The sequence below is a fragment of the Streptomyces sp. NBC_00207 genome, from assembly GCF_045160965.1.
Taxonomy (GTDB): Bacteria; Actinomycetota; Actinomycetes; order Streptomycetales; family Streptomycetaceae; genus Streptomyces.
Window position 1 is genome coordinate 2425721 of record NZ_CP130715.1, and the last position, 225526, is coordinate 2651246.

The window sequence follows — 225526 nt, forward strand, 5'->3', positions numbered from 1 at the left end:
GGGCGGGGCTGGTTTGTGCGAGCCTGAGCGGCATGTCGAGCCCACGGATACGCCTACTGGACCTGACCGACGACGCCACTGCGCAGGCCGTGCACCGGATCGGGCGGGCCGCGTACGCGGTGGAGGCGGAGCTGATCGGCTTCGACGGCATCCCGGCGCTGGGCGAGAGTCTCGCGCAGATGCGGGCGCAGGAGCTGAACTGGTTCGGCGCCGTCTCCGACGCCGGGGAGCTCGCCGGTTTCCTCGCCTGGGAGGAGGAGGCCGACGGCGGCATCTCCATCGACCGTCTCTGCGTGGCCCCGGCCTGGTTCCGCCGGGGCATCGCCTCCCTCCTGCTCCGCCACGCCCTGGCCGACCTCTTCCCGGGCCGCCCCGTCACGGTCACCACGGGCGCCGCCAACACCCCCGCGGTCTCCCTCTACACGCACCTCGGCTTCACCCGAGGCCCCGACTTCTCCCCCGCCCCGGGCTTGACGATGGCCGCCTTCCGTTCCAGCCCCGCCGGTGATTGAGGCGCTGGGGGTCCCCCCCGGACGGAGTCTGGGGGAGGGTCCGGGGGCAGAGCCCCCGGCAGCGGCGCCGCACCCTAGTCGTCCGTCGGCAGGACATCCGCGGGGTCGAAGGGCTCGTCCAGCGCCTTCATCAGCCGGTCCCGCTCGACCTCGTCCAGCGGCACCGGCGTCACATCCGTCGCATCCGTCAGGCGACGGAAGCCGCCCCGCCGCTGCAGCCGCCCGCCCACGCGGATCGGCAGGCCCACCAGGTGCGCGTGCCCCGCCACCCGATACGCCTCCTCGTCCAGCGCGGCGCGTACGTACGGGACCTCCGCCCCGGCGAGGACCCGCAGCCGGACCGTGCCCCCGCCCCCCGGGGCCGAGCGCCGCATCCGGACCACCGCCCCCGCGATGCGGACCTGCACGGCCGGTTCGTCCCGGGTGTACCGCGCCGCCGCCTCCCTCAGCACCGGCAGGTCGCCCGGCGAGAACTCCACCGGCTCGGGCCGGGCCGCACAGCCCGCCGGGACCCCTGCCGCCGGCGCCCAGGCGAGCGCGATCCGGGCCCCCTCGGTGCCCCGGACCAGTGCGATCAGTGCCTCGGCGAGCTCCCGGCTGACCCCGGCCCGCACAGCGGCGTCGAAGGCCTCCATGCCGCCGGTGGCCCGCTGGTAGTCCACGGCTTCGCGGGCCGCGTGCAGGGCGTGGTGGAGCCGCGTCACGGTGCCCCGGCCGCCGTCCACCGGTACGTACGCGGTCAGGCGCCGGCCGCCCGGGTGCGGTCCCACCAGGACCCCGTCCAGGGCCCGTTCGGCCTTGGCCCGGTGCCGGGCCCCGTAGTACCCGGCACGGGCCCGTTCGGCCAGGGCCCCGGCGAGGAGGAGCTGCCGGGCGGCCGAGCGCAGCTGTTCCTGCACCGTCCACGCGGCCTCGCCCTGGAGCCCGTACGCCCCCTGCGGTATCTCCCGGTCCCAGTGGATCTCGTCGCTGGGCACGCTCAGCCCGTAGAGCACCTCCCGCGCGGAGGGCAGGCCGCTGCGCGAGAGGGCGGTGATCGCCTCTTCGAGCAGGTCGGCGCAGTCGGGGAAGGTGCGGCTCTCGGGGACGAGCAGGCTGGTGGCGGCGCGGGCCGTCGGGTGCGTGGCGGGCGGGGTCCAGCGCCCGTACCGGCCGGCGGCCCCGCCCCGGCGCAGCCAGCCGTGGCGGTGCAGCAGCGCGCCGAGCACGGCCGGATCGACGTGCGCGGGGTCGGGGGCGGCGGGGTGTGCTGAGTCCGTGAATCCGCCGTGGTCCGGGGACGGCAGCGGTTCCAGGTTCGGCGAGTGCCAGTGCATCAGGGTGTCCCTCCCGACCCGACCCGGGTCATGATCTCGCACAGCGCCCGGTCGTCGAAGATCCGCGTCGTCGGGATCCGTACGGTGGTCCGGCGGCGGCCGGTCACCGGGTGTCCGGCGAGATTGGTCCAGTAGCAGCAGTGCCGCAGGTCGAGGCGGTCGTGCCCGGCGGCGAGCCACTGGTCGCGCTCCCGCGGGACGAGCATCACGACGAGGATCTTGTGGACGGCGACCGGGGTGCGGGCCAGTTTCACCAGGTGCTCGTTGTCGAGGGTGAAGGCGAAGGTGGGCCCGGCCGGCCGCGGCGGTATCTGGTAGGTCGCCTTCAACTGCACCTTGATGGTGACCTCGTCGTCGACAACGTGCTCGGGGGCGCCGTGGCTGACGTGCCAGTCGATGCCGTTGTCCGGAAAGGGCTGGGAGAGCGAGCAGCCGGCCGCGGCGGCGACGGCGTGCAGGTATCCCACCTGAAGGGTCTCCATGCAGGCGGTGGTGGCGAGTGTGCCGCGCAGCGGTCCGGTCCGCGCGTCGTCCGGTGTTCCGGTCCGCGGATCGATCTGCCCCGCCAGCACCCCGCCCGGTTCGGGCTGCGCGAGCGCCATGGCCGGCTCCCCATGCCTTCCGGGCTCTGCCGTCGGTGGTGGGTGGGGTGACGACCGGTCATGTGTACGGCCCCCCATGGATGTTGTCTCCGCACCCGGGTCCCCGCAAACGGCGTACGGGGCAAACAGCCCGGGTATCACCGATGCGGGCGAAGGTGGCGTGATCCAGGTGCGCCCCATCTGCCGACCGGGGACGAGGAGTTCGCCATGACACGCTGGTACGAGGGCCCGCTGGCCGCATTCGACACGGAGACCACCGGGGTGGACGTCGAGCAGGACCGGATCGTGTCCGCCGCGCTCATCGTGCAGGAGTGTGCGGGGGGCCGGGTCCGCACCACGCGCTGGCTGGTCAATCCCGGCGTTCCGGTGCCCCCGGGGGCGACGGAAGTGCACGGGCTGACCGACGAGCACCTGCAGCGTCACGGGCGCTGGCCGGCGCCCGTGGTGGAAGAGATAGCCCGTGCGCTCGGGGAGCAGCAGGTGGCCGGCCGGCCGGTGGTGGTGATGAACGCGCCGTTCGATCTGACGCTGCTGGACCGGGAGTTGCGCCGGCACCGGGCCTCGTCGCTGGCCCGGTACCTGGACAACCGGCCGCTGACGGTGCTGGATCCGCGGGTGCTGGACAAGCACCTGGACCGGTACCGCAAGGGGCGGCGGACGCTGACGGACCTGTGTGCGCACTACGGGATCGAGCTGGAGGGCGCGCACGACGCGGCGGCGGACGCGATGGCCTCGCTGGAGCTCGTACGGGCGGTGGGGCGCCGGTTCGCGGCCCGGCTGGAGCGGCTGTCGCCGGCGGAGCTGCACACGCTGCAGGCGGTCTGGCACGCGGCGCAGGCGCGGGGCCTGCAGGCGTGGTTCGCGCGGCAGGGGACGCCGGAGCCGGTCGATCCGCACTGGCCGCTGCGGCCGGACCTGTCGACGGCGGCCTAGGGCGCACGGCCCCGTACATACGGAAGGCCGGTCCGTCTTGCGACGGACCGGCCTGTCCCGGTGGGCGATACTGGGATCGAACCAGTGACCCCTTCGGTGTGAACGAAGTGCTCTCCCGCTGAGCTAATCGCCCGGGAACGCACTGAACAATACAGAAGCCCCGGGGCTGGTTCAAACCGCTTCCCTCCCGCTGCGTACTCAGAGCGGATCTGAGTACGTACGCCCATGTCCTGACGGCGTGACCGGCGCCACACTCCTGGTATGAACAACCCTCTGCCGCCGGCCGAAGAGCTGGCGCTCATCGACCGTGAGCTGGTGCAACTCGATGCCCGGCGGCTCCATTTGCTGACCCGCCGGGACTGGCTGCTGCGCATCCTCCAGCAGCCCGGACCCGCCCCCGCCCCTGCCGGCTGGGGGGCCGCCGTGCCCGCCGGGCCGCCGAAGGAGACCTCGGCCCCGAGCGCGCAGAACGTGCTGCTCACCCTGGGCGCCGTGCTCCTGGCCGTGGCCGCGCTGGCGTTCACGCTGGTCAGCTGGGGGTCCATGGGGATCGCCGGGCGCTCGGCGGTCCTGGCCGCGGTGACGGCGGCGGCGCTGGCCGCGCCCGTGCCGCTGCTGCGCCGGGGGCTGCGGTCGACGGCGGAGTCGGTCGCCGCGGTGGGGCTGCTGCTGACGGTGCTGGACGCGTACGCGCTGTACGCGGTCGGCATGCCGGACGCCGACGGCACCGGGTACGCGGCGGGTGCGGCCGCGGTGCTGGCGGCGGTGTGGGCCGGTTACGGCTCGGCCCTGCGGAAGCTGCGGCTCCCGCTGCCGGCGGCGGTGCTGGCGGCGCAGTTCCCGCTGCCGCTGGCAGCGCTGGCCGCGCAGGCGGGCCCCCTGGAGCTCGGCTGGGCGCTGCTGGCGACGGCGGTGCTGGACGCGGCGCTCGCCCTGCGGGTCCGGGCGGCGGCGGCCCCGGCGGCCGTGCTGACGGCGGCGGCGCTGCTGATCGGGGTGGCCGAGTCGTGGTCGGCGGGCTCGGTGGCGCAGGCGCTGGCTCCGGCGGCGCTGCTGCTGGCGGGCGCGGCCCTGGGCACGGCGGCGGCCTGGCGGGAGCCGCGCGCCTGGGGCGCCGCGCTGGTGGCCGGTCTGGCCGCGGTGGTGGCGCTGGGCGGGCTGGTCCGGCCGGCCCTGACGGATTCCGTCCGGGACGGCGCGTGGGTGGCGCTGGTGCACCTGCTGGTGGCGCTGCCGCTGCTGGCGGCGGTACGCGTCTCCGCGCTCCCGGCGGCGGTCCGGCGCGGCCTGGCGCGGGCGGGGGTTGCGGTCACCGCCCTGGTGGCGCTGTCGGCCGGTGCCGCGGTGGTTCCGGCGCTGCTGGCCCGGCTGCGGGTGCTGGAGGAGGTGTGGGCGGCGACCACTCCGGCCCCGGCTCCGTACGCGCCGGGTGCGGCGGGCGTGGTGATCCTGCTGACGGCGGCGGGGGCGGCCTGGTGGCTGTCCCGGGTGCTGGCGCGGCCGGAGCCCGCGGTGGTGGCGGTGGTCCTGGCCTGGGCCGGGCTGTTCACGGCTCCGGTGCTGCTCGGGTTCCCGGCGGCGGCGGTGTTCGCCGCCCAGCTGGCGGTCACGGGCGCGGCCGGGGTGTTCGCCCTGCGCTCCCCCGCACGCGGCGCCGCGATCGCGGCGGCCGTGTGCGCGCTGACCGGCGCCGCGAACGTGTCCGTGGGCGCGCTGGACGGCCGGGTGGCGAGCTTCGCGGTGTGGGGGCTGCTGGGCGCGGCCTGCGCGGCGGGAGCGGCCTACGGGCCCGCTCCGCGCCGGGTCCGCGCCGCGGCGGCGGTGTGCGCCGTCGGGTACGCCACGGCGCTGCTGGTGGCGGCGGCCGCGGTGACGGACCTGGCGGTGGTCTGGTGGGCGCTGCCGGTGCTCGCGGTCCCGGCGCTGGCGGTGGCTTCGGGGCCGCGGCTGGGCGCCGTACGGGTGCCCGTGGAGATCGCGGCGGCCGGGGCGGGGGCCCTTGCGGTGGCCCTGTCGGCAGGTCGGGCCGGGACGCTGGCACTGGTCCTGGCGCTGGCCGGGGTGGTCTGTGCGGGGGCCGCGGTGCGCCCGGAGCGGCGCGCGGTGGGCTGGGCGGCGGGGGCGCTGTTCGCGGCGGCCAGCTGGGTGCGGCTGGCCGACGCCGGGGTCACGATGCCGGAGGCCTACACGCTGCCGGTGACGGCTGCGGCCCTCGTGGTGGGCTTCCTGCGGCGCCACAGGGACCCGCAGGCCTCGTCCTGGACGGCGTACGGCCCGGGGCTGGCGGCGACCCTGCTGCCGAGCCTGCTGGTGGCCCTGGACGACCGGAGCTGGGTGCGCCCGCTGCTGCTGGGGCTGGCCGCGCTGGCCCTGACCCTGATCGGCGCCCAGCGCCGGCTGCAGGCCCCGCTGCTGCTGGGCGGCGCGGTGCTGGCGGTGGTGGCGGTGCACGAGCTGGCACCGTACGTGGTGCAGGTCGCGGGGGCGCTGCCGCGCTGGGTGCCGCCGGCCCTGGCGGGCCTGCTGCTGCTGGCGGTGGGGGCGACGTACGAGAAGCGGCTGCGCGACGCCCGTCGGCTGCGGGACGCGATCGGGCGGCTGCGCTAACGCCAGAGGCCCGGAGACTGTGAAAGTCTCCGGGCCTCTGGTCCGGGTGGGCGATACTGGGTTCGAACCAGTGACCCCTTCGGTGTGAACGAAGTGCTCTCCCACTGAGCTAATCGCCCGGACGCACCGCAAACATTACCGCATGTCAGCGGTGCTCCATGACCATCACTGGTCCTTGAGGTTCCAGGGCAGGACGAGCCCGTACTTCCACAGGTAGAAGCCGATCAGAGCGCCCGCGATGACGAGGCCCACGCTGGTCAGGATGATGTTGCGGCGGCGGACCTTCGGGTCGAGCGCCTTCTGCGCCGCTTCGGTGACCTTGCGCTTGGTCCAGCGCAGCACGAGGTGGGCCCAGGCGAACTCGGTCGCCCAGATCGCCAGGCCCGCGAAGATCGCGACCCAGCCGGGGCCGGGCAGGACGAGCATGGCCACACCGGCGGCGATCACGGCGAGGCCGACGACGAAGACGCCGACCTGCCAGCTGAGGTGCAGGCCCTTGCTGGCCTTGATGAAGGCGGGCGCCTTCGACACGTGCGGCGCCTGGTCCGGCGCTTGCGCCCCCTCGGCGGCTTCGGTGCCCTCGGCGGCTTCCGTGGCGCGCGCGGCGGATTCCTCGGCGGCGGACTCGTTGGTTCCGCGGTCACTCCCCGTATTCATGGGGTCGAATCTACCGGAGCCGGAAGCACACGTGAATGGTCGTTTGGATCCGCCGTCCGAGGGACCCAGAGGTCCGCAAAACGGTCAGAGGGGTTTACAACGGCACCGTAGGTGGCATGTCGATTTCGCCGACGTGCGAATCCCCGAGCGCACACTGAGCGAAAGGCCCTGGCGCTTATGAACACCACGGTCAGCTGCGAGCTGCACCTGCGCCTCGTTGTGTCGAGCGAGTCCTCACTGCCTGTTCCCGCGGGCCTGCGGTATGACACGGCCGACCCCTACGCCGTGCACGCCACCTTCCACACCGGCGCCGAGGAGACGGTCGAATGGGTATTCGCCCGCGACCTCCTCGCAGAGGGTCTCCACCGGCCCACCGGTACCGGCGACGTCCGCGTCTGGCCGTCCCGCAGCCACGGTCAGGGCGTCGTCTGCATCGCCCTGAGCTCACCGGAGGGAGAAGCACTGCTCGAAGCACCCGCCCGAGCACTCGAGTCGTTCCTCAAGCGGACGGACGCCGCGGTTCCACCCGGGACCGAGCACCGGCACTTCGACCTCGACAAGGAGCTCTCCCACATCCTGGCCGAAAGCTGAGCCAGGCCTACAGCCGCTCGACACCGTCCGACTCGGGGCGACGGTGTGGGTCGGACAACCACATACGGCAGTGCCGGCGCTGTTCCCGCGGAATCCACCCGCGAGGACGGCGCCGGTGTGCGTTGGGGGACCCGCTAGAGTCGGGCGGCAGCGGCGGCGCCTCCCGTCGCCGCAGGCCCGGCCCCTAGGGAGACCCCGTGCAGATCCCCCACGACACCCGTCGCGCGCTCGACGTCGTCGTCGCGCTGGTGAACACCGCGGCCGAGGCGGACCAGCCCGACGGGCTCTCGGACGTCGGCTCGCTGCGCGGCTTCGTCCAGGAGTACGCGATCAGCGACGTCGGCGAGCTCGGCGCCCGCGACCTGGCCGGCGTCCGGACCGTGCGCGCCAAATTCGCCCAGGTCTTCGCGGCACCGAACCCCCGGGCGGCCGCTGCACTGATCAACGAGCTCGTGGACACCGCGGGCACCACCCCGCAGCTGACCGACCACGACGGCTACGACTGGCACGTCCACTACTTCGCGCCGGGCGCGTCGGTGGACGACCACCTGGCGGCCGACGGCGGCATGGCCCTGGCCTTCATCGTGGTCTCCGGCGAGCACGAACGACTGCGCCGCTGCGAGGCCCCGGACTGCCGGCGCGCCTTCGTGGACCTGTCCCGCAACCGCTCCCGGCGCTACTGCGACAGCCGCACCTGCGGGAACCGGCTGCACGTGGCGGCATACCGGGCCCGGCGCAAGGAGGCCGACGCGGGCCACTCAGAGCATGAAGAGGTCGTGCACGGCGGCGAGCAGCAGAAGGATGCCGATCACCGCTAGGAAGATCATCAGGGGCGGCTGGGAGAGCGCGAAGAGGCAGCCTCGCGGCTCCTCCACGACGGGGGCGGGTACCGGCACGGGCACCGAGGGCTCACTCTGCGATGTCTCGAGCATGTCGGGGCGATGATGACGCAGCGGGCCGCCGTCCGCCCCTCAACACGCCTACAACCGCGCGGCAGTTCGCCCGATCTCGTGGACCGGGAGCCCTGCGGCCCCTTTCAGGGGTGTCCTGCGGATGGGCCCCGGGGTCAGATGCCGTGCTTCTTGAGGATGGCCTCGATGTCGGAGAAGTCGTCGGCGGGAGCGGCGGCCTGCTTGCGGCCCGGCGCGGGCTCGCGCTGCGCACCGGCCCCGGCGGCGCCGAGGGACGGCGCGGAGGCGGCCGGGGCCACGGCCTCCGGGGCCCGGCTCCCCTTGACCTTCTTCTTGGCGGGCTCCCCGGACGCGCCGAGGCGGCGGCGCTCGACGGCCCGGGTGGCGGCCAGGATCAGCCAGGCCAGCGCCAGCAGCCCGAAGCCGGCCCAGACGGACGGATTGAAAACCATCCCGGACACCCACTCCACGACACCGGTCAGGACCAGGCCGATGGGCACCAGCGCGTACGCGGTGATCCGCGCGGCGGCCAGGAAGCGCTTGCGGTAGGCGGTCAGCGCGGCGATGCCCAGGCCCGCAGCGGACACCGCAGAGCAAATGGTCTCGGCAAGCATGCGGTCCTCCGGACTGTCGGCGGCATGGCGATCTGTCCCTGTCCATCCTGCACCGCCCGTCGCCGCGGGGGCCAGGTCCGCAGCCGCCCCCGGACGGATCTCCGGGACATCTCCGGGTCGCGCCTCCTCCCCGGGTCCCGGTCGGTGGGCCCGGCGGGGGCTGGGAGACTGTCCGTATGACCGATTCCGTGATCCTCGACGTCTGGTGCGAGCTCCAGTGCTCGGACTGCCACCGCGCCCTGGAGGACGTACGCGCCCTGCGGGCCCGCTACGGCGACCGGCTGGACATCCGGCTGCGCCACTTCCCCCTGGAGAAGCACAAGCACTCCTTCGCCGCGGCCCAGGCCGCCGAGGAGGCCGCCGAGCAGGGACAGGGCTGGCCCTACGCGGAGGCCGTCCTGGCGCGCACCGCCGAGCTCGCAGAGCGCGGCGAGCCGGTGCTGCTGGACGTGGCGCGCGAACTGGGTCTGGACGTCGAGGAGTTCGACACCGCCCTGATCGACGGGCGGCACATCCTGATCGTCGACGCGGACCAGGCCGAGGGCAAGGCCATCGGCGTGACCGGCACCCCGACGTACGTGATCGACGGCGAGCGCCTCGACGGCGGCAAGAGCCAGGACGGCCTGCGCGCCCGCATCGAGGAGATCGCCGACCGACTGCTCGGCGCCTGAGTCCCTAGATCAGTTCCTTGACGGCGTTCACCGTGGTGTCCCGGTACCCGAGCGACTCGTAGAGCCGCCGGGCCGGGGTGTTGCCCTCGACCACGTACAGCCCCAGGTGGCGGGCGCCGGCGGCCAGTGCGCTGTGTTCGGCCAGCAGCATGAGGGTCCGGCCGTGCCCCTGGCCGCGGTGCTCGGGCTCGACCCGGACGTCGTACACGTACGGGACGGAGCCGAGGCCGGGCAGTTCGCGCTCCCCCACCCACACGCTGCCCAGGATCGCGCCCTGCGGGGTCTCCACCACGTGGAAGGCCGTACCGGGGGTCTCCCGCCCGGCCGGCAGCATCCGGGCGTGCTCGGCCCGGGACGCGGCCACGCCCTGCTCCGCGGTCATGCCCGGCGCGACGAGGCGGGGGGCGTACTCCACGATCTCCACCTCCAGCCAGGCCTCGAACTCGGCCCGGGTCATGGGGCGGCCGGAGCTGCCCGCCGGGAGCGCGGGCGGTTCGGCCGGCAGCTCCTTGACCATGACCCGGCCGGCCTCCCGGTAGCCGAGGGCCGTGGCCATCCGCAGCGCCGGCCCGGCCTCGGCGGGCACCGACACGGCGACGCCGGTGCAGCGCCAGGAGCGCAGCACCTCCTCGGCGGCCAGCGCGGCGACCGTGCCGCGCCCGCGCCGGCGGTCCTGCTCGTCGATCCACAGGTCCCGGATCACGCCGATCCGGGGCTGGGCGGCGGAGCGGGTGGCCAGTTCGAGGGCGCCGACGCGCCGGCTGTTGACCCGCACCTCGTAGGTCCGCGAGCGGGTTCCGTCACTGTTCTGCTGGAGCGGCTGCGCGGGCCGCAGGGTGGTGGTCATCACTTCGAGTTCTACCTGCCCGGCGGCCCCGCGTCACCAGGGTTCACGGATCGATGTCCGAAGCGGCCTTCACCTCGAAGATCCGCATCACCTCGGCCGTGACGGGCCCGGGGCCCGTGCCCAGCTCGCGGTCGTCTATCCGGACGACCGCCTGGGCGTCGCGCAGGGAGGAGGTCAGGAAGATCTCCTCGGCCTGTTCCAGCACCTCGAAGGGCAGGTCGGTCTCCTTGGCGCCGGCCCAGTCGACGACGAGGGCCCGGGTGATGCCCGCCAGGCAGCCGGAGCTCAGGGGCGGGGTGTGCAGTTCCCCGTCGAGGACGACGAAGACGTTGGAGCCGGTGCCCTCGCAGAGCCGGCCGACGGTGTTGGCGAGGAGCGCCTCGGAGGCCCCGGCCCGGTGCGCGGCGGCGAGCGCGACGACGTTCTCGGCGTACGAGGTGCTCTTCAGGCCGGCGATGGCGGAGCGCTCGTTGCGCACCCAGGGGACGGTGACGACGGCGGTGGTGTCCGGGCGGGGGGCGGACGCCGCGACGGCGGCGATCAGGGTGGTGCCGGCGTCCCCGCGGTCGGAGCCGAGCGGGGCGACTCCGCCGGTGTAGGTGACGCGCAGCCTCCCGTACTCCATGGGGTTGGCCTCCAGTACGGCGGAGCAGGCCCGGCGCACCTCGTCGAGGTCGGGGTCGGGCAGGCCGAGTCCCCGGGCGGAGCGGGTCAGCCGCTCCAGGTGGCGGGTGAGCGCGAAGGCCCGGCCGCGCTCCGCCTTCAGCGTCTCGAAGACGCCGTCTCCCACGGTCAGCCCGTGGTCGAGGACGGACACGTGCGCGCTGCCGACGTCCTTCAGTACTCCGTCGAGCCAGATCTTCATGGTGCGGTCCTTCCGATCGTCCCGTTGGTTCCCCGGCCGGCGGTGGTTTCGAGGCCCGACGCCACCCGCAGCAGGCGGGCGGCCTTCAGCTCGGTCTCCGCCCACTCCCGGTCGGGGTCCGAGCCCCAGGTGATGCCGGCGCCGGTGCCGAAGAGGAGGCTGGGGCCGCCGGGGGTCTCGCGGTCGATCCAGAAGGTTCGGATGCCGACGGCGAGCTCGGCGGTGCCCCGGTCGGCGTCGACCCAGCCGATGCCTCCGCAGTAGGGACCGCGCGGGGCGGTCTCCAGGGCCTCGATGATCCGCAGGGCGGAGGACTTGGGGGCACCGGTGACGGAACCGGGCGGGAAGGCGGCGGCGAGCAGCTCGGGCCAGCCGGCTCCGTCGGCCAGCTCTCCGCTGACGGTGGAGACGAGGTGGACCAGGCCCGGGTGCTCCTCGACGGCGCACAGCTCGGGGACGGTGACGGAGCCCGTGGCGCAGACCCGGCCGAGGTCGTTGCGTACGAGGTCCACGATCATCACGTTCTCGGCGTGGTCCTTGGGGAGCAGGTCGGCGACGGTGCGGCCGGTGCCCTTGATGGGGCCGGACTCGATGTGGCGGCCGGTCCGGCGCAGGAAGAGCTCCGGGGAGGCGGTGGCGATCTCCACACCGCGGGCGGCCAGCCGAATCGTTCCTGCAAAGGGTGCGGGGTTGCCGCGGGCGAGGAGCGCCGTGAGCGCGTCGACGTCGGCGCGGTCCGGGTGGGGCAGCGGCGCGGACATCACCCGGCAGAGGTTGGCCTGGTAGACCTCGCCCGCGGCGATGTGTTCGCGGATGCGGCGCACGCCGGCGACGTACGCGGCCCGGTCGAGCGAGGAGGTCCACTGGTCGGCGTCGGGCCCGCGCCAGGCGCCGGGGACCGGCGCGGGGACCGGGTCGGGGCGCACGTCGCCGAAGCGCGCGCAGACCAGCCGCCCTTCGAAGTCGGCGGACACCGCCCAGAAGCCGGCGGAGTCGAGGGCGGCGGGATCGCTGGTGACGTCCCGGAGGTCTGTCGCGAGGAGGCCGCCGAAGCGGGCCATGGGGGGCAGGTCGTGCACGGCTGCGAGTCTATGACCGGTGACGACGCGGCGCCGGTGGGGTGACGAAGAGGTGACCTGAGGTGATCGGGTGGCAGCACGCTGCGGAAACGCGTTTTTGAGCTGGCCCGGGAATCCGCTAGAGTTCAACTCGTCGCCAGGGAGCGAAGGGGGAAAACCCCGGAGTGAACACGGTGACCTGCGGACGTAGCTCAGTTGGTAGAGCACCACCTTGCCAAGGTGGATGTCGCGAGTTCGAGTCTCGTCGTCCGCTCGAAGTGGGGGATCTTCCCGAGAACCCCTGCAGCTCCATGGTGGAGTGGCCGAGAGGCGAGGCAACGGCCTGCAAAGCCGTCTACACGGGTTCAAATCCCGTCTCCACCTCCAAGGACGATTAGCTCAGCGGGAGAGCGCTTCCCTGACACGGAAGAGGTCACTGGTTCAATCCCAGTATCGTCCACTGATCCGCAAGGATCCCCGCGCGATTAGCTCAGCGGGAGAGCGCTTCCCTGACACGGAAGAGGTCACTGGTTCAATCCCAGTATCGCGCACGCAGCACCTGGCATCACATGTCTGACCTGCGGCTTCCGAGCCGTGGTTCCCGCGCGATTAGCTCAGCGGGAGAGCGCTTCCCTGACACGGAAGAGGTCACTGGTTCAATCCCAGTATCGCGCACCGATCGAAAGCCCCGGCCGTCTCTTCGGCCGGGGCTTTCGCGTTCCCCCTGCGCGGGGCATGAAAAAGGGTGCTGCCCGTCCGACTCCCCAGTCGTACGGGCAGCACCCTTCACCTGCCGTCCGTCCGCCGCTCCCCCGTCCCCACGGGGTTCGACAGCCGATGTCCCGGCCCGGACCGCTCTTCCGGGCCCGGGGCGCCGCTCAGCGCCCCGGCATCAGACCCACGGACGACGCCTGTGCCACCAGCTGGTCGAAGCCTCCGAAGAGGAAGAGCAGCAGGGCGGCCAGGGGGAGCACCATGGCCGCGGCCACCAGTGGGTGGCGGGTACCGGACTCGTGGCCGTTGAACGCGAATGCCTTGCGTCCCTGCCGTGCGATGTCCGCCATGGCCCTCTCCCTGTCGTTTGGCAGCGGCGGGCTCGTGACCTCGGGGGACGAGTGCGCCACCCGCCGCTTGTCTTCAACACTAGGCGGGTGGACGGCCCCTGGCCTCATGCCTTCGTACCCATTGCCGGGCCTCCAGGAGGATGACGGGACCTCCTCCGTGTACTCCCCTGGGTGGAGGCCGCTCCCCCGGTGTCGGGGTCTTCCCGGAGGGGATGACCGGAGGGTAGTGACTTCTCTCACTTCCGTCACTCCCTGTTGATGCGTGTCCGCCCGCCACCCCTCGGCAAGATCCACTCGCGCGTGGGCGGCGTACGGGTGCACCGGGCCGGTCACGGACCCGCCCCGAGGCCTCAATCCCCTTGGCCCAAGGGCTGCTTGGGCGTGCGGGGCACGCGCGGTGCGCTGCCGTCCGGCATCCCTGAGGCTCCCTCAAGTGTGCTGTGCCGCACTGACAATCGAATCCCACGGCGAGGGCGCGGCCTCTGAGCACGCATGCCGGATGGTCCGTAAGCTGTGGCACGTCAACAGGACGACCGGTCAGCGGGGTGGACATGGCGATGATGCGGCTCCGGCGCGAGGACCCGCGTGTCGTCGGCTCGTTCAGACTGCACCGGCGGCTCGGTGCCGGCGGCATGGGCGTGGTCTACCTGGGATCGGACCGGCGCGGGCAGCGCGTCGCGCTCAAGGTCATCCGGCCGGACCTGGCCGAGGACCAGGAGTTCCGCTCGCGGTTCGCCCGCGAGGTGTCCGCCGCGCGGCGGATCCGGGGCGGATGCACCGCACGGCTGGTGGCGGCGGACCTGGAGGCCGAGCGGCCGTGGTTCGCCACCCAGTACGTGCCCGGGCCCTCGCTGCACGACAAGGTGGCCGAGGAGGGCCCCCTGACGGCCGCACAGATCGCCGCCGTCGGCGCCGCGCTCTCCGAGGGCCTGGTCGCCGTACACGAGGCGGGAGTCGTCCACCGGGACCTCAAGCCCTCGAACATCCTGCTCTCCCCCAAGGGCCCGCGGATCATCGACTTCGGGATCGCCTGGGCCACCGGGGCCAGCACGCTCACCCATGTGGGTACCGCCGTCGGCTCCCCCGGCTTCCTCGCGCCCGAGCAGGTGCGCGGCGCGGCCGTCACCCCCGCCACCGACGTCTTCGCCCTCGGCGCCACCCTCGCCTACGCGGCGACCGCCGACTCGCCCTTCGGGCACGGCAGTTCCGAGGTCATGCTCTACCGGGTCGTGCACGAGGAGCCGCACCTGCAGGGGGTCCCGGACGCGCTGGCGCCCCTCGTACGGGCCTGCCTGGCCAAGGATCCCGAGGAGCGGCCCAGCACGCTCCAGCTGTCGATGCGGCTCAAGGAGATCGCGGCGCGCGAGGCGCAGGGGCTGTCGGAGTCCCGCCCGCCGGCGCAGCGCGCCCGGACCGAGCGGCCGACGGGACGGCTCCCCGAGGACTACGTGGAGCAGCGCACGGAGCGTCGTACCGGCGGCTCCACCACGCCCCGGGCCCCGGGCGGATCCCCGGGCGGGCCGCACTCGCGGCCCTCGTCCTCCCGCAATCCGCTGGGCCCCGGCGGTCCGTCCTCCCGGCCGACCTCCGGCCGTACGGGCGGCCGCCCGGCGCCCAGGACGACGGGGACCGGACGGCGCCCCTCGCGGCCGGACCCGCGGCTGATGCGGCAGCGGCTGATCGTGTTCGTCCTGGTGACCCTGATCGTGGCGCTGGGCATCGCCGCGGCCCAGAAGCTCTAGGGCGCGTCCTCCGGATCCTGTCGGACCCGTGTGCCCGGGAGTACCTCCCGGGCGTGGCCGGGTCAGTCAAGATCCGGAAGAGAGGGCCTGGCGGCCCTGGGCCACCGCGTAGAAGGCGACGGCGGCCGCCGCGCCCACGTTCAGCGAGTCCACGCCGTGCGCCATCGGGATGCGTACCCACTCGTCGGCGGCGACCAGCGCCGGCGTGGACAGGCCGTCCCCCTCGGCTCCGAGCATCAGCGCGACCCGCTCCAGGGACTGCGGGGCGGCCACGTCGATCGGCGAGGCCTTCTCGTGCGGGGTGAGGGCGAGCAGCTTGAAGCCCGCCTCCCGCACCGAGTCCAGGCTCTTGGGCCAGGCTTCCAGGCGGGCGTAGGGGACGGAGAACACCGCGCCCATGGAGACCTTCACCGAGCGGCGGTAGAGCGGGTCCGCGCAGTCGGGCGACAGCAGCACCGCGTCCATGCCGAGGGCGGCGGCGCTGCGGAAGATGGCCCCGATGTTGGTGTGGTCGTTGACCGCTTCCATGACGACCACGCGGCGGGTCGTGGCGAGGAGTTCCTCGGCCGTGGGCAGCGGCTTGCGCTGCATGGAGGCGAGAGCGCCGCGGTGCACGTGGTAGCCGGTGACGCGTTCGGCGAGCTCGGGGCTGACGGCGTAGACGGGGGCCGGGAGTTCGTCGATGACGTCGCGCATGACGTCGACCCACTTGGCCGAGAGCAGCATCGAGCGCATCTCGTACCCGGCGTCCTTGGCGCGTCTGATGACCTTCTCGCCCTCGGCGATGAAGAGGCCTTCGGCGGGCTCGCGCCTGCGCCGCAGTTCGACGTCGGTCAGGCCCGTGTAGTCGCGCAGGCGCGGGTCGTCGGGGTCCTCGACGGTGATGAGATCAGCCACAGGGTGATACTGCCTTGTCCTGGGTGCGGTGCCAACGGCCTGTCAGGCGCTGGTGATGGGGGCGTTGACGCGGACGACCTCGCCGATGACGATGACGGCCGGCGGGCGGACCTCCTCCGCCCGGACCCGCTCGCCGACCGTGGCGAGGGTGGCGTCCACCCGGCGCTGGGTGGCGGTGGTGCCCTCCTGGACGACGGCGACCGGGGTGTCGGCCGCGCGCCCGTGCCGCACGAGCGCCTCGGCGATCAGGCCGATCTTGTCGACGCCCATCAGGATCACCAGGGTGCCGGTGAGCTTGGCGAGGGCGGCCCAGTCCACGAGGGAGCGCGGGTCTTCGGGCCCGACGTGCCCGCTGACCACGGTGAACTCGTGCGCCACACCGCGGTGGGTGACCGGGATGCCGACGGCGCCGGGCACCGAGATGGAGCTGGAGATGCCGGGCACGACGGTGCACGGGATCCCCTCCGCCGCGAGCGCCTGGAGCTCCTCCATGCCGCGGCCGAAGACGTACGGGTCCCCGCCCTTGAGCCGGACCACGGCCTTGCCGGCCTTGGCGTGCTCGATCAGCGCGTTGTTGATGGCCTCCTGGGCCATGAAGCGGCCGTACGGGATCTTCGCGGCGTCGATGACCTCGACGTGCGGCGGAAGCTCGTCGAGCAGGTCACGGGGGCCGAGGCGGTCGGCGATGACGACGTCGGCCTCGGCGAGGAGGCGACGGCCGCGCACGGTGATCAGGTCCGGGTCGCCGGGCCCGCCGCCGACGAGGGAGACGCCGGGGGTGCGGGGACGGGCGGCCGTGAGGGTGCCGTCGCGCAGCCCCTCGACGACCGCGTCCCGGACGGCGGCGGAGCGGCGCGGGTCGTTGCCGCTCAGCACGGCGACGGTGACGCCCTCCACGCGGCCGGTGGCCGGGGTCCAGGCGGTGGCGGCCTCGGCGTCGTCGGCCCGGACGCACCAGACCCGCTCGCGCTCGGCCTCGGCGGAGGCACGGTCGTTGGCCTCGCGGTCCCGGGTGGCGATGAGGGCGTACCAGGCACCGGCCAGGTCGCCGTCCTCGTAGCGGCGGCGCTCCCAGCGGATCTCGCCGGTCTCGGCCATGGCGTCCACGGAGGGGGTGGCGGAGGGCGAGACGAGCAGGACGTCGGCGCCGGACGCGATGAGCGAGGGGAGGCGGCGCTGGGCGACCTGGCCGCCGCCGATGACGACGACGCGGCGGCCGGCGAGTCGGAGACCGACGGGGTACGCGGGGTGTTCGGCCATGGCGATGCGGCTCCTGATGCGGCGGTCGTTCTGTCATGCCGCTGCGGCTTTGGAGCGGCGGGGTGCGTGGGTGGTGCGTGCGGCGGGGCTGACGTGCGGTTTCTCGTGCGGGTCCACGATACGGCCCGGCGGGGGCGGGGGCGCGGGGCGGGCCCTGCGGGCGGCTTTCCCCTACCCGCCCCTTCCCGAAACGGGGGCTGCGCGCCAGACCCCGCCCCTCGAACGCCGGAGGGGCTGGGGTTGGCTGCTGCCGTTCGCCGCAGGGGCTACTTTTCCGTGACGCCCGCCGAGTCGAAGGTGGCCACCTCGTGCATCGCGCGGGCCGCGCTCTGGACCAGCGGGAGGGCCAGCAGGGCGCCCGTGCCTTCGCCGAGGCGGAGGTCCAGGTCGACCAGGGGGCGCAGGCCGAGCTTGTTCAGGGCGGCCACGTGGCCCGGCTCCGCGCTGCGGTGGCCCGCGATGCACGCCGACAGGGACTCGGGGGCGATGGCGCGGGCCACCAGGGCGGCCGCACCGGCGCTGACGCCGTCCAGGATGACCGGCGTGCGCAGGGAGGCACCGCCCAGGAGGAGGCCCACGATCGCCGCGTGCTCCAGGCCGCCGATGGCCGCCAGGACGCCGACCGGGTCCGCCGGGTCGGGCTGGTGGAGCTCCAGGGCCCGGCGGACGACCTCGACCTTGCGGGCGTGCGTCTCGTCGTTGATGCCGGTGCCGCGGCCGGTGACCTCCGCCGGGTCGACGCCCGTGAAGACCGAGATCAGGGCGGCGGAGACCGTGGTGTTCGCGATGCCCATCTCACCGGTGAGCAGCGCCTTGTTGCCGGCCGCGACGAGGTCGCGGGCCGTCTCGATGCCCACCTCGATCGCCGCGATCGCTTCCTCGCGGGTCATCGCCGGGCCGGTGGAGAGGTCGGCCGTGCCGGGCCGGACCTTGCGCGGGAGCAGACCCGGCGTGGCCGGAAGGTCACCCGCGACGCCGACGTCGATGACGCAGACCTCCGCACCCACCTGGTTCGCGAAGGCGTTACAGACCGCGCCGCCGCCGAGGAAGTTGGCGACCATCTGGGTCGTGACCTCCTGGGGCCACGGGGTGACTCCCTGGGCGTGGACCCCGTGGTCGCCCGCGAAGATCGCGACCGCTGCCGGCTCCGGGATCGGCGGCGGGCAGACCCGGGAGAGGCCCGCGAGCTGCGCCGAGATGATCTCCAGCATGCCCAGGGCCCCGGCGGGCTTGGTCATGCGCTTCTGGCGCTCCCAGGCCTCGCCGAGCGCCTTCGCGTCGAGCGGGCGGATGCTGGCGACCGTCTCCGAGAGCAGGTCGTGCGGCTCCTCGCCGGGCAGCGCGCGGCGCCCGTACGTCTCCTCGTGGACGACCCAGGACAGCGGGCGGCGCTGGGACCAGCCGGCCTGCGCGAGCTCGGGCTCCTCGGGGAACTCGTCGACGTAGCCGACGCACAGGTAGGCGACGACCTCCAGGTGCTCCGGCAGGCCGAGCTCGCGGACCATCTCGCGCTCGTCGAAGAAGCTGACCCAGCCGACGCCGAGGCCCTCGGCGCGGGCGGCGAGCCAGAGGTTCTCGACTGCGAGGGCCGCGGAGTACGGGGCCATCTGCGGCTGGGTGTGCCGGCCGAGGGTGTGCCGGCCGCCGCGGGTGGGGTCGGCGGTGACGACGATGTTCACCGGGGTGTCGAGGATGGCCTCGATCTTGAGCGCCTTGAACTGCTTCGCCCGGCCCTTGGGCAGGGACTTCGCGTAGGCCTCGCGCTGGCGCTGGGCGAGCTCGTGCATCGCCCTGCGGGTCTCGGCCGACCGGATGACGACGAAGTCCCACGGCTGGGAGTGGCCCACGCTGGGCGCGTGGTGCGCGGCTTCCAGGACGCGGAGCAGCACCTCGTGCGGGATGGGGTCGGTGCGGAAGCCGTTGCGGATGTCGCGGCGCTCGCGCATGACGCGCAGGACGGCCTCGCGCTCGGCGTCGGCGTATCCGGGCGCAGCCTCGCCCTGGTGCTCGCCCGCCTGCTCGCCTGCGGCGGGCTCGACCGGGGCGAGCGCCTCGGCCTCGGCCTCGGCCTCGGCCGGAGCGACCGGCTCGGGCTGGGCCACGGCCGGCTCCGGCTGGACCGGCTCGGCCACGACGGCCTCGACCGGGGCCACGGGCTCCGGCGCCACCTCGATCAGCTCGGGCTCGGCGGGCTCCTCCTGGGCGACCGGCTCGGGCTGGGCCGCGGCCGGCTCCGGCTGGACCGGCTCGGCCACGACGGCCTCGACCGGGGCGACGGGCTCCGGCGCGACCTCGGCCGGCTCCGACGCGATGGGCTGGACGGGCTGGACGGGCTCGGGCCGGTCGGGCTCGACGGCGACGGCCTCGACCGGGACGACCGGCTCGGGCTGCGCCACGGCCGGCTCCGGCTGGACCGGCTCGGCCACGACGGCCTCGACCGGGGCCACGGGCTCGGGCCCGACCTGGACCGGCTCCGGCGCGACGGGCTCGGGGGCCTCGGCCGCCGCGGGCGCCTCGGCGACCACGGGCTGCTGCGCGGGCTGCTCGGGCTGTCCCGGCTGCTCGGGCTGGACCACCGTTTCTGCGGGGACGGCGAGCGGCTCCGGCTCCACGGGCTGCTGCGCGGGCTCGGCGGCCTGCGCGGGCACGGCCTGCGGCACGGCGACCGGCTCCGGCGAGGCGACGGGCTCCGCCGCCCACGGCGCACCGGCCTGCGGCGGGATCTCGCCCGGCTGCGGGACGGAGGCCGCGACGGCCTCGGCGCGCGGGACGTCCAGGTACTCCGGGCCCGTGGTCGGGGGCCCCGCCTGGTGGAGCGGCACGGGCGCCACCGGGGGGCTCAGCACGGCGGCCATCTGCGCGGCCGGCGCAGGGCTCGCGGCCGGGCCGCGGTCGGCGAGGGAGCGTACGACTCCGCCGTTGGCCTCGGGCACGGCCGGGCCCATGTGCAGCGGGCGCCGCACGGGGGCCGCGGGGGCCGCCGGGGTGGCGGGCGGCGGGACGACGAGGCCTCCGAGGTCGAGCGCGCCGGAGTCACGGCCGCCCGCCTCGTGCGCGCCCGCGCTGTAGCCGGTGTCGGGGAAGGAGGGCTGGGGGAACTCGGGGTACGCGGCGGGCTGGGGGTACGCGGGCGGCTCGCTGTACGCCGCCGGGGCCCCGGGGTAAGCGGGCTCGGCGCCGTAGGACGCGTCGGTGTACTGCGGCTCGGGGAGCTGGGGGTCCACGGGGAAGACGGGGGCCGGCGGGACGACCTGCGGGTCGCTCCACGCGCCCTGGCCGCTCGGCATCAGCAGCAGTTCCTCGTCCTCCGGCTCGGCCGGATTGTCCATGAGGTCCTGGAAGGCGTAGCCGCCGGGAATCGGTGCCGGGATCTGGACCGGAGCGGGGACGCCCTGCTGATCCACCATGCCCGCACTGTCCGGGAGACCCTCGCCCGGTACCTGGCCGGTGTCAGTCATGCTTACCCCTCGCCCATCGGTTCTGCCTCGTCGGTCGCCCGGTCGCCCACGAGGCCTCCAAGCGGAGTTGCCGTGCGGGGCCGGCGTGCGACGAGTCCGTCTCACATACGCCTGCACGACAACCAGTAAGCATTGTCGCGCCCGTTAGCCATCGTGGCGGCCATAACCGCCACGGTCCTCTGTGGACTGCGCCACGTCGCGCGTTCCGGCGGTGTCGCCATGCCCGGAACGCGGGGCAGTACGACGATCGGCCAGCCTACCCCGGCCCTCGTCTCAGCGGGTCACAGGGCGTTCTGCCGACAGGAGGAACACCACGGAACGGTCCTGTTCAGCCCAGGTGCGGGGGTCGAGGGCGACGGACTGGAGCAGGGCGCACTCGACGGCGTACCCGTGTTCGGTGAGGGTGCGGCCGATGGCCTCCGCCTCGTCGCGGGTGGAGGCGTGGCTGACGATCCGTTCGGGGCGGCGGTCGGCGACGGCCGCGACGACCTCGGCCCCGCCGCCGCCGACGCGGACGACGTCGGGCTCGGGCAGGTTCTCCAGTACGTGCGGTGCGCGCCCGGCGACGACCTGGAGCTGCACTCCGCGCTTGCGGGCGGCGGCAGTTACGCGGTCGCAGGCGCGCGGGTCGGCGTCGACCGCGATGACGGCGGCGCCGAGGGCGGCGGCGTCCACGGCCACGCCGCCGGAGCCGGCGCCGATGTCCCAGACGAGGTCGCCGGTGCGCGGGCCGAGCCGGGCGAGCTGGGCCGCGCGGAGCTGCGCCGACTCCCCTTCGCCCGCGTCGGGCTGCGGGCGGGCCCAGCCGCGGTCGCCGGAGTGGGCGGCGCCCTGACCGAGCAGCCAGCCCGGTTCGGCGGCCGGGGCCTGTCCGGCGCCGCCGATGACGATGACGACGTTGGGGTCGCGCCAGCTGTGGTCGGCGGCCTTGTCGGAGGTGAGGACGCTCACCTGCTCCCGGTCCGTGCCGAGTTCCTCGCAGACGACGAAGGTGCGGTGGACCCCGTCGAGGAGCAGGGCGAGTTCGGCGGGGCCGGCGCCGGGCGAGGTGAGGACGGCGACCTTGGCGTGGGCGCGGCAGACGTTGACGGCGCGGCGCAGGGTGCGCGGGTGGGCGACGACGACCTGGGCGTCGTCCCAGGGCATGCCGGCGCGGGCGAAGGCGGCGGCCACGGAGGAGACGGCCGGGACCACCTCGACCTCCAGGCCGTGCTCGGGGGCGCGCAGGGTGCGTACGACGCCGAAGAAGCCGGGGTCCCCGTCGGCGAAGACGACGGCGGTGCCGCGGTGGCCGGCGATGCGGCGGGCGGCGAGGCCGAGGCTGCCGAGGCGGATGCGTTCGGCGGTGGGCGGGACCTCGGGGAGGGTGAGGTGGTGGGCTGCGCCGGCCACGAGGGTGGCGGCGGAGAGCGCGGACCGGGCGGCCGCGGTCAGGGGCGAACCGTCCCAGCCGATCACCGTGACCCGGTCGGCCATCGTCGTCAGTCTCCTGGTGTGGGGGCGGGGGGAGCTTCGTCGGGGGCGGGCACGGTGAGACTACCCGGTCATCGGTTCAGTTCCAGTCGGCGCCGACGGCGCGGCCGTGCGCGTCGGCCCGCTGCCCGAAGGCGGTGCTGCCTGCGTATCCGTCGTAGGAGTCGAAGCCGTCGTATCCGTCGCCTTCGTCGAGGTCCTCGGGGACGAGGCTCCAGACGATCAGGTCGGTGCGGGTGTCGGTCCAGCCTCCGTCGGGCGTCTGCGTGCGCACTATCCACGCGTTGCGGAGCACGCCTTCGCTGATGCAGCCGATCTTCTGGGCCACCTGCTGGGAGGCGGTGTTGTCGGCGGCGGTGCGCAGTTCGAGGCGCTCGAACCCCTGGTCGCGGAAGAGCCATTGGGCGACGGCCAGGACGGACTCGCTGGCGTAGCCCTCGCCGCGGGCCCAGGGGGCGGTGACGTAGCCGACCTCGGTGGCGCGGGTGTGCCAGTTGGTGTTCTGGAGGTGGACGATGCCGACGAGGCGCTGGGTGAGGAACTCGGTGACGGCGAAGACGATGCCGCGGCCCTCGGTGCGTTCGGCGTGGGAGTCGCGGGTGGCCCACCCGTGCGCGTCGGCGTGCGTGTAGGGGTGCGCCACGGTGGTCCAGGCGGTGACGTACTCGTCGTTCATCATCTCGGTGAGCGCGGTGACGTCCTCTTCCTCGAAGGGGCGCAGCACCAGCCGGTCCGTGCTGATGGTGACGTCCGGGAAGGTGGTAGTCATGCGCAGCTCCATGCCTGAGAAACGTGGTGCGACCGTGGTGCGATGCGACCGTGGTGGGGGACCGTTCTTGCGGGCCGCCTCCACGGGTCGTAGGCCACAGCATGCAGCATCGACCGGGGGATGTGCAGGGCCGGGTTGCCCGGAAGCGGGCAGAGCTCGGCCCCGCGCGCCGTCAGGGGCGTGCGGGGCCGAGATTCCTGACTGCGGGGCCGGGCCCGAGGGCCGGTCGGCCCCGGCTCAGGAGGCCGGGGTGCCGAAGGCCGGGACGACCGAGCCCTGGTACTTGTCCTCGATGAACTTCTTGACCTCGTCGGAGTTCAGCAGCTTGGCGAGCTTCTGGATCCGCGGGTCGTTCTGGCTGCCTTCCTTGACCGCGAGGAAGTTTGCGTAGGGGTTGCCCTCGGCCTTCTCCAGGATCAGCGCGTCCTTGGCGGGCGACAGCTTGGCCTCGAGGGCGTAGTTGCCGTTGATGACGGCGGCGTCCACGTCGTTCAGGGCGCGCGGGACCGTGGCGGCCTCCAGCTCCTTGAACTCCAGGCCCTTCTTGTCGGTGATGTCGGACAGCTTGGCGCTGGTGCCGACACCCTCCTTGAGGGTGATCAGGTTGTTCGCGGCGAGCAGCTGGAGCGCGCGGCCCTCGTTGGTGGTGTCGTTGGGGACGGCGATGGTCTGGCCGGCCTTGATGTCCGCTATCGCCTTGACCTTCTTGGAGTAGAGGCCGAGGGGCTCCAGGTGCACGTTCACGACGGGCACGATGTGCGTGCCGTTCTTCTTGTTGAAGTCGTCGAGGTACGGCTTGTGCTGGAAGAAGTTGCCGGCGACCTGGCCCTGCTCGGTGGCGGTGTTCGGCAGGACGTAGTCCGTGAACTCCTTGACGTCGAGCTTGAGGCCTTCCTTCGCCGCGAGGTTGTCCTTGACGAAGTTCAGGATGTCGGCGTGCGGGCTCGGGGAGGCCGCGATGACGAGCGGCTTGCTCTCGTCGGTCTTGCCGCCGTCGGCCTTGTTGGAGGACGGGTCCGAGGAGCTGCCGCAGGCGGTGAGGCCGAGGGCGAGCGCGGTGGCCGTGGCGGCGAGGGCGGTGAGCTTGATGTTCTTACGCACGAAGAGTGCCTTTCTGGCTGAACAAGTACCGAGACTTGCTGGTGGTGGCCCAAGCACGACAAGTGCGGGCTCTGTGGGGTGGGAAAGTCGGGGCGGCTTGTGGGGCCGGTCAGGCGGTGCGGCCGCGGCGGGCCAGGAGGCGGACCACGCCGTCGCCGACCAGCTGGATCACCGTGACGAGGACGATCAGGACCGCGACGGTGGCGACCATGAAGCCGGTCTCGAAGCGCTGGAAGCCGTACGTGATGGCCTTGGAGCCGAGTCCTTCGCCGCCGACGGCGCCGGCCATGGCGGAGTAGCCGACGAGGGTGATGACGGTGGTGGTGACGCCGGCGACCAGCGAGGGCAGGGCCTGCGGCAGGAGCACCTTGCCGACGAGGGTGGGGATGCCGCCGCCCATGGACTCGACGGCCTCGATCAGGCCGTGGTCCACCTCCCGGACGGCGGTCTCGACGAGCCGGGCGAAGAAGGGGACGGCGCCGATGGCCAGCGGGACGATCATGGCGGTGGGGCCGATGAAGGTGCCGACGACCGCGGTGGTGACCGGGATCAGGAAGATCAGCAGGATGATGAACGGCAGCGAGCGGCCTATGTTCACGATCACGCCGAGGACCTTGTTGAGCGGCTGGTTCTGCAGCAGGCCGCCCTTGTCGGTGAGCACCAGGAGGATGCCGATGGGCAGTCCGCCGAGCACGGTCACCAGCGTGGACCAGAGCACCATGTAGAGGGTGTCGTAGGTGCCCTGGGTGAGCAGGGGCTGCATTTCGGACCAGGTCACTTCGCACCATCCTTGACCAGCGCGGCCAGTTCGTCGTCGATCTCGTCGGCCCCGTCGATCACGTCGACCTGCAGGCCCTGCTCGCGCAGGAAGCCCACCGGCACGACGTTGTCCTCGTAGCGGCCGGGCAGTTCGATGCGCATGCGGCCGATCAGCCGGCCGGCGACGGTGTCCATCGCGGCGCCGAGGATCGAGATGTCGATGTTGTACGTGCGCGAGAGCTGCGAGATGACCGGCTGGGCGGCGGCCTCGCCGTGGAAGGTGACGTCGACGACGGTGCGGTCGGGGCCGGTGGCCGCGCCGGTGACCGGGAAGAGCTCGCCCGCCAGCTCGGAGCCGGGGGTGGCGAGCAGTTCGGCTACGGTGCCGGACTCGACGATCCGGCCGTTCTTCATCAGGGCGGCCGAGTCGCAGACGGTCTTGACCACGTCCATCTCGTGCGTGATGAGCAGCACGGTGAGGCCGAGCTGCTGGTTGAGGTCGCGCAGCAGCTTGAGGATGGAGCGGGTGGTCTCGGGGTCCAGGGCGCTGGTGGCCTCGTCGGAGAGCAGCACCTTGGGGTCGCCGGCCAGGGCGCGGGCGATGCCGACGCGCTGCTTCTGGCCGCCGGAGAGCTGGGTGGGGTAGGCCTTGGCCTTGTCGGCGAGGCCGACCAGGTCGAGGAGTTCGAGTGCCTTGCGGGAGCGCTCGCGGCCGGAGACGCCGAGGATTTCCAGGGGCAGTTCGACGTTGGCCTGGACGGTGCGCGAGGACAGCAGGTTGAAGTGCTGGAAGACCATGCCGATGCGGCTGCGGGCCTCGCGGAGCTCCTTGCCGGCGCGGCGGCCGCGGCCGGCGAGCGCGGTGAGGTCGACTCCGTCGACGCTCACGGTGCCGGTGGTGGGCCGCTCCAGCAGGTTCACGCAGCGGATCAGGGAGGACTTGCCGGCGCCGCTCTGGCCGATGACTCCGTACACCTCGCCCTCACGGACGTGGAGATCGACGCCGTCCAGGGCGGTGACCTCGCGGCCACGGGACTGGTAGACCTTCGTGAGGCCCGATGTGGTGATCACAGGATTTCCGTCGCTGTCGAGTGCACGGCGCAGCGGGGTGCCGGGCACGGGGCAAACATCTGGGGACGCGATACGGGACGAACCGTCAGAAAACGATGGCTTGGTCGCATGCGCGGGGCAGGAGTGAGCCGTGCTGTTCATCAGCTGGTGACGTTCTGGCGCGGCCGGTCTCGCTTCGGGGCGCGAGGCTCAGGAAGGGGCCCTCAGAAGGCGCACATTCGACACATACAACGAGCACCGGGCGTCATCGTCGCCTCGGTCGCAAGGGTGCGGCTGCTCGTCGTGGTCATGGGCCCAAGTAAAGCAGACGTCTCCCGTGACCGATCAATGAAGTCCGGATAGCGGACGCTTTTCGCCCGCATAGCGGACGGCACCGGCGCGTACCGCTTGCCGCACTCCCGCCCCTGACCTGCGCCGACGTGGCCCAGAAGCACGCACGTCCGGACCGGTCCGGAGGCCGGCGGGACGGGCCTTTGTGGTCAAGACCACGGTCCGCGCACCGCGCGCGGCCAACGGGAGCGCGGGGCCGGCGGAAGGGGCGCGCGCATCGGATCTTTCGGCCCGTAATACCCTCGCTGCATGCTCGACGCCCTGACGGTCGCCATAGGCGTGGCCGCACTCGCCCTCGCCGCCTGGTGCGGCCACGCCGCATGGCGCGACCAGCCGACCAAGGACTGGCACTTCATCGGCATGGCCGTCGTGACCGTGCTGGTCCTGGCCCAGTTGGTGATCGGCCTGGTCAAGCTGGGCCAGGGCGAGAAGCCCGACGAGGGCACGGTGATCTTCGTGTCGTACCTGCTGGGCGCGTTCGCCGCGGTGCCGGCGGCCGGAATGCTCTCGCTGACCGAGCGGACCAAGTGGGGATCGGTGACGGTGGCCGCCGGCGCGGTCGTCCTCGCCGTCCTCGAAGTACGGCTCTACGACATCTGGGGAACCGCCGGTGCCTGACGCTGAGACGAAGACCGCCACTCCCGCCGGGCGCAAGCGGCTGGTCTCCGGGCCCGGGCTGCTGCTGGTGTGGCTCTACGGGGTGATGGTGGTGGGCGCGGTCTCGCGCTCCGCCTTCCAGATCTCCACCGAGTTCGACAAGGCGCCGCTCGCGTACTCGCTGTCCGCCGTGGCGGCGCTGGCCTACGCCTTCATCACGTACTCGCTGGTGCGCGGCGGGGAGACGGCCCGCAAGGCGGCGCTGGTCTGCTGCGCCGCCGAGCTGGCGGGCGTACTGGCGGTGGGCACCTGGACCCTCGTGAACCCCGACGCCTTCCCCGACACGACCGTGTGGTCGGCCTTCGGGATGGGGTACCTGTTCATCCCGGTGATCCTGCCGATCACCGGGATGCTCTGGCTGCGCACGAAGCGCTGAGCGAACGGGCGCAGGACGACCGGGCGCAGGACGACCGGGCGCAGGACGACCGGGCGCAGGACGACTGCGGACCGACCGACTGCGGACCGACCGACTGCGGACCGACCGACTACGCGCTGACCGTGAAGTCGGTCGGGTCCTTGGCCTCCTTCTCCAGGATCACCAGCTGGATCCCGTCGGAGGCCGTGCGGCCGCCGACCTTGACGTAGCCGGCCTTGCGGTAGAGGCGCAGGTTGGACTCGCTCTTGTGCCCGGTGTGCAGGCGGAAGCGGGTGGTGGTGCCGGGGCTCGCGAGGGCCTCCTCGACCGCGCGCAGCAGGCGCGCGCCGAGTCCGTGGCCCTGCAGGCGCGGGTGGACGCACAGCTTGGCGATCTTGCCGGTGCCGTCCTCGTCCACGCTGCCGCGCACGGTGCCGACGATCTCGTCGCCGAGCCGGGCCACCAGGACCGTGTCCGCTGCCAGCTCTCCCTTGAGGGAGTCCAGGGACTGGGTGAGCGGCTGGATGAGGTAGTTGCCGTACAGCTCGGCCTCGCGCTGGAAGGCCAGGTACTGCAGTTTGAAGATCTGCTCAGCGTCCTCGGCAGCCGCCGCCGAAATGGTCACGCTCATGCCCATGTGCGCATGCCTCCAGCTCACCTGGTAGCCCGTTGGTCTACCGCTCCTTTCCCCGAAGGCCAGGAGCCGCAACCTCTGCAGCCAGCATTCTGCGCAGACATCCCAGGCATCGGGAACGGACGGGCCCCAAACTTCCTTGTGAGATACCCAACTCTCCTGCGATTTCACGGTAAGTGAGGTCTCTGGGCGAAAGAAATGCCTTCATCAGTTCGGGACAGCGTCCGGGCAACCGGGCGACCGCCGATCGGAGTGCGCGGTTCGCCTCCCCGTGCAGAAGGGCGTCTTCCGGTTCGGCCCCCGCGGCCGGTTCGCGTCCGACCGCCGGCTCGCGTCCGACGGCCGGCTCGTCTCCCGCGCTGTCGCCGGCCGGCGGGCCGTCGTACGGGACCTCCCGCCTGGCCCGGCGCCGGGCCAGGCGGGCCTCCGCCCGTACCGCCCGGCGCAGCCAGCGCGCCGGTTCCGCCGGCTCGGCGGGATCGGGGGCGCGCCGGCCGCTCTCCAGCAGCCTGACCCAGACGGCTTGTTCCAGGTCGGCCGCGTCCACTCCGGTGCCCGCGGCCTCCGCGGCCGCCTCCGCGGAGAGCAGCGGGCCGAGCTTCTCAAAGAGGTCAGCCTTCAGCAGGTCCATGCCGGGCGGGACGAGTGGGCCGGGCCCGGCGGTTTCCCCGCCGGGCCCGGCCCACTCGTTCGGGAAGGCGCGCTCAGCCGTTGACGGGGCGTCGGCCGGGGCGGAAGGCCTCGGCCGCGAGCAGGCCGGTGTCCGGGTTGTCGGTGAAGATGCCGTCGATGCCCTGTTCGAAGTACGTCCGGAAGGCGGCGAGGGCATCACCGTAGGCGGCCGGGTCCGTGCCCTTGCGGTACTCGGCCGGCAGGAAGCTGTTCTCGTTGCGCGCGGTATAGGGGTGCAGCACCAGACCGCGCGCGTGGGCGTCCTTCACCAGGGTGGTCGGGGCTCCGAGCCGGCCGTCCGCCGTGCGCGGGAGGATCAGGTCCATGGTCGGGCCGATGCCCTGGGCGAAGCCGGCGATCCACTTCAGGCCCTCGGGCTTGACCAGGTCCGCGACCGTCCGCGGGTCCTTGGCCTGTTCGAAGTCCCAGGGGCGCGTGTTCGCCGCGGAGAGCAGCACCACGCGGGGCGCGGAGACCAGCCGGGAGAGCCGCTGGATGCTGGAGGGCTCGAAGGACTGGAGGAAGACGGCCGCATCGCGGCGGTCCCGTCCGTAGCGGCGCAGCAGCTTGGCGAGGGGCTCCTCCAGGCCGAGGCCGAGGCCGCGGAAGTAGCTCGGGTGTTTGGTCTCGACGTGCAGCCAGACCCTCTTGCCGCGCCGCTTGCCCTCGCGGTCGGCCCAGCGCAGCACCTCCTCGAAGGTGGGCACGGCCCACTGGCCGTCGTAGAGCGTGTTGCGCTGGCGGACGGCGGGGATACGTTCCTTCGCGCGCAGGGTCTTCAGCTCGGCGAGGGTGAAGTCCTCGGTGAACCAGCCGGTGACGGAGACACCGTCGACGGACTTGGTGGTCCGCCGCGCCGCGAACTCCGCGTGGTCGGCGACGTCGGTGGTGCCGCCGATCTCGTTCTCGTGGCGGCACACCAGGTGCCCGTCCTTCGTCGGGACGAGATCCTGCTCCACGACGTCGGCGCCCAGGTCGAGGGCCAGCTGGTAGGAGCCGAGCGTGTGCTCCGGCCGGTAGCCGCTGGCCCCGCGGTGGCCGATGACCGTCGGGTGGGGGAGGTCCCGGTGGCCTCCGTCGCCGTGCCCGCCGCTCGTGGCGGACGCCGGTCCCGCCGCGAGTCCGGTGATGCCTCCCCCGGCCGCCAGGACGGCCGCCCCCAGGACCGTGCGCCGCGCTGCCCCACCCTGTGTCATGAGTGCCACTCCTCGTCGTCGCGAAGGTCCGCGGTCCCGGAATCTGCAATGTCCCGGCATGTCGCGGCACCTGATCGGCGTGCCGATGGTAGGCAAAAGGGGGTGGCCGCAGGGGGTGCGGCGACGGCACATCCGGGGAACTTGGCGGAAACGTGTGTCAACACTGCGTATCCGACACGTGAACCCGATGTGCGCTCGGACCTGACCCGCGAGTATCGTCCTCACCTGCACCACCGCCGTGTGGTGAGTGCGAGAACCCCGCTTTTCGATGCCGGAGGGCCCACGTTGTTCCGTACGAAGCTCATCAAAGCCACTGTCGGACCGGTCGTGCGCATGATGTTCCGCACCCGCGTGGAGGGCCTCGAGAACATCCCCGGCTCCGGTCCGGTGATTCTGGCGGGCAACCACCTCACCTTCATCGACTCCATGATCATGCCGCTGGTGTGCGACCGCACGGTCCACTTCATCGGCAAGGACGAGTACGTGACCGGCAAGGGCATCAAGGGCCGCGCCATGGCCTGGTTCTTCACCGGGTCCGGCATGATCCCCGTCGACCGTGACGGGGCCAACGGCGGGGTCGCGGCCCTGATGACCGGCCGCCGGATCCTCGAAGAGGGCAAGATCTTCGGCATTTACCCCGAGGGCACCCGCTCCCCCGACGGCCGGCTCTACCGCGGCCGCACCGGCATCGCCCGCCTGACCCTGATGACCGGCGCTCCCGTGGTCCCGTTCGCGATGATCGGCACGGACAAGCTCCAGCCCGGCGGCGCCGGCATGCCGCGCCCGGGCCGCGTCACCGTCCGTTTCGGCGAGCCGATGGAGTTCTCCCGCTACGAGGGCATGGACCGCGACCGCTACGTGCTGCGCGCGGTCACCGACTCGGTGATGGCCGAGGTCATGCGGCTCTCCGGCCAGGAGTACGTGGACATGTACGCGACCAAGGCGAAGGCCGCCTAGTCCCCCGGCGTTCCTACTGCCGCCGGAGTGACCGGCTGACGCCCGCCGCCGTGGTGGTGGCGAGGATCCAGCCGGTCACGATCAGCAGGTACGAAAGCCACTGGTACCAGCCGCTCGGCGCGTAGGCGGACTCCTGCCCGAAGCCGATGATCGGCAGCATCAGGTCGATCGTGTAGAAGACCGCGTTGAAGTCGGGGGCCTCCCCCGTCTTGAGCGGCCGTGGCGGGGCGAGTCCGTAGGCGATCGTCCCGGTCAGCAGGAGCGCCAGCAGCCAGCCCGTGGCCCGCAGCGGCCGGAAGCCGTAGCCGACGGTGGCGTCCTGGAGCAGCCCCCAGAGCCGGGCGTGCCGGGGCAGGGTGCGCCGGTGGCGGCGCAGCTTGGCGAGCAGCACCGTGCGGGCGCCCGCCTCGTCCCCCGCCGTGCGGTAGGCCGCGGCGAGCTGCTCGTAGGCGTACGGGAGGTAGCCGGACTCCTCGCGCTCCAGGGCGGGCAGCCGCTCCTCGGCCGGGAGGTGCGGGGCCAGCGTGCGGTAGGTCAGGCCGTCGATGCGGATCTGATCGGGCCAGGTCTCGGTCGGTATGTGCAGCATGTCGACATGGGAGCGGCGCAGATTGATCATGCCCTGGATCCGGTCGCAGCCGCGCAGCCACAGCTCGCCGATGGTGCAGCTGGAGGCACGCAGGGCGGTTCCGCCGGGGTTGGCGAATACCGCGCGGGCCAGGTTGAGCTGGCCGGGTATCCGGGCGCCGCTGAGATTGACCATGCCGCGGGCCTCCATGCGGTGGGCCCGCAGGTCTGTTCCGACGGACAGGGTCTCGGCGTGCAGGGCGATGCCGTCCGGGGTGAGCAGACGGGCGTTGTCGAGGCTGACCTGGCCGCCGACGACGGCGCCGTTGAGGCGTAGCTGGCCGTGGATGGTCAGGTCGTTGGCGATGATGTCGGTGCCGATCTCCACGTGGTTGAGCTGGAGCGGGGGCTCGTCCGCCTCCTCGCCCGCCGCGGGGCCGACCACCGCGCCCTGGAGGAAGAGGCCGCCGGATATCTTGGCGCCCTGGAGCCGGACCGGGCCGGTGATACGGCAGCAGGAGAGCCTCAGGACCACGTCGACGCGCACGGTGGCCGCGGTGAGGCCGGGCAGCGTGGAGTAGCCCAGGACGAGGGCTTTCAGCTGGGCGCCGTACAGGAGCGGTTTGCGTTCGAACCAGCAGTCGCGAAGCCGGATCGGGTAGTCGATCACCGCGTAGCGCAGGTCGAGCTTGCCGACGATCCTGGCACCCTTGACCTTCAGGCCGGCGACCTGGCCCGGCTCGGCCCGGCCGGCGCCCAGCAGCAGGGCCCGGAGCACCTCGGCCCGGACGGTGCGGTCCGGCCCCCAGCCGGCCCCGTCCACGGAGCTGTCGTCGGGGTGCTCGCGGAAGTCGACGCCCTCACCGCGCGGGAAGGCGTCCCAGATGCGGCGCTCGGCCGGGGTCAGGTCGTTGATCTCCATCGCCGGGATGGTGTCCCGCGCTTCGACGGGCTGTCAACTCCGTTCGGGACAGCACCCTCTGGCGGGACGTCAGTGCTCGATGCCGTCCTGGAGCCGCTGGCCCTTGAGCAGGAACCAGGCGGCCGTGGCGGTGGCCAGCAGCACGGCTGCACCGACGCCGGAGGCCAGGCGCAGGCCGTCGACGAAGGCGTGCTGGGCGGCGCCCACCATCTGCGTGGCGGTGGCCGGATCCAGTGACTTGGCGGCCTCGACCGCGCCGCCCAGGGATTCGTGCGCGGCGTCGGCCACCGGTCCGCCGGCGGCGGCCGGGGCGGTGAAGCCCTGGTAGACGCCGGTGACGATGGAGCCGAGCAGGGCGATGCCGAGGGCGGCGCCGAGTTCGTACGCGGTCTCGGAGACGGCGGAGGCCGAACCGGCCTGCTCCTTGGGCACGCTGGAGAGGATCACGTCGGCGGTGACGGTGAAGGAGAAGCCCGCGCCGAGGCCGACGACGAGCAGGGCCGCGCCGAGCAGCGGGTAGCCGGTCTCCTTGTGGATCAGGGTCAGGACGGCCAGGGCCAGGCCGATGGCACCGAGGCCGCCGGCCACGATGGACCGTACGGAGTACTTGCGGGCGTAGTTGCCCGCGATCAGGCCGGTGACCACCGCGCCGACGGCGGCGGGCAGTTCGGCGAGGCCGGCCTCCAGCGGCCCGCGCCCCTGCACGAGCTGGAGGAACTGCGAGAGGAAGAAGACCAGTCCGGAGAGGCCGAAGACGGTGAGCAGGTCGGCGAGGACCGCGCCGGAGAAGCCGCGGTGCTTGAAGAGCCGCATGTCGAGCAGCGGGGACGGCAGGGTGAACTGGCGGCGGACGAAGGCGTACAGGGCGCCCGCGCCGAGCCCTGTGGTGGCCACGACCTCCCAGGTCAGGCCGTGGGTGGCGACTTCCTTGACGGCGTAGACCACGGCGATGACGCCGACGAGGGAGAGGCCGACGCTGACCAGGTCCCAGGGGCCGGCGACCGGGTTCTTGGACTCGGGCAGCAGCTTGATGCCGACGAGGACCAGGGCGATCATCACGGGGAGGTTGATGAGGAAGACCGAGCCCCACCAGAAGTGCTGGAGCAGGGCTCCGCCGACGACCGGGCCGACGGCCGCGCCGGCCGAGGCGGTGGCGCCCCAGATGCCGATGGCGAGGCTGCGCTCCTTGGGGTCGTGGAAGATGTTGCGGATCAGCGCGAGGGTGGACGGCATCAGGGTGGCGCCCGCCACGCCGAGCAGGGCCCGGGCGACGATCATCATCTCGGGGCTGGTCGCGTAGGCGTTGAGGACCGAGACGGCGCCGAAGGCGGTGGCGCCGACGAGGAGCAGCTTCTTGCGGCCGATGCGGTCACCGAGGGAGCCCATCGACACCAGGAGTCCGGCGATGACGAAGGAGTAGATGTCGCCGATCCACAGCAGCTGGGTGCCGGACGGCTTGAGGTCTTCGCTGAGTGAGGGTGTGGCGAGGCCGAGGACCGTGGCGTCGACCGCGACCAGCAGCACGGCCAGGACGAGCACGGAGAGCGCGAGCCAGCGGCCGCGGCTCTTCTCCTCCACCCCCGTCTGACGTATCAGCTGTTCGGTACGGCTCATTTCTCCACACTCCGTCTGGCGCCACCGAGCAGCAGCTCGGTGATCATGTACTGAAAGTCCTTGGCGGCGACCCGGCCGTCCATGACGGCCCAGGCGCAGCTGCCGATGAGGCCGTAGAGGGCCTCGGTGAGCCAGGCCGGGCTCAGGTCGATCCGGATGTCGCCCTCTTCCTGGCCGCGCCGGAACAGGGCGGTGACGCGGGCGTCGAGCCGGGCCCATCCCTCGTGGATCTGGTCGCCTTCGAACAGCTGGTTCTCGGTGACGAGGAAGGCCAGCAGTTCGGCGTTGGGCTCGGCCTCCGCGACGAGGCGTCTGAGCGCCTCCACGGCCGTGCCCTCGTCGAGGCGGGCGTTGTCGAAAGCCACCTCGAACTCCCGGATGCCGAGTTCTTCGAGGGCCCGTACGAGGGCGTCGCGCCCGGCGAAGTGCCGGTGGAGGGTCGCGCGCCCGATCCCTGCGGCGCGGGCGACCTCGTCCATCGTGGCGGTCGATTTGCGGGAGAGCAGGGCTGCGGCGTCGCGGAGCACCTGGTCACGATCCATGGCCATGAGACAAGCATACCCCGAATGAGACGTCACTGTCTCATTCTCGCGAAAAATGGGCTGCCTCACAGGCGGCCGGAAGGGACTCTGAGCCGATGAAGCCACTGCTGCTGATCGATGTTGACGGACCACTGAACCCCTACGCGGCCAAGGCCCAGCGCCGCCCCGAGGGCTACACCACCCACCGGATGCGGCCGACGGGCTGGAGGGAGGCGGAGAGCGCGAAGCCGTTGCGGGTCTGGCTGAATCCCGCCCACGGGGAGGAGCTGCTGGCGCTGGCGGACGCGTACGAACTGGTGTGGGCCACCACCTGGAAGGACGAGGCGAACGACTGGATAGGCCCCCACCTCGGCCTGCCCCGGCTCCCCTTCATCGACTGGCCGTCGATGCACGGCCGCGCACCGCGCGGCACCTTCTGGAAGACCCAGTACGTCCTGGAGTACGCGGGCGGCCGGCCCTTCGCCTGGATCGACGACGACATCGGGGCCATGGACCACGAGTACGTCGAGCAGCACCACCCGGCGCACGCGCTGCTCCTGCGCATCGACGAGCGGATCGGCCTGACCAGGGAAGACTTCGACACCCTGACGACCTGGGCGGACTCATTGTGATTCGATGACTACTACCCGTGTTCGCGCGGATGATGCGCAGTCGTCAACGAACCGCGCCGGAAAATCCCCCATCGAACGAACGCTCCCCTTTCCGGAGGCTCTGATCATTTGGAGTGACCGTGCCCGCGAGGCCCTCCCCGGCCGGTGCGGGAAGCGGGAGGCTCCTCCCCAGTGAGCCCTTACCCGGGGCGGGTTCACCTGCACCGAGTCCTTCTTTCGGCAGGGAGAGAACCATGAACGCATCGACGAAGCTGGCCCTCGGGGCCGCCGCGATGGCACTGACGGTCGGCGGCGCGGTCGCCGTGTCCTCGGCGTCGGCCGAGCCGCACCAGGCGGCCCGGGCGGCGGCCACCACCACTGCCTGGGCCAAGGTCTCCGCGTCCGGACAGTTCCTGGGTGTGCAGGGCATCACCGGGACCGTCAACCACTTCGGCAACGGCCGCTACAACATCACCACGACGTCCAACATCAACAACTGCGCCCTCCTGGGCACCATCAACACCAACGGCGGCAGCGACCCCGGGCCGGGCAGCTCGTCCATCCTCGTCGGCCAGGTGAACGCGAACACGATCTTCGTCCGCACCGCGACCCCGTCCGCGGGCGGCAACGCCGCCGTGGACAGCGACAGGCCGTTCTCGATCAGCATCGTCTGCCTGTAACGCCGAAGGGGCGGGGGAGCCCATCCGCTCCCCCGCCCCCGGCCGTGCTCGGGACTACTGCTTGTGGACCGCCCAGGCGTGCTGGATGACCAGGTCGGCCTTCAGCTCGTTCAGCTGGACCGCGACCGCCGAGGGGGCGGTGCCGCCGCGGCCGTTGCGGGAGGCGAGGGCGCCCTTGACGTTGAGGACGGTCCGCACCTCGGGGGTCAGGTGCTCCGAGATCTTCGCGAACTGCTCGTCCGTGAGCTCGTCCAGCTCGATGCCGAGCGCCTCGCACTCCTTGACGCACTCGCCGGCCACCTCGTGCGCCACCCGGAACGGCACGCCCTGCTTGACCAGCCACTCCGCGATGTCGGTGGCGAGCGAGAAGCCCGCCGGGGCCAGCTCCTCCATCCGCTCCCGGCTGACGGTGAGGGTGGCCATCATGCCGGTGAAGGCCGGCAGCAGGACCTCGAGGGTGTCGCAGGAGTCGAAGACCGGCTCCTTGTCCTCCTGGAGGTCCCGGTTGTACGCGAGGGGGAGCGCCTTGAGCGTGGCGAGCAGACCGGTCAGGTTGCCGATGAGGCGGCCCGACTTGCCGCGCGCCAGCTCCGCGATGTCCGGGTTCTTCTTCTGCGGCATGATCGACGAGCCGGTGGAGAAGGCGTCGTGCAGCGTCACGAAGGAGAACTCCTTCGTGTTCCAGATGATGATCTCCTCCGCGATCCGGGACAGGTTGATCCCGATCATCGCGGTGACGAAGGCGAACTCGGCGACGAAGTCGCGCGAGGCCGTGCCGTCGATGGAGTTGCCGACCGAGCCCCGCTCGAAGCCCAGGTCGGCGGCGACCGCCTCCGGGTCCAGGCCCAGCGAGGAGCCGGCGAGGGCGCCCGATCCGTAGGGGGAGACCGCGGTCCGGGTGTCCCACTGCCGCAGCCGCTCCGCGTCCCGGGACAGGGACTGCACGTGGGCCAGTACGTGGTGGGCGAAGAGCACCGGCTGCGCGTGCTGGAGGTGGGTCCGGCCCGGCATCGCCACGTCCGCGTGGCTCTCGGCGAGGCCGACCAGCGCGTCCTGGAGGTCCGCGACCAGACCGCCGATGGTCCGTGCGTGGTCGCGCAGGTACATCCGGAAGAGGGTGGCCACCTGGTCGTTACGGGAACGGCCCGCGCGCAGCTTGCCGCCGAGGTCGGCGCCGAGCCGCTCCAGCAAGCCGCGCTCCAGTGCGGTGTGCACGTCCTCGTCGGCGATGGTGCCGGTGAAGGAGCCGTCGGCCACGTCGGCCTCCAGCTGGTCCAGTCCGGCGATCATGCGGTCGAGCTCTTCGGCCGTGAGCAGGCCCGCCTTGTGGAGCACGCGGGCGTGGGCGCGCGAGCCGGCGATGTCGTAGGGCGCGAGGCGCCAGTCGAAGTGGACCGACGCGGACAGCTTCGCGAGGGCCTCGGCGGGACCGTCGGCGAACCGGCCGCCCCAGAGCCGGACGTCACCCTTGTTGCTGCTCACAGCTACTGCTCCTCAGGACTGCATGGCCTGTACGGCCTGTACGGCATGCTTTTCGGATGTGAAACCGCCTCCCCGCCGCGGAGGAAACGGGGAGGCGGTCACGTACTGCTGATCGGTCAGGCGAGGTCGCGCCGCGCCGCGATCTTCGAGGAGAGGCCGAAGATCTCGATGAAGCCCTGGGCCTTGGACTGGTCGAAGGTGTCGCCCGAGTCGTAGGTCGCGAGGTTGAAGTCGTACAGCGACTCGTCCGACTTCCGGCCGGTGACGACGGCGCGGCCGCCGTGCAGGGTCATCCGGATGTCACCGGTGACGTGCTGGTTGGCCTCGTTGATGAAGCCGTCCAGGGCCCGCTTGAGCGGGGAGAACCACAGGCCGTCGTAGACCATCTCGCCCCAGCGCTGCTCGACCTGCCGCTTGTAGCGGGCCAGCTCGCGCTCGACGGTGACGTTCTCCAGCTCCTGGTGGGCCGTGATCAGCGCGATCGCACCCGGGGCCTCGTACACCTCACGGGACTTGATGCCCACGAGACGGTCCTCGACGATGTCGATCCGGCCGACGCCCTGGGCGCCGGCGCGGTCGTTGAGCTGCTGGATCGCCTGGAGCACGGTGACGGGCTTGCCGTCGATGGCGACCGGGACGCCCTCCTTGAAGGAGATGACGACCTCGTCGGCCTCGCGCGGCAGGGCCGGGTTCGAGGTGTACTCGTAGATGTCCTCGATCGGGGCGTTCCAGATGTCCTCCAGGAAGCCCGTCTCGACGGCACGCCCGAAGACGTTCTGGTCGATGGAGTACGGGGACTTCTTGGTGGTCGCGATCGGGAGCTGCTTCTCCTCGCAGAAGGCGATCGCCTTGTCGCGGGTCATCGCGTAGTCACGGACCGGGGCGATGCACTTGAGGTCCGGGGCGAGGGCGACGATGCCCGCCTCGAAGCGGACCTGGTCGTTGCCCTTGCCGGTGCAGCCGTGGGCGACGGTCGTGGCGCCGTGCTTCTTGGCGGCGGCGACCAGGTGCTTGACGATGGCCGGCCGGGAGAGCGCCGAGACCAGCGGGTACCGGTCCATGTAGAGGGCGTTCGCCTTGATCGCCGGGAGGCAGTACTCGTTGGCGAACTCGTCGGAGGCGTCGGCGACCTCGGCCTCGACCGCACCGCAGTCGAGCGCGCGCTTGCGGATGACGTCCAGGTCCTCGCCGCCCTGGCCGACGTCCACGGCAACGGCGATGACCTCGGCGCCCGTCTCCTCGGCGATCCAGCCGATGGCGACGGAGGTGTCCAGGCCGCCCGAGTAGGCGAGTACGACGCGCTCGGTCACGGGTTTCTCCTTACGGTGCATTCAACGACAGGCATAACTATGCACTACTCCGTATGTTTCGTCAATCGACGCCACCGTCAGGCTCCTGACCAGGGCGAATATGGGGCGCGCGAACCACCGGCCACCGCCTAGGCTCGCCGGGTACGAGCAGACGGGGGAGGGCACATGAGCGCCTGGGAACGACAGGACGCGGAGAACGGGCGGGCGGCCGCGGCCGGGCTGCTCGGCGGCAGGCGCGTCGGGATCGGCGGAGTCCGCCTCCCCGACCGGCCCGCGGCCTGGACCGCGTTCGACGAAGAGGTCCGGCAGGCCCGCGCCCACGGCACCACGCTGCCGCGCTTCGACCGCCCGGAGACCCGCCTGTGCCACCGGGACGGCCGGATCCGCGAGGCCGCGCTCGACGAGCCGGACCCGGCGCTCCCGCTCGTCGCGATCCGGTGCGCCGACTGGGTCCCGGCGGTGCGCAAGCGTGCCCGCCGGATCCTCCGCGAGGCGCTGGCCGCCGACCCCGCACGTACGCTGACCGACCTGACCCCGCTGGTCCTGCGGCTGGGAGGGCGGGAGCAGGGCGCCTGGGCGCTGGAGCGGTTCGAGGCGGCCCTGCGCGCCGAGGACCCCGTCCTCGCCCCGTGGTGGCGGCCGGCCCGGCCCGCGACCTGGTGGCGGGCCGAGCGGCCCGCACACACCCGCACCGGCGAGCAGCCCGACACCGTGCTGGCGTGGCTGCGGTGGAACCCGGACGTGGCGACCCGGCGCTTCGCCACCCGGATCACCCTCGACCTCGGGCTGTTCGGCGTACGGGAACTGGCCCGGCGGGCGGCCGTCGAGCAGGACCCGGTGACGAGCGTGCTGTGGACCGACGCCGCGCTGGCGGTACTGGCCGCCGGGGCTCCGGACGGCGGGCCGGACCGGGTCGACGCGGATGCGGATGCGGATGCGGATGCGGCCATCGACGCCCTGCTGGGCGGGCACCTCCCGATGGTCCGGGCCTCCGGGGTCACCGCCCTGCGCCGGGCCGGGCGGGCCGCCGAGGCCGTGCACCACCTCACCGACCGCTCCGGAGCGGTCCGGGCCTGTGCCCGCTGGCTCCTGCGCCAGGCCGGGGGCGATCCGTACGCGTACCTCCGCGAGCTGGTCGAGGACCCGGACCGGATCACCCGGTACGCCGTGGCCGGCTTCGCCGAGTGCGCCGGCCGGGCGGACGCACCGCTGCTGCGCGCCCTGCTTCACCACCCCGCCGGGGCGGTCCGGGCGGCGGCCGTCGCAGGCCTGCGCCACCTGGACGTCACCGACCTCGGGCTGCTGCGGCCACTGCTGGACGACGCCTCGCCGGCCGTGGCCCGGGAGGCCTCGGTGAGCCTGCGCGCCTCGGCCGGGCAGCTGCCCGCCGACTGGCTGCTGGAGCGCATCGCGCCCGAGCGGCCGGTGCACACCCGCCGGGCCGCCTACCGGCTGCTGTTCGCCCGCGGCGGCGTGCCCGGACTGCGGGCCTCCGTGGAACTGCTGACCGACCCCGACCCGCGGCTGCGCGCGCTCGCCGCGGATCACCTCCACGGCCAGTGGTACCCGTACGTGCCGAGCGACCTGCCGGCCGGGGACCCGGAGGTCGGCGCCCTGCTGGACCGCTGCACCTTGATCTTCAAGGACCACTTCGTGCAGTCGATGCGCGCACGCGTCGGACTCCCCCGCACCACGACGGACGGATACTGATCACCATGGGAAAACTCCACGAACGCATAGACGGCCGCCTGCGCAAGTTCATCGAAGAGCAGCCGGTCTTCTTCACCGCGACCGCTCCCCTGTCGGGTGACGGCCACGTCAACCTGTCCCCCAAGGGCCGCGCCGGGACCCTGGTGGTCATCGACGAACAGACGCTCGCCTACCTGGACTTCGGCGGCAGTGGCGCCGAGACCATCGCGCACGTCCGCGAGAACGGCCGGATCACCCTCATGTGGTGCGCCTTCAGCGGCCCGCCGAACATCGTGCGCATCCACGGCGACGGCGAGGCGGTCTTCCGCGACGACCCGCGCTGGGCCGAGCTGATCGCCCTGTTCGGCGAGGCCGACGGACCCGCCGCGCGGGCGATCATCCTGGTCCGCGCCCACCGGATCGCCGATGTCTGCGGGTACGCCGTCCCCCTCATGGAGTACCAGGGCGAGCGCACCCTCCACGCGGAGTACTTCGGCCGCAAGACCGACGAGGAGTTCGCCGCGTACTGCGAGAAGAAGGAGTTCATCGAGACGAGCGTCGACGGCCTGCCTGCGCTGCCTCTGCCCCTTCCGCCCCGTACCGTCTGACATGTGCTGCGTACTGCTCTCGTCGCCGGTTCACTGATCGCCGCCGGCCTGCTCCCGCAGGGCCCCGCGCCCCTGCCGTCCCGGCTCGCCGACACCGGCGGCGGCAGTCAGCTGATCATCGCCGTCGCACCTGCACCCGGATCCACCACCGGCCGGCTGACCTGGTGGGACCGGTGGTCCAGGGGCTGGCACCTGGCCGGGAGCGCGCCCGCCCGGTTCGGGTCGAACGGCCTCACCGAGGGCACGACCCGTACGCAGGGCACCAGCACCACGCCGACGGGCCTGTACGAACTCCCGTACGCCTTCGGGATCCGGCGGGCGCCGGCCGGCACGGAGTACGGCTACCGGCGGGTGCGGGGCGACTCCTGGTGGTGCCAGGACAACGCCTCCGCGCACTACAACCGCTGGGTGGAGCCACTGCCCGCGGACTGCGCGCCGGGCGAGGCCGAGCACCTGGTCACGTACGAGAAGCAGTACGCGCACGCACTGCTCATCGCCTTCAACTACGAGCGGCCCGTGCGCGGCCGGGGCGCCGGGATCTTCCTGCACGTCAACGGCAAGGGCGCGACGGCCGGTTGCGTGTCCGTGCCCGAGCGGGCCATGCGGGCGATCCTGCGCTGGGCGAACCCGCGCCGGCGCCCGCACATCGCGATCGGCACGGAGGACGGACCGCTCGCCGTCACCCGCTACTAGGTCCCTTGGCCTCGGGCTCGTCCTCGTCGGTGGCCCGGTACTCGTACGCGTCCTCCCACCAGACCTTGTCGTCCAGCCACTCGTCGTCCTCGTCGTCCTCTTCGTCGGCCTCCTCGTGGACGACCGTGTCGGCGCCGCGCCACGTGTGGCGGTCTCCGATGCTCCGCAGCACCAGCATGCGCTGCTCCTCGTCCAGTGCCGCGAAGGCCGGGTGCGGCGCGGAGCGCACCAGGTCGCCCAGCGGGTCGCCGCACTCCGTGCGCTCCCGGACCACCCGGCCGGCCTTCTCGGCCAGCAGCAGCGCCGACAGGCCGAGGCCGGCCACCACGGCGCAGGCCCATTCCCGCAGCCCCTGCGGGCGACCGGTCACCAGCAGCGCGCCCGCCAGGACCCAGAAGAACATCACCAGGACGATGCCCACACAACTGCAGCAGGCCAGGAACTGGTTCCCCGCGCGGTCGGGCATCCGCGGGAGCTCGGGCAGCAGAGCGTCCCGTTCGCTCCGGTACGCGCCGCGCTGCTCCAGGTACCCGTCGTCGCACCAGTCGATCCAGCCGATCGAAACGGGCTCTGGATCGTGCCGGCGTACGGCCTCCAGCAGCGCGGCGGGCATCGGGTGGGCGGGGGCCCGGGCGGGGTCGCGGCCCTGCTCGGTCAGGAACGCGGCGCCCTCTTCGTCGATCCGGAGGTACCCGCCGAGGACGAGTTCGGCGGCGGCCGCCTCGGTCGCCTCTTGCCGCAACAGGGCCATGTGGTACGGCTCCGGCTCGACCGCGGCGACGAGCCGGAGCATCTGGCCGCGGACCCGCGCACGGCGCCACCACAGCAGGGCGATGGGCCCGTAGACGGCGGCGGTGACGGCGGACACCAGTATGACGAGGGCGAGTTGGCGCACGCCTCGAGGCTATGTCGGCGAACGCCGCTGCGGCACCGGGATTTCGGGCGCCCCGGACCTCCCCGCCGGCCCGTCCCGCTCAGCTCTCCTTCTGCGCCAGCCGCAGGAGGTGATCGGCGAGGGCCTGGCCGCCGGCCGGGTCGCGGCTGATCAGCATCAGGGTGTCGTCGCCCGCGATCGTGCCGAGGATCGCCCGGAGTTCGGCCTGGTCGATCGCCGAGGCGAGGAACTGCGCCGCACCCGGTGGGGTGCGCAGGACCACGAGGTTCGCGGAGGCCTCGGCCGAGATCAGCAGCTCCCCGGAGAGGCGCCGCATGCGCTCCTCCTTCGCCGACTCGCCGAGCGGGGCCTGCGGGGTGCGGAACCCGCCCTCGCTGGGCACCGCGTAGATCAGCTCGCCACCGGTGTTGCGGATCTTCACCGCGCCCAGCTCGTCGAGGTCGCGGGAGAGCGTCGCCTGGGTGACGCTCAGCCCGTCGTCCGCGAGCAGCTTGGCCAGCTGGCTCTGGGAGCGGACCGGCTGCCGGTTGAGGATGTCCACGATCCGGCGATGGCGCGCGGTGCGGGTCTGCGGGACGGCCTGTCCGCCTTGCTCGTTGTCCTGCGGCTGGCTCATCGTCGTCTCATTCTCCGGATCCGTCCCCGTTGGCTGCGTCGAGGATGCCGGGCAGCGCCCGGAGGAACGCGTCCGCCTCGGCCTCGGTGAGTACGTACGGGGGCATGAGCCGTACGACGTCGGGGGCGGGCGCGTTGACCAGGAATCCGGCATCCTGAGCCGCCTGCTGCACCTGGGGTGCGAGCGGCTCGGTCAGCACGATACCCAGCAGCAGGCCGGCGCCCCGGACGTGGGAGACCAGCGGGTGCCCCGAGGCCTCGATCCCGGCGCGCAGCCGCTCGCTCCGGGCCTTGACCTGGTCGAGCAGGCCCTCGGAGGCGATGGTGTCGATCACGGCGAGGCCGGCGGCGCAGGCGACCGGGTTCCCGCCGAAGGTGGTGCCGTGCTGGCCGGGCTGGAACAGGTCGGCCGCGGCCCCGAAGAGGGCCACCGCGCCGATCGGCAGACCGCCGCCCAGCCCCTTGGCGAGGGTGACGATGTCGGGCTCGACGTCCTCGTGGGCCTGGTGCTCGAACCACTGGCCGCACCGGCCGATGCCGGTCTGGACCTCGTCGAGGACGAGCAGGGTGCCGGTGGCGCGGGTGATCTCGCGGGCGGCCGTCAGGTACCCGGCCGGGGGCACGACCACGCCGTTCTCGCCCTGGATCGGCTCGATGACGACGAGCGCGGTCTCCTCGGTGACGGCGGCCCGCAGGGCCTCGGCATCGCCGAACGGGACGTGCGTGACGTCACCCGGCAGCGGCAGGAAGGGCTCCTGCTTCTTCGGCTGGCCGGTGAGGGCGAGGGCGCCCATGGTCCGGCCGTGGAAGCCGCCGTCGGTGGCGACCATGTGGGTCCGCCCGTTCAGCCGGCCGATCTTGAAGGCGGCCTCGATCGACTCGGCCCCCGAGTTGCAGAAGAAGACCTTGCCGGGGCGGCCGAAGAGCTGCAGCAGCCGCTCGCCGAGCGCGACGACCGGCTCGGAGATGAAGAGGTTGGAGACGTGGCCGAGGGTGGAGATCTGCTCGGTCACGGCCGCGACGATCGCCGGGTGGGCGTGGCCCAGCGCGTTGACCGCGATGCCGCCGACGAAGTCGGTGTACTGCTTGCCGTCGGCGTCCCACACCTGGGCGCCCTCGCCGCGCACCAGGGCGACCGCGGGGGTTCCGTAGTTGTTGGTCAGCGCACCCTGCCAGCGCGCGCCGTATTCCTGGTTGCCGGTGCCCTTCGTCATTCCGCTCCCCCTGGCTGTTGTCCGGGCTGTGGGTCGTCGGGCACGACCATCGTGCCGATGCCCGAGTCCGTGAAGATCTCCAGCAGGATCGAGTGCTGGACCCGCCCGTCGAGCACGCGTGCGGTGTTCACGCCGTTGCGCACGGCGTGCAGGCACCCCTCCATCTTGGGCACCATGCCGCTGGACAGCTCGGGCAGCAGCTTCTCCAGCTCGCTGACGGTGAGCCGGCTGATGACCTCGTCGCTGTGCGGCCAGTCCGCGTACAGCCCCTCGACGTCGGTGAGGACCATCAGCGTCTCGGCGCCCAGCGAGGCGGCGAGCGCCGCGGCCGCCGTGTCGGCGTTGACGTTGTAGACGTGGTGGTCGTCGGCGCTGCGCGCGATGGAGGAGATGACCGGGATCCGGCCGTCCGACAGCAGCGCCTCGATCGCGCCGGTGTCGATGGCGGTGATCTCGCCGACCCGCCCGATGTCGATGGCCTCGCCGCCGACCTGCGGGGTGTGCTTGGTCGCGGTGATGGTGTGGGCGTCCTCACCGGTCATGCCGACGGCGAGCGGCCCGTGCTGGTTGAGCAGTCCGACCAGCTCGCGCTGGACCTGACCCGCCAGGACCATGCGTACGACGTCCATGGCCTCCGGGGTCGTGACGCGCAGGCCGGCCTTGAACTCGCTGACCAGGCCCTGCTTGTCGAGCTGGGCGTTGATCTGGGGGCCGCCGCCGTGCACGACGACCGGCTTGAGGCCGGCCTGGCGCAGGAAGACCACGTCCTGGGCGAAGGCGGCCTTGAGGTCCTCGTCGATCATGGCGTTGCCGCCGAACTTGATGACGACGATCTTGCCGTTGTGGCGGGTGAGCCAGGGCAGGGCCTCGATGAGGATCTGCGCCTTGGGCAGGGCGGTGTGCTTGCGGGCGGTGCCGCCGGAGGTGCCGGGCTGGCCGGCCTTCTCGTCGCTCATGAGGAGTAGGCGCTGTTCTCGTGGACGTAGTCGGCGGTCAGGTCGTTGGCCCAGATGACGGCCGACTCGCTGCCGGTGGACAGGTCGGCGGTGATGCGGACCTCGCGGTCCTTCATCGACACCAGGTCGCGGTCCTCGCCGACCGAGCCGTTCTTGCAGACCCACACGCCGTTGATGGCGACGTTGAGGCGGTCCGGGTCGAAGGCGGCCTTGGTGGTGCCGATCGCGGAGAGCACGCGGCCCCAGTTCGGGTCCTCGCCGTGGATGGCGCACTTGAGCAGGTTGTTCCGGGCGATGGACCGGCCGACCTCGACCGCGTCGTCCTCGCTGGCCGCGCCGATGACCTCGATGCGGATGTCCTTGCTGGCGCCCTCGGCGTCGCCGATCAGCTGGCGGGCCAGGTCGTCGCAGACCGTGCGCACGGCCTCCGCGAACTCCTCGTACACCGGCACCTGGCCGGAGGCGCCGGAGGCGAGCAGCAGCACCGTGTCGTTGGTGGACATGCAGCCGTCGGAGTCCACCCGGTCGAAGGTGGTGCGGGTGGCGGCGCGCAGCGCCTTGTCGAGGGTGGCGCTGTCCAGGTCGGCGTCGGTGGTGAGGACGACGAGCATGGTGGCCAGGCCCGGGGCGAGCATGCCCGCGCCCTTGGCCATGCCGCCGACGGTCCAGCCTCCCTGGGAGACGGTGGCCGTCTTGTGCACGGTGTCGGTGGTCTTGATGGCGACGGCCGCGGCCTCGCCGCCGTCCTCGGACAGGGCGGCGGCCGCGGTCTCGATGCCGGGGAGCAGCTTGTCCATGGGGAGCAGGACGCCGATCAGGCCGGTGGACGCGACGGCGACCTCCCCGGCGTTGAACTCCGCGCCGGAACCGAGGCCGTTCAGGACCTCGGCCACCTTCTCGGCGGTGGCGTGGGTGTCCTGGAAGCCCTTGGGGCCGGTGCAGGCGTTGGCGCCGCCGGAGTTGAGGACGACCGCGCTGACGGCGGCGCCCCGCAGGACCTGCTCGGACCAGTGCACGGGGGCGGCCTTGACGCGGTTGGAGGTGAAGACGCCCGCGGCGGCGAGACGCGGCCCGTTGTTGACCACGAGGGCCAGGTCCGGGTTGCCGTTGGCCTTGATCCCGGCGGCGATGCCCGCTGCCGTGAATCCCTGTGCAGCCGTAACGCTCACGGCGCGACTCCAATCGTGGAAAGCCCGAGCTGCTCGGGGAGCCCGAGGGCGATGTTCATGCTCTGCACCGCGCCGCCGGCGGTGCCCTTGGTCAGGTTGTCGATCGCGCTGACGGCGATGATCCGCTGGGCGGACGCGTCGTAGGCGACCTGGACGTGGACGGCGTTGGACCCGTGGACGGACTTGGTGGACGGCATCCGGCCCTCGGGCAGCAGGTGGACGAAGGGCTCGTCGGCGTACGCCTTCTCGTACGCGGCGCGCAGCGATTCGGCGGTGGTGCCGGGGAGGGCCTTGGCCGAGCACGTGGCGAGGATGCCGCGCGCCATGGGCACGAGGGTCGGTGTGAAGGAGACGGACACGCGCTGCCCTGCGAGCGGGCTCAGGTTCTGCACCATCTCGGGGGTGTGCCGGTGGCCGCCGCCGACGCCGTACGGGGTCACCGTTCCCATCACCTCGGCGCCGAGCAGGTGCGGCTTGAGGGCCTTGCCCGCGCCGGAGGTTCCGGTGGCGGCGACGATCACGGCCTCGGGCTCGGCGAGCTGCGCCTGGTAGGCGGGGAAGAGCGCGAGGGAGACGGCGGTGGGGAAGCAGCCGGGGACGGCGATGCGCTTGGCGCCCTCCAGCGCGGCGCGGCCGCCCGGCAGCTCGGGGAGCCCGTAGGGCCAGGTCCCGGCGTGCGGGGCGCCGTAGAAGGCGTCCCAGTCGGCGGAGTCCTTGAGCCGGTGGTCGGCGCCCATGTCGACGACGAGGACGTCCTCGCCGAGCTCGGCGGCGACGGCGGCGGACTGGCCGTGCGGGAGTGCGAGGAAGACGACATCGTGGCCGGCGAGGACCTGCGGGGTGGTCGCCTCCAGGGTGCGCCCGGCGAGCGGCACGAGGTGCGGCTGCAGGGAGCCGAGGAGCTGTCCGGCGTTGGAGTTGGCGGTCAGTACGCCGATCTCCACTTCGGGGTGCGAGAGCAGGAGGCGCAGGACTTCTCCGCCTGCGTACCCGCTCGCTCCGGCCACCGCTACACGTACCACCATCGGACCCTCCTCATCGATGGCATGACTATACGTACGTCCGCACGTTTATGCAATGTTCTGGATCTCGGCGGGAGGGCTGCGCGGGAGGATCCGGCGCCTGCGGCGCCCCAGGAAAGATGTCTAGCAGGAAAGGCCGCGCTCCGGCGGCGATTCCGCCTTCGCGCCAGCCGGTCGCGTCAGCCTGCCGCTCGGCCGGTCGCGTCGGCCGCCGGCGAGGCCGTCCCGTCGACGAGACGGTGCCTGACCCACACGTTCGGCTCCACGTAGACCGCGTAACCCTGCTCCGGTTCGCACCGCACCGGCGCCAGGGCGCCCGGTACGCGCACGGGGCCGGCGGCGTCGAAGGGCAGTCCGGTCCACTCGCGCCACTGGGCGAGCGAGCCGGTGATCGTCATCGACAGCGGCGCCACCGAGTGGACGACCCCGCCCGCGCGGACGTGGACGCGCAGCCACGGGTCGTACGGGAAGCCGTCCTCGCGGATCCGGTACGCGTACTCGTGGATCGAGGTGTCCGGCTCGGCCGGCTTTCCGCTGGGCCGGACCGGGGCCACCACCTCGGCGAAGCCGCGGGCCCGGGCGTTGTCCCGCATCGCGGCCAGCATCAGCCCGGAGAGCCCCTCGCCCTGCCGGTCGGTGGCCACGGTGATCTCGATCGCGCTCACCGTGTCGGGCCGCACCCCGCGGCGCAGGTCGGAGAAGGCCCACATGAGGACCCGGTCCCAGCCCTGCGCGGGCAGCACCCCGTCACGGCCGCCGGCGTGCAGCGCGAAGGGCACGCTGAAGCCCCGGGCGACCACCGCGTCCCCGTCCGTGGCGACCAGGACGTAGTCCGCCAGCTCGGCCGTCATCCGCGGGTACAGCAGCCAGGCGAGCGCGTCGTGGGCGGCGAACGGCGGCCACGGGTCCTTCATGTCCCAGAGCCGGTCCGCCAGTTCGGGCCGCTCGGCGAGCGTGGTGATGAGTATCTCGGTCACCCCCGCACACTAACGACTGCCGCGGGAGGTCTCGAACGCGTTTACGCCGGGGCCTGCAGGGAGAGGTACCAGCGCCCCGACCAGCCCGTCAGGGTGAGCGTGGACAGCGGCCGGACGTCCACGTGCCAGTAGGTCAGCGGGGGCGCCTGCAGCGCGTAGACCAGGGCCGCCCGGACCACCGAGGGCTCGGCCACCGCCACGATCTCGCCGCCGTCGTCGGCGGGACGCGTGTCGAGCCAGCCGCCGATCCGGGAGATGAAGGCGAGCAGGGACTCGCCCCCGTGCGGGGCGGCCCGCGGATCGGCGAGCCACAGGTCCACCGCCCCGGGCTCGCGGGCGGTCACCTCGGCCAGGGTCAGCCCCCGCCAGCGGCCCATGTCGCATTCGCGCAGCGCGGGCTGCGCGAGGGGTGCGTACCCGAGCGCCTCCCCGGTCGCCCGGCTGCGCGGGGTCGGGGAGCAGTAGCGCAGCCCGGCCGAGCCCAGGGGCACGAGGTCCCGGGCGGCGGACTCCACCGACCTCCAGCCCGCACCGTCCAGCGGTCGGTCGTCGTCGAAGCGCTCGGCGAGCAGCGAGGAACTACGGGCTGCGGCGACCAGCGAAACCCGAACATGCATGCGGTGATGGTGAGCCGCGAACGGCCGGGGGTCAAGCTTTCCGAACCGGTCCGTCGGCGGGGCCTCACACGTCCTGCCCGCCCAGGCCCGCCCGCAGCCGCTGGACCGCCTCCACCAGTTCCGCCGGTCCCGACACCCCGGCGAAGCTCAGCCGGACGTACGGGCCGGGCGGTTCGGCGCAGAAGTACGGGCGGCCGGGGGCCACCGCCACCCCGGCGCGCAGGGCCGCCGACGCGAAGGCCGCGTCGTCGTCGCCGTCGGCCATCCGGACCCACAACTGGTATCCGCCCGAGGGCAGGTGCGGCAGCGTCAGCCCGGGCAGCTCGCGCCGCAGGGCCCCCGCGAGCACGTCCCGCCGGTGCCGCAGCTCGGCGGCCACGGTGCGCAGGTGGCGCGGCCAGGCGGGCGCGCCGACCAGTTCGAGGGCGGCTTCCTGGAGCGGCCGGGGAACGAAGAAGCTGTCCACGACCTGGATGGCGCGCAGCCGGTCCACCACCGGGCCCCGGGCCGCGAGGGCGCCCACCCGCAGGCTGGGCGAGGTGGCCTTGGTCAGGGACCGGACGTGCACGACCACCCCGTCGTGATCCTCGGCGGCCAGGGTCGCGGGCAGCGGACCGGCGTCGTCGTGGCCCAGGGCGCGGGCGTAGTCGTCCTCCACCACGAAGGCCCCGGCGGCCCGTGCGATCCTCAGCACCTCGGCCCGCCGCGCGGGGGCCAGGACCGCCCCCGTCGGGTTCTGGAACAGCGGCTGGCATACGAACACCCGCGCCCCGGTCGCTTCGAAGGCGGCGGCCAGCAGCTCCGGCCGCACCCCCTCGGCGTCCACCGGGACGGGCACGGGCCGGCATCCGGAGGCGCGGGCGATGGCCAGCAGCCCGGGATAGGTCGGGGACTCCACCAGGATCGGCGCCCCGGGCGGGGCCAGCGCCCGCAGGGCGGTGGTCAGCGCGCTCTGCCCGCCTGCGGTGACCAGTACGTCGGCGGCCGCGACGGCCCCGCCGATCTCGCGCGCGAACCAGTCGCGGAGCTCGGGCAGCCCTTCCATGGGCGGCCGGTCCCAGGCGCCGGGGCGCCGCCCGGCCCGGGCGAGCGCGGCGGCCATGGCCCGCTCGGGCTGGATGGAGGCGTGCAGGTAGCCGCTGTTGAGCCCGATCACCCCGGGCGGCGGTGCGGCCAGGCAGGCCAGCACCCCGGAGGCGTCCACCGAGCGCGGCACGATCTCGCCGGGGGCCTCCGCGCTGAGGGCGACCTCCTGCCAGGAGGTGTCCCCGGGTGCGGTGGGCGCCGTGCGCGGGGAGGCGCGGAAGACGCCGGCGCCGGGCCGGGTGACGACGAGCCCCTCGGCGGCGAGCTGTGCCAGGGCCCGGGAGACGGTGACGGGGCTGACCCGGTAGCGCTCGACCAGGGCCCGGCTCGACGGGAGCTTTCCACCCACCGAGTAGCGGTTCAGTTCGGACCGCAGCGATTCTGCCAGTTCCGCCACACTGCTACGCTCATACATGACAGCACAGAATAGCGCTACTCTCCCGAAGACGATAGCGGTCAAGAGTCCGGTGGGCCGGGGTACCGTCCTCGCCTCGCTGGGCGTCCTCGCCTTCTCCCTGACCTTCCCCGCCACCGCCTGGGGTCTGGAGAGCTTCGGCCCGTGGTCCCTCGTCGCCCTGCGCAGCGTGCTCGCCGCCGTCATCGCCGGAGCCTTCCTGCTGGCCCGCCGGGTCGCACTGCCCGCCCGCGAGCACTGGGCCGGTCTCGCCGTGGTCGCCGCCGGGGTGGTCGTCGGCTTCCCCCTGCTCACCACCCTCGCGCTGACGACCTCCACCACCTCGCACGCCGCCGTCGTGGTGGGTCTGCTGCCGCTCACCACGGCGGCGCTGTCCGCGCTGCGGACCGGCGCCCGCCCCTCGCGCGCCTTCTGGGCGGCGGCCGTCGCCGGGGCCGTAGTCGTCCTGGGCTTCACGCTCGCGCAGAGCGGCGGCTCCCTCTCGGCCGGCGACGCCTACCTCTTCGCCGCCCTGCTGGTCTGCGCCGCCGGGTACACCGAGGGCGGGCGCCTCGCGCGGACCCTGCCCGGCTGGCAGGTGATCGGCTGGGCGCTGGTCCTGTGCCTGCCGCTCACCCTGGCCGGGTCCGCGCTCGGGCTCGCCTACGAGCCGGTGCACCTCAGCGCGCACGGACTGGCCGGCCTGGTCTGGGCGGCGGCCGGCTCCACCTTCCTGGGCCTGTACGTCTGGTACCGGGGCATGGCCGAGATCGGCGCGCCGCGGGCGAGCCAGCTCCAGCTCGCCCAGCCGCTGCTGACCCTGGTCTGGTCGGTGGCACTGCTGGGCGAGCACCTCACCCCCGCCGCACCGGCCGCCGCCTGCGCGGTCCTCGTCTGCATCGCGGTGACTCAACGGGTCAAATGACCCCGGAACGACCTAAACTGCTAGCACCGGATCGGACCGCCACCGAGGAGGTCAGTTATGCGCGCGACCGAGGGCGACCAGCTGGTGCAGCACGGCAGGATCGTCGGACAGCACGACAAGGTGGGCGAGATCACCCAGGTGCTGGGCGAGAACGGAACCCCCCCGTACCGGGTCCGCTTCCAGGACGGGCACGAGGCCCTGATGGCCCCCGGGCCCGACTGCGTGGTCCGTCACCCCGTAGACCCCGAACACTGAATCAGCGCGGGGGCACCGCCGAGCCGTAGTGGTCGGCGACCACCCGGGCCATTGCTCCATTGGGGTCCGCGGCCACCTGCTTCGCCGAGAAGTAGACGTGGCCGCGGACTTCCGGGTGTCCGGCGGCGAGCCGTACGTGCTTCGACAGCTCCCCCGGGTCGCGCCAGGCCGCGGTGGTGCTGTCCGCGTCGCAGCGGTACAGCGCCTCCCCCACGTAGAGGTCCACGCCCGTGCCCGCGACGGTCCGCGCCCACCAGGGGACGATGTCGGCGTAGTCCGCGGTCGGGTGGCCGATGTGCCAGTACGCCTGCGGCACGATGTAGTCGATCCAGCCCTCCCGGACCCACTTGCGGGTGTCCGCGTACAGGTCGTCGTACGTTCCCAGGCCCGCCCGCGTCGGCGAGCCGAGCGGGTCCCGGTCGGAGTTGCGCCAGACCGCGAAGGGGCTGATGCCGAACCGGACCGCCGGGCGCAGCGCCCGCAGCCGCGCGGACATCTCCTGGACCAGGGTGTCGGTGTTGTGGCGGCGCCAGGCGGCGCGGGAGGCGAAGGCGCCCCCGTGCTCCTCGTACGCCTCGTCGTCGTCGAAGTACTCGCCGTCCGCCGGGTAGGGGTAGAAGTAGTCGTCCCAGTGCACCGCGTCCACCGGGTAGCGGGTGACGGCGTCGAACATGGCGTCCTGGACGAAGCGCCGCACCTCGGGCAGGCCGGGGTTGTAGTAGAGCTTGCCGCCGTACTCCACGGTCCAGTCCGGATTGCGCCGGGCCGGGTGGGAGGCCGCCAGCCGGTCGGGGTCGGTGTGGTTGGCCACCCGGTACGGGTTGAACCAGGCGTGCAGCTCCAGCCCGCGGGCGTGCGCCTCGGCGACGGCCGTGCCCAGGGGGTCCCAGCCGGGATCGACCCCCTGCTCCCCGGTCAGCCACTGCGACCAGGGCTCCAGCTTCGAGGGCCAGAGCGCGTCGGCCGCCGGCCGGACCTGGAGGATCACGGCGTTGAGCCGTCGCGCGACCGCGGTGTCGAGGAGCCGGAGCAGTTCGGTGCGCTGCCGCCCGGCGGACAGCCCGCTCCGGGAGGGCCAGTCCACGTTGGACACGGAGGCGATCCACATCCCCCTGAAGTCGGCGGCGGCTGCCCGCGGGGAAGGCCCGGAGGAGGTCCGCCGCGCCGCCGCGGCGGCCGGCCCGGACGTGGCGGCCGCGATCACCCCCACGGCTCCGGCCAGCAGCACCCGTCGGCCGATGTACGTCATGTGACATCTCCGTTTCACTGAGTGACATTGCACGATGTCCGCTCAGCATGCCCGCCCCGGCCCGCCGCCCGGCGCAAGGTCGGGAGTAACGTCGGGGGGCGTGGCGGGCGCCGGAATCGTACGGGGGACCCGCCGACGGAGAGCTGCGAAAGGCACGAAGTGACTGACCTCCCTTCCGACATCACACGAGTCGGCGTAGTGGGCTGTGGCCAGATGGGCGCGGGTATCGCAGAGGTGTGCGCCCGCAGTGGCCTTGAGGTCAAGGTCGCCGAGACCACCGGCGAAGCCCTGGAGATCGGCCGGACCCGGCTTCACAACTCCCTGACCAAGGCCGCCGAACGCGGCAAGATCACGGAGGAGGAGCGCGACGCCACCCTCGCCCGCCTCACCTTCACCACCGACCTGGGCGAGTTCGCCGACCGTGACCTCGTCATCGAGGCGGTCGTCGAGAACGAGCAGGTCAAGACGGAGATCTTCCAGGTTCTCGACCAGGTGATCACCCGCCCGGACGCGATTCTCGCCTCCAACACCTCCTCGATCCCGCTGGTCAAGCTGGCCGTCGCGACCTCGCGGCCCGACCAGGTCATCGGCATCCACTTCTTCAACCCGGCCCCGGTGCAGAAGCTCGTCGAGCTGATCCCCGCGCTGACCACGGGCGAGGAGACGGTCAAGCGGGCCGAGGCCCTGGTGCGGAACGTGCTGGGCAAGCACGCGGTCCGCGCCCAGGACCGCTCCGGCTTCGTCGTCAACGCGCTCCTCGTCCCGTACCTGCTCTCCGCGATCCGGATGTTCGAGTCCGGCATCGCGAGCCGCGAGGACATCGACAACGGCATGGAGCTGGGCTGCGCCCACCCGATGGGCCCGCTCAAGCTGTCCGACCTGATCGGCCTGGACACCATCGCCTCGATCGCCGACTCGATGTACGCCGAGTACAAGGAGCCGCTGTACGCCGCTCCCCCGCTGCTCCAGCGGATGGTCGACGCGGGCCGCCTGGGCCGCAAGACGGGCGCCGGCTTCTACCCGTACAGCTGAACCCGTACGGCCGAGCCGATCCCGTACGGCGACCCCGTACGGCGGATCCGGTACGGCCGGTCCCTACGGCTGGCCGAGTCGCAGGTGGTGCAGCAGGAGCAGCCCGGCCGCCATGTTGGCGGCCGGGATCTCCCCGCGCGCGATCATGTCCGGCACGAGTTTGAGCGGGACCCATTCCCGGCGCGAGGACTCGAAATCGTCCTCGGGATGACCGATGTAGGTGGCCCCGTCCGCCCAGTACAGGTGGTGGCGGGCGTCGGTCAGCCCGTTGGACGGCTCGACGGTCATCAGGTGGTGGAGCGGGCCGGGCCGCCAGCCCGACTCCTCCTCCATCTCCCGCGCCGCCGCGACCGCGACGTCCTCGCCGTCCTCGACCACCCCGGCGGGCAGTTCCCAGCCCCAGCTGTCGGTGATGAAGCGGTGCCGCCAGAGCAGCAGCACCTCGTTGGCCTCGTTGACGGCCGTGGCCACGGCGACCGGACGCAGCCGGATCACGAAGTGGTCCAGGTGCCGGCCGTCGGGGAGTTCCACATCGGCGAGATTCACGTCGAACCAGCGGTTCTTGTACACAGTCTGCTCACTCAGGTTCATCCACTGCACGGCTGTGCCACCTTCCGTTCGAGTAGGTGGCAAACATCGCAGCAGGTGACCTGTCACAGCGGAACGCGCAGCGCCCCGTCGATGAGCCGTGCGGTCTGCGCCGCGTCCGAACAACCGCTGGTCAGCAGCTGTTCGCGGACCGTCCGCAGCCGGTCGCGCAGCCTCAGCGACTCCATCCCCCTGGCCCGCTCGGCCATCTCCGCCGCGGACGCGGCCGCCCGGTCCGCCTCGCCCTGGCGCAGCTGGATCTCGCACAGCATCGCCAGCCGGTGCACCCGGCCGCGGTCGTGGGCCGGGGTCTCGACGGCGGCGGCCGCCTGGACCCGGGCCGCCTCCAGATCCCCCAGACTGAGCAGCGCCTCGGCGACCTGGACGTTGACGAGCCCCGGCTGTACGTAGCCGGTTTCGTCGGGTTCGGTGCCCGGGTGGATCCGCTCGGCGGCCGCCTCGGCGTTGCGGATGCAGGCCAGCGCGGCCTGGGTGTCGCCGAGTTGGGCGTACGCCTTGGCCTGCATCGCGTACAGGTCGGCGGCCAGCGCCGGGGTGGTGTGCGGGCCGGCGGCGCGCAGCGCGGCCTCGGCGAAGGCGACGGCCTGACGGTACTCGCGCAGGTGCAGGGACTGGTTGACGATCAGCGCGATCACGTACGCCCCGAGCCCCCGGTCGCCGGACGCCTTGGCCAGGCGCAGCGCCTGGTGGAAGTAGCGCTGGGCGAGCCCGTGGGCGTCCGAGTCGTACGCGCAGATCCCCGCCACCGCCACGAGGGACCCGGTGGCCCGGTGCAGCCGGCGGCCGAGGCCGTCGGAGTAACTGCCGCGCAGCATGGGCGCCGTCTCACTGCCGAGGAAGCGGACGATCCGGTCCCGGGTGGCCACTCCGCCGGCCCGGCGGTACATCAGCTCGTAGTGGGCGCGGGCGGACTTCAGGATCTCGATGTGCTCGGGCCCGATCGGGTTCGGGCCCTCGCGGGAGACGTCCGCGTCCTCGGGCGGATTCTCCCATTCCCAGACCGGGATGACGGCGGGCGTCCCCGTGACGGCCTCGGCGGCGAGCAGTTGGGGCCGGGCCTGGCCGTCGGAACGCCACAGGGCGGCCGCGCGGTCCACGAACCCGCTGAGCGGGGAGGCGTGCAGCGGAACCGGCTGGTCCGCCGCGCCGAGTCCGATGTCGTCCAGCCCGAGGGTCCGCCGCAGCCGGCCGCCGAGCACCTCGCAGATCAGGTCGGGGACCTGGCCCCGGGGCCGCTGGCCCTTCAACCACCGTGTCACGGCGGTGTGTTCGTAGCGCAGGGCGAGTCCGCGGGTGCGGCCTGCCTGGTTCACGTACGCGGCGAGTCCGGCGTGGGACATGCCCGCCTCGGCGAGGAGGGCGTCGAGCAGGACATTGGGCTGCATGGGCCGCTCCAGAGGCTCGTCGCTCTCAGGCTAGTGGGTGCGCGGTTCACACGGGGTGTGAACCGAGTACGCGCATAAATGCGATGCGCACTCTGCCGCACGGACCCCCTGAGGCGCTTCACTGAAGAGCCTCGCCAAGAGGTAGCTCGGGTCGTCGGCTCCCCCTCGTACAGTGCGACGACCCGCACCGCGCCGCCCGTCCTGCTGTCTGCCCGACACTCCACGGCAGGCGGGCGGCGTGTTCCGGCTCCGCCGGCGCCCGGTTGGTCGCCGGGCCCCGGCGGAGCCGGCCCCCCGGCACCCGGCCGGTCAGGACCGGTCGTTGCGGAGCACCAGCAGGGCGACGTCGTCGGCGAGTCGCCCGCCGGTGTGCCGGAGCAGGGCCGCGTGCACGCCCGCGACCAGCCGCGCGGGCGTGAGCGGCGCCTCTGCGAGGACGCTCCGCAGGGGGAAGAACGTGCCGGCGGCGTCCCGGGCCTCCTCGGCGCCGTCCGTGTGCAGGAAGAGGGTCTCCCCGGGCCGCAGTTCCCCCACGGGGTGCGGCTGCGTGTCCACCGGTACGGGCACCACCCCGAGCGGTGGCAGGGTCTCGCCGTCCAGAGCCTGCACGTCGGTGGTCCGCTGCGCGGACGGATCCGGCCCCGCCGACCTGTGAGGCGCGTGGTCCGGTGCGGAGCCCCGGTTGCGCGCGGCGCAATGCTCCGGCACGGGGGCCGTGCGGATGCGGTACGGCCAGGGGTGGCCGCAGTTCAGGGCCAGGAGGGTGCCGTCGGGGGCGATCTCGAGGAGCAGGACCGTCACGAACTCCTCGGCCGAGGGCGACACCGGCTCACCGGTGCAGGCGGCCGGATGCTCCGAGCGCGCCCGGTCGCGCAGGTGCCGGCCGAGCGCCCGCTCCATCCGTCGCAGGACGCCGCCCAGCGACACCTCGTCGTACGCCGCCTCGCGGAAGGCCCCGAGCACGGCCGTCGCCGCACCCAGCGCCGGCAGCCCGTGCCCCCGTACGTCCCCGATGACCACCCGCACGCCGTACGCCGTCGGCACGGCCTCGTACAGGTCCCCGCCCACCGCCGCGCCCCGGCTCGCCGAGAGCTGCGCCGCGGCCAGCATCAGGCCGTCGATCCGGCCCGGCAGCGGCCGCAGCAGCGCCCGCTGTGCGGCGCCCGCGATCTCCTGCGAGCGGCGCAGTTCGCCCAGCAGCCCGCGCCGGATGTGCAGGGCGCACCCGGTGGCCAGCAGCAGGAAGGCCGCACACGTGGCCAGGCTCGGCACCAGTCGCCCCGGGGTGGCCAGCTCCCAGGACACCGCGGCGCCGCCCCAGGCGACGACACACACCCGGCGCAGCTGGGGCATCTCCCCGCGCGAGATCATCCGTAGGCTCCCCTCCGGCCGGATCGATTGTGTCGACCGGCCGGTGCCCCGGACACGGGCCTCCGCCGTTCTCACCCGAACGAGTGAGGGCGCACCCGGTGGTCCGGATGCGCCCTCAACTGGCCTTGCGCGGGTGCGGGCTACGCGCCCCGGAGCACCGCCCCGGTCCGCTCGCCCGCCAGCGCCACCGCCGCGTCGCGCGCGGCCGTGGACTCCTCGGCGGTCAGCGTCCGGTCGGCCGCGCGGAAGCGCAGCGCGTACGCGAGGGACTTCTTGCCCTCGCCGACCTGCTCACCGGTGAACACGTCGAACAGCCGCAGCGACTCCAGGAGTTCGCCCGCGCCCTTGCGCAGCGCGGCCTCCACCGAGGACGCCGGAACCGACGCGTCCACGATCAGCGCGACGTCCTGGGTCGCCACCGGGAAGGTGGAGATCCGGGGTGCCTGCAGGGCCTCGCCGCCGGCCGCCGCGAGGCGGTCCAGGTCGAGCTCCATGGCGCTGGTGCGGGCCGGCAGGCCCATCGCCTTGACCACGCGCGGGTGCAGCTCACCGGCGTGGCCGATGACCTGCTCGACGCCGCCGAGGGTCACGACGAGCTCGGCGCAGCGGCCCGGGTGCCACGGGCCGTACTGGCCCTGGCGCACGACGAGCTCCGCGCCGGCCTCGACGGCCAGCGAGCGGGCGGCCTGGACCGCGTCCGCCCAGTCGGCCGGGCGGCCCTTGCCCCACCAGCCGGCCTGCTCGCGCGCACCGGCCAGCACGACCGCGGCGTACCGCGGCTGCGCGGGCAGGGCCGCGTTCAGGGTGGCGATCTCCTCGTCGGTGGGACGCCGGTCGACGGGCAGCCGTACGGCTACGCCCGGCTGCGCGGCGGCCCGGAAGACCGATCCGGTCTCGAAGAGCGCGAGGTCGTGGCTGCCCCGGCTGTCGTTGCGGCGCAGCGCGCCGAGCAGACCCGGCAGCAGCGTGGTGCGCAGCGCCGGCTCCTCGTCGGAGATCGGGTTGACGAGCTTGACCACCTGGCGGGTGGCGTCGTGCGCCGGGAGCTGGAGCTGGTCGAAGACGCCCTCGCCGATGAAGGGGTAGCTCAGCGCCTCGACGTAGCCGGCGCCGGCCAGCGCGCGGCCGACCCGGCGGTGCAGCTGCTGCCGGGCGGTCAGACCGCGGCCGGAGGGCACCTGCGGGAGGGTCGACGGGAGGTTCCCGTAGCCCTCCAGCCGGATGACCTCTTCGGCGAGATCGTTGGGCGCGGCGAGGTCGGGCCGCCACGAGGGGACGGTGACGACGAGCTCGTCCTGGCCGTAGACGTCGCAGCCGATCTCCTGGAGGCGGCGCACGACGGTCTCGCGGCCGTACTCCATGCCCGCCACCCGGTCCGGGTGGTCCGCGGGCATGGCGATGGTGCGCGGCGCGCCCGGGGCGAGGACCTCGGTGACGCCCGCCTCGGCGGTGCCGCCCGCGAGGAGCACGAGCAGGTCGACGGTCCGCTGCGCGGCCGCGGCGGCGGCCTGCGGGTCGACGCCCCGCTCGAAGCGCTTGGAGGCCTCGGAGGAGAGCTTCATGCGGCGGGCGGTGCGCGAGATCGACACGGAGTCGAAGTGCGCGGCCTCGATGACGACGTCCGTGGTCCCGGTGACCTGGCCGGTCTCCGGGTCGGTGACGGAGTCGGCGATCTCGGTGTTGGCGCCGCCCATGACACCGGCGAGCCCGATCGGGCCGCTGTTGTCCGTGATCACCAGGTCCTCGGCGTCGAGCGTGCGCTTGACCCCGTCGAGGGTGGTGAACTTCTCGCCCTGCTCGGCACGGCGGACACCGATGGTGCCGTCGATGCTGGAGCGGTCGTAGGCGTGCAGCGGCTGGCCGAGCTCGAGCATCACGTAGTTGGTGATGTCGACGGCGAGCGAGATCGGGCGCATGCCCGCCTTCTGCAGGCGGCGGGTGAGCCAGATCGGGGAGCGCGCGTCGGGGTCGAGGCCGGTCACCGTGCGGGCCGTGAAGCGGTCGCAGCCGGCCGGGTCGTCGATCTTGACCGGGTAGCCGTACGAGTTCGGCTGGGGCACGTCGAGCAGCGCCGGGTCGCGCAGCGGCAGGCCGTAGGCGGTGGCCGCCTCGCGGGCGACACCGCGCATGGACATGCAGTAGCCGCGGTCCGGGGTGATGTCGATGTCGAGGACCTCGTCGACGAGCTGGAGCAGCTCGATCGCGTCGGTGCCGACCTCGTGCTCGTGCGGCAGCACGATGATGCCGTGCGTGCCGTCGTCGCCCATGCCCAGCTCGTCGCCGGAGCAGATCATGCCGTGCGAGGTGCGGCCGTACGTCTTGCGCGAGGCGATCGCGAAGTCGCCGGGCAGCACCGCGCCGGGCAGGACCACGACGACCTTGTCGCCGACGGAGAAGTTCCGGGCGCCGCAGACGATCTCCTGCGGTTCACCGGTGCCGTTGGCCTGGCCGACGTCGACCGTGCAGAAACGGATCGGCTTGCGGAAGCCCTCGAGCTCCTCGATGGTCAGCACCTGGCCGACGACGAGCGGGCCCTTGAGCCCGCCGCCGAGCTGCTCGACGGTCTCGACCTCGAGGCCGGCGTCGACCAGCTTGGCGGCCACGTCACGACCGGTCTCGCCCGCGGGCAGGTCGACGTACTCCCGCAGCCAGGAAAGCGGGACGCGCATCAGATCTCACTCCCGAACGGCCGGGTGAAGCGAACGTCACCCTCGACCATGTCTCGCATGTCTTCGACGTTGTGGCGGAACATCAGCATCCGTTCGATGCCGAAACCGAAGGCGAACCCGCTGTACTTCTCGGGGTCCACACCGCAGGCGACGAGCACCTTGGGGTTGACCATGCCGCAGCCGCCCAGCTCGATCCAGCCCTCGCTGGAGCAGGTACGGCACGGGCGGTCGGGGTTGCCCACCGACTCGCCGCGGCACACGTAGCACTGCATGTCCATCTCGGCGGACGGCTCGGTGAAGGGGAAGAAGTGCGGGCGCAGGCGCGTGGTGGTGCCCTCGCCGAACAGCTCCTGGACCATGTGGTCCATGGTGCCCTTGAGGTCCGCCATGGTCAGGCCCTCGTCCACGGCGAGCAGCTCGACCTGGTGGAAGACCGGGGTGTGCGTCGCGTCGAGCTCGTCGGTGCGGTACACCCGGCCCGGGCAGACGATGTAGACGGGGGGCTTGCGCTCCAGCAGCGAGCGCGCCTGCACCGGGGAGGTGTGGGTGCGCAGGACGACACCGGACTCGTCGCCCTCGGTGCCCTCGGGGCCCCGGACGAAGAAGGTGTCCTGCATCTGGCGCGCCGGGTGGTCGGGCGTGAAGTTGAGGGCGTCGAAGTTGAACCACTCCGCCTCGACCTCGGGCCCCTCGGCGACCTCGTACCCCATGGCCACGAAGATGTCCGCGATGCGGTCCATCAGCGTGGTCAGGGGGTGCCGGGCGCCGGCGGGGACGCGGTCGTAGGGCAGCGTGACGTCCACGGCCTCCTCGACCAGCACCCGCTCGTCGCGCTCGGCTTCGAGCTCGACCGTGCGGGCCCCGAAGGCCTTGTTCACGGCGCCGCGGGCCTGGCCCACGCGCTTGCCCGCCTCGGCCTTGGCCTGCGGGGGCAGCGCGCCGATCTCGCGGTTGGCGAGCGCCAGGGGCGAGCGGTCGCCCATGTGCGCGGTCTTCGCCTCACGCAGCGCGTCGAGGTCGCCGGCGGACGCGAAGGCGGCGAGCGCCTCGTCCCGCATGCGCTCGATCTCTTCCGGTTTCAGTGCCTCGACCTCGACAGGGTCGTACGACTTGTTCGGTGCCGACATCTCTTCCCGTACTTCCGATGGCTGGCTGGATGGGTCCCCCGCGCGACGCGCAGGACGCGCTCGGCACAAGGACACAAAGGTGCCAAAGGACGAGTCTAAAGGCCGCTGGGGGTGAAGGAGCCCGTGGGCCGTCCGGCGAGATGCTCAGCAGGTCTACTGCGTGAGGTACGCCGGGGCGCTCACGGGCAGGATAAATCGGAACTCTGCGCCGCCGCCGGGGCCGCGGCCGACCGTGATGGTGCCGCCGTGGGCCTCCACGATGCCCTTGACGATATAGAGGCCCAGGCCGGTGCCGCCGCGCTTGCTCCCCCGCCAGAAGCGGGTGAAGACGCGGCCCATCGACTCCTCGGGGATCCCGGGGCCTTCGTCGGACACGGTGACGGCGGTTCCCTTCTCATGCGGCGATACCCCGATGGTGACCGTTCCCTCTCCGTGGCGCACCGCATTTTCGAGGAGGTTGCCGAGGATCTGGTCGATCTTGTCCGGATCGGCCCACAGATCGGGGAGCGGACGGCTCACGCTCACGAGGAACCGCTCGGGGGCCTGGCCGTTCGCCGTGAGCGCCTGTACGTGGCGGCCGACGGCGGTGGCGATGTCGACGGGCTGGCGGCGCACCTCCAGGCGGCCGGAGTCGATGCGGGAGATGTCGAGCAGCTCGGCGATGAGGCGGGTGACGCGGTTGGCGTCGGCGTCGACGGTCTCCAGCATCAGCCGCTTCTGGTCGTCGGTGAACCGCTCCCACTTGGCGAGCAGGGTGGCGGTGAACCCCTTGACGGAGGTCAGCGGGGAGCGCAGCTCGTGGGCGACGGTGGCGATGAGCTCGGCGTGGCTGCGCTCGGTGCGGCGGCGCGCCTCGGTGCCCCGCAGGGTGACCACGAGGCGGCGCAGCGGGCCCGTGGGGTGGGTGCGGACGTAGTTGGCGGAGACCAGCACCTCGCGGCCGCCGGGGAGCAGCAGGTTCCGCTCGGGCTGCCCGCGGCGGGTGGCGAGGCCCCCATACGGGTCGGTCAGCGCCCACCAGCGGCGGCCTTCGAGGTCCTCCAGCGGCAGTGCCCGGTCGATGCGCGTGCCGAGGGCCTGGGCCGGGTCGGTGGCGGTCATCCGGGCGGCGGCCCGGTTGAAGCAGATGACGCGCCCGGTGTGGTCGGCGACGACGAGCCCGTCGGGGAGGCTGTCGGGGTCGATCCCGAAGCCGTGCCCCTCACCGGGGGCGTCGCCGTCCTGGACCGTCCCGAGGGCCGCGGACGCCGGGGGCCGGGCCTGCGGCGGTACGGAGCGCCGCGCGCCGGGGGTGAATCCCGGGGGTACGGCATCGGCACGGGGGCCGCGGACGGGGTCCGCGGGCGTGCCCGGACGGGTGCCGGCCGGGGCCTGCGGCGGGACGCCGGCCAGACCGTCGACCTGCGGCGGGACCTGGGCGGGGCCTGGTCCGGCCGGCACCGGTGTACCGGCCGTCGTGCCGGCCCCCGGTGAGCTGTTCGTACCGACGGTCATGTCCCCGTACCCCACATCTCCGAGTAGCGCAGTGGGCCCCCGGGCCGCCACATTACTAGCTGGGGGTCACGGAGCGGCACCCTCCGGGCGCCCGCTGTGCACGCGCGGACGCGTAGAGGCACACGGCGGCGGCCGTCGCCAGGTTCAGGCTCTCCGCCTTTCCGTGGATCGGGACCCGCACCACGGCGTCCGCCAGGGCCCTGGTCTCCTCCGGCAGGCCCCAGGCCTCGTTGCCGAAGACCCAGGCGGAAGGCCCGCCCATGGTGCCCGCGTCCAGCTCGGCGTCGAGGTCGTCCTCGCCCGCTCCGTCGGCCGCGAGGATCCGCACGCCGGCCTTCCGCAGGCCCTCGACGGCCTGCTCCACCGGGACGCCGACCGCGACCGGGAGGTGGAAGAGGGAGCCCACGGAGGCCCGTACGGACTTGGGGTTGTAGAGGTCCACGGAGGCGTCGGTCAGCACCACCGCGTCGGCGCCGGCGGCGTCGGCGCAGCGCAGCACCGTGCCGGCGTTGCCGGGGTCGCGGACGTGCGCGAGGACGGCGACGAGCTTGGGCCCGGACGCCAGGATCTCCTCGAACGGGGAGTCCAGGAAGTGGCAGACGCCGACGAGGCCCTGCGGGGTGACGGTCTGCGAGACCTCGGCGAGCACCTCGTCGGAGGCGTAGTGCACGCGGGCACCCGCGTCGAGGGCGGCGGCGATGATCTCGGTGTAGCGCTCGGCCGCCTCGACGGTGGCGAACAGCTCGATCAGGGTCGACGCGCCGGTGGGCCCGCGGTGCTCGACGGCCTCGCGGACCGCCTGCGGGCCCTCGGCGATGAACCGGCGCTCCTTGGTGCGGAAGTTGCGCCGCGCCAGTCGCCTGGCGGCGGCCACCCGCGGGGATCGGGGGGAGATCAGCTCGGCGGGGGTACCCATGGTCTCAGCGGTTCTCTCTCGGGGTTCCGATGCGCACGGGGCGCGGGGAAGCGGGGGCGCGGGGGCAGGGGCCGCGGGTGCAGGTGCGGGGGCGCCGCGGGCGGGAGGGGCGCAGGCACGGCGGCGCGCCGCCGTACGGGGCTCGCGGTGCGCGCCGGCTCTCGGGCCCGCGGGGCGAAAGCACACGGACCCGCAGGCTGATGCCTGCGGGTCCGTGGGGGCCGGCCGCGTGGAGCTGGGCCGGCTAGCCCTTAGGCAGCGGCCTTGGGGGCGTTGACGTCGGCCGGAAGCGCCTTCTGCGCGACCTCGACCAGCGCGGCGAACGCGTTGGCGTCGTTGACGGCCAGCTCGGCGAGGATCTTGCGGTCCACCTCGATGTTGGCGGCCTTCAGACCCTGGATGAGGCGGTTGTACGTCATGCCGTTCTGGCGGGCAGCAGCGTTGATGCGCTGGATCCACAGCTGACGGAAGTCGCCCTTGCGCTTCTTGCGGTCGTTGAAGTTGTAGACCAGCGAGTGGGTGACCTGCTCCTTGGCCTTGCGGTACAGGCGCGAACGCTGACCGCGGTAGCCGGAGGCCGCCTCGAGGATTGCCCGGCGCTTCTTGTGGGCGTTTACTGCCCGCTTGACGCGTGCCACTTTTTAACTCCTTGTAGCGGGGCCGTGGGTGTCTTCACACGACCCGAATTCGATGGGGTCCCGGTCTTGACGTCCCGCTCCCTCGGGGGGAGCGGAGGACATCAGATGCCGAGAAGCTTCTTGATCTTCGCGGCGTCGCCGGGGGCCATCTCCGCGTTGCCGGTGAGGCGGCGGGTGACACGGGACGACTTGTGCTCGAGCAGGTGGCGCTTGCCGGCGCGCTCGCGGAGCACCTTGCCGGAGCCGGTGACCTTGAAGCGCTTCTTGGTACCGCTGTGCGTCTTGTTCTTCGGCATGGCGCCGTTATCTCCTCGTCGGTGGCGCTCCCACCGGTCCGTTGCGGGACCGGCTGATGGGAGCGTCATGTTGTGTCGGTGATCCGAGACGGGCTGTCTCGGGATCAGGCCTCGGCGTTCGTCCCGTCGGCGGGGGCCTCGGTGACGTCGGCGGAGGCGACCTCGGTGGTGTCCTCGACCTCGACGGCGGCTTCCTCGGAAGGAGCCTCGTCGTCGGTGTGGGCGACACCCTGGCGCTCGGCCTTGCGGGCGGCCTGCGCCTCGCGGGCTTCGGCCATCGCCTCGGTCTTCTTCTTGTGCGGACCGAGGACCATGATCATGTTTCGGCCGTCCTGCTTCGGGTTCGACTCGATGAACCCGAGGTCCTCGACGTCCGAAGCGAGACGCTGCAGCAGTCGGTAGCCGAGTTCCGGCCGGGACTGCTCGCGACCACGGAACATGATCGTGATCTTGACCTTGTCGCCCTGCTTGAGGAACCGAACGACGTGACCCTTCTTGGTGTCATAGTCGTGCGGGTCGATCTTCGGCCGGAGCTTCATTTCCTTGATGACCGTGTGCGCCTGGTTCTTGCGCGCCTCACGGGCCTTCATGGCCGACTCGTACTTGAACTTGCCGTAGTCCATGAGCTTGCAGACCGGCGGGCGTGCGGACGCCGCGACCTCGACCAGGTCGAGGTCGTACTCCTGCGCGAGCTCAAGCGCCTTGGCAAGCGGCACGATGCCGACCTGCTCGCCGCTGGGACCGACAAGCCGTACCTCGGGAACGCGAATCCGGTCGTTGATGCGGGGCTCGGTGCTGATGGATCCTCCTCGGTAGCACCACACGACTGCCTGGCAGACAGCCGCTGACGTGTATTTCCGTCAGACCGACCACAGCGGGAAATCAAAAAAGCCCCGCCGGGCACAGGCAGGGGCTCCAATACAACCGGAACACCGTCGCGTGCGAACCGCGGGGCGTAGACTCGGGCAGCTTTCCATCGTCCGTACGGAACGATGGATGCCACCTGACCGGTGACCCGCCGTCCCGGAGGACGGTCAGGTGGGAGAAACGGAGCCTCCACTTGTGGGCCGGGCACAGAAGTGTCCGGCCGGTCGAAGTACATACTAGCACCCGCGTTGCAAGCCCGCCGCACGGCATATCGTGGGGTTCATGACTGACGCGACACCCTCCACCGAACCCGCTGCCGACGGCGCCCCCGACTACGACGCCATGACCCGCGACATCGCGGACGTGCCCGCCGTCGAGGTGATCACCACGGTGGCCGTGCACCTGCTGAGCGCCGCGGCCGTCAACCTGGGCCTGGACAAGCCGGACTCCGAGCACAAGGACCTCGACGAGGCCCGCAAGCTGATCACGGCCCTGGCCGGCCTGGTCACCGCGAGCGCCACCGAGATCAGCTCCTTCCACGCCGCCCCGCTGCGGGACGGCCTGAAGTCGCTCCAGCTGGCCTTCCGCGAGGCGTCGATCGTCCCGGACGAGCCGGGCCAGGGTCCGGGCGAGAAGTTCACGGGTCCCGTCTTCGCCTGATCGCGCGCATCGGGCGCACATACCTGGAGGAGAGGCGGGTCACACGGGATTCCCGTGTGACCCGCCTCTCCTCTTCGTATATGCGGTCAGCGGGTGAAGAGCGGTTCGCCGGGCGGAGCCGGCGCGTCCGGCGGCAGCAGCGCCAGGTTCAGCCCGCGCACCAGCCGGGCCCGCAGGGTGGTGTCCGCCGCCAGGGCCTCGGCGACGCGGCGGGCCGCCGCGGGCGCCTGCGCCCCGCCGGCCAGCACGATCGCGAGGGTGCCGTCGGCGTCCGCGCCGCCCGGGCCGAGGTGGGCGCGGAGCACGGCCGGCTCCGCGGACACGGCGGCCCGTACGGCCTCCCGTACGGCGGGGTCGGCCAGCGGGCCCGCGTCCGTACGGCCCTCGGCGAGGGCGAGCAGCGCGGGCCCGGTCAGCTGGTAGGTGACGGGCCCGGCCAGGTCCAGGACCACGGTGTCGGCCTTCTCGTGGGCGGCGGCGGCCAGGGCCTGGTGCAGCGGGACCGCCACCGGGCGGGCTGCCGGGTCCCAGAGGGCGAGCGAGGCGGTCGAGGTGAAGGCGGGAAGGGCCCGCCGGTCGCCCGCCCGCAGGGTCGGGACGGCCATGTCGCTGGTCTTCTCGCGCTTCAGCCCCGTCTCCGGGTCGGTCTCCACCTCACCGAGGACGGCGACGACGGGGACCAGCAGCCGTGCGCCCTTGAGGGCGGCCAGCACCTCGGGCTCCCTGGCCCGGTCCTCGGACCAGGCGGCCAGGGCCGCGGTCAGCCGGGGATCGGCCGAGCCGTCGTCGTCGGAGAAGCCCGGGTCGGGAATGTTCTTGTTCGCCATGTTCGCCACAGTTACCCGACCCTACTGTGCCGGGTGCGACGGCGCGGTGAGGGGCTGGCGGCCCCGGGTGCCCCGCCGCGGGCGCCGGCCCAGTACGGCGGCCAGTACGAACAGCACCGCCCCCGCGACCGCGGCCGCCGGGGCACCGAGGCGGGCGCTCCGCTCGGGCGGGCGGACCGGCTCGGGGCCGGGGCCGAAGTACGGGCCTTCGGCCGCGGCGGGCGCGGGGACCGCGGCCTCGGGCTGCATCGCCTCCGCGACCTGGAGGGCGGCGGCGGGGTCCACCGTCCCGTGGCCGCGGGAGTCGTCGCGGCCGCCGGCCGGGGAGTCGGAGGCGGTGTCCTCCAGCAGCTTCTTGATCTGGGCCGGGGACAGGTCCGGGTGCGCGGCCTTGACGAGGGCCGCGGCGCCGGAGACGAAGGCCGCGGCGGCGCTGGTGCCCCAGCCCTCGTAGTACGAGCGGTCGGGGTCGGCGATGACCACGTCGACGCCGGGGGCGCTGACGGTGGCGTACCAGTTGCGGGTGGAGAACTTGGCCTTCTTGCCGCGGCGGTCGACGGCGGTGACGGCGATCACCCCCGGGTAGGCGGCCGGGTAGGACACGCGGTCGCCCGTTTCGCCGCCGTTGCCGGCGGAGGCGACGACGACCACGCCCTTGGCGAGCGCGTACTGGACGGCCTCGTCCTCGCCCGCCTCGTGGTGGGCGGAGTCGCTGTCGTCGCCGAGGGACAGGTTGATCACGTCGGCGCCGTGGTCGGCGGCCCAGCGGATGCCCTCGGCGAGGGCGCCGCCCTTGCTGTCGCGGGCCTTTCCGCGGCCCGGGTCGCCCTCTTCGAGGATCACCCGGACCGGCAGGATCCGTGCCTGCGGGGCGATCCCGAGGACGCCCTGGCCGCGGCTGGGGCCGTGGCCGTGCCCGGCGATGATGCTCGCCATGGCGGTTCCGTGGCGGGCCCACGAGCGGTCGCCGCGGCCGGCGCCCATGCCGATGAGGTCCGTGCCTTCGAGGACCTGCCCCGCGAGGTCGGGGTGGGAGTCGTCGACCCCGGTGTCGAGGACGGCGACGGTCACGCCGTCGCCGCGGGTGGTGCCCCAGGCCTCCTCGGCGCGCAGCGCGAGCAGGCCCCACTGCCGGTCCCGGATGGTGTCGGCGGCGGCCGGAAAGGCGGAGGCAGCCGTGAGGAGGGCGGCGGCGGTCAGGGCGGCGGCTGCCTGCCCGAGCGCCCGGTGCGGGGTCATCGGCGGGCCTTCGGGGCGGGCGTGACGGGCGGGGCGGCGAGGAACGCCACGGTGTGGCCGATGCGGTCGGCGACCGCCTTGGCCTCGTGGCCGAGTCCGGCCCGGGCGGCGGCTCCGGTGGCGTCCTTCTTCATCAGGTCCTCGGCGGGGCGGGGCGCGTCCAGGGGGCGGCCGTCGGCGAAGGCGGAGACGGCGTAGACGACGACGGGGGCCTCGTCGAGCACGGACGCGGCCCATGCGGCGCGCTGCCCGTCGGTGAACCCGTACGCGGGCGGGGCGGTGATCCGCCCGGTGAGGGCGGTCATCGCGGGGGCGTCGGCGGGGGTGAAGACCAGGCCGACGGTGATCAGGGAGCTGCGGGTGGCGTCGGTGTAGGTGGCGCGGAGCACGCGGGTACAGCCGGTGGCGGCCAGCAGGCGCTGCCAGTCGGCAGCGAGGCCGGACGCGCAGTCGGCGTCGGGGGCGAGCGCGATGCGGGTCCAGGTCCGGTCGGATCCGCCGGGGCCGGCCGCGGGGCCGGTGACGACGGGCGGCAGGAGGTCGTCCACGGGCGCGGACCGCCACAGGGACTCGGCCTTGCGGTAGGCGGCGTCGGCGGGCAACGGGCGGTTCGCGGCGCGGTGTTCCACCCAGGTGGTGACGGCGGCGCCGCCGACGAGGCCGCCGCCGAGCAGGAGGCAGAGCGCAGTGGCGAGGACGCGTGCGGGGTGGCGGCGCGGCGGGGTGTGCGCGGGCCGGGGCGGCTGGGACCACGGGTCGGGCTCGCCCGGGATCGTGGTCCGCGGTGTCGTCGTGGTCATCCGGCGGCTCCGCCCCCCGTTCCGTACGGCTGCCTGCCCGTACTCTACGGGGTCCCCGGCGGGGCTCCGCGGGGCCGGTGTCCGCGTCTCCGGGCGCCGCCGACCCCTACCCACCGGTAGAGACCTCTGGCAAGCTGCCGCCCATGAACTCCCCCGCCGCCGACCGCGCCCGGTACGACCGGGCGACCGCGCACCTGGACGCGCCGCTGGCCCTCGTGGATCTCGAAGCCTTCGACGCCAATGCCGACGACCTCGTGCGCCGGGCCGGCGGGAAGCCGGTCCGGGTCGCCAGCAAGTCGGTCCGCTGCCGTGCGCTGCTCGAACGCGTGCTGGCCCGGCCCGGGTTCGCCGGGATCATGTCGTACACCCTGGCCGAGTCGCTGTGGCTGGCCCGGTCCGGGTTCGAGGACGTGCTCCTCGCGTATCCCTCCGCCGACCGGGCCGGTTTCGGCGAGCTGGCGAACGACGCCAAGCTGGCCGGCGCCGTCACGGTGATGGTGGACGATCCCGCGCAGCTGGAGCTGATGGACGGGGCCCGTGACGGGGGCGCCGAGGAGATCCGCGTCTGTCTGGAACTGGACACCGCCCTGCAGTTGTTCGGCGGCCGGGTGCGGGTCGGGGCCCGCCGGTCCCCGCTGCGCGAGCCGGCGGAGCTGGCCGCGCTGGCCCGTACGGTCGCCGCCCGGCCGGGGTTCCGGGTGGTGGGCCTGATGGCGTACGAGGGCCACGTCGCCGGGGTCGGGGACGCGCTGGCCGGCCGCCCGCTGCGCTCCCGGGCCATCCGGCTGATGCAGGCCGCGGCCCGCAGGGAGCTCGCGGCGCGGCGGGCCGAGGTGGTGCGGGCCGTGCGGGAGGTCGTACCGGACCTGGAGTTCGTCAACGGCGGCGGGACCGGCAGCGTGCAGCAGACCGCCGCCGAGGACGCGGTGACGGAGGTGGCGGCCGGGTCGGGGCTGTACCTGCCGCGGCTCTTCGACAACTACACCTCCTTCAGCGGGCGTCCGGCGGCGCTGTTCGCCCAGCCGGTGGTGCGCAGGCCCGGTGTGGGCGTGGTGACGGTGCTCGGGGGCGGCTACCCGGCCTCGGGCGCGGCCGGCGCCGACCGGCTGCCGGTGCCGTACCTGCCGCAGGGGCTGAGCTACGACCCCCAGGAGGGGGCCGGCGAGGTGCAGACCCCGCTGCTGGGCGGCCCGGCCGACGATCTGCTGATCGGCGACCGGGTCTGGTTCCGGCACGCGAAGGCGGGCGAACTGTGCGAGCGCTTCGACACGCTGCACCTGGTGGAGGGCGACCGGGTGACGGCCACCGCCCCGACCTACCGGGGTGAGGGCCGCACCTTCCTCTAGAGGGCCGGGGCCTGGAAGACCGAGTCCGTCTGGTCCGGTATGACGCTGGTGTCTGCGCGCAGGACCGGTCCCCTGGTGCCGTCGTGGTCGACGTAGCCCGTCGTCGCACACGGGTAGGGGCCGGTCTTCTGCGGCTTGGGCCCGATGAACATGGGGTTGACGATCCACCGGCCGTCGCTGTTGTCGTACGCCCGGCACATCAGCTCGTTCTTGTTGCGGTTGACGACGAGCCGCAGGGCGGTGGCGTCGCGCAGGAAGGAGATGTCGGTGTCGGAGTCGCCGGCGGCGAACACCTGGCGGCGGGCGGCGGGCCGGACCTTCTCGGCGGCCGCGCCGCGCACGCCGAAGATCTCCTTGTTGATCCAGCAGCGCTTGCCGTCGATGTAGGTGATCACCGTGTCGGCGCCGTCCCGGACGGATCCGCAGCCCTGCAGGTGGGAGGTGAACTTCCCGCCGTGGGCGGTGGTGTTGCGGATGCCGATCACGTGGTCCGCGCCGATGCCGACGCCCTCGGCCCACACCTCGACGACCGGCTGGGGCGAGGCCGAGCTGATCCAGACGTCGAAGCCGGACTTCTGCAGCGCTCCGATCAGGTCCTTCTGCTGGTCGTAGTAGCGCACCCAGCCGGTGGCGGTGCCGCTGCCGACCTGCTGCACGGCGCCGACGGGCGCGGCCAGGTTCTCGGCGCGGGCGGCGGCGGCGAAGCCGCGGATCTCGCGGGCGGTCCAGCCCTGCATCAGCTGGGGCAGCCAGGCGTACGAGGGTTCGGTGGTGCGGCGGTCCCAGCCGGCGAAGGCGGCGGCACCGGTGCGGGTGGCGGCGGTCCCGTAGACGGCGTTGATCTCGTCCGCGCAGCCGGCGCCGGTGGGGGTCCCGGTGGGCAGCGGGGCGCCGGGGCGGGCGAGTGCGTCGCAGGCGCCGGCGAGGGCCGCGGCCCCGGCGGGGGTCAGGTGGCGGCTGGTGGCGGCCCAGTCGGCGGGGCGGCGGATCTTCCCGTTGCGCAGCAGCCAGAACATGGTGGCGTCGCCGACGTCGTTCTTGACGACGGTGTTGTCCCAGTCGAAGACGGCGACGGGCCTGGCGCGGTTCGGCCGGTACGGGTTGCAGCTGCCGTACCGGTCGATCAGTTCCTGGAGGCGGGCCTGGGTTGTCCCCGTACCAGCCGGAGCCGACCGTCACCGGGCGGCAGTGGCTCTGGTCCGCCTCGGCGGGCGGGGCCAGCAGGAGTCCGGAGCCGGCGGCCGCCACGAGGGCGAGGGTGGCGGTTCTGTTTCTGCGCATGCTGCTCCTCGGGGTTCGGGCACGCGGCGGCCGGGCGCCGCGGGGCGCCCGGCCGGCTCGGAACGGGGGGTGGTCTGCGGCGGGGTGGTCTACAGCGGGGTGACGTACGCGCCGGAGATGCCGCCGTCGACGAGGAAGTCGGTGGCGTTGATGAAGGAGGAGTCGTCGCTGGCGAGGAAGGCGACGGCGGCGGCGATCTCGGTGGGCTCGGCGAAGCGGCCCAGCGGGATGTGCACGAGGCGGCGGGCGGCGCGCTCGGGGTCCTTCGCGAACAGCTCCTGGAGCAGCGGGGTGTTGACCGGCCCCGGGCACAGGGCGTTGACGCGGATGCCCTCGCGGGCGAACTGCACGCCGAGCTCGCGGGACATGGCCAGGACGCCGCCCTTGGAGGCGGTGTAGGAGATCTGGGAGGTCGCGGCGCCCATGATGGCGACGAAGGAGGCCGTGTTGATGATGGAGCCGCGGCCCTGGCGCTGCATGTAGGGCAGGGCGGCCTTGCAGCAGAGGTAGACGGAGGTGAGGTTGACGTCCTGGACGCGCCGCCAGGCGTCGAGCTCGGTGGTGAGGATGGAATCGTCGTCCGGCGGCGAGATGCCCGCGTTGTTGAAGGCGATGTCGACGGAGCCGTAGGTGTCGAAGGCCGTCTTGAACAGGGCGTCGACCTGCTCCTTGTCGGTGACATCGACCTTCACGTAGGTGCCGCCGACCTCCTCGGCGGCGGCCTTGCCGGCCGTCTCGTCGATGTCGCCGCAGACGATGTTGGCGCCCTCGGACGCGAGGCGGCGGGCGGTGGCGAGGCCGATGCCGCTGCCGGCTCCGGTGATGACGGCGGTACGGCCGACCAGGCGGCGGCAGACGATCTCTTCAGGGGTCTGGCTGGTCATGTTCTTCAGGCCTCCGTGCTGATGAAGACGTTCTTGGTCTCGGTGAAAGCGGTGAGGGCGTCGGGTCCGAGCTCGCGGCCGAGGCCGGACTGCTTGTAGCCGCCGAAGGGGGTCCAGTAGCGGACGCTGCTGTGGGAGTTGACGGACAGGTTCCCCGCGGCGACGGCGCGCGAGACGCGCAGGGCGCGGCCGATGTCGCGGGTCCAGAGGGAGCCGGAGAGCCCGTACTCGGTCGCGTTGGCCAGGCGTACGGCGTCCTCCTCGTCCTCGAAGGGCAGGACGACGGCGACCGGGCCGAAGACCTCCTCGGCGGCCACGGGCGCGGTGGGGGCGACGTCCGTGACGAGGGTCGGCGGGTACCAGAAGCCGGGGCCCTCGGGGGCGGTGCCGCGGATCGCGGTGAGGTCGGCGGTGACGAAGGACCGTACCCGGTCCAGCTGGGTCCGCGAGATCAGCGGGCCCATCTGCGTCTTCTCGTCGAGCGGGTCACCGACGGCCACCGCGGCGATGCCGGGGGCGACGAGCTCCAGGAAGCGGTCGTAGACGGAGCGCTGTACGAGGATCCGGGTGCGTGCGCAGCAGTCCTGGCCGGTGTTGTCGAGGAAGGCCATCGGCGCCGCGGCGGCGGCCGCCTCCAGGTCGGCGTCGGCGAAGACGATGTTGGGGCTCTTGCCGCCGAGTTCGAGGGTGACGCGCTTCACCCGGTCGGCGCACTTGGCCATGATCTGCTTGCCGACACGGGTGGAACCGGTGAAGACGATCTTGGCGACGCCGGGGTGTTCGACGAGCGCGTCGCCCGCGACCGCCCCGTGGCCGGGGAGCACCTGGAAGAGGTGCTCGGGGATCCCGGCTTCGAGGGCGAGTTCGGCGAGGCGCAGCGCGGTCAGCGGGGTGGTCTCGGCGGGTTTGAGGATGACGGCGTTGCCGGCGGCGAGGGCGGGTGCCAGGCCCCAGGCGGCGATCGGCATGGGGAAGTTCCAGGGGGCGATCACGCCGATGACGCCGAGGGGTTCGAGGAAGGTGACGTCGATGCCGCCGGCGACGGGGATCTGGCGGCCTGAGAGCCGCTCCACTCCCCCGGCGGCGAATTCGAGGAGGTCGCGTACGTTGCCGGCTTCCCAGCGGGCGTTGCCGATGGTGTGGCCGGCTTCGCGGACCTCCAGCTGCGCCAGTTCCTCGATGTGGCCGTCGACGACCGCGGCGAAGCGGCGCAGCAGCCGGGCCCGGTCGGCGGGGGCGGCCGCCGCCCAGGCGCGCTGGGCCGTCGCGGCCCGGGCGACGGCGGCGTCGACATCGTCCCGTGTGGCGGCCGGGACGATGGCGACGGTTTCCTCGGTGGCCGGATTCAGCACTCGCAGGGTGAGTGGGGCCAGCTCATCGGACACGTGTTGCCTCACAGACTTTCGGTGGTTCGGCGGGGCGGATTACAGGCGTTCGAAGGAGCGGCGCAGCTCCCAGTCGGTCACCGCGGAGTCGTACGCGTCGAGTTCCACGCGGGCCATGTTCCGGTAGTGGGCGACCACTTCGGGGCCGAAGGCCGCCTTGGCGATCTCGCTGTTCTCCCAGAGCTCCGCGGCCTCGCGCAGGGTGGCGGGCACGTGCGCGTAGTCGGCCGTGTAGGCGTTGCCGCCGCATGCCTCGGGCAGCTCCAGCCGGTTCTCGATGCCGTAGAGCCCGGCCGCGACGAGGCCGGAGACGGCGAGGTACGGGTTGACGTCGCCGCCGGGGAGGCGGTTCTCGAAGCGCATGGAGCGGCCGTGGCCGACGACTCGGAGCGCGCAGGTCCGGTTGTCCACGCCCCAGGCGACGGCGGTCGGCGCGAAGGATCCCGGCCGGAAACGCTTGTACGAATTGATGTTGGGGGCGTAGAGAAGGGAGAAGTCGCGCAGCGCGGCCAGCTGGCCGGCCAGGAAGTGCCGCATCACCGGTGACATTCCGCCTGGTCCGTCCCCGGCCATCGCGTTGCGTCCGTCGGCGTCGGCGAGCGAGAGGTGGATGTGACAGGAGTTGCCCTCGCGCTCGTCGAACTTCGCCATGAAGGTGAGCGAGACGCCTTCCTGGGACGCGATCTCCTTGGCTCCGGTCTTGTAGACGGAGTGCTGGTCGCAGGTGGTCAGCGCCTCGTCGTAGCGGAAGGCGATCTCGTGCTGGCCGAGGTTGCACTCCCCCTTGGCCGACTCGACGATCAGGCCCGCGGCCTGCATCTCGTTGCGGATGCGGCGCAGCAGGGGTTCGATGCGGCCGGTCCCGAGGACGGAGTAGTCGATGTTGTACTGGTTGGCGGGGGTCAGTCCGCGGTAGTTGGCGTTCCAGGCCTGCTCGTAGGTGTCCTGGAAGACCATGAACTCCAGCTCGGTGCCGACCATCGCGGTGTACCCGTGCTCGGCGAGGCGCTCCAGCTGGCGGCGCAGGATCTGCCGGGGCGCGGCGACGACGGGCGAGCCGTCGTTCCAGGCGAGGTCGGCGAGGAGGAAGGCGCTGCCGGGGTTCCAGGGGATGCGGCGCAGGGTGGCGAGATCGGGGTGCATGGCGAAGTCGCCGTAGCCCCGGTCCCAGGAGGACATCTCGTATCCGTCGACGGTGTTCATGTCGGTGTCGACGGCGAGAAGGTAGTTGCAGCCCTCGGTGCCGTGCTCGAGGACCTCGTCGAGGAAGAACTGTGCGGCGAACCGCTTGCCCTGGAGCCGCCCCTGCATGTCGGGGAAGGCCAGGACCACTGTGTCGATCTCGCCGCTGGCGACGAGGGAGCGGAGCTCCTCGGGCGCGAGCGGCGGCGTGCGGTCTACCACGGGAATCTCTCCTTCGGTGAGCCGAGTGCGCCTAAGGTATTGAATAGAACCATTGCTTGGGAAGGGGAGGAGCCGAGATGACCGATACGGCGAGTGAAGGCGACGCGATCGCGCGGCTGAATCCCGTACTGCGGCAGGTGCGGGCGGGCAACGGATTCGAGGAGGCGCTGGAGCAGATCCTCCAGGTGGTCCGGCTGGGTCTGGTGCCGGGCGGCGAACGGCTTCCGCCCGAGCGCGAGCTCGCCGAGCGGATGGGGATCAGCCGGGTCACCCTGCGCGAGGTGCTGAAGGTCCTGCAGGACCAGGGCCTCGTGGAGGCCCGGCGCGGGCGGTACGGCGGAACGTTCGTACTGCCCCGCCCCGACACCCCGGCGGGCGGCGCCGAGGAGGAGCTGCGCCGGCGCGTCGCGGGGGTGGACATCGAGGACGCACTGCGCTTCCGCGAGGTACTGGAGGTCGGGGCGGCCGGGCTCTGCGCCTCCCAGGGACTGACCGAGGAGGGCGCCGAACGGCTGCTCGCCGCCCTGGGGGCCACCCACGACGCCCCGCTCGCCGAATACCGCCGCCAGGACACGCTCTTCCACCTGACCCTGTGCGAGCTCGCCGGATCCGCCACCCTCACGGCCCAGTACGCGGCCGTCCGCGCCACCGTGAACGACCTGCTGGACTGCATCCCGCTGCTGGTGCGCAACCTGGAGCACTCGCAGCAGCAGCACACCGCACTGGTGGAGTCGGTCCTTGCGCGGGATGCGCCCGGGGCGCGCGAGACCATGCGCGAGCACTGCTGCGGCACGGCGGCGCTGCTGCGGGGATTCCTGGCCTGAGCGGAACCGGAACGGGGGGCCCGGGAGGTTTTCGTAACTTCTGTTTAACGCAGAGGTCTTGCGCTCTCCACTCCACTAGAGCAAAGGTACGCCCCACAACCATTGCCCTGAGGCAGGAGCGCACGATGGCCGACGACATCGAGGCACGGCTGACAGCCGTACCCGCACCCACCAAGTCCGCCGAGGGCGGCGGCGCAGGCACGGACGACTACCTGGAGCGCCGCACACTGCGCCGGGGCAGCGCCGGCTGGCTGCTCCTGACCGGCCTCGGCGTCGCCTACGTCGTCTCCGGCGACTTCTCCGGCTGGAACGTCGGCCTCGACAAGGGCGGCTTCGGCGGCCTCGCCATCGCCACCGTCCTCATGGGAGCGATGTACGCCTGCCTGGTCTTCTCCCTCGCGGAGCTGTCCACCATCCTGCCGACGGCGGGCGGCGGCTACGGTTTCGCCCGCCGTGCGCTCGGCCCCTGGGGCGGCTTCCTCACCGGCACCGCCATCCTCATCGAGTACATCCTGGCCCCGGCCGCGATCGTCATCTTCATCGGCGACTACGTCGAATCCCTCGGCCTCTTCGGCCTGACCTCCAGCTGGCCGGTCTACCTCGGCTGCTTCGTGATCTTCATCGGCGTCCACCTCTGGGGCGTGGGCGAAGCCCTCCGCTTCAGCCTCGTCGTGACCGCGATCGCCGTCGCCGCGCTGCTCATCTTCGCCGTGGGCGCCTTCACCGAGTTCAGCGCCGACGGCCTCAACGACATCCCGGTGGACCCGAGCGCCTTCGGCTCGAACTCCTGGCTGCCGCTGGGCGTCCTCGGCATCTGGGCCGCGTTCCCGTTCGGCATGTGGTTCTTCCTCGGCGTGGAAGGCGTACCGCTGGCGGCCGAGGAGGCGAAGGACCCGGTCCGCTCCATGCCGAAGGCCCTGGCCATCTCCATGGGCATCCTCGCCCTGCTGGCGCTCATCACCTTCTTCGCCGCCACCGGCGCCCAGGGCGCCGACGCCGTCAAGGCGGCCGGCAATCCGCTGGTCGTCGCCCTGGAGGGGGACGGCGGCCCGACCGCGCTCAGCCGCTTCGTGAACTACGCGGGCCTGGCCGGACTCGTCGCCTCCTTCTTCTCCCTCATCTACGCGGGCTCGCGCCAGCTCTTCGCCCTCTCCCGGGCCGGCTACCTGCCCCGCTTCCTCTCGCTCACCTCGAAGCGCAAGGCCCCGTACCTGGGCCTCGTCATCCCCGGCGCGATCGGCTTCGCACTGGCCGCCGCCACCGGGAACGGCGCGCGCATGCTGAACATCGCGGTGTTCGGCGCGACCATCTCCTACGCCCTGATGGCCCTCTCGCACATCGTGCTGCGCCGCCGGGAGCCGGACCTGGAGCGCCCGTACCGCACCCCGGGCGGGATCCTGACCTCCTCGGTGGCCTTCGTACTCGCCCTGTCCGCCCTCGTCGCCACCTTCCTGGTGGACAAGGACGCGGCCTTCATCGCCCTGGCCGTGTACGCCGTCGCCCTCGCCTACTTCGCGTTCTACAGTCGGCACCACCTCGTGGCCTCGGCCCCCGAAGAGGAGTTCGCGGCACTGGCGGAAGCCGAGGCGGAACTGACCCGCGACTGACACCCTGTTGCTGCACTCGCCCTTGCCTTGCCCTTGCCCTTGCCCTTGCCCTTGCCCTTGCCCTTGCCCTTGATGGAGGTAGAGAACGTGCCCAGGCCGCTCATCGGCATCACCACCTACGTCGAGGAGTCCACCCGCTACGGCGTGTGGGACCTCCCGACGTCCCTCGTACCGACCGGGTACTACGAACTCGTCCAGGCGGCGGGCGGCGCGGCCGTGCTGCTCCCGCCGGACGAACCCGGGTCGGCGGCGGAGGTGCTGAGCCGGGTGGACGGCCTGGTGGTCGCGGGCGGCCCGGACGTGGACCCGGTCCACTACGGCGCCGCGCGCGACCCCCGTACGGGGGCCCCCGCGACGGTCCGCGACCACTGGGAACTGGCCCTGATCGCCGCGGCGCTCGAGTCCGACATCCCCGTGCTCGGCATCTGCCGGGGCATGCAGGCGCTGAACGTGGCCCTGGGCGGCACCCTGGTCCAGCACATCGACGGCCACGTCGACGCACCGGGCGGCACCTCCTGGCACCCGGTCCGCCCGGTCCCGGGCACCCGGTACGCGGAGCTGGTCCCGGAGGAGGCACAGGTCCCGACCTACCACCACCAGGCCGTCGACCGCCTGGGCCGCGGCCTGGTCGTCTCGGCCCACGCGCTGGACGGCACGGTGGAGGCGATCGAGGTCCCCGACCCCGAGCGGTGGATCCTGGGCGTCCAGTGGCACCCGGAACGGGACAAGGACACCCGGGTCATGGAGTCCCTGGTCTCCGCCGCCCACGCCCGCGCGTCGGTCCCGGTCGCATAACCCTCCCCACAAATCCAGCCCCGCCGTCGTTCGAGGCGCGGGCCACGGCCGAGCCCCGGCACGGCGCCGCACCCGGCCGGCCCCCGGCTCAGGGGCGGCGCCTGGTCAGCGACAGCAGGTCGCGGGCCGGGCCGGCCGGGCGGGAACCGGCCGGCCACACCGCCCGCAGGGCCCGCCCGAGCCCCGCCCCCGACACCGGCACCTCCACCAGCCGCCGCGACGCCAGCTCGTCCCCCACCGCCAGCTCCGACAGGACACACGGCCCCGCACCGCTCAGCGCCGCCGCCTTCACCGCAGTGGTCGAGGCCAGTTCCAGCAGCGGCGCCGCCAGCCCCCCGCACCCGGCCAGCGCAGCGTCCAGCACCTGCCGCGTCCCCGATCCCCGCTCCCGCAGGATCAGCGGCATCGCCGCCAGTTCCGCCGCCTCGACCCCCCGCGTGCGCCGCGCCCACGCGTGCCCCGGCGCCACCGCAACCACCAGCCGGTCCTGTGCGATCACCGCCGAGTCCAGCCCGTCCGGCACCGTCAGCCCCTCCACGAAGCCGAGGTCGGCCTCGTGCGTGAGGACCCGTTCGGCGACGACCGCCGAGTTCCCGGCGTGCAGCGACACCGCCGTGTCCGGCCGCTCCCCGCGCAGCGCGATCAGCCACCCCGGCAGCAGGTACTCCGCGATCGTCATGCTGGCCGCCACCCGCAGCCGCGAGTCCCGTCGGCCCCGCAGGGCCTGCGCGCCCGCGTCGAAGGCCTCCGCCGCCTCGACCACCCGCCGGGCCCAGTCCGTGACCAGCGCGCCCTCGGCCGTCAGCGTCGACCCGCGCGGGGAACGGTCCACCAGGGCCACGCCCAGCCGCGTCTCCATCGCCCGGATGCGGCTGCTCGCCGCGGGCTGGGTGATGCCCAGCCGCCGGGCCGCGCCGCTCAGGCTGCCGACCCGCGCGACCGCGAGCAGCAGTTCCAGCGCGCCCAGGTCCGGCACCCGGTGCGCCAGCGGAACCCACTCCTCATTACCCATAACATCAGTTTATGGCCTCATAGAGGGATGGCCTCTGCCGCCCCGTCCGCCCCGACGCGAGGCTGGACCCATGGCCACCACCCTCGTGCGACCCCGCACCACGATTTCCCGGCTGCCCGCCGCCCACAAGGCTCCCGCGCTCCGGCACCTCGGCCCCAACTGGTACGCGTCCGTCATGGGCACGGCGATCATCGCCAACGCCGGCGCGACCCTCCCGTACCAGCTGCCCGGGCAGCGCGTGGCCTGCCAGCTCATATGGGCGCTGTCCGCCGCCGTCCTCGCCGTCCTGCTCACCGCCCGCGCCGGCCACTGGATCCACCACCGCGACCAGGCCCGCGCCCACCTCCTCGACCCCGCCGTCGCCCCCTTCTACGGCTGTCTGTCGATGGCGCTGCTGGCCGTCGGCGGCGGCACCCTCATCGTCGGCAAGGACCTCATCGGAACCGGCGCGGCCGTCGCCGTGGACGCCGTCCTCTTCACCGCCGGCACCACGATCGGCCTGGTCATGGCCGTGGCCGTGCCCTACCTGATGGTGGTGCGCCACAAGGTCGAGCCCCGCCAGGCCACTCCCGTCTGGCTGCTCCCCCTGGTCGCCCCCATGGTCTCCGCGGCCCTCGGCCCGCTGCTGGTCCCCCACCTGCCCGCCGGCCAGCCCCGCGAGTCCCTGCTGCTCGCCTGCTACGCCATGTTCGGCATCAGCCTGCTCGCCACCCTGCTGATGCTCCCCCTGATCTTCGGCCGGCTGATCGTGGGCGGGCCCCTGCCCCTGGTCCTGACCCCCACCCTCTTCCTGGTCCTCGGCCCCCTCGGCCAGTCCACCACCGCCGTCAACCAGCTCGCCGACGTCGCCCACCGGTCGATCGGCGCCCCCTACGCCGGAGCGCTGAGCGCCTTCGCCGTGGTCTACGGGGTTCCCGTGATGGGCTTCGCGCTGCTGTGGCTGGCGCTCGCCGCGGCCATGCTGGTCCGCGCCGCCCGCAACGGCATGGGCTTCGCCATGACCTGGTGGGCCCTCACCTTCCCCATCGGCACCTGCGTCACCGGCGCCGCGGGCCTGGCCCACCACACGGGCCTGACCGCCTTCGCCTGGCTCGCCACCGCGCTGTTCCTCGCCCTGCTGACCGCCTGGCTGCTGGCCGCCGCCCACACCCTGCGCGGCCTGTTCACCGGCCGCCTGCTCGCCGCGCCCCGCTAGGCCGTCCCTTCCGGATCTTCCCTAACCCGCGCCGCCTGGCACCGCACCTCGCCGCGTTGTCGGAGCACCCAAGTACGTCCAGTACACGGGCGCCCCTCCGCCTTGCGATGCACGGCACCAGACGGCGCGGGCTTAACCGGAAAGATCCGAAAGAGACGACCTAAGCCCCCCGCCCAGCCCTCCGCAGGGCCTGCGCCAGCACCGCCGGCGCCGTGGCCAGCGAGGGTCCGTACCAGGTCAGGTGCCGGCCGTCGACGAGGGCGGCCGGCAGACCGGGGAAGGCCTCCGGTCCGTCCTCGGCCGTGAAGCGGTACGGCTCGTCGGGGAGCACCACCAGATCGCAGCCACTGGCCGCCAGTTCCTCCACCGGCACCCGGGGATACCGCTCCGGGTGCCCGGCGTACACGTTGCGGACCCCGAGCCGCGCCAGCAGGTCCCCCGCGAAGGTGTCCCGGCCCAGCACCATCCACGGCCGCCGCCAGATCGGAACGAACGCGGTGAGCGCTCCGACCGGCTCCGCCCGGGCCCACGCACGCTCCGCGTCCGCCAGCCACCCCGGCCTCGTCAGCCCCAGCGCCCCCACCAGCACCCGGTCCAGCTCCCGCAGCGCCTGCGGGAGGTCCCGTACCTCGGTGACCAGCACCTCCAGCCCGGCCGCCCGCAGCGCCGCGAGGTCCGGGGCCCGGTTCTCCTCCTCGTTGGCGATCACCAGGTCGGGGCGCAGCTCCGCGATCCTCCGTACGTCGGGGTTCTTCGTGCCCCCGATCCGCACCGCGTCCCCGAGGTCCGCGGGGTGCGTGCACCAGTCCGTGACCCCGGCCAGCAGGCCGGGGCGGCTCACGGCCACCGCCTCCGTCAGCGAGGGCACCAGCGAGACGACGCGCACCGGCTCAGTGCCCGGGCGAAGGCGGCTCGGAGGTGGCGTGGATGTGCTCGCCCACCGCGACCACCAGGATCCGGGTGTCCTCGGTGACGGCCCGCCAGCGGTGGCGCACGCCACCGGACAGGAACAGGGCGTCGCCGCTCTCCAGCCGGTACGCCCGCCCCTCCGCCTCCACCTGGCAGGCGCCCTCGACCACGTACATCAGCTCGTCGTTGCGGTGCTGGTACTCGCGGCCGGCGTCCTGGTCCCCGGTGAACTCCAGCGCGTGCAGCTGGTGGTGCCCGCGCACGAGGGGCCGTACGCCCCGGACCGGTCCCAGCCCGGACTCGTCGCCGGCCCGTACGAGGTCCACCGTGCGGGCGGTGTCGGACGCGGCCAGCAGTTCGACGGCCGTGGTCTCCAGCGCGTCCGCGACCCGCTCCAGGGACCGCATGCTGGGCCGGGCCCGCTCGTTCTCTATCTGGCTCAGGAAGGGCACCGACAGGCCGCTGCGCGCCGACACGGCGGCCAGCGTGAGGTGCAGCGCGCGGCGCCGCTTGCGCACGGCGACTCCCACCCGCAGCGGCTCCTTGCCGTCCTTGTCCCTGCTCTTCTCGTCCCTGTCGGTCAGCTTGTCGCTCAGGCCGTCGGTACCGTCGGTGCCGTCCCTGTCGTTCATGTCGGGGCTGCCCTCCCCATGTCCGTCGCACATCGGTGTGCTGTAAGCACCTTACGCAGCAACCGCCCCCGGTTTCGCGTGCACGGGCCTTCCCGTACCCGACCGCTCACAGTCCGTGCCGAGGCGTTGCGGCATCATCGTCTCCGTGACGACACGACGCCTGATGCTCCTGGACACCGCCTCCCTCTACTACCGCGCCTACTTCGGTGTGCCGGACTCCGTGAAGGCCCCCGACGGCACCCCGGTCAACGCCGTGCGCGGGCTGCTCGACTTCATCGGCCGGCTCGTGCAGGACCACCGCCCGGACGACCTGGTGGCCTGCATGGACGCCGACTGGCGGCCGCACTGGCGGGTGGAGCTGATCCCCTCCTACAAGGCCCACCGGGTCGCCGAGGAGACCGAGAGCGGACCCGACGTCGAGGAGACCCCGGACACGCTCGCGCCCCAGGTCCCCATCATCGAGACGGCACTGGACGCCTTCGGGATCGCCCGGGTGGGCGTCGCCGGATACGAGGCGGACGACGTGATCGGCACGCTGACGGCCCGCGCCAGCGGCCCGGTGGACATCGTCACGGGCGACCGCGACCTCTACCAGCTGGTGGACGACGCCCGGCAGCGCCGGGTCCTGTACCCGCTGAAGGGCGTGGGCACCCTCCAGGTGACCGACGAGGCCTGGCTGCGCGAGAAGTACGGGGTCGACGGCCCCGGCTACGCGGACCTGGCACTGCTGCGCGGGGACCCGAGCGACGGCCTGCCGGGCGTCCCCGGCATCGGCGAGAAGACGGCGGCGAAGCTCCTCGACGCGTACGGCAGCCTGGCCGGGATCATCGCGGCGGTCGACGACCCGAAGTCGAAGCTGACCCCCACTCAGCGCAAGCGGCTGGACGAGTCCCGGCCGTATCTGGCCGTGGCCCCGAAGGTGGTCCAGGTGGCTTCGGACGTGCCGCTGCCGCAGTTCGATCCGGCCCTTCCGACGGCCCCCGCGCAGCCTGAACTGGTTGAGGCGCTAGCCCATCGGTGGGGTCTGGGTGGAGCAGTCTCCCGCCTGAGCGGCGCACTGCTCCGCTGAGGTGCTAACTTAGGTAAGGCTAAGTTTCTGGGGAGTCAGGGGAGACACCGTGGCAGAAGGACGCGCCCGCACCGTCGGCACCGCCGTCGTCGTACGCACCGAGCGGCTCTCGCCGCACATGGTGCGGCTCGTGCTGGGCGGTGAGGGCCTGGCAGAGTTCGGCGCGGGCGAGTACACCGACCATTACGTCAAGATCCTGTTTCCCCCGGCAGGCGTCGTCTACCCCGATCCCTGGGACCTCGAGGAGATCCGCGCGCACTTCCCGCGGGCGCAGTGGCCGCGCCAGCGCGCGTACACCGTACGGAGCTGGGACCCGGCGCACCTGGAGCTGACCCTCGACTTCGTCGTCCACGGCGACGAGGGCGTGGCCGGCCCCTGGGCGGCGCGGGTGCAGCCGGGCGAACGCGTGCACTTCCTCGGCCCCGGCGGCGCCTACGCCCCGGACCCGACGGCCGCCTGGCACCTCCTGGTCGGCGACGAGAGCGCGCTGCCGGCGATCGCCGCGGCGATGGAGCGGATGCCGGTGGGCGCGCGGGTCCACGCCTTCGTGGAGATCGAGGGCCCGGAGGACGAGCTGAAGGCCGCCACCCCGGACGGCGTCGTCCCGGTCTGGCTGCACCGCGCCGGCCGCCCGGTCGGCGAAGCCCTGGTGGAGGCGGTCACCGCCCTGGAGTTCCCCTCCACGGACGTCCACGCCTTCGTCCACGGCGAGGCGGGCTTCGTCAAGGACCTGCGCCGCCACCTCCGGCTGGAACGCGGCATCCCCCGCGAACGCCTCTCGATCTCGGGCTACTGGCGCCTGGGCGAAACGGACGAGGGCTGGCGCGCGATCAAGCGCGACTGGAACGCCACGATCGAAGCCGAACAGGACCACGCCGCCGCGGCGTAACCTTCCTCCAGACAACGCTCGAGGCGCGGAGCCAACACCTCGCAGCCCCGCCGCACCAACCCAGTCCCGCCGGGGGCAAATCCAGCCCCGCCGGCGTTTGAGGCGTGGGGGTCCCCCCGGACGGAGTCTGGGGGAGGGTCCGGGGCGGAGCCCCGGCAACGGCGCCGCACCTGCGCACGCACCCGCGGCCACGCACCCGCACCCCCCGGCGGGAGCCACCCCGCGGGAGCCACCGCGCGCCCCCACCCGTCCGGCAGGACAATGACGGCATGCGTACGCTCCGCGCACTAGGGGCAGCCGCCGCCACGGTCCTCCTCACCGCCTCGGCGGCAACGGCCGCGCCCACCCCGCCTCCCGCCCCGAAACCCCAGATCACGGACGACGCGGTCGACAAGGCCGTCGCCCGCCTCGACGCCACGGTCGCGGACATGATGCGCCGCACCGGCGTCCCCGGCGTGTCCGTGGCCGTCGTCCACGACGACAAGGTCGTCCACATCAAGGGCTACGGGCTGCGCAGAACCGGCGAGAGCGCCGAGGTCGGCCCCGACACCGTCTTCCAGATCGCGTCCCTCTCCAAGCCCGTCTCCTCCACGGTGGTGGCCGGCGCCCTCACCGGCCCCGACGAGTGGGACGGCCGCACCGTCCTCCCCGGGTTCGCCCTCAAGGACCCCTGGGTCACCGATCACGTCACCACCGCCGACCTGTTCTCGCACCGCAGCGGCCTGCCCGACCACGCCGGCGACCTCCTCGAAGACCTCGGCTACGACCAGCCGTACATCCTCGACCACCTGCGTCTCGAATCCCTCGCCCCCTTCCGTGCGAGCTACGCCTACACCAACTTCGGTTTCACCGCGGCAGCCGAGGCCGTGGCCCGCGCCAAGGGGAGCAGCTGGCAGAAGCTCAGCGCGGACACCCTCTTCAAGCCCGCCGGCATGACCCGTACGAGCACCGAGTTCTCCGCCTTCATCAACTCCCCCGACCACGCCTCGACCCACGTCAAGAACCCGGACGGCACCTGGAGCCCCCGCTTCGTCCGCGACCCGGACGCCCAGGCCCCGGCCGGCGGTGTCAGCTCCACCGCCACCGACATGGCCCGCTGGCTGCGGCTGCAACTGGCCGGCGGCACCCTCGACGGGAAGCGGATCGTCCCCGCCGACACCCTCGCCCGCACCCACCTGCCCGAGATCGTGTCGCAGCCGGCCAACGCCGTCGGCACCACGTCCTTCTACGGGCTCGGCTGGAACGTGAGCTACGACAGCGCCGGCCGCCTGCGCCTGAGCCACTCCGGCGCCTTCGAACTCGGCGCCAACACCAACGTCACCATGCTCCCCCTGGAGAAGCTCGGCATCGTCGTCCTGACCAACGGCGCCCCCGTCGGCCTCCCCGACGCCGTGGCCCTGGACTTCTTCGACTTCGCCGAGCACGGCAAGGTCAGCACCGACTGGCTCGCGCTGGCCGCCTCCGCCTACGCCCAGGCGCTCGCGGAACCGGGCCGCTCCACCACCGACTACGCCCACCCGCCCGCCGGCGCGCAGCCGGCCCGGGACAGCGCCGCGTACACCGGCACCTACGACAACCCCTACTACGGCAAGGCGACCGTGACCGCCGACGACAAGGGCGCACTCACCCTGGCCCTCGGCCCGAAGCCGCTGCGCTTCCCGCTCACCCACTACGACGGGGACACCTTCAGCTTCGAGACCAGGGGCGAGAACGCGGTCGGCCGCACCGGGGTGACCTTCGCCGACGGCACGCTCCGCGTCGAGTACCTCGACGTCAACCACCAGGGCACCTTCACCCAGCGGTAGCCGCATAGCCTGTCCCCCGATGAGACGCAGAGCCCAGGCACCCCCCTCGCCCCTCCCCCAGCGGGCCGGTATCGACCCGGTCCGGCTGCGGCTGCCGCCCGACCCGGACGGGATCTGGCCGGACCTCGGCGGCTACCTCACCGCCCGCTACGCCGGCACCCGCGGCGCCGACTCCATCGCGCGCCTGCTGGCCGCCGGCCGGGTGCTCGGCCCCGGCGGGCGCATCCTGCACGCGCGGGACCCGTACGAGCCGGGCGGCTACCTGTGGTTCCACCGGGACATGGAGCCCGAGCCGCGGGTGCCCTTCGCGATCCGCGTCGTCCACCGGGACCCGCACCTGCTGGTCGTGGACAAGCCGCACTTCCTGGCGACCACCCCGCGCGGCAGCCACATCACCGAGACCGCCCTGGCCCGGCTCCGCGAGAAGCTGGACCTGCCCGAGCTCAGCCCGGCGCACCGGCTGGACCGGCTGACGGCGGGGCTGGTGATGTTCAGCATCCGGCCCGAGGACCGCGGCGCGTACCAGCTGCTCTTCCAGCGGCGCGAGGTCCACAAGGAGTACGAGGCCCTCGCACCCCACGACCCCGCGCTCGCCCCCGCCTTCCCGCGCACGGTCCGCAGCCGCATCGAGAAGGCCCGCGGGGTGATCGCGGCGACCGAGGTGCCCGGCGCCGAGCCCAACGCCGAGAGCCTGATCGAACTGACCGGCACCCGGGGGGACCTGGGCCGCTACCGGCTGACCCCGCACACCGGCCGCACCCACCAGCTGCGGGTGCACATGAACGGCCTGGGCCTGCCCATCCTCGGCGACCCGGTGTACCCGCGGGTCACCGATCCGGCCCCGGACGACTACCGCAGGCCGCTGCAGCTCCTGGCCCGGGTCCTGGAGTTCACCGACCCGGTCACCGGGACCGCCCACCGGTTCGAGAGCGGTCGCACCCTCCAGGCCTGGCACGACCGCTCCGGCTGGGAGGCCGGTACCGAGCCGGTCAGCGGGATCCGGCCGGAGTCTCCTTGATCCGGTCGACGACCGCACGGGTCAGGACGGCGCTGGTGGACACGACCGTGCCGGGCTTGATCAGGCCCCCCTCGCCGGAGCTGCCGCTGACCTGGACCGTGCGTTCGCCGAGGAACACCAGACTGTCCTTGTCGAAGATCCATTCCGTGCGCTGCCCGGAGGTCTCGTCCAGGTGGGCGACCGCGACCCCGTGGCGGCCCGCGGCGTCGACCGCCTCGTCCACCTGGACCACACCGGGGATCTTCGCGGCGGCCTTGTAGAGCGCGGCCGTGAGGGCGGCCGGCGGGTGGCTCGCACGCAGCAGGTCGCCGATCGTGGCGAAGGCCTCCTGGTCGGGGGTCCTGCCCATGCCCTCGGTCTCGGTGTAGATCTTCTGCAGCAGCACGTCGGGGTCGGTGGGCAGGGTGGCCAGATAGTCGTGGGTGGGCGCGTTGAGGTACGGCTGCGGGGGCTTGCCCGACTTGGTCGCGCGGTCCAGGGTGAGGCCCCCGGGGCCGGTGTTGCCGGGCTCGATCAGCCAGCCCTTGGCACCGTCCGGGGAGTTCCAGGTCTGGCGCAGGTGCGGCTCCTGGCTGACCAGGGTGTTCTTGCCGCGGTCGGTCCTCACGTACGTGTTGGCCTGCTGCACACCGATGTAGATGTACTGGTCCTTGCGCACCGCCGGCCCGGAGACCTCGGCCGCGGCGAGCGAGATCCGGTCCAGGAGCTGCGCGGCCCCGGCGGGGTTCGCGGCGCCGATCCGGGTGGTCAGGACCGGGCCCGTGGCGACCGCGGGGACCGTGCCGCCCTGGTCCGACAGGATGCGGACGCCGGCCACGACCGTGCCGGCCAGGACGCAGACGGCCACGGGCAGGAGGATCGCGCGGCGCAGCCGCGGGCCGGGCCGCCTCGTGGTGCGGGCGGGGGCGGCGCCGGTGGTGCGGCGGTCGCGGAGGTCGTCCCGGATCACCGCCATGAGCCGGTTCCTGTGGAACTGGTGGCGGCCCGCCGGAAGTTCCCGCTCGACGGGCGGCAGGAGATGCGCGCGCTCCTCCCACTCGCCGGGCTGGGGCTGGGAAAGGTTGGCGTTCATCAGATTCCCTCCTGTGCGGACCGGACCGCGTTCGCACGGTCGCCATGTGTCTGTCGCGGACGACCGCCGGGTTCCCGTCCGTTCTTCTTCAGTTCCGCGTCGGCGAGTTTGCGCAGCTTGGTGCGGGCCCGGGACAGCCGGGAGCGGACGGTGCCGACCGGGATGCCGAGGACCCGCGCGGCGTCGGCGTACTCCAGGCCCTCCCACAGGCACAGGAGGAGGACTTCGCGCTCGGGCCTGCGCAGCGCGCTCAGCCGGCCGAGCGTGACGGCGATGCGCTGCCGGTCGTCGAGCCGGCCGGCCACCTCGTCCGCGTGGTCGGGCACGGCCGCGGCCGCCGCGGCGCCTGCGGCGGCCACGGCGGCGGCCCGGTACCGCCGGTTGCTCCGGCAGTGGTTGCGGGCGATGTTGGTGGTGATGCCCAGCAGCCACGGCCTGAGCGATCCCCCTTCGGGATCCACCCTGGCGCGCAGCCGCCACGCCTCCATGAAGACCGCCGACATGACGTCCTCCGCGACGGACCAGTCCCCGGTCAGCCGGAAGGCATGGTTGTACACGGTGCGGGCATAGCTGTCGAACAGCTCCGCGAAGGCCTCGGGATCCCCGGACCGCACCCGGGTTCGCATTTCTGTGGTCACTCCTGTCGGCTGTCCGCCACCGGGGGGCGGGTTCCCGTGACCTGCGCCACAGCCGGAGGGGTCACCGGCTCCCGGGCGGGCCGACCCCCGCGATCCGCAGCGCGGCGTCGGCGGTGGCCTCCGCGAAGGCTCCCACCGGCCGCGCCGGATCGGCCCGGTGGATCAGCATGACACCCTCGATGAGTCCGAAGACCAGGTCGTTGCGGAGCGCGAGTCCCGCCCCGTCCCCGGCCAGTTCGACGCCGGCGCAGGTCCCGCCGAGCAACACCCGGTAGGCGTGCTTGAGTTCCGCGCGCATCCGGCGGAACTGCGCGAAGCGCGCGCCGCACACCTCGGGCAGCAGGTAGAGCGCCCCCAGGTCGTACGGGCCCCCGCACAGCAGCAGCACATCGGAGCGGCACAGCTCCCACAGCCGCCGCGCGGCGGGCCGTCCGTCCTCGGCGAGCAGCCGGCGGGCCAGTGCCAGCGAGGGCGCGACCGTGGACTCCAGCAGTTCGGCGAGGAGGTCCTCCTTGCCGCGGAAGTAGTGGTACATCGTGGCCTGGCGCATTCCGGCCCGCCCGGCGACCGCCCGCGTGGTGGTCGCCGCGTACCCCTGGGCGGTGAACAACTCGGCCGCCGCGCAGAGGAGTTCCTCGCGCGGCGGCCGGCCGCTCTCCGGTCTCAGCCGGTCGGCGCGCGGCCGGCCGACCCGTCTCGGGCCCTCGTCTGCTCCCCCACTCATGGACCGATCGTCGCACAGAGCACGACGATTCGATCATGGCAAGAGATCAGATCAGGCCCGCCCCGTTCTCGGAGGAAGCCCCAAAACCGGCTAGCCGACCGAGCTGTAGGCCACTACGCCCCGCAGCAGGGCGTCCACGGCCTTGCGGGCGTTGCGCGCCACCGTGCTCCCGCTCTCGCCGGAGGCCGAGGGAGCCGCCGCCGCGATCTGCCCGAGCACGTCGATGACCTGCTTGCACCAGCGCACGAAGTCACCGGCCGGCATCTCCGCCTCGCGCAGCACCTCGTCCAGGCTCTTGTCGGAAGCCCACTGGTACGCCGCCCACGCGAAGCCGAGATCCGGCTCCCGCTGGCCCACGCCCTCCGCCTGGTTGATGCGGTGCTCCTCCTCCAGCGCATCGAGCCGGCCCCAGATCCGGACCATCTCGCCCAGCGCCTCCTTCGCCGCGCCGCCCGGCACCTTCGGTGCGACCGCGTCGTCGGACTGCCGCGCCTCGAAGACCAGCGCCGAGACGCAGGCGGCCAGTTCGGCCGGGCTCAGCCCCTCCCACACCTTGGCCCGCAGGCACTCGGAGGCCAGCAGGTCGAGCTCCCCGTACAGCCGGGCGAGCCGCTTGCCGTGCACGGTGACCTCGTCCTCGCGCAGGTAGTCCAGCTCGGTCAGCAGCGCGTGGATCCGGTCGAAGGTGCGGGCGATGGTGTTCGTGCGGCCCTCGATCCGCCGCTCCAGCTGCAGGGTGTCCCGCTTGAGCCGGTGGTAGCGCTCCGCCCAGCGGGCGTGGTCCTCGCGCTCGTCGCAGCCGTGGCAGGGATGCGCCCGCAGTTCGGAACGCAGCCGGGCGATCTCACGGTCGTCGGCCGCCGCGGCCCGGCCGCGCGCACGCCGCTCCGGCGTGATGTGCCCGGCCTTGCTCCGCAGCTGCGAGGCCAGGTCCCGACGGGACTGCGGGGAGCGCGCGTTGAAGGTCTTGGGGATCCGCATCCGGTCGAGCGCCTCCACCGGGACCGGGAAGTCGATCGCGGCGAGCCGCTTGACCTGCCGCTCGGCGGTGAGCACCAGGGGGCGCGGGCCCTCCGCGTACTCGTACCCGCGGTGCCCGTTGACCCGCCCGGCCGGCACGCCCGGGTCCAGGACCAGCGCGAGCCCGGCGAACTTGCCGGTCGGCACGTGGATGATGTCGCCCGGCTTGAGCTTCTCCAGCGAACTGGCCGCCTGCACCCGGCGCTGGGCGGCGCCCTGCTTGGCCAGCTCCGTCTCACGGTCCTTCAGGTCGCGGCGCAGCTGCGCGTACTCCTCGAAGTTCCCCAGGTGGCAGGTCATGCCCTCCTGGTAGCCCTCCAGGCCCTCCTCGTTGCGCTGCACCTGCCGGGAGATCCCGACGACCGAGCGGTCGGCCTGGAACTGCGCGAAGGAGGTCTCCAGCAGTTCGCGCGAGCGGTGCCGCCCGAACTGGCTGACCAGGTTCACGGCCATGTTGTACGAGGGCTTGAAGCTGGAGCGCAGCGGATACGTACGGGTACCCGCGAGCCCGGCGAGCCCGGCCGGGTCCATGCCCCGCTGCCACAGCACCACCGCGTGGCCCTCGACGTCGATGCCGCGCCGCCCGGCCCGGCCGGTCAGCTGCGTGTACTCGCCGGGGGTGATGTCGGCGTGCTGCTCCCCGTTCCACTTGACCAGCTTCTCCAGGATCACCGTGCGCGCGGGCATGTTGATGCCCAGCGCCAGGGTCTCGGTGGCGAAGACGGCCTTGACCAGACCGCGGACGAACAGCTCCTCCACGACCTCCTTGAAGGTGGGCAGCATGCCCGCGTGGTGCGCGGCGATGCCCCGCTCCAGCCCTTCGAGCCACTCGTAGTACCCCAGGACGTGCAGGTCCTCGGTGGGGATGGAGGCGGTCCGCGCCTCGACGATCTCGCGGACCCTGAGCCGCGCGGACTCGTCGTTGAGCCGCAGTCCCGCGTACAGGCACTGCTGGACCGCGGCCTCGCAGCCGGCCCGGCTGAAGATGAAGTTGATGGCGGGCAGCAGCCCGTCGCCGTCGAGGCGGGCGATGACCTCGGGGCGGGAGGGGGTCCAGATCCGGCCGCGGGAGCGCCGCTCGCGCTCGCGGTCGGCCTCGCGGACCATCTTGCCGCGGCGTCGGTCCTTCGGGTTGTACGTGCGGCTGTTCTCCTCGCGCGCCATGCGCAGCAGGTCGGGATTGACCTCCCGGCGCGCGGAGCCGCGGCCGCCGTGGTCGGACTCCTCCTCGAAGAGGTCGTAGATCCGGCGGCCGGCCATGACGTGCTGCCACAGCGGGACGGGCCGCTCCTCGGAGACGATCACCTCGGTGTCGCCGCGGACGGTGTCCAGCCAGTCGCCGAACTCCTCGGCGTTCGACACGGTGGCCGACAGGGACACCAGGGTCACCGACTCGGGGAGGTGGATGATCACTTCCTCCCAGACGGCTCCGCGGAACCGGTCGGAGAGGTAGTGGACCTCGTCCATCACGACGTAGCCGAGACCGAGCAGCGACTGGGAGCCCGCGTACAGCATGTTGCGGAGCACCTCGGTGGTCATCACGACCACCGGCGCCTCGGAGTTCACGCTGTTGTCGCCGGTCAGCAGGCCCACCTTGTCGGCGCCGTAGCGCTTGACGAGGTCGGCGTACTTCTGGTTCGACAGCGCCTTGATCGGCGTCGTGTAGAAGCACTTGCGGCCCTGCTGGAGGGCCAGGTGCACGGCGAACTCGCCGACGATGGTCTTGCCCGAGCCTGTCGGGGCGGCGACGAGGACGCCCTTGCCGGCCTCCAGTGCCTTGCAGGCCTCGACCTGGTAAGGGTCCAGATCGAAGTCGTACATCTCGCGGAAGGGGGCCAGGGCAGAGGCCTCTTCGGCGGCGCGGATCCGGGCAGCGGCGTACCGCTCGGCGGGTGAGAGTTCTTCGGTCATCTTGCTGTCGAGCCTACCCGCCACCTCTGACAACAGTCGCGATCATTTAAGCGAGCAGCCGGACCGCTCCGGGGACGCACTCCGCGGTCACCGGGAGCGCCCCGAGCGGCTCACCGTCCGCGTACGCCGTCAGGCCCGGCGCCTCCAGGGTGATCTTCCGGGCCCGGTGGACGCTCACCTTCGGGTGGCTCAGGTGCCTGCCCTTGTAGACCTGCGGAAACACCGACAGCAGGGTGGCGCGGCTGCAGTCGCCGACCACCGTGACGTCGAAGAGCCCGTCGTCGGGGACGGCGTCCGCACAGATCCGCATGCCGCCGCCGTAGGAGGATCCGTTGCCGACGGCCACCAGCGTCGCCTCGGTCTCGATCACCGGGCCGTCGTCCAGGGTGATCCGGTACGGGAACGGGCGGAAGGCGGCCAGCTCCGCGATCATCGCCAGGTCGTACTTGAACCGGCCGGCCGGCAGCCGCATCCGGTTGCCCCGGTCGTTGACCCGGGAGTCGAAGCCGGAGCACAGCACGGTCCCGAACCAGCCATCGCCCACCCGCCCCAGGTCGATCTCCCGGATCCGGCTCTCCTTCAGGGCCTCGGCGGCCGTCCGCCCCGCCCGCGCGGGCTCCCGTACGGGCAGTCCCATCGCCCGTGCGAAGTCGTTGCCGGTGCCCGCCGCGACCACCCCGAGCGGCACCCGGGTCCCCGCCAGGGCCTGCAGCGCCAGGGAGACCATCCCGTCGCCGCCCACCGCGATCACCGCGCCGGTGCCCTCGCGGACGGCGGCGGTCAGCCGGGCCAGCGCGTCCTCGGCGTCGGCGCCCACCACCGTCCGTACGGAGAAGCCGGCCGCCCGCAACGCGGAAGCGGCCGGCTGCGCGGCGTGCGCGCCCCGGCCGCGGCCCGCGGTGGGATTGACGAAGAGGGTGATCTCAGAGCTCACCCCGCGGAATCTACCTGTCAGGTGGCGTCGTCGTAACCGTTGATCCGCTGGCGTCCGCCGTCGGCCTGGCCGGGCAGCGCGGCGGGGGCCGACACCGACTCCAGCGCGCCGATCGGCGCCGGGGTCAGGTCCAGCTCGGAGGCCTCGTCGTCGCTCAGGCCCGCGTCGGGGTCGTTGCGCTGGCGCCTGCGGTCGTTGAGGAGACAGATGCCGAGGGCCAGGAAGTAGAGGGCCACGATGGGCAGGGCCAGCGCCAGCATGGTCGGCGGGTCACCTGTGGGCGTCGCGAAGGCGGCGAAGACCGTGATGCCGAGGACCATGCCCCGCCACCAGCCGCCCATCCGCTTGCCCGTGAGCACGCCCGTGAAGTTCAGCAGGATCAGCAGCAGCGGGAGCTCGAAGGCCAGGCCGAACACGATCACCATGCGGGTGACCAGGTCGAGGTAGTCGTCGACCGGCAGCAGGTTGCGCGCGTGATCGGGAGTGAACTCCAGCATGATCGTCGCGGTCTGCGGAAGGATCTTGTACGCGAGCACGGCGCCGGCCGCGAACAGCGGCGCACCGACCGCGACGAAACTCCGCGCGTACTTCTTCTCGTGGCTGTGCAGACCAGGCGCTGCGAACGCCCACAGCTGGTACAGCCACACCGGCGCGGACAGCACCACACCGGCCGTCAGCGAGACCTTCAGGGCGATCGAGAACGCCGAGATGAGACCGTTCACGGTCATGTCGGCGCAGGGGTGGCCGTTGCGCTGGGTCACCACACCGTTCTTGCAGCCGACGGAGTCCAGCATCGGCTTCAGCAGGAAGTTGATGATGTCCCTGTAGAAGAAGGCCGAGATGACGGTGATCACCAGGATCGCCAGGACCGACTTCAGCAGACGGTTTCGCAGCTCACGCAGGTGCTCGACAAGAGGCATCCGCCCTTCGGCGTCCTTGTCCGCTTTCTCCTGCTTGCGGGCAGACTTGAGCAACCCACGTCCCTTGTCTCGTTGCAGATGACTGGCGCGTACGGCGTGCGTCAGCCCTGGGCGGTGCGGTTCGGCTCGCTGACCGGGCGGGAGCTGGTGACGTCACCGGGCGCCGCCTGGATGGTGCGCGGGGCGACGGGCTGCTGCGCGGACTGGTCCGCGGCGGTGGTGGCGGTGGCCGCGTCCTCGGCCTCGCCGTCCTTCTTCATGGCCTTGGCTTCGCTCTTGAGGATGCGGGCCGACTTGCCGAGGGAGCGCGCCATGTCGGGGAGCTTCTTGGCGCCGAACAGCAGGATGATGACTCCGAGAATGACGAAGATTTCCCAACCCCTGAGGTTGCCGAACATAGGTATCTTCCTTTTCTCCGAGGTTCACAGCTCAACGGCACGGGCGCCTAGGACTGTCTCTACCGAGGATCGTAACCCCAGGGGGTTAACGCCCGGCAATCCCCCGGCGTCCCCCGTCTTGCGTCCTGGCCGGATGTCAATCCCCCGGTCACACGCCCGTCTCATTCGCTACGGTCGCACGTCGCGGCCCGCCCGGGCCAGGTCCGCGGCCGCCCGCTCGAGATCGCCCGAGGCATCGGTGATCCGGCGGCTGGCCTGCGCGACCTGCACGGACAGTCTGCGCACCTCCGCGTAGACCCGTACCGCCAGCACGGCGAGCACGGCGACTCCGAGGAAGCCCAGGGCAATTGCGAACATCGGCCACAGCATGGGGCCGAGCCTAGGCCACCCCCCGCTCAGATGCTGCGCAGGGTGCTCACGCCACCGCCCGTCAGCAGCTCCACGATGCGCTCACCAGCAGGTTTGCGCACGGAGGCACCACATTCAGGACACGTGAAGGAGTAGAAGGTGGCCCTGCGGCTGCCGCCGATCGCCAGCCGCAGGGCGCCCGCGTCCAGCTCGAAGCGGGCCCGGCAGTCGGGACAGGAGGCCTTGAAGGCGACGGGCCCTGACGTTGGCGACATCGACCGCTCCCCTCAGACCTGTTCCCCGTACCCCGCGAGTGCTTCTCGAGCGGCGCTCCGCGCGCTCTCCGCCAGCTCTGCGGGGGCGACGATCCGCCCCTCCCGCCCGAGCCTCAGCGCGAGCCGGCGCAGCGAAGCCGGATCCGGGCTGCGCAGCGTGATCCGCAGGCCCCCGTCGGCCAGCTCCTCCGCGCTGTCGTGCGGGTAGTACTCGGCGACCCAGCGCCCGCCCGGCCCCACCTCGACGACGACCTCCGGGTCCTCGGCGGCCGGCTGGACCAGGCCCTCGGACAGATCGCGCGGCTCGATCGCCGGCGGCTCGGCCCGCTCGTCCAGCAGCCGGATCTCCGCCACCCGGTCGAGGCGGAAGGTGCGCCGGGCCTCGGAGAGGTGGCACCACCCCTCCATGTACGTGTGCCCCACCGCGAACAGCCGGATCGGGTCGACCTTGCGCTCGGTGAGCTCGTCGCGCGCGGGCGAGTAGTAGCGCAGCCACAGCCGCCGGCGCTCCGCGATGGCCCGGTCGACGTCCGCGAAGACCCCGCCCTCCGACTCGAAGGTCACCGACAGCCGGGAGCTGGCCCCTGCCACCTCGCCCGCGGCCGCCTCCAGCTTGGCGGTGGCACGCAGCAGGGCGTCCCGGTCGCTCTCGCGCAGCCCGGGCAGGGTCGCCACGGCACGCGCGGCCACCAGCAGCGCGGTCGCCTCGTCGGCGGCCAGCCGCAGCGGCTCGGCGGTGGACTCCCCCGAGGCGTCGGGGTTGCGCCACCAGATGCGCTCCCCGTCGGTGTCGATGTCGAGCAGGTCCCCGCCCCGGAAGCTGGTCCCGCACATGGGCAGCACGTCGAGGTCCGAGATCAGCTCGTCCTCGGTGATCCCGAAGGCGCGGGCGACGTCGGCGACGTGCGCCCCGGGGCGCTCGCGCAGGTACGTCACCAGGGACAGCATCCGGCGGGTCTGGTCGATGGCGTTGGCAGCCATGCTGGTACGTCTCCCCCTCAGGGCACGTCTTCGAATGTGGCGGTCTCGAAGCTGGCGGATCTCGGATCGGGCTCTCGGATGTGTCGGATCCCGGACGGTGCGGCGGCGGACGCGGGCGGCGCCGCCGCGCACCGGGTCAGGCCTTGGCCACGGCCCGCAGCCGGTCCACCACGTCGGCCCGCAGGTCGGCGGGTCCGACCACGACGACGTCCGGCCCGAACTCCACCAGCCAGGCGTCCAGCCCGTGCCCGTACGGGATCTCCAGCTCGTCCCAGCCATCCGCGCCCTCGCGCACCGCGGTGGCCTTGGCCCGCAGCGGGTAGCCCGCACCCGCGCGCAGCCGGATCAGCGCGGAGCGGTCCGCGCTCTCCCCGGCCCAGCTCGCCACGGTCTCCCGCACGGTCACCACGTCGGGCACTTCCGCCGTGTACCTGGCCGCCCGGGAGCGGACCTTGCCGGTGATCCGGGACAGCCGGAACACCCGCTCCGCCCCGCGGTCCCGGTCGTAGCCGGCCAGGTACCAGTGACCGCGCCAGCACTCCAGCGCCCAGGGCTCCACCTGACGGCTCTCGGGCCGGGCCGCGGTGGACTTGCGGTAGTCGAAGACCACCGGCCGGCGGTCCCGGCAGGCCAGCATCAGCGGCTCGAAGGCCGCCTCGTGGACCGGGATGCGCGGCTCGATGGCACTGTGCTGTCCCTCGTACGGGTCGCCCGCCTCCGGCATCCCGCCCGCGCGCAGCTTCTGCAGCGCCCCGCTGGCGGCCCCCGCCAGACGGGCCTGCTGCCAGACCTTGGCCGCCAGCCCCAGGGCTGCGGCCTCCTCGGCGTCCAGCGAGACGGGAGGCAGCCGGTTGCTGTCGCGGCGGGCCAGGTAGCCGGTCTCGCCCTCCAGGTTCTCCACCGTCTCGATGACCAGGCCGAGTTCCCGCAGATCGTCCTTGTCCCGCTCGAACATGCGGTTGAAGGACTCGTCGTTGCCGGCCTCCATGTAGGCCTCGATGGAACCGCGCAACTCGCGCTTGCTCAGCGGCCGGCGGGTCCCCAGCAGACACAGCGCCAGATTCATCAGCCGCTCGGCCTTGGCAATCGCCATCGACGCCCTTCCCCCGTTCTCGACACACTCGTGACCGTTGACCGTACCGCCCCGGCGGTCCCGGACAAAAGCGAGGGCCCCCGCCTCACGGCGGGGGCCCTCGGAGTGACTGCCGGTGAATCAGGCGGCCATCAGGTCACAGACGAAGATCAGCGTCTCGCCCGGGGCGATCGCGCCGCCCGCGCCACGGTCACCGTAGGCGAGGTGCGCCGGGATCGTCAGCTTGCGACGGCCGCCGACCTTCATGCCCGCGATGCCCTGGTCCCAGCCCGCGATGACGCGGCCGGCACCGAGCGGGAACTGCAGCGCGGAACCGCGGTTCCACGAAGCGTCGAACTCCTCGCCGGTGGAGAAGGCCACGCCCACGTAGTGGACGGAGACCATGGCACCGGCCTTGGCCTCGGCGCCGTCGCCCTCCCAGATGTCCTCGATGACGAGGTCCTTCGGGGCTTCGCCCTCGGGGAAGTCGATCTCGGGCTTCTCGAGCTTGTCGCTCACGGAACTGCTCCTCATACGTACGAAACGGTCAACCGGAACAGTCTTACATCACGGCGAGGATGTCGAGGCTGAAGACCAGCGTCGACTTCGCCGGGATGGTGCCCTGCTCCTTGTCACCGAAGGCCTGGTCCGGCGGGATGACCAGCAGGATGCGGCTGCCGACCTTCTTGCCGATCAGGCCGTCCTTCAGGCCCGGGACCGAAAGCTCCTTCAGCGGCCACGTGACCGTCTGGCCCGAGGTGTACGTGCTTTCGAAGGACTTGTCGTCCTTCCACGTCTTGCCGTTGAACTTCACGACGACGGAGTCGGCGTCCTTGACCACCGCACCGTCACCCTCCAGGACGTAGTTCGAGACCAGCTTGGCCGGCTCGGCGGTGTCCTTCGGGACGGTCACGGAGACCTCGTTGCCGTCCGTGTTCGTGCCGACCTTGGGCAGGTCCTTGTTCTCCTGGGCGACTTCCTTGCCCTTGGCCGAGGCCGGGACGGTGGCGCCCTTGAGGATGTCCACGACGAACACCAGCGTGGCGTTCGGCCCGATCTTCGGCTCCGAGCCCTTGGCCCCGTAGCCCAGGTCCGGCGGGATCACGAGCTCGACACGGCTGCCGACCTTCTGGCCCTCCAGGCCCTGGTCCCAGCCCTTGATGACGCCGCCGGCACCGATGGTCAGGTCGAACGGCGCGGGCCGGCCGAAGCTCTGGTCGAACGGCTCCTTGCCGTCCCACACCTGGCCGAGGTAGTTGACCTGCGCGATGTCGTCCTTCTTCAGCACCTGCCCGGTGCCCTCGCTGATGGTCACCACCTTCAGCTCCTTGGGCGGCGAACCCTTCCCCTTCGACAGGGTGGGCGTCTCCCCGAACTTGACACCCTTGGTGATCGCGGGCGCCCCGTTCTTCATCTGGGCGGAGTCGGAGCCGCTGTCGTCGCCACAGGCTGCTGTCGTCAGCAGCAGAAGGGGTACGACAAGCAGGCCGGCAAGTCGGCGCACGGGTTCCTCAGATCTCAGACGGCAAGGCGGTCGCCCGCCACTCTAAGCCGTGCACAGGGCCCCGTACGAGAGACGTACGGGGCCCCGGTAAGGAGTGCGATGTCACATTGCGGTCCTACATGCCGGCGATCAGCTTCTCCACCCGGTCGTCCACCGACCGGAACGGGTCCTTGCACAGCACCGTCCGCTGCGCCTGGTCATTGAGCTTCAGGTGCACCCAGTCCACCGTGAAGTCCCGCCGCTGCTCCTGCGCCCGCCGGATGAAGTCCCCGCGCAGCCGCGCCCGCGTCGTCTGCGGGGGCACCGACTTGCCCTCGAAGATCTTGAGGTCGTTGCAGATCCGCGCCGCCTGCCCCTTGCGCTCCAGCAGGTAGTACAGCCCGCGCCGACGGTGGATGTCGTGATACGCCAGGTCTATCTGAGCCACCCGCGGATTCGACATGGTCATGTTGTGCTTGGCCCGGTACCGCTCGATCAGCTGGTACTTCATGACCCAGTCGATCTCGGTCCCGATCCGGTCCAGATCCTCCGCGTCGATCGCGTCCAGCGTGCGGCCCCACAGCTCCAGCACCTGGTCCACCACACCGGTACGGATGCCCCGGCGCTCGGCGAAGTCCACGGCCTTGTCGTAGTACTCCCGCTGGATCTCCAGCGCCGAGGCCTCCCGGCCGCTCGCCAGGCGCACCTTGCGCTGACCCGTGATGTCGTGGCTGACCTCGCGGATCGCCCGGATCGGGTTCTCCAGGGTCAGGTCCCGCATCACCGTGCCCGCCTCGATCATGCGCAGCACCAGGTCGGTGGCCCCGACCTTGAGCAGCATGGTCGTCTCGGACATGTTCGAGTCACCCACGATGACGTGCAGCCGGCGGTAGCGCTCGGCATCCGCGTGCGGCTCGTCCCTGGTGTTGATGATCGGCCGCGAACGGGTCGTGGCGGAACTGACGCCCTCCCAGATGTGCTCGGCCCGCTGGCTCACGCAGTAGACCGCGCCCCGGGGCGTCTGCAGCACCTTGCCGGCGCCGCAGATCAGCTGCCGCGTGACAAGGAACGGAATGAGAATGTCCGCCAGGCGGGAGAATTCCCCGTGCCGGGCCACCAGGTAGTTCTCGTGGCAGCCGTACGAGTTGCCCGCCGAGTCGGTGTTGTTCTTGAAGAGATAGACGTCGCCCGCGATTCCCTCCTCGTGCAGGCGGCGTTCGGCGTCGACGAGCAGTCCTTCGAGAATGCGCTCGCCTGCTTTGTCGTGGGTGACCAGTTCGGTCACGTTGTCGCATTCGGGAGTTGCATATTCCGGATGCGAACCCACATCGAGGTACAGGCGGGCGCCGTTCCGCAGGAAGACATTGCTGCTGCGGCCCCATGACACAACACGGCGGAAGAGGTAGCGCGCCACTTCGTCAGGAGACAGTCGGCGCTGTCCCCTGAACGTGCACGTGACGCCGTACTCGTTCTCCAGCCCGAAAATGCGGCGGTCCATGACTGAACATTACGCCTTCTGCCCTCTTCTGAAACCGGGTTCGGGAGCGCCATTTCGATCAGTCCCCCTCGGCGGCCCCGCCGACACGGCGTCAAACAGGCTCCGCACCGGCCCGCCGACCGGTGCGGCGCCCCCGGATCACCCCGCCGACGAGGCCTCCGACGCCACCTCGCGCGCCACACCCGACACCCCGTCAGACGAACCCGCCACCGCACGGCTCGGCCCCGCAGTTGCCATCACCCGCTGAGTGACCATCAGCACCAGCAGCGCAGCGGCACCCGCCACGGACGCCACCCCGAAGCTCGCCGCCGTACCGCCCAGCTCCACCGCCGGCCCCGCCACCGCCGTACCGATCGCCGCACCCACCCCGAAGAAGGTCACCAGCCACGAGAACGCCTCCGTCACCGTGCCCGCCGGAGCATGCCGGTCCACCACGATGAACGCACACGCCAGCGCAGGCGCCAGGAACACTCCCGACAGCGCCGCCAGAGCCGTCATCGCCACCGGCCCCGGAGTCAGCATCAGCGGCAGATAGCCCAGCGCCAGCAGCGCCACCAGCATCCGCAGCCGGCGCTCCGGCGCACCCGCCCACTGACGCGCCCCGTACGTCACCCCGCCGATCAGCGCACCCAGCCCGAGCGCCGCCATCAGCCACCCGTACACCGCCTGGTTCCCGTGATCGTCCGCGTACGCCACGCCCGCCACCGTGATCGAACCCAGCGCCATCCCCACGAAGAAGAACGCACCCAGCAGCGCCAGCAGCCCCCGCGAACGCAGCGCACCCAGCCAGTGGGCCTCCCGCGGCGCCGAACGCCACCTGCGCGAAGGCTCGCTCACCACCACCGACAGCGCACCCAGCACCCCGATCGCATTGAGCGCCAGCAGCGCCCCGGCCGGCGACCACAGCGCCACGAACAGCGTCACCAGCAGCGGACCGACCGTGAACATGACCTCCTGGGCCACCGCGTCCATCGCGTACGCCGCGTGCACCTTCTCCTCGCGGCCCCCCAGCACGCCCGGCCACAGCGCCCGCAGCCCGCCCTCCAGGGGCGGCGTGAAGAGCCCCGCGACGACCACCGCGCCGTACGCGGCCACCGCCGACCCCGTGCCCGCCAGCGCCAGCCATACCACGCCCAGCGCCGAGACCATCGCGGCCGGCAGTTGCACCCTCGGCTGCCCGAACAGGTCCACCGCCCGGCCCAGCAACGGCTGGCCCACCGCGTTGGCCAGCCCGTACACGGCCGCCAGCGCCCCCGCGAGGCTGTAGCTACCGCCCTCCGCACGCGTGAACAGCACGATCGCGATCGGCGCCGTCGCGTTCGGCAGCCGCCCTATGAGCGTGCCCACCAGCAGCCTCGCGGCGTGCCGGGTCCGCAGCAGCTCCGCGTATCCCGCGGCCATGTCCGCCCCCTTCTGCCCGGATCCCGCCGGGGTAATACGTATAACGTGACCCGTCATACGTACCATGGCCGCAGTCCACGGGTCCACCCCACGGACCCCCACACCACCCCCGACCTCGCACTTCAGGAGCCACCTGTGACGAGACCCACCAGCCGCGACGTGGCCACCGCCGCCGGGGTCTCCCAGGCCACCGTCTCCCTCGTCCTCGGCGACAAATGGCCCGGCCGCGTCTCCGAACGCACCGCCACCCTCGTCCGCGAAACCGCCACCCGCCTCGGCTACCGCCCCAACCTCGCCGCCCGCAACCTCCGCCTCGGCTCCACCCGCACCGCCCTCCTCGTCGTCCCCGCCCTCACCAACGAATTCTTCGCCCGCGTCTACACCGGCGCCGCCCGCATCGCCGCCGAACACGGCTTCGGCGTCGTCCTCTACCCCTCCCCCGACGGCACCGGCCCCGCCCGCGACCCCTTCGCCTCCGCCCGCGCCGCCCTCGACGGAGTCATCGCCTCCTCCATGGCCGCCGACGCCCTCCACGCCATCGGCGGCGACACCCTCCCCCTCGTCATGCTCGACAGCGACCCCGCCGCCGGCACCGCCGCCGCCCACGTCAACCTCGCCATGGCCGACGGCATGCGCCAGATCACCGAACACCTCCTCACCCTCGGCCACCGCCGCTTCCTCCACCTCGCCTCCGCCGTCGACTCCTGGACCTTCGACACCCGCGCCGAAGCCCTGGCCGCCCTCCTGGGCCCCGGAACCGAACTGCGCACCGTCCGGTCCCCCCTCACCGTCGACGGCGCCCGCACGGCCATGGAAACCGCCCTCGCCACCCCCCGGAACAGGCCCACCGCCATCGTCTGCGACGACGACATCCTCGCCGCCGGCGCCTGCAAAGCCGCCCGCCGCCTCGGCCTGCGCATCCCCGAGGACCTCTCCGTCACCGGCTTCGACGACCTCGCACTCGCCACCGCCGTCGAACCCGAACTCACCACCGTCCACCTCCCCGCCGAACGCGTCGGCGAACAGGGCATGACCGCCCTCCTCGCCGTCCTCGAAGGCACCCCCTGGACCGCCCCCGACATCCCCGTCCGCCTCGTCGTACGCGACTCCTCCGGCCCCGCCCCCACCCCCTGACCGGACAGGCCCCGGACACGACGAAGCCCCGGCCCACCGAAACGGTGAACCGGGGCCCTCGCACCACCGGACTACTCGGCGTCGTCCTCCGGCGCCTCGTCGTTCGACACGGCATCCGCCTGCGCGGCCGCCGGCACATCCGCCTCCAGCAACCGCGCCAGCTGCCGGCCCCGGATCCGCTTGAACTTGCGCTGCTGCGCCCGCGTACGGTCCAGCACCGCCACCTCCAGCCGCTCGGCCGGAATCGCCTTGTCCGCACCGTTCGCCTGGCTGGACAGTGCCTGCACCGCCAGCTTCAACGCCTCGGACAGGGTCATCCCGTCCTGGTGACGCTGATCGAGGAAGGTACTGATCTGCTCGGCGTTGCCACCGACCGCGACCGAACCGTGCTCGTCCACGATCGACCCGTCGTGCGGCAGCCGGTAGATCTGGTCCCCCGCCGCCGTCGCACCGACCTCGGCGACGACCAGCTCCACCTCGTACGGCTTCTCACCCGCACTGGAGAAGATCGTGCCGAGCGTCTGCGCGTACACGTTCGCCAGCCCACGGGCCGTCACATCGTCACGGTCATAGGTGTACCCGCGCAGATCCGCGTACCGCACACCACCGATCCGCAGGTTCTCGTACTCGTTGTACTTGCCGGCGGCCGCGAAGCCGATCCGGTCGTAGATCTCGCTGAACTTGTGCAGCGCACGGGACGGGTTCTCGCCGACGAACACGATGCCGTCGGCGTACTGCAGCACGACAAGGCTGCGACCGCGGGCGATGCCCTTCCGGGCGTATTCCGCCCGGTCGGCCATGGCCTGCTGGGGTGACACATAGAACGGAGTCGACACCGGCTTTCCGTCCCTTTCTTCTGGGCTCCTGAGGGGCGACGGATGGTCAGAGCAGGGCGGCGCGGGGGCCGTCGGGCTGCTCCAGACGACGGTTGGTGACCGTACGGGCGAGTTCCTGCGACTCTGCGTCCGTCAGCCTGCGGAATCCCTCGTCGGTGATGACGGTGACGATCGGATAGATGTGGCGGTACAGGTCCGGCCCACCGGTCGCCGAGTCGTCGTCGGCGGCGTCGTACAGCGCCTGCACGACCAGCGTGGTGGCCTGCTCCTCCGTCAGATCGGGGCGGAAGAGCTTCTTCATCGAGCCCCGGGCGAAGATCGAACCCGATCCGGTGGCGGCGAAGCCGTGCTCCTCGGAGCGGCCGCCGGTCACGTCGTAGGAGAAGATCCGGCCCTTCTCCTTGGCCTCGTCGTACCCCGCGAACAGCGGCACGACGGCCAGCCCCTGCATCGCCATGCCCAGATTGCTCCGGATCATGGTGGACAGCCGGTTGGCCTTGCCCTCCAGGGAGAGGGTCGTCCCCTCCACCTTCTCGAAGTGCTCCAGCTCCAGCTGGAACAGCTTCACCATCTCCACGGCCAGACCGGCCGTACCGGCGATGCCGACGGCGGAGTACTCGTCCGCCGGGAACACCTTCTCGATGTCCCGCTGCGCGATCATGTTCCCCATGGTCGCCCGCCGGTCACCGGCGAGGACGACCCCGCCGGGGAAGGTGGCGGCCACGATGGTCGTCCCGTGCGGCGCCTCGACCACGCCCTCCGGCAGCCGGCGGTTGCCGGGCAGCATCTCGGGCGAGTGCGCGCCCAGGAAGTCCATGAAGGACGACGACCCCGGCGTCAGGAAGGCTGCCGGTAGACGCCCTGTGCTACGAGTGTTGGGTTCCACAGGTTTCCTTCCACGTAAGCGGCTGCACGCCTCATGACGTCCGGCCGATCCTTGAACTGCCCCAGGGCTGCGTTACAGCTGAAGCACAGTACGCCTCGGACCTTACCCGTCTGATGATCGTGATCAACGTGCTCTGCCAGACCTTCCTGGCAGATCGCGCAGACCTCGCCTTGAGCGGCGATCAATTCGTCCCGATCGGCCTCGGTCATGCCGTAGGAGCGCTTGAGATGACCCGCCCGGCGTTCGACCGCTCGGCATGCTTTGCAACGCGTCGCGAGGCCACCGGAGGCTGACCTGTTCCGGTGCCACTCGGAGTGCGGCTTCTCCTCACCGCACCCGAGACAAAACTTGCGACCTTCAGGGGCGCTGGGCCTAGGTAGCCTGCCCATCGTCTGCTCGCGCTTTCGGTGGGACTCGTCACCGCAAACGCGGCAGTGCCTTTGCAGTCCATCGAGGTTGGCTCGCTCAGAGGCAACCTCCCGATGCGACTTCTCCTCGCCGCACCGGGAGCACCGCTTCACCAGCTCCAGCGCCACCGCCGCCCATTCACCTTCGAATCGAAGGTGAATCCGGTCTACTGGCCACCCTTTTGCACGAAGGAGCGCACGAAATCCTCGGCGTTCTCTTCGAGCACATCATCGATTTCGTCAAGTACGGAGTCGACGTCGTCGGAGAGCTTTTCCTGGCGCTCCTTGAGGTCGGTCGATTCTTCGACCGCAGCCTCCTCGACCTCCTCGGTCGAGCGCGTCGCCTTCTGCTGTCCGCCGCCGGTGTCCTTGGTCGCCATGTCTACCTCACCCCGCTCGGTTCGCACGCTCACGTCGAGAGACCCCGGGATTCGGGATCTCTCAAGATCAGACCCTATGCCGGACCCTACTAGGAGGGTCCGACATTCGTCCCCGCACTTTCACAACGTCCGGTTCTCCTCATGATTCCCGGACCGGGGCCTTTTCAGGCCCCCACGGCACCGCTCACTGCCCCGAAAGCACCCGCACCAGGTCCTCCGCCGTGCGGCAGCGGTCCAGGAGCTCCTTGACGTGGTTCCGGGTCCCCCGCAGGGGCTCCAGCGTCGGGACCCGCTGGAGCGAGTCCCGGCCGGGAAGGTCGAAGATCACCGAGTCCCAGGAGGCCGCGGCCACGTCGTCCGCGTACTGCTCCAGGCAGCGGCCTCGGAAGTAGGCCCGGGTGTCCTCCGGGGGCTTGCTCTGGGCCCGCTCGACGGCCGGCTCCTCCACCAGCCGCTTCATCTTGCCCCGGGCCACCAGACGGTTGTAGAGGCCCTTCTCGGGCCGTACGTCCGAGTACTGGAGGTCGACCAGGTGCAGCCGCGCCGCGTCCCAGCCCAGCCCGTCCCGGCGCCGGTAGCCCTCCAGGATCTCCCGCTTGGCGATCCAGTCCAGCTCCCCCGACAGGCTCATCGGGTCGCTCTCCAGCCGGCCCAGCACGTCCTCCCAGCGGACCAGCACATCCATGGTCTGCTCGTCCGCGTCGGAGCCGAAACGCTCCTCCACGTACTTGCGGGCCAGCTCGAAGTACTCCATCTGCAGTTGCACCGCGGTGAGCGTCCGGCCGCTGCGCAGCGTGATGAGGTGCTTCAGGTCGGGGTCGTGGGAGACCTGGTGGAGGGTGCGTACGGGCTGGTCGACGGCGAGGTCGACGTTGATGAACCCGTCTTCGATCATGGACAGGACAAGTGCGGTCGTGCCGAGTTTCAGGTACGTGGAGATCTCGGAGAGGTTCGCGTCGCCGATGATCACGTGCAGCCGTCGGTACTTCTCGGCGTCGGAGTGCGGCTCGTCCCGGGTGTTGATGATGGGCCGCTTCAGGGTGGTCTCCAGGCCGACCTCGACCTCGAAGTAGTCCGCGCGCTGGCTGATCTGGAAGCCGTGTTCGCGGCCGTCCTGGCCGATGCCGACGCGGCCGGCGCCGGTCACGACCTGCCGGGAGACGAAGAAGGGGGTCAGGTGGCGCACGATCTCCGAGAAGGGGGTCTCCCGCTTCATCAGGTAGTTCTCGTGCGTGCCGTAGGAGGCGCCCTTGTTGTCGGTGTTGTTCTTGTAGAGGTGGATCGGCTGGGCTCCGGGCAGCTGGGCGGCCCGTACGGCGGCCTCGGCCATGATCCGCTCGCCGGCCTTGTCCCAGAGGACGGCGTCGAGCGGGTTGGTGATCTCCGGGGAGCTGTACTCGGGGTGTGCGTGGTCGACGTAGAGCCGTGCGCCGTTGGTGAGGATGACGTTGGCTAGGCCGATGTCCTCGTCGGTGAGCTGGCTGTTGTCGGCGGCCTCGCGGGCGAGGTCGAAGCCGCGGGCGTCCCGCAGCGGATTCTCCTCCTCGAAGTCCCAGCGGGCGCGTCGCGCCCGGTGCATCGCCGCCGCGTAGGCGTTGACGATCTGGGACGAGGTGAGCATGGCATTGGCGTTCGGGTGCCCCGGGACGGAGATCCCGTACTCCGTCTCGATCCCCATTACTCGCCGTACGGTCATGCGGCCCTCCTTGCCCGGCGGCGCTCCCCTTCGGGAGCGGCGCTCAAGTACCGCTGGTGCTCCGGTGCGTGTGCCTGTGCGGTGCCCGTCCCCGCACTGCGCGTCCGGCGGTACGGAAGAGCCTAGAACCACTGCGCGCTCGTGGGGAGATCATTTCCGTCATTGAATCCGCCCTTTCACCGGCTGAAAAACGGCCGGTAAAGCGGTCGGGTAAAGCAGTCGGCTGCGGATGCCCGGGGAGGGCATCCGCAGCCGCTCCGCGTCAGAGGTACTGACCGGTGTTCGCCACCGTGTCGATGGAGCGTCCGGTGTCCGCGCCTTGCTTTCCGGTGACGAGGGTGCGGATGAATACGATCCGCTCTCCCTTCTTTCCGGAGATTCGGGCCCAGTCGTCCGGGTTGGTGGTGTTGGGCAGGTCCTCGTTCTCCTTGAACTCGTCCACGCACGCCTGGAGGAGGTGGGAGACCCGGAGGCCCTTCTGGTTGTGCTCGAGGAAGGCCTTGATCGCCATCTTCTTCGCACGGTCCACGATGTTCTGGATCATCGCGCCCGAGTTGAAGTCCTTGAAGTAGAGGACTTCCTTGTCGCCGTTGGCGTACGTGACCTCGAGGAAGCGGTTTTCCTCGGTTTCGGCGTACATCTGCTCGACGACGGTCTGGATCATGCTGTGGACGGTGCCGTCCTTGGAGCCCTGGTGTTCGGACAGGTCGTCCGTGTGCAGGGGCAGGGAGGCCTTGAGGTACTTCGCGAAGATGTCCTTCGCGGCCTCGGCGTCCGGGCGCTCGATCTTGATCTTCACGTCGAGGCGGCCGGGGCGCAGGATGGCCGGGTCGATCATGTCCTCGCGGTTGGAGGCGCCGATGACGATGACGTTCTCCAGGCCTTCCACGCCGTCGATCTCGGCGAGCAGCTGGGGGACGATGGTGTTCTCCACGTCCGAGCTGACTCCGGATCCGCGGGTGCGGAAGAGGGATTCCATCTCGTCGAAGAAGACGATGACGGGGGTGCCCTCGCTCGCCTTCTCCCGGGCACGCTGGAAGACGAGGCGGATGTGCCGCTCGGTCTCGCCGACGTACTTGTTGAGGAGTTCGGGGCCCTTGATGTTCAGGAAGTAGGACTTCCCGGCGGGCTGGCCGGTCACCTCGGCGACCTTCTTGGCAAGGGAGTTGGCGACGGCCTTGGCGATGAGCGTCTTGCCGCAGCCGGGCGGGCCGTAGAGCAGGATGCCCTTGGGCGGGCGCAGTTCGTGTTCCTTGAAGAGGTCCGGGTAGAGGTACGGGAGCTCGACCGCGTCGCGGATCAGCTCGATCTGGTCGCCCAGGCCGCCGATCTTGTCGTAGTCGATGTCGGGGACCTCTTCGAGGACGAGTTCTTCGACCTCGCTCTTGGGGACGACCTCGTAGACGTAGCCGGAGCGGGGTTCGAGCAGGAGGGCGTCGCCGGGGCGGATGGTGATGTCCAGGAGCGGCTCGGCGAGCCTCACCACCCTCTCCTCGTCGGTGTGCCCGACGACCAGGGCGCGCTCGCCGTCCTCGAGGATCTCCTTGAGGGTGACGATGTCCCCGGCCCGCTCGAATTCCATGGCCTCGACCACGTTGAGGGCCTCGTTGAGCATGACCTCCTGGCCGCGCCGGAGGTCTTCCGGGTCGACGCTGGGGCTGACGTTCACGCGGAGCTTTCGGCCTCCGGTGAAGATGTCGACGGTGCCGTCCTCGTTGGCTTGCAGGAAGACACCGAAACCGGCCGGCGGCTGTGCGAGCCGGTCGACTTCTTCCTTGAGGGCCACGATCTGGTCCCGGGCCTCACGGAGGGTATTCGCGAGTCGTTCGTTCTGTGCGGAGACGCCGGCAAGATTTGTCTGCAGCTCGACGATCCGCTCTTCGAGAATCCTCGTGTGTCGCGGAGAGTCGGCGAGCTTGCGTCGCAGGACGGCGATTTCCTGCTCGAGATAGGCAACCTGGCCGGCGGGGTCCTCAGACCCTCGCCCGGGCCGGATGCCGCGGTTGATGTCGTCGTCGTGGGCTGCCACGGTCCTCACCTCCTCCAAGGGGAGCTGGACGCTTCCTGACCCTACCTGGGCTGGTGGTGATTGAAACCCCTAGATCACAAAGACGGTAGAGGTGTGTCCGATCTTCACCCTTGCGTACTCCCTCACGCCAAGGAAATACCCACCCATCAAACTCGGGAAGCGGCCGGTTGTAAGGTCGAACTGTTCAACACCCGTCAGGGCTCGCGCGACTTGCTGCGGGTTGTGACCGGGATGGATCACTCAGCGCAGGGAACGGCAGGAGATATGACCGTGCAGCACGAGGCTCCGACGGGCGCGGCCGGTGAGGCCGGCGAGCCGCTTGAGGTCTGGATCGACCAGGACCTCTGCACCGGGGACGGCATCTGCGCGCAGTACGCGCCCGAGGTGTTCGAGCTGGACATTGATGGTCTGGCGTACGTGAAGAGCCCCGAGGACGAGCTGCTGCAGGAGGCGGGGGCGACCACTCCGGTTCCGCTGACGCTGCTCCAGGACGTGGTGGACTCGGCGAAGGAATGCCCGGGGGACTGTATTCACGTAAGGCGCGTTTCGGACAGGGTGGAAGTCTTCGGTCCTGACGCGGAGTGACGCTTCAAACACTTCTGGCGGCTGAGTCCGTCAGCTCCTGGCGGAATTTTCCGTCGCTCCAGCGCCACTTGGCGAGCTGCTTCTTGTCAGGGCAGCAGCGCGGCACCTCGGGTGCGGAGTAGCCGAGGAGGCTCGCGGTGACGGCGCGGTCGCCCACGGTGAGTTCCGTGACGGTCTGGCGTTGTCCGGCCTCGAGGAGGGTGGCGACGACGCGGGGGCGGGCGCCTTCGCTGCGGTCCTGGACGAGGACGTAGATCGCATGGGGCGGGGTGCCCGATCCGGCTTCGCAGCGGACGGCGGCCACGGTCTCGGGGCGGCCGTCGCCGTCGAGGTCGCCCTGGGCGGTGGCCGTGACGGCCTGCGGGGCGCCCTTGCAGTCCAGGGGGTAGGTGACGGCTGCGGCGTCGGGAGCGGCGGCCTGGGGGCCGTTCGCGGTGGGGTCCGGCGTGGTGGCGGGGGTGCCGGTGGCCGGCTGTACGAGTCCCGCGGTGGCTATCACGGCGGCCATGGCGGTGGCCGTGGCGAGCCAGTGGAGGGGCCTGGCCATGCTGTGCGCCAGGGTGTCCGGGGTCGGCGTCAGCTCGGCGGGGCTGTGCAGCACGCGGGGTGTCTCCTGTGCGAAGGGTGACGGGGAGCCAGCATCGTGCCATACCTCACACGGAGGTGGAACGGCCGGGTCCGGTCCCGTTGGATCCGGGGCGGTGTGAGCGCGCGCGGGCCGGACCGGGCGGGGTCGGCACGGGGACAACGAAAAGGCGCTGTGGTGCAGTTCCCGTTCGGCCGGGGGAACTGCGCCACAGCGCCTTCGTGTTGGGTCGGCGGTACGGTTACGCGGAGCGGTCGCTGCCGGGTCCGTCGTAGTCCTCGCCGTAGGCGCCCTTGGCGGGGCGGCGGCGGCGCATGGGGGGCTCGACGCCGTCCGCGAGGCGGCGGGCGGTGACGAGGAAGCCGGTGTGGCCGATCATGCGGTGGTCCGGGCGGACGGCCAGGCCTTCGACGTGCCAGTTGCGGATCATCGATTCCCAGGGCTGCGGCTCGGCGAAGCAGCCGATCTCGCGGATGGATTCGACGGTCTTGGACAGCTGGGTGGTGGTGGCCACGTAGCAGCAGAGGATGCCGCCGGGGACGAGGGCCTTCTTGACCGCGTCCAGGCACTCCCAGGGGGCGAGCATGTCGAGGATGACGCGGTCGACGTCGGTCTCGTCCAGGTTGTCCTGGAGGTCGCCCACGGTCAGCTTCCACGCGGGGTGGGGGCCGCCGAAGTAGCGCTCGACGTTGGCGGTGGCGATCTCGGCGAAGTCCGCGCGGCGCTCGTAGCTGTGGAGCATGCCCTGGTCGCCGATGGCGCGCAGCAGGAAGCTGCTCAGGGAGCCGGAGCCGACACCTGCTTCCACGACGCGGGCGCCGGGGAAGATGTCGGCGAAGGCCAGGATCTGGCCGGCGTCCTTCGGGTAGACCACGGCGGCGCCGCGGGGCATGGACAGGACATAGTCGGGGAGCAGGGGACGCAGCGCGAGGTAGGCGACGTTGCCCGTGGTACGGACAACACTGCCCTCGGGGGCACCGATCAGCTCGTCGTGGGGGAAGGAACCCTTGTGGGTGTGGAAATTCTTCCCGGCTTCGAGCGTGAACGTGTAGTGGCGGCCCTTGGGGTCGGTGAGCTGAACCTGGTCCCCGACCTCGAAGGGCCCGCGTCGGCGGGCGGCACCGGTCGGTTCGGACATGTGACCAGTGTATTGGCTTCAGGACTGGGGCCGTGCCATGGCCTTCACGAAGGCCTTTTCGACGTCGAGGGTGGACAGGACGCCGTAGATGGCGCCGCCGGTTTCGAGGACGAGGTACTCGGTGGCGGGGGTGGCGCGGAGGCGGTCGAGGAGTTCTTCGCCGGTGAGTTCCGCGGAAACCTTCATGCCGTCGGTGAGGTCCTGGGCGAGGGTGCTGACGGCGACCCAGGGGCGGCGGTGTTCGGGGACGGAGGCGATGGCGCTCTCGCGGACGATGGCGGTGGGGTCGCCGTGGCCGTCGACGACGACGAGGGCGCGTGCTCCTGCTTCGTTGGCGCGGCGCAGGGCTTCGGAGAGGGGGGTGGCGTTCTCGACGGGGATGGCGCGGCGGGTGAGGGTGCGGGCGCGTAGTTCGGGGAGGTGTTCGCGCAGGCGGGCCATGCGCAGGCTGTTGCCGGCTCCGGTCCAGATGATGGCGGCGAGGATGGCGGCGAGCAGGGCGTCCATGACGGTGTTCATGCCGCCGATCTCCTGGGTGCGGTTGCCGAGGAGTCCGGTGTGGGTGAGCAGGGGCAGGCCGAGGAGGACGGCGATGGCGAGGCCGCGGCCGACCCAGGCGGCGGCGACGGTGCCGGTCATGGGTTTTCCGGTGATGCCCCAGATGACGGCGCGGAGCATGCGGCCGCCGTCGAGGGGGAGGCCGGGGAGCAGGTTGAAGGCGGCGACGAGGAGGTTGGAGATCATCAGGCCGGCGAGGAGGACGCCGGGGACGCTCGCCGGGTCGACGGCTTTCATGCCGAGGTAGAAGGCTCCGGAGAGGAGGAGGGAGAGGAGGGGGCCGACGAAGGCGAGGACGAATTCGCGGCCGGGGGTCTCGGATTCCTTTTCGATCTCGGAGACTCCGCCGAAGAACTGGAGCTGGATGCGGCGCACGGGGAGTTTGAAGCGGAGGGCGGCGACGGTGTGTGCGAGCTCGTGGACCAGGACGGAGGCGTAGAAGGCGACGGCGAAGAAGAGGGAGACGAGGTAGCGGACGGGTCCGAGGTCGGGCAGGACGCGGTCGAGCTGGTCGCCGAAGACCCAGGTGATGAGGGCGGCGACGAGGAACCAGCTGGGGGAGACGTAGACGGGCACGCCGAAGGGGCGGCCCATGAGGATTCCGCCGCCCGGTCCGGAGCGCCGGCCCGCGCGCTCGCCGGTTTCGTCGGTGTCTGCCACGGCTGTCCTTCGTTCCTCGGGGTCCCCCGGACGGAGTCCCGGGGATCGGTGTTTCCAGTGTGGTCCGCAGTGCGTAAGCGGGCTGTGATGCTCCGATCATGCAGTGCGAGGGGCTCTGGCGTCGATGGTATGCGCGTGCTGTCGGTGGCGGGTCGTAGGGTTTTGTCCATGACGACGAGCCCCGGTGCTGTGCCAGGCGCAGCCGATGCCGCGACACCGAGCGCTGTGGCGCCCGCTTCGCTCTCCCCTTCGCGGGCGAGCGATTTCATGCAGTGCCCGCTGTTGTACCGGTTCCGGGTGATCGACAAGTTGCCGGAGAAGCCCAGTGCGGCGGCTACCCGCGGGACGCTGGTGCATGCGGTGCTGGAGCGGCTTTTCGATCATCCGGCGGTGGAGCGGACGGCTCCGCGGGCGAAGGCGTTGGTGCCGGGGCAGTGGGAGCGGTTGCTGGAGGCGAAGCCGGAGCTGCTGACGGAGCTGTTCCCGGAGGGTGACGAGGGGGCGGGGCTGGCGCGGTGGCTGACGGAGGCGGAGGCGCTGGTCGAGCGCTGGTTCACGCTGGAGGATCCGACGCGGCTGGAGCCGGTGGAGCGGGAGTTCTTCGTGGAGACGGAGCTGGAGTCGGGGCTCCGGTTGCGGGGGATCATCGACCGGGTGGACGTGGCGCCGACGGGTGAGGTGCGGATCGTCGACTACAAGACGGGCAAGGCGCCGCGGCCGGAGTATGCCGAGGGTGCGTTGTTCCAGATGAAGTTCTACGCGCTGGTGGTGTGGCGGCTGAAGCAGGTGGTGCCGCGGCGGCTGCAGCTGGTGTATCTGGGCAGTGGGGACGTGTTGACGTACGACCCGGTGGTGGCGGACCTGGAGCGGGTGGAGCGGAAGCTGCTCGCGTTGTGGGAGGCGATCCGGGAGGCGACGGAGTCGGGTGAGTGGCGGCCGCGGCCGACGAAGCTGTGCGGCTGGTGTGATCATCAGGCGGTGTGTCCGGAGTTCGGGGGGACTCCCCCGCCGTATCCGCTGGTGATCTCGCCCGGCTACCGGCGGGAGGTGCCTGCGGCGCGGCCGGGGTCGGACCGCCCGGCGGAATCATGATCGTCGGATCAGGGCAGAATGGACGGGCCCGCCGTAGCCGTCCGACGAATACGAGGTAGACCCCGTGGCCATCCGCGTCCTGCTGGTCGATGACCAGCCACTTCTGCGCACCGGCTTCCGGATGATCCTGGAGGCCGAGGAGGACCTGGCGGTGGTCGGTGAGGCCGGGGACGGTCTGCAGGCGCTGGACCAGGTGCGGGCGTTGCAGCCCGATGTGGTGCTGATGGACATCCGGATGCCGCGGATGGACGGGGTGGAGGCGACCCGGCAGATCACCGGTCCGGGCCGGGACGGGCCGGCGAAGGTGCTGGTGCTGACCACGTTCGATCTGGACGAGTACGTGGTGGAGGCGCTGCGGGCGGGCGCGAGCGGGTTCCTGTTGAAGGATGCGCCAGCCGCGGAGCTGGTGCAGGCGATCCGGGTGGTGGCGGGTGGTGAGGCGATGCTCGCGCCGAGCATCACGCGGCGGCTGCTGGACAAGTACGCGGGGCATCTGCCGTCGGGTGAGGAGAGCGTCCCGGACACGCTGGGGACGCTGACCGAGCGCGAGGTCGAGGTGCTGAAGCTGGTGGCCCGGGGGCTGTCGAACGCGGAGATCGCGGCGGACCTGTTCGTGAGCGAGACGACGGTCAAGACGCATGTGGGGCACGTGCTGACGAAGCTGGGGCTGCGTGACCGGGTCCAGGCGGCCGTGTACGCGTACGAGAGCGGTCTGGTGCGTCCCGGCGCCCAGTAGGGGTGGTCGGGTGCGCGAACGGGCCGGCAGCCGCGTGGTGCGGCTGCCGGCCCGTTGTGCGTGGCCCGGTCGGGGTCAGCCCTTGCTGATCTCCCAGAAGCGGAAGACGGTCGAGGCGTCGAGGGACCACTGGAGGCCGCTGACGTTCTGGCGGGTGACGGCGTACTGCTTGCCCTGCCAGAGCGGGAGGAGCGGGAGCTCGTCGGCGACGATGTCCTGGAGGCGGTTGTAGTCCGTGTTGGCCGCGGTGCGGTCGGACTTCGCGGAGGTCGACGGGATGATCGTCCCGGTGATCTCCTTGTTGTCGTAGTTGTTGTTCAGCACGTTGTCCGGGCCGAAGAACGGCTGCGTGAAGTTGTCGGCGTCCGGGTAGTCGGGCACCCAGCCCTTCACGTACACGCCGTACTTGCCGGCCTGGATGTCCTTCTCGTACTGCTCGTACTCGACGGACTTGACGTCGGCGTCGAAGAGGCCGCTCTCGTTGAGCTGCTTGGCGATGACCTCGAACTGCTGGTCCGTGGAGGGGCCGTAGCGGGACGGGGTGGAGTACAGGGTCAGCTTGACCTTGCCGTTGATGCCGGCCGCCTTGAGGACGGCCTTGGCCTTGTCGGGCTGCGGGGAGCCGCCGTAGCGGTCGAAGAACGGGGTGGTGTGGCCGGCGATGCCGGTCGGCACGATGGAGTAGAGCGCGGTGGCGGTGCCCGCGTACACGTCCCGGACGAGGGCTTCGCGGTCCACGAGGTAGGCGATGGCCTTGCGGACGGGCAGCTTGCCGACGACGGGGTCGTTGACGTTGAAGACCATGTGCTCGACTTCGGCGCCGGTGCCCTGGACGACGTCGACCTTGTTGTCGCCGGTCTTGGTCGAGGCGAGGGCGGCGATGTCCTTGGCGGCGAGGCCGCGGAACGCGAAGTCCACGTCCCCGCTCTCCAGGACCTTCTTGAGGCCGCTCTGGTCGCCGTTGAAGAACTTCAGGGTGACGCCGGTGTTCTTGGCCTTGGCCTTGCCGGTGTAGGAGTCGTTGACCGAGAAGGTGGCGCTCTTGTCGGTGAACGAGTCGAGCTTGTAGACGCCGGAGCCGACGGCCTTGTTGTCCGTGCGCAGCTTGTCCGCCGGGTACTCGCTGTGGTCGACGATGGAGCCCGCACCGGAAGCGATCTTGCTGGGGAAGGTCGCGTCGGAGTTCTTGAGGCGGAAGACGACGGTCTTGTCGTCGGGGGCGTCGATGCCGGCGATCGACGAGAGCATCACGGCCGGGCCGTTCTCGTCGTTGATCTTCAGCGTGCGCTCGAAGGAGAACTTGACGTCCTTCGAGGTGAGGCTGTGGCCGTTGCTGAACTTCAGGCCGGCCCGCAGGGTGCACTTGTAGAGCTTGCTGTCCGCGCCCTCGAAGCCGCAGGTCTGCGCGGCGTCGGGCTCGGGGGTGGTACCGCCCTTGGGGAAGCTCAGCAGCGACTGGAAGACGTTGTTGAAGAGCAGCCAGGAGCCCGGGTCGTAGCCCGAGGCCGGGTCGGTGGACTTCACCTTGTCGGATATGCCCATGACCACGCCCTTGCCGCTGCCGGCATTGGAGCCATCGGTCGAACCGCAACCGCTGAGCAGCGCGGCGGCGGTGGCTGCGCCGAGCGGAGCCGCCAGCCACTGGTTACGTCGATTCACGCGAACGTCCTTCACAGTCGAACTGTTTCGTTGCCCGGCTCGCGACACCCGCTGCCGGTCGTTGCCTTGCTCAGCCGCTTACGCCGCGGCCGAGCTCCCACAGCTGGAGGTCGGAGATGGCGTTGACCGACCACTCCACTCCGGTGATCCCGTCGCGTGCGGCGACGTACTGCTTGCCCTGCCACAGGGGCAGGACGGGCACGTCCTCGGCGACGATGTCCTGCATCTCCGTGATCGCGGGGACGGCGACGCCTCGGTCGGCGGCGCGCCGCGATTCGGGGATGAGCCTGTTGCGCACCGTGTTGTTGGCGTACGGCGTGCCCAGGAAGTTGTCCTGCTCCAGGAACGGGGCGAGGAAGTTGTCGGCGTCCGCGTAGTCGGGGAACCAGCCGAGCCCGTAGGCGGCGTGGTCGCCCTTCTTCTGTGCGGGACGGAATTCGGCCCACTCGCTGCCCTGGACGGTGATGTCGAAGAGCTGGGTGGAGTTGAGCTGGGCCTTGAGGGCCTCGAACTCGGCGGCCGTGCCGTCGCCGTAGTGGTCGTTGGTGTAGTGCAGGGTCAGCTTGACCGGGGTCTTGATCCCGGCGTCCTTCAGCAGTGCGGCGGCCTTGGCCGTGTTGGCCTCGCCGTACTTGTTGTAGAAGGAGTTGACGTGGCCGGTCACGGTGGTGGGGACCAGCGAGTAGAGCGGCTGCGCGGACTTGCCGTAGACCTTGGAGACCAGTGCGCCGCGGTCGACGGCGGCGGCGAGGGCCTGGCGCACGGCCTTGTCCTTGACGACCGGCGCCTCGGTGTTGAAGCCGAGGTAGCGGATCTCCAGGCCGGGCATGGGGACGAGCTTGACGCCCTTGGGCGGCTGGGCGGAGAACTCGGTGATCTGGGCGGGCGACAGGGTGCGGGAGACCATGTGGATCTTCCCGGCGGTGAGTGCCTTGCCCATGGCCGGGGAGTCGGGGAAGGTGCGCAGTTCGACCTTGTCGTTCTGCAGCTTGATGTCGCCCTTGTAGTGCGGGTTCTTGCTGAAGACGGCGCGGACGAGCCGGTTGTCCTTGACTTCGGCCTTCATCGTGTACGGGCCGGAGCCGTCCACGGAGAAGCCCTCGCGGAGCTTCTTGGCGTCGTAGTTCTTCTCGCTGACGATGCCGGCGGCGGGGGTGGAGAGCTTGTACGGGAAGGTCGCGTCCGGGGTCTTCAGGTGGAAGACGACCGTGTCGGCGCCCTTGACCTCGACGTTGTCGAGGGTGGAGAGCAGCGAGGAGGGGCCGTTCTCGTCCTTGATGGCGAGGACGCGGTCGATGGAGAACTTGACGTCCTTGGCGGTGAGCGGGTCACCGCTGGCGAACTTGAGGCCGGGGCGCAGGGTGCAGCGGTAGCTCTCGTTGCCGGCGTCGGTGAAGCGGCAGGCGGAGGCGGCTTCGCCGACGGGCTGGCCGCCGCCGCGCGGGGTGTGCATCAGCGTCTGGACGGTCTGGCGCAGGACGTTCCAGGCTCCGGCGTCGTAGGCGTAGGCCGGGTCGAAGGGGGCGGGAGCGAAGTCTGCGGCTTCGAACCGGTCGGTGGTCCCGACGACGATCGCTCCGGAGCCTGCTCCTCCGCCGCTCGCGCTGCCGCATGCGGCGAGCACGGGGGTGAGCAGTCCGGCCGCGGCCGTCAGCACCATGGTCTTGCGGTTCATGCTGGAAGTACTCCCTGTAACCGGCACTTGGTCAAAGCGGCGTAGAGGGCACTTCGCGGCTCGCCCGTTCAGGGCGGAACGATCGGGCCGGTGGTGTGACGATCGGTCCACGCGGTCCCGGCACAGGGGTGTGCGTCCGGGACGGCAGAGGTGCGGCGTAGTGCCCGCGTTGACAGTAGTGGTCCGGGACGGGATGGCTGGAACTGGCCGGACTTGGGGTGTAATCGCACCGTGATGGGAGCGAACTGCCTGTTCATGCGCAGGGGTGCGCAGATTCGGTCAGTGACTGATCAATCCGGACACAAGGGAAGGCAAAGGGGCCCCCGGACAGGCCCATGAGGGGTTTGGCGCGTGACCAAGCTCACTCTGAGCGACCGCCCCGGAGAGGGATGGAATTTCAGCCTCCGGGGCCCGCGACGGAAGATCCTTCCGTTGGACCTCCATCCCGCAGGCGTTCCGTTCGGTACGGAGCGTGCTCAGGATGTGTCGGTCCGTGTCGGCACCCGCGCGTGCGTGCCGAGGTTGCCGTGGGTAACCGGGGGGCGGCGGCGGTGCGGGGGTGCCCGCTCAGTTCATCGGGGCGATGAGGGAGCGCAGGAACGCCAGGTCCACGTCCTCCAGCGAGCGCACGACCGTACGCCCCGGAGCCGGTTCGATCACGCCCACCGAGGGGATCGCCACGACCCGGCAGCCGGCGGCCTCGGCGGCCGCCACCCCGGTGTTCGTGTCCTCGATGACCGCGCAGCGCGAGGGGTGTGCGCCCAGCGTCCGCGCCGCGAGCAGGTACGGGTCCGGGTGCGGCTTGGTACGGGCGACCTCGTCCCCGGCGACCGTCATCGTGAAGCGGTCGCGGCCGAGGGTGAGCAGGACCTGGTCGATGACCCGGCGGTGCGAGGCGGAGACGAGGGCGGTGGGCACGTTGTGCCGGGCCAGCTCCGTGAGCAGCCGCTCGGCGCCGGGCATCAGCGGCACCCGGTCGGCGATGCGGGCCGCGAAGCGCTCGTTGAGCAGGACGCTCAGCTCGGCGAGGCCGATGGCGGCGCCGGTGGCCTCGATCAGGAAGGCCGCGCTGCGGCTCATCGGGCCGCCGACGACCACGTCGCGCCAGGACTCCTCGAGCCGGTGGCCCAGCTCCTGGAAGATCTCCGCCTCGATCTCCCACCAGAAGCCCTCGGTGTCGACCAGGGTGCCGTCCATGTCGAGGAGCACCGCCTGCAGGGCCGAGCCGTCGGCCGTGCGGGCGACGGGGGCGGGAATGGTGCTCGTCATGCGCGGACCTCTCAGAAGGGACGAGAAGGCCGGTCACCTCTTCCCGCGGGGCATTCCCCTGGGAACAGGCGACCGGCCTGTATGGGACCGACAAGTGTACGTCGGTTGACCTCAGCGTGCGTTGAAATACTTCGCTTCGGGGTGGTGAATCACGATCGCGTCGGTGGACTGCTCCGGGTGGAGCTGGAACTCCTCCGACAGGTGGACGCCGATCCGCTCCGGCTGGAGGAGGTCGGCGATCTTCGCGCGGTCCTCCAGGTCGGGGCAGGCCCCGTAGCCGAGGGAGAACCGGGCGCCGCGGTACTTGAGGTCGAACATGTCCTCGACCTGGGCCGGGTCCTCGCCGCCGAAGCCGAGCTCTGCGCGGACGCGGGCGTGCCAGTACTCGGCCATGGCCTCGGCGAGCTGGACGGACAGGCCGTGCAGCTCCAGGTACTCGCGGTAGGAGTCGGACTCGAAGAGCTTGGCCGTGGCCTCGCCGATCCTCGAACCGACCGTGACCACCTGGAGGCCGACCACGTCGGTCTCGCCGGACTCCTCCGGGCGGAAGAAGTCCGCCAGGCACAGGCGGCGGCCGCGGCGCTGGCGCGGGAAGGTGAAGCGGGTCCGCTCGTTGCCCGCCTCGTCCAGGATGATCAGGTCCTCGCCCTTGGACACGCAGGGGAAGTACCCGTAGACGACCGCGGCCTCGAGGAGGTTCTCGGTGTGCAGCTTGTCCAGGAGGCCGCGCAGGCGCGGACGGCCCTCGCTCTCGACGAGCTCCTCGTACGTGGCCCCGCCCGCGCGGGCCTGCTTGAGGCCCCACTGGCCCTTGAAGAGGGCGCCCTCGTCCAGCCAGGAGGCGTAGTCCTTGAGGGGGATTCCCTTGACGACGCGGGTGCCCCAGAACGGCGGGGTGGGGACGGGGTTGTCGACGGACACGTCGGAGCGGCCGCCCTGCTCCTCGGGCTCCTCCGCCTGCGGCAGCGGGGTGTCCCTCTTGGCGACGCGGCGCTGCTTGAGTTCGGGGAGGGAGGCGCCGGGAACACCGCGCTTGACGGCGATCAGGGCGTCCATCAGGCGCAGGCCCTCGAAGGCGTCGCGGGCGTAGCGGACTTCGCCCTCGTAGATCTCGTGGAGGTCCTGTTCGACGTAGGCGCGGGTCAGGGCGGCGCCGCCGAGGATGACCGGGTAGTCGGCGGCCAGCTTGCGCTGGTTGAGCTCCTCCAGGTTCTCCTTCATGATCACGGTCGACTTCACCAGCAGACCGGACATGCCGATCACGTCGGCCTTGTGCTCCTGCGCCGCCTCCAGGATCGCCGAGACGGGCTGCTTGATGCCGATGTTGACGACGTTGTAGCCGTTGTTGGTGAGGATGATGTCGACGAGGTTCTTGCCGATGTCGTGGACGTCGCCGCGGACCGTGGCCAGCACGATCGTGCCCTTGCCCTCGTCGTCGGTCTTCTCCATGTGCGGCTCGAGGTAGGCCACGGCCGTCTTCATGACCTCCGCGGACTGCAGCACGAAGGGGAGCTGCATCTGGCCGGAGCCGAACAGCTCGCCGACGACCTTCATGCCCTCCAGCAGCGTGTCGTTGACGATGTCCAGGGCCGGGCGGGTCTGCAGGGCCTCGTCCAGGTCGGCCTCCAGGCCGTTCTTCTCGCCGTCGATGATCCGGCGCTGCAGTCGCTCGTCCAGCGGCAGGGCGAGGAGTTCCTCGGCGCGGCCGGCCTTGAGCGACTTGGTGTTGACGCCCTCGAAGAGGGCCATCAGCTTCTGCAGCGGGTCGTAGTCGCCCTCGCGCCGGTCGTAGATCAGGTCGAGGGCAGTGGTGACCTGCTCCTCGTCGAACCGGGCGATCGGCAGGATCTTGGAGGCGTGGACGATGGCGGAGTCCAGGCCTGCCTTGACGCACTCGTCGAGGAAGACCGAGTTCAGCAGGACGCGGGCGGCCGGGTTGAGGCCGAAGGAGATGTTGGACAGGCCGAGGGTGGTCTGGACGTCCGGGTGGAGCCGCTTGAGCTCGCGGATCGCCTCGATCGTGGCGATGCCGTCCTTGCGGGACTCTTCCTGGCCGGTGCAGATCGTGAAGGTGAGCGTGTCGATGAGGATGTCCGACTCGCGGATCCCCCAGTTGCCCGTCAGGTCGTCGATGAGGCGTTCGGCGATGGCGACCTTGTGCTCGACGGTGCGGGCCTGGCCCTCTTCGTCGATGGTCAGCGCGATCAGCGCGGCGCCGTGCTCCTGGGCCAGCCGGGTGACCTTCGCGAAGCGGGACTCGGGGCCGTCGCCGTCCTCGTAGTTCACCGAGTTGATGACCGCACGCCCGCCCAGCTTCTCCAGACCCGCCCGGATGACCGGGACCTCGGTCGAGTCCAGCACGATGGGCAGCGTCGAGGCCGTCGCGAAGCGGCCGGCCAGCTCCTCCATGTCGGCGACGCCGTCACGGCCCACGTAGTCCACGCAGAGGTCGAGCATGTGCGCGCCCTCACGGATCTGGTCGCGCGCCATCTCCACGCAGTCGTCCCAGCGGGCCTCCAGCATGGCCTCACGGAACTTCTTGGAGCCGTTGGCGTTGGTGCGCTCACCGATCGCCATGTACGAGGTGTCCTGGCGGAAGGGCACGGTCTGGTAGAGCGAGGCGGCGCCGGGCTCGGGCTGGGGGGTGCGCTCGGTGATGGCCGTGCCGCGGACCCGCTCGACGACCTGGCGCAGGTGCTCGGGGGTCGTGCCGCAGCAGCCGCCGACCAGGGAGAGCCCGTACTCGCGGACGAAGGTCTCCTGGGCGTCGGCCAGCTCGGGGGCGCTGAGCGGGTAGTGCGCGCCGTCCTTGGTCAGGACGGGCAGGCCGGCGTTGGGCATGCAGGACAGCGGGATGCGGGCGTTGCGCGCGAGGTAGCGCAGGTGCTCGCTCATCTCGGCGGGGCCGGTGGCGCAGTTCAGGCCGATCATGTCGATGCCCAGCGGCTCCAGCGCGGTCAGGGCCGCGCCGATCTCCGAGCCGAGGAGCATGGTGCCGGTGGTCTCGACGGTGACGGAGCAGATCAGCGGCACGGTGACGCCGAGGGCTTCCATGGCCCGGCGGGCGCCGATGATCGAGGACTTCGTCTGCAGGAGGTCCTGGGTGGTCTCGACGAGCAGCGCGTCGGCGCCGCCGGAGAGCAGGCCCTCGGCGTTGACCTGGTAGGCGTCGCGGATCTGGGCGTAGGTGATGTGGCCGAGCGTGGGGAGCTTGGTGCCGGGGCCCATGGAGCCGAGGACCCAGCGCTGCTGGCCGGTGGAGGCGGTGAACTCGTCGGCGACTTCGCGGGCGATGCGCGCGCCGGCCTCCGACAGCTCGAAATTGCGTTCGGCGATGTCGTACTCGGCGAGCGCCGCGTAGTTCGTGCCGAAGGTGTTGGTCTCGACGCAGTCCACGCCCACCGAGAAGTACGCCTCGTGGACGGAGCGCACGATGTCGGGGCGGGTGATGTTGAGGACCTCGTTGCAGCCTTCGAGCTGCTGGAAGTCCTCCATCGTGGGGTCCTGCGCTTGGAGCATCGTTCCCATGGCTCCGTCGGCGACGACCACGCGGGTCGCGAGCGCCTCCCGGAGGGCATCGGCCCGGGTCTGGGTGTCAGCGGGCAGGTTGGGCAACGAAGCCATGGTTGTGCTCCCTGGGTTGCGACGGCTGTCGGCTTTGCACCCCTTCTGTGTCAAGGGTGCACGTCGCCAGCGTAACCGCGAGGTACCGGCCCCGGTGCGGGTGTCCCACGTGGCGGACTGCATTCTGTGGCGGGGGTTGCCAGGGGTGTCCCGGCAACGGTACGTCGAACAGCTTCCCCCTCGCTGCGCGAGGTCGGCATCGGCCGATACTGTTCAGCATTGTCGAACCGCATCAAGATGTCAGTAATGACAGCAAGGTCAGCAGGAGGCTGCGCGATGGCACGGAACATCCAGTCGCTCGAACGAGCCGCTGCGATGCTGCGGCTCCTGGCCGGCGGTGAGCGCCGGCTGGGGCTCTCCGACGTGGCTTCCTCGCTGGGATTGGCCAAGGGGACGGCCCACGGCATCCTGCGCACCCTGCAGGCCGAGGGCTTCGTCGAGCAGGACCCCGCCTCCGGCCGCTACCAGCTGGGCGCGGAGCTGCTGCGCCTGGGCAACAGCTACCTCGACGTGCACGAGCTGCGCGCCCGCGCACTGGTGTGGACGGACGACCTGGCCCGGGCGAGCGGTGAGAGCACCTACGTGGGCGTGCTGCACAAGAGCGGGGTGCTGATCATGCACCACGTTTTCCGGCCCGACGACAGCCGCCAGGTACTGGAGGTCGGGGCCATGCAGCCGCTGCACTCGACCGCGCTGGGCAAGGTGCTGTCCGCGTACGACCCGGTCGCGCACACCCAGGCGCTGGAGGTGGAGCGCGAGGCGTTCACCCCCCGTACGGTCACGGACTCCGCGGGTTTCGAGGAGATCCTGGACCTGACCCGGGCACGCGGCTGGGCCGCCGACGTCGAGGAGACCTGGGAGGGCATCGCCTCGGTGGCGGCGCCGATCCACGACCGGCGCCGGATGCCGGTCGGCGCGGTGGCGGTGGCAGGTGCCGTGGAACGGGTCTGCGGGGCGTCCGGGGAGCCCCATGCGGCCCTCGTGGCATCCGTGCGGGACTGCGCGCGATCGGTTTCACGCGACCTCGGCGCGGGCCGGTTCTGACCTTGCTTTAGCACCTCAGAGCGGCCATCTGGCTGCTTTCTGCCCACTTTTCGCCATATCCCGACCGCAGGATGGCTGGTTTTGGGCGATCGTACCTAGTGGTAACGATCCGACACCTTGGCCTGGCGGGCTCTTGACGCATTCTTCACTTGGGCGGAAAACTGCCGTTCACCGGTCGGCATTGTCGAACACCTAACGGCAATACGCGCTAGGATGCGACAAGGCCAAGGACCGGTGCAGCACTCACCGAGTGCGCGGACCCACCGGAGGGACCCGGTGTCCGCCCACCCCTGGACGTACGTAAGGAGTCGCGGGTGTCCAGCTCCGACATCTTCATCGGCGAGACCATCGGTACCGCCCTGCTCACACTGCTCGGCGGTGGCGTCTGCGCCGCACTGACACTCAAGAGCTCCAAGGCCCGGAACGCCGGCTGGCTCGCGATCACCTTCGGCTGGGGTTTCGCCGTACTGATCGCCGCCTACGTGGCCGCCCCGCTCTCCGGCGCGCACCTCAACCCGGCGGTCACCGTCGGCCTCGCCGTCAAGACCGGCGAGTGGAGCGACGTACCGGTCTACTTCGCAGGCGAGCTGCTGGGCGCGATGCTCGGCGCGGTCCTGATGTGGATCACCTACTACGGCCAGTTCCGGGTGCACCTGGCGGACCCGGAGAACATCCGCGACGCCAAGCTCGGCCCGGAGGACCCGCACCCGCACGACCAGGCGGGCCCCGTACTCGGGATCTTCTCCACCGGCCCCGAGATCCGCAACGTCGTCCAGAACCTCGCCACCGAGATCATCGGTACCTTCGTCCTCGTCCTGGCGATCCTCACCCAGGGCCTGCAGGGTGACGGCAAGGGCCTCGGTGTCATCGGTGTCCTCATCACCTCCTTCGTCGTCGTCGGAATCGGCCTCTCGCTCGGCGGTCCGACCGGCTACGCCATCAACCCGGTCCGCGACCTCGGTCCGCGCATCGTGCACGCCCTGCTCCCGCTGCCCAACAAGGGCGGCTCCGACTGGGGATACTCCTGGATCCCGGTGGTCGGCCCGCTCGTCGGTGCCGTCCTCGCCGGTGGTCTCTACAACATCGCGTTCGCCTGATCAGCACGGCCGCGTTCGTAAGATCCGCACCGCCCTCCTGATTCCGCCTACTCACCAGACCTGCCAGGAGCAGCCACATGACCAGCAGCACCGGCCCCTTCATCGCCGCGATCGACCAGGGCACCACCTCCTCCCGCTGCATCGTCTTCGACCGTGACGGCCGCATCGTCGCCGTCGACCAGAAGGAGCACGAGCAGATCTTCCCGAAGCCGGGCTGGGTCGAGCACGACGCCTCCGAGATCTGGACCAACGTCCAGGAGGTCGTCGCCGGGGCCATCGCCAAGGCCGAGATCACCGCCGCCGACGTCAAGGCCGTCGGCATCACCAACCAGCGCGAGACCACCCTCCTGTGGGACCGCCACACCGGCGAGCCCGTCCACAACGCGCTGGTCTGGCAGGACACCCGGACCGACGCCCTGTGCAAGGAGCTCGGCCGCAACGTCGGCCAGGACCGCTTCCGCCGCGAGACCGGCCTGCCGCTGGCGAGCTACTTCGCCGGCCCGAAGGTCCGCTGGCTGCTCGACAACGTCGAGGGCCTGCGCGAGCGTGCCGAGGCCGGCGACATCCTCTTCGGCACCATGGACTCGTGGGTCATCTGGAACCTCACGGGTGGCGCCCAGGGCGGTGTGCACGTCACCGACGTCACCAACGCCTCGCGCACCATGCTGATGAACCTGCACACGCTGGCCTGGGACGACAAGATCGCGGAGTCGATGGGCGTCCCGCTCAACGTCCTCCCCGAGATCAAGTCCTCCGCCGAGGTCTACGGTCACGTCAAGGACGGCGTCCTCGCCGGTGTCCCGGTCGCCTCGGCGCTCGGTGACCAGCAGGCCGCCCTCTTCGGCCAGACCTGTTTCGCCGAGGGCGAGGCCAAGTCCACGTACGGCACCGGCACGTTCATGCTGATGAACACCGGCGACAAGATCATCAACTCCTACAGCGGCCTGCTGACCACGGTCGGCTACCAGATCGGCGACCAGAAGCCGGTCTACGCCCTGGAGGGCTCCATCGCCGTCACCGGCTCGCTCGTCCAGTGGATGCGCGACCAGATGGGCCTGATCAAGTCCGCGGCCGAGATCGAGACCCTGGCCTCTTCGGTCGAGGACAACGGCGGCGCCTACTTCGTGCCGGCCTTCTCCGGTCTGTTCGCCCCGTACTGGCGCTCCGACGCCCGCGGTGTGATCGCCGGCCTCACCCGGTACGTCACCAAGGCGCACATCGCCCGTGCCGTCCTGGAGGCCACCGCCTGGCAGACCCGCGAGATCACCGACGCCATGACCAAGGACTCAGGCGTCGAGCTCACGGCCCTCAAGGTCGACGGCGGCATGACCTCCAACAACCTGCTGATGCAGACGCTCTCGGACTTCCTGGACGCCCCGGTGGTGCGCCCGATGGTCGCCGAGACCACCTGCCTCGGCGCCGCCTACGCCGCCGGCCTGGCCGTCGGCTTCTGGCCCGACACCGACGCCCTGCGCGCCAACTGGCGCCGCGCGGCGGAGTGGACCCCGCGGATGCCCGCCGAGCAGCGGGACCGCGAGTACAAGAGCTGGCTCAAGGCCGTGGAGCGGTCCATGGGCTGGGTCGACGACGAAGACGCCAGCTGACCGCACTCGGCTGACGAATCGACGAGGAGCTAAAGAGATATGAGCAGCCTGCAGAGCGTTCCCGCCCTGGGTACGCACCCGACCGCCGGTTCGAACGCGAGCCGCGCCGAGACCCGTGAGCAGCTGGCGAAGGCCACGTACGACCTGCTGGTCATCGGCGGTGGAATCCTGGGCACCTCGGTGGCCTGGCACGCCGCGCAGTCGGGTCTGCGGGTTGCCATGGTGGACGCCGGCGACTTCGCCGGCGCCACCTCCTCGGCCTCCTCCAAGCTGGTCCACGGCGGTCTGCGCTACCTGCAGACCGGCGCGGTCAAGCTGGTCGCGGAGAACCACCACGAGCGGCGGGTGCTGGCCAAGGACGTGGCCCCGCACCTGGTCAACCCGCTCACCTTCTACCTGCCGGTCTACAAGGGCGGACCGGTCGGTGCGGCCAAGCTGGGCGCGGGCGTCTTCGCCTACTCCGCCCTCTCGGCCTTCGGCGACGGCATGGGCAAGGTCATATCCCCGGCCCGTGCCGCCGCCGACAACCCGGGCCTGAAGACGGACAACCTCAAGGCCGTCGCTGTCTACTACGACCACCAGATGAACGACTCCCGCGTCGCCGTCATGACGGTCCGCGCGGCCGTCGAGTCGGGCGCGGTCGTCCTCAACCACGCCGAGGTCACCGGCCTGCGCAAGACGCGGGGCCGGGTCACCGGTGCCGAGCTCAGGGACCGTCTCGACGGCACCGAGTTCGGGGTCGACGCACGCGTCGTGCTCAACGCCACCGGCCCGTGGGTGGACCACCTGCGGCGCATGGAAGACAAGCACTCCATGCCGTCGATCCGCCTCTCCAAGGGCGCGCACATCGTCATGAAGCGCAAGTCGCCGTGGAAGGCCGCCATGGCCACCCCGATCGACAAGTACCGCATCACCTTCGCCCTCCCCTGGGAGGACCAGCTGCTGCTCGGCACCACCGACGAGGTGTACGAGGGCGACCCGGCGGACGTGCGCGCCACCGAGTCCGACATCGCGCAGATCCTGGACGAGGCGGCCTTCTCGGTGAAGGACGCGGACCTCGACCGCTCGCTCATGACGTACGCCTTCGCCGGCCTGCGGGTGCTGCCCGGCGGCCCCGGCGGTGTGGAGAAGGCCAAGCGCGAGACGGTCGTCTCCGAGGGCGCCGGCGGCATGCTGTCGGTGGCCGGCGGCAAGTGGACGACGTACCGCCACATCGGCCGTGTGGTCATGGACAAGCTGGCGAAGCTCCCGGGCAGCCCGCTGACCGACGACATGGAGCCGGTGAAGTCCCTCGTGCGCCGGATCGCGCTGCCGGGTGTCGCCAACCCGAACGCGGTCGCGCACCGGCTGCTGGTGGACCGTGAGCCGGGCACCCGGATGGACCCGCTCACCGCCCGCCACCTCGCCTCGCACTACGGCTCGCTGGCCTTCGACATCGCGCGCCTCGCGAACGAGGACCCGGCGCTGGCCGAGCGCATCCACCCGGACGGTCCGGAGATCTGGGCGCAGGTCGCCTACGCCCGTGACAACGAGTGGGCCGAGACGGTCGACGACGTGCTGCGCCGCCGTACGACGGTGACGATCCGCGGCCTGGACGACGAGGCCGTCCGGGCCCGCGTCGAGGAGATGCTGGGCCACAAGGCATAGCTCTCACGCAGGTGGGGAAGAGGGGCGGTTCCGAGGGGAACCGCCCCTCTGTCGTGGGCTGTGGCTGGCGTCGTATCAAGGCTTAGGCTGACCCACGTACGCAAGGGAACTTCGGAAGGAGACCTGGGTGATCGAGCTTGAGGGCGTGCCCGAGCTGATCGACCCGGTCATGGTGGCCGCGTTCGAGGGCTGGAACGACGCGGGTGACGCGGCCTCCGGTGCGGTCGCACACCTGGACCGGGAGTGGAAGGGCGAGGTCTTCGCGGCTCTGGACGCCGAGGACTACTACGACTTCCAGGTCAACCGGCCGACGGTGTGGCTGGACAACGGGGTACGGAAGATCACGTGGCCGACGACACGGCTGTCGGTGGTCCGGATCGGCGGCGCCAAGCCGCGCGATCTGGTGCTGGTCCGGGGGATCGAACCGTCCATGCGGTGGCGGTCGTTCTGCAACGAGATCCTCGGCTTCGCCCACGAACTGGGCGTGGAGATGGTGGTCATCCTGGGGGCACTGCTCGGGGACACCCCGCACACCCGGCCGGTGCCGGTGAGCGGGGTCACCTCGGACGCGGACCTGGCGCGGACGATGGACCTGGAGGAGACCAAGTACGAGGGCCCCACGGGCATCGTGGGCATCCTCCAGGAGGCCTGTACGCACGCGGGCGTGCCGGCGGTGTCGCTGTGGGCGGCGGTGCCGCACTACGTGTCGCAGCCGCCGAACCCGAAGGCGACGCTGGCGCTGCTGAACCGGCTGGAGGATCTGATCGACATCCGGATCCCGCTGGGCGAACTGCCGGAGGACGCGCGGGCCTGGCAGCTGGGCGTGGACCAACTGGCCGCGGAGGACAGCGAGGTGGCGGAGTACGTCCAGACGCTGGAGGAGGCGCGGGACACGGCCGACCTGCCGGAGGCGTCGGGCGACGCCATCGCCCGGGAGTTCGAGCGGTACCTGCGGCGGCGTGACCCCGCGGCGGGCCCCGAGACGGCCACGGAGACGGGCTCGTACTTCCGCGACCTGTCCGGTGGCCGCCCCCAGCCGAAGCCGAAGCCCGAGGATGCGGCGGACCAGGACGGCCCGCCGCGGCCGGACGCCGCCGCCGAAGGAGACGGCGAGGGCGGCGGGGAGGCCGAGGGCGGCGGGGACACTCCCGGGGCCTGACCGGACGGGGCTGTCCGGGTGTCAGTACGCCCTGCTTGGATACGGGTTGCCGTTCCGAGAGAGGGAAGCATGACCCGTACCACCCCGCCCCGCCCGCTCGACGTGGCTTCGGTGTTCCCGGAGCTCGCGGGGATGTCCAGGACCGCCACCCGGCTGCACCCCCGGCCCGGTGCGCCCACCGTGCACGAGAGCTCGGTGGGCGGGCCGCTGCTGTGGCCGGCCGGCGAGCCCTGGGCGTCGTGCTCGCAGGAGCACGACGCCCCCTTCGGACTGAAGACGCCCGATGAGGTGCGAACGCTCCGGCGGATATGCGCCCGGGACGTCTGGACGGCCGAGGAGCGCGCCGAGGTCTCCCGGATCAACACCGGCCACGATCCGTCGCTGCTGCCCGAGGGTACGCATCCGCTGATACCGGTGGCGCAGTTGTACGCCCGGGACGTCCCCGACCTGCCGTTCCCCGAGGGCACGGACCTGCTCCAGGTGCTGTGGTGCCCGTTCATCGACATCGAGGACCAGAGCGGCTCGGAGGCCGTCCAGCTGCGGTGGCGGCGGGCCGGGGACGTGGCGGAGGTCCTGGCGGCCGCGCCGGAGCCCGCGTACGTGGGCACGGACGAGCTGGTGCCGGTCCCGTGCGTGCTGCATCCGGAACGGGTCCGCGAGTACCCGGCCGCGCACGATCTGGACCCCGGGCTGGCCGGGCGGATCGGCAGCTGGGAGGAGGACGCGGCCACCGGCTACCGGGGAGCCCTGTCCGTCGCGCCCGGGTGGAAGGCCGGCGGGTGGGCCGCCCCCTTCACGTTCCGGGATTCCGGCGGCCCGGAGGAGTTGCGCTGCGCGCGGTGCTCGGCCGTCGGCGAGCCGTTGCTCACCTTCGACCACGCCGAGTGGGACGCCGAGACCGAGAGCTGGCGGCCGGCCGAGGAGGCGGACGGCGCGTCCACGACCCCCACGCAGGTCACCGTGGGGCGCGGCTACACCCTGCAGTTCTACGCGTGCCCCGCCGATCCCCGCCACCCTCCGGTCACCGTCATGCAGTGACGGGGTGAAACGGCGAAGCGCGCCCCCGGCACGAGGCCGGGGGCGCGCTCCTTCGGTTCCGGTTCCCTAGAGCGCCACGCCCAGGAGGGCGTCCACCGTGCGGGAGACCAGGCCGGGGGCCGACTCGTCGTCGCCGTCGGTGGCGTTCTGGAGCTCCACCCAGCGGTCCACGGCCGCCAGCGCCGCAGGGGCGTCCAGGTCGTTCGCCAGGGCCTCGCGGACCTCCTCGAGCACCGCGTCCGCCGCGATGCCGTCCGGCCGGGACACCGCAGCGCGCCAGCGCTCCAGCCGGGCCACGGCCTCGGCGAGGACGTCGTCGGTCCACTCCCAGTCGGCCCGGTAGTGGTGCGACAGCAGGGCGAGGCGGATGGCCGCGGGGTCGACCCCGGCGCGCCGCAGCGCGGAGACGAAGACGAGGTTGCCCTTCGACTTCGACATCTTCTCGCCGTGCAGGGCGACCATGCCCGCGTGCACGTACGCCTTGGCCATCGGGAACTCGCCCGTCAGGACCTGTGCGTGCGACGCGCCCATCTCGTGGTGCGGGAAGGCCAGGTCGGAGCCGCCGCCCTGGATGTCGAAGCCCATGCCCAGGTGGTCCAGGGCGATGGCGACGCACTCGATGTGCCAGCCCGGCCGGCCGCGGCCCAGCGAGCCGCCGTCCCAGCTCGGCTCGCCCGGACGCGCGGCCATCCACAGCATCGGGTCCAGCGGGTTCTTCTTCCCCGGCCGGTCGGGGTCGCCGCCCCGCTCCGCCGAGAGCAGTCGCATCGCCTCGGCGTCGAGGTTCGAGACCCCGCCGAAGTGCGCGTCGGACTCGACCGAGAAGTAGACGTCGCCGTCGAGCTCGTACGCCGCGCCCGCGTCCCGCAGCCGCTCGACCAGCGGCACGATGCCGGGTATGGCCTCGACGGCTCCGATGTAGTGCTGCGGCGGCAGCATCCGCAGGGCGGTCATGTCCTCGCGGAAGAGTGCGGTCTCGCGCTCGGCCAGCTCGGTCCAGTCGTGGCCGTCGCGCAGCGCCCGCTCCAGGAGCGGGTCGTCCACGTCCGTGACGTTCTGGACGTAATGGACCTGCCGCTTGGTGTCGAGCCACACGCGCTGCACGAGGTCGAACGCGTTGTAGGTCGCCGCGTGACCGATGTGGGTCGCGTCGTACGGGGTGATGCCGCAGACGTAGATACGGGCGACGGGACCGGGGGCGAGGGTGATCGTCCCCTGGGTCGCGGTGTCGTGGATCTGGAGGTCGCGGCCCTTGCCAGGAAGGGCGGGGACCTCAGAAGCGGGCCAGGCATGCATGTCTCGAGCCTAACCGGACGGATGTTCCGGAAACGAACCGGACCTGCACTGTTGTCTTGATCGGCACTCTTGCGGTCTGGCCGGATCTGTGCGTATGGCGGATGGCCGGTTCAGACCGGCGGCCAGGGGATCGACGGCCACTGCCCGGACGGCTGCGGGTGGGTTCCGGTGCGCAGCAGGTGCGCCACCCGGTCCCGTACGGCGGCCAGCTCGACGGCGGTGATCAGTTCGGCCAGCCGGGTGGCGAGCGGGGCTCCCTCGGCCAGTGCGGCGGCCAGCCCGGCCAGCACCTCGCGCGCCTCGTCGGTCAGCGGCTCCCCCGCCCAGCCCCACAGCAGGGTGCGCAGCTTGTCCTCGGCGTGGAAGGTCACGCCGTGGTCGATGCCGTAGAGGCGGCCGTCGGGCGCGGGCAGCAGGTGGCCGCCCTTGCGGTCGCCGTTGTTGATCACGGCGTCGAGCACGGAGAGCCGGCGCAGCCTCGGGTCGTCGGCGTGGACGAGCAGCGCGGTGCGGCCCTCCCCCACCTCGGCGAAGGCGACGGGCTTCCAGCCGTCCCCCGCCTCCTCGCCGTCGACGAGTGCGAGGAGCCCGCCGGTGGGGGATTCCCCTTCCGGTCCCGCGGATTCGATCCACTGCTGGACCATGCCCTCGCCGTACGGTCCGTCGCGCAGCACGGTGGCGGGGACCAGGCCCCATCCGGTGGCCTCGGAGACCAGGTAGGCCGCGACCTCGCGCTGGGCGAGGTTCCCGTCGGGGAAGTCCCACAGCGGCCGCTCGCCCTTGACGGGCTTGTACACGCAGTCGGCGCTGACGCCCTCGTGCGTGACGGTGCACAGCAGGACGGCGTTGGACGCCTCGCGGATCCGGCCGATGACGGTCAGCTCGCCCTTGGCGAGCAGTTCCTCGATCTCCCCCGTGTCGGTCACGCCTGGCGCCGGTAGCCGTTCTGGCGCGGGCACACGTGCCCCTCCGGGTCCAGCGGCAGACTGCACAGCGGGCACGGCGGGCGGCCGGCGTTGACCACGTCCAGGGCCCGCTTGGCGAACGCCCGGGCCTGGGCGCCGGTGAGGCGGACCCGCAGCATCGGCGGGCCGTTCTCCTCGTCCTGGAGCAGTCTCTCCTCCGCCTCGGCGAGGTCCTCGTCGGAGTCGGCGTCGAGTTCCACCAGGGCCTGGGCCTCGACGATCATCCGCTGCTCCTCGCCGTCCCAGGCCAGGGCCATGGTGCCGACGCGGAACTCCTCCTCGACGGGGACGTCGAGGGGTGCCGTGTCGGCGGCTTCGGCGGGGGCGACGGCCGGCACCGGGGCGTTGCCGCCGGTCCGCCGCACGACCTCGTCCAGCAGCTCGTCCATCCGCTCGGCGAGCGCCGCGACCTGGGTCTTCTCCAGGGAGACGCTGGTGACGCGGGGGCCGGAGGAGGCCTGCAGGAAGAACGTACGGCGTCCCGGCAGACCGACCGTGCCGGCCACGAAGCGGTCCGGGGGGTCGTAGAGGAACACCTGACGGGGCACGTCCAGTCTCCAAGTCTCGGCGGCAGGGCAGGTCTGCGCCCGTGTGTGGGCCCGTCCACCCTACTGCGCCGTCCGATCACGCCGCGCCCGCGCCGCCTCCCACGACGGCGTTCCCCGCGTCTTCGGCGTCTTTGTCGGATGCGACGGGCTCGGGCGTGGCCGGACGCCGTACGAGCGGGCCGAAGTCCCCGGTGTCGCCCAGCCGGAACACGAACGGCCGGGTCGGCGTGTACCGGATCGCGGTCACCGAGCAGGGGTCGACGTGGATGCGCTGGAAGAGGTCCAGGTGCATCCCGAGGGCGTCCGCGACAAGGGACTTGATGATGTCGCCGTGGGAGCACATCAGGAAGACGGCGTCGCTCCCGTGCTCTTCCTCGACCCGCGCGTTCCACTCCCGTACGGCGTCCACGGCGCGGGCCTGCATGGCGCGCATGGACTCGCCGCCGGGGAAGGCGGCCGCCGAGGGGTGCTGCTGGACGATCTTCATCAGCGGTTCGTCGGCGAGCTCGGAGAGTTTGCGGCCGGACCAGTCGCCGTAGTGGCACTCGCCGATCCGCTCGTCGGTGTGCACTTCCAGCTCCGGCCTGGCGGCCAGCAGGGGTGCGAGGGTCTCCCGGCAGCGTTGCAGCGGGCTGGTGACGGCGGCGGCGACCGGCACGCCCGCCAGCCTTCCGGGCAGGGCGGCGGCCTGCTCGGCGCCGCGCTCGTCGAGGCCGACTCCCGGCGTCCATCCGGCGAGCAGCCCTGCGGTATTGGCGGTGGACCGCCCGTGTCGTACGAGGATCAGCGTGGCCATGGGTGCCAGCGTATGCGGTGCCGCCGGTGTGCGGGCGGGCCGCGGGCAGGGAAGAATGCCGGGCGTGATTGTCGACTGCGCGATTTACCGGGACGGACGCCGTACCGAGGGACCCGAGGACTTCTCGGACGCCCTCGACGAGGCGCGGGCGACCGGTGACGCCTTCCTCTGGATCGGCATGTACGAGCCGACGGCGAAGGAGTTCGACCACGTCAGCCGCGAGTTCGGGCTGCACAAGCTGGCGGTGGAGGACGCGCTGACCGCGCATCAGCGGCCGAAGCTGGAGGTGTACGACGATTCGCTGTTCGTCGTCCTCAAGCCGGTGCTGTACGACGAGGGCACGGACACCGTGACCGCGGGCGAGCTGATGGTGTTCATAGGCGATTCGTTCGTCGTCACGGTCCGGCACGGCGAGGGGGCCCCGCTGGCCGCCGTGCGCCACCGGCTGGAGCAGGAGCCGGACGTGCTGCGGCACGGCCCGACGGCGGTGCTGTACGCGGTCTCCGACGCGGTGGTGGACCACTACATCGAGGTGGCGGCCGAGCTCCAGGTCGACCTGGAGGAGCTGGAGGCCGAGGTGTTCTCCCCGAACCCCGCGGACGCCAAGAACACCGCCGCCCGGATCTACGGGTTCAAGCGGCAGGTGCTGGAGTTCCGGCGGGCGACGAACCCGCTGCTCCAGCCGATGGAGCGGCTCGCCTTCGGGGACGTGCCCTTCGTCCACGAGCACGCCCAGCCCTTCTTCCGCGACGTCGCCGACCACCTGACCAAGGCGAGCGAGTACATCGAGGGCCTGGACCGGCTGTTGTCGGACGCGCTGTCCGCGCACCTCGCGCAGACGGGCCTGCGGCAGAACGACGACATGCGCAAGATCTCGGCCTGGGCGGCGATGGCGGCCGTCCCCACGATGGTGGCCGGGATCTACGGGATGAACTTCGACCACATGCCGGAGCTCAGACAGGTCTGGGGCTATCCGGTGGTCGTGGCGCTCATGGTGGGCGTCTGTCTGGGCCTGCACCGCATGTTCAAGCGCCGGGGCTGGCTGTAGCCGCGGGGCGTCCCGCGCGGCCGGCCGCGCGCGGCTACGCGAGCTCGGGGGAGGTGACGGGTGCGCCGCCCAGCGCATTGCGGTGCCGGGGCATCCGCAGGTTCACCATCCGGTGCCAGCCGCTGAACCGCTCATACGCGTACATGACGCGGATGCCGGCGGCGAGCGCGGCCGCCTTCGGGGCGGGCCAGTGCAGCACCCGTCCCATGTGGTCCATGACGGCGAGGCTGACGTCCCGGTAGACGCCGATCTCGGCGAGCGCGCTCTCGCGGAGCACCCGCTGGATGGTCCGGCCGTGGCCCGCGCGGGCCAGGCGCAGCAGTTCCTCGTGGCAGTAGGCGAGGTGGTTGTCCTCGTCGTTGCTGATCATGTGGATGGCCTTGCCGAACTCGGGGTGCTCTCCGAAGTGCCTGACCAGCATGTCCATCTGGTCGGCGGCGCGCTGTTCGGTGACGCGGCTGTGCGCGAGGTAGACGACGACGTCCTCCTCGGTCAGCGCCTCCTCGCGGCGCAGCTTGTCGTGCGCGAGGCCGATGCCGCGGCGTTCCAGCAGCATCGTGTAGTCGGTCTCGGGCGGGACGGGGACCGGCGGCAGGCCGCGCTTGCGCAGCAGTGCGTTGAAGATCCGCCCGTGCTTGTCCTCGTCCGCCCCGTGTCGGGTGATCTTGGGCGCGAGGTCGCGCATGGAGTCCGGCACCAGGGCCGCGATCCGGGCGTTCTCCCAACCGCCCTGGGACTCCCCGCTGGCGGCGATGGAGCAGAACAGCTGGAAGGACTCGTCGTTGTCGACGATCTCCTGGAACAGGCTGCGGGCAGAGAGCATGAACCGAGTCAAACGCCGGTCGCGGGGACCGGCAACCGATGGGTCGCACTACTCGTCCGAATGAACGAAACGAGCGGATGGACCGCCGCGCGTAACCCTGCGGGGCCCCCGGGCGTTGTTGGCTGTGTCGGCCGTGGCGGGGAAGACCCCCCGAGCCCCCACCACGGCCGCAGACTCCTTTGATGCCACCCCGCACCGCTCCGCGGGCTGCGGGCGGCCCCGCCGGACCGCGTCCGGCGGACCTGGCTCCGGGTATCAGGCCAGTCCGGCGAGCTCCATGGCCTCGGTGCCGGCCCGCAGGGCGGCGATCCGCTCGTCCAGGGTGAATCCGGCCGGGGCGAGCGTGAGGGTGGTGACCCCGGCCTCCGCGTAGGCCCGCATCCCGTCCGCGATGCGGCCGACGGGGCCGAGCAGCGCGGTCGAGTCGATCAGCGAGTGCGGGACGGCCTCGGCCGCGCCGGTCTTGTCGCCGGCCAGGTACTTGTCCTGGATCTCGGCGGCCTCCTTCTCGTAGCCCATGCGCTGGGCCAGCTGGTTGTAGAAGTTCTGCTTCCGGCTGCCCATGCCGCCGACGTACAGGGCGGTGTAGGGGCGGAACATGTCGGCGAGCGCGTTCACGTCCTCGCCGAGGGCCAGCGGCACGGTCGGGCAGACGTCGAAGCCGTCCATGGTCAGCCCGGCCTTCTCGCGGCCCGCCCGGATGTGGGTGAGCGCAGTCGCCTCCAGGTGCTCGGCGGCCGGGAAGATCAGCAGGGCGCCGTCGGCGATCTCGCCGGTCTGCTCCAGGTTCTTCGGACCGATGGCGGCGATGTAGAGCGGGATGTGCTCGCGCTCGGGGTGCACGGTCAGCTTGAGGGGCTTGCCCGGGCCGCCCGGCAGCGGCAGGGTCCAGTGCTCGCCCTCGTAGGAGAGGCGCTCGCGGGTCATGGCCTTGCGGACGATCTCCACGTACTCCCGGGTCCGCGCGAGCGGCTTGTCGAACTTGACGCCGTACCAGCCCTCGGAGACCTGCGGGCCGGAGACGCCGAGGCCGAGCCGGAAGCGGCCCTTGGTGAGCGAGTCGAGGGTGGCCGCCGTCATGGCGGTCATCGCGGGCTGCCGGGCCGGGATCTGCAGGATCGCCGAGCCGACGTCGATGCGCTCGGTCTGGGCGGCGACCCAGGCGAGCACGGTCGGGGCGTCGGAGCCGTAGGCCTCGGCGGCCCAGCAGACGTCGTAGCCCAGGCGGTCGGCCTCCTGGGCGACGGCGAGGTTGTCGGCGTCCATGCCCGCGCCCCAGTAACCGAGATTGATGCCGAGCCGCATGTGTCGTCCCCTTACCGGTTTACCGATCAGTAACGTTGGTGTGCGGGGACTGTAGCGCGCCAGGGTGCTCCGCGTCAGCGCCCCAGTAGTCTCAGCGCTCATGGAGCAGAGGCATCTCGGCCGCACCGGACTGCGCGTTTCCCGGATCGGCCTCGGCACCCTCACCTGGGGCCGCGACACCAATGAGGAAGCCGCCGCCGAGCAGGTGAAGACCTTCTGGGAGGCGGGCGGCACCCTCGTGGACACGGCCGACGTGTACGGGGGCGGGGAGGCGGAGTACCTCCTCGGGCGGCTGGTCGGCGGGCTCGTCCCGCGCCGGGACCTGGTGATCGCGACCAAGGCGGGCAGCGTGCCGGACCCGGACCGGCGGTTCGACGGCTCGCGCGGGCACCTGCTCGACGCGCTGGACGCCTCGCTGGACCGGCTGGGCACCGACTACGTCGACCTCTGGCAGGTCCACGCCTTCGATCCGGCCACCCCGCTGGAGGAGACGATGCAGGCGCTGGACCTGGCGGTGAGCAGCGGCCGGGCCCGGTACGCCGGGGTCTCCAACTACTGCGGCTGGCAGCTGGCGAAGGCGGCGACCTGGCAGCTCGCGGCGCCCGGCGTGCGGACCCGGATCGCCTCGACCCAGATGGAGTACTCGCTGCTGCAGCGGGGTGTGGAGCGGGAGGTCCTGCCGGCCGCACTGGACCTCGGGATCGGTCTGCTGCCCTCCTCTCCGCTGGGGCGCGGCGTGCTGACGGGCAAGTACCGGGACGGCGTGCCGGCTGATTCCCGGGGCGCCTCGGAGTCCCTGGCCGCCTTCGTGGACCCGTACCTCGACGAGGCGGCGGGCCGGATCGTGGACGCGGTGGTGACGGCGGCCCGGGGGCTGGCCGTGACCCCGCTCGAGGTGGCCCTCGCGTGGATCCGGGACCGGCCGGGGGTGGTCGCGCCGATCGTCGGCGCCCGGACGTCGGCGCAGCTCGCGGCGGCGCTGTCGGTGGAGGCCCTTAGTCTTCCGGAGGAGATCTGCCGGGCGTTGGACGATGTGTCGGCGCCCGTGCACCGCTATCCCGATCAGGACTGGAGCACGCTGTGAGTACGGACCGCCAAGCCGAAGCCGAAACCGCTGCCGCGGAGGAACCGGCCGGGCCGCAGGCCGACTCGGGCGAAGCCCCGTCGGACACCGACGAGCCCGGCCCTGCCGCCCTGCCCGACGAGGCCGGTCCGGGCGAACCCGGGGAGGAAGCCGGGACCGGAGCCGAGGCCGGGGCCGAAGGCGACGCAGCGCCCGCCTCCGGGGCCGGGGACGACGCCGAATCCGAGACCGGAGCCGAGAACGGGGCCGAGGCCGAGGCCACCTCCGGGGCCGAAGGGGATGGTGGGGCCGGGGCGGACGCCGGGGGGCAGGCGGCGCCCGCGCTCACCGAGGCCCAGGCCGAGCTCGCCGCGCAGAAGGTCGAGCGGGAGCGGATCGCCCGGCGCAAGGCCGAGCGGGAGGCGCCCGTCGAGGCCGGGGCGAAGCTCAGCGGCAAGGCCGCCGACCTGCTGGCCGCCGTACGGGCCGTGGAGAGCGGGGAGAAGCCCCCCGCCGTGTACTTCGACGAGGCCCCGGCCGCGCCCCGCAGGCCGGCCCCCGCTCCCGCCGCTCCGCGCCCGGCCGCCCCGGCGCCGGTGGCCGCGGCGGCACCCTCCGCCGACGCCGTCGAGGGCGTACGGTCCGTCCTGGCCCGCGGCGGCGCCCCCGAGTCCCTGGCCGGCCAGGTCGCGGCGGCGCTCGGCGACGGCGCCGCCGAGCAGCTCGCCGAGAACCCCTGGAGGCTGCTGTCGGTCCCGGCCGTGCGCCCGACCCAGGCGGACGGCTTCGCACGGTCCCTGCTGGGCTCCGGGGCCGGTCCCGGGGACGAGCGCCGGACCACCGTCCTGGTGGGCTGGCTGCTGGCCCAGGCCGGGCTCAAGGGACACACCGCGCTGGAGGCCCCGGTGCTGGAGAAGGCCCTGGCCCAGTACGGCGTACCGGATCCGGCCGGAGCGCTGGAACAGGCCATCGCGGACGGCTCGGTGCTGGTCTTCCACGAGCCCCTCGGCCCGCCGGTGGAGGAGGGTGAGGAGCAGCCGGTACGGCTCCTCGTGGGCCTTGAGGGTGCCGCCATGGCCGAGGAGAGCCTGGCCGACGGCCTGGCGCGGCTCGCGTCCGGCGCCTTCGGCGCGCCCGAGGACTGGGAGCGGGCCGCCGGGGCCGCGCCGGGCCCGTCCGCCGCCGAGCTGATCCGCACGGTCGCGGGCCACGGCCTGGTCGCCCACACCGGCGGCGAGGCCGCGCGCGGCGAGGCGTTCGCCCTGGTCGCGGCGGCCCGGGAGCTGGGGCTGCGGGCCTGCCCGGCCGCGCACGCGCCCGGCGGCCCGGAGTCGGTGACCGTGGCGGGGCTGCTGTCCGGGGCGGAGGGACCCGGGCGGGACGCGGACGGGCAGTTCGCGCTGGACCTCCTCGTGGTGCTGGACGCGCCGCAGCTGGACGTGGAGACCGCGGCGGCGCTGGTGGAGTCCGTTCCGGACGGGGCCCGGCTGGTGCTCTCCGGGGACCCCGGAGTGCTCGCGTCCGCCGGGGCCGGACGGGTCTTCGCCGATGTGCTGGCAGCCCGTACGTGCCCCCAGGTGGTCTCCCGCACCCCGGATCCGGGCCCTCTCGGCGAGCTCGTCTCGGGGGTCGGGATCGGCGAGCTGAACCAGGTGGACGCCCCCGGCAAGGAGGTCGTCATCGTCCCGGTGCAGGACGCCGGGGAGGCCGTGCACCGGGCCGTGCAGCTGGTGGCCGAGTCGGTGCCGCGCGCCTTCGGGATCCCGGCGGACAGCGTGCAGGTGATCACCCCGGGCCACGGCGGCTCCGCGGGGACGCGGGCCCTGAACACCGCCCTCAAGGAGCGGCTGAACCCGGGTCCCGGCCGGTTCGGGGGCTTCGACCCCGGCGACCGGGTGGTCCACGTCCCGTCCGCCGGGCGGGCGCTGGCGGCCCGGGTGGTGGCGGCCGACGCCGAGGGGCTGCACCTGGACCGTGCGGGCGTACGGATCGTCGTGCCGAAGGAGCTCGTGGAGACCCAGGTACGGCACGGCTGGGCGGTGACGGCGCATCAGGCCGTCGGCACGCGCTGGCCGGCGGTGGTCGTCGTCCTGCCGGGCGACGCGGCGCAGGCGCTGTCGCGGGACTGGGTCTACACGGCGTTCGGGCGGGCCGAGCGGCACCTGTCGGTGGTGCACGGCGTCGACCAGGCGCTGCCGCGCGCGGTGGCCGAGGTGCTGCCGAAGTCGCGTACGACACGGCTGACGGGCCTGCTGAAGGCGCTGGCGACGGCGGGCGAACAGGCGGAGTGATCCCGGCCGTGGCCCCCGCCCCGCGGGGTGGGGGCCACGGAGTCCGGCTCGGGGGCCGGGCCGGGATGCGGACCGGGGTCAGGCCGGGGTCAGCCCCGGCTTCGCGGTCTCGTCCTCGCCCTCGTCCTCACCTTCGTCCTCGTCCTCGCCCTCGTCGAACTCGTCGGACTCCTCGTCGAAGACGGAGCTGACGTCGAACCGGTGCAGGACGTCCTGCGGATCGATGTTCCCGAAGGGCGAATCGAGCCACTCCCCCGGTTCCGCCATTTCCTCCGAGGCGGCGATCCAGAGCGTGGAGTCGCCCTCCTCCAGGCCGAAATCCTTGAAGCGGGAGGCGATCTCGTCGGGCTCGTACTCCCCGAAGAGGACGCCCAGCGCCTCGGCGGTGCCGCCGTCCTGGACGAAATCGGCGTCCCGGTCGTGCGCGGCGATCCGCTCGGCCTGGGCGATCAGCCGCGGCGGTTCGACGACGGCGTAGTCGCGGCGGATGAGCACGCTGAAGGCGGCGGGCTCGGCGGGGCCGGTGTAGGGCACGCCGTCCTCGGGCGTGGGGATCTCGAAAGGAGTGACCTCGTCGTAGCGGTCGTAGAGGAGTTCGTCGTATTCCTCGGCGGCGGCGGCGAGTTCGTTGAACGCGGCGTAGACGTCCGGGTCCTCGTCCCCGGTCCTGCGCTCGACCGCGGCGAGGTGACGGTCGAGCGCGGCCTTGACCGCCTCGGCGGCGGCGCGTACCTCGGCAACAGTGGGCAGAGCGGCATCAGACATAGAGCAGACGCTATCCGTACGAGGGCTCTGCCCGCACAATAGATGCGATGCCGGAATACGAATTTGTCGACGTGTACGTGCCCCGCGGTGTCCCCCGCAAGGAGGCGACCCGCCTGCTGACCGATCATGCCGAGTACGGGAACTGGGAACTCGACCGGCTGAGTCTGTACCGGGACGGCAGTCGCCGTGTGCGACTGCGCCGCCGGATCATCCGTCAGGTCCGCGCGACCTGGTGACGCGGGCCCCGGGGGCGGGGCCCGCGTCGTGAGCAGCCGTCAGGCGGCGTTGCGGGCGCGCCGGTAGAGCACGCTGCCCGCCAGCAGCAGGCCGCCCGCGAGCGGGAGGCCTGCGGTGAGGACGTCACCGGAGCCGGTGGCGGCGAGAGCGGCCGACTGGCCGGGGCTGCCCCCGGTCTGCGTGCCGGTCCCCGGGCCGGGGTGCGTGACCGGGGTCACGGGGGTGACGGAGCCGGTGCCGGGGTGGGCCGGCGTACCCGGAGTGCCCGTGCCGGGCGTACCGGGAGTGCCCGGGTTGCCGGGGTTCTGGCCGCCCGGCGTGCCGGGATTCCCGGGGTTGCCGGGGTTCTGGCCGCCCGGCGTACCGGGATTCCCGGGGTTGCCGGGGTTCTCGCCACCCGGGGTGCCGGGGTTGCCCGGGTTCCCGGGGTTCTCACCGCCCGGCGTGCCCGGATTTCCGGGGTTGCCCGGGTGGTCGTCGCACGGCTCGTCGCCGTCGCCGGGGTGTCCGGGGTTGCCCGGGTGTCCGGGGTTGCCCGGGTGTCCGGGGTTGCCCGGGTGACCGGGCTTGCTCGGCTTGCCGGGCTTGCCGTGGCCCCCGTTGGCGCAGTGGTTCCCGAAGGCCGGGTTGAGGCCTCCGACCACCGTGACCGTGTTCCCGCAGGCGTTCACCGGTGCGTCCACGGGTGCCTGCACGCTGTTTCCGGACAGCAGTCCCGGAGAGTTCGCGGCGTGCCCCGAGGCGCCGGAGTCCGCGTGTGCGTAGCCCCCGCCCAGGGCGAGGACACCCCCTGCGGCAGCCATGGTGATCAGGGTCTTCCTGGTGACCTGTGCCGGTCGTCGCATCTGTACTCGTCCCCTGGTGTGTGCGTTTCGGCCGTCTCTCGGCGGCCCGGCCGTCCAGGCTCCCCCGCCTGGTACGCCGAAGATGAGAATCCGGGCCGGAAAGCCCGGTGGCCCCGGAGCGCTGGAATGCGCTCCGGGGCCCAAGACTTCAGACGCGTCAGGCGTTGACGCAGGTGTTGCCGAAGGCCGGGTTCAGCAGGCCGATGATGGAAACGGAGTTCCCGCAGACGTTCACCGGGATGTGGACCGGGACCTGGACGGCGTTGCCGGACAGAACACCGGGGGAGCCGATGGCCGCACCCTGGGCACCCGCGTCGGCGACAGCCAGGCCCGCACCCGCGAGAACCAGGCCACCAGTGGCAGCCGCAGCGGCGACAACCTTCTTGATCATTGTTCCTCCTAGTAGGCAATGCGGTCCCAGCCGCGGACCGCACCACCTGTAACGAGGAGGGATCACCAGGGCTACGAGCGTATGAGTGCATTCACTCTTCTCAGTGGAATGCGCACACCTACCCGAATTTCAGGCGTTGTCGATGAACCGGTCGAGCACGCGCACGCCGAACTTCAGTCCGTCGACGGGCACGCGTTCGTCCACGCCGTGGAACATCCCGGCGAAGTCCAGCTCCGGCGGAAGCTGCAGCGGCGCGAAGCCGAAGCAGCGGATGCCGAGGTCGTCGAAGGACTTGGCGTCCGTACCGCCCGAGAGCATGTACGGGACCGCCCGCGCGATCGGGTCCTCGGCCTTCAGGGCGCCCTGCATGGCCTCCACCAGCCGCCCGTCGAAGTCGGTCTCCAGCGCCTTGTCGCCGTGCACGTCCTCCCGCTTCACGCGCGGCCCGAGGATGCGGTCCAGGTCGGCGAAGAACTCGTCCTCGTAGCCCGGAAGGAAGCGGCCGTCGACGTGGGCCGTCGCCTGGCCGGGGATGACGTTGACCTTGTAGCCGGCGCCGAGCATCGTCGGGGCGGCCGAGTTGCGCAGCGTGGCGCCGACCATCTTGGCGATGCCGCCGAGCTTGGCGAGGGTCTCGTCCATGTTGTCCGGGTCCAGCGGGGTGCCCAGCGCGTCCGAGAGCTCGTCCAGGAAACTCCGCACGGTCTTGGTCACCCGTACCGGCCACTGGTGGCGGCCGAGCCGCCCCACTGCCTCGCACAGCTCCGTGATGGCGTTGTCGTTGTTGGTCATGGAGCCGTGGCCCGCGGTGCCCTCCACCGTGAGCCGCATCCAGTGCATGCCCTTCTGGGCGGTCTCCACGAGGTAGAGCCGCAGGTTCTCGTTCACGGTGAAGGAGAAGCCGCCGACCTCGCCGATCGCCTCGGTGACCCCCTCGAACAGCCCCGGGTGCTTGTCGACGAGGTGCCGGGCGCCGTAGATGCCGCCCGCCTCTTCGTCCGCGAGGAAGGCCAGCACGATGTCGCGCGGGGGCTTGCGCCCGCTGCGCATCCGGTCGCGCACGACGGCCAGCGTCATCGCGTCCATGTCCTTCATGTCGACGGCGCCGCGGCCCCACACGCAGCCGTCGGCGATCTCACCCGCGAACGGGTCGTACGTCCAGTCCGCGGCATTGGCCGGAACCACGTCGGTGTGCCCGTGGATCAGCAGCGCCGGCCGCGAGGGGTCCTCCCCCTCGATCCGCGCCACGGTCGAGGCGCGCCCCTTGTGCGATTCGAAGATCTGCGGCTCCAGCCCGACCTCGGCGAGCTTCTCGGCGACCCACTCCGCCGCCTTGCGCTCCCCGGGGCCCGAGTGGTCTCCGTAGTTGCTGGTGTCGATCCGGATGAGGTCCCGGCAGAGGTCGACTACCTCGTCCTCGCCGGAGACGGTCCTGCCCGCGCTCGACTCGCTCACGCTGCTTCCTCCCACTGATCAGTACCGAACACCTCCATCCTCCCGCCCCGGGCCGCTCTCCCCAAGGGCGATCCCCGGCCGTCAGGGGGTGTGATCGAGGACCCCGGAATGTTTGGTAATGTTTTCCACGTCGGAACGGCCCGCGAGGGACGCGAGACAGACACCTTGTCCGGGTGGCGGAATGGCAGACGCGCTAGCTTGAGGTGCTAGTGCCCTTTATCGGGCGTGGGGGTTCAAGTCCCCCCTCGGACACCACGGCGAAAGGCCGGTCGGGAGAAATCCCGGCCGGCCTTTCGTGCGTCCGGAGACGGCTGCCGCGCCCCGCGCCGGCTCCCGGCGCGGGGCGGGGAACGCCGAGGCCCCCCGCGCGGAAGGGGAAGTTCCGGCGCGGGGGGCCTCGTGGACCGTGCGGGGGTCAGCGGCGGGAGGCGGCGAGTTCGGCGACTCGGCCGCGGACCAGGAACCAGCCGCCGACCAGGGCGGCGCCGATGAGCGGGACGAACATGACCGTGGTGCGGCCGACTCCGCCGTCGCACCACATCAGGACCAGGACCGTCAGCAGGAAGGCCAGGGTCACGAACTGGGTGTACGGGGCCCAGGGCAGGCGGTACGCCGGACGCTCGACCAGTCCGCTCTTCGCGCGGTGCCAGAAGAAGAGCGAGCAGAGCATGACCATGCCCCAGGTGCCGAGGATGCCGATGGAGGCGAGGTTGAGGACGATCTCGAAGGCCTCGCCCGGCATCCAGGCGTTCAGGCCGACGCCCGCGACGCCGAAGGCGGCGGTGAAGAGGACGCCGCCGTAGGGGACCTTGCCCTTGTTCATGAGGCCGGTGAACTTCGGCGCGGAGCCGGACATGGCCATCGAGCGCAGGATGCGGCCGGTGGAGTAGAGGCCGGAGTTCAGGCTGGAGAGGGCCGCGGTGAGGACGACCAGGTTCATGACGCCGGCGGCGCCGGGGACGCCGAGCTTGTCGAAGACGGTGACGAAGGGGCTCTGGTCGGAGCTGTACGCCGTGTAGGGCAGCAGGAGGGCGAGGAGGACGACCGAGCCGACGTAGAAGAGGCCCACGCGCCACATGATCGAGTTGATCGCCTTCGGCATGATCTGCTCGGGGTTCTCGGTCTCGCCGGCGGCGACGCCGCAGAGCTCGACGGAGGCGTACGCGAAGACCACGCCCTGGATCACCAGGAGCATCGGGAGCATCCCGGACGGGAAGATGCCGCCGTTGTCGGTGATGGAGGAGAGGCCCGGGGTGTGGCCGCCGATCTCGTGGCTGGTGGCGACGAGCCAGATGCCGACGATCAGGAAGATCACCAGGGCGGCGACCTTGACCAGCGAGAACCAGAACTCCATCTCGCCGAAGTACTTCACCGAGATCAGGTTGGCGGTGAGGACGACGGCGAGGGCGATGAACGCGAGGACCCACTGGGGGACGTCGGTGAACATCGACCAGAAGTGGGCGTAGGTCGCGGCGGCCGTGATGTCGGCCACGGTGGTGGTGGACCAGTTCAGGAAGTACAGCCAGCCGGCCGTGTAGGCGCCCTTCTCCCCCATGAACTCGCGCGCGTAGGAGACGAAGGCTCCGGAGGAGGGGCGGTACAGGACGAGCTCGCCGAGCGCCCGGACGACGAAGAAGGCGAAGACTCCGCAGACCGCGTACGCGATCGCGAGGGAGGGGCCCGCACCGGCGAGGCGGCCGCCGGCGCCGAGGAACAGCCCGGTGCCTATCGCTCCGCCGATCGCGATCATGTTGATGTGGCGGGACTTGAGGTCCTTGCTGTAGCCCTCGTCACCGGCGTCGACATGGCGGGAAGACGCCGGGGCGGGGGCCTCGGTCAAGGTGCGGTCACTCAGGTCACTCATGTATGACTTCGCCTTCGTGGGGGTCGGACGGCAGGTCCGTTCCGCGGCGCAGGGGAGCTGGGTGGTGTCCCCTGTGTCGCGGTCCGGTGAATTTGTCGCCCCAGGAGACCATGAGGGTCCGCCACCCGCCAAAATCGACCCCCTGCGCACCGAAGCCCCCGACGACCATGGAAAGGGGTGTCGGGGGCTTCGTAGGGGCTCGAAAGCGAGGTCAGTCGACGGTATCGGCCGTTGCCGCTTGATCGAGGCGGAAGGCCTCGTTGCCCAGGCCGATGCGGGCGTGCACCTCGGGGCGGCTGCGGCGCAGCACCGCTCCGTAGAGCAGGCCGCCCACGACGGCGGCGCCGATGATGCCGGGCAGGGCCCAGCTCAGTGCGGAGACCTTTTCGGCGCCGACCAGGACGCCGAAGTCCTTGACGGTGTAGGCGGCGATGGCGAGCAGCGCGAGGCCGGCGGCGCCGGCCGCGACGAGGCGCCAGACCTGGGCGCCGGCGGTGCCGCGGCGGACGAAGAAGGCGATGACGGCGAAGGAGGCGGCGGCCATGAGGAGGGTCACGCCGAGGGCGCCGACGCTGCCCATCCAGGTGAACAGGTGCAGGACGGGTGCGGTGGGGTCGCCGGCGGGCATGTCGTCGGTGACGGCGAAGGCGATCACGACGAGCGCGGCGATGCCGGTCTGCAGGAGGGAGCCGGTGCCGGGGGCGCCGGTGCCGGCGTTGGTCCGGCCGAAGGCGGCGGGGAGCAGGCCCTCGCGGCCCATGGCGAAGGCGTAGCGGGCGACCACGTTGTGGAAGCTGAGCATGGCCGCGAACATGCCGGTCACGAAGAGGACGTGCAGGACGTCGGTGAAGGTGGTGCCGAGCCGGCTCTCGGTGAGCTGGAAGAGCAGGCCGGGGCCGGCTTCGGCGGAGGTCTTCACGACCTCGGCGGGGCCGGTGGCGACGGTGAGGGCCCAGGCGCTGAGGGCGAAGAAGAGGGCGACGAAGGCAACCGCGAGGAACATCACCCGGGAGACGACGATGTGCGGCTTGCTGGTCTCCTCGGCGTAGACCGGGGACTGCTCGAAGCCGACGAAGGCGGCGATGCAGAAGCAGAGCGCGGTGCCGAAGCCGGCTCCGCTGAGGGTCTCGGGGTTGAAGGCGTGCAGCGAGAGGCCTTCGGCGCCGGGCTCGGCGAGGGCGGCGATGTCGAAGACGACGACGAGGGCGCACTCGACGAGGAGGAGGACCCCGAGGACCTTGGCGTTGAGGTCGATCTTGAGCCAGCCGAGCGCTCCGGTGACGGCGACGGCGAGCAGGGCCGGTATCCACCAGGCGAGTTCGATCTCCAGGTAGGTGGCGAAGAGGCCGGAGATCTCGAAGCCGAGGATGCCGTAGACCCCGCACTGCATGGCGCTGTACGCGACGAGGGCGACGAGGGAGGCACCAGCGCCGGCGGTGGGGCCGAGGCCGCGGGCGATGTACGCGTAGAAGGCGCCGGCGTTGTGGACGTGCCGGCTCATCTCGGCGTAGCCGATGCTGAAGAGCGCGAGGACGGCGCCGAGGATGACGAAGAGCAGCGGCTGGCCGACGATGCCCATGACCCCGAAGGTCGTGGGCATGACACCGGCGACGACCATCAGGGGCGCGCTGGCGGCGAGTACGGACAGGAGCAGGCCGGCGGTACCGAGGCGGTCGGCGCGCAGGGCGCGGTCCTGGCCCTTGTACGTACGTATCTCTTCCGGGTCCTGGAGCGTGGTGGATCTGCCCGTCGGCATGGCGGCGTCCTTTCGGGAGCGCGGTTCTCTCGGGGAGTGGTGCTCTGGGAGTGCGGTTCTCGGGCGGCGCGGTTCTCTCGGGGGGGCGTGGTTCTCTCGGGGACGGCGTCTTCGCTGTCAGGCGGTGCCGAGCGCGACACTCCGCGCGGCGAGGAAGGCCTTCTGCGGGTCCCGGTCCGGATAGGACCAGGGGGCTCGGGTGGCGTGGCTGCCGATCCGGTGGAAGAGGGCGGCGGCCTCGGCGGGCCGGCCCTCGCAGAGTTTGGCGTGGGCGAGGAAGTTGAGGTCGACCCGGTTGCGGGGGTGGTCGTCGCGCTCCCACTCCAGCCACCAGTCGAAGGCGGAGCGCAGGACCTGGCGGGCGCGGCGGCCGGCCCAGTGGGCGGCCGCCGTCTCGGGGGTGTGGCCGTGGGTGGCGGCGAGGACCCGGTAGCGCTCGGCGTGCGCGACGACGGGGAGCACCGCGAGCGGGGAGTCGGCCGGAGACTCCTCGGCGGCCCAGGCCGCGAAGTCGTAGACCTCGTGGAGCGGGTCCTGGCCGGCGGCGAGGGCGCGTTCGGCGAGCCGGGCGACCATCAGGTGGTGGGCGTGGTGGTGCTCGCGGTGGCGGGCCCGGACCTGGTCGAAGTGGCGGCTGAACTCCTCCTCGCTGCCGAAGGCGCGGGTGAGGAGGAGCAGTCCGAGCCAGGGTGTGGGGTCGGCGGGGAGCAGGGCGGCGGCCCGGCGGCAGGCCTCCTCGGCGGCGGCCGGGGTGCCCTTGTGGCGCAGGGCGGTGAAGACGGTCGCGCAGGCGAGGAGGGTGGCGGCGTCGGCGCTCTCCGGCTCGGCGAGCAGCCATTCCCGGGCCCAGGCGGTGGCCGCCGGGGTCTGGGCGAGGACGACGACGCGGTGGGCCCGGCGGTCCCAGTCGTCGCCGGTTCCGACGAGGAGGGAGCGGGCCCTGGCCCACCGGCCCTGGGTGAACTGGGTGCGGACGTCGACGAGTTCGGCGTCGCAGAGGGCCGGGTCGAAGAGCTGGGCTTCCCGCTTGCGGGCGCGGCCGAGGGGCGGCGGAGGCGGGGACATCCGCGGGTTTCCCTCCAGGACGCAGGCGGACGAAGGTCGGCGGCGGCCGGAAACGCGCGCAGGGCGCACGCGAGCGGTTCGGCCTGGTGGTCGGGGGATCGTGCCGGTGAGCACACCGGTGATCACGCACAGCAAAGCGGTACGCACGCCTCCGAGTCAAGGTCCAGTCCACTGCGTGGCGGGTTTCAACTGCAGTGATGGCGATACGAGTTGGGATGGTTGTACGGGTTCGGGGGATCGTGGCGGCGGCGTCGTAGGGTGACCCCATGACCACCTACGACGATCTTCCTCCCTACCTGCTGGGGTTTCCCGGCCCGCTGCGCGACCAGTTGGTCGCGGCGGTGCTGAGCGGGGCGAAGACCAGCACCACCGGCCTGCTCGCGGACTACGAGGCCCAGGGCGAACCGCTGCCGGAGCCGGGCGCCCGTTCCCTGCTCGTCGATTCCGGGGAGCGAGGGGTGGCGGTGGTGGAGGTGACGGCCGTGGAGGTGCTGCGGCTCGGGGACGTCGGGCTGGCGCACGCGCTCGACGAGGGCGAGGGATTCGCGTCCGTGGCCGAATGGCGTACGGCACACGAGGACTTCTGGCACAGCGAGCCGGTGCGCGCGGCCGTCGGTGACCCGGGGTTCACGGTCGACGACGACACCCTCGTCATCGCGGAGCGGTTCCGGGTCACCGAGCGGCTGGCCTGACGGAACGGTTCGGCCGGGCCCCGCCCTCGCGGCGGGAGCCGGGTCCGTCAGCCGGTCGCCAGGGCCGCGGCGCGGCCCGCCGCGCGCCCCGAGAAGATGCAGCCGCCGAGGAACGTGCCCTCCAGGGCCCGGTAGCCGTGGACGCCGCCGCCGCCGAACCCGGCCGCCTCCCCCGCCGCGTAGAGGCCGGGCAGCGGCTCGCCCGCGCCGGTCAGGACGCGGGAGGAGAGGTCGGTCTCCAGGCCGCCCAGGGACTTGCGGGTCAGGATCGAGAGCCGTACCGCGATCAGCGGCCCGGCGGCGGGGTCCAGGATCCGGTGCGGGGCGGCCGTGCGGATCAGCTTGTCGCCCAGATATCTGCGGGCCCCGTGGATGGCCGTGACCTGCAGGTCCTTGGTGAAGGGGTTGGCGATCTCGCGGTCGCGGGCCACGATCTCGCCCCGGACGGCGGCCTCGTCGAGGAGGTCCTCCTTGGTCACCGCGTTCATCCCGCGGACCAGGGCGGACAGGTCGCGCTCGACGACGAAGTCGGCGCCGTTGTCCATGAAGGCCTTGACCGGGCCGGGTACGGCCTGGCGGGCGCGGGTGATCACGTCACGGATCGACTTGCCGGTCAGGTCCGGGTTCTGCTCGGAGCCGGAGAGCGCGAACTCCTTGCCGATGATCCGCTGGTTGAGCACGAACCAGGTGTGGTCGTGCCCGGTCTTCATGATGTGGTCGAGGGTGCCGAGGGTGTCGAAGCCGGGGAACAGCGGCACCGGCAGCCGCTTGCCCGTCGCGTCCAGCCACAGCGGGGACGGGCCGGGCAGGATGCGGATGCCGTGCCTGGCCCAGATCGGGTTCCAGTTCTCGATGCCCTCGGTGTAGTGCCACATCCGGTCCTTGTTGATGTGGCTGGCGCCGGCGGCCTCCGCGATGCCGAGCATCAGGCCGTCCACGTGCGCCGGAACGCCGGAGAGCATCCGCTGCGGCGGGGTGCCGAGCCGGGCGGGCCACTGGGCGCGCACGAGGTCGTGGTTGCCGCCGATGCCGCCGCTGGTGACGATCACGGCCTGGGCCCGCAGGGAGAACTCCCCGGTGACCTCGCGGCTGCTCGCGGTGCCCCGTACGGCGCCGGAGGGCGCCAGGATCTCGCCCGTCACGGTGTCCAGCGCGCCGGCGGTGGCGGAGAGCCCGGTGACCCGGTGGCGGAAGCCCAGCCGGACCAGGCCGCGGGCCACCCCGGCCCGCACGCGACGCTCGAAGGGTGCGACCAGGCCGGGGCCGGTGCCCCAGGTGATGTGGAAGCGGGGGACGGAGTTCCCGTGGCCGTTGGCGTCGTAGCCGCCGCGCTCCGCCCAGCCGACGACCGGGAAGAAGCGGACGCCCTGGGCGTGCAGCCAGGAGCGCTTCTCGCCGGCCGCGAAGTCGACGTAGGCCTCGGCCCAGCGGCGCGGCCAGGCGTCCTCCTCGCGGTCGAAGCCGGCGGTGCCCAGCCAGTCCTGGAGGGCGAGGGCGTGATTGTCCTTGATCCGCATCCGGCGCTGCTCGGGCGAGTCCACGAAGAACAGGCCGCCGAACGACCAGTGCGCCTGACCGCCGATGGACTGCTCCGGCTCCTGGTCGAGCAGGATGACCTTGCGGCCCGCGTCGACGAGCTCGGCGGTGGCCACGAGGCCCGCGAGCCCGGCTCCGATCACGATCACGTCTGCGTCGTACGTCATGCGGCTACCCGTCCTCCGTCGGTGGTGGGGCAGATCCTTGGCTACGGAGCGGTAACCAGTCAACAGGGGTGGTTGGATGAACCGTGTGAGTGCCGCTGATGAAGTACTTGACGTGGTGGACCGGGACGACCGGGTGACCGGGCAGGCCCCGCGGGGCGAGGTGTACGCCCGGGGGCTGATCCACCGCTGCGTGTTCGTGCAGGCGAGGGACGCGGAGGGGCGGATCTTCGTCCACCGGCGCACCGCCTCGAAGCTCGTCTTCCCCTCGCACTACGACATGTTCGTGGGCGGGGTGCTGGGCGCCGGCGAGACCTACGCGCAGGCCGCGCTGCGGGAGGCCGAGGAGGAGCTGGGGGTACGGGGGCTGCCGCAGCCCACGCCGCTGTTCAAGTTCCTGTACGAGGGCCCGGGCGGGGCCTGGTGGTCGTACGTGCACGAGGTGCGGTGCGAGCTGCCGGTGGCCCCTCAGGTGTCGGAGGTCGACTGGCACACGTACCTCACGCCGGAGGAACTGGACCGGCGGGTCGAGGGCGGGGACTGGGCCTGGGTGCCGGACGGGCTGGAGGCCCACCGGCGGCTGCGCGAGTTCCGGGAGACCGGCCAGTAGATTGGCCGGGTGATCGACTTCGTCAAGGACGTGCGCCTCTGGTTCGCACCCGCGCGGCTGAAGGACGAGGGCGAGACCCCCGACTACCGCTTCTCGCTGGCCAACGAACGGACCTTCCTGGCCTGGATCCGGACCGCGCTGGCCCTGGTGGGCGGCGGCTTCGCCGTCGACCAGTTCCTGCCGGACCTGCGCTGGGGGGTGCGGGTCGGGATGGCCTTCGCGCTGCTCGCGGTGGGTGCGGCCTGTGCGCTGCGGGCGGTGAACCACTGGGTGCGGTGCGAGCGGGCGATGCGGCGGGGCGAGGACCTGCCGCTGTCGCGGTTCCCGGTGGTGCTGAGCCTGGGCGTGGGGCTGGTCGCGGTGACGATGGTGGTGGTCGTGCTGATGGGCTGGACGACGGGGCAGTGAGCGGGTCGGGCACCGACCGCGACGCCGGGCTGCAGCCCGAGCGGACCCGGCTCGCGTGGCGGCGTACGACGCTTGCCGCCTCGGTGGTGGCGGTGCTGGCCCTGCGGCAGGCACTGCGCGGGTCCGGAGCGCCGGTGGAGGTGGCCGGGGCGGCGGTGATCGCGCTGGTGTGGCTGCTGTTCCTGTGGGTGGCGCACCGGCGGATCCGGGCGCTGGCGGCGGACCGGCCGCGGGGGCTCTCACCGCGGGCGGCGCTGGCGGCGGCGGGGTGCACGCTGGCGCTGGCACTGGTCGCCGTGGCGGTGATCCTCTGAGCCCTCGGTCCCTGGTCCCGGCTCCTGGTCCCGGCCCGCGGTCCTGGCTCCCCGGTCGCTCCGGTCGGATGATCGCGGTTTTTGCGCGTCGCCCGGACACAACGGGCGATACCCGGCGATCCGCACTAATCTCGGCGCCATGACGACCCTGCACCACGAACACCCCACGCACCAGCACACGCACGGCGCGGACTGCGGGCACCAGGCGGTTCGGCACGGCGACCACGTCGACTACGCACACGACGGCCATCTGCACCGGGAGCACTCGGGGCACTGGGACGAGTGCGAGCCCACCGGGCACACCGCTCACGACGGCCACGACCACGCGCACGGCGCGGACTGCGGGCACGAGACGGTCCAGCACGGCGACCACGTCGACTACGTGCACGACGGGCACCGGCACGCCGCGCACGACGGGCACTACGACGACCACTGACCGGCGCCACTGACCGCTCCCGCCGACCGGCGCCCTCCCGTACGGGAGGGCGCCGGTCGGCGCGCGGCACCCGCCCTCCCCCGGCGCGGCGACGGCTGGCAGGATGCTGACCGCCCGTCAAAGCGACCCGGGGGAGAGCCCAGATGCCCGTCGAAGAGCCGTACCTCGTCCAGCCCGCGCCGGGGGTGTACGCCTACGTCCAGCCGGACGGCGGCTGGTGCCTCAACAACGCCGGCTTCGTGAGCGACGGAGGCCGGACCCTGCTCATAGACACCGCCGCCACCGAGCGGCGGGCCCTGGCGCTGCGCGAGGCGGTCCTGGCGGCCGGGGTGCCGCTCCCCCGCACCGTGGTGAACACCCACCACCACGGCGACCACACCTACGGCAACGGCGTCTTCGCCCCCGAGGCGCTGATCCTCGGGCACGACAGCGCGCGCACCGAGCAGCTCGCCGCCGGTCACCAGCTGGAGATGATCTGGCCCGCCACCGACTTCGGCGCGATCGACATCACCGCGCCCGATCTCACGTACAGCGACCGGGCCACCGTGCACGTGGGCGGGACGGAGGTGCAGGTCATCCACCCGGGGGTGGCGCACACCACCGGTGACTCGATCGTGTGGCTGCCCCGGCAGCGGGTGGTCTTCACCGGGGACCTGGTCTTCGCCGAGGGGACCCCGTTCCTGGCGATGGGCTCCCTCGCCGGCTCCCTGCGGGCGCTGGAGCTGCTGCGCTCGCTGGACGCGGAGACGGTCGTACCGGGTCACGGCCCCCTGACCGACGCCTCGGCCTACGAGGCCACCGAACGCTACCTGCGGTACGTGGCCGAGCTCGCCCGGGAGGGGCGGGCGAAGGGGCTGACCCCGCTGGAGGTGGCCCGGCAGGCCGACCTCGGGGAGTTCGCCGCATGGCGGGAGAGCGAGCGGCTGGTGGCGAACGTGCACCGGGCCTACGCGGAACTGGCCGGGGAACCGGAAGGCGCGCCGCTGGACATCCTGGCGGTCCTGAAGGACATGACGGTGATGAACGGCGGGACGCCGATCCTCTGTCACGCGTGACATGACTCGGCCGGGCGGAAGGCGTTCTTTCGGCCCGCGCTCTGGACGGCATACCGACTGGTCGGCATGATGGCATGCGGCGGAGCACCGCCGCTTGCTCCTCAGTCCTCACTCCGCACGGAGGTGCGTACCCATGACCTCAGCCCCGGCCGACCCGCGCGGCCTGGATCTGGAGCGGCTGCGCGGTCATCTCGACCGCGTGCGGCCGGGCCTCGTGGCCGGGCCCTTGCGCGGCCGGCTGATCGAAGGCGGCCGGTCGAACCTCACGTACGAGATCACCGACGGGACCGCCCGCTGGGTGGTGCGCCGGCCTCCACTGGGCCACGTACTGGCCACCGCGCACGACATGCGGCGCGAGCACCGGGTCATCGAGGCGCTGCACGGCACGGCCGTGCCGGTGCCCGAGCCGGTGCTGCTGTGCGAGGACGAGGCCGTGCTCGGGGCCCCGTTCTACGTCATGGAGTACGTGGAGGGGGTGCCGTACCGGACGGCCGGCGAGCTCGCCGCCCTCGGCCCGGAGCGCACCCGGCGGGCGGTGCTGGGCCTGGTGGACACCCTCGTCGAGCTGCACGCGGTGGATCCGCAGGCGGTGGGCCTGGGCGACTTCGGCCGGCCGGAGGGGTTCCTCGACCGGCAGCTGCGCCGGTGGGGCAAGCAGCTCGCGGCCTCCCGGGGGCGGGAGCTCGCCGGGATCGACGAGCTGCACGCCACGCTCGGCCGGACCCTGCCCGTCTCCCCCGCCCCGACGGTCGTGCACGGGGACTTCCGGCTGGACAACGTCCTGATCGGCGGCCCGGACGACACGATCCGGGCCGTGCTGGACTGGGAGATGTCCACCCTCGGGGATCCGCTGACCGACCTCGGGCTGCTCGTGATGTACAGCTCCGACCTCGGCCTGACCGCGTCCGCGGTCAGCACGACGAGCGGCGCGCCGGGCCATCCGGCCCCCGCCGAGCTGGTCGAACGGTACGCCGCCCGCTCCGGCCGGGACACCGGGGGCATCGCCTGGTACACGGCCTTCGCCTGGTTCAAGCTCGCGGTGATCCTCGAAGGCATCCACTACCGCTACACGCTCGGGCAGACCGTCGGTGCGGGCTTCGACCGGATCGGCGAGCTGGTGCCGGTCTTCATCGAGCACGGACTGACCACCCTGCAAGAACTCCAGGAAGGCTGAGGCACGCACCCATGGACTTCGCATTCGACGCCCGGACCGAGGAACTCCGCGAGCAGCTGCTCGCGTTCATGGAGGAGTACGTCTACCCGGCGGAGCCCGTCGCCGCCGAGCAACGCGCACGGCTGGCCTCGCCCTGGGACACCCCGGCCGTCTTCGGTGAACTGAAGGCCGAAGCACGCCGCCAGGGCCTGTGGAACCTCTTCTTCGTGGACCAGCACGGCCTGCCCGGCGCGGCGCACGGCGCCGGGCTGACCAACCTCCAGTACGCGCCGCTCGCCGAGATCACCGGCCGCAGTCCGCACCTGGCGCCGATGGCGACCAACTGCGCGGCCCCCGACACCGGGAACATGGAACTGCTCGCGCAGTTCGGCGACGAGGCGCAGAAGAAGCAGTGGCTGGAGCCGCTGCTGGCCGGGGAGATCCGCTCGGCCTTCGCGATGACCGAGCCCGACGTCGCCTCCTCGGACGCGACGAACGTCGAGACGCGGATCGAGCGCGACGGCGACGAGTACGTGGTCACCGGGCGCAAGTGGTTCATCTCCGGGGCGATGAACCCGGACTGCAAGATCTTCATCGTGATGGGCAAGACCGACCCGGAGGGCGCCGATCCGCGCCGCCAGCAGTCGATGATCCTGGTCCCGCGCGACACCCCCGGCGTCGAGGTGCGCCGGGCCATGACGGTCTACGGGTACGAGGACCACGACCACGGCGGCCATGCCGAGGTGGTCTTCGACGGGGCGCGGGTCCCGGCGGCGAACCTGATCGGCGAGGAGGGCAGCGGCTTCGCGATCGCCCAGGCCCGGCTCGGCCCGGGCCGCATCCACCACTGCATGCGGCTGATCGGCATGGCGGAGCGGGCCATCGACCTGATGTGCCGGCGCGCGGTGGACCGTACCGCCTTCGGCAAGCCGCTGGCCGCCCAGGGCGTCGTACAGAACTGGATCGCCGACGCCCGGGTGACGGTGGAGCAGCTGCGGCTGCTGGTGCTGAAGACGGCCTGGCTGATGGACACGGTCGGGAACCGGGGTGCGCACACCGAGATCCAGGCGATCAAGATCGCGACCCCGCGGGCGGTGGTGCGGATCCTCGACGACGCGGTGCAGTTGCACGGTGCGGGCGGGGTGAGCCAGGACTTCCCGCTGGCCGAGCTGTGGGCGGCGGCGCGGACGCTGCGGCTGGCCGACGGACCGGACGAGGTCCACCAGCGGTCGCTGGCGCGGCGGGAGCTGAAGCGCCACATGTAGGGAACGGGGGCCCGTCGGCGCGGCGCGCCGAGACAGAACGGGCCCCGCCCGGCGGGGCGCCCGAGGTGGCGGCCCTGGGTCAGGTGGCGACGGCGCCCGCCGCCGCGTCGATGACCTCGTCCAGGACCTCGCGGGAGCGGAGGAGGTCGCCGATCAGCCGGTCGATCCGCTCCCGCTCGGCGGTCAGTTCGGCCACCAGCCGCGGGGTGGCGCGCACGGACGGGCCGCCGTCCTCGTCCCGCATGCAGGGCAGGATGCGCGCGATCTTCGCGCTGTTCAGGCCGGCCGCGTAGAGCTCCTGGATGCGGATGACACGGTCGACGGCGCGTTCGGAGAACTCCCGGTGACCGCCCGGCGTCCGGTCGGACACGAGTAGTCCCTGGGTCTCGTAGTAGCGCAGCGAGCGCTCGCCGACTCCGGTGCGCGCCGCCAGTTCCCCGATCCGCATGGCCCCCTCAGGTCTTGAATCTGACATCAATGTCAGGTTCTACGGTACCGGCATGACGCAGACACAGCAGGCTCCCGCCACATCCCGTCTCTTCGAATCCGCCCGCCTCGGCGGCCTGGAGCTCCCCAGCCGCCTGGTGATGGCGCCGCTGACGCGCAACCGCGCCGGCTCCGACGGGGTCCCGGGCGAGCTCATGGCCACGTACTACGCCCAGCGCGCCTCGGCCGGTCTGATCATCGCCGAGGGCACCACACCGAACGCGGTCGGCCAGACCTATCCGCACATCCCCGGCATCCACAGCCCGGCGCAGATCGCCGGATGGCGCCGGGTCACCGACGCCGTGCGCGCCGCGGGCGGGCGGATGTTCCTCCAGCTGCAGCACGGCGGCCGGGTCGGCCACCCCGACACCAGCGGGCACGTCCCGCTCGCCCCGTCGGCGGTGCGGTTCCCCGAGCCGCTGCACACGCCCGGCGGGCTGCGGGAGGCCGTCCCGCCCCGGGAGATGACGGCCGAGGACATCAGGGCGACCATCGCCGACTTCGCGGACGCCGCCCGCAACGCCGTCGAGGCGGGCTTCGCCGGTGTGGAGGTGCACTCCGCCAACGGCCACCTGCTCCACCAGTTCCTCTCGCGGAACACCAACCGGCGCACCGACGAGTGGGGCAGGTCCGTCGAGGGGCGGATCCGCTTCACCGTCGAGGTGGTCCGGGCCGTCGCCGCGGCGATCGGAGCCGAGCGGGTCGGCGTACGGATCTCACCCGGGCTGAGCGTCAACGGCATCGAGGAGGGCGACACCGAGGAGATCTATCCGGCACTGGTCAAGGCCCTGGCGGACCTCGGACCGGCCTACCTGCACCAGGTGTACGCCGACCCGGACCAGCCCCGCTTCACGGAGATCCGCCGCGCCTGGCCGGGCACGCTGATCGCCAACCCCCGGCTCTCCCACGAGGAGGTCGCGGCGGACGGCGGACGGCGGCGCGGCGAGCAGCTGCTGGCCGCGGGCGCCGATCTGGTCGCCCTGGGCCGGGGCTTCCTCGCCAACCCCGATTTCGTCGAGCGGCTGCGCACGGGCGCACCCCTCAACGAGATCCGCCCGGAGTTCCTGATGTACGTACAGGGGGCGGAGGGCTACACCGACTACCCCGTCCTGGAGCGGTGACCCGTCAGGGGCGCAGCGCGCGCAGCAGCAGGTCGGCGAGGTGGTCGGCGACCTGCTGCGGGGTGAGGGGGCCGTCCGCCCGGTACCAGGTGGACAGGTGGTGCACGGAGCCGAAGTGGTAGTCGACGACCAGGTCGGCGGGGGTGGCGTCGGAGAACACGCCCGTGCGCTGGCCCTCCTCGACCAGCGCCCGGAACCGCTCGTGGTAGCGCCGGCGCTCCGCCCGGACCTGCTTGAACTTCTCCGGGCTGAGCTGGTGCATCGACCGGAAGAAGATCATCGCGTCGTCGAGGTTCTCGATGGTGGTGACGACCACGTCGGCGGCGGCCGCCCGCAGCCGCTCCTCGACGGGCGCGTCGGAATCGGCCACCGCGTCGAGCCGCTGCTGCTGCAGGCGCAGCATCCGCGCGTACACCTCGTGCAGCAGGTCGTCCTTGGACCCGAAGTAGTGGTAGAGCGCGCCCTTGGTGACGCCGGCCGCCTCGACGATCTCCTGGACCGAGGTGCGGTCGTAGCCGCGCTCGGCGAACAGCCGGGTGGCGACGGCCAGCAGCCGCTGCGGTACCGGGGCTTCGTGCGTGCCTGCGGGCTCCGTGGTCCTGGCCGCCATGGCGCTGACCTTCCCTTCCTGATTCCTGCCTGGTCAGTGCGACCAGCTGTACGACCGTCCGACTGTTTTCAGCCGCGATCGCGCAGTTCCCGTCGCAGGATCTTGCCACTGGTCGTCTTCGGAAGGACAGGCAGGATCTCCACCTGGCGCGGGTATTTGTACGCGGCGATGCGCGCGGCGCAGTAGGCGGACAGTTCCTGCGGCTCCACCGAGGTGCCGGGACGCAGGCTCACGTACGCCTTCACGTTCTCCCCGCGGTACGCGTCCGGTACTCCGACCACCGCGGCCTCGCGGACGGCGGGGTGGGTGTAGAGCACGTCCTCGACCTCCCGCGGCCAGACCTTGAAGCCGGAGGCGCTGATCATGTCCTTCTTGCGGTCGACGACGTAGAGCCAGCCGTCGGGGTCCATGAATCCGACGTCCCCGGTGCGCAGTTCGCCGCCCGGGAAGGCCTCGGCGGTTTCGGCGGGCAGGCCCCAGTAGCCGGGTACCACCTGCGGGCCGCGGACGGCTATCTCGCCGGTCTCGCCGAAGGGGACCTCGGCGCCCTGCTCGTCGAGGATGCGGACGACGGTGTCGGCGCCGGGCAGGCCCACGGAGAGGGTGCCGGAGGCCGGGTCGACGGGGGCTTCGAGGTGCACGGGCACGCTGGCGCAGGGTGCGGTGCACTCGGTCAGGCCGTAGCCGTTGCGGAGGTAGAAGCCGAAGGCGGCGCGCAGGCGTTCGACGAGCGCGGGCGGGAGCGGGGCGCCGCCGGAGGAGATCACCTGGAACGAGGCGAAGTGGTCGGGCGTGACGTCGGGGTGGGCGGCGAGGGCCATGAAGGCGGTGGCCGGGCCGACGGTGTAGGCCGGGCGGTGTTCGAGGAAGGCGTCGAGGACGGTGCCCGCGTCGAAGCGGTGGGCGAGGACCAGGGTGCCGGCGTTGGCGAAGCAGGCGGCGAGCTCGCAGACCATGCCGGTGATGTGGAAGAGGGGCGCGAGGGCGAAGTAGGTGGCGCCCTCGGGCAGGGGGTGGGAGGTGACCTGGCGTGCGGCGTTGTACGTGAGCGCGCCGTGCGGGTTCATGGCGCCCTTGGGGGTGCCGCTGGTGCCGGAGGTGTAGCTGATGAGGGCGGTGTCGGCGGCGGTGAGGGGCGGGCCGTCCGGCGCCGCGTCGCCCCGGCGGGCCACGGTCACGAGGTCGGCAGTGTGCCCTCCGGGCAGGGGGGCCGGGACGGGGCCGGGCTGCTCCGCTGCGGCCGGACCGCGCTGGGCCGGCAGGCCGGGGCGGGCCGGCGAGCTCGACCGGGCCGGCGGGCCGGAGGCGTCCGATTCGGGCTGCGGGCCGAACAGCCGGGGGTCGTTGCGCGTCTGGAAGTCCAGGTCCGAGGCGGTCAGGACGGTCCGCACGGCGCTCTCCCGCGCCGCCCCGGCCAGGTACGCGGTCCACGCGCGGCCGTCGCAGACCAGCGCGGCGGCCCCGGAGTCGCGCAGGACGTGGCGGACCTCGGCCGACTTGTACATCGGGTTGAGCGGGACGACGACGGCCCCGGCCTTCCAGGCGGCGAGGACGGCCAGCACGAAGTGCGGGGTGTTCTGCAGCATGACCGCGACCCGGTCCCCGCGCCGGACGCCCCGCGCGCCGAGGTGACCGGCGACGGAGTCGGAGAGGGCGTCGGCCTCGGCGTAGCCGATCCGGCCGTCGAAGTAGGCCAGCGCGGTGCGCTCCGGCGCCCGGGCGGCGGCCTCGCGGAAGGCGTGCAGCACGGTGGGCGGCGGGGCGACCGGCTCCCGCTGGACCGGCGCGAGCAGCCCGACCCAGGGCCTGGCGGCGTACGAGGAGGTCACCGGGTCTCCCATTTCTGCTGAAGGTGGTTCATACCGCTCAGCCAGCGGTCCGGCTCGGTGGCGCGGGCGGCGTAGAAGTCGGCGACCTCGGGGTGCGGGAGGATCAAGAACCGGCCCTTCTCCATGCCGTCGAACAGTGCGTCCGCGACCGCTTCCGGCTCGATCGCGGTCGGCGCCAGGACGAGTTCGCCCGCCGAGCCCGCGGCGGTCAGCATGTCGGTGCGCACTCCTTGCGGGCAGATGGCGTGGACCTGGACACCGCGGTGGCGGTAGGTCAGCGAGAGCCATTCGGCGAAGGCGAGCGCACCGTGCTTGGTGACACTGTACGGGGCCGCTCCGATCATGGTCAGCAGTCCCGCGGCGGAGACGGTGGACACGAAGCGGCCGGTCCCCCGCTCCAGCCAGTCCGGCAGCAGCAGCCGGGCGGCCCGGACGTGGGCCATGACGTTGGTGTCCCAGGCCGCTTCCCAGACGGCCTCGTCGGCGAACGCGTCGCCGCCCGAGGCGAGTCCGGCGTTGGCGCAGTAGACGTCGACCGTCCCGCCGAGGGCCTCGCGGGCCTCGGCCACGATCGCCGAGGCGTCCCCCGGCACGGCGATCGCCCGGGCCCCGATCGCGCCGGCCACCGAGGCGGCCTTGGCCGGGTCGAGGTCGTTGACCACCACCGTGGCGCCCTCGGCCGCGAAGCGGTGCGCGAGGGCGGCGCCGATGCCGCCGCCCGCGCCGGTGACGACGACTCGCTGGTCCTGGTACGCGTTCACGGGGATCACCTTTCGTGCGGCCGGAGGCCGGATGTCGGGGGCGGACGCCGGATCCCGGATGCCCGGCACGGGTGCCGGACCGGGAGGCCGGATGACGGCAGACTAACCAGTCGGTATGTCCGGGTGGAAGGGGCTGGACTCGTAGCGTGGCCGGATGACGCTGTCGCGACGCGGGGTGCTGGGACTGGCGGGGGCCTTGGGATCAGTGGGTGCCGTGGGGGCGGCGGGCGCTCCAGGGCCGGTCGGTGCCGCCGGAGCGCCACCGGGGGCGGCTCCGGCCCCCGCGCCGCGGGCGGCGGAGCGGGTGCGTACCGGCTTCGAGCGGCTGACCGCGGACGGGTACGGCGTCCTGGCCGGGCAGAAGGTCGGGGTGGTCACCAATCCCACCGGGATCACCGCAGACGCCCGGCACCTGGTCGATGTCCTGCACGCGGACGAACGGGTGGACCTGGTCGCGGTGTTCGGGCCCGAGCACGGCTTCCGCGGGACGGCGCAGGCGGGCGACTCGGAGGGGGCCTCGCGGGATCCGGCGACCGGGCTGCCGGTGTACGACACGTACGACAAGAGCGGGCAGAAGCTCGCGGACGTGTTCACGGCGGCCGGGGTCGACACCGTCGTCTTCGACATCCAGGACGTCGGGGCGCGCTTCTACACGTACATCTGGACCCTGTACGACTGCATGCGCGCGGCCGCGCTCGCCGGCAAGGCGGTGGTGGTGCTGGACCGGCCGAATCCGGTGGGCGGCCGCCGGGCGGCGGGGCCCGTGCTGGAGCGGCCGTACGCGAGCTTCGTGGGCCGGGAGCCGATCGCGCTCGCGCACGGGATGACGGCGGCCGAACTGGCCCTGCTCTTCAACGGCGAGTTCCTGGCCGGCCGTCCGGTGCGGCTGCGGACGGTGGCGATGTCCGGGTGGCGGCGGCAGTCGTTCTTCGGGGAGACCGGGCTGCCCTGGGTGCCGCCGAGCCCGAACATGCCGACCCCGGACACGGCCCTCGCGTACGCCGGCACCTGCCTGTTCGAGGGGACGAACCTGTCCGAGGGGCGCGGGACGACCACACCCTTCGAGGTGGTGGGCGCGGAGGGGATCGACCGGCGGTGGGCGGAGGCGGCGAACGCGCTGGGGCTGCCCGGGGTGTGGTTCCGGGAGGCGTACTTCACGCCGACCTTCTCCAAGCACCTGGGGAAGGTGTGCGGCGGGGTCCGGCTGATCGTCCACGACCGGGAGGCCTTCGATCCGGTACGGGCCGGGATCGGGCTGCTGGTCACCGCGCGGCGGACGTGGAGCGGCTTCGCCTGGCGGACGGACCACTGGATCGACCGGCTGACCGGCTCGGACCGGGTGCGGACCATGGTGGACGCGGGGGCCGGGGTGGAGGAGATCGTGGGCGACTGGGCGGCGGCGCTGGCGCGGTTCGGGGCGACGCGCGAGGGATACCTGCTCTACGAGTGAGCCGACCGTGCCGGGGGGCTGGCCGGGCGGGCGCGTCAGCAGGATGCTGACAGCACCGGAGGCACGGCGTGGAGGGGGACGTCATGGCGGACATCGGCGGCGGGTTCGGGATCGGGGCCGGGACGGCGGCCGGGATCGCGGCGGGGAACGGACTCGGGGCCGCGGCGGGGAACCGCCTCGGGGCCGCGGCCGGGATCGGGATCGGCGTCGGTCCGTACACGGAGCTGACCTTCGACTCCGAAGGGGACGTGGACCGGGTCACGCAGGGTGCGGTGGCCCGGATGGAGGCCACGGACGTGCTGGTCTTCGCGCACGGCTGGAACAGCGACCGGTCCACCGCGACCCGGCTCTACGACCGGTTCTTCGCCCCCTTCCCGGGACTGGTCGGGTCGGGGGTGCGCCTCGGCTACGTGGGCGTCGTGTGGCCCTCGATGCGCTTCTCCGACGAGCCGATACCCGACTTCGACGCACCGGGCGCCCTCGCGGAACCCGGCTTCGGCACGGCCCTGGACCCCCTCACCCGCCGGGCGCTCGGGGAGCTCTGGCCGGGGCGGCAGGCGGAGCTGGACCGGGTGGCGGGACTGCTGGAGGAGCGGCCCGAGTCGGCGGCCGCCTTCATCGAGTTCGGCGCGCTCGTACGGGAGCTGGCGGGCGTGGACGCGGTGCCCGCGGCGGTGGCTCCGGCGGTTCCCGCCCTCTTCACGGACGACGTGCTGGAGGTGTGCCGGGTCCTCGCCCGCGCCCTGGCCACGGCGGGCGCGCAGGCCGACGGCTCGGACCTCGCGGCCCGCGGCCCTGACCTCGCAGTCGCTGGCCCCGACCTCGCGGCCGGTGGCCCGGGCTTCGCTGCCGGCGGCGCCCTGCGCGGTCTGTGGGGCGGCGCCAAGGAGCTGCTGCGACAGGCGGCGTACTACAAGATGAAGAAGCGGGCGGGCGTGGTCGGCGAGCGCGGCCTCGGCCCGGTGCTGGCGCAGCTGGCGGCCGACCGCCCGGCCCTGCGCTTCCACCTGATCGGACACAGCTTCGGGGCGCGGGTGGTGTCCTTCGCGCTGCGCGCCGTGCCGGACGGCGCCCGGTACGTGAAGTCCGTGACCCTGCTCCAGGGAGCCTTCTCCCACTACGCGTTCGCCGACCGGCTGCCGCACGACAGGAGCAACGGCGGCGCCCTGCGCGGCCTCCAGCGGAGGGTCGACGGGCCGGTGGTGGCCTGCCACTCCCCGCACGACTCGGCCCTCAAGCTCTTCTACCCGCTGGCCTCCCGGATGGCAGGGGATTCGGCCGGACTGCTGGGCTTCGACGAACGGTGGGGTGCCATCGGGCACGACGGGGTGCAGGCGGTGCCGGGCGCGCCGCGGCTGAGCCTCGACACCGCCCTGCGCGAGGGGGTGCCCGCGACCGGTTGCGTCAGTGTGGACACGGGCTCGGTGGTCCGCCGCGGCGGTGCCCCCTCGGGGGCGCACAGCGACATCTGCCACGAGGAACTGGCCCGGGTGGTGGTGGCCGCGGGGCGCATGGGGCGCTGAGTTCTGGCCATGTGCCACCCGCACGCCTCGACCGCCCCCGCATGCGCCCGGCCCGGGCAGGGCATGTTGGGCACATCGGCGGAGGTGATGGTGTGATGGCAGGTTTCCGGAGTCTGGCCTACCAGGTGCGCGATGCGCGCAATGACCGGGCCTTGCGGCGCCATTCGCTGCGCCGTTGCCTGGAGCGGTTCGCTCCGTACGGGCACCGGGCCACGTGGTGGCACCTGTGCGACCGGCACGGGATCGCACCCGAGGACCGGGGGGCGGATCCGCTGCGGCTGGTCGCCGCGCTGGAGGAACTGGAGGACGCGCGGGCGGTCTGGCTGGAGTACGAGCGCCAGTTCGCGGAACGGCGCCGCCGGGAGAAGCACGACGGGCTGCGCCGGCCGGAGTGGGCCTGGGGCGGGAGCGGGGACGCCGTGGTGCGGTGCGCGGATCCCGGAGTGCGGCCCGAGGGGGCGCTGGGCGAGGTGCTGCGGCGGCTGGTGCGGGCGCTGGAGTCGGAGCCGGGGACGGCGTGCCCGGTCTGCGGGGACACCGAACTGCGGTGGCCGGCGGTGGCCGCGGTAGGGCCGTGGGAGGGGGCCTGGGCCTGGGACGGGCCGGTGTGCGCGGGCTGCGGGATCGTGGTGCCGAGACCGGCGCTGGCGGAGACGCCCCAGGCCGGGGCGGCGTGACGCCGTTGCTGCTGGCGTCGGTGAACGGTGCCCGGGACGCCGCGGACGGCCCGGCGGTGCCGATGTCCCCGGCGGATCTGGCGGAGTCGGCGCTCGCGGCGGTCGCCGCGGGGGCCGGGGAGGTACTGGTGCACCCGCGGACGCCGTGCGGGCGGGAGAGCCTCTCGCCCCGGGTGGTGGGGCCGGTGCTGGCGGCGATGCGGGGCGCGGGGGTCCACGTACCGCTGTCGGTGCCGGCGGGCATCGGGGCCGAGCCCGATCCGGCGGGGCGGCTGGAGCGGGTGCGCTCGTGGGCGGTGCTGCCGGACCGGGCGGTGGTGCACTTCGGGGAGCCGGGGGCCGGGGAGCTGGCGCAGGCGCTGCTGGCGCGGGGGGTCGCGGTGGACGCCGTGGTGCCGCTGGGCGGACCGGCCGGGCCGGAGCCGATGGCACGGTTCCTGGCCTGGCCGGTGCGCGAACCGGGGCGGGTCCGGCTCGTGGCCGAACTCGCCGCGGCCGATCCGGCGCTGGTGGCCGGGCTGCGCGGGCTGCCGCCGGTGGCGGTGCTGGTGTACGGGCGGGAGGCGGCCGCCTGGCCGGTGCTGCGGCTGGCCGCGCGGTGCGGAACGGGTGCGCGGACCGGCGTGGGAGACGTACTGCACCTGCCGGACGGGCGGCCGGCCCGGTCGAATGCCGAACTGGTGGCGGCGGCCCGGGAACTGACGACGGCTTCCCGCCGACCGGCGCCGCAGGGCGCGGCCGCCCCGGGGGCTACAGCCGCGATCCGGTGAGGCGTTCGCCGAAGACGTCGTCCGGGTTGGACAGGGCGCAGGTCTTCATCGAGAGGCACCCGCAGCCGATACAGTCCGTCAGGTGGTCGCGCAGCCGGCCGAGCCGCATGATCCGTTGGTCGAGTTCGGTGCGCCAGGCCTCGGAGAGGCGGGCCCAGTCCTCGCGGGTGGGGGTGCGTTCCTCGGGGAGCTGGGCGAGGGCCTCGCGGATGCTGGCCAGCGGGATGCCCACGCGCTGGGCGGCGCGCACGAAGGCGACGCGGCGCAGTGCGTCACGGCTGTAGCGGCGCTGGTTGCCGGAGGTGCGGCGGCTGCTGATCAGACCCTTGGTCTCGTAGAAGTGGAGTGCGGAGACGGCCGCGCCGCTACGGGCGGACAGCTGGCCGACGGTGAGTTCATGGACTTTCTCGGGAATCTGCGGCACCCGGCCGAGCGTAGTCGGAGGTCCGTTGACATACACATGCGGTCCCAGCATGCTGAGCAAGCGCTTATTCGTCCCACAGTTGTCCGTGAGAGGCAGGAGCAGGGCATGGCCGAGCCGAGGGTCTTCACGTCCGCCGAGGAACTGCGCGCCGGGGTCGGCGAGCCGCTCGGTCCCAGCGAGTGGCTGGAGGTGGACCAGAAGAGGATCGACCTCTTCGCGGACGCCACCGGGGATCACCAGTGGATCCACGTGGACCCGGAGCGGGCGGCGGGCGGACCCTTCGGTTCCACCATCGCGCACGGCTATCTGACGCTGTCCCTGCTGCCCAGCCTCGTGCCGCAGATCATGCGGGTCGAGGGCATGCGGATGGGTCTCAACTACGGGACGAACAAGGTCCGTTTCCCCGCGCCGGTACCGGTCGGGTCGCGGCTGCGCGCCACGGCCGTGGTCACGGAGGTCGCGGAGGCGGGCGGCGGCGTGCAGGTCACGGCCACCGTCACGGTCGAGCGCGAGGGCGGCGACAAGCCGGTGTGCGTGGCGGAGTCGGTGTCCCGCTACTACTTCTGAGGGCCCGGCCGCGCGGCCACCATGCGGAGCACGAGGTCGGCGTAGAGCCCGCCGACCTCGTCGGGCGTGCGCTGTCCGGTCACGCTGAACCAGCGGGCCACGTCGATGCACAGCGAGAGCACCGCGAGGGTGGTGCCCGGCACGTCCGGGACGTCGAACTCCCCCGCGGCGACCCCGTCCGCGAGGATCCGGCGGACGGCGGCGTCGCTCTGCCGGCGCAGTGCCACGATTTCGGAGCGGTGCTCCGGAGCGAGAGCATCGAGCTCGTACTGGACCACGCGCGCGGTGGTGTGATGCGCCGCGTGCCACCGTACGAAGGACCGTACGGCGGCATCGAGCCGCTCGGCGGCGCAGCCGGGGGCGTCGGCCGCCGTGCTCAGGATCTCCAGCGCCTTGTCGTGGCCGATCCGGCTGATCCGGTGGAGCAGCTCTTCCTTGGTCTTGTAGTGGATGTAGAGGGCGGCCGGGCTCATGCCGGCCCGGCCCGCGATGTCACGTGTGGTGGTGGCGTGGTATCCGCGCTCGGCGAATGCCTCGACGGCGGCGACGAGCAGCCGCCGCGCGGCGTCGGGGGTGACCTCGGACCACGGCCGGTAGCCGTCTACCGTCTCCTCCGCGCTGCCCATCGCTCGCTCACCTCTTCACCCGTGTGGAAGTGAACACCTTACCGGAGGGTGAGCAAGCGCTTAGCGCACTCGGGCCGACTACTTCGGCGCGAAGGGGTCGTACTCGGCCATGATCTTCTCCATCCTGGCCTGATCCACCCTGCTGACGATCTGGGTGACCTCCTGACGGTCACGGATCACCTTGGCGAGCGTGAAGGCCGAGGTGGTGAGGTACAGGACCGCGATGCCCAGGAAACCGCGCACCCAGCCGTCCACCTCCATGTTGTAGATCCCCACGGCCACGGCGCCGATGGCGATGCCGAAGGAGGCGACGGCCTGGCCGTAGTACGCCCCCGTGTTCTGCTGCTTGACCGGTGTCTCGTTCATGGGTCGAGCATCGGGCGGGACGGGGTCGAGCACATCCGCACGCGTACTCATGCGGATACTCATCCGGCCCCGCCCCTGCGGCGGCCGGCCGGGGCCTCAGAAGGCGGAAACCCCGGTGCGGGCGCGGCCGATGAGCAGTTTCTGGATCTGGCTGGTGCCCTCGTACAGGGTCATCACGCGGGCGTCGCGCAGCAGTTTGCCGGCCGGGTACTCGTCGATGTAGCCGTATCCGCCGTGCACCTGGAGGGCGTTGCTCGCGGCGCGGACGGCGGCCTCGGAGGCGAAGAGCTTGGCGGTGGAGGACTCGGTGGCGAAGGGCTGCCCGCGGTCGATGAGGTCTGCGACCCGCCAGGTCAGCAGTCTGGCCGCGTCCACGTCGACCGAGATGTCGGCGATCAGCTCCTGCACCAGCTGGTGGTGGGCGATCGGCTTGCCGAACTGCTCGCGCTGGGCGGCGTACGAGACGGCCGCGTCCAGCGCCGCCTGCGCGATGCCGACACAGCCGGCGGCGACCGACATCCGGCCCTTGGCGAGGGCGGACATGGCGACCGAGAAGCCCTTGCCCTCGGGGCCGAGCATCGCGGACGCGGGGACGCGGACGCCGTCGAGGGAGAGCTCGGCGGTGGCCTGGCCGCGCAGGCCGAGTTTGCCGTGGATCTCGCGGCGGGTCAGGCCCGGCGTGTCGGTGGGGACGAGGAAGGCGGAGACGCCGCGGTGGCCGGGCTCGTCGCCGGTGCGGGCGAAGAGCAGCACCACATCGGCCCAGGTGCCGTTGGTGATGAACATCTTGCTGCCGTCGAGGACGTACGCGTCCCCCTCGCGCACGGCGCGGGTGGTGAGGCTGCCGGCGTCGGAGCCGGTGCCGGGCTCGGTCAGCCCGAAGCAGCCGAGTGCATCACCGGAGCACAGGCGGGGCAGCCAGGCCCGCTTCTGTTCCTCGTTCCCCCAGGCGGCGATCGTTTTGGCGACCAGGCCCAGGGACACGGAGACGATCCCGCGCACGGCGGAGTCGCCGCGTCCGAGCTCCTCGGTGACCAGGACGTAGGCGAGGTGGTCGCCGCCGGAGCCGCCGTACTCCTCGGGGACGGTCAGGCCGAGGAAGCCGAGCGCGCCCAGCTTCTTGACGATGGCCCGGTCCACGCTCTCGGCCCGGTCCCACGCGGCGGCGTACGGGACGACCTCGCGCTCGGTGAACTCGCGGGCGAGCCGGCGTACGGCGCTCTGTTCCTCACTCAGCTCCAGATTCACCGGGCACCTCCGGGCGTCTCGTCCGGAGCCTTTAACTAGCACCGGTAGTTTATGGCGGCCAGGCCCTACTATGTGGCGCATGGCCAGACCGCGCAAGCCCCTCCTCAGCCGGGACCGCATCGTCGAGGCGGCCGGCGCGCTGGTGGACGCGGAGGGGCTGGAGGCGGTGTCGACGCGTCGGCTCGCGGCCGCGCTCGGCGTCAGCGGGCCCTCGCTCTACAACCACTTCCGCACCAAGGACGAGATCCTGGACGCGGTGGCGGACTCGGTGAGCGCACGGGTCGACTTGTCGATGTTCGACAGCGGCCGCCGGGACTGGCGGGCGGCCCTGCACGCGTGGGCGCACTCGTACCGTGACGCCCTCGCGGACCACCCGAACATCGTGCCGGTGCTGGCCCGCGGGCCGGGGCGCCGCCCGGCCGGACTGCGGCTGGCGGACGCGGTGTTCGGCGCGATGACGGAGGCCGGCTGGCCCCCCTCGCAGGCCACCCGGATCGGCGCGCTGATGCGGTACTTCATCCTGGGCTCGGCGGTGGCCTCGTTCGCCCGGGGTTTCGTGGACGACCGCACGGCATACGACCCGGCGGACTATCCCCACCTGGGCCAGGCCCACCTGCTGGCGGAGCGCGGGCGCGAGGTGGACGAGGGCGCCTTCGAAACCGGTTTGACGGCGCTGCTGGACGGGCTGGCCCTCCAGTACGAGGCGTTGCAGGAGACTGCGTGACACACGGGGACACCCCCGTGATCACCGCGGCGCGGGCCGACGACACGGCGCGCGTGCGCGCCCTGCAGGAGGCGGATCCCGGCCTGGGGGCCCTCGGCGCGGACGGCCTGACGGCGTTGGAGATCGCCGCAACCCGTGGCGCGTACCCGGTGGCCGACGCCCTGCGCAGCCACGGGGCAAGGCTCGCCCGCCATTGCCCCGACGGGCGGACCCCGCTGCTGCCGCGGCGGGGAGATCCGTCGGTCGAGATCCGGGCCGAGGCGGTACGGGCGCTCGTGCTGCTCGACGACCCGCGGGGCGAGGAGGACTGGCCCGGGTCCTGGTCGCTGGACGAGGCACACCGGCACCTGCGGCGGCGGCGAGAGGCGGCGGCCGGCGCGGCCGGCTGAGATCGGCCGCGCCGGTCGGGCGCAGGGCGAAGGCCGGCCGCGGCCAGGGCAAGCGGTGCCGTTAGAAGACGACCAGGGAGCGGCCGCCCTTGCCCGCCAGCATCGCGTCGAACGCGGCCGGGATCCCGTCGAGCGTGATGCGGTCGGTGACCAGGGCGCCGAGGTCGAGACGGCCCGCGCGGACGTGTTCGGCGATCACCGGGAGGTCGCGGGCGGGGTCGCTGTTGCCGTAGACGCAGCCGGTGAGGGTGCGGGCGAAGTGGAAGATCTCCAGGGCGTGAAAGGTGACCTGCTGCTCCTTGCCGCCGATGCCGACGACCGTGGTGCGGCCGCCGCGGCGGGTGGACTCCCAGGCTCCGCGGATGGTCTGCGCCCGGCCGACGCATTCGACGGCGACGTCCGCGCCCTGGCCTGCGGTGAGTGCGCGGATCTGCTGGGCGGTGGTGTCGGAGGCGAGCACGAAGTCGGTGGCCCCGGCCGCGCGCGCCAGCTCCTCCTTGGCCGGGGACACGTCGACGGCGATGATCGGTCCCGCCTGCGCGATCCGGGCGGCCTGCAGCGCGGCCAGCCCGACCCCGCCGACGCCGAAGACGGCCACCGACTCGCCCGGGCGGACCTGGGCGCTGTGGTGGACGGCCCCGTAGCCGGTGAGGACGGCGCAGCCGAGCAGGGCGGCCTCGACCAGCGGGATCCCGGCGGGAGCGGGCAGCACGCAGTTGGCCGCGACGACGGTCTCCTCGGCGAAGGCGGCCACGTTCAGCCCGGGGTGCAGCTCGGTGCCCTGCGCGTCGTGCGCGTAGACCGCCCCGACCCCGGTGAGCGCCTTGGCGCAGAGCCAGACCTCGCCGATCGTGCAGTGGTGGCACTCCCCGCAGGACGGGGCCCAGTTGAGCACCACGCCGTCGCCGGGCGCGACGTGCGTGACGCCCTCCCCGACGGCGAGGACCGTGCCCGCGCCCTCGTGGCCGAGGACGGCGGGCACGGGGACCCGCATGGTGCCGTTGGTGAGCGAGAGGTCGGAGTGGCAGACCCCGGCTGCGGCGAGCCGCACCCGGACCTGCCCGGGGCCGGGATCGGGCAGCACGATCTCCCGTATCTCCAGCGGGGCTCCGACGGCGGGCAGGATGGCGGCGCGGACCATGGTCGTCGTCTCGTCTTTCCGGTGCTGGGGAGGGTGGAGGGGCCGGGGAAGGTGGAGGGGCCCGGGAAGCGGGGGTGTTGCGGGATCAGAACTGCAGGGACTTGGTCTGGAGGTACTCCGCCAGGCCGTGGGTACCCAGCTCACGGCCGACGCCCGACTGCTTGTAGCCGCCGAAGGGCGCGAGGATGTTGTAGCGGCCGCCGTTGATGTCCACCTGCCCGGTGTCCATGCGGCGGGCGAAGGCCGCGGCCGTCTCCTCGTCCGCGGCCCAGACGGCGCCGCCGAGACCGTAGACGGTGCCGTTGGCGATGCGCAGGGCCTCCTCCTCGTCCTCGTAGGCGAGGATCGACAGCACGGGGCCGAAGATCTCCTCCTGGGCGATGGTCATGTCGGGCGTGACGTCGGCGAAGACGGTGGGGGCCACGAAGTAGCCCTGCTCGTGCGGGGCGTCGGGCCCGCCCGCGACGAGGCGCGCGCCTTCCTCCACGCCCTTGGCGATGAAGCCGCGGACGCGTTCGTGCTGCTTCGCGTTGACGACCGGGCCGATGCGGGTGCCCGTCTCGCGGGGGTCGCCGGTGGGGTATTCGGCGACGGCGGCGGCCGCGAGCGAGACGGCCTCCTCGTACTGGTCCCGGTGGACGAGCATCCGGGTGAGCGCGTTGCAGCTCTGGCCGGTGTTGTTCATGACGTGGCCGACGCCTGCCGCGACGGCCGCGGCCAGGTCGGCCCCGGGCAGGATGACATTGGCCGATTTGCCGCCGAGTTCGAGGGCGACGCGCTTGACGGCGGCGCCGGCCGTGGCGCCGATCTTCCTGCCGACGGCGGTCGAGCCGGTGAAGGAGACGAAGTCGACTCCCTCGTGCGCGGCCAGCGCCTGCCCGGCGACCGGACCGGTACCGGTCACCAGGTTGAAGACTCCGGCCGGGATCCCCGCGTCGTGCACGGCCTCGGCGAAGAGCTGTGCGGTCAGCGGGGTGTCCTCGGCCGGCTTGAGGACGAGAGTGCAGCCGGCGGCGAGAGCGGGCGCCACCTTTGCAACGACTTGGTACAGCGGATAGTTCCAGGGCGTGATGGCCCCGACCACGCCGACCGGCTCCAGCAGGACGGTGGAGTTCCCGATCCGCTCCTCGAAGGCGTACGAGGCGGCCATCTCGGCGAAGGAGGAGGTGACGGCGATCGACCCTCCGACGTGGACCGCCTTCGCGAAGAGGAGCGGGGCGCCGAGTTCGGCGGTCACGGTCTCCGTCAACTCGCCCTTGCGGGCCTGCAGTGCGTCGCGGAGTGCGCCGATCAGCGCGGCCCGCTCGGCCGGAGGCGTGGCCGCCCAGCCGGGCAGGGCCGCACGGGCCGCACGTACGGCCGCGTCCACGTCCTCCGCGGTGCCGGCCGGGACCTCGGCGATGACCTGGCCGTCGGCCGGATTGACGACCTCGATCCGGTCGGCTCCGACGGCGGGCCGCCACGCGCCGTCGATGTACATCCCGTCCTGGGCCTTCATGGCATTCCTCCCGAGTACGCACCTGCGCGTGGATCCGACCTCCCCGACACCCTACAAACTAGCGCCGGTAGTTTTTATCGGCCAGTGGTGGCCGCGGGTCAGATGATGCCGAAAAGCATCCCTGCCGCGAGGACGACGAGAGAGGTCAGAGCCGCCCATTTCACGGTGAAGCGGGTGTGGTCGCCGAACTCGACCCTGGCCATGCCCACGAGGACGTAGACGGCCGGAACCAGCGGGCTGGACATGTGCAGCGCCTGCCCGACGAGGGAGGCACGGGCGATCTCCAGCGGGGAGACCCCGTGGGCGGCGCCGGCCTCGGCGAGGACGGGCAGGACGCCGAAGTAGAAGCCGTCGTTGGACATGAAGTAGGTGAGCGGCAGGCTGAGCAGCCCGGTGACCAGCGCCATGTGCGGGCCCATGCCCTCGGGGATGGCACCGACGAGCCAGTCGGCCATGTGCTTGACCATGCCGGTGCCGGTGAGGACGCCGGTGAAGACGGCGGCGGCGAAGACCATGCCGGCGACGTTCAGGACGTTGTCGGCGTGGGCCGCGATCCGGGCCTTCTGGTCGGGCATGTGCGGGAAGTTGACGGTGAGGGCGAGGGCCGCGCCGAGCAGGAACAGCACCGGGATGGGCAGCAGCTCCATGATCATGGCGGTGAGCAGCGCGACGGTGAGACCTGCGTTGAACCAGTAGAGGCGCGGGCGCAGGGTGGGGCGCTGCGGGTCGAGGCCCTGGAAGCCGTCTCCCTCGCCGGGCGGGGTGGCGGACGCGTGGCCGCCGGTGGCCACGGCGGCCGCGGAGGCCTCCGCGGACCCGGACCCGGAGCCGGGGTCGGGGTCGGAGCCGGACTCCGAACCGGCGCCAGAACCGGAACCGGACTCGGGGGCGGGGGCGCCGCCGGTGCGCAGGCCGGACCCGGCCGTGACGAGGGAGGCGGCGGACTCCGGCTCCGACTCCGCCTCCGGCACCTCTCCGGGAATGACGAGGAGGCCGACCCGGCGGCGCTCCTTGATGCCGAGGACGTACGCCAGGACGAACACGAAGAGCAGGCCCACCGCGAGGGCCGGGATCATCGGGACGAAGATGTCGGCGGCGTCGAGCTTGAGGGCGGTGGCGGCGCGCGCCGTGGGGCCGCCCCAGGGCAGGGTGTTCATGACGCCGTTGGCCGTGGCCGCCACGCCCGTCATGACCACCAGGCTCAGGCCGAGGCGCTTGTAGAGCGGATACATGGCCGAAACGGTGATCATGAAGGTGGTGGATCCGTCGCCGTCGAGCGAGACGATCGCGGCGAGGACGGCGGTACCGACCACCACCCGCATCGGGTCCGCCTTGCAGAAGCGCAGGATGCCGCGAACGATCGGATCGAAGAGGCCGACGTCGATCATCACGCCGAAGTAGACGATGGCGAACATCAGCATGGCGGCGGTCGGTGCGAGCTTGCCGACGCCATCGATGACGTAGTCGCCGAGGTGCGCGCCCTTGCCTGCGAACACGCAGAAGAGTGCGGGGATGAGGACGAGCGCCGCGATGGGCGACATTTTCTTCATCATGATCAGGACCAGGAAGGTCGCGATCATGGCGAAGCCGAGGAAGGTCAGCATGGGGGGAAGGTAGGTGCCGCCTCCGGGGGCCAACAAGACGTCTGCGCGTGAGCAATACGAGCAAAACCCCAGCTCAGGGCAGGGGTGTGAGTTCGACGGGGAAACCGTTGAGCACCGCCGTGCCGGACAGTCGGTCGAGCCGGGTGCCGTTGAGCAGCTGGTTGACGTTGACACCGGGCGCGGCGGAGGCCACCGCGAGCCGGGAGCCGGCACGGTCGTGGCCCCAGCCGTGCGGGAGGCTCACCACGCCGGTGCGGACGGTGTCCGTGACCTCCACCGGCACCTCCACGCTCCCGCCCTCGGCGGTGACCCGGGCCCGGCCGCCGTCGGTGAGGCCCAGCCGGTCGGCGTCCTGCGGGTGGACCTGCAGGGTGCAGCGGTTGGAACCTCCATTGAGGGCCGGAACGTTGTGCAACCAGCTGTTGTTGGACCGCAGGTGGCGGCGGCCCACGAGCACCAGGGTGGCGGGGCGGTCGGCGAGCGCCGCGCGCAGCCTGGGGAGCTCGGCCGCGATCGGGTCCGGGAGCAGCTCGATCCTGCCGCTGCGGGTCCTCAGTACGCCCGGGAGCCGGGGCTGCAGCGGGCCCAGGTCGATGCCGTGCGGGTGCGCGAGCAGCCGCTCCAGGCTGAGCTCCCCCTCGGCCGCCGCTCCGAACCGGTCTCCGTACGGCCCGAGTCGGAGCATCAGGTCGAGCCGGCGCTCGGGGCCGCTCTCACCGGTGAGGAGGCCGGCGAGGCGCGCCGGGTCCTGCCCGTGGAGGGGAGAGCGCGGGTCGGCGGTCTCCTTGGCGAGGGCGCCCTGAACGGCCAGCTCGTCGACGGCCTCCGGTCCGGCCGAGCCGTGCATGCCGGAGACGGCCAGGACGAGGCGCGCGTGGATTTCGCACTCGTCGAGGCGGCCGGCTTCGAGGGGGACGGCGGCACGCGTGTAGCGCACCTGGTTGCGGACGGCGAAGCCGTTGAAGGCGAAGTCGTGGTGTGCGCTCTGCGAGGGCGGCGGCGGGGGCAGGACGACGTGGGCGTGGCGTGAGGTCTCGTTCAGGTACGGGTCGACGGAGACCATGAAGTCGAGGCCGGCCAGCGCCCGGTCGAGCCGGTCGCCGTCGGGTGCGGACAGGACGGGATTCGCGGCGATGGCGATCAGGGCGCGGATCCGCCCCTCCCCCGGCGTCTCGATCTCCTCGGCCAGGGCGGCGGTGGGCAGTTCGCTCTTGACCTCGGGGTGACCGCTGACCCGGCTGTGCCAGCGGCCGACGGCGAACCCCTTGCCGGGCCCGGCGGGGCGGGGCCTCGGGCCGGCGGCCGGGAGCGGGAAGAGTGCTCCGCCCGGCCGGTCGAGGTTGCCGGTGAGGATGTTCAGTACGTCGACCAGCCAGCTGGCCGGCGTGCCGTGCTCGACGGTGCAACTGCCGATACGTCCGTACACGGCGGCGGTGGGCGCGGCCGCGAGCTCGCGGGCGAGGGTGCGGATCTCGTCGGCCGGGAGGTCGCAGGCGGGGGCCACGGCCTCAGGAGTGAAACTCCCGAGCGCGGCGGGGAGTTCCCCGAGTCCTTCGGTCCATTCTTCGAGCACGCCGGGGGCGGCGAGCTTCTCGGCGAGCAGCGTGTGCGCGAGGGCGGCGAGCAGCAGCGCGTCGCTGCCGGGGCGCGGCGCGAGGTGGCGGTCGGCGAGCGCGGCGGTACGGGTGCGGCGCGGGTCGACGACGACCAGGGTGCCGCCGCGGGCGCGCAGCGCCTTGAGCTTGCCGGGGAAGTCGGGGGCGGTGCACAGGGAGCCGTTGGACTCGAGCGGGTTGGCGCCCAGGAGCAGCAGGAAGTCGGTCCGGTCGAGGTCGGGCACCGGGATGGCGAAGGGGTCGCCGAAGAGCAGCCCGCTGGAGACGTGCTTGGGCATCTGGTCGAGGGTGCTGGCGGTGAAGAGGTTGCGGGTGCCCAGGGCCTTGAGGAGCAGCGGCGGGTAGAGGGCGCCCGCCATGGTGTGGACGTTCGGGTTGCCGAGGACCACGCCGACCGACTGGGGCCCGTGCTCCCGGACGAGTGCGGGCACGGCGGCGGCGATGGCGTCGTAGGCCTCCTCCCAGGTCGCCTCCTGCAGTCGGCCGTCGCGGCGGACGAGGGGGGTGCGCAGTCGGTCGGGGTCGGCGTCGAGCTGTCCGAAGGCGGCGCCCTTGGGGCAGATGAAGCCCTTGCTGAACACGTCGTCACGGTCACCGCGGGCGCCGGTGACCGCGGCGCCTTCAATCGTCAGGGTGAGGCCGCAGGTGGCTTCGCAGAGGGGGCAGATGCGCAGGGCGGTGCGGGGCATGGGCCCTCCATGGGCGGCAGGCTGCGGCACGGGCACGCGGGGCACACCGAGCATACCGACCGGTAGGGACGGAGGGGAGGGGCGTGCGGGACCGAGTACGGGCGGGGAGGGGGCAGGCGGGGAAGGACCGACGGGGAGGGGGCGGGCGGGGAGGCGTCAGTCCAGTACGCGGGCCAGGTAGGCGTGCATCATCGCGCGGGTCTCGGCGACGATGTCGGGATCCCCGGCCGGGTCGGTCCGGAAGGCCAGCTGGATGAGGGCGTCGGTGGCCTCGACGGCCACGAGGACAGCCCGTTCCAGGGTGGCGTCGGGGGTCAGGCCGAGGTGCGTGGAGAGCAGTTCGGTCAGGCGGACGGCGACCTGGTGGTTGGGGTCGGCCTCCGGGCCCTCGGGCGGCGGCGCGGGGACTCCGAAGTCGACGAGCGCGAACCCGGGGACGCTGCGCTTCATCGCCAGGTACTCGTCCAGTACGGCGTCCACGACCGGCCGCCAGTGGGTGGCCGGGAGGCCGGCGAGCCGGTCCGCGATGCCGTCGGCGTAGCGGTCGAGGTTGCGGTGGGCGAGGGCGATCGCCATGGCCCGCTTGTTGCCGAAGAAGCGGTAGACGGAGCCGATCGGCACTCCGGCGCGCAGGGCTACGGCGCGGGTGCTGAGGTTCTCGTACCCGGTCTCGTCCAGCAGCTCGGCGCAGGCGTCGAGGATCCGGGCGAGCCGGTCGGTGCTGCGCTGCTGGACGGGCGTGCGGCGCAGTGAGTGGGCGGGAGGCACGGGGTCCATCATGCCGCTCCTCGGTTCCGGGGTCGGCGGGGGCCTCAGTTCAGCAGGAGGCTGAGGCCGCCGACGGTGTACGTGATCATCAGCGCGAGCAGTGGCAGTTGTCCAGCCACCGCCTTGGCGGGCGGGAAGAGGCGTACGGAGCGGTCGTGTGCGGCGACCACGCCGAGCACGTGCCCGGTGACGACGGCGATGACCTGGAGGGCGGCGAGGGCCCCGGGACCCAGTGGCGAGGCGGGTTCGGGGGCGTTGTCAGTGCCCAATGCCATGCTTACTGTGCGTGGTCCTTCGACTACCAGGAGGGAGAAGTAGTGGGCGATGAGATAGCCGAGTGCGATCGGTACGAGTGAGTGCGCGAAGGCGGTCAGCGGGCCGGGGTGCGGCCCGCTGACGAGGCGGGTGGCCGCCGCGCACAGGCAGTACAGGGTGGCGACGAGGGCGATGGAGGCGAGCAGTCCGAGTGTGGCCGCGGGGGTGCGGCCGAGGGGGGAGGTCTGTAGGGCGTTGATCCAGGAGGGGCTGTCGGAGAAGCCGTCGTAGGCGGTGGAGCCGAGCAGGACGCAGACGGTGGCGACGAGTCCGGGCCGCTCGGGCGTCGCGTCGAGTCCGTGGAAGGGGTTGCGGAGGACCAGGCGGCCGTCGCTGCGGCGGCCGAGGGGGGAGAGCCGGGCGAGGAGGGCGGAGTACGCCTCGAAGGCGTCTCCGTCGTCGAACCAGTGCTCGCCGTAGCGGGCGGCGAGTAGCAGCTGGGCGGTTGCGTAGGTGGCGAGGGCGATCAGGAGGGTGGTGGTGGATGCGGGATCAGGAGCGACGAGCTCGAGCCAGGTGAAGCCGAACAGGCCGACCGCGGCCGGCCATTGCCCCAGCCGGGCGGGGAGGGGCCGGCCGGGGTGAGGGCGACCGGGGTCGGGGCGGCGCAGGACTCGGGAGAGCAGGCGGTGCAGGGTGCGGAGCGGGTTGAGCAGGCGCCAGACGGGGCCGAGCAGGAGGGAGGCGGGCACGAGTCCGACCCAGAGAAGGACGTAGACGGCGCCGGGAGCGGGGTTGTCCGCGGGGTCGTCGGGACCGAGGAGGAGGTGGAGCAGGACGGCGAGTGCGGCGGCGAGTCCCAGTCCGCGCAGGGTGGTTCGGGTGGCCGGCGCGTCGGCCACCCGCTGGAGGACGGCGGGCAGGGCGAGGCCTGAGCGGTCGCCGCGGAAGCGGGAGGTGGACCAGAGGAGGCCGAGCGCGAGGAAGGAGACGAACAGTGCGGTGAAGGCACCGGCGAAGGCGTAGAAGGGAGAGATCGGCAGATCGTGCTGCGAGCCGATCCCGTGCGCGAGCGCGGTGAGCGGATCGGCCGGGTGAAGGACCACGCCCTGACCGACCCCACCACCGACCGCGCCTGGGTCGGGGCCCGGACCGACGGGGCTCACCACCGGCCTGCCAGGGGCGCCGTCCCGCCACGGACGTGCCCTGAGAGGCCTGGCGCCGCGGACTCGGGCCCGAGTCCGGGGAGCCGGGCGAGGCTGCCGCGGGGTGGATCCCGTCGGACCGCTCCCCCGCCGGGGGCGGCGGGAACGCCGGCGGCCTCGCGGCCGGCGCCTCGGCCTCGACGGGCGCAGGGACCGGACCCCTGGGCGAAGTGGGCGGAAGGCGCGGCGCATCGGCACCGTTGGTCCTGGTCCTGGTCCTGGTGGCCTGTCCGGGGCAGCGCGGCCAGGGGCAGCGCGGCCAGGGGCAGCGCGGCCAGCGGCAGCGCGGCCAGCGGCAGCGCGGCCAGCGGCAGCGCGGCCAGCGGCAGCGCGGCCAGCGGCAGCGCGGCCAGCGGCAGCGCGGCCAGCGGCAGCGCGGCCAGGGGCAGCGCGGCCAGCGGCAGCGGATTCATCGGACGAGGAGTTGGGTCAGGACGAGGTTGGACTCGTGGGTTTCGACCTCGAAGAGGCCCGTGCGGTCTGCTGTCAGGATCAGGGTGGCCTCCTGGCCTGCCGGCAGGGCGAGTTCCTTGTCGTAGCCGTGGACGTGCAGGGTGTCCGCCCGGTCGCTCGTCACCCGCAGGGCGACACGTTCCCCGCGCCGCAGCTCGGTGCGGGCGGGGGCGGGGCTGACCTTGCCGTCCCGGACGGTGATGGTGACCGTCCGGTCGGCCTGCTGCTGGTCTGGTGGCTTCGGCGCGGCCTCGGTCTCACCGTGGCCGTGGCCCGCGGAGGAGCCCGGGGCGGCGGTGAGCTGGGTCGTGGCCTGCACCGGCTTGCCGGACACCGCCCAGGCGGTGTGGTCGTCCGCGTAGAGGCGGACGGTCAGGGTGTGCGCGCCCTCGGGGACCTGCGTGGCGGGCAGGTGGAACCACGGGCCGTACAGCCGGGCCAGCTTGCGTCCGTCGAGCTCCAGGTGGGCGTGGCCGGCGCCTGGGAGGGCGGCGCCGCCGGTGCTGTCGGGGGTGAAGCGGTAGTTCTTCACCGCCAGTTGGAGGTTCCAGCCGTCCTCGGAGTCCGGGCGGACCGTCAGCTGGACCTCCGGCGCGCCCTGCGCCGGGACCTCGCGGAGCCGGTGGCCGGCGCCGTCGTCCGCGGTGAGCAGGGTGCCCACGCTGCCGGAGGCCTGCTCGTGGCTGGTGCCGGGCTTGTGGTGGGTGGTGGCCCGCCCGCCGCAGCCCGTCGCCGCGCCGCACGCCAGGAGCAGGGCGAGGGCGAGCAGGGCCGCGCTGCGGGCGGCCCGGCGGGGCCTGCGGGCCGCGCGGGGCGGCGTACGGCAGGCATCGCACCGGATGTCGTCGTCGGGGCGGCCGGTCACGGCTGGCCTCCTGTGGTGTGGTCGCTCGTCAAGGCCGGGGCGGCGGTCACGGGGCCAGGGCCGGAGTTGCCGGGGCCGCCTGGGTTCGGCGTGCCGCCGCACGGACGGGCGGCTTCGCGTGGTCGTGGCGTCCTGGGACCGCCCGGGGCATCCGGGGCGGCGGTCACGGGGCCGGGTCCGGGGTTGCCGGGGGTTCGGGGACTGCCGCGTGGAGGGCCGGGGCGGGGCCGACGGGGACCGGGGCGCGGTCGCCTGCGGGGTCGCCGCCCGGGCCGGACGGGCGGGCCGGGGCGCCCGGGCGGGCCGAGGCGACGACCGCCCACAGGACCCAGACGACGGCCACCAGGGCCCGTACCCAGGCGGGGCTCAGGGGGGTCCAGGGGATCATCAGGACGGCCTTGTCGAAGGCGTCCAGCAGGGTGAGCCCGGCCAGCAGCAGGGTCAGGCGGGCCAGCCAGGGGCGGCTGGGGCGCAGCGCGAGGCCGACGCCCGTCCACCACAGGCCGAGCAGGAGGAGGGCCAGGGCCGGGACGAAGGTGGCGGTCAGCCCTGTCGTGGAGCCGGCCACGTCCAGGGCCAGGCCCGCCAGGCCGAGGAGCGAGGCGGCCGTGCCCAGGCGCGAGCCGCGCAGGCGGCGCCACCACAGGACCCCGCCGACCAGCAGCAGGACGGCCGCGACGGCGAGCGCGAGCTGGGTTTCCACCCGTTCCAGGCCGCGCGCGCCGTACCAGTCGCAGCCGGCCGGGAGTTTGCGTGCCTGGACGTTGTAGTCGGCGCAGACGAGGAGCTGGACGAGCTTGACCGGTTCGCCGACCAGCCGCGCCGACGCCCCCGAGACGGCGCCCCGGCGGTCACCGCACTGCGGGACCGTGCCGGGGGTGGAGCCGTCGGGGCCGTCCTGCCAGCAGTTGCCGCGGCCCTGCCCGTCCCACCACACGTCCATGCCGTTGGGGCGGGAGGCGCCGGATTTGTCCTTGCCCATGACGTTCCCGGCGTACCGGTTGTGGTGGGAGGTGTCCGTCTGCTTCGACCACTCCTCCTCGCCCCGGATGAAGGCGGGGACCGCGCTGAGGAAGAAGCCCGCGCGCCGGTGCCCGTACACCCAGTTGTCCTCGTACAGGTTCCAGTTGCCGCCCGCGGTGATGATGCCGGTGCCGGGCGGCATGGAGATCTGCGGGCAGACGACGCCGCGTTCGTAGCCGCGCTCGATCGGCGGCTTGGCGCAGGTGCCGTCGGCGACGTGGTGGTAGTAGTCCTGGTTGTTGTCGTGGATCAGGTTCCGCTCGAACTTGGCGTGGTTCTGCGGGAGCCCGGGGTGGCCGGGGAAGGCGCTGTCCATCGAGGCGCCGCCCATGTTCTGATCGAACTCGTTGTCGTGGACCCAGACCGAGTCACCCGCGGTGCCGGAGTATCCGACCATGTTGTGGTGGCTGCGGCAGCCGGTGATCTCGATGGAGTAGCGGGGGACGTCGTAGCCGCGGCCGTCGTTGATGTTCGAGGCGCTGCCCGGGTAGATGCCGGAGTCGCCGTTCCCGTACGACTCGCAGTTCTTGTAGAGCCCGTGGTCGCTGGCGAAGGTCAGGAAGCCGTACTCGTCGTTCCAGCGGGTCAGCACGTCGTCGATGACGAAGCCGTCGCCCGCGAGCACGTAGAGCGAGTTGAAGGTGGTGCGCTGGGCGGTGAAGTTGCGGAAGTAGATGCCGTTGGACTTGTCGGCGCGGATGGCGTTCAGCTTCTGGTACTTGGCGTCGACGACCACGTCCAGCCGTGTCGCGCCCGTGCCCTCGATCTGCAGGTTCGTCTTGCCGAGGATCGCGACGAGGTTCTGGTTGTGCCGGCACTGCACCTGCTGCTCGTACGACAGGATCTGGTAGCCGAGCGAGGACTGGGGGGCCTTCAGCGCGGCGCACTCCCCCGTCGGCTTCGGGAGCGAGGGCTCCTCCTCGTACAGGCCGGGGAGGATCGCGATGTTCATCCCGGGCCGGTCGACGGCGTCGACGGCCTCCTGGAGGTGGCGGTAGCCGCTCTTCTCGCACCGCTCGTACAGGGCGAGGTTGCGCTGCCTGAGCTCGTCGGGAAAGGCGGATATCCGGCGTTCGAAGGCGGGCCGGTCGGTCTTGCAGACGACCAGGTCGGGCTCGGCCTTGCGGTATTCCGGTACGGATCCGGAGCCGTCCGGGAGGGTGACCGGGCGCTCCTCGTGCGCGCGGGCGGCGGGCGCGGCGGCGAAGAGGGTCAGGAGGGCAAGGAGGGCGGCGAGGAGCGCCGCCGGCACGGCAGGGAACCTGCGGGTCCACGACATGCGCGTGAGAGTAGAGCAATGTTCATCTTTTGGGATCCCCTCCTGCGCGAATCCGGCTCAGGTCTGCGTGAATCCGCCCCGGCCTGCCCGCATCCGTCCCGGGTTCCGGATTCCGGGTCCCGCCCCGCCCCGGCCCGCCCCGGCCCGCCGCCCGGCCTTCCGCCACCCCCAGGCCCCAAGACCCCGTTGACGCGCGGGCCGCGGAATCCTACTGTCGACCATAGGATTCCTTCGACGGAGCGGGAGCAGCACATGAGCGAGCAGGCCGGCAGCGAGCAGGCCAGGAAGACGGCAGAGGGACTGGAGTACCTCACCGGCTTCGGCAACGAGCACAGCTCGGAGGCCGTCCCCGGCGCCCTCCCGCTCGGCCGGAACTCGCCCCAGCGCGCACCCCTCGGCCTCTACGCCGAGCAGCTCAGCGGCAGCGCCTTCACCGAGCCCCGCACCCACAACCGCCGCTCGTGGCTCTACCGGATCCGCCCCTCGGCCGCGCACCCGCCCTTCACCCGGATCGACAACGGGGCCCTGCGCACCGCGCCCTTCACCGAGGCCGCGGACCCGAACCGGCTCCGCTGGAACCCGCTGCCCGACCCGGCCCCCGGCACCGACTTCCTGTCCGGCCTGTGGACCCTCGGCGGCAACGGCGACGCGGCCCAGCGCGCCGGCATGGCCATCCACCTCTACTCCGCCAACACCTCCATGACGGACCGGGTGTTCAGCGACTCCGACGGCGAACTGCTGATCGTCCCCGAGCGCGGCGGACTGCTCCTGCGCACCGAGCTCGGCCTGCTCGCCGCCCGCCCGGGCGACGTGGCGCTCATCCCGCGCGGGGTCCGCTTCCGCGTCGAGCTGCTGGACGCCGACGCCCGCGGCTACGTCTGCGAGAACTACGGCCAGCCCTTCGAGCTGCCGAACCTGGGCCCGATCGGCGCCAACGGCCTCGCCGCCGCACGGGACTTCCAGGCCCCGGTGGCCGCGTACGAGGACGTCGAGCGCCCGACCGAGGTGATCAACAAGTTCTGCGGCAACCTCTGGTCGGCCACCTACGACCACTCCCCGCTCGACGTGGTCGCCTGGCACGGCAGCCACGTCCCGTACGTCTACGACCTGCACCGCTTCAACGTCCTGGGCTCGATCAGCTACGACCACCCCGACCCGTCGATCTTCACGGTCCTGACCTCGCCCTCCGACACCCCGGGCCTGGCGGGTGTGGACTTCGTGGTCTTCGCGCCGCGCTGGCTGGTCGGCGAGGACACCTTCCGCCCGCCCTACTTCCACCGCAACGTGATGAGCGAGTACATGGGCCTCATCGAGGGCGCCTACGACGCCAAGGCCGAGGGTTTCGTCCCCGGCGGCGGCTCGCTCCACAACATGATGTCCGCGCACGGCCCCGACCGGGAGACCTTCGACCGGGCGAGCGCCGCCGAGCTGAAGCCGCAGAAGATCGACGACGGCCTGGCCTTCATGTTCGAGACCCGCTGGCCGATCACCGCCACCGCCCAGGCGGCCGGCGCCGATCACCTCCAGCGCGGCTACGACGACGTGTGGCAGGGTCTGCAGCGCCACTTCCGCGCCTGACCTGCACTGCATACCCTGCAGGCGCTGCACGTCACCCCCTGTCCAGCCGTTCGGAGATCCACCCGTGACCGCCTTCGCCCCCGACTCGCTGGTACTGAACCGGAAGCTGCCGCTCTGGTATCAGGTGTCGCAGTCACTGCGCGCCTCGATACTGGGGCGCACTCCGGACGCCTCGCTGCGCCTGCCCACCGAGGAGCAGCTGGCCGAGCACTACGGGGTGAGCGTGCTGACCATGCGGCAGGCCCTCAAGGAGCTGGAGGGCGAGGGCCTGATCAGCCGGCACCGGCGGCGCGGCACGTTCATCGAGCCGGGCGCGCTGCGCAGCGCCCCGGTCCGGCTGCTGGGCTCGGTCGACGCGATCGTGGCCCAGCAGTCGGGTGATCGCACGACGATCCTCGGCCACGGGCGCACACCCGTGGCCGGGGAGCTGCTGGAGCACTTCCCTGCCACGCCCGAGGTGGTCACGTACCGAAGGCTGCGCCGCGACCGGGAGAGCGGCGAGCCGACCAACTGGGCCGAGAACGCGGTGCTTCCGGAATTCGCCGAGGCGGTGGACCTCGCCGATCTGGAGCGCTGGCCGATGACCAAGGTGCTGCGGGACGTCGTGGGCGTCCGCATCAGCCGCATCACGGACACGGTCGAGGCCCGGCTGGCCGACCCGGAGACGGCCGAGCTGCTCCAGGTTCCGCTGCTCAGCCCGATCCTGCACTACACGGGCGTGACGTACGACGAGGACGGCCGGGTGGTGGACGTGGCGCGGATCCGCTACCGCGGCGACCGTTTCTCCTTCACCGTGACGGTCGACGCCCACTGACGAAGCCCGTCGCCGGCGGCCGTGAGGCCTACTTCTCGTCGGCCTCCGTGGTGCGCTCGCCCTCCGCCTGGGACGGCGTGGTCCGCATCGTCTGGGGGTGCCGCTCCTTGCGCTGCTTGTCGTCCATGTCCTCGTCGAGGCGCTCGCCCTCGGCCTGCGACGGAGTCGAGTATTCGTCGTACTGGCTCATGACCGTCTCCTCGGTCGATCCCGTACGCATGTGTCACGTATGTGTCACTTATGCGTACATAAGGAGCGTAACGCTTCGGCCTGGACGCAGCCCGGCCATCGGATCCCGTCGCTACCATCGGCGGCGTGAGCGAAGACGTACCGCTGCTGGACGATCTGATGCCCTGGGCCGTGGGCGGCCTGCGCCTGGGCCGGGACTGGGTGGCCGCGCCCGATCCGGCGGCCCTGCGCGCCCGCTGGGCCGCCTTGACCGGCTCCGAAGGGGCCGAGCGGGAGCTGCTGTTCCGCCCGAGCCGCGTCCGCACGCCCGCCGCCGGGGCGGCCGCGCTGCCGGGTCAGCGCTCGGCGGCCACGGCCCGTTTCGCCGACGCGCCCGGCCCCTGCCCCGACCCCGTACGGGTGCTCCGCGAGCCCTTCGACGAACAGTGGCTCCTGCCCGACCAGCGGCTGATCGACTCGGCCCGGCCGGAGCTCTGGCGGGTCCGGGACGAGCATCAGGTGTTCCTCGTCGAGACCCCCGACCCGCTGGTCACCGCGCACCTCCCGGCCGGCCGGCTCGGCCGGATCCGCCCGCTGCACCGGCGCCCCGGCGGCGCGGAGCCCAATCTCGCCCCCGGCCTGCTGCCCCTGCTGGGCGAGCGCTACGGCGGCTGGGCCACCCCCGAGGACTTCCTGTGCTGGGTCCTCGCCGCGGGCCGCCCGGGGCCGCGCGGCCACGAGGTCCCGCTCGCCGCCGACCCCGCACGCTGGCGGGCCGGGCTGGAGCTTGGGCACCGGCTGCTCACCGTCCAGCTGCGCGGGGCGCGGGGCGGTGAGCCGCCGCGGCTGCCGGGCGGACGGCGCCCGTACGTCCGCTCGGCGGTGGGGGCGTGGCCGCAGGGGCTCGCGTACGACGCCGACAGCGAGACGCTGAGCCTCGGGGGCGGGACGGTCTCCCCCGTGCCGGCCGGGGCCTGGGAGTACGAGGCGCAGGGCGTGCGGGTGCTGGAGGCCTGGTTCGCCGCGCGCACCGCGCACCGCGGTCCGGACGCCGACGGGCTGGAGGCGCTGGGGCCCGCCGAGTGGCCGCAGAGCTGGACCTCGGAGCTGCTCGCCCTGGTGACCACCTTGGCGCTGCTGGCCGATCTGGCGCCGGAGCGGGCCGCGTTCGAGCCGGGGCCGGGCCTGTCGGCCGGGGAGCTGCGCGCGGCCGGGGTGCTGCCTCCGCCGGGCTGGTCCCGGCGGCCGGCCTCGGTGCTGGACCACCACGAGGAGGGGCCGGGCGGGCAGTTCGCGCTCCTCTGAGCGACGAAGCGGGGGCGGGCCCGCCCGCGAAGCCGACGGGCCCGCGCCCTTACGTACCCCAGGCCCCGAGCAGCCGCGACACGGAGCGGTCGAACACCGCGGCCATGTCCAGCCCCGCGCCGGGGACCGGGCCGCCGCCCGCGAGGGCCGCCGCCAGCCGCGGGTACTCCCCGGTGGCCAGGCGGGAGCCGAGCCAGGCCGTCCGTACGCCCTGCTCCTGCGCCTCGGTCCACGGCAGCGCGCGGGCCCGCTCGGCCAGTGCCAGCTCGCCCGCCACGTAGGTCGCGACGGTGCCGTTGACCGCTGCGACGAGCTCCAGCTTCTCGGCGTCCGGCGCGTCCAGCGGCGCCAGGCAGTCCAGGCTGTACTCCAGGTAGCGAAGGGCGTTCGGGCCGAAGCCGTAGACGGGGCTCAGCAGGCGCGGCAGCCAGGGATGGCGGTGCATCAGCGCGCGCGTCTGCCGGGCCAGCGCCAGCTGGTCGGCCCGCCAGTCGCCGGTCGGCGGGGTGAGCTCGTACTCCCCGCTGACCGCGTCGACCATCAGCTCGTACAGGTCCTCCTTGCGCGGCACGTAGTTGTAGAGGGACATCGTCCCCGCGCCGATCCCTGCGGCCACGCGCCGCATCGAGACGGCCTCGATGCCCTCCGCGTCGGCGATCCGCACCGCCTCGGCCGCGATGGAGTCGCGGCTGTGCGCGGGCCTGGGGCCGCGGCCGGCCCGCTGGGGCCGGGACCAGATCACTTCGGGTTCAGCGGGTCGCCCGCCGGCTGTCATCGCTCAGATCACCTCGTCGTCTCGACCACCATCTTAGTTACGTACGCCGTACGTAGTGAGGTACGGTGTCGCACATGACGACTACGTACGCTGTACTTAGTGAAGGTCTGGAGAAGAACTACGGGGAGGTCCACGCCCTGCGCGGCCTCGACCTCGCCGTGGCCGAGGGCACGGTCTGCGGCCTCCTCGGCCCCAACGGTGCGGGCAAGACCACCGCCGTCCGGGTCCTCACCACCCTCACCGCGCCCACCGCCGGCCGCGCCCTCGTCGCCGGCCACGACGTCACCCGCGAGCCCGCGGCCGTCCGCCGCGCCATCGGGGTCACCGGCCAGCACGCCTCCGTCGACGGGGATCTGACGGGCCGCGAGAACCTCCGGCTCTTCGCCCGGCTCACCGGACTGCGCGGCTCCGCGGGCCGGGCCCGCGCCGACGAACTGCTGGAACGGTTCGGGCTCACCGAGGCCGCCGACCGCGTGGCCGCCACCTGGTCCGGCGGCATGAAGCGGCGCCTGGACCTGGCCGCCGGGCTGGTCACCCGCCCCCGGGTGCTGTTCCTCGACGAGCCCACCACCGGCCTGGACCCGGCGGCCCGCGAGCAGATCTGGAGCGCGGTGCGCACCCTCGCGGAGGAGGGCACCACCGTGCTGCTCACCACCCAGTACCTGGAGGAGGCCGACCGGCTCGCCGACGACATCGTGGTCGTCGACCGCGGCCGGGTGGCCGCCACCGGCACTCCGGCCGGGCTCAAGGCCCGCATCGGCGCCTACGCGGAGGTCACCGTCGCCGCCCGCGGAGCCCTGCCCGCCGCCGCCGGCGTACTCGACCAGCTCACCGGGGGCCGGCCCGTGCTCGACGAGGAGCGGCTGACCGTGGGCGTCACCGTCCTCGACCGCGGGCTCACCCTGCCGCGGATCATCCGGGAACTCGACACCGCCGGCGTCCCGGTCACGGACGCCGGCCTGCGCCCGCCCACCCTCGACGAGGTGTTCCTGCGCCTCACCCAGGCCCGTTCCGCCGATCAGGAGTACGCCGCATGAGCACCCTGCTGTCCGACGGCGGAGCCGTCTTCACCCGCCAGCTCCAGAAGGCCCGGCACGCCCCCGCGCTCCTGGTCCTCACCCAGACCATGCCGGTCACCATGCTGTTGTTCTTCGGGTACGTCTTCGGCAGCGCCCTGGCCATGCCGGGCGCCGAGTACCGGGAGTTCCTGGTGCCCGGGCTGCTCGCCGCAACGGCCGCGAACGGCCTGATGACCGGCATGTTCACGGCGGCGCAGGACGCCCACCGCGGCGTGATGGACCGGTTCCGCACCCTGCCGATGAGCCGCGCCGCCGTCCCGCTCGGGCAGACGGCGGCCGATCTGCTCACCACGGGCGTGTCGATGGTGCCGTTGATGCTGGTGGGGCTGGCGATGGGCTGGCGGATCGAGAACGGCCTGCCCGGAGCGCTGGGCGCCCTGGGCGTGCTGCTGCTGTTCCGCTTCGCGACCGCGTGGGTGGGCACGTACCTCGGCCTGCTGAGCAGGAGCGAGGAGGCGGCGGGTCAGCTCGGCAGCGCCACCTTCGTCCTGCCGATGCTGTCCAGCGCGTACCTGCCGACCGCCGGACTGCCCGGGTGGCTGCGCGCGGTCGCCGAGTGGAACCCGATCAGCGCCGTCGCCACCGCCGTGCGCGAGCTGTGCGGGAACGCCGGCGCCGAGGCTGCGGCCGGGGCCGCCTGGCCCGCGGCTCATCCCGTGGCCGGGGCGCTGCTCTGGTCGGTGCTGCTCCTCGCCCTGTTCGTGCCCCTGGCCACGCGCAGGTTCGCCCGGGGGGAGGCGGCGCACGGATGACGCATGTCACCGCCCCGGGTGGTGACAGTTCCCGTCCGACCCGGTAGGCAGGGCCCATGGCTAACGAAACGGCTCCCGCACCGGCCCCCGAACCGCTCCCGCTGGACGGCATCACCGTCGTCGCCGTCGAACAGGCCGTCTCGGCCCCCTTCGCCACCCGCCAGCTCGCCGACCTCGGCGCCAGGGTGATCAAGGTCGAGCGTCCCGACGGCGGCGACTTCGCCCGCGCGTACGACACCGCCGCGCACGGCCTCGCCTCGCACTTCGTCTGGGCCAACCGGGGCAAGGAGTCGATCGCGCTCGACCTGAAGGACCCGCGCGGCCGGGAGGTCCTGCACGGCCTGCTGGCCGGCGCCGACGTCTTCGTGCAGAACCTCGCCCAGGGCGCCGCCGCCCGGCTCGGGCTCGACTCGGCCGCGCTGTGCGCGCGTTACCCCCGGCTGGTCGCCGTGGACGTCTCCGGCTACGGCCCCGAGGGCCCGTACGCCCACAAGCGCGCCTACGACATGCTCGTGCAGTGCGAGGCGGGCCTGGTCTCGGTGACCGGCACCCCGGAGCAGCCGGTCAAGGCGGGGATCCCGGCGGCCGACATCGCGGCGGCCATGTACGCCTTCTCGGGGGTCCTCGCCGCCCTGCTGCGCCGCGGGGTCACCGGGCGCGGGGGCAGGGTGGAGGTGTCCATGCTGGACGCGCTGGCCGAATGGATGGGGCATCCGCTGCACCACACGATGCACGGCGGGGAGCAGCCCGTGCGCACCGGGCTCGCGCACGCGGTGATCGCACCCTACGACGCCTACGCGACGGCCGACGGGGACCGGGTGCTGCTGTCGGTGCAGAACGACCGGGAGTGGCGCCGGCTCGCCCAACAAGTGCTGGAGCAGCCAGAGTTGGCCGAGGATCCGGCGTACGCGACGAACGCGGCGCGCACCGGGAACCGGGCGAAGACCGACGCGGTGGTGGCGGAGGCCCTGGGACGGCTGGGCGCGGACGAGGCGATCGGGCGCCTGGAGGCGGCGGGCATCGCCTGCGCGCGGCTGAACTCGGTGGCGCAGCTGGCCGGGCATCCGCAGCTGGCGGCCCGGGACCGGTGGCGGGAGGTGGGATCACCGGCCGGTCCGCTGCGGGCCCTGCTGCCGCCGATCGGGCTGCCGGGCGGCGCGGCACCGCACATGGGTGCGGTGCCCGCGCTGGGCGAACACACCGAATCCCTGCTGCGCGCCCTGGGGATGGCGGACGCACAGATCTCGGAACTGCGCCGGGACGGTGTGATCGGGTAGGGCCGGGAAGCCGCAGGCCCGAGGGCGAACGGCTGCGGTGCGGGGACGGTTACGAACGGCGGCTGCCGAAGAGCGTGCGACGCAGACGGCGCAGCGGCGCGAAGAGCGAGACGCGCGCGCTCCGGCTCCGCAGGCGGTGCGTGTGGTCGCGGGAGGTGAGCTCGCGCATCAGCAGCGTCGCCTCGGCGCTCTCCCGGTGCGGGAGGGCAGGTCCGCCCAGCACGGCGAGATGGCGGTCGAGGCGCGAACTGCTCGCACCGCTGCCGCAGGTGATGGCAGGCACGCGAGGCGGCCTGCTGCGCATAGCTATCTGTTCCATGTTCTCTCCCCACCCGTACGAGGGCACCCGGCCCGGGCAGGTTAACCCTATCGCCCCCGCGTCGCCCCCGGGTATCCCGGTGGTGTGAATTACCCCTATGGGTACGGGTAGTTGACGGTTACTCAACGGAGTCGACCGTTACTCTCCGCACAGAGGTGACGCTGTGGAAGGTCACGCCTTGAGTCCCGTCACGACAGGGGCCACTTGCCGCGCACTGCGCTAACTTGGAGTGACCGCCCGATGACGCGTGGGCGCAGAGGGACGCACTCGGGGGGCCGCGTGAGTGAGCAATCGAACTCCGATCGTGTCGTTTCGGGCCGGTACCGGCTGCTGGAACCGATCGGCCGCGGCGGCATGGGCATCGTGTGGCGGGCCCGGGACGAGGTGCTGGCCCGCGACGTGGCCGTCAAGGAGGTACGGGCGCCCGCCGGACTGGATCCCGCCGAACTGCAGCGCATGTACCGGCGGCTGGAGCGGGAGGCCTGGGCCGCGGCCCGCGTCTCGCACCGCGGGGTCGTCACCGTCTACGACGTGGCGACCGAGGACGGGCGGCCCTGGATCGTGATGGAGCTGGTGCGCGGGCTCTCGCTGGCCGACGTACTGGAGGCGGAGGGGCCGATGACCCCGCAGCGCGCCGCCCACATCGGGGAGCAGGTGCTGGCCGCACTGCGCTCGGCACACGACGCGGGCGTGCTGCACCGGGACGTGAAGCCGGGCAATGTGCTGATCGCCAATGACGGCCGGGTGGTGCTCAGCGACTTCGGGATCGCGAGCCTGGAGGGCTCCTCCGCGATCACGATGACGGGTGAGGTGGTCGGCTCACCCGAATTCCTGGCGCCCGAGCGGGCGTTGGGGCGCGATCCGGGACCCGGTTCGGACCTGTGGTCGCTCGGGGTCATGCTCTACGCCGCCGTCGAGGGGGTCACGCCGTTCCGGCAGGCCACCCCGCTGGACACCCTGCGGGCCGTGGTGGACGCGGAGTTGCCGCCGGCCCGCCGGGCCGGACCGCTGGAGCCCGTACTGGAGGGGCTGCTGCGCAAGGATCCGGCCGAGCGGCTGCCCGCGGCGGAGGCGGCCCGGATGCTGCGGGTGGTGGGTGCGGGCGGGGCCGGACGGGCCTCCGGCGGGCCGGTGTCGGGCCCGGACTCGCCGACGGCCACCGCACACCACGGGCCCGAGCCGCGGGGCGGCGGGGCGGCGGCGGACCAGGGGGCCTTCGGGACGCACGGCGCGCCGGTGGGATCGTACGGGCAGCCCGCGCCGCCGGTGCCCGTACCGGGACCGGGACCGGTGGAACGCGAGAGCCGGGCCGGACTGGTGCTGGCGGCCGGCATCGCGGTACTGGCGCTCGCCCTGGTCGCGCTGGGGTGGGTGCTGCTGAAGGACCGCGGGGACACGGACGGCCGCGGAGGCGGCGCAGGCGCTCCGACGGGGACGGCGACCACCGCCCGGACCGTCACCACGAGCCCCTCGGCCACGGCGTCCGCCTCGCCATCGGCCTCGGCCTCGGCTTCCGCCTCGGCCACCGCGGGTCAGCACGTCTCGGTCTACGTCGACGTCGTGCGCTCCACCTACACCGGGAGCTGTCCGCCGCCCGGGGAACACGCGCCCGCCTTCACGGCCACCGTCGAGGTGGAGCGGATCCCGGTGGTGCTGGAGTACCGCTGGGCGACGCGGAGCGGGCGGACCTCCGGTCCCGGCTGGCAGTCCGTCACGTACGAGGCGGCCGGGCCGCGGAGCCGGCGGCTGGAGCGCTTCGAGCTCACGCACGACCCGGGCACGACCTTCGAGGACGCGGTCCGGCTGGAGGTGCGGGGGCCGGCGGAGGTGACCACCCAGTGGGTCGCCACCTCCGTGACGTGCAGGAAGGAGACCCCGACGGCCGGGGCCTCCTCCCCTGCGGCGAGTGCGTCACCGCCCTCGCCGACGGCGAGTGCCGCGGCGAGCCCCGCGGCCGGCCGGGCGGATCAGGCCGCGTTGGTGAAGGCGGGCAGGTAGCCGCCGGACTGTCCGGCGGCGGTCGGGTGGTACGACTCGCCGATGTTCAGCCAGTTGACGCTGTGCAGCCACGCGTTGCCGGAGCAGATCTCGTGGCCCGTGAAGGCTCCGGCGACCGAGGCGAAGGTGAAACCGTGGTCGGCGGCGCGTTTGGCGATGGCGGCGTTGAGGTAGTCGGCGGCGCCGTTGATGGCGGCGCGTTCGCCCTCGGTCAGGCCGGTGGTGCAGGTGCCGTTCAGCTTGTAGAAGCGGGGATAGCCGAGGACGACGACACGGGCGGCGGGCGACCGGCTGTCGATGGCGTTGTAGACCTGGTCGAGCTGGCCGGGGAGGGTGGAGTCCACGTAGGCCTTGGCCTGGTTCACGCGGTTGACGCAGGTGGTTTCGGACTGGAGCACGCACGTCGTCATGACGTCGGAGAATCCGGCGTCGTTGCCGCCGATGGTGATGCTGACCAGGTCGGTGCCGGAGTTGAGCGGGGCGAGCTGGCCGGCGAGGACGTCACCCGTACGAGCGCCCGAGCAGGCGGTGAAGGAGAAGGTCTGGGGGGAATGGGCGGCGGCCCACAGGGCCGGGTAGGCGCGGGAGGTGCGCTTGCAGTTGCCGCTCGCGCTGCCGTAGTTGCCGGCGCCGACGCCGGAGGAGTACGAGTCACCGAGGGCGACGTAGCCGAAGTCGGCGGCGGCGGAGGCCTGGGGGGCGCCGAACAGGGCGGCGCCCGCGGCGAGTAAGACGGAGGAGGTGAGGGCAGCGAAGCGCGACAGTCTCATGCTCATGTGTGCGGCTCCTTGTGGGGGTTACTCCTGAGTCCGTGGTACAAGCAGCCGAGGCTGGCTGGAAGTGTCCATGCCAAGAATGTTCGGGGCAGAGTTGCGGCCCGAATCTTCACTCCGAATGCGTTTGAAGAGGGAACTTGGGCACCCGATCCGGCGAAACACGGGTGCACGAGGGCACGGTGTGCCGGATCATGGGCGCCATGCCAGCCAACCCGCATGACGCGCTGCCGATCCGGCTCAACGTCGACGACAGCGACTCGCCGTCGGACGTCGTCGACGCGCTGTTCCTCGGCCGGTTCGCCACCGGTGAGCAGCCGTTCTCGCACAGCGTGTCGATCGAGCGGGTCAAGACGGACGCGACCCTCCTGCCGCCGGAGGCCACGGTGTTGCGCTCGGCACGCGACAGCGACCGCAGCGCCACCCTCGCCGAGGGCGAGGGCTGGACCATGCTCGTCTCCCGCTGGAGCCGGGGCGCGGACGTCACCGTGACGGCGGTCAGCGACGAACTCGCGGAAAGGGTGCTGGGCGAGGCCACGGAGGGAGTGCAGGACGAGCCCGAACCGCAGCCGGAGAACGTCACGATGGGCTTCTGGTACGTCTCCCCGCGCCGCGGCCCCTACCGGACGACCCGCCAGATCGCGGCCGGGACCTGGGCGGAGGTGCGCCCGAACTACACCGCGCCGGTGGCCGGGGCGATGGACCGCCTCATGAAGGTGACCCCCGACGACATCGCGGGCCGGCTGCTCCTGCTGCACGGCCCGCCGGGCACGGGCAAGACCTCCGCCCTGCGCACACTGGCCCGGTCCTGGCGGGACTGGTGCCAGGTGGACTGCGTACTGGACCCGGAGCGGCTGTTCAACGACGTGGGCTACCTGATGGACATCGCGATCGGCGAGGACGAGGGCACGTCCAAGGGCCGCTGGCGGCTGCTGCTCCTGGAGGACTGCGACGAGCTGATCCGCGGCGAGGCCCGCCACACCGCCGGGCAGGCGCTGTCACGGCTGCTGAACCTGACGGACGGACTGCTGGGGCAGGGCCGCAACGTGCTGGTCGGCGTGACCACCAACGAGGACCTGGAGCGGCTCCACCCGGCGGTGGTCCGGCCCGGGCGCTGCCTGGCCCGCATCGAGGTCGGCCGGCTGACCCACCGGGAGGCGGTGGACTGGCTGGGCACGGACGAGGGCGTCTCCCGCGAGGGCGCCAGCCTGGCGGAGCTCTTCGCGTTGCGGCGCGGCTCGGGCCCGGCGGCGATCCTGCCGCCGCAGCCGCACACGTCGGAGGCGGGGCTGTACCTGTAGCTGCGCTGCAGATGCGGTCGTGTGTCACCTGCGGCCGAGCCTCTCGGGGCGGAGCACCCGGCGACGGCGCCGCGGGGCTACTTGACTGCGTACCGGGCCCGGAGGGCTTCGGTGGCGGCCTCGACCGCCTCGGCCTGCGTCAGGCCAAGGCGATGGGCCCGCTCGGCATAGGCCTGCGCAGCAGACGCGGCCTCGCGGGACGCGCCCTCCGCCGCCGCGATGAAGGTCCCGTTCCGGCCCCGCGTCTCGATCACCCCGTCCGCCTCCAGCACCCGGTACGCCTTCGCGACGGTGTTCGCGGCCAGCCCCAGCTCCTCCGCCAGCCCCCGTACCGTCGGCAGTTTGAAGCCCGCCGGCAGCTTCCCCGAGCGGGCCCGGTCCGCGATCTGGGCGCGCAGCTGTTCGTACGGGGCGGCCGACCCGGCCGAGCCGTCGATGCTGATCTTCAGGTTTGTCGAGGTCACGCGGGTGATTGTCCCCCATCGCCGGTTAATTGGGAGGCGCCCGGCGCGAAAGCGCCCGTAGCGTCGGCCGGGGTCGTCGGCACGGCCGAAACCGGTATCGCCCAAGACAGCCCGCAGCCCGGCCGGGGGTGCGTCAACGCGTACGTCGAGCCCGCTCCCCGGGGCGCGGAGACGCGCTGCAAGAAGAGACTCACGAAGCAACCCACGAAGGAACTGGAGACAGCGTGACCGAGCAGCTGACCGTCGTCCTGACCAAGGCCGGACGCACCAAGATCCGCTACCCGGCGGCGCAGGTCGCCGACGACGGCGACCGGATCTCCGTACGCGCGCCCTGGGCGGCCGAGGGCGTACGGGACTTCGGCTTCGTCCGCTTCGAGCCGGGCGACGTGTTCGTCGAGCACTTCTGGCGCACGCGCTGGTACGCGGTCAAGGAGGTGCGGACCGGCGACGGCGTCCTCAAGGGCTGGTACTGCGACGTGACGCGCCCGGCCCTGGTGCAGGCCGGGGAGATCCTCGTGGAGGACCTGGACCTCGACCTGTGGGTTTCGGCGGACGGAACCTCCGTACTGCGCCTGGACGAGGACGAGTTCGCCGAGAGCGGCCTCGCGACGAGCGACCCGGAGGCGGCCGCCCAGGCCGTCCGGGCCCTCGACGCCCTGGACGACCAGGCCCGCTCGGCGGCCGGCCTGGGCGCCCTCCTCGCATAGGGACGGCCGGGCGGGGCAGGCCCCGGCCCCGCCTCGCCGGGCCTGCCGGTCCGGCGCCCCTCCGTCCCTCCCCCGCTACGCGCCCTCGTCGAAGAACCCGGCCTCCACCTCGAGGGCGAGCCTCTGCAGGACCTCGATCGCGGAGACGTCCGTCTGACCGTCGTCGTGCACGATGGCGAGACTCGTGAAGGCCAGGCTGAACCCGGCGACCATGGTCTGCAGGGCAGGACCGAGCGCCTCCGCGACCAGTCGGGCCACCTGCTCGGGGGACGAGTCGGCCGGCACGCTGATCGAGGGCAGCATCTCGTTCAGCAGATTGGTGACCACTCCGGCCTCCGCGCCCGGGCCGTCGTCGTCCTCGCCCGCCTCCGCCGCCCGGCGGATCTCCTGGGCCTCCGTGAGGATGCCGATGACTCGCTTGAGAACCTCTGCTCGCCTCATCCCCGGAGCGTAGCCCGCGCGCACGGACGGCAACCCTCCCGAAGCCCGCTTCCTGAGGCCGTCCTTACTCCTCCCTTAAGAGGACCGTAAGGATCCGCTCCAGGGGGCCGGAGCAGGCGAAAGGCGTGGTGCGGCGGGCTAGCTTGGCCGGGCCAGGACAGGAAGGGCCGGTGTGGCGCCGCCGGGGGGCGGCGCCGCTGGACCCGATTCCGATTCCGCCGGCGCGCCCCTCATGCCTTGTGCCCGAAGGAGATCCACCCATGTCCGCACGCCGCCGTTCCGTGACGCTGACCCGTATCGCCTCCGCCGGTATCGCCCCGCTGGCGCTGGCCGCGTACGCCGCCGCTCCCGCGGTCGCGCACGGCTCGATGACGGACCCGGTCAGCCGGGTCGCGGCGTGCTACGCGGAGGGGCCGGAGGCGCCGAAGTCGGCGGCCTGCAAGGCGGCCGTGGCGTCGAGCGGGACGCAGGCGTTCTACGACTGGAACGCGGTGAACATCGCCAACGCGGCGGGGAACCACCGGGCGTTGATCCCGAACGGCCAGCTGTGCTCCGCCGGCAACGACAAGTACCAGGGTCTGGACCTGGCCCGGGCCGACTGGCCGGCCGGCCCGATGACCGCCGGTGCGCACACCTTCCGCTACAAGGGCACGGCCCCGCACAAGGGTTCCTTCGAGCTGTACGTGACGAAGGACGGGTACGACCCGACGAAGCCGCTGAAGTGGTCCGACCTGGAGTCCGCGCCGTTCGCGAAGGTCACCGACCCCGGCATGCAGAACGGCGACTACGTCTTCTCGGGGACCGTCCCGAACAAGTCCGGCCGCCACCTGATCTACAGCATCTGGCAGCGCTCCGACAGCCCGGAGGCCTTCTACACCTGCTCGGACGTGGTCTTCGGCAAGGACAACGGGGGCGGCGGCAACGGCGGGAACGGGGGCGGCGGCAGCACGCCGAGCACCAAGCCCAGCGCGGCGGCGTCGCCGAGCTCCAAGCCCGGTACCGGTACCGGGTCCAAGCCGTCCGACAGGCCCTCGGCCCCGACGGACCAGCAGATCGCCGAGGGTGCGGACAAGTCCACCGTCGAGCACAACGGCCACGGCGACAACGACCCGAAGACGAACGGCAGCACCAATGCCGCCGTCCCGGTGCCCTCCCGGTCCCCGGCCGGCAGCAACCTCGCGGAGACGGGCGGCAACGGCGCCACCCCGGCGATCGCGATCGCCGGGGCAGGCGCCTTGGCCGTCGGCGCGGCCGTGCTGTTCGGAGTGGCCCGCCGCCGTGCGACCGGGGGCGCCTCCCGGCGGTAGCCGGGAACCGGTCGACGCCGCGGGCCGCCCGCGCCACCCGTCAGTCGAAGACGGAGGCGCAGGTGGTCCGTTCGGCGTGGGCCGGGTCGAGGGCGTTGAGCGCCTCGTGCCAGGCGATCCGGTCGGTGAGCCCGATGGCGACGTGCTCCGAGAGGTCCAGCACGCACAGGTCCTGGAGCACGACGTTCCGTACGTTGGGCCCGTCCAGGAACGCGCTCCGGTACGGCGTCACCACCTCGTCGTACTTGGTGGCGATCACCGTGTACTTCACCCCGGGCACGGTGTCCCCGCCCGCGTTCAGCTTCTGCTGGAAGGCGGACCCGGCGATCTGGTCGGCGAGGCCCGGGGTCGCGGTGCTGATCAGGTCCTCGGCCCCGGGGAAGTACGGGAGGAGCTTGGTGAAGCCCAGCAGGGTGGTGCCGTGGTTGTCGGGGGCGAGCCCGATCAGCGCGTTGACCTTCTCGGCGCCGCCGAGGAACTTCAGGTAGTAGCGCGGCATCATGCCGCCCTGCGAGTGCCCGATGATGTCGGTCTTGGCGGAGCCGGTGGCGGCGAGGACCTTGTCGACGAAGACGTCGAGCTGGCCGGCGGACTTGTCGATGGGGCCGAGCCCGTTGAACAGGGGTACGCCGGGGAGTTGGCCGTAGTCGAGGGAGTAGACGCAGTACCCGCGGTGCACGAGGTACGGCGCGAGGCCGAGCCAGTTGTCCCAGGAGTTGCCGAAGGTTCCGTGGACCAGGACGACGGGGCGCGGGTGCGCGGCGGACGGCTTGCAGGACCAGTTGTTCCAGCCGCTGCTGGGAGCGGACGCGGCCTGCGCTGCGCCGGCGGGGGCGACGAGTGCGGCGGCGGTGAGGGTGAGGACGGCGAGCGGGCGGAGCAGGCGTCTCCAGGGCAGCATCGTGTGATCTCCTTGCGTTCGACTCAAGGGGATGGGGCGTGGGGGTTCGTCCCGTGATCCGGATCACAAGGGGGCGCTGCTGCCGCTAAATTACGGGTGAGTAGCAACACAGGGAAGTTACGCGTCGGTAAAAACTCGCGTGTCGTCCGATCGTCCGTCAGGCGGCGAGCGAGCCGCGGGCGATGGCCTGCGGTCCGAAGCGTGCGCGGACCCGGTCCGTGACGGCTTCCAGCCGGCGTGCCTTCTCGTCCTCGGGGTCGAAACTGAGCTGCCGCACGGCCCGTTCGGCCGGGGTCAGGCCCTCGGCCCGCAGGGACAGCGCGCGGACCCGGGCCCGTTGCAGGCCGAGGCCCTCGTAGAGGGCGTAGGCCGCCGCGGTCAGGGCCGCCGAGTGCGCGGTGGGTTCGGCCAGGGTGCGGGTGCGGGTGAGCGTGGTGCGGTCGGCGCAGCGGACGGTGAGCGAGAGGGCCCGGCAGACCTGCCCCCGGCCCGGTCCTTGTGTACGAAGCTTCGCGCCGAGCTCCTCCGTCAGCGAGAGCAGGGCCCGCCGGTGCCGTACGGGGTCCAGCTCGTCCCTGTCGAAGAGCCGCTCGGCGGCGATGGTGCGGGCGGCCGCGCCCGGCCGGACGGGGGTCCGGTCGATGCCGAGGGCGCGTTCGTGCACCTCGCGGCCGAGCCGGGCGCCGAGGATCCGCCGCAGGGCGGCGGGCGGGGCCTCGGCGACCCGGCCGACGGAGTCGAGGCCGTAGGAGCAGAGGGTGCGGGCCGCCCTGGGACCGATCCCGTCGAGCACGGTGACGGGCTTGTCCGCCAGGAACTCCCGTACTGCGGCGGGCTCGTCGGGGATCACCAGGGTCTCCCCGGGCCGGGCCCCGCGGGCCGCCGCCCGGGCCAGCATGGGGTTGCCGGCCACGCCGACGGCGGCGTCCACGCCGTACAGGGCGAGGGCCCGGACCCGGATCACGGCGGCCAGCCGGCGGGCGTCGCAGCCGAAGTAGCGCAGCGCGCCCCGGACATCGGCGAGGGCGGTGTCGGGCGCCAGGGCCTGCACGGCCGGGGTGATCCCGCCGAGCAGCGCGAGCACCCCGGCGTACGCCTCGGCCCCGAGCGGTCCCCCGCCGGCGGGGTGCAGCCGCAGGCACATCACGGCCCCGCCGGCCGCCACCCGCGGGGATCCCTCCGGTGCGCCCGGGCCGGCGGCGACCGGGGCCGCGTGGGCTCCCGCCCCCGCATCCGTCACCCGGCCGGTGGTCATCCCGCGCTCCCCGGGCTGGAGTGCCACAGCTTGCGGCCGGTCGCGGGGCCGGTGCCCGGGGGCTGGAGGTCGGCCCACGGGTTCATCTCGTACCCCGTGGACATGCGGATCCGGCGCTCGGGGACCCTCTCCTCCCCTGCCGCACGGTCGCCGCCATCGCCGCCATCGCCCCCGCCGCTGCCGTCACCGCCGTCACCGCCGGAGGCGACCGGCTCGGCCGCCAGCCGGGCCGCCACCGCGTCCAGGCCGCCCGCCGCCCGCAGTTCCGCCAGCTCCGCCAGGTTCCACGCCGCCGCCCCGACCACGCTCAGGCTCTGCGGGCCCCGCCGCTGCACGACACCCCGTACCAGCAGCAGGAAGGAGTGGAAGACGGTGTGCGCGCACCGCTCGTGGCTGTCGTCGAAGAAGGCCAGGTCGACCAGGCCCGTCCCGTCGTCCAGCGTGGTGAAGATGACCCGCTTCCCGGACCGGATCGGCGGGGTCTGGGTGGCCGCCTTGGCCCCCGCGACCAGCACGGTCTGCCCGTGCGCGGTGTCCCGCAGCCGACGCGCCGGGACCACCCCCAGCTCGGCCAGGAAGGCGTGGTGGTCCCCCATCAGGTGCCGCGAGGCGTCCATGCCGAGCACGCCCAGCTCGGCGCTGAGCCGCTCCGCCTCGGTGAGGTCGGGCAGCCCGACGGAGGCCGTGGACCGGCCGCCCTCCAGCGGGAGTTGGGGTCCGCGGACCCCGGCCGCCCGCTGCGCGCCGTGCAGTTCGGTCAAGTGCAGCAGCAGGTCCCGCCGGTTGGTGCCGAAGGCGTCCAACGCGCCGACCTGCGCCAGCCGTTCGGCGACCGGGCGTCCGGGGTGTGCCCGGTCCCAGAAGTCGCGCAGGGAGGCGTACGGCTGCCCGTCCTCGATCCGGCCGGCCTCGGCCCCGCTGATGCCGTGGACGTCGGACAGCCCGAGCCGCAGCCCCCACACTCCCTCGACATCGGACACCAGTTCGATACGATGGGCGGCCGCCGACCGGTTCACGTCCAGCGGCAGCACCGGCACGCCCCGCCTCCGCGCGTCCGCCAGCAGCAGCCGCTTCGGGTACATCCCCGGATCGTGGGTCAGCAGCCCGGCGTAGAAGGCCGCCGGGTGGTGCGCCTTCAGCCACGCCGACTGGTACGTGGGCACCGCGAAGGCCACCGCGTGCGCCTTGCAGAAGCCGTAACTGCCGAATGCCTCGACGATCTCCCAGGTCCGCGCGATCACCTCCACCGGATAGCCGCGCCCGCCCGCCTTCGCCGCGAACCACACCTTGATCCGCGCCTGCGACTGCGGGTCGGACAGGCCGCGTCGCACACGGTCCGCCTCGTCCCGTCCGCAGCCGGTCATGACGTGCACGATCTCGATGATCTGCTCGTGGAAGACCACCACCCCGTAGGTCTCGCGCAGCGCGTCCGCCAGGTCCGGGTGCGGGAAGCGGACCGGCGCCCGCCCGTGCCGGGCCTCGATGAAGGGCCGCACCATGTCGGCGGCCACCGGCCCCGGCCGGAAGAGCGAGATGTCGACGACCAGGTCGTGGAAGGTCGACGGCTGCAGCCGCCCCACCAGGTCGCGCTGGCCCGGCGATTCGATCTGGAAGCAGCCCAGCGTCTCGGCCGAGCGGATCAGCTCGTACGTGGCCCGGTCCCCCGGCGGCACCTGCGCCGGGTCGTCCAGGTCGAGCTCCTCCCCCGTGCCGCGCCGGATCTCCGCGACGGCGTGCGCCATCGCGGACTGCATCCGCACGCCCAGCACGTCCAGCTTGAGCAGCCCGAGCTCCTCCACGTCGTCCTTGTCGAACTGGGACATGGGGAATCCCTCGCCGCTGGTGGGCACCACGGGCGTACGGGCGAGCAGGGAAGCGTCGGAGAGCAGCACCCCGCACGGGTGCATGGCGATCCCGCGGGGCAGCGCGTCCAGGGATTCGACGAGCTCCCACAGCCGTCCGTGCGACTCCCCCCGTACGTCCCGCAGTTCGGGGAGCTCCGCCAGCGCGGCGCGGGCATCGCGGGCCCGGATGTGCGGGAAGGCCTTGGCGAGCCGGTCGATGACGGCCGGGTCCATGGACAGGGCGGCGCCGACGTCGCGGACGGCGTGCCGGACACGGTAGGTCTCGGGCATGGAGACGGTGGCCACGCGCTCGGTGCCGAACCGGTCGATGATCCGCCGGTAGACCTCCAGCCGGCGGGCGGACTCCACGTCGATGTCGATGTCGGGCAGGACGCGCCGGCGTTTGGACAGGAAGCGCTCCATCAGCAGCCCGTGCGCGACGGGGTCGGCGTGCGCGATGCCGAGCAGGTGGTTGACGAGGGAGCCGGCGCCGGAGCCGCGTGCGGCCACTCGGATCCCCATCTCCCTTACGTCGTCCACCACTTGGGCGACCGTCAGGAAGTACGAGGCGAAACCGTGGTAGGCGATGATGTCGAGCTCGTGGTGCATCCGCTCCCAGTACGCGCGGTCGTCGGCGTACCCGCGCAGCACCATGCCCGCCGAGGCCCGGGAGGCGAGGACCCGCTGGGCGCTGCGGTGGGCGGCGCCGACGAGCCTGGCCTCGGGGAAGTGCACGGAGCCCATGCCGAGGTCGTCCTCGGGGTCCACGGCGCAGGCCTCGGCGGTACGGGAGGTCTCCGCGAGCAGGCGTCTGGCGTCGGCGGGGCGCAGGCCGGCGGCCCGGGCGATGCGGTCGGCGGCCTCGGCCATGGCGGCCGGGGCCTTGAGCCAGCGTTCGCCGCTGTCGAGGGGCCCGCGGGGGTCGATGGGGACCAGGCGGCGGGCCGCGTCGAGGATGTCGGCGACCGGGCCCTGGCCGGGGTCGGCGTAGCGGACGGCGTTCGTGAGCACGGCCGGGACGCCCTGTTCGGCGGCGAAGCCGACGGTACGGGCGGCCAGCCGCAGCGAGCCGGGCCCGGTGCCGGTGCGGCCGTGGTGGACGGCTTCAAGGCGCAGGGAGTCGCCGTAGACCTCCCGCCAGGGCGCGAGCAGCCGGGCGGCCCGGTCGGGGCGTCCCGCGGCGAGTGCCCGCCCCACCTCGGAGCCGGGTCCGAGGAGGACGAAGACGCCTTCTCCGCGCAGGGCCGGCCAGGGCAGCACCGGCTGCTCGCCGGCCGGCCGCGGGGACGCGGCGCCGTCGGGTCCGGTGCGGCCGGGCTCGCCGGCACCGGCGTGGGCGGCGGTGACCATCCGGCACAGCTCGGCCCATCCGGTGGCCCCGTCCCGGGCCAGGAAGACGGCCCGCGCGGCGGACTCGTCGACGAAGGCCCCGCCCTTGACGGGGGTGCGGCGGCGGTACGAGGCCTCGGCGGAGCCCGCCCGGCCGGCGGATCCGGATCCGCCGGCGCCGGTACGCACGCCGGCCGCACCGCCTCCGGCGGAGCCGGCCGAGCCCCCCGACCCGGCCGACCCCACCGCAGGCGACACGGCCAGGTCCACTCCGAACAGCGGCCGGATCCCCGCCTTCACGCACGCCTTCGCGAACCGCACCGTGCCCGCGAGGGTGTCGCGGTCGGTCAGGGCGAGGGCGTCCATGCCCCGCTCGGCGGCACGTTCCGCCAGCCGTTCGGGGTGCGAGCCTCCGTAGCGCATGGAGAACCCCGAAACGGTGTGCAGATGCGTAAAACCAGGCACCCGCGGCCTCCTGCTTCGCTCGTTGAACACCTCCTCCCCCACACCCACCATAGAGCAATTCGAATATCCGTGCGAAACATCTATTCGATCGCCTGAGGTCATCCATTCGGTCCTCCCCTGCTGCGCCCCGCCCCCGGTACGCCGAGCGTGTGGAACATGACCCAGCCCACCGAGAGCGCCGACGCAGGCCCGTCCACAGGCTTCCTCGCCGAGGTCAAGGACGCCGTGACCACCCGGGCAGCCCTGCTGGTCCTGGGGGTGCTGGCCCTCCAGCTCGCCTTCATCACCTCGTACATCGGGGCCTTCCACCATCCGAAGCCCAGCGAGATCCCGATCGCCGTGGCCGCGCCCCTCGCCCCGGTGGCCCAGCAGACCGCGAAGCAGCTCGGCGCCCTGCCCGGCGACCCGCTCGACCCCAGCGTGGTCGAGGACGAGGCCGCGGCGCTCGACCAGGTCAGACACCGGGACGTCGACGCCGCACTGATCGTCGACCCGGCCGGCAAGACCGACCGGCTGCTGGTCGCCTCCGGCGCAGGCGCCTCGCTGTCCCAGGCCGTGGAAGAGATCGTCGGCTTCGTCGAGAAGACCCAGGGGCGGACCCTGCGGGTCACTGACGTGGCCCCGGCCGGCAAGGGCGACAGCCGCGGCCTGAGCTCCTTCTACCTGGTGATCGGCTGGTGCGTGGGCGGCTACCTGTGCGCCGCGATCCTCGCGATCAGCGCCGGCGCCCGGCCCGCCAACGGACACCGCGCCGTCATCCGGCTCGGCGCGCTGCTCGTGTACGCGATCGCCGCCGGGCTGCTCGGCACGGTCATCGCGGGCCCGGTCCTGGGCGCGCTGCCCGGCAGCATCATGGGCCTGTGGGGGCTGGGCACCCTGGTCGTCTTCGCGGTCGGCGCGATCACCCTCGCCTTCCAGGGGGTGGCGGGCGTGATCGGCATCGGCCTCGCGATCCTGCTGGTCGTGGTGCTCGGCAACCCGAGCGCCGGCGGCGCCTACCCCTACCCGCTGCTGCCGCCGTTCTGGAGCACCATCGGCCCGGCCCTGCCGCCGGGCGCCGGCACGTACGCGGCGCGCTCCATCACGTACTTCGAGGGGTACGGCGCGGGCGGCCCGCTGCTGGTGCTGGCCGCCTGGGCAGTGGTCGGTGCGGCGGTCACCCTGGTCTGCGCGGTGTCCCGCAAGGGCCGGCCCGGGGTCGCCGTGGGCAGCGGCCTCCCCGACTGACCCCTGCGGGGGTGCCAGGCGGGGACACGCAGGAGGGTCCCCGCAGGCGCGAGCCGAGGAGACCCTCGTGCGGGGCACCGCCCCACCCCTTCGCGTCGCCCGCAGGGCACACGGCGCAGGCCGATCCGCACCCCCGAGCCCCGCAGGGACACGGCCGAGCCGCAACACCGCCGAGCCGCCCGCAGGGACACGGCATGATCGGAGCGTGATCACCACCCTCGCCGTCGAGAACTACCGCTCCCTGCGCAAACTGATCGTCCCCCTAAGCCGGCTCACCGTCGTGACGGGAGCCAACGGCACGGGCAAGTCCAGCCTCTACCGCTCACTGCGCCTGCTCGCCGACTCCGCGCGCGGCGGGGCGATCGCGGCGCTGGCCCGGGAGGGCGGACTGCCCTCCACCCTGTGGGCCGGGCCGGAAAGACCGGCCCGGGCCGTGCGCGAGGGACACCACCCGCTCCAGGGCACGGTCCGCAGCGAGCCGGTCAGCCTCCGCCTGGGCTTCGCGGGCGACGAGTTCGGCTACGCGGTGGACTTCGGGCACCCGGCCCCGGTCCCCGACTCCCTCTTCGCCCTCGATCCGGAGATCAAGCGCGAGTGCACGTGGGCGGGCCCGGTCCTGCGCCCCGCCGCGCTCCTCTCGGACCGTGCGGGGCCGGCCGTACGCACCCGCACCGCGGACGGAGGCTGGCACCGTACGCAGAACGCCCTGCGCCCGTACGACTCGATGCTCAGCGAGCTCGCGGACCCCCAGCTGGCCCCGGACCTCCTCGCCCTGCGCGACCTGATCCGGTCCTGGCGGTTCTACGACCACGTCCGCACCGACGCCGAGGCACCCGCCCGGACCCCGCGGGTCGGCACCCGTACGCCGGTCCTCAGCACCGACGGCTCGGACCTGCCCGCCGCGCTCCAGACGATCCGCGAGATCGGGGACCACGCCGCGCTGGACGAGGCGGTCTCGGCGGCCTTCCCCGGCAGCCGGGTCTCCGTCACCGACCGCGACGGCCGCTTCGAGCTGGAGCTCCACCAGCACGGCCTGCTGCGACCGCTGGGCGCGGCCGAACTCTCCGACGGCACCCTGCGCTACCTGCTGTGGACGGCGGCCCTGCTGACGCCGCGGCCGCCCGCCCTGATGGTGCTCAACGAGCCGGAGACCAGCCTCCACCCGGACCTGCTGGACCCGCTCGCCGACCTGATCCTCACGGTGGGCCGGGACACCCAGACGGTGGTCGTCACCCACGCGGCCCCGCTGGCCGAGGCCCTGGCGGCCGGCACCCGCCGGCACCGGGTGGACCTGCAGACCATCACCCTGGTCAAGGAGTTCGGCCGGACCGAGGTGGCGGGCCGCGAGGGCCCCCTCGACGAACCCCTCTGGTACTGGCCCCAGCGCTAGCCCCGGCCGGGGGCTCGGCGGGGCGCAGGGCCGGTGGGGATGGGGCCGGGCGCCGCCGGCCTTGCCGGCCTGGCCGGGGTGGGCTGCGGAGGCGGGCTTCGCCGGTGCGGGTGGGGCCGGGCGTGTTCCGGGGCGTCTCCTCGGGCGCCGAACGTGGCGGGGGGTCGGAGGGCCGGGGCACCTTGCGTTCGGCGCCCTGCGGGGAGCGCCCCTGCACACACCCGACCCGTCGGGAGGCAGCGCGCGGGCCGGTGCCGGGAATCGCCGCCCCCTTGGACACTGCGTTCCGGCCGGCGAGGCCACCGGCCCCATCACAACGGGTGGATGCCGGCCGGTCACCAGTCCGCCGGGTCCGGGACCCCGAGCAGCCGGGCCGCGCGCTCGGCCTCGGCGTCGTAGACCTGGAAGTCGATGCGCTGCCCGTCCGGGGCCCGGTACTCCAGCACCCGCATGCCCGGTCGCAGGCTCTCCCGGACGGCCGCCCGGCCGCCCACCGGCAGCGGGACCGCGCCGCGCAGCGGGGCCTTGAACACCGCGCCCGTGCCGTCCGCGCCGGCGCCCAGCTTCCCGTAGCCGAAGAACCGCCGCCGCGCCCCCTGCCGCCACCGTGCCTGGCAGGGGACGGCCACGACGGCGCCGGCGGAGGCGGAGGCGGAGGCGGTGCGTCCGGCCGCCCGGCGGGCCACCGCCCTGCGTGCCAGGGTTCCGGCCAGCAGTGCGACGACTGCGAGCACCACGAACTCGACGAGCGTGACCACGTCCCCCACCTCTCCCCGGGCGGAGCGCCCGTGAGGGATCAGCCTAGGCACACCGGCCGCCGGAACTCAGGTCGTCCGGTGGACGATCTCGCCTGCCACCACCACCGTTTCGGCCACCGTGCCCGGGATCTCGTCGGCCGGGACGGCGAGGATGTCGCGGGAGAGGACCACGAAGTCCGCCACCTTGCCCACCGTGAGCGAACCGCGTTCCGCGTCCAGGAAGTTGGCGTGGGCGGAGCCCATCGTGTAGCCGTGCACCGCCGTGGCCACGTCCACCGTCTCGGCCGGCTGCCAGGCCGGGCCGGCGCCGGACAGGGGGCGGCGCGTCACCGCCGTGTAGATGCCGACCATCGGGTCCATCTCCGCCACGTTCCAGTCGCTGGAGAACGCCAGCACCGCCCCGGCCTCGTGCAGGCTGCGCATCGGCCACGCCTTGTGCCAGCGGCCCTCGCCGACGTTCTCCGCCCAGTCCTGGCCGGGGCCCGCGATCTCCGGTGCGCAGTGCCTGGGCTGCATGCACGCGACCACGCCCAGCTCCGCGAAACGCGGTACGTCCGCCGGGTCCAGGCACTCCACGTGGACCACCTGGTGGCGGGCGTCGCGCGGGCCGTTGGCCGCCCGGGCGTGCTCCACCGCGTCCAGGACGGTCCGGATGCCGCGGTCGCCGGTGGCATGGACGAAGCACTGGAAGCCGCGCGCGTCCAGCTTCGCCAGCAGCTCCGCGAACTCCTCGGCCGGGTAGAAGGTCTCGCCCCGGTGGTGGCCGCAGCCCGCGTACGGCTCCAGCAGCGCGGCCGTGCGCGGCTCCACCACGTCGTCGATGTAGAGCTTGAGCGGGCCGACCCGCAGCCGCTCCCCGGCGTACGTCCGGGCGGCCGCCGCGAAGGCGTCGAGCTCCTCCTCGGTGGTGCCCCGCGGGTGGAAGAGGGCGGCGACGATCCGCGAGCGCAGCCGGCCTTCCGCCCGGGCCCGCTCGTAGAGGGCGAGGTCGTCGAGGGAGTTCTGCGGCTCGACCACCGTGGTGATGCCGAAGCCGATCGCGTCGTCGAGGCTCTTGGCGAGCCGCCCGTACTGCCGGTCCGGCGAGGCCCACGGGACGCCCAGGTCGCGCAGCGCCCGGTGGCCGTCGCGCGAGAGGCCCTTGATGGCGAAGTCCTTGACGAATCCGGTGGGTTCGCCGGTCTGCGGGTCCACCGCCGCCGTGCCGAAGGGGAGGTCCGTGCGGTCCCGCGAGACTCCCAGCCGCCGCATGGCCGCCGTGTTCAGCCAGGCCGTGTGCACGTCGTACGAGAGCACGATCGCGGGGGTGTCCCCGGTGACGGGGTCCAGGTCGGCGGCGCACGGCATCCGGCCGTCCGGGATCGCGGAGTAGTCGAAGGCCTCGGCCTCGATCCACTCCGCGTCCGGGTTGGCCTCCCGCCAGGCCAGGATCCGCTCGTGGATGCCCTCCAGGGTCCGTACCCCGGCGAGCTGCACGCAGGCGTCGTCCGAGCCGAGCCGGACGTGGTTGTGGGCGTCGATGAAACCGGGGAGCACCAGCTTCCCGCCCGCGTCGACCCGCTCGGTGTCCGGGCCGGCCCAGGCGGCGGCCTCGTGGTCCGGGCCGAGCCAGACGATCCGGCCGTCGTGCACGGCGAGGGCCTCGGCCTCGGGCAGGTCCGGGTCCACGGTGTGGATGCGGGCTCCGGTGAGCAGCAGGTCGGCGGGGAAGGGGTGGCGTGCCATGTGGGGGTGCTCCATTGCGTGTGACGTGTCGTGCGGGCGGCCGGTCGGGGCAGGGAGCCGGTCGGGGCCGCTGGTCAGGGCGTCCGGTCAGGCGGCCGGGGCGTACGCCGGTACCCGGCGCCGGGTGAGGGCCCAGTAGGCGAGTCCGGAGACGACCGAGCCGAGGAGGGTGAGGTCGGCGCCGCCGAGCGGGGCGACCAGTGGCCCGGTCCACAGTTCGGAGTCGCAGGTCAGGGCGGCGAAGGCCATGCCGGCGAGCAGGGCGGCCATGCCGGCCGGGTGGTAGCCGGAGCGGTACCAGTAGGCGCCGGCACTGCCCGCGTGCAGCGCGTCGGAGTCGTAGCGGCAGCGGCGCAGCAGCATGTCGGCGAGGAAGACCCCGCCCCAGGGGGCGAAGACGATGATCAGGAGGGAGAGGAAGGAGAGCAGGGAGGTGGTGAAGTCGGCGAGGAAGAGGGCGGCCAGCGAGCCGGCGGCCGTGACGGCGGCGCTGATGACGATGGCCCGGGCGCGGCTCCACGGGATGCCGAGGACCTGGAGGTTCAGGCTGGAGGAGTAGAGCGTGATGATCGAGTTGGTGACCGAGCCGCCGAGTACGAGGGCCAGGAACAGCGGCTGGAACCAGCCGGGCAGCAGGCTCTCGGCCCCGGCGACCGCGTCGGTCATGTCGGTCTGGGTGGCGGCGGCGACGCCGGCGACGCCGAGGGCCACGGAGGACACGAAGCCGCCGAGCGCACCCATCCACGTGATGGACCGCAGCGAGGTGGTCCGGGGCAGGTAGCGGGTGTAGTCGGCGGGCATCGGCACGTACGAGAACGGCCCGGCGAACATGACCACGAAGGCGAGGCTCCAGCCGGACAGCCCGGGGGCGGTGGCCGCGGCGGCGGTGTCGGCGGTGTCGGCGCCGGGCAGGACGAAGAGCAGCAGGACGCCGAAGCCCGCGGCGAGGACGTAGGCCATCCAGCGTTCGGCGAACTGCACGGTGGCGTGGCCCCACATCGCGACGGCGAAGGTCAGCGCGAGGGTGATGAGCAGGGCCACGGCGCGGCCGGCCGTGCCGCCCTGCCAGCCGATCTCGGCGAAGAAGACCTCCAGGGCGAGGGTGCCGACCACGGTGTTGACGATGGTGTAGCCGATGCTCACCACCCAGTTGAGGACGCCGGCCGGGAAGTTGCCGCGCACGCCGAAGGCGGCGCGGGAGATGACGAGGGTGGCGGTGCCGGTGCGGATGCCGCTGAGTCCGGCGGCGCTGATGGCGAAGAAGGACAGTCCGCCGATCACGACCACGGCGGTGGCCTGCCAGAAGGAGAGTCCGAAGGCGACGGCCAGGGCGCCGTTGATCACGTAGGTGAAGGTGAGGTTGGAGCCGAACCAGAGCCAGAAGAGGTCCTTGGCACTGCCGTGGCGCTCCGCGTCGGGAATGGGATCGATCCCGTGCGTCTCGACCCGGAACACCTCGTCGACGTCGGCTGTCTGCTGCGCCATGCTGCACCTCTGATCTTGAACGTCGTTCTAAGTTCTTGAATGGCATTCAAGATGAGGGTGGGACCCCACCCGCGTCAAGACCCCGTCCGGGATAAGGTCGGGCCAGGTGAGACGGAGGGCGGGAGCGGTGACGCGAGCGGGAGCGGGGGCGGCACGGCGGCGCGACGGGCGGATCGCCCAGGAGCGGATGCTGGAAGAGGCCATGGCGGCGATCGCGGAGGACGGCCTCGCGGCGCTCACCATGTCGGCGCTGGCCGAGCGGCTCGGCACCAGCGGCGGCCACATCCTGTACTACTTCGGCAGCAAGGACCGGCTCCTGCTGGAGGCGCTGCGCTGGAGCGAGGAGCAGCTCACCGGCGAGCGCCGGGCCCTGCTGGGCCGCAGGGTGACGGCCGCGCGCAAGCTCGACCAGTACCTGGAGCTCTACCTCCCCGAAGGCCCGCGCGACCCGCGCTGGACCCTCTGGATCGAGCTGTGGGCCCGTACCGCCTCCAACGAGCCGCTGAAGGCGGCCCAGGAGGAGATCGACGAGAGCTGGCAGCGGGACCTGGAGGCGCTCCTCGCCAAGGGCGTGGACCAGGGCCGCTTCGCACCCATGGACGTGCCCGGACGGGCCTCGGAGCTGCTCGCCCTGCTGGACGGCCTGAGCACCCGGGTCGTCCTGGGCCAGCGCGGCGCGGACCGGGCCCGGGCCCTGCGGCAGGCCCGCTCGGCGGCCGCCCTGCTGATCCCCGCGCCGTAGCGGGCCCGGCGCATCCGACCCCTTCATTTCGAACCGGACCGACCGCGACCGGCTTTTTCCCTGATAGCGCCATCCGGTGCCCCAATTCGACACCCAAAAGCGGAATCCGCGGTGCCGAAAAGCCCTTTCCGGACAGGCCGAAGGGCCACTCACTCCCGTTCGCGCCCCCGAGACCCCCTACTTGACCTGGGCATATACCAGAGGCCCAAAAGCGCCCACACGCTCGTGAAGGCATTCACAAGAATTTCGCACGAAGTGCGCCCTACCGCGCTCCTCCCCCAGCGAGCACAATCTCGGTGACGACCCGTACCGATCGTGAAGGAGGGAGCGCGTGCGCAATCAGGTGCGCACAGCGGACGGACGCGCCCTGGCCGTGGAGCGCTGGGGCGATCCCGACGGCAAGCCCGTCTTCCTGCTCCACGGCATGCCCGGCAGCCGCCTGGGCCCTGCCCCCCGGGGCATGGTCCTCTACCAGCGCCGCATGCAGCTCATCGCCTACGACAGACCCGGCTACGGCGGCTCCGACCGCCATGTGGGCCGCACCGTCGCCGACGTGGCCCAGGACGTGGCCACCATCGCCGACTCCCTCGGCCTGGACACCTTCGCGGTGGCCGGCCGCTCCGGCGGCGCCGCCGGAGCCCTCGCCTGCGCCGCACTGCTCCCCGACCGGGTCACCCGGACCGCGGGGATGGTCGGCCTCGCCCCCCGGGACGCGGAGGACCTGGACTGGTTCGCCGGGATGGCCGCGTCGAACGTCAAGGAGTACACCACCGCCACCGCCGACCCCGAGGAGCTGGCGGCCCGGCTGATCCCGCGCGCCGACGGCATCCGCAAGGATCCCGGCCGGCTGCTGGACGAGTTGCGCCGGGAGCTGACCGCCAACGACCGCATGATCGTCTCGGATGCGGGCCTGCGGTCGATGCTGCTGCGGAACTACCGTGAGGGGCTGCGCCATTCGGCGTACGGCTGGATCGACGACGTCCTCGCCTTCAGCCGCCCCTGGGGCTTCGACCCGGCCGACATCCGCTGCCCGGTGCTGATCTGGCACGGGGAGCTCGACGTGTTCTCCCCCGTGGGCCACTCCCGCTGGCTGGCCCGCCGCATCCCGGGGGCCACGACGGCCATCGAGCCGGCCGCCGCGCACTTCGCGGCCTTCCGCGCGCTGCCCGACGCACTGAACTGGCTGCTGCGCGACCTGCCCGTCCCGCCCCTCAGCGAACAGCAGCCCGCCTAGGCGGCGTCCTGGCCGTCCGGCCCCTCCGGGCGACCCCGGCCGGCCAGTACGCCGAGCACCTCGCCGATGCGCGCCCGGACCTCCGGGTCGGCGATCGTCCCGTCCTGGCCGGACATCCCCCCGGTCACCGGGATCCGCACGCAGGCCTCGTCCACGACCGCGGCGCCGGTGTAGCCGAGGACCGCGCGCAGCGTGGCCTCCGCGCCCTGGCCGCGGCCCGGGGCGGCCGCGTTCACCCAGGCCACGGGCTTGTCGCTGATCTCGGTACCGCCGACCGTCCAGTCCAGGAGGTTCTTGAACGATCCCGGCAGGGTGCCCGCGTACTCCGGGGTGCAGACCAGGATCGCGTCCGCCCCGGCGATCGCGGCGCGCAGCCCGGCCACCGGAGCGGGCAACTGGTCCGTGTCTTCATCGGGGTTGAAGTGCGGCAGCGTCCCCAGTCCGTCGTACAGGACGGTGCGCACGCGGGCCGGAGTCTCGGCGGCGACGGCCTGCGCGGTGCGCAGCATCGCCTCGTTGGAGGAACCGGCGCGCAGACTTCCGGACAGCAGGAGGATCAGGGGCGGCGTGGTCATGCGCCCAACCTACCGAGGCGGGTCGGGCCAGGTCGGCGCCGGGGGGCGGCGCTCGCGCACCCCGGTCGGACCCGGGTGCGGCCGCGGCCGGGTCCCGGTCCGGGTCCGCCGCCCGGAAGAAAAGGATCTTGCCGTCCGGCGAACGGCCGAATAAGCCACGTCGAGAAATACGCCGAGCTTGCTATAGAACGGTTGACCAGGCGTCATGTCTCGGTTGCCAATGGGGTGTGGCCGAGTAAAGTCCACGCTTGACGGCAGCGCGTCGCTGTTGTCATTCACATGCCCATTCCACATGGCTTCCCCAAGGACGGTGTCGTGAACACTTCCGCAACCCCCGCGACCAGCACGGTCAAGGCCCGCCGGGTCCCGCTCGCCAAGATCGACGTCCACACCGCCTCCGCGGCGGCGACGCTCGGTCGCGTGCTGCCGGCTGAATCCGGTCGTCCGGTTCAGGCACCGATCTTCAACTCCGCGCTCTGACACCGAAGTAAGCGCTCTAGACTGGTGGAATGACCGGCCTGATCGCATTTCGCGAGATCGTCCTGAAAGTTCACAGCAGATGCGATCTTGCTTGTGATCATTGCTATGTCTACGAACACGCAGATCAGAGCTGGCGAGCCCGGCCGAAAGTGATCTCCCCCGAGGTAATTTCGCATACCGCGTCGCGGCTCGCCGAACATGCCCGTGACCATGCACTCCCCTCCGTCACGGTGATTCTTCACGGAGGGGAACCCCTGTTGGCGGGCACCGCCCGGCTCCGCCTCGTGTGCGAGGAGTTCAGCCGGGCACTCACCGGAACCGCCGCCCTCGACCTGCGGATCCACACCAACGGCCTGCAGCTCAGCACCCGTTACCTCGACCTCTTCGACGAGTTCGGCGTCCGGGTGGGCATCTCCCTGGACGGGGACCGCGCCGCCAACGACCGCCACCGCCGCTTCGCGGACGGCCGTACGAGCCACCCGCTGGTCCTGGCCGCCGTCGCACTGCTCCGCTCCGAGCCCTACCGCCACCTCTACCAGGGTCTGCTCTGCACCGTGGACGTGGCCAACGACCCCGTGGCCGTACTGGACGCGCTCGTCGAACTCGAGCCCCCACGCGTGGACTTCCTCCTCCCGCACGCCACGTGGGAAACCCCTCCGGTCCGCCCGGACGACGCCCCCGACGCGTACGCGCGCTGGCTCCTGCGGATCTTCGACCACTGGGAGCGCCTCGGCCGCCCGGTACCCGTACGGCTCTTCGAGTCCCTGCTCTCCACCCTGCGCGGCGGCCCCAGCCTCACCGAGTCGCTCGGCCTCGCGCCCACGGACCTCGTCGTCGTCGAGACCGACGGGACCCTGGAGCAGGTGGACTCCCTCAAGAGCGCCTTCGAGGGGGCCGCGGCCACCGGGTTCAACGTCTTCGACCATGCGTTTGACCAGGTCGCAGCCCATCCCGGGGTGCGCGCCCGGCAGCTGGGCCTCGCGGGCGTCAGCGAATCGTGCCGCCGCTGCCCCGTCGTACGTTCGTGCGGCGGCGGGCTCTACACCCACCGCTACCGCGACCGCAACGGCTTCGACAACCCCTCCGTCTACTGCACCGACCTGCGTGAACTCGTGGACGGGGTCGAGGGCCGCACGGCCCTGCGGGAGACCGCGCCGCAGCTCTCCGACCCGGCCGAACTCGCCCGTTCCCAGGAGGAGCTGACCCGGATCCTGCTGGCCCGGCTCCACGCGGACCTCGGCGCGGAACCCGGCTGGGCGCGCGCCTGGGAGCTGCTGGCCGCCGTGGAACAGGCCGGGGAGGCGGGCGCGGACGCGCTGGACGCCGTACTGGACCACCCGTTCACCCGCACCTGGGTGCTGGCGGCCCTGGACGCCGCCCGGGAGGGCCGGCAAGACGGTCCGGAGGCGGCCCGCAGGCTGACCGCGCTGGCCGTCGCGGCCGTCCTGCGCGGCGGACTGGACCTGCCCGCCGAGGTGGCCTACCGGGACGGCGAGGTGTACCTGCCGACCCTGGGGCTGCTGCGGCTCGGGGAGCCCGGCACGGAGGGCCGGGCCGCCCTGCACGTCACCGACGAGGGGTACGCCGTACGGGACGGGCGCACCGAGCACCGCTTCGGGCCGACCGCGGGCGACGCGCGCTGGCAGCCCGTGCGCACCTGGTCGCCCGGGCCGGATGCGGCCCCGGTGGCGCTGGAGGACCTCGACCCGTACCGCAACTGCTTCCCCCGCCCGCCCAGGCTCCGGCTCGGCACCGGCGAGGCCGAGGAGTGGCGGGGCAGGCTGGACCGGGCGTGGGCCCTGCTGCACAAGGCGGTGCCGGAGTTCGCCCGGGCGGCGGCCGCCGGGCTGACCACCCTGACCCCGCTGGCGGGCGGCCCGCGGGCCGGCGGCTGGGGCGAGGCGGGCCGGCACGGGCCGGGGGCGCTCGGGGTGCCGTACGCGGCGGGGGTGCGGGAGACCGCGCTCGCGCTGCTGACCGGGCGGCGGCGGACCCGGCTGCGGGCCCTGACCGAGGTGGCCGACCTGTACGCACTGGACGGGGAGTGGCAGCACCCCTCGCCGTGGCGGGAGCGCCCGGTCCCGGTGTCGCGGCTGCTGGCCGACGTGCACGAGCGGGTGGCGGTGGAGGCGTACCGGCGGGCCACCGCGGCGCCCGAGCCGGGCGGCTCGGACCGCATCCACCGGGCGCTGGACCGCCTCTCGGAGGCGGCCGAGTTGACCACCACCGGCAAGCGCCTCGTGGCGGAGCTCCGCTACGAACTGAAGGCGGTCGACGCGTGAGCGCCCCGTCCCGGTCCCCGGCCCCCGCCGGCCCGGGCCGGGCCGCCGGCACGCTGCAGCTGGCCGTGCAGCTGCGGCTGCTGGGGGTCCGCCCCGGGATGCGGCTCCTGGTGCACGCCTCCCTCGGCGGCACCGGCCTGCGCGCCGAGCAGCTGCGCGACGCCCTCACGGGGGTCCTCGGTCCGCGCGGCACCCTGGTGGTCCCCGCGTTCACCCCGGCGAACTCCAAGACCTCCAGCGCCCACCTGGAGCGGATCGCCGGCCTGGACGAGTCCGGGGTGCGGGCCTTCCGCGAGCGGATGCCCGCATTCGATCCGGCGAGCACCCCGAGCCAGGGCATGGGCTCCCTCGCCGAGGCCGTCCGCACCACGCCGGGCGCCGCGCGCAGCGCCCACCCGCAGACCTCTTTCGCCGCCCTCGGCGCGGACGCGGAGCGGCTCTGCTCCGGGCACCGCATCGAGAGCCACCTGGGTGAGGAGTCGCCGCTGGGGAAGTTGTGCTGGGAGGGCGGTCAGGTACTCATGATCAATGTGGGGTTTTCGGTCTGCACGGCTTTCCATCTCGCGGAGTATCGAATTCCGAAGCCCCCCTTGCGCATGTACGAGTGTGTGGTGAAGGTGAACCTTCCGGGGCGGCAAGGGAGTCGGCAGGAAGGGGCGTGGACCGCCTACGAGGACGTCGCGCTGGACGACGGCGATTTCGCGGAGATCGGCAGGACGTTCCCGGATTCCCGGGTGCGCAGGGGGCGGGTGGGAGGGGCGGCGACCATGCTCTTCTCCCTCCCGGATGCCGTCGACCACGCCCTTGAGTGGATGACCGAAAACAGACGCTGATTGACTGAACGATGAGGGGATGTGGCGAAGCAGCTCCGGAATGATGTTTCTTCGCTCGCAGCTTCGGGACGGGGGGCGTGTTGCCCGCATCAGTGCAGCCATATTTTTTTCTCAGTTATGCGCATACACCGAGATTCGGGGCCGGGGGGCCCGACCCCGACATGTGGGTGGAGCGCCTCTTCCGCGATCTCTGCGGCCACGTCATGGCGCTGACGGATCTGCCCGCCGGCGCCGAAGCCGGGTTCATGGACCGGGAGATACGCAGCGGCGAGGGCTGGTCGGAACGGCTCGGGGCGGCGCTCGCCACCTGCCGGGTCTTCGTGCCCCTGTTCTCGCCGCGGTACTTCGCCAGTGAGATGTGCGGAAAGGAATGGTTCGCCTTCGCGCACCGCGCGATCCAGCACGGCGCGGCGAGCAACGAGCGCGCCGAGGCCATCGTGCCCGCGTTATGGGTGCCGGTCCCACCGTCCCAACTGCCCGGTCCTGCCGAGCGGTTGCAGTTCAACCACAACACCTTCGGCGAGCGCTACGTCACCGACGGCCTGTACGGGCTGATCAAACTGCGCGGATACGCCGAGCAGTACGAGCGGGCCGTCTACGAACTGGCCCGGCGCATCGTCCGGGTCGCCGAGACCGTCCGTCTCGATCCCGTCCGCCCCATGGACTACCGGGTGGTGCCCAGCGCCTTCGGCCCCTCCGGCAGTTCCGGCGGCGCCGGCAGCGGCCCCGCCCGCACCCTCCACGTGACCGTGGCGGCCGGCTCCCGGCACGACCTGCCGGATGGCCGGAGCCCGGAGTACTACGGGGAGAGCGCCCTGGACTGGAATCCGTACCATCCGGTGTCCCAGCGCCCGATCGCGTACGTCGCCGAGGACGTGATCAAGAACCTCAACTACCAGACGACCATGTCCTCCTTCGACGACGAGGCCGGGCACTTCGACAGCAAGCAGCCGCCGACCCGGCCGGAGATCCTGATCGTCGACCGCTGGGTGGTGGAGGACGAGCACCGCCGCCAGCGCCTGGCCGCCTTCGACCAGGAGTCGCGCCCGTGGATCAACGTGGTCGTGCCGTGGAACCGCTACGACCACCAGAGCCGCGCGAAGGAGGCCGAGCTGGCCCGGCGGCTGGAGGAGACCCTGCCCGTCAAGATGGGCCAGGGCCGGGCCGCCTGCCGGGCGGCCGCGAACGGCGTGGCCAACATGGAGACCCTAGGACAGATCCTGCCCCAGGTGGTCGAGGCCGCCGCCCAGCAGTTCCTCAGACACGCCCAGGTCTACCTGCCGGCCGGCAACACCCACACCGAACGCCCGCGACTGCTCGGGCCGATGGGGATGAGCGAGCCGCCCGCACCGCCCGCGGCTCCCTTCCCGCCCGACGCCTACAACGCGTACGACGCCCACATCGACGGCAACGACAGCAACGACACCGACCGGGGGGACGCGGATGACAGCGAGTCGTGACAGCAGGGACAGCCGTGACGGACGCATCGTCACCTTCTACTCGTACAAGGGCGGCACGGGCCGCACCATGGCGCTGGCCAACACCGCCTGGATCCTGGCGGCCAACGGCAAGCGGGTCCTCGCCGTGGACTGGGACCTGGAGGCCCCTGGCCTGCACCGCTTCTTCCACCCCTTCCTGGACCCCTCCACGCTCGGGGCCACCACCGGGGTCATCGACCTGATCAGCGAGTACGCCTGGGCCGCGACCAGTCCGGTGCAGCGCGCCGATGACTGGCACAAGGACTACGCGCGGATACAGCCGCACGCCGTCTCGCTGACCCCGGAGACCCTCGGCTGGGAGTTCCCGGACGGCGGCACCCTGGACTTCGTCTCCGCGGGCCGGCAGAACCGCGAGTACTCCGCGACCGTCTCCACCTTCGACTGGGACAACTTCTACGACCGGCTCGGCGGCGGCCTCTTCTTCGACGCGTTACGCGCCGACATGAAGAAGAACTACGACTACGTCCTGATCGACAGCCGCACCGGGCTGTCCGACATCGCGGACATCTGCACCGTGCACCTCCCGGACGTCCTGGTCGACTGTTTCACCCTCTCCGACCAGTCCATCGACGGCGCCGCGTCCGTGGCCCGCCAGATCGACGAGCGGTTCAACGACCGCGGGATCAAGATCTACCCCGTCCCCATGCGCATCGACGAGGGCGAGAAGGAGAAGGCCGACGCGGGCCGGGCCCTGGCCCGGATCAAGTTCGACCGCTTCCCCAATGGTCTCGTCGGGGACGAGCTCACCTCGTACTGGGGTGCGGTGGAGATCCCGTACCGGCCCTACTACGCCTACGAGGAGACCCTGGCCACCTTCGGCGACGAGGCCGGGCTCACCAACTCCCTCCTCTCCGCCTTCGAACGGCTCACCACGGTGGTCACCGAGGGCGAGATCACCTCCATGCCGGTCATCGGCGAGGAGGTCCGCCTGCGGATCAGGGACGCCTTCACCCGGCGCCGCCCGGCCCTGCCCGCCGACCTGTTCCTCTCCTACGTCGCCGAGAACCGGATGTGGGCCGACTGGATCGAGTCGGTGCTCACCCGGGCCGGCTTCCGGGTCGTGCCCAAGGACGTCTCCGCGGAGCGGGCCCCGGTCGCCGCCGGCTCCGGGGACACCCTCGGCGGCGGGACGGGCATCAGCATCGACACCGCCGCCCGGACGGTGGTGCTGCTCTCCACGGCCTACCTGAAGTCCGCCCGGGCCGTGGACGTGTGGGAGCGGGCCGCGGCCGAGGACCCGACCGGGGGCCGCCGCCAGCTGGTGCCGCTGAGGGTGGGCGACGTACGGCTCTCCACGCCCTACATCGACCGCAACCCGGTGGACCTCTTCCGGCTCGACGAGGTGCACGCCACCGCCGCCCTGCTGCGCGCGGTGGAGCGGCCGATGGCGCTGCCCGACAGCGTCGCCAGCGCCTCCCAGCCCGGCCCCCGCTTCCCGGGAACCGTCCCGAAGATCTGGAACGCGCCGCCCCGCAATCCCGGGTTCACCGGGCGCAGCATCGTGCTGGAGCGGATGCGCGACCAGCTCGGCGGCGGCGTGGCCGTGGTGCTGCCGCAGCCGCAGACCCTGTTCGGGCTCGGCGGCGTCGGCAAGACCCAGGTGGCGCTGGAGTACGTGCACCGGTTCATGGCCGACTACGACCTGGTGTGGTGGATCTCCTCGGAGCAGACCGACGAGGTGGTCGCGGCCCTCGCCGAGCTGGCCGTGCGCCTGGGTGCGCAGACCGGCGAGGACATGGCGGCCGCCTCCCAGGAGGCGATCGACCTGCTGCGGCGCGGGGTGCCCTCCTCGCGCTGGCTGCTGGTCTTCGACAACGCGGACGATCCCGAGATGCTCAAGCGGTTCTTCCCGCCGGGCGGCCCGGGGCACGTGCTGGTGACCTCCCGCAACCAGTCCTGGTCGCAGTACGGGGACGCGCTCCCGGTGGACGTGTTCCTGCGCGAGGAGTCCATCGAGCACCTCCAGCGCCGGGCCCCGGGGCTCAGCAAGGACGACGCCGAGCAGGTGGCGGTGGCGGTGGGCGACCTGCCGCTGGCCGTCGAACAGGCAGGTGCCTGGATCGCGGAGACCGCGACTCCGGTGGCCGCGTACATCGAGCAGCTGGCCCAGCAGGCCGCGAGCGTCCTGGCCCTCAACCAGCCGCCCGGCTATCCGGAGCCGGTGGCCGCCACCTGGAACATCTCGATAGAGCGGCTGCAGTCCCGCTCCCCGGCCGCGGTCCGGCTGCTCCAGCTGTGCGCCTTCCTCGCGCCCGAGCCGATCTCCGCGAACCTGCTCTACAGCAAGGAGATGATCGACGCCCTCAAGCCCTACGACTCCTCCCTGCAGGAGAAGCTGGTGCTCGGCCGGGTGATCCGGGAGATCGGCCGGTTCGCGCTGGCCAAGGTCGACCAGGTCAGCAACAGCATCCAGGTGCACCGGCTGGTCCAGGCGGTGATCCGGGCCCAGCTGACCGAGGAGGAGCAGCGGGAGGCCCGGCACGCCGTCCACCGGATCCTGGCCGGCGCCCGGCCGGACGACGACGAGCCGATCGACAACCCGGAGACCTGGCCGCGGTTCAACACCATCTGGTCGCACCTGACCCCGTCCGAGGCCCGGTACTGCAAGGAGCCGGAGACCCGCCGGCTGCTGATCGACCGCGTCCGCTACCTGTGGAAGCGCGGTGACTTCAAGGCCGCGTACGCGCTCGGCGAAGAGCTGCGGGAAGCCTGGAAGGAGATGCTGGGCAACGACGACCTGCAGTACCTGTACCTGCGCTTCCACCTGTCGAACATCCTGCGCTCGCAGGGGCGGTTCGTGGAGGCGAAGGAGCTGGACGAGGTCACCCTGGAGCGCCAGCGGGCCGTGCTGGGCCCCTCGCACCCCCACACGTACATGACCATGAGCGGTCTCGCCAACACCCTGGGCGCGCTCGGCCAGTACACGGAGGCGATGGAGCTGGCGACCGACGCCCACGAGGGCTTCAGCCAGATCTTCCACGAGGCGCACCCGCGCACGCTGGCCGCCGCGAACAACCTGGCGCTGAACCTGCGGCTGGTGGGCCAGTACACCAGAGCCCGTGAGATCGACCAGGAGGTGCACGACCTGCGCACGGAGGTGCTCGGACCGGAGCACCCGTACACCCTGTCCTCCGCGCAGAACCTCGCCCGCGACCTGCGCGAGGTGGGCCGGTACGAGGACTCGGTGCAACTGCTCAGCCGGACCTACGAGACCTACAAGCGGACGCTGGGGCGGGCCTTCCCCGGGACCCTGTCGGCCGCGAAGAACCTGGCGGTGTCGCTGCGCCGGGCGGGCCAGCTGGAGGACGCGCTCCGGCTGACCACGGCCACCCGGGCCCGCTACCGGGCCAAGTACACCTCGGTCAACCCGGACCTGCTGTCCTGCGAGCTCAACCTGGCCTCGGACCTCTTCGCGACCGGGGACCCGGGCGGGGCGCGGGACCTGGCGCAGGAGGTGGTGGACGAGTACATGAAGGTGCCGGGCGAGCGGCACCCGTACACCCTGGCTGCCGTCAACAACCTGGCGGTCTTCCACTGGGGCACGGGCGCGGCGGAGACGGCGGAGACGATGCAGCGGCAGACGATCCGGCTGATGCGGGACGTCCTCGGCGACAACCATCCGCACACGGTCTTCGCCCACCTCAACCTGGCCAACACCCGGGCCGATCTGGGCGATCCGGAAGGCGCCCTGGAGCTGGAGCGGCTCGCCGTGATGCGGCTGCGCGAGGCTCTCGGGGGGCACCATCCCGAGACCCTGGCGGCCGGCTCCAACATGGCGGTCAGCCTGGACTCGCTGGGCCGCAAGGAGGAGGCGGCCCGGCTGCGGGCGGAGGCGGTGTCCGAGCTGAGCCGGCTCCTCGGCGAGGACCACAGCCTGACCCGGTACGCCCGGGACGAGCGGCGGATCCACCGCGATCTGGAGCCTCTCGCCGTGTGATTCCACGGAGGGCGGCGGGCGCCCGCGACAGCGGGCTCCGCCGCCCGCCACCCGACAGCAGGGGGGCGCTGTGACCGACAGCATGACTTTCCGAAACGAGGACCTGCCGGCCCTCTTCCACCACACCGACCAGGCGGCCATCTCCCGGCAGCGGGAGTCCACCCAGGCCACCCGCGCCCAGCTGATGCTGCTCGTGGCCGCCGCGGGGGCCGCGGCACTGCCCTCGGGGCCGAAGCTGGGCTCGCTGTACCTCTTCGGGCTGCTGAGCGTGCTCGCGTACGCGGGAGTGCTGGGCGTGGGCATGCGGGCGACCAGGCGCCGGGCGCGCCCGCAGTGGCAGCTCAACCGCAGCGCGGCGGAGTTCATCAAGTCCCTGGCCTGGCGGTACGCCGTGCACGGGGCGCCGTTCGGCAGCGAGGTCGGCGCGCCCGAGGAGACGTACCGGACCCGGCTGGAGGCGGGTCTGGCCGAGCTGCGGAAGATGGGCTGGGAGGATCCGCGGACGGCCGGGACGGTACCGGAGGGCGGGGAGATCACCGGCGCGATGCAGCGGCTGCGCGGGATGGACTACCAGGCGCGGCGGGAGACGTACGTCCGGGACCGGCTGATCGAGCAGCGCAACTGGTACCGGCGGCGGACGGAGGTCTCCCGGCGGGCGACGAACCTGTGGTCGTGGACGATCGTGCTGCTGACCTGCCTGGCCCTGCTGTTCGCGCTGCTGGGGTCGTTCGGGTCGGGTCCGGGGCCGAGGCTGACCGCGCTGCTGAGCGCGGCGGCGGCGGCCGGCATCGCCTGGAACGAGGTGCGCCGCCATCATCCGCTGATCGAGGCGCACACCCTGATCGAGCAGGACCTGGCGGCGATGATGGTCGTGATGCAGACCACCATCACCGAGTCGCAGTGGCCTTCGTCGGTGTACGAGACCGAGCGGTACGTCTCCCCGCAGCACACCGACTGGCTGGCCCGGCACAGCAGTTGAGGCCCCGGCGGTCCGTCGGCCCGATGGTGGGGGCGTGGCTCAGTCCCTGGCCACGCCCTCGCGCCAGATGACGGTGACCGGCTTGCCGAGCGCCCGCGCGTAGGCGACGATCTCGCCGGTGCCGCCGTGCCCGCGGGCGGGCTGCCCGTCCCAGACGGCGACGAGGCGGTCGCAGGAGTCGGCGATGTAGGTGCCGGCGGCGTAGTAGGCCTCGTCCGTGGAGCGGGCGAAGTCCATGCGGATCTCCTGCGTGGCACGGCGCTTGAGCCGCCGGTAGCGGGCCAGGGCCTCCGCGCCCTCGAAGCCGTCCTCGTAGTCCCCGCTGGGGATCACCACGGTCAGTCCCGCGCCGCATTCGAGTGCGATGGCGGCGAACAGCTGGTCCGCCCCCTCGGCGAGACTGGAGAAGGCCTCCAACGGCCCTTCGTGGCCGCCCAGTACGGCGCGCAGACCGTTCTCCACATGTCCGAGCACCGCATCCGGAATGGACCGGTGTCCGGTCACGCCGATACGTTTCATGCAGAAACCTGCCTCCCCCGGCGGACACGCACCCCTGCACATCCTCCCAGAAGGCGGGAGGACGTCCAGGGGTGCGACGGGGGCGCGTGAGGCACCGTCAGTAGACGCTGACCCCGTAGGCGTTGAGGGCCTCGACCACGGGCTGGAAGAAGGTCGTTCCGCCCGAGGAGCAGTTCCCGCTGCCGCCGGAGGTGAGGCCGACGGCGCGGGTGCCCGAGTAGAGCGGGCCGCCGCTGTCGCCGGGCTCGGCGCAGACGTTGGTGCGGATCATGCCGTAGACGATGTCGCCGCCGCCGTAGTTCACGGTGGCGTTGAGGCCGGTGACCCGGCCGCTGTGGATGCCGGTGGTGGAGCCGCGCCGGGTCACGGACATGTTGACCGTGGCGTTCACGGCGCTGGTGATGTCCTGGCTGCCGACGGTCCCCGGGGGCACCGGCGTGTTGCTCGCGTACTTGATGAGGCCGTAGTCGTTGGTGGGGAAGCTGGAGCCGGTGGTGGTGCCGAGCACGGTGGTGCGGGCGGAGTTGGTCCACCAGGTGCCCGCGCCGTCGGTGCAGTGCCCGGCGGTCAGGGCGTAGTAGTTGGCGCCGCTGCGCACGTTGAAGCCGAGCGAGCAGCGCCAGCTGTTGGCATAGATCGCGTCGCCGCCGGAGGCCAGTTTGGTGAGCTTGCCGGGGGTGCGCTCGATGCGCAGCGCCCCGGCATCCGCTCCGGCCTCGCGCTTGATTCTTTCGATGGCGGCGGCGGAGACGGTGGAGTCGGCGGTGACCACGAGGGTTCCGGTGGCGGTGTCGGTGTGCCAGGCGGTACCTCCGACGTTGGCGCGCAGCACGGATGCGCTGGCCGACTCGAGCCGGTCGGCGCTGAATCCGCCGCCGTCCCGGGGGTCCGCGGTCGCCGCCGTGGGGACGGCGAACGCTGCGGCGGCGGCCAGGCCGGTGGCCGCCGCGAGCAGCCTGGTACGGGTCATGCGCTTGATCCTCACTTCTCGTCCTCCTGGAGAGGGTCGGGGGCCCGGCGGATGTGGGGGTGCCTGAGCCCGTGAGGCGCAGCCGGGGGCACGGCGGGCGCATGAACTTTGGCCGTGCCCCTGACAAGCGCTGTCGGGAGTGTCCTGTCGTCAGATACCGGTCGCAAGAGCGGCTTTCAGCCTCCGCCGGCCGGCCGCCACCTCGAAGGGCAGCGTGTTCCCGGGCGGCGGAAACGGACGGATGAAGTGGTCCGCGAAGGCGCAGGGGGGCAGCGGCGACCGGTTGAAATCCACGGTGACGGCCCCGCCTGCGTCCGGTATGCCGGGCTTCAGGAAGCGGAAGCGGTAGCTGGACCGACCGCCGGTGGCATCGCCGAACGCGGCCCGGAGGCTGCCGTCGTCCTCGTCCACGGCGACCTGGAGGGTGTGCTCGGCGCCCTGGAAGGGGAAGGTCGGCTCCCCGCCGAGGCCGAGTCCGCGGGCCCGCCCGTCGGCGTTCTCCACCTGGACCCTTCGGTCCTCGGGGTACGGCCGGAAACCCCCGTCGGCGGCCAGTACGGCGTCACCTGTGAAGGGCTCGCCGTCGAGGCACAGGGCGTCTTCGGCGGTGGCGGTGAGCGCCGCGCCGCCGTCGGTCGCGCGCCAGAGCCCCGGGACGGCCGGAATTCGACCTTCCGGGTAGTCGGCGAGCCTGGGGGTCCCCCCGGACGGAGTCTGGGGGAAGGTGCCCGTCAGCGCGAGGGGACCGTAGGGGGCGGACACGGCCGCGGCCCTGCCCTCGTGCCGTGTCCGCCGGGCGGCATGCGGATCGTCTGCGTCGTCGCTCATCCCGCTCACCCCTTCCACACGGGTCCGGACGGGAACCCCCTCGTACGCCGTCCGGACCTGTGAAACCTGAAAGAGCCTCAGCAGTCGCAGCCGCAACAGTCACAGCTGCAGCAGCCGTCGCCACCGCCGCCACCGCTCCCGCCGCCACCGCCGGAACCATTGGTGCCGTTGCAGCAGTCGCAGCAGTCGCAGGCGTCGCACCACGGGTCCCGCTTCTTCCGGGACCACGGGCCCTCGTGCTCGGTGCAGCACATCTGGCAGGTGCAGAACAGCCCGAGGGCGACCGCACAGCCGGCGAGCAGTCCGCGGCGGGGCCGCTGCGGCGGCGGCGCACCGCCGAATCCGCCCGGGCCCGTGGGCGGCATCCCCGGCCCGCCCGCTCCGCCCGCTCCGCCGCCGTACGGAGTCCCCCCGTACGGAGCCCCGCCGTACGGGTTCTGGCCGTACGGGTTCCCGCCCTGGCCGCCGTACGGCTGGCCCCCGTAGGGGTTGCCGCCCTGCCCGGCGGAGGCGGTCGCGGTGTGCGCGCAGCTGCCGGTCCCGAAGGCCCGGTCCACCGAGGTGCGCAGCTCGTGCACGAGCAGCCGGTGGGCGAGCCCCGCGTCCGCGAACTCGACCTCGCCCAGGGCGAGCCTGATCCCGTGCAGGGCGTCGTCGCAGAGCCGGCGGGCCTCGGTGAGCGAGGTGCCGGTTGCGGCGAGCGGGTTCCAGGCGCCCGCCGCGGCGTCGGCGCCCCGGTCCTCCACCGCGTCCAGCAGGTGCGCGAGCCGGCCGAAGTACCGGCCCGCCTCGGCCAGCGCCGGGGCGTTGCCTGGCCGTCCGGCCAGCTGCGCGGTATGGGCGAAGGCGGCGGCCGTCGCGGTCTCCGTCGGCTCGGTCACCACGAGCACGGGCGTGCCGGGGCCCGCCAGCGTCTCGATGCCCGCCTGCCGGTCCACGGCGTCGACGAGCACCGCCGTGTCGAAGCCGAGCGAGGCCCCGGTGCGGGCGCCGGCGCGGTCCCAGCCCCGGGCCACCTTGCGCGCGGCCGCGGCGATGGGTGCGCGGGCCAACAGCCCGTCCCGGTCCGCCACGTGGTCGCGCACCTTCGCGGAGGCGAGGACGAGCGAGACCGCGGCCGCGAGCCGCGCACCCTCGCCCTGGGCGACCGAGGCGGTGCGCATCCCGCGCAGCGGGCAGGGCCCCGCGGTGCGGCGGGCGTCGGGCGCGGGACCCGACTGAGCCTCCGTCAGAACGGAGACGAGCAAGC

Annotated in this window: 210 protein-coding genes and 8 tRNA genes (1 of these 218 only partly in view); 85 read left to right on the forward strand and 133 right to left on the reverse strand. The window is 72.5% G+C overall.

Going from position 1 to position 225526, the window contains the following annotated elements; all coding sequences use genetic code 11:
* Positions 1-32 precede the first annotated feature (32 nt).
* Entirely contained in the window at positions 33-512 is a 480-nt protein-coding gene (locus OG472_RS11610) for a GNAT family N-acetyltransferase (protein ID WP_401609319.1), read from the forward strand.
* A gap of 74 nt (positions 513-586) precedes the next feature.
* Here OG472_RS11610 and OG472_RS11615 read toward each other — a convergent pair whose 3' ends face one another.
* Entirely contained in the window at positions 587-1828 is a 1242-nt protein-coding gene (locus tag OG472_RS11615) for a hypothetical protein (RefSeq protein WP_401609317.1), read from the reverse strand.
* Entirely contained in the window at positions 1828-2430 is a 603-nt protein-coding gene (locus tag OG472_RS11620; protein WP_319733980.1) for a DUF4365 domain-containing protein, read from the reverse strand. The genes OG472_RS11615 and OG472_RS11620 overlap by 1 nt, the downstream gene beginning before the upstream one ends.
* Positions 2431-2637: 207 nt before the next feature.
* Between OG472_RS11620 and OG472_RS11625 the strand changes: the two genes are divergently transcribed.
* Positions 2638-3363 (forward strand): 3'-5' exonuclease, encoded by a 726-nt coding sequence (locus OG472_RS11625; RefSeq protein WP_327412935.1) that lies wholly within the window; start codon positions 2638-2640, stop codon positions 3361-3363.
* 61 nt (positions 3364-3424) lie between these two features.
* Here the strand turns inward: OG472_RS11625 and OG472_RS11630 are convergent.
* Positions 3425-3496: transfer RNA gene (locus OG472_RS11630), tRNA-Val, on the reverse strand.
* A gap of 128 nt (positions 3497-3624) precedes the next feature.
* On the opposite strand from OG472_RS11630, the gene OG472_RS11635 reads away from it, so the two are divergent.
* The gene (locus tag OG472_RS11635; RefSeq protein WP_405941385.1) at positions 3625-5970 is read left to right on the forward strand and encodes an SCO7613 C-terminal domain-containing membrane protein; all 2346 of its coding nucleotides are present in this window, start codon (positions 3625-3627) and stop codon (positions 5968-5970) included.
* Positions 5971-6017: 47 nt separating this feature from the next.
* On the opposite strand, the gene OG472_RS11640 is transcribed toward OG472_RS11635, so the two are convergent.
* Both OG472_RS11640 and OG472_RS11645 read right to left on the reverse strand, forming a co-directional pair.
* A tRNA-Val gene (locus tag OG472_RS11640) sits at positions 6018-6089 on the reverse strand.
* 46 nt (positions 6090-6135) lie between these two features.
* Positions 6136-6627, reverse strand: a complete 492-nt coding sequence (locus tag OG472_RS11645) for a TIGR02611 family protein (RefSeq protein ID WP_405829339.1) — start codon at positions 6625-6627, stop codon at positions 6136-6138.
* A gap of 177 nt (positions 6628-6804) precedes the next feature.
* On the opposite strand from OG472_RS11645, the gene OG472_RS11650 reads away from it, so the two are divergent.
* Both OG472_RS11650 and OG472_RS11655 read left to right on the forward strand, forming a co-directional pair.
* Entirely contained in the window at positions 6805-7218 is a 414-nt protein-coding gene (locus OG472_RS11650; RefSeq protein WP_030011909.1) for an SsgA family sporulation/cell division regulator, read from the forward strand.
* A 197-nt stretch (positions 7219-7415) separates the two neighbouring features.
* Positions 7416-8036 carry a CGNR zinc finger domain-containing protein gene (locus OG472_RS11655; RefSeq protein ID WP_401609311.1) on the forward strand — a complete coding sequence of 207 codons (621 nt, stop codon included), beginning with the start codon at positions 7416-7418 and terminating at the stop codon, positions 8034-8036.
* Here OG472_RS11655 and OG472_RS11660 read toward each other — a convergent pair.
* Together OG472_RS11660 and OG472_RS11665 are read right to left on the reverse strand one after the other, a co-directional pair.
* On the reverse strand, positions 7977-8150 hold the full coding sequence (locus OG472_RS11660) for a hypothetical protein (protein ID WP_327412940.1): 174 nt from the start codon (positions 8148-8150) through the stop codon (positions 7977-7979). The genes OG472_RS11655 and OG472_RS11660 overlap by 60 nt on opposite strands.
* Before the next feature lie 134 nt (positions 8151-8284).
* Positions 8285-8743, reverse strand: a complete 459-nt coding sequence (locus OG472_RS11665; protein ID WP_401609309.1) for a hypothetical protein — start codon at positions 8741-8743, stop codon at positions 8285-8287.
* Positions 8744-8919: 176 nt separating this feature from the next.
* Here OG472_RS11665 and OG472_RS11670 point away from each other — a divergent pair, with 176 nt between their 5' ends.
* Entirely contained in the window at positions 8920-9414 is a 495-nt protein-coding gene (locus OG472_RS11670; protein ID WP_401609306.1) for a DsbA family protein, read from the forward strand.
* Positions 9415-9418: 4 nt separating this feature from the next.
* Here OG472_RS11670 and OG472_RS11675 read toward each other — a convergent pair whose 3' ends face one another.
* Genes OG472_RS11675 through OG472_RS11685 form a run of 3 tightly spaced genes read right to left on the reverse strand, consistent with a single transcriptional unit; the run spans position 9419 to position 12205 of the window.
* On the reverse strand, positions 9419-10261 hold the full coding sequence (locus OG472_RS11675) for a GNAT family N-acetyltransferase (RefSeq protein WP_401609304.1): 843 nt from the start codon (positions 10259-10261) through the stop codon (positions 9419-9421).
* A gap of 43 nt (positions 10262-10304) precedes the next feature.
* The gene (locus OG472_RS11680; RefSeq protein WP_405829344.1) at positions 10305-11126 is read right to left on the reverse strand and encodes an aminotransferase class IV; all 822 of its coding nucleotides are present in this window, start codon (positions 11124-11126) and stop codon (positions 10305-10307) included.
* Positions 11123-12205, reverse strand: coding sequence for a chorismate-binding protein (locus tag OG472_RS11685; RefSeq protein ID WP_401609301.1), 1083 nt, complete (start codon positions 12203-12205; stop codon positions 11123-11125). The genes OG472_RS11680 and OG472_RS11685 overlap by 4 nt, the downstream gene beginning before the upstream one ends.
* A 180-nt stretch (positions 12206-12385) precedes the next feature.
* Here OG472_RS11685 and OG472_RS11690 point away from each other — a divergent pair.
* From OG472_RS11690 to OG472_RS11710, 5 genes are all read left to right on the forward strand, one after another.
* A tRNA-Gly gene (locus OG472_RS11690) sits at positions 12386-12458 on the forward strand.
* Positions 12459-12497: 39 nt separating this feature from the next.
* Positions 12498-12571, forward strand: a tRNA-Cys gene (locus OG472_RS11695).
* A 1-nt stretch (position 12572) separates the two neighbouring features.
* Positions 12573-12644, forward strand: a tRNA-Val gene (locus OG472_RS11700).
* A 19-nt stretch (positions 12645-12663) separates the two neighbouring features.
* Positions 12664-12735: transfer RNA gene (locus OG472_RS11705), tRNA-Val, on the forward strand.
* A gap of 52 nt (positions 12736-12787) precedes the next feature.
* Positions 12788-12859, forward strand: a tRNA-Val gene (locus OG472_RS11710).
* 203 nt (positions 12860-13062) lie between these two features.
* Here OG472_RS11710 and OG472_RS11715 read toward each other — a convergent pair.
* Complete coding sequence (locus tag OG472_RS11715; RefSeq protein WP_327412946.1) at positions 13063-13248, reverse strand: hypothetical protein; 186 nt, start codon at positions 13246-13248, stop codon at positions 13063-13065.
* A gap of 551 nt (positions 13249-13799) precedes the next feature.
* Between OG472_RS11715 and OG472_RS11720 the strand changes: the two genes are divergently transcribed.
* On the forward strand, positions 13800-14990 hold the full coding sequence (locus OG472_RS11720) for a protein kinase domain-containing protein (RefSeq protein ID WP_405829346.1): 1191 nt from the start codon (positions 13800-13802) through the stop codon (positions 14988-14990).
* 66 nt (positions 14991-15056) lie between these two features.
* On the opposite strand, the gene OG472_RS11725 is transcribed toward OG472_RS11720, so the two are convergent.
* From OG472_RS11725 to OG472_RS11760, 8 genes are all read right to left on the reverse strand, one after another.
* On the reverse strand, positions 15057-15887 hold the full coding sequence (locus OG472_RS11725; protein WP_405829348.1) for a TrmH family RNA methyltransferase: 831 nt from the start codon (positions 15885-15887) through the stop codon (positions 15057-15059).
* Positions 15888-15929: 42 nt separating this feature from the next.
* Positions 15930-17147, reverse strand: a complete 1218-nt coding sequence (cobA, locus tag OG472_RS11730; protein WP_401609295.1) for a uroporphyrinogen-III C-methyltransferase — start codon at positions 17145-17147, stop codon at positions 15930-15932.
* A 266-nt stretch (positions 17148-17413) separates the two neighbouring features.
* On the reverse strand, positions 17414-20605 hold the full coding sequence (cobT, locus tag OG472_RS11735; RefSeq protein ID WP_405941386.1) for a nicotinate-nucleotide--dimethylbenzimidazole phosphoribosyltransferase: 3192 nt from the start codon (positions 20603-20605) through the stop codon (positions 17414-17416).
* A gap of 273 nt (positions 20606-20878) precedes the next feature.
* A complete protein-coding gene (gene cbiE, locus OG472_RS11740; protein WP_405829353.1) occupies positions 20879-22081 on the reverse strand; it encodes a precorrin-6y C5,15-methyltransferase (decarboxylating) subunit CbiE in 1203 nt (400 codons plus the stop codon).
* A gap of 76 nt (positions 22082-22157) precedes the next feature.
* On the reverse strand, positions 22158-22847 hold the full coding sequence (locus tag OG472_RS11745; RefSeq protein WP_405941387.1) for a GNAT family N-acetyltransferase: 690 nt from the start codon (positions 22845-22847) through the stop codon (positions 22158-22160).
* Between the two features lie 237 nt (positions 22848-23084).
* A complete protein-coding gene (locus OG472_RS11750; protein WP_405829357.1) occupies positions 23085-23948 on the reverse strand; it encodes a MetQ/NlpA family ABC transporter substrate-binding protein in 864 nt (287 codons plus the stop codon).
* Positions 23949-24057: 109 nt separating this feature from the next.
* Positions 24058-24726, reverse strand: a complete 669-nt coding sequence (locus OG472_RS11755; RefSeq protein WP_319723288.1) for a methionine ABC transporter permease — start codon at positions 24724-24726, stop codon at positions 24058-24060.
* Positions 24723-25778 carry a methionine ABC transporter ATP-binding protein gene (locus tag OG472_RS11760; protein ID WP_401609280.1) on the reverse strand — a complete coding sequence of 352 codons (1056 nt, stop codon included), beginning with the start codon at positions 25776-25778 and terminating at the stop codon, positions 24723-24725. Before OG472_RS11760 ends, OG472_RS11755 begins: the two co-directional genes overlap by 4 nt.
* Positions 25779-26357: 579 nt before the next feature.
* Between OG472_RS11760 and OG472_RS11765 the strand changes: the two genes are divergently transcribed.
* Both OG472_RS11765 and OG472_RS11770 read left to right on the forward strand, forming a co-directional pair.
* Positions 26358-26726 carry a hypothetical protein gene (locus OG472_RS11765; RefSeq protein ID WP_319723286.1) on the forward strand — a complete coding sequence of 123 codons (369 nt, stop codon included), beginning with the start codon at positions 26358-26360 and terminating at the stop codon, positions 26724-26726.
* Complete coding sequence (locus tag OG472_RS11770; protein ID WP_401609277.1) at positions 26719-27141, forward strand: hypothetical protein; 423 nt, start codon at positions 26719-26721, stop codon at positions 27139-27141. Before OG472_RS11765 ends, OG472_RS11770 begins: the two co-directional genes overlap by 8 nt.
* Positions 27142-27250: 109 nt before the next feature.
* Here the strand turns inward: OG472_RS11770 and OG472_RS11775 are convergent, their stop codons facing one another.
* The 3 genes from OG472_RS11775 to OG472_RS11785 form a co-directional block, all read right to left on the reverse strand.
* Positions 27251-27757, reverse strand: a complete 507-nt coding sequence (locus OG472_RS11775; protein WP_383572935.1) for a GNAT family N-acetyltransferase — start codon at positions 27755-27757, stop codon at positions 27251-27253.
* A gap of 37 nt (positions 27758-27794) precedes the next feature.
* The gene (locus OG472_RS11780) at positions 27795-28385 is read right to left on the reverse strand and encodes an RNA polymerase sigma factor (protein ID WP_401609274.1); all 591 of its coding nucleotides are present in this window, start codon (positions 28383-28385) and stop codon (positions 27795-27797) included.
* 73 nt (positions 28386-28458) lie between these two features.
* Positions 28459-29622 carry a glycerophosphodiester phosphodiesterase gene (locus OG472_RS11785; RefSeq protein WP_405941388.1) on the reverse strand — a complete coding sequence of 388 codons (1164 nt, stop codon included), beginning with the start codon at positions 29620-29622 and terminating at the stop codon, positions 28459-28461.
* Between the two features lie 333 nt (positions 29623-29955).
* On the opposite strand from OG472_RS11785, the gene OG472_RS11790 reads away from it, so the two are divergent.
* Positions 29956-30579 (forward strand): lysophospholipid acyltransferase family protein, encoded by a 624-nt coding sequence (locus tag OG472_RS11790; protein WP_401609696.1) that lies wholly within the window; start codon positions 29956-29958, stop codon positions 30577-30579.
* A 13-nt stretch (positions 30580-30592) separates the two neighbouring features.
* On the opposite strand, the gene OG472_RS11795 is transcribed toward OG472_RS11790, so the two are convergent.
* The 3 genes from OG472_RS11795 to OG472_RS11805 all read right to left on the reverse strand — a co-directional run bounded on the left by OG472_RS11795 (position 30593) and on the right by OG472_RS11805 (position 34230).
* Positions 30593-32068 (reverse strand): membrane-associated oxidoreductase, encoded by a 1476-nt coding sequence (locus OG472_RS11795; protein WP_405941389.1) that lies wholly within the window; start codon positions 32066-32068, stop codon positions 30593-30595.
* Positions 32069-32137: 69 nt separating this feature from the next.
* Positions 32138-33682 carry an MFS transporter gene (locus tag OG472_RS11800; protein ID WP_405941390.1) on the reverse strand — a complete coding sequence of 515 codons (1545 nt, stop codon included), beginning with the start codon at positions 33680-33682 and terminating at the stop codon, positions 32138-32140.
* Positions 33679-34230, reverse strand: coding sequence for a TetR/AcrR family transcriptional regulator (locus tag OG472_RS11805; RefSeq protein ID WP_401609266.1), 552 nt, complete (start codon positions 34228-34230; stop codon positions 33679-33681). Before OG472_RS11805 ends, OG472_RS11800 begins: the two co-directional genes overlap by 4 nt.
* A gap of 89 nt (positions 34231-34319) precedes the next feature.
* Here OG472_RS11805 and OG472_RS11810 point away from each other — a divergent pair, with 89 nt between their 5' ends.
* Both OG472_RS11810 and OG472_RS11815 read left to right on the forward strand, forming a co-directional pair.
* Positions 34320-34835 carry an HAD domain-containing protein gene (locus tag OG472_RS11810; protein WP_405941391.1) on the forward strand — a complete coding sequence of 172 codons (516 nt, stop codon included), beginning with the start codon at positions 34320-34322 and terminating at the stop codon, positions 34833-34835.
* Between the two features lie 233 nt (positions 34836-35068).
* Complete coding sequence (locus tag OG472_RS11815; RefSeq protein ID WP_401609263.1) at positions 35069-35494, forward strand: hypothetical protein; 426 nt, start codon at positions 35069-35071, stop codon at positions 35492-35494.
* Positions 35495-35548: 54 nt separating this feature from the next.
* On the opposite strand, the gene argH is transcribed toward OG472_RS11815, so the two are convergent.
* Complete coding sequence (gene argH, locus OG472_RS11820; RefSeq protein ID WP_405941392.1) at positions 35549-36976, reverse strand: argininosuccinate lyase; 1428 nt, start codon at positions 36974-36976, stop codon at positions 35549-35551.
* Positions 36977-37092: 116 nt separating this feature from the next.
* Positions 37093-38286 (reverse strand): argininosuccinate synthase, encoded by a 1194-nt coding sequence (locus OG472_RS11825; protein WP_362134688.1) that lies wholly within the window; start codon positions 38284-38286, stop codon positions 37093-37095.
* 165 nt (positions 38287-38451) lie between these two features.
* On the opposite strand from OG472_RS11825, the gene OG472_RS11830 reads away from it, so the two are divergent.
* Genes OG472_RS11830 through OG472_RS11840 form a run of 3 tightly spaced genes read left to right on the forward strand, consistent with a single transcriptional unit; the run spans position 38452 to position 41276 of the window.
* Complete coding sequence (locus OG472_RS11830) at positions 38452-39996, forward strand: hypothetical protein (protein WP_405941393.1); 1545 nt, start codon at positions 38452-38454, stop codon at positions 39994-39996.
* Positions 39997-40001: 5 nt separating this feature from the next.
* Positions 40002-40583 carry a pyridoxamine 5'-phosphate oxidase family protein gene (locus tag OG472_RS11835; RefSeq protein WP_383572959.1) on the forward strand — a complete coding sequence of 194 codons (582 nt, stop codon included), beginning with the start codon at positions 40002-40004 and terminating at the stop codon, positions 40581-40583.
* A 3-nt stretch (positions 40584-40586) separates the two neighbouring features.
* Positions 40587-41276 carry a L,D-transpeptidase gene (locus tag OG472_RS11840; RefSeq protein ID WP_401609259.1) on the forward strand — a complete coding sequence of 230 codons (690 nt, stop codon included), beginning with the start codon at positions 40587-40589 and terminating at the stop codon, positions 41274-41276.
* Here the strand turns inward: OG472_RS11840 and OG472_RS11845 are convergent.
* The 9 genes from OG472_RS11845 to OG472_RS11885 form a co-directional block, all read right to left on the reverse strand.
* Positions 41263-42171 (reverse strand): hypothetical protein, encoded by a 909-nt coding sequence (locus OG472_RS11845; protein ID WP_405941394.1) that lies wholly within the window; start codon positions 42169-42171, stop codon positions 41263-41265. The genes OG472_RS11840 and OG472_RS11845 overlap by 14 nt on opposite strands.
* Positions 42172-42250: 79 nt before the next feature.
* On the reverse strand, positions 42251-42787 hold the full coding sequence (locus OG472_RS11850; RefSeq protein WP_383572968.1) for an arginine repressor: 537 nt from the start codon (positions 42785-42787) through the stop codon (positions 42251-42253).
* A gap of 7 nt (positions 42788-42794) precedes the next feature.
* Positions 42795-44000, reverse strand: coding sequence for an acetylornithine transaminase (locus OG472_RS11855; protein ID WP_405941395.1), 1206 nt, complete (start codon positions 43998-44000; stop codon positions 42795-42797).
* Positions 43997-44956, reverse strand: coding sequence for an acetylglutamate kinase (gene argB, locus OG472_RS11860; RefSeq protein WP_401609252.1), 960 nt, complete (start codon positions 44954-44956; stop codon positions 43997-43999). Before argB ends, OG472_RS11855 begins: the two co-directional genes overlap by 4 nt.
* Positions 44953-46125, reverse strand: coding sequence for a bifunctional glutamate N-acetyltransferase/amino-acid acetyltransferase ArgJ (argJ, locus tag OG472_RS11865; RefSeq protein WP_401609250.1), 1173 nt, complete (start codon positions 46123-46125; stop codon positions 44953-44955). Before argJ ends, argB begins: the two co-directional genes overlap by 4 nt.
* A complete protein-coding gene (gene argC / locus OG472_RS11870; protein ID WP_405941396.1) occupies positions 46122-47150 on the reverse strand; it encodes an N-acetyl-gamma-glutamyl-phosphate reductase in 1029 nt (342 codons plus the stop codon). Before argC ends, argJ begins: the two co-directional genes overlap by 4 nt.
* Positions 47151-47326: 176 nt before the next feature.
* On the reverse strand, positions 47327-48124 hold the full coding sequence (locus OG472_RS11875) for an N-acetyltransferase (protein ID WP_401609246.1): 798 nt from the start codon (positions 48122-48124) through the stop codon (positions 47327-47329).
* Between the two features lie 41 nt (positions 48125-48165).
* A complete protein-coding gene (locus OG472_RS11880; protein ID WP_383572983.1) occupies positions 48166-48741 on the reverse strand; it encodes a histidine phosphatase family protein in 576 nt (191 codons plus the stop codon).
* Between the two features lie 64 nt (positions 48742-48805).
* Positions 48806-50242, reverse strand: coding sequence for a PLP-dependent aminotransferase family protein (locus OG472_RS11885; RefSeq protein ID WP_401609243.1), 1437 nt, complete (start codon positions 50240-50242; stop codon positions 48806-48808).
* Between OG472_RS11885 and OG472_RS11890 the strand changes: the two genes are divergently transcribed.
* Positions 50241-51146, forward strand: coding sequence for a DMT family transporter (locus OG472_RS11890; RefSeq protein ID WP_405941397.1), 906 nt, complete (start codon positions 50241-50243; stop codon positions 51144-51146). The genes OG472_RS11885 and OG472_RS11890 overlap by 2 nt on opposite strands.
* Before the next feature lie 57 nt (positions 51147-51203).
* Positions 51204-51401 carry a DUF1918 domain-containing protein gene (locus OG472_RS11895; protein WP_361765594.1) on the forward strand — a complete coding sequence of 66 codons (198 nt, stop codon included), beginning with the start codon at positions 51204-51206 and terminating at the stop codon, positions 51399-51401.
* A gap of 1 nt (position 51402) precedes the next feature.
* Here OG472_RS11895 and OG472_RS11900 read toward each other — a convergent pair whose 3' ends face one another.
* Positions 51403-52650: a glycoside hydrolase family 10 protein gene (locus OG472_RS11900; protein ID WP_405941398.1), complete on the reverse strand. Its 1248-nt coding sequence runs from the start codon at positions 52648-52650 to the stop codon at positions 51403-51405.
* A 159-nt stretch (positions 52651-52809) separates the two neighbouring features.
* Here OG472_RS11900 and OG472_RS11905 point away from each other — a divergent pair, with 159 nt between their 5' ends.
* Positions 52810-53682: a 3-hydroxybutyryl-CoA dehydrogenase gene (locus OG472_RS11905; protein WP_319723243.1), complete on the forward strand. Its 873-nt coding sequence runs from the start codon at positions 52810-52812 to the stop codon at positions 53680-53682.
* A 63-nt stretch (positions 53683-53745) separates the two neighbouring features.
* Here the strand turns inward: OG472_RS11905 and OG472_RS11910 are convergent, their stop codons facing one another.
* The 10 genes from OG472_RS11910 to infC form a co-directional block, all read right to left on the reverse strand.
* Positions 53746-54273 carry an NUDIX hydrolase gene (locus tag OG472_RS11910; protein ID WP_383573139.1) on the reverse strand — a complete coding sequence of 176 codons (528 nt, stop codon included), beginning with the start codon at positions 54271-54273 and terminating at the stop codon, positions 53746-53748.
* 62 nt (positions 54274-54335) lie between these two features.
* Positions 54336-55676 (reverse strand): transcriptional regulator, encoded by a 1341-nt coding sequence (locus OG472_RS11915; RefSeq protein WP_401609236.1) that lies wholly within the window; start codon positions 55674-55676, stop codon positions 54336-54338.
* A 309-nt stretch (positions 55677-55985) separates the two neighbouring features.
* Complete coding sequence (locus OG472_RS11920; protein WP_401609234.1) at positions 55986-57047, reverse strand: PP2C family protein-serine/threonine phosphatase; 1062 nt, start codon at positions 57045-57047, stop codon at positions 55986-55988.
* 140 nt (positions 57048-57187) lie between these two features.
* A complete protein-coding gene (pheT, locus tag OG472_RS11925) occupies positions 57188-59716 on the reverse strand; it encodes a phenylalanine--tRNA ligase subunit beta (RefSeq protein WP_401609231.1) in 2529 nt (842 codons plus the stop codon).
* Complete coding sequence (pheS, locus tag OG472_RS11930) at positions 59716-60843, reverse strand: phenylalanine--tRNA ligase subunit alpha (protein ID WP_030706150.1); 1128 nt, start codon at positions 60841-60843, stop codon at positions 59716-59718. The genes pheT and pheS overlap by 1 nt, the downstream gene beginning before the upstream one ends.
* A gap of 153 nt (positions 60844-60996) precedes the next feature.
* The gene (locus OG472_RS11935; RefSeq protein ID WP_401609230.1) at positions 60997-62337 is read right to left on the reverse strand and encodes an ATP-binding protein; all 1341 of its coding nucleotides are present in this window, start codon (positions 62335-62337) and stop codon (positions 60997-60999) included.
* 55 nt (positions 62338-62392) lie between these two features.
* Positions 62393-63253, reverse strand: coding sequence for a TrmH family RNA methyltransferase (locus tag OG472_RS11940; RefSeq protein ID WP_383573011.1), 861 nt, complete (start codon positions 63251-63253; stop codon positions 62393-62395).
* Between the two features lie 251 nt (positions 63254-63504).
* A complete protein-coding gene (gene rplT / locus OG472_RS11945; protein WP_007263143.1) occupies positions 63505-63891 on the reverse strand; it encodes a 50S ribosomal protein L20 in 387 nt (128 codons plus the stop codon).
* A gap of 101 nt (positions 63892-63992) precedes the next feature.
* A complete protein-coding gene (rpmI, locus tag OG472_RS11950) occupies positions 63993-64187 on the reverse strand; it encodes a 50S ribosomal protein L35 (protein ID WP_030012385.1) in 195 nt (64 codons plus the stop codon).
* 104 nt (positions 64188-64291) lie between these two features.
* Positions 64292-65011, reverse strand: a complete 720-nt coding sequence (infC, locus tag OG472_RS11955) for a translation initiation factor IF-3 (RefSeq protein WP_383573014.1) — start codon at positions 65009-65011, stop codon at positions 64292-64294.
* Positions 65012-65336: 325 nt separating this feature from the next.
* On the opposite strand from infC, the gene OG472_RS11960 reads away from it, so the two are divergent.
* A complete protein-coding gene (locus OG472_RS11960; protein WP_319730233.1) occupies positions 65337-65714 on the forward strand; it encodes a DUF1844 domain-containing protein in 378 nt (125 codons plus the stop codon).
* 86 nt (positions 65715-65800) lie between these two features.
* On the opposite strand, the gene OG472_RS11965 is transcribed toward OG472_RS11960, so the two are convergent.
* Genes OG472_RS11965 through OG472_RS11975 form a run of 3 tightly spaced genes read right to left on the reverse strand, consistent with a single transcriptional unit; the run spans position 65801 to position 68580 of the window.
* Entirely contained in the window at positions 65801-66541 is a 741-nt protein-coding gene (locus OG472_RS11965; protein ID WP_401609225.1) for an SseB family protein, read from the reverse strand.
* A gap of 21 nt (positions 66542-66562) precedes the next feature.
* Complete coding sequence (gene mycP, locus OG472_RS11970) at positions 66563-67780, reverse strand: type VII secretion-associated serine protease mycosin (protein WP_405829387.1); 1218 nt, start codon at positions 67778-67780, stop codon at positions 66563-66565.
* The gene (locus OG472_RS11975; protein WP_401609220.1) at positions 67777-68580 is read right to left on the reverse strand and encodes a hypothetical protein; all 804 of its coding nucleotides are present in this window, start codon (positions 68578-68580) and stop codon (positions 67777-67779) included. The genes mycP and OG472_RS11975 overlap by 4 nt, the downstream gene beginning before the upstream one ends.
* A gap of 143 nt (positions 68581-68723) precedes the next feature.
* On the opposite strand from OG472_RS11975, the gene OG472_RS11980 reads away from it, so the two are divergent.
* Positions 68724-69926 (forward strand): amino acid deaminase/aldolase, encoded by a 1203-nt coding sequence (locus tag OG472_RS11980; protein ID WP_401609217.1) that lies wholly within the window; start codon positions 68724-68726, stop codon positions 69924-69926.
* On the opposite strand, the gene OG472_RS11985 is transcribed toward OG472_RS11980, so the two are convergent.
* From OG472_RS11985 to OG472_RS12000, 4 genes are all read right to left on the reverse strand, one after another.
* The gene (locus tag OG472_RS11985) at positions 69923-70942 is read right to left on the reverse strand and encodes a haloacid dehalogenase-like hydrolase (protein WP_405941399.1); all 1020 of its coding nucleotides are present in this window, start codon (positions 70940-70942) and stop codon (positions 69923-69925) included. The two genes, OG472_RS11980 and OG472_RS11985, sit on opposite strands and share 4 nt — an antisense overlap.
* A gap of 354 nt (positions 70943-71296) precedes the next feature.
* Entirely contained in the window at positions 71297-72091 is a 795-nt protein-coding gene (locus OG472_RS11990) for a 3-oxoacyl-ACP reductase (RefSeq protein ID WP_362811616.1), read from the reverse strand.
* Positions 72092-72096: 5 nt separating this feature from the next.
* Positions 72097-73476 (reverse strand): aldehyde dehydrogenase family protein, encoded by a 1380-nt coding sequence (locus OG472_RS11995; RefSeq protein WP_401609212.1) that lies wholly within the window; start codon positions 73474-73476, stop codon positions 72097-72099.
* A 39-nt stretch (positions 73477-73515) separates the two neighbouring features.
* Complete coding sequence (locus tag OG472_RS12000; protein ID WP_401609210.1) at positions 73516-74880, reverse strand: glutamine synthetase family protein; 1365 nt, start codon at positions 74878-74880, stop codon at positions 73516-73518.
* A gap of 77 nt (positions 74881-74957) precedes the next feature.
* Here OG472_RS12000 and OG472_RS12005 point away from each other — a divergent pair, with 77 nt between their 5' ends.
* From OG472_RS12005 to OG472_RS12015, 3 genes are all read left to right on the forward strand, one after another.
* Entirely contained in the window at positions 74958-75704 is a 747-nt protein-coding gene (locus OG472_RS12005; protein ID WP_401609207.1) for a FadR/GntR family transcriptional regulator, read from the forward strand.
* Positions 75705-75829: 125 nt separating this feature from the next.
* Positions 75830-77311, forward strand: coding sequence for an ethanolamine permease (gene eat, locus OG472_RS12010; protein WP_383573041.1), 1482 nt, complete (start codon positions 75830-75832; stop codon positions 77309-77311).
* A gap of 87 nt (positions 77312-77398) precedes the next feature.
* A complete protein-coding gene (locus OG472_RS12015) occupies positions 77399-78106 on the forward strand; it encodes a gamma-glutamyl-gamma-aminobutyrate hydrolase family protein (protein ID WP_405941400.1) in 708 nt (235 codons plus the stop codon).
* Between the two features lie 88 nt (positions 78107-78194).
* Here the strand turns inward: OG472_RS12015 and OG472_RS12020 are convergent, their stop codons facing one another.
* Positions 78195-79118, reverse strand: a complete 924-nt coding sequence (locus OG472_RS12020; RefSeq protein WP_401609202.1) for a LysR family transcriptional regulator — start codon at positions 79116-79118, stop codon at positions 78195-78197.
* 70 nt (positions 79119-79188) lie between these two features.
* Here OG472_RS12020 and OG472_RS12025 point away from each other — a divergent pair, with 70 nt between their 5' ends.
* Positions 79189-80313: a TDT family transporter gene (locus tag OG472_RS12025; protein WP_405829396.1), complete on the forward strand. Its 1125-nt coding sequence runs from the start codon at positions 79189-79191 to the stop codon at positions 80311-80313.
* Between the two features lie 160 nt (positions 80314-80473).
* On the opposite strand, the gene OG472_RS12030 is transcribed toward OG472_RS12025, so the two are convergent.
* Positions 80474-81199 carry a helical backbone metal receptor gene (locus tag OG472_RS12030; protein WP_405829398.1) on the reverse strand — a complete coding sequence of 242 codons (726 nt, stop codon included), beginning with the start codon at positions 81197-81199 and terminating at the stop codon, positions 80474-80476.
* Between the two features lie 4 nt (positions 81200-81203).
* Positions 81204-81752 (reverse strand): XRE family transcriptional regulator, encoded by a 549-nt coding sequence (locus tag OG472_RS12035; RefSeq protein WP_327419152.1) that lies wholly within the window; start codon positions 81750-81752, stop codon positions 81204-81206.
* A gap of 265 nt (positions 81753-82017) precedes the next feature.
* Here OG472_RS12035 and OG472_RS12040 point away from each other — a divergent pair, with 265 nt between their 5' ends.
* The 4 genes from OG472_RS12040 to OG472_RS12055 all read left to right on the forward strand — a co-directional run bounded on the left by OG472_RS12040 (position 82018) and on the right by OG472_RS12055 (position 86635).
* The gene (locus tag OG472_RS12040; protein WP_405943165.1) at positions 82018-82923 is read left to right on the forward strand and encodes a 5'-3' exonuclease H3TH domain-containing protein; all 906 of its coding nucleotides are present in this window, start codon (positions 82018-82020) and stop codon (positions 82921-82923) included.
* 49 nt (positions 82924-82972) lie between these two features.
* A complete protein-coding gene (locus OG472_RS12045; protein ID WP_405829399.1) occupies positions 82973-83812 on the forward strand; it encodes a siderophore-interacting protein in 840 nt (279 codons plus the stop codon).
* Positions 83813-84081: 269 nt separating this feature from the next.
* Positions 84082-85617 carry a serine hydrolase gene (locus tag OG472_RS12050; protein WP_405829400.1) on the forward strand — a complete coding sequence of 512 codons (1536 nt, stop codon included), beginning with the start codon at positions 84082-84084 and terminating at the stop codon, positions 85615-85617.
* Positions 85618-85636: 19 nt separating this feature from the next.
* A complete protein-coding gene (locus OG472_RS12055; RefSeq protein ID WP_405829401.1) occupies positions 85637-86635 on the forward strand; it encodes an RluA family pseudouridine synthase in 999 nt (332 codons plus the stop codon).
* Here OG472_RS12055 and OG472_RS12060 read toward each other — a convergent pair.
* From OG472_RS12060 to OG472_RS12130, 15 genes are all read right to left on the reverse strand, one after another.
* Positions 86607-87707 carry a CU044_5270 family protein gene (locus tag OG472_RS12060; RefSeq protein ID WP_405829403.1) on the reverse strand — a complete coding sequence of 367 codons (1101 nt, stop codon included), beginning with the start codon at positions 87705-87707 and terminating at the stop codon, positions 86607-86609. The genes OG472_RS12055 and OG472_RS12060 overlap by 29 nt on opposite strands.
* Positions 87707-88333 (reverse strand): RNA polymerase sigma factor, encoded by a 627-nt coding sequence (locus tag OG472_RS12065; protein WP_405941401.1) that lies wholly within the window; start codon positions 88331-88333, stop codon positions 87707-87709. The genes OG472_RS12060 and OG472_RS12065 overlap by 1 nt, the downstream gene beginning before the upstream one ends.
* A 73-nt stretch (positions 88334-88406) precedes the next feature.
* The gene (locus OG472_RS12070) at positions 88407-89069 is read right to left on the reverse strand and encodes a TetR/AcrR family transcriptional regulator (protein WP_405941402.1); all 663 of its coding nucleotides are present in this window, start codon (positions 89067-89069) and stop codon (positions 88407-88409) included.
* Positions 89070-89159: 90 nt separating this feature from the next.
* Positions 89160-92000 (reverse strand): DEAD/DEAH box helicase, encoded by a 2841-nt coding sequence (locus OG472_RS12075; protein WP_401609182.1) that lies wholly within the window; start codon positions 91998-92000, stop codon positions 89160-89162.
* Between the two features lie 46 nt (positions 92001-92046).
* Entirely contained in the window at positions 92047-92934 is an 888-nt protein-coding gene (locus tag OG472_RS12080) for a diacylglycerol kinase (RefSeq protein ID WP_401609180.1), read from the reverse strand.
* A 17-nt stretch (positions 92935-92951) separates the two neighbouring features.
* The gene (gene tatC, locus OG472_RS12085) at positions 92952-93908 is read right to left on the reverse strand and encodes a twin-arginine translocase subunit TatC (RefSeq protein ID WP_401609178.1); all 957 of its coding nucleotides are present in this window, start codon (positions 93906-93908) and stop codon (positions 92952-92954) included.
* Between the two features lie 47 nt (positions 93909-93955).
* The gene (tatA, locus tag OG472_RS12090; RefSeq protein ID WP_383573084.1) at positions 93956-94252 is read right to left on the reverse strand and encodes a Sec-independent protein translocase subunit TatA; all 297 of its coding nucleotides are present in this window, start codon (positions 94250-94252) and stop codon (positions 93956-93958) included.
* 168 nt (positions 94253-94420) lie between these two features.
* Positions 94421-94621, reverse strand: a complete 201-nt coding sequence (locus OG472_RS12095; RefSeq protein WP_327413008.1) for a hypothetical protein — start codon at positions 94619-94621, stop codon at positions 94421-94423.
* 26 nt (positions 94622-94647) lie between these two features.
* Positions 94648-94875 (reverse strand): hypothetical protein, encoded by a 228-nt coding sequence (locus tag OG472_RS12100; protein ID WP_327413009.1) that lies wholly within the window; start codon positions 94873-94875, stop codon positions 94648-94650.
* Between the two features lie 12 nt (positions 94876-94887).
* Positions 94888-95856 carry a helix-turn-helix transcriptional regulator gene (locus OG472_RS12105; protein WP_401609175.1) on the reverse strand — a complete coding sequence of 323 codons (969 nt, stop codon included), beginning with the start codon at positions 95854-95856 and terminating at the stop codon, positions 94888-94890.
* A gap of 136 nt (positions 95857-95992) precedes the next feature.
* On the reverse strand, positions 95993-96949 hold the full coding sequence (locus OG472_RS12110) for a helix-turn-helix transcriptional regulator (protein ID WP_383573096.1): 957 nt from the start codon (positions 96947-96949) through the stop codon (positions 95993-95995).
* Between the two features lie 120 nt (positions 96950-97069).
* Positions 97070-97462 carry an FKBP-type peptidyl-prolyl cis-trans isomerase gene (locus tag OG472_RS12115; RefSeq protein WP_319730908.1) on the reverse strand — a complete coding sequence of 131 codons (393 nt, stop codon included), beginning with the start codon at positions 97460-97462 and terminating at the stop codon, positions 97070-97072.
* A 28-nt stretch (positions 97463-97490) separates the two neighbouring features.
* The gene (locus tag OG472_RS12120; protein WP_405829409.1) at positions 97491-98432 is read right to left on the reverse strand and encodes an FKBP-type peptidyl-prolyl cis-trans isomerase; all 942 of its coding nucleotides are present in this window, start codon (positions 98430-98432) and stop codon (positions 97491-97493) included.
* 115 nt (positions 98433-98547) lie between these two features.
* On the reverse strand, positions 98548-99909 hold the full coding sequence (gene pafA / locus OG472_RS12125) for a Pup--protein ligase (protein ID WP_030016332.1): 1362 nt from the start codon (positions 99907-99909) through the stop codon (positions 98548-98550).
* A gap of 138 nt (positions 99910-100047) precedes the next feature.
* On the reverse strand, positions 100048-101310 hold the full coding sequence (locus OG472_RS12130) for an MFS transporter (RefSeq protein WP_405829411.1): 1263 nt from the start codon (positions 101308-101310) through the stop codon (positions 100048-100050).
* Between the two features lie 135 nt (positions 101311-101445).
* Between OG472_RS12130 and OG472_RS12135 the strand changes: the two genes are divergently transcribed.
* A complete protein-coding gene (locus OG472_RS12135; protein ID WP_401609168.1) occupies positions 101446-102444 on the forward strand; it encodes a LacI family DNA-binding transcriptional regulator in 999 nt (332 codons plus the stop codon).
* A gap of 71 nt (positions 102445-102515) precedes the next feature.
* Here the strand turns inward: OG472_RS12135 and prcA are convergent, their stop codons facing one another.
* Genes prcA through OG472_RS12150 form a run of 3 tightly spaced genes read right to left on the reverse strand, consistent with a single transcriptional unit; the run spans position 102516 to position 104351 of the window.
* Complete coding sequence (prcA, locus tag OG472_RS12140) at positions 102516-103280, reverse strand: proteasome subunit alpha (RefSeq protein WP_362134771.1); 765 nt, start codon at positions 103278-103280, stop codon at positions 102516-102518.
* 46 nt (positions 103281-103326) lie between these two features.
* Positions 103327-104166, reverse strand: coding sequence for a proteasome subunit beta (gene prcB / locus OG472_RS12145; protein WP_319730030.1), 840 nt, complete (start codon positions 104164-104166; stop codon positions 103327-103329).
* Positions 104118-104351: an endonuclease VII domain-containing protein gene (locus OG472_RS12150; protein ID WP_405834844.1), complete on the reverse strand. Its 234-nt coding sequence runs from the start codon at positions 104349-104351 to the stop codon at positions 104118-104120. The genes prcB and OG472_RS12150 overlap by 49 nt, the downstream gene beginning before the upstream one ends.
* Between OG472_RS12150 and OG472_RS12155 the strand changes: the two genes are divergently transcribed.
* On the forward strand, positions 104280-104459 hold the full coding sequence (locus OG472_RS12155) for a hypothetical protein (RefSeq protein WP_405943261.1): 180 nt from the start codon (positions 104280-104282) through the stop codon (positions 104457-104459). The genes OG472_RS12150 and OG472_RS12155 overlap by 72 nt on opposite strands.
* A gap of 281 nt (positions 104460-104740) precedes the next feature.
* Here the strand turns inward: OG472_RS12155 and OG472_RS12160 are convergent, their stop codons facing one another.
* The 3 genes from OG472_RS12160 to arc form a co-directional block, all read right to left on the reverse strand.
* Positions 104741-104953: a ubiquitin-like protein Pup gene (locus OG472_RS12160; protein ID WP_030016348.1), complete on the reverse strand. Its 213-nt coding sequence runs from the start codon at positions 104951-104953 to the stop codon at positions 104741-104743.
* 184 nt (positions 104954-105137) lie between these two features.
* Positions 105138-106649 (reverse strand): depupylase/deamidase Dop, encoded by a 1512-nt coding sequence (gene dop, locus OG472_RS12165; RefSeq protein ID WP_401609163.1) that lies wholly within the window; start codon positions 106647-106649, stop codon positions 105138-105140.
* Between the two features lie 262 nt (positions 106650-106911).
* Complete coding sequence (arc, locus tag OG472_RS12170; RefSeq protein ID WP_319730019.1) at positions 106912-108678, reverse strand: proteasome ATPase; 1767 nt, start codon at positions 108676-108678, stop codon at positions 106912-106914.
* 264 nt (positions 108679-108942) lie between these two features.
* Here arc and OG472_RS12175 point away from each other — a divergent pair, with 264 nt between their 5' ends.
* On the forward strand, positions 108943-109263 hold the full coding sequence (locus tag OG472_RS12175; protein ID WP_365483834.1) for a ferredoxin: 321 nt from the start codon (positions 108943-108945) through the stop codon (positions 109261-109263).
* 4 nt (positions 109264-109267) lie between these two features.
* Here OG472_RS12175 and OG472_RS12180 read toward each other — a convergent pair whose 3' ends face one another.
* The 3 genes from OG472_RS12180 to OG472_RS12190 form a co-directional block, all read right to left on the reverse strand.
* A complete protein-coding gene (locus OG472_RS12180) occupies positions 109268-109810 on the reverse strand; it encodes a hypothetical protein (protein ID WP_405834846.1) in 543 nt (180 codons plus the stop codon).
* A gap of 280 nt (positions 109811-110090) precedes the next feature.
* Entirely contained in the window at positions 110091-110987 is an 897-nt protein-coding gene (locus tag OG472_RS12185; protein ID WP_053785960.1) for a tRNA (adenine-N1)-methyltransferase, read from the reverse strand.
* An 18-nt stretch (positions 110988-111005) separates the two neighbouring features.
* Positions 111006-112139, reverse strand: coding sequence for a site-2 protease family protein (locus OG472_RS12190; RefSeq protein ID WP_401609688.1), 1134 nt, complete (start codon positions 112137-112139; stop codon positions 111006-111008).
* A gap of 234 nt (positions 112140-112373) precedes the next feature.
* On the opposite strand from OG472_RS12190, the gene OG472_RS12195 reads away from it, so the two are divergent.
* On the forward strand, positions 112374-113297 hold the full coding sequence (locus tag OG472_RS12195) for a RecB family exonuclease (protein WP_405941403.1): 924 nt from the start codon (positions 112374-112376) through the stop codon (positions 113295-113297).
* A 64-nt stretch (positions 113298-113361) separates the two neighbouring features.
* A complete protein-coding gene (locus tag OG472_RS12200; RefSeq protein ID WP_030722859.1) occupies positions 113362-114033 on the forward strand; it encodes a response regulator transcription factor in 672 nt (223 codons plus the stop codon).
* A 75-nt stretch (positions 114034-114108) separates the two neighbouring features.
* Here the strand turns inward: OG472_RS12200 and OG472_RS12205 are convergent, their stop codons facing one another.
* The 4 genes from OG472_RS12205 to metH all read right to left on the reverse strand — a co-directional run bounded on the left by OG472_RS12205 (position 114109) and on the right by metH (position 122260).
* Positions 114109-115692 carry an ABC transporter substrate-binding protein gene (locus tag OG472_RS12205; protein WP_401609159.1) on the reverse strand — a complete coding sequence of 528 codons (1584 nt, stop codon included), beginning with the start codon at positions 115690-115692 and terminating at the stop codon, positions 114109-114111.
* A gap of 70 nt (positions 115693-115762) precedes the next feature.
* Entirely contained in the window at positions 115763-117367 is a 1605-nt protein-coding gene (locus tag OG472_RS12210) for an ABC transporter substrate-binding protein (RefSeq protein WP_401609158.1), read from the reverse strand.
* A gap of 567 nt (positions 117368-117934) precedes the next feature.
* Entirely contained in the window at positions 117935-118636 is a 702-nt protein-coding gene (locus OG472_RS12215; protein ID WP_401609156.1) for an HAD family hydrolase, read from the reverse strand.
* 111 nt (positions 118637-118747) lie between these two features.
* Positions 118748-122260: a methionine synthase gene (gene metH / locus OG472_RS12220; RefSeq protein ID WP_405829419.1), complete on the reverse strand. Its 3513-nt coding sequence runs from the start codon at positions 122258-122260 to the stop codon at positions 118748-118750.
* A gap of 276 nt (positions 122261-122536) precedes the next feature.
* Between metH and OG472_RS12225 the strand changes: the two genes are divergently transcribed.
* The 6 genes from OG472_RS12225 (at position 122537) to OG472_RS12250 (ending at position 129849) form a co-directional block, all read left to right on the forward strand.
* A complete protein-coding gene (locus OG472_RS12225) occupies positions 122537-123304 on the forward strand; it encodes an IclR family transcriptional regulator (protein ID WP_383573512.1) in 768 nt (255 codons plus the stop codon).
* Positions 123305-123618: 314 nt separating this feature from the next.
* A complete protein-coding gene (locus OG472_RS12230; protein ID WP_401609151.1) occupies positions 123619-124401 on the forward strand; it encodes an MIP/aquaporin family protein in 783 nt (260 codons plus the stop codon).
* A 77-nt stretch (positions 124402-124478) separates the two neighbouring features.
* Complete coding sequence (gene glpK, locus OG472_RS12235) at positions 124479-126005, forward strand: glycerol kinase GlpK (RefSeq protein WP_383573506.1); 1527 nt, start codon at positions 124479-124481, stop codon at positions 126003-126005.
* 39 nt (positions 126006-126044) lie between these two features.
* A complete protein-coding gene (locus OG472_RS12240; RefSeq protein WP_383573503.1) occupies positions 126045-127652 on the forward strand; it encodes an FAD-dependent oxidoreductase in 1608 nt (535 codons plus the stop codon).
* Between the two features lie 127 nt (positions 127653-127779).
* Positions 127780-128811, forward strand: a complete 1032-nt coding sequence (locus OG472_RS12245; RefSeq protein ID WP_405941404.1) for a PAC2 family protein — start codon at positions 127780-127782, stop codon at positions 128809-128811.
* A 69-nt stretch (positions 128812-128880) separates the two neighbouring features.
* A complete protein-coding gene (locus tag OG472_RS12250) occupies positions 128881-129849 on the forward strand; it encodes a hypothetical protein (protein WP_405941405.1) in 969 nt (322 codons plus the stop codon).
* Positions 129850-129915: 66 nt separating this feature from the next.
* Here the strand turns inward: OG472_RS12250 and mshC are convergent, their stop codons facing one another.
* The 4 genes from mshC to OG472_RS12270 form a co-directional block, all read right to left on the reverse strand.
* A complete protein-coding gene (mshC, locus tag OG472_RS12255) occupies positions 129916-131145 on the reverse strand; it encodes a cysteine--1-D-myo-inosityl 2-amino-2-deoxy-alpha-D-glucopyranoside ligase (RefSeq protein WP_361770264.1) in 1230 nt (409 codons plus the stop codon).
* Positions 131146-131255: 110 nt separating this feature from the next.
* The gene (locus tag OG472_RS12260; RefSeq protein ID WP_405941406.1) at positions 131256-132104 is read right to left on the reverse strand and encodes an SCO1664 family protein; all 849 of its coding nucleotides are present in this window, start codon (positions 132102-132104) and stop codon (positions 131256-131258) included.
* The gene (locus tag OG472_RS12265) at positions 132068-132658 is read right to left on the reverse strand and encodes a DUF3090 domain-containing protein (protein WP_030720371.1); all 591 of its coding nucleotides are present in this window, start codon (positions 132656-132658) and stop codon (positions 132068-132070) included. The genes OG472_RS12260 and OG472_RS12265 overlap by 37 nt, the downstream gene beginning before the upstream one ends.
* A 76-nt stretch (positions 132659-132734) precedes the next feature.
* On the reverse strand, positions 132735-133454 hold the full coding sequence (locus OG472_RS12270) for a histidine phosphatase family protein (protein ID WP_401609142.1): 720 nt from the start codon (positions 133452-133454) through the stop codon (positions 132735-132737).
* Between the two features lie 55 nt (positions 133455-133509).
* On the opposite strand from OG472_RS12270, the gene OG472_RS12275 reads away from it, so the two are divergent.
* The gene (locus OG472_RS12275; protein ID WP_405941407.1) at positions 133510-134502 is read left to right on the forward strand and encodes a magnesium and cobalt transport protein CorA; all 993 of its coding nucleotides are present in this window, start codon (positions 133510-133512) and stop codon (positions 134500-134502) included.
* Between the two features lie 34 nt (positions 134503-134536).
* Here the strand turns inward: OG472_RS12275 and OG472_RS12280 are convergent, their stop codons facing one another.
* Both OG472_RS12280 and OG472_RS12285 read right to left on the reverse strand, forming a co-directional pair.
* Positions 134537-135325, reverse strand: coding sequence for a ferritin-like domain-containing protein (locus OG472_RS12280; protein WP_405829430.1), 789 nt, complete (start codon positions 135323-135325; stop codon positions 134537-134539).
* 255 nt (positions 135326-135580) lie between these two features.
* A complete protein-coding gene (locus OG472_RS12285) occupies positions 135581-136630 on the reverse strand; it encodes an LLM class F420-dependent oxidoreductase (RefSeq protein WP_401609136.1) in 1050 nt (349 codons plus the stop codon).
* Between the two features lie 100 nt (positions 136631-136730).
* Between OG472_RS12285 and OG472_RS12290 the strand changes: the two genes are divergently transcribed.
* On the forward strand, positions 136731-137714 hold the full coding sequence (locus OG472_RS12290; RefSeq protein WP_405941408.1) for an aldo/keto reductase: 984 nt from the start codon (positions 136731-136733) through the stop codon (positions 137712-137714).
* On the forward strand, positions 137711-139984 hold the full coding sequence (locus OG472_RS12295) for a helix-hairpin-helix domain-containing protein (RefSeq protein ID WP_405941409.1): 2274 nt from the start codon (positions 137711-137713) through the stop codon (positions 139982-139984). Before OG472_RS12290 ends, OG472_RS12295 begins: the two co-directional genes overlap by 4 nt.
* Before the next feature lie 78 nt (positions 139985-140062).
* Here the strand turns inward: OG472_RS12295 and OG472_RS12300 are convergent, their stop codons facing one another.
* Positions 140063-140749, reverse strand: coding sequence for a hypothetical protein (locus OG472_RS12300; RefSeq protein ID WP_401609129.1), 687 nt, complete (start codon positions 140747-140749; stop codon positions 140063-140065).
* 47 nt (positions 140750-140796) lie between these two features.
* Here OG472_RS12300 and OG472_RS12305 point away from each other — a divergent pair, with 47 nt between their 5' ends.
* Positions 140797-140985 carry a DUF5703 family protein gene (locus tag OG472_RS12305; protein ID WP_030009118.1) on the forward strand — a complete coding sequence of 63 codons (189 nt, stop codon included), beginning with the start codon at positions 140797-140799 and terminating at the stop codon, positions 140983-140985.
* A 39-nt stretch (positions 140986-141024) separates the two neighbouring features.
* Here the strand turns inward: OG472_RS12305 and OG472_RS12310 are convergent, their stop codons facing one another.
* The 3 genes from OG472_RS12310 to OG472_RS12320 form a co-directional block, all read right to left on the reverse strand.
* Positions 141025-141789, reverse strand: coding sequence for a chaplin family protein (locus OG472_RS12310; protein ID WP_405941410.1), 765 nt, complete (start codon positions 141787-141789; stop codon positions 141025-141027).
* Between the two features lie 199 nt (positions 141790-141988).
* On the reverse strand, positions 141989-142222 hold the full coding sequence (locus OG472_RS12315; RefSeq protein WP_361770234.1) for a chaplin: 234 nt from the start codon (positions 142220-142222) through the stop codon (positions 141989-141991).
* 129 nt (positions 142223-142351) lie between these two features.
* Entirely contained in the window at positions 142352-143677 is a 1326-nt protein-coding gene (locus tag OG472_RS12320) for a M20/M25/M40 family metallo-hydrolase (RefSeq protein ID WP_405941411.1), read from the reverse strand.
* A gap of 167 nt (positions 143678-143844) precedes the next feature.
* On the opposite strand from OG472_RS12320, the gene OG472_RS12325 reads away from it, so the two are divergent.
* Positions 143845-143932, forward strand: a tRNA-Leu gene (locus OG472_RS12325).
* Between the two features lie 160 nt (positions 143933-144092).
* On the opposite strand, the gene OG472_RS12330 is transcribed toward OG472_RS12325, so the two are convergent.
* The 3 genes from OG472_RS12330 to OG472_RS12340 all read right to left on the reverse strand — a co-directional run bounded on the left by OG472_RS12330 (position 144093) and on the right by OG472_RS12340 (position 148362).
* Positions 144093-145532 carry an amino acid permease gene (locus tag OG472_RS12330; RefSeq protein ID WP_405943166.1) on the reverse strand — a complete coding sequence of 480 codons (1440 nt, stop codon included), beginning with the start codon at positions 145530-145532 and terminating at the stop codon, positions 144093-144095.
* A 220-nt stretch (positions 145533-145752) separates the two neighbouring features.
* On the reverse strand, positions 145753-147297 hold the full coding sequence (locus OG472_RS12335; protein ID WP_405941412.1) for an APC family permease: 1545 nt from the start codon (positions 147295-147297) through the stop codon (positions 145753-145755).
* A 117-nt stretch (positions 147298-147414) separates the two neighbouring features.
* A complete protein-coding gene (locus tag OG472_RS12340) occupies positions 147415-148362 on the reverse strand; it encodes a hypothetical protein (RefSeq protein WP_405829439.1) in 948 nt (315 codons plus the stop codon).
* 266 nt (positions 148363-148628) lie between these two features.
* Between OG472_RS12340 and OG472_RS12345 the strand changes: the two genes are divergently transcribed.
* A complete protein-coding gene (locus OG472_RS12345) occupies positions 148629-149054 on the forward strand; it encodes an ASCH domain-containing protein (protein WP_405829441.1) in 426 nt (141 codons plus the stop codon).
* Between the two features lie 47 nt (positions 149055-149101).
* Here OG472_RS12345 and OG472_RS12350 read toward each other — a convergent pair whose 3' ends face one another.
* A complete protein-coding gene (locus OG472_RS12350) occupies positions 149102-150757 on the reverse strand; it encodes an FAD-binding dehydrogenase (RefSeq protein ID WP_401609116.1) in 1656 nt (551 codons plus the stop codon).
* A gap of 76 nt (positions 150758-150833) precedes the next feature.
* Here OG472_RS12350 and OG472_RS12355 point away from each other — a divergent pair, with 76 nt between their 5' ends.
* The 7 genes from OG472_RS12355 to OG472_RS12385 all read left to right on the forward strand — a co-directional run bounded on the left by OG472_RS12355 (position 150834) and on the right by OG472_RS12385 (position 155995).
* The gene (locus tag OG472_RS12355) at positions 150834-151364 is read left to right on the forward strand and encodes an NUDIX hydrolase (protein WP_405941413.1); all 531 of its coding nucleotides are present in this window, start codon (positions 150834-150836) and stop codon (positions 151362-151364) included.
* A 9-nt stretch (positions 151365-151373) separates the two neighbouring features.
* Positions 151374-151772, forward strand: a complete 399-nt coding sequence (locus tag OG472_RS12360) for a YidH family protein (protein ID WP_383573452.1) — start codon at positions 151374-151376, stop codon at positions 151770-151772.
* A complete protein-coding gene (locus OG472_RS12365) occupies positions 151769-152086 on the forward strand; it encodes a DUF202 domain-containing protein (RefSeq protein ID WP_401609109.1) in 318 nt (105 codons plus the stop codon). The genes OG472_RS12360 and OG472_RS12365 overlap by 4 nt, the downstream gene beginning before the upstream one ends.
* A gap of 139 nt (positions 152087-152225) precedes the next feature.
* The gene (locus OG472_RS12370) at positions 152226-152522 is read left to right on the forward strand and encodes a hypothetical protein (RefSeq protein ID WP_401609108.1); all 297 of its coding nucleotides are present in this window, start codon (positions 152226-152228) and stop codon (positions 152520-152522) included.
* Between the two features lie 143 nt (positions 152523-152665).
* Positions 152666-153577 carry an MBL fold metallo-hydrolase gene (locus OG472_RS12375; RefSeq protein ID WP_401609106.1) on the forward strand — a complete coding sequence of 304 codons (912 nt, stop codon included), beginning with the start codon at positions 152666-152668 and terminating at the stop codon, positions 153575-153577.
* A gap of 133 nt (positions 153578-153710) precedes the next feature.
* Positions 153711-154751 (forward strand): phosphotransferase family protein, encoded by a 1041-nt coding sequence (locus tag OG472_RS12380; protein ID WP_401609105.1) that lies wholly within the window; start codon positions 153711-153713, stop codon positions 154749-154751.
* 11 nt (positions 154752-154762) lie between these two features.
* Positions 154763-155995 (forward strand): acyl-CoA dehydrogenase family protein, encoded by a 1233-nt coding sequence (locus OG472_RS12385; RefSeq protein WP_405829445.1) that lies wholly within the window; start codon positions 154763-154765, stop codon positions 155993-155995.
* A 79-nt stretch (positions 155996-156074) separates the two neighbouring features.
* Here the strand turns inward: OG472_RS12385 and OG472_RS12390 are convergent, their stop codons facing one another.
* The gene (locus OG472_RS12390; protein ID WP_401609681.1) at positions 156075-156443 is read right to left on the reverse strand and encodes a MerR family transcriptional regulator; all 369 of its coding nucleotides are present in this window, start codon (positions 156441-156443) and stop codon (positions 156075-156077) included.
* 52 nt (positions 156444-156495) lie between these two features.
* On the opposite strand from OG472_RS12390, the gene OG472_RS12395 reads away from it, so the two are divergent.
* A complete protein-coding gene (locus tag OG472_RS12395) occupies positions 156496-157602 on the forward strand; it encodes an alkene reductase (RefSeq protein ID WP_405829446.1) in 1107 nt (368 codons plus the stop codon).
* Positions 157603-157606: 4 nt separating this feature from the next.
* Here the strand turns inward: OG472_RS12395 and OG472_RS12400 are convergent, their stop codons facing one another.
* The 3 genes from OG472_RS12400 to OG472_RS12410 all read right to left on the reverse strand — a co-directional run bounded on the left by OG472_RS12400 (position 157607) and on the right by OG472_RS12410 (position 160811).
* A complete protein-coding gene (locus OG472_RS12400; protein WP_030388725.1) occupies positions 157607-158212 on the reverse strand; it encodes a TetR/AcrR family transcriptional regulator in 606 nt (201 codons plus the stop codon).
* A gap of 68 nt (positions 158213-158280) precedes the next feature.
* Positions 158281-160053 carry an AMP-binding protein gene (locus tag OG472_RS12405; RefSeq protein WP_405941414.1) on the reverse strand — a complete coding sequence of 591 codons (1773 nt, stop codon included), beginning with the start codon at positions 160051-160053 and terminating at the stop codon, positions 158281-158283.
* Positions 160038-160811: an SDR family oxidoreductase gene (locus OG472_RS12410; protein ID WP_401609678.1), complete on the reverse strand. Its 774-nt coding sequence runs from the start codon at positions 160809-160811 to the stop codon at positions 160038-160040. Before OG472_RS12410 ends, OG472_RS12405 begins: the two co-directional genes overlap by 16 nt.
* A 145-nt stretch (positions 160812-160956) precedes the next feature.
* Here OG472_RS12410 and OG472_RS12415 point away from each other — a divergent pair, with 145 nt between their 5' ends.
* The 4 genes from OG472_RS12415 (at position 160957) to OG472_RS12430 (ending at position 165222) form a co-directional block, all read left to right on the forward strand.
* Positions 160957-162252, forward strand: coding sequence for an exo-beta-N-acetylmuramidase NamZ domain-containing protein (locus OG472_RS12415; RefSeq protein ID WP_405941415.1), 1296 nt, complete (start codon positions 160957-160959; stop codon positions 162250-162252).
* A gap of 68 nt (positions 162253-162320) precedes the next feature.
* Entirely contained in the window at positions 162321-163775 is a 1455-nt protein-coding gene (locus OG472_RS12420) for a serine-threonine protein kinase (protein ID WP_405941416.1), read from the forward strand.
* 95 nt (positions 163776-163870) lie between these two features.
* Positions 163871-164452, forward strand: coding sequence for a hypothetical protein (locus tag OG472_RS12425; protein WP_361763918.1), 582 nt, complete (start codon positions 163871-163873; stop codon positions 164450-164452).
* On the forward strand, positions 164449-165222 hold the full coding sequence (locus OG472_RS12430; protein ID WP_405941417.1) for a 3-keto-5-aminohexanoate cleavage protein: 774 nt from the start codon (positions 164449-164451) through the stop codon (positions 165220-165222). Before OG472_RS12425 ends, OG472_RS12430 begins: the two co-directional genes overlap by 4 nt.
* On the opposite strand, the gene soxR is transcribed toward OG472_RS12430, so the two are convergent.
* Positions 165203-165646 carry a redox-sensitive transcriptional activator SoxR gene (gene soxR / locus OG472_RS12435; protein WP_383573415.1) on the reverse strand — a complete coding sequence of 148 codons (444 nt, stop codon included), beginning with the start codon at positions 165644-165646 and terminating at the stop codon, positions 165203-165205. The genes OG472_RS12430 and soxR overlap by 20 nt on opposite strands.
* A gap of 105 nt (positions 165647-165751) precedes the next feature.
* Here soxR and OG472_RS12440 point away from each other — a divergent pair, with 105 nt between their 5' ends.
* Positions 165752-166213, forward strand: a complete 462-nt coding sequence (locus tag OG472_RS12440) for a MaoC family dehydratase (protein ID WP_383573412.1) — start codon at positions 165752-165754, stop codon at positions 166211-166213.
* Here the strand turns inward: OG472_RS12440 and OG472_RS12445 are convergent.
* The 3 genes from OG472_RS12445 to OG472_RS12455 form a co-directional block, all read right to left on the reverse strand.
* Positions 166204-166839: a TetR/AcrR family transcriptional regulator gene (locus tag OG472_RS12445; protein WP_401609086.1), complete on the reverse strand. Its 636-nt coding sequence runs from the start codon at positions 166837-166839 to the stop codon at positions 166204-166206. The genes OG472_RS12440 and OG472_RS12445 overlap by 10 nt on opposite strands.
* 78 nt (positions 166840-166917) lie before the next feature.
* Complete coding sequence (locus tag OG472_RS12450) at positions 166918-167205, reverse strand: YiaA/YiaB family inner membrane protein (protein WP_319730553.1); 288 nt, start codon at positions 167203-167205, stop codon at positions 166918-166920.
* A 96-nt stretch (positions 167206-167301) separates the two neighbouring features.
* The gene (locus tag OG472_RS12455; protein WP_405829460.1) at positions 167302-168453 is read right to left on the reverse strand and encodes an acyl-CoA dehydrogenase family protein; all 1152 of its coding nucleotides are present in this window, start codon (positions 168451-168453) and stop codon (positions 167302-167304) included.
* A 79-nt stretch (positions 168454-168532) separates the two neighbouring features.
* Here OG472_RS12455 and OG472_RS12460 point away from each other — a divergent pair, with 79 nt between their 5' ends.
* Complete coding sequence (locus tag OG472_RS12460; RefSeq protein WP_405941418.1) at positions 168533-169177, forward strand: TetR/AcrR family transcriptional regulator; 645 nt, start codon at positions 168533-168535, stop codon at positions 169175-169177.
* Positions 169174-169566, forward strand: coding sequence for a hypothetical protein (locus OG472_RS12465; RefSeq protein WP_405941419.1), 393 nt, complete (start codon positions 169174-169176; stop codon positions 169564-169566). Before OG472_RS12460 ends, OG472_RS12465 begins: the two co-directional genes overlap by 4 nt.
* A 61-nt stretch (positions 169567-169627) precedes the next feature.
* On the opposite strand, the gene OG472_RS12470 is transcribed toward OG472_RS12465, so the two are convergent.
* The 9 genes from OG472_RS12470 to OG472_RS12510 form a co-directional block, all read right to left on the reverse strand.
* Positions 169628-170707 (reverse strand): Zn-dependent alcohol dehydrogenase, encoded by a 1080-nt coding sequence (locus tag OG472_RS12470; protein WP_401609076.1) that lies wholly within the window; start codon positions 170705-170707, stop codon positions 169628-169630.
* An 85-nt stretch (positions 170708-170792) separates the two neighbouring features.
* Complete coding sequence (locus OG472_RS12475; RefSeq protein WP_405941420.1) at positions 170793-172205, reverse strand: aldehyde dehydrogenase family protein; 1413 nt, start codon at positions 172203-172205, stop codon at positions 170793-170795.
* Positions 172206-172303: 98 nt separating this feature from the next.
* Complete coding sequence (locus OG472_RS12480; protein ID WP_405941421.1) at positions 172304-173809, reverse strand: CitMHS family transporter; 1506 nt, start codon at positions 173807-173809, stop codon at positions 172304-172306.
* 73 nt (positions 173810-173882) lie between these two features.
* Positions 173883-176114 carry a molybdopterin-dependent oxidoreductase gene (locus tag OG472_RS12485; RefSeq protein ID WP_401609069.1) on the reverse strand — a complete coding sequence of 744 codons (2232 nt, stop codon included), beginning with the start codon at positions 176112-176114 and terminating at the stop codon, positions 173883-173885.
* A 156-nt stretch (positions 176115-176270) separates the two neighbouring features.
* Positions 176271-176891, reverse strand: a complete 621-nt coding sequence (locus OG472_RS12490; RefSeq protein WP_405834849.1) for a TetR family transcriptional regulator — start codon at positions 176889-176891, stop codon at positions 176271-176273.
* 35 nt (positions 176892-176926) lie between these two features.
* Positions 176927-178243, reverse strand: a complete 1317-nt coding sequence (locus tag OG472_RS12495) for a hypothetical protein (RefSeq protein ID WP_405829472.1) — start codon at positions 178241-178243, stop codon at positions 176927-176929.
* Between the two features lie 56 nt (positions 178244-178299).
* Positions 178300-178755 carry a hypothetical protein gene (locus OG472_RS12500; RefSeq protein WP_405941422.1) on the reverse strand — a complete coding sequence of 152 codons (456 nt, stop codon included), beginning with the start codon at positions 178753-178755 and terminating at the stop codon, positions 178300-178302.
* Positions 178752-179564: a hypothetical protein gene (locus tag OG472_RS12505; RefSeq protein WP_405943167.1), complete on the reverse strand. Its 813-nt coding sequence runs from the start codon at positions 179562-179564 to the stop codon at positions 178752-178754. Before OG472_RS12505 ends, OG472_RS12500 begins: the two co-directional genes overlap by 4 nt.
* Positions 179565-179823: 259 nt before the next feature.
* Positions 179824-181962: a right-handed parallel beta-helix repeat-containing protein gene (locus OG472_RS12510; protein WP_405941423.1), complete on the reverse strand. Its 2139-nt coding sequence runs from the start codon at positions 181960-181962 to the stop codon at positions 179824-179826.
* Positions 181963-182214: 252 nt separating this feature from the next.
* Here OG472_RS12510 and hmgA point away from each other — a divergent pair, with 252 nt between their 5' ends.
* The gene (gene hmgA / locus OG472_RS12515; protein WP_401609063.1) at positions 182215-183540 is read left to right on the forward strand and encodes a homogentisate 1,2-dioxygenase; all 1326 of its coding nucleotides are present in this window, start codon (positions 182215-182217) and stop codon (positions 183538-183540) included.
* A 64-nt stretch (positions 183541-183604) separates the two neighbouring features.
* On the forward strand, positions 183605-184354 hold the full coding sequence (locus OG472_RS12520; protein ID WP_327413083.1) for a GntR family transcriptional regulator: 750 nt from the start codon (positions 183605-183607) through the stop codon (positions 184352-184354).
* A gap of 28 nt (positions 184355-184382) precedes the next feature.
* On the opposite strand, the gene OG472_RS12525 is transcribed toward OG472_RS12520, so the two are convergent.
* Complete coding sequence (locus OG472_RS12525; RefSeq protein WP_319731732.1) at positions 184383-184544, reverse strand: hypothetical protein; 162 nt, start codon at positions 184542-184544, stop codon at positions 184383-184385.
* Between the two features lie 158 nt (positions 184545-184702).
* On the opposite strand from OG472_RS12525, the gene OG472_RS12530 reads away from it, so the two are divergent.
* Positions 184703-185827, forward strand: a complete 1125-nt coding sequence (locus OG472_RS12530; protein ID WP_405943168.1) for a type ISP restriction/modification enzyme — start codon at positions 184703-184705, stop codon at positions 185825-185827.
* Positions 185828-185876: 49 nt separating this feature from the next.
* On the opposite strand, the gene OG472_RS12535 is transcribed toward OG472_RS12530, so the two are convergent.
* Positions 185877-186602, reverse strand: a complete 726-nt coding sequence (locus OG472_RS12535; protein ID WP_383573366.1) for a TetR/AcrR family transcriptional regulator — start codon at positions 186600-186602, stop codon at positions 185877-185879.
* Between the two features lie 74 nt (positions 186603-186676).
* On the opposite strand from OG472_RS12535, the gene OG472_RS12540 reads away from it, so the two are divergent.
* From OG472_RS12540 to OG472_RS12550, 3 genes are read left to right on the forward strand one after another with little or no spacing between them, the layout of a single operon-like run.
* On the forward strand, positions 186677-187639 hold the full coding sequence (locus OG472_RS12540) for an ATP-binding cassette domain-containing protein (RefSeq protein WP_405941424.1): 963 nt from the start codon (positions 186677-186679) through the stop codon (positions 187637-187639).
* The gene (locus tag OG472_RS12545) at positions 187636-188433 is read left to right on the forward strand and encodes an ABC transporter permease (protein ID WP_401609056.1); all 798 of its coding nucleotides are present in this window, start codon (positions 187636-187638) and stop codon (positions 188431-188433) included. The genes OG472_RS12540 and OG472_RS12545 overlap by 4 nt, the downstream gene beginning before the upstream one ends.
* A 56-nt stretch (positions 188434-188489) precedes the next feature.
* A complete protein-coding gene (locus tag OG472_RS12550) occupies positions 188490-189710 on the forward strand; it encodes a CaiB/BaiF CoA transferase family protein (RefSeq protein ID WP_405829479.1) in 1221 nt (406 codons plus the stop codon).
* Between the two features lie 49 nt (positions 189711-189759).
* On the opposite strand, the gene OG472_RS12555 is transcribed toward OG472_RS12550, so the two are convergent.
* Positions 189760-190029 (reverse strand): hypothetical protein, encoded by a 270-nt coding sequence (locus OG472_RS12555; protein ID WP_401609051.1) that lies wholly within the window; start codon positions 190027-190029, stop codon positions 189760-189762.
* A 279-nt stretch (positions 190030-190308) separates the two neighbouring features.
* On the opposite strand from OG472_RS12555, the gene OG472_RS12560 reads away from it, so the two are divergent.
* Positions 190309-192027 (forward strand): serine/threonine-protein kinase, encoded by a 1719-nt coding sequence (locus OG472_RS12560; RefSeq protein ID WP_405941425.1) that lies wholly within the window; start codon positions 190309-190311, stop codon positions 192025-192027.
* Here the strand turns inward: OG472_RS12560 and OG472_RS12565 are convergent.
* Positions 191997-192797, reverse strand: coding sequence for an SGNH/GDSL hydrolase family protein (locus OG472_RS12565; RefSeq protein WP_405943169.1), 801 nt, complete (start codon positions 192795-192797; stop codon positions 191997-191999). The two genes, OG472_RS12560 and OG472_RS12565, sit on opposite strands and share 31 nt — an antisense overlap.
* Before the next feature lie 206 nt (positions 192798-193003).
* Here OG472_RS12565 and OG472_RS12570 point away from each other — a divergent pair, with 206 nt between their 5' ends.
* The gene (locus OG472_RS12570; RefSeq protein ID WP_401609045.1) at positions 193004-194101 is read left to right on the forward strand and encodes a DUF5925 domain-containing protein; all 1098 of its coding nucleotides are present in this window, start codon (positions 193004-193006) and stop codon (positions 194099-194101) included.
* A gap of 77 nt (positions 194102-194178) precedes the next feature.
* Here OG472_RS12570 and OG472_RS12575 read toward each other — a convergent pair whose 3' ends face one another.
* The gene (locus OG472_RS12575; RefSeq protein WP_383573344.1) at positions 194179-194565 is read right to left on the reverse strand and encodes a GntR family transcriptional regulator; all 387 of its coding nucleotides are present in this window, start codon (positions 194563-194565) and stop codon (positions 194179-194181) included.
* Between the two features lie 224 nt (positions 194566-194789).
* On the opposite strand from OG472_RS12575, the gene OG472_RS12580 reads away from it, so the two are divergent.
* Positions 194790-195272 (forward strand): DUF402 domain-containing protein, encoded by a 483-nt coding sequence (locus OG472_RS12580; protein ID WP_405941426.1) that lies wholly within the window; start codon positions 194790-194792, stop codon positions 195270-195272.
* A 75-nt stretch (positions 195273-195347) separates the two neighbouring features.
* Here OG472_RS12580 and OG472_RS12585 read toward each other — a convergent pair whose 3' ends face one another.
* The gene (locus OG472_RS12585) at positions 195348-195713 is read right to left on the reverse strand and encodes a hypothetical protein (RefSeq protein ID WP_401609037.1); all 366 of its coding nucleotides are present in this window, start codon (positions 195711-195713) and stop codon (positions 195348-195350) included.
* 260 nt (positions 195714-195973) lie between these two features.
* On the opposite strand from OG472_RS12585, the gene OG472_RS12590 reads away from it, so the two are divergent.
* Positions 195974-197020 carry a lytic polysaccharide monooxygenase gene (locus OG472_RS12590; RefSeq protein WP_405829485.1) on the forward strand — a complete coding sequence of 349 codons (1047 nt, stop codon included), beginning with the start codon at positions 195974-195976 and terminating at the stop codon, positions 197018-197020.
* Between the two features lie 40 nt (positions 197021-197060).
* Here OG472_RS12590 and OG472_RS12595 read toward each other — a convergent pair whose 3' ends face one another.
* The 3 genes from OG472_RS12595 to OG472_RS12605 all read right to left on the reverse strand — a co-directional run bounded on the left by OG472_RS12595 (position 197061) and on the right by OG472_RS12605 (position 202814).
* On the reverse strand, positions 197061-197921 hold the full coding sequence (locus tag OG472_RS12595) for an esterase/lipase family protein (RefSeq protein ID WP_405829487.1): 861 nt from the start codon (positions 197919-197921) through the stop codon (positions 197061-197063).
* Positions 197922-198078: 157 nt separating this feature from the next.
* Entirely contained in the window at positions 198079-199065 is a 987-nt protein-coding gene (locus OG472_RS12600; RefSeq protein ID WP_401609667.1) for a hypothetical protein, read from the reverse strand.
* A 107-nt stretch (positions 199066-199172) separates the two neighbouring features.
* The gene (locus OG472_RS12605) at positions 199173-202814 is read right to left on the reverse strand and encodes a DNA polymerase III subunit alpha (RefSeq protein WP_405829489.1); all 3642 of its coding nucleotides are present in this window, start codon (positions 202812-202814) and stop codon (positions 199173-199175) included.
* Positions 202815-202970: 156 nt separating this feature from the next.
* Here OG472_RS12605 and OG472_RS12610 point away from each other — a divergent pair, with 156 nt between their 5' ends.
* Together OG472_RS12610 and OG472_RS12615 are read left to right on the forward strand one after the other, a co-directional pair.
* The gene (locus OG472_RS12610; RefSeq protein WP_401609027.1) at positions 202971-204041 is read left to right on the forward strand and encodes a DUF3533 domain-containing protein; all 1071 of its coding nucleotides are present in this window, start codon (positions 202971-202973) and stop codon (positions 204039-204041) included.
* Positions 204042-204246: 205 nt separating this feature from the next.
* Positions 204247-205431, forward strand: coding sequence for an AAA family ATPase (locus OG472_RS12615; protein ID WP_405829491.1), 1185 nt, complete (start codon positions 204247-204249; stop codon positions 205429-205431).
* Positions 205432-205766: 335 nt separating this feature from the next.
* Here the strand turns inward: OG472_RS12615 and OG472_RS12620 are convergent, their stop codons facing one another.
* The 3 genes from OG472_RS12620 to OG472_RS12630 all read right to left on the reverse strand — a co-directional run bounded on the left by OG472_RS12620 (position 205767) and on the right by OG472_RS12630 (position 209399).
* Positions 205767-206189 (reverse strand): hypothetical protein, encoded by a 423-nt coding sequence (locus OG472_RS12620; RefSeq protein ID WP_405829493.1) that lies wholly within the window; start codon positions 206187-206189, stop codon positions 205767-205769.
* 66 nt (positions 206190-206255) lie between these two features.
* Complete coding sequence (locus tag OG472_RS12625; RefSeq protein ID WP_405829495.1) at positions 206256-207914, reverse strand: amidohydrolase; 1659 nt, start codon at positions 207912-207914, stop codon at positions 206256-206258.
* Between the two features lie 87 nt (positions 207915-208001).
* Complete coding sequence (locus OG472_RS12630) at positions 208002-209399, reverse strand: purine-cytosine permease family protein (protein ID WP_405829497.1); 1398 nt, start codon at positions 209397-209399, stop codon at positions 208002-208004.
* A gap of 187 nt (positions 209400-209586) precedes the next feature.
* Between OG472_RS12630 and OG472_RS12635 the strand changes: the two genes are divergently transcribed.
* Positions 209587-210141, forward strand: a complete 555-nt coding sequence (locus OG472_RS12635; protein WP_401609664.1) for a TetR/AcrR family transcriptional regulator — start codon at positions 209587-209589, stop codon at positions 210139-210141.
* Between the two features lie 331 nt (positions 210142-210472).
* Positions 210473-211375, forward strand: coding sequence for an alpha/beta fold hydrolase (locus OG472_RS12640; protein ID WP_401609014.1), 903 nt, complete (start codon positions 210473-210475; stop codon positions 211373-211375).
* Here OG472_RS12640 and OG472_RS12645 read toward each other — a convergent pair.
* Positions 211372-211950, reverse strand: coding sequence for an NADPH-dependent FMN reductase (locus OG472_RS12645; RefSeq protein WP_405829499.1), 579 nt, complete (start codon positions 211948-211950; stop codon positions 211372-211374). The genes OG472_RS12640 and OG472_RS12645 overlap by 4 nt on opposite strands.
* Positions 211951-212265: 315 nt before the next feature.
* On the opposite strand from OG472_RS12645, the gene fxsA reads away from it, so the two are divergent.
* From fxsA to OG472_RS12675, 6 genes are all read left to right on the forward strand, one after another.
* Positions 212266-212430, forward strand: a complete 165-nt coding sequence (fxsA, locus tag OG472_RS12650; RefSeq protein WP_319727240.1) for an FxSxx-COOH cyclophane-containing RiPP peptide — start codon at positions 212266-212268, stop codon at positions 212428-212430.
* Between the two features lie 29 nt (positions 212431-212459).
* Positions 212460-214712: a radical SAM/SPASM protein FxsBH, inactivated beta-hydroxylase extension form gene (gene fxsBH, locus OG472_RS12655; protein WP_401609008.1), complete on the forward strand. Its 2253-nt coding sequence runs from the start codon at positions 212460-212462 to the stop codon at positions 214710-214712.
* The gene (locus OG472_RS12660) at positions 214709-215545 is read left to right on the forward strand and encodes an aminoglycoside N(3)-acetyltransferase (RefSeq protein WP_401609006.1); all 837 of its coding nucleotides are present in this window, start codon (positions 214709-214711) and stop codon (positions 215543-215545) included. Before fxsBH ends, OG472_RS12660 begins: the two co-directional genes overlap by 4 nt.
* A gap of 92 nt (positions 215546-215637) precedes the next feature.
* On the forward strand, positions 215638-217005 hold the full coding sequence (locus tag OG472_RS12665; RefSeq protein WP_405829500.1) for a TIR-like protein FxsC: 1368 nt from the start codon (positions 215638-215640) through the stop codon (positions 217003-217005).
* Entirely contained in the window at positions 216989-220981 is a 3993-nt protein-coding gene (gene fxsT, locus OG472_RS12670) for an FxSxx-COOH system tetratricopeptide repeat protein (protein WP_405829501.1), read from the forward strand. The genes OG472_RS12665 and fxsT overlap by 17 nt, the downstream gene beginning before the upstream one ends.
* Before the next feature lie 82 nt (positions 220982-221063).
* Positions 221064-221960, forward strand: coding sequence for a DUF4231 domain-containing protein (locus tag OG472_RS12675; protein WP_401608999.1), 897 nt, complete (start codon positions 221064-221066; stop codon positions 221958-221960).
* A gap of 39 nt (positions 221961-221999) precedes the next feature.
* Here the strand turns inward: OG472_RS12675 and OG472_RS12680 are convergent, their stop codons facing one another.
* From OG472_RS12680 to OG472_RS12695, 4 genes are all read right to left on the reverse strand, one after another.
* Complete coding sequence (locus OG472_RS12680) at positions 222000-222479, reverse strand: hypothetical protein (protein ID WP_401608997.1); 480 nt, start codon at positions 222477-222479, stop codon at positions 222000-222002.
* A gap of 97 nt (positions 222480-222576) precedes the next feature.
* Positions 222577-223464, reverse strand: coding sequence for a S1 family peptidase (locus OG472_RS12685; RefSeq protein WP_405941427.1), 888 nt, complete (start codon positions 223462-223464; stop codon positions 222577-222579).
* Between the two features lie 135 nt (positions 223465-223599).
* A complete protein-coding gene (locus OG472_RS12690) occupies positions 223600-224277 on the reverse strand; it encodes a DUF1684 domain-containing protein (RefSeq protein ID WP_405829506.1) in 678 nt (225 codons plus the stop codon).
* Positions 224278-224354: 77 nt separating this feature from the next.
* Positions 224355-225526, reverse strand: partial view of a DUF5685 family protein gene (locus OG472_RS12695; protein ID WP_405941428.1) — the 3' portion only. Its footprint extends 139 nt past the window's final position; 1172 of the gene's 1311 nt are visible here — the last part of the coding sequence; the start codon falls outside the window, past its right edge — the gene reads right to left on this strand; its stop codon occupies positions 224355-224357.

Coding starts and splice junctions, on each gene's coding strand:
- OG472_RS11850 (WP_383572968.1), bottom strand. CDS start 42,787: ATGAGCCAGCCGCAGGACAACGAGCAAGGCGGACAGGCCGTCCCGCAG.
- OG472_RS12645 (WP_405829499.1), bottom strand. CDS start 211,950: ATGACCACGCCGCCCCTGATCCTCCTGCTGTCCGGAAGTCTGCGCGCC.
- OG472_RS11775 (WP_383572935.1), bottom strand. CDS start 27,757: ATGGGCATGAGCGTGACCATTTCGGCGGCGGCTGCCGAGGACGCTGAG.
- eat (WP_383573041.1), top strand. CDS start 75,830: ATGGCCGACGACATCGAGGCACGGCTGACAGCCGTACCCGCACCCACC.
- OG472_RS12415 (WP_405941415.1), top strand. CDS start 160,957: ATGACGCTGTCGCGACGCGGGGTGCTGGGACTGGCGGGGGCCTTGGGA.
- OG472_RS11985 (WP_405941399.1), bottom strand. CDS start 70,942: ATGTTCTGGCTGCTGCGCAACGGGAAGATCCGCCGCCCCGCCGACTGG.
- OG472_RS11920 (WP_401609234.1), bottom strand. CDS start 57,047: ATGATCTCGCGCGGGGAGATGCCCCAGCTGCGCCGGGTGTGTGTCGTC.
- OG472_RS12635 (WP_401609664.1), top strand. CDS start 209,587: ATGCTGGAAGAGGCCATGGCGGCGATCGCGGAGGACGGCCTCGCGGCG.
- OG472_RS11890 (WP_405941397.1), top strand. CDS start 50,241: ATGACAGCACAGAATAGCGCTACTCTCCCGAAGACGATAGCGGTCAAG.
- OG472_RS12185 (WP_053785960.1), bottom strand. CDS start 110,987: ATGTCCGAACCGACCGGTGCCGCCCGCCGACGCGGGCCCTTCGAGGTC.
- fxsT (WP_405829501.1), top strand. CDS start 216,989: ATGACAGCGAGTCGTGACAGCAGGGACAGCCGTGACGGACGCATCGTC.
- OG472_RS12530 (WP_405943168.1), top strand. CDS start 184,703: ATGCCCTGGGCCGTGGGCGGCCTGCGCCTGGGCCGGGACTGGGTGGCC.
- OG472_RS11620 (WP_319733980.1), bottom strand. CDS start 2,430: ATGGCGCTCGCGCAGCCCGAACCGGGCGGGGTGCTGGCGGGGCAGATC.
- OG472_RS11715 (WP_327412946.1), bottom strand. CDS start 13,248: ATGGCGGACATCGCACGGCAGGGACGCAAGGCATTCGCGTTCAACGGC.
- OG472_RS12195 (WP_405941403.1), top strand. CDS start 112,374: ATGACGACGAGCCCCGGTGCTGTGCCAGGCGCAGCCGATGCCGCGACA.
- OG472_RS12625 (WP_405829495.1), bottom strand. CDS start 207,914: ATGGCACGCCACCCCTTCCCCGCCGACCTGCTGCTCACCGGAGCCCGC.
- OG472_RS12005 (WP_401609207.1), top strand. CDS start 74,958: ATGACCGATACGGCGAGTGAAGGCGACGCGATCGCGCGGCTGAATCCC.
- OG472_RS11635 (WP_405941385.1), top strand. CDS start 3,625: ATGAACAACCCTCTGCCGCCGGCCGAAGAGCTGGCGCTCATCGACCGT.
- OG472_RS12285 (WP_401609136.1), bottom strand. CDS start 136,630: ATGCGGCTCGGCATCAATCTCGGTTACTGGGGCGCGGGCATGGACGCC.
- OG472_RS12225 (WP_383573512.1), top strand. CDS start 122,537: ATGGCACGGAACATCCAGTCGCTCGAACGAGCCGCTGCGATGCTGCGG.
- OG472_RS11975 (WP_401609220.1), bottom strand. CDS start 68,580: ATGACCACGACGACACCGCGGACCACGATCCCGGGCGAGCCCGACCCG.
- pheS (WP_030706150.1), bottom strand. CDS start 60,843: ATGTCGGCACCGAACAAGTCGTACGACCCTGTCGAGGTCGAGGCACTG.
- OG472_RS12040 (WP_405943165.1), top strand. CDS start 82,018: ATGCTCCTGGACACCGCCTCCCTCTACTACCGCGCCTACTTCGGTGTG.
- cobA (WP_401609295.1), bottom strand. CDS start 17,147: ATGGCCGAACACCCCGCGTACCCCGTCGGTCTCCGACTCGCCGGCCGC.
- pafA (WP_030016332.1), bottom strand. CDS start 99,909: ATGGACCGCCGCATTTTCGGGCTGGAGAACGAGTACGGCGTCACGTGC.
- OG472_RS11835 (WP_383572959.1), top strand. CDS start 40,002: ATGGGAAAACTCCACGAACGCATAGACGGCCGCCTGCGCAAGTTCATC.
- metH (WP_405829419.1), bottom strand. CDS start 122,260: ATGGCTTCGTTGCCCAACCTGCCCGCTGACACCCAGACCCGGGCCGAT.
- OG472_RS12460 (WP_405941418.1), top strand. CDS start 168,533: ATGGCCAGACCGCGCAAGCCCCTCCTCAGCCGGGACCGCATCGTCGAG.
- OG472_RS12315 (WP_361770234.1), bottom strand. CDS start 142,222: ATGATCAAGAAGGTTGTCGCCGCTGCGGCTGCCACTGGTGGCCTGGTT.
- OG472_RS12630 (WP_405829497.1), bottom strand. CDS start 209,399: ATGGCGCAGCAGACAGCCGACGTCGACGAGGTGTTCCGGGTCGAGACG.
- argB (WP_401609252.1), bottom strand. CDS start 44,956: ATGAGCGACGAGAAGGCCGGCCAGCCCGGCACCTCCGGCGGCACCGCC.
- OG472_RS11780 (WP_401609274.1), bottom strand. CDS start 28,385: ATGGACCTGCTGAAGGCTGACCTCTTTGAGAAGCTCGGCCCGCTGCTC.
- OG472_RS12115 (WP_319730908.1), bottom strand. CDS start 97,462: ATGAGGAGCAGTTCCGTGAGCGACAAGCTCGAGAAGCCCGAGATCGAC.
- OG472_RS11990 (WP_362811616.1), bottom strand. CDS start 72,091: ATGACCAGCCAGACCCCTGAAGAGATCGTCTGCCGCCGCCTGGTCGGC.
- OG472_RS12585 (WP_401609037.1), bottom strand. CDS start 195,713: ATGAGGCGAGCAGAGGTTCTCAAGCGAGTCATCGGCATCCTCACGGAG.
- OG472_RS11745 (WP_405941387.1), bottom strand. CDS start 22,847: ATGACTACCACCTTCCCGGACGTCACCATCAGCACGGACCGGCTGGTG.
- OG472_RS11615 (WP_401609317.1), bottom strand. CDS start 1,828: ATGCACTGGCACTCGCCGAACCTGGAACCGCTGCCGTCCCCGGACCAC.
- OG472_RS12155 (WP_405943261.1), top strand. CDS start 104,280: ATGATCGTGATCAACGTGCTCTGCCAGACCTTCCTGGCAGATCGCGCA.
- OG472_RS12055 (WP_405829401.1), top strand. CDS start 85,637: ATGAGACGCAGAGCCCAGGCACCCCCCTCGCCCCTCCCCCAGCGGGCC.
- OG472_RS12060 (WP_405829403.1), bottom strand. CDS start 87,707: ATGAACGCCAACCTTTCCCAGCCCCAGCCCGGCGAGTGGGAGGAGCGC.
- OG472_RS12180 (WP_405834846.1), bottom strand. CDS start 109,810: ATGGCCAGGCCCCTCCACTGGCTCGCCACGGCCACCGCCATGGCCGCC.
- OG472_RS11625 (WP_327412935.1), top strand. CDS start 2,638: ATGACACGCTGGTACGAGGGCCCGCTGGCCGCATTCGACACGGAGACC.
- OG472_RS11980 (WP_401609217.1), top strand. CDS start 68,724: ATGAACTCCCCCGCCGCCGACCGCGCCCGGTACGACCGGGCGACCGCG.
- OG472_RS12065 (WP_405941401.1), bottom strand. CDS start 88,333: ATGCGAACCCGGGTGCGGTCCGGGGATCCCGAGGCCTTCGCGGAGCTG.
- OG472_RS12270 (WP_401609142.1), bottom strand. CDS start 133,454: ATGGCCACGCTGATCCTCGTACGACACGGGCGGTCCACCGCCAATACC.
- OG472_RS12250 (WP_405941405.1), top strand. CDS start 128,881: ATGACCCGTACCACCCCGCCCCGCCCGCTCGACGTGGCTTCGGTGTTC.
- OG472_RS11805 (WP_401609266.1), bottom strand. CDS start 34,230: ATGGCCATGGATCGTGACCAGGTGCTCCGCGACGCCGCAGCCCTGCTC.
- OG472_RS12400 (WP_030388725.1), bottom strand. CDS start 158,212: ATGGCGGCCAGGACCACGGAGCCCGCAGGCACGCACGAAGCCCCGGTA.
- OG472_RS11790 (WP_401609696.1), top strand. CDS start 29,956: ATGATGTTCCGCACCCGCGTGGAGGGCCTCGAGAACATCCCCGGCTCC.
- OG472_RS12405 (WP_405941414.1), bottom strand. CDS start 160,053: ATGGGAGACCCGGTGACCTCCTCGTACGCCGCCAGGCCCTGGGTCGGG.
- mycP (WP_405829387.1), bottom strand. CDS start 67,780: ATGACCCCGCACCGGGCGCTCGGGCAGGCAGCCGCCGCCCTGACCGCC.
- OG472_RS11765 (WP_319723286.1), top strand. CDS start 26,358: ATGCTCGACGCCCTGACGGTCGCCATAGGCGTGGCCGCACTCGCCCTC.
- OG472_RS11800 (WP_405941390.1), bottom strand. CDS start 33,682: ATGAGCCGTACCGAACAGCTGATACGTCAGACGGGGGTGGAGGAGAAG.
- rpmI (WP_030012385.1), bottom strand. CDS start 64,187: ATGCCGAAGAACAAGACGCACAGCGGTACCAAGAAGCGCTTCAAGGTC.
- OG472_RS11610 (WP_401609319.1), top strand. CDS start 33: ATGTCGAGCCCACGGATACGCCTACTGGACCTGACCGACGACGCCACT.
- tatA (WP_383573084.1), bottom strand. CDS start 94,252: ATGTTCGGCAACCTCAGGGGTTGGGAAATCTTCGTCATTCTCGGAGTC.
- OG472_RS12490 (WP_405834849.1), bottom strand. CDS start 176,891: ATGGACCCCGTGCCTCCCGCCCACTCACTGCGCCGCACGCCCGTCCAG.
- OG472_RS12425 (WP_361763918.1), top strand. CDS start 163,871: ATGGCAGGTTTCCGGAGTCTGGCCTACCAGGTGCGCGATGCGCGCAAT.
- glpK (WP_383573506.1), top strand. CDS start 124,479: ATGACCAGCAGCACCGGCCCCTTCATCGCCGCGATCGACCAGGGCACC.
- OG472_RS12470 (WP_401609076.1), bottom strand. CDS start 170,707: ATGGTCCGCGCCGCCATCCTGCCCGCCGTCGGAGCCCCGCTGGAGATA.
- OG472_RS11885 (WP_401609243.1), bottom strand. CDS start 50,242: ATGTATGAGCGTAGCAGTGTGGCGGAACTGGCAGAATCGCTGCGGTCC.
- OG472_RS12485 (WP_401609069.1), bottom strand. CDS start 176,114: ATGCCCCGCACCGCCCTGCGCATCTGCCCCCTCTGCGAAGCCACCTGC.
- OG472_RS12440 (WP_383573412.1), top strand. CDS start 165,752: ATGGCCGAGCCGAGGGTCTTCACGTCCGCCGAGGAACTGCGCGCCGGG.
- OG472_RS12680 (WP_401608997.1), bottom strand. CDS start 222,479: ATGAAACGTATCGGCGTGACCGGACACCGGTCCATTCCGGATGCGGTG.
- OG472_RS12355 (WP_405941413.1), top strand. CDS start 150,834: ATGAACCGTGTGAGTGCCGCTGATGAAGTACTTGACGTGGTGGACCGG.
- OG472_RS11910 (WP_383573139.1), bottom strand. CDS start 54,273: ATGAACCTGAGTGAGCAGACTGTGTACAAGAACCGCTGGTTCGACGTG.
- OG472_RS12310 (WP_405941410.1), bottom strand. CDS start 141,789: ATGGCTGCCGCAGGGGGTGTCCTCGCCCTGGGCGGGGGCTACGCACAC.
- OG472_RS12690 (WP_405829506.1), bottom strand. CDS start 224,277: ATGAGCGACGACGCAGACGATCCGCATGCCGCCCGGCGGACACGGCAC.
- hmgA (WP_401609063.1), top strand. CDS start 182,215: ATGAGCGAGCAGGCCGGCAGCGAGCAGGCCAGGAAGACGGCAGAGGGA.
- OG472_RS12510 (WP_405941423.1), bottom strand. CDS start 181,962: ATGTCGTGGACCCGCAGGTTCCCTGCCGTGCCGGCGGCGCTCCTCGCC.
- OG472_RS12500 (WP_405941422.1), bottom strand. CDS start 178,755: ATGAATCCGCTGCCGCTGGCCGCGCTGCCCCTGGCCGCGCTGCCGCTG.
- OG472_RS12290 (WP_405941408.1), top strand. CDS start 136,731: ATGGAGCAGAGGCATCTCGGCCGCACCGGACTGCGCGTTTCCCGGATC.
- OG472_RS12210 (WP_401609158.1), bottom strand. CDS start 117,367: ATGAACCGCAAGACCATGGTGCTGACGGCCGCGGCCGGACTGCTCACC.
- fxsBH (WP_401609008.1), top strand. CDS start 212,460: ATGACCGGCCTGATCGCATTTCGCGAGATCGTCCTGAAAGTTCACAGC.
- OG472_RS12215 (WP_401609156.1), bottom strand. CDS start 118,636: ATGACGAGCACCATTCCCGCCCCCGTCGCCCGCACGGCCGACGGCTCG.
- OG472_RS12340 (WP_405829439.1), bottom strand. CDS start 148,362: ATGTCCCCGCCTCCGCCGCCCCTCGGCCGCGCCCGCAAGCGGGAAGCC.
- OG472_RS12095 (WP_327413008.1), bottom strand. CDS start 94,621: ATGCTGTGGCCGATGTTCGCAATTGCCCTGGGCTTCCTCGGAGTCGCC.
- OG472_RS11900 (WP_405941398.1), bottom strand. CDS start 52,650: ATGACGTACATCGGCCGACGGGTGCTGCTGGCCGGAGCCGTGGGGGTG.
- OG472_RS12545 (WP_401609056.1), top strand. CDS start 187,636: ATGAGCACCCTGCTGTCCGACGGCGGAGCCGTCTTCACCCGCCAGCTC.
- OG472_RS11795 (WP_405941389.1), bottom strand. CDS start 32,068: ATGGAGATCAACGACCTGACCCCGGCCGAGCGCCGCATCTGGGACGCC.
- OG472_RS12600 (WP_401609667.1), bottom strand. CDS start 199,065: ATGTGCCTGCGGCTGCACCCCGCCGGCGGGGGACCGCTCGGGGCCGAG.
- OG472_RS12130 (WP_405829411.1), bottom strand. CDS start 101,310: ATGGCCGCGGGATACGCGGAGCTGCTGCGGACCCGGCACGCCGCGAGG.
- OG472_RS12240 (WP_383573503.1), top strand. CDS start 126,045: ATGAGCAGCCTGCAGAGCGTTCCCGCCCTGGGTACGCACCCGACCGCC.
- OG472_RS12550 (WP_405829479.1), top strand. CDS start 188,490: ATGGCTAACGAAACGGCTCCCGCACCGGCCCCCGAACCGCTCCCGCTG.
- OG472_RS12450 (WP_319730553.1), bottom strand. CDS start 167,205: ATGAACGAGACACCGGTCAAGCAGCAGAACACGGGGGCGTACTACGGC.
- OG472_RS12190 (WP_401609688.1), bottom strand. CDS start 112,139: ATGGGCCGCCCCTTCGGCGTGCCCGTCTACGTCTCCCCCAGCTGGTTC.
- OG472_RS11935 (WP_401609230.1), bottom strand. CDS start 62,337: ATGACCGTCGGTACGAACAGCTCACCGGGGGCCGGCACGACGGCCGGT.
- cobT (WP_405941386.1), bottom strand. CDS start 20,605: ATGACTGACACCGGCCAGGTACCGGGCGAGGGTCTCCCGGACAGTGCG.
- OG472_RS11670 (WP_401609306.1), top strand. CDS start 8,920: ATGACCGATTCCGTGATCCTCGACGTCTGGTGCGAGCTCCAGTGCTCG.
- OG472_RS12565 (WP_405943169.1), bottom strand. CDS start 192,797: ATGAGACTGTCGCGCTTCGCTGCCCTCACCTCCTCCGTCTTACTCGCC.
- OG472_RS11680 (WP_405829344.1), bottom strand. CDS start 11,126: ATGAAGATCTGGCTCGACGGAGTACTGAAGGACGTCGGCAGCGCGCAC.
- OG472_RS11880 (WP_383572983.1), bottom strand. CDS start 48,741: ATGCATGTTCGGGTTTCGCTGGTCGCCGCAGCCCGTAGTTCCTCGCTG.
- OG472_RS12100 (WP_327413009.1), bottom strand. CDS start 94,875: ATGTCGCCAACGTCAGGGCCCGTCGCCTTCAAGGCCTCCTGTCCCGAC.
- OG472_RS12020 (WP_401609202.1), bottom strand. CDS start 79,118: ATGGGTAATGAGGAGTGGGTTCCGCTGGCGCACCGGGTGCCGGACCTG.
- OG472_RS12535 (WP_383573366.1), bottom strand. CDS start 186,602: ATGACAGCCGGCGGGCGACCCGCTGAACCCGAAGTGATCTGGTCCCGG.
- OG472_RS12445 (WP_401609086.1), bottom strand. CDS start 166,839: ATGGGCAGCGCGGAGGAGACGGTAGACGGCTACCGGCCGTGGTCCGAG.
- mshC (WP_361770264.1), bottom strand. CDS start 131,145: ATGCATGCCTGGCCCGCTTCTGAGGTCCCCGCCCTTCCTGGCAAGGGC.
- OG472_RS12105 (WP_401609175.1), bottom strand. CDS start 95,856: ATGGCTGCCAACGCCATCGACCAGACCCGCCGGATGCTGTCCCTGGTG.
- OG472_RS11815 (WP_401609263.1), top strand. CDS start 35,069: ATGAACGCATCGACGAAGCTGGCCCTCGGGGCCGCCGCGATGGCACTG.
- OG472_RS12050 (WP_405829400.1), top strand. CDS start 84,082: ATGCGTACGCTCCGCGCACTAGGGGCAGCCGCCGCCACGGTCCTCCTC.
- OG472_RS12385 (WP_405829445.1), top strand. CDS start 154,763: ATGGACTTCGCATTCGACGCCCGGACCGAGGAACTCCGCGAGCAGCTG.
- OG472_RS11830 (WP_405941393.1), top strand. CDS start 38,452: ATGAGCGCCTGGGAACGACAGGACGCGGAGAACGGGCGGGCGGCCGCG.
- dop (WP_401609163.1), bottom strand. CDS start 106,649: ATGACCGTACGGCGAGTAATGGGGATCGAGACGGAGTACGGGATCTCC.
- OG472_RS11960 (WP_319730233.1), top strand. CDS start 65,337: ATGACTGACGCGACACCCTCCACCGAACCCGCTGCCGACGGCGCCCCC.
- OG472_RS12370 (WP_401609108.1), top strand. CDS start 152,226: ATGACGACCCTGCACCACGAACACCCCACGCACCAGCACACGCACGGC.
- OG472_RS12280 (WP_405829430.1), bottom strand. CDS start 135,325: ATGCTCTCTGCCCGCAGCCTGTTCCAGGAGATCGTCGACAACGACGAG.
- pheT (WP_401609231.1), bottom strand. CDS start 59,716: ATGCGCGTCCCGCTTTCCTGGCTGCGGGAGTACGTCGACCTGCCCGCG.
- OG472_RS12675 (WP_401608999.1), top strand. CDS start 221,064: ATGACTTTCCGAAACGAGGACCTGCCGGCCCTCTTCCACCACACCGAC.
- OG472_RS11785 (WP_405941388.1), bottom strand. CDS start 29,622: ATGACACAGGGTGGGGCAGCGCGGCGCACGGTCCTGGGGGCGGCCGTC.
- OG472_RS12305 (WP_030009118.1), top strand. CDS start 140,797: ATGCCGGAATACGAATTTGTCGACGTGTACGTGCCCCGCGGTGTCCCC.
- OG472_RS12025 (WP_405829396.1), top strand. CDS start 79,189: ATGGCCACCACCCTCGTGCGACCCCGCACCACGATTTCCCGGCTGCCC.
- cbiE (WP_405829353.1), bottom strand. CDS start 22,081: ATGGCCGACCGGGTCACGGTGATCGGCTGGGACGGTTCGCCCCTGACC.
- OG472_RS11650 (WP_030011909.1), top strand. CDS start 6,805: ATGAACACCACGGTCAGCTGCGAGCTGCACCTGCGCCTCGTTGTGTCG.
- OG472_RS11810 (WP_405941391.1), top strand. CDS start 34,320: ATGAAGCCACTGCTGCTGATCGATGTTGACGGACCACTGAACCCCTAC.
- OG472_RS11675 (WP_401609304.1), bottom strand. CDS start 10,261: ATGACCACCACCCTGCGGCCCGCGCAGCCGCTCCAGCAGAACAGTGAC.
- OG472_RS11940 (WP_383573011.1), bottom strand. CDS start 63,253: ATGGGTACCCCCGCCGAGCTGATCTCCCCCCGATCCCCGCGGGTGGCC.
- OG472_RS12590 (WP_405829485.1), top strand. CDS start 195,974: ATGTCCGCACGCCGCCGTTCCGTGACGCTGACCCGTATCGCCTCCGCC.
- OG472_RS11895 (WP_361765594.1), top strand. CDS start 51,204: ATGCGCGCGACCGAGGGCGACCAGCTGGTGCAGCACGGCAGGATCGTC.
- OG472_RS12275 (WP_405941407.1), top strand. CDS start 133,510: ATGCCGGGCGTGATTGTCGACTGCGCGATTTACCGGGACGGACGCCGT.
- OG472_RS12390 (WP_401609681.1), bottom strand. CDS start 156,443: ATGCGGATCGGGGAACTGGCGGCGCGCACCGGAGTCGGCGAGCGCTCG.
- OG472_RS12350 (WP_401609116.1), bottom strand. CDS start 150,757: ATGACGTACGACGCAGACGTGATCGTGATCGGAGCCGGGCTCGCGGGC.
- OG472_RS12175 (WP_365483834.1), top strand. CDS start 108,943: ATGACCGTGCAGCACGAGGCTCCGACGGGCGCGGCCGGTGAGGCCGGC.
- OG472_RS12525 (WP_319731732.1), bottom strand. CDS start 184,544: ATGAGCCAGTACGACGAATACTCGACTCCGTCGCAGGCCGAGGGCGAG.
- OG472_RS12595 (WP_405829487.1), bottom strand. CDS start 197,921: ATGCTGCCCTGGAGACGCCTGCTCCGCCCGCTCGCCGTCCTCACCCTC.
- OG472_RS12110 (WP_383573096.1), bottom strand. CDS start 96,949: ATGGCGATTGCCAAGGCCGAGCGGCTGATGAATCTGGCGCTGTGTCTG.
- OG472_RS12160 (WP_030016348.1), bottom strand. CDS start 104,953: ATGGCGACCAAGGACACCGGCGGCGGACAGCAGAAGGCGACGCGCTCG.
- OG472_RS12070 (WP_405941402.1), bottom strand. CDS start 89,069: ATGAGTGGGGGAGCAGACGAGGGCCCGAGACGGGTCGGCCGGCCGCGC.
- OG472_RS12610 (WP_401609027.1), top strand. CDS start 202,971: ATGACCCAGCCCACCGAGAGCGCCGACGCAGGCCCGTCCACAGGCTTC.
- OG472_RS11915 (WP_401609236.1), bottom strand. CDS start 55,676: ATGCAGCCCAATGTCCTGCTCGACGCCCTCCTCGCCGAGGCGGGCATG.
- OG472_RS12540 (WP_405941424.1), top strand. CDS start 186,677: ATGACGACTACGTACGCTGTACTTAGTGAAGGTCTGGAGAAGAACTAC.
- OG472_RS11855 (WP_405941395.1), bottom strand. CDS start 44,000: ATGACGAAGGGCACCGGCAACCAGGAATACGGCGCGCGCTGGCAGGGT.
- OG472_RS12475 (WP_405941420.1), bottom strand. CDS start 172,205: ATGAAGGCCCAGGACGGGATGTACATCGACGGCGCGTGGCGGCCCGCC.
- OG472_RS12570 (WP_401609045.1), top strand. CDS start 193,004: ATGCCAGCCAACCCGCATGACGCGCTGCCGATCCGGCTCAACGTCGAC.
- OG472_RS12300 (WP_401609129.1), bottom strand. CDS start 140,749: ATGTCTGATGCCGCTCTGCCCACTGTTGCCGAGGTACGCGCCGCCGCC.
- OG472_RS11660 (WP_327412940.1), bottom strand. CDS start 8,150: ATGCTCGAGACATCGCAGAGTGAGCCCTCGGTGCCCGTGCCGGTACCC.
- OG472_RS11965 (WP_401609225.1), bottom strand. CDS start 66,541: ATGGCGAACAAGAACATTCCCGACCCGGGCTTCTCCGACGACGACGGC.
- OG472_RS12395 (WP_405829446.1), top strand. CDS start 156,496: ATGACGCAGACACAGCAGGCTCCCGCCACATCCCGTCTCTTCGAATCC.
- OG472_RS12335 (WP_405941412.1), bottom strand. CDS start 147,297: ATGCCGACGGGCAGATCCACCACGCTCCAGGACCCGGAAGAGATACGT.
- OG472_RS12380 (WP_401609105.1), top strand. CDS start 153,711: ATGACCTCAGCCCCGGCCGACCCGCGCGGCCTGGATCTGGAGCGGCTG.
- OG472_RS12075 (WP_401609182.1), bottom strand. CDS start 92,000: ATGACCGAAGAACTCTCACCCGCCGAGCGGTACGCCGCTGCCCGGATC.
- OG472_RS11645 (WP_405829339.1), bottom strand. CDS start 6,627: ATGAATACGGGGAGTGACCGCGGAACCAACGAGTCCGCCGCCGAGGAA.
- OG472_RS12375 (WP_401609106.1), top strand. CDS start 152,666: ATGCCCGTCGAAGAGCCGTACCTCGTCCAGCCCGCGCCGGGGGTGTAC.
- OG472_RS12345 (WP_405829441.1), top strand. CDS start 148,629: ATGACCACCTACGACGATCTTCCTCCCTACCTGCTGGGGTTTCCCGGC.
- argC (WP_405941396.1), bottom strand. CDS start 47,150: ATGGTGGTACGTGTAGCGGTGGCCGGAGCGAGCGGGTACGCAGGCGGA.
- OG472_RS11720 (WP_405829346.1), top strand. CDS start 13,800: ATGGCGATGATGCGGCTCCGGCGCGAGGACCCGCGTGTCGTCGGCTCG.
- OG472_RS12480 (WP_405941421.1), bottom strand. CDS start 173,809: ATGCTGACCTTCCTCGGCTTCGCCATGATCGCGACCTTCCTGGTCCTG.
- OG472_RS12555 (WP_401609051.1), bottom strand. CDS start 190,029: ATGGAACAGATAGCTATGCGCAGCAGGCCGCCTCGCGTGCCTGCCATC.
- OG472_RS11665 (WP_401609309.1), bottom strand. CDS start 8,743: ATGCTTGCCGAGACCATTTGCTCTGCGGTGTCCGCTGCGGGCCTGGGC.